Raw genomic sequence first — 230,686 nt, forward strand, 5'->3', positions numbered from 1 at the left:
ACTCCAAGACCACCGCACTCGTGGCGGTGACCATCGCGACCTGCGCGCAGTTCGTCATGGTGCCGGTGTGGTCGGTGCTGTCGGACCGGATCGGACGGCGGCCGGTGTACGCGGGGGCGGCGGCCTTCTGTGTGCTGTTCGCGTTCCCGTACTTCCTGCTGCTCAACACCAAGAGCACACCACTGGTGATCTTCGCGATGGCCGCCGCGGTCGGGATCGGGGTCGCCGGGATGTTCGGTCCGCAGGCGGCGTACTTCACCGAGCTGTTCGCGCCTCGGGTCCGCTACAGCGGCTTCGCGTTCGCGCGCGAGCTCGGCTCCATCCTCGCCGGTGGCCCGGCGCCCTTCCTGGCCAGCCTGCTGCTGGTGTGGGCGGGCGGTGCGCCGTGGGCGGTCGCCGGCTACATGGTGGTGCTGGCGGCGATCTCCTTGGCCGCGGTCCTGTGGGGTCCGGAGACCTACAAGACCGACATCCTCGCCGAACCGGACCGCGGTCCGGCCGGGATGCAAGCCGAGGTTGCGCAGAGGACGCGCGCATGACCTCGCGTGAACTGGACGCCCGCGACCGCGAGCCCTTCCGGCTGTTGCCCATCAAGCAGGTCCAGGTCTACCGCGAGGTGTTCGCGCAACTCGACCGACTGGTCAGCGGATCGAAACCCGGAACCCGTCTCCTGCCCGAACGCGAGCTGGCCGAGCAGCTCCAGGTCAGCCGGGTCTCGATCCGCGAAGCCCTTCGGGCGCTGGAGAGCATGGGAAAGGTCGAGATCAGGCGGAACTCGGGTACGTACGTCGTCGATCCCGAGGGCACGCTTCCAGTCGAGTACCTCCTCGCAGGCCTCGAGCCCGGAGTCGCGACCCTCCGCTCGCTGACGGAGGTTCGAGCGGCGATCGAGACCCGCGTCGTTCAGGCCGTCGGCCGCCAGGACGCTCCGGATCTCCGCCCGGCAAGGGAGTTCCTGGCCCGCGCCACGGAGGAACTGTCCGGCGAAGACACCGACCAGGGAAGTCTCGACCTGAGGTTCGAGGCGATCCTCGGGCGCGCCGCCGACAGCCCGATGCTCGTCCGCGTACAGAAGTGGATCCATCAGGCGTGGATCACCGCCTGGGGCGAGTACGGCGCCGCTCCTGGCGACCGTCGTTCGCTGCATGCGGAGCACGCCGCGATCCTGGACGCGCTCGAACGCGGCGACGTCGCCCAGGCGGTCAGCCAGATGGACGCACACGTCGACCGCCACATCAACGAACATCAGCACCCCGACGAGGGAGGGTAGTCAGATGACGACCCGACATGGGAACGGGACCACACCGGCGGCACGCCTCAGCGCCGAGGACGTCGCGCGTTACCACGAAGAGGGTTACATCGCCGTCGACGACGTACTCACCGACGAGGAGGTGGCGGAGCTCCAGCGCGTCACCGACAACTTCGTCGAACAGTCGCGCCAGGTGACCGAGCACACCGATGTCTTCGACCTGGAGCCCGGCCACACTCCTGAACAGCCCCGGCTTCGTCGACTGAAATCACCGGACAAGCAACACGTGGCCTACGACCGGGTACTCCGCAACGACCGGATCCTCGACCTCGTGAGCCAGCTGATCGGACCGGGAATCCGCTACAAGACGACGAAACTCAACCTCAAGTCGCCGGAGTACGGCAGCCCGGTGGAGTGGCACCAGGACTGGGCGTTCTACCCGCACACCAACGACGACCTGCTGGCCGTCGGCGTGGCGATCGACGACATGATGCTGGAGAACGGCTGCCTCATGGTCGTTCCGGGCTCGCACAAGGGACCGGTGCTCGATCACCATCGGGACGGGTACTTCGCCGGTGCGGTGGCGCCGGACGGCCTGTCCGGCAGGGCCGTACCCATCGAGCTCCGCGCCGGCGGCATCTCCCTCCACCACGCACGGCTCCTGCACGGCTCGGCGCCCAACACCTCCTCGCGTCCGCGTCGGCTCCTGCTGTTCGAATACGCGGCCGCGGACGCCTGGCCACTGACGGGTGGTCTCGACTGGGACGACTTCAACGCTCACCTTCTGCGCGGCGACGCCGTCCTGCAGCCCCGGCTGACGGAGGTTCCCGTCCGGATCCCGCTACCGACCCACGATCGTGAAGGATCGATCTACGAGGTACAGAGCATCGTCGCCGACCGCGGCTTCGGCTCCACCTGACGGTCCCTCACCGTGGGCGCAGGTCCATGGTGCTCAGGACCTTTCGGCGACGAGGATCGTCGTCAGGTTGGAGACCGACTGTCGACACCGAGCTGACGAGCACGGCCTCGCCGCGTTGGAAGCTGACGAGGACGTATCGTCGCGGCATTCGTCGAATGCTAATGGCTGCCCGACCGGCGGCGGCCCGTTACGGTGTCTGCCATGGCGCGCGTACTCGTCACGGGCATGTCCGGGGCCGGCAAGTCCACGGTTCTCGAGGAGCTGCGGCGCCGTGGCGTGCCGACCGTCGACACCGACTACGACGGGTGGGTACTCCCTGACGGCACCTGGGACGAGGGGCGGATGGCCGTCCTGCTCGCCGCGCACCACGACCTGGCCGTCTCCGGCACTGTCTCCAACCAGGGGCGCTTCTACGACCGCTTCGAGCAGGTCGTGTTGCTCACCGCTCCGCTCGACGTGCTGCTCGACAGGGTACGGCGACGCTCGAACAATCCGTACGGCAGAACTGTCCAGCAGCAAGAGGAGATTCGGAAGTATGTCGAGGAGGTCGAGCCACTCCTTCGCGACCGTGCGACCCTCGAGTTGGACGGCCGGCTCCCCATAGCTCACCTGGCAGACACGCTGGAGCCACTCGTCTCGACAGCTCCACCCTCGCCCGTTCCGTCAAGCGCCTCCTGACAGTTCTACGCGGGCAGGCCGGAGTCGATCAGAGGGTCCGGCGTGACATCGCCGGAATCGGGTTGTCCCACAAGGGCTTCCTGTGTCAGAGTCTCCAGGCAGTACCACTTCATTGCAGTACCTGGTCGCGTCGACTCGGCGTGACCGCCGCCCCTTTCTGCTTTGGCGGCCAACACCACGCGAAGGGTGTCGGCATGCCCAGTTCGGGGCCGTTCTCAGCAGTACGTCGTTCCGTCGATCACGCACATCGCGCGCGCCTGGCGGATCTCCACTCGGTACTCACCACGCACCAGGACCTCTGGCGACCGGCTCCCTTCCGGGTGCGACGCCCTGACTGGTGCGCGTACCGGCCGGACCTGGCCGAAGCCGTTCTGGGCCTCGACGAGCCGGCCCTCGACCGGCTGACCGGCGACCCGGCCCTCTGCCGCAGGTGGCTTGCCAGGTGGCTCCCGGACATCGACGCGCTCGCACGCCTGGTGACGCTCCCACCCCTGCCCAGGCGTGACCTGCCGCCGTTGGATCCACGTCTGAGCCGCGCCATCCCGGGGCGCAAGTGCGAACAGATCAAGGCGTTCGCTGCCCACGTCCCGCCATCCCGCACGCCGGTACTTGACTGGTGCGCCGGCAAGGGCCACCTCGGACGGTTGCTCGCGCACATCGACCGACGGCCGGTGCGCTCGTTGGAGATCGACGCCGCGCTGTCGGAGAGCGCCGCCCGGCTCGCCACTCGCGCGGGCGTGGACCAGACGGAGATCCGGGCCGATGCCCTGAGCGAGTTCGCCCATACCCAGGTCGCCGGATGCGCGGTCGTCGCTCTGCACGCCTGTGGTGACCTGCACCGTTCGCTCGTACGCCGGGCACGTCAGGCGGGGGCGCACAGCTATCACATCGCACCCTGCTGCTACCACGTCGGCACCGCCGGCAGCTACTGGCCGCTCGCCGTCCACGCTCCCCTCACTCTGGACACTGACGCCCTCCGGCTGGCGACTACCGAGACCGTCACCGCCCCGCCGCAGGATCGGAACCGTCTCGCCCGCGACCAGACCTGGAAGCTGGGGTTCGTCGCCCTGCGCGACGCCTTGGAAGGTGAGGCGGTGCGGCGCTTCCGGCCGGTGCCGGCGCGTTGGCTGTCAGGCGACTTCTCCTCCTTCTGCCGAGCGCTCGCCGGTCGTGAGGGTGTTCACCTGCCGACGTCGGTGGACTGGGCGTACTGGCTCACCGTGGGAGAACGCCGTCGTGACGAGGTACGGCGGCTGGAGCTCGTCCGCCATGCGTTCCGGCGCCCACTGGAACTCTGGCTCGTCATGGATCTGGCCGTCGCGCTGGAGGAAGCCGGCTTCGGCGTTCGGGTCGGCAGCTTCTGCGATCGTGCTCACACCCCGCGCAACCTCATGTTGCAGGCGCAGCGCTGACGGGAGGGCGCTGCAGGTCGCTACGCGTCAGAGCGGCTCGCTGAGATCGTCGGCCAGCCGTCGAAGGCGCTGCAACAGGGCCGGCACCTGCCGGGGGCCGTGCCGGACCTGGAAGCGCACGATGTCGAACGCCGTCGCCGCCACACAGTGCGCAAGAACCTCCGGCCCGGCAACAGCCTCACCGGCGCGCCGGACTCGTCGAACGGCCTCGGGCTCGGCATCCATCGCGTACGCCTCACGCAGCAGCCAGGCGTAGTCGATCGCCCTGGTGCCGCTACCGAACGCGTCGATGTCGATCACCCCACTGACCCTGCCATCGTTCAGCAGCACGTTGCAGGTGTTGAGATCGCCGTGCACCAGGTCGCCTGCCGGAAGACGCACCGGTCCGTACTCGGCGAGGACACGATCGAACGCGGCGAGGAGATCATCTCCCGGCGGCCTGAACCCACGCAGAAACGCTCTGCTCCCACCGCGAAGGTGGCCGCCGACAACGGAGTCGACATAGATGGACCAGTCGTTGGTCGGATCCGGATCCAGGCCGGTATGGCGTTCGATCACCTCGATCAGCAACTCCGCCGTGTCCGCTGTCAGCGGCGACGACGGCTCGCCCTCGACGAATTCCTGTACGTGGTAACGGATCCCGGCTTCGCTGACGCCGGCCACGATCCACCGCGGGGTGGGATAGCCCGCCGTCTTCATGCGGTTGACTGCCTTGAGTACCGTCCACGGCCTGCGCGAGCCCGGCTTGTCCACTTGCAGCTTCAGGATCGCCGGTCGCCCCTCGGAGTCCGCCAGCAGCCATGCTCCGCCTTGCATCCCGCCCACACACCGGCCGCGCAGCGCATATCGCAGGCCATGGACCCGGTTGATCTCGGGCAGTACGGACTCCGCGGCGACGGACACAGCACGCACCTTAGACCGCTGCGCCAGCCTTACCGGTCGTACCTCGGCAGCGTGCGCGTGTCGTCCGCTGAGACCCAGCCAGGCGAGGACGTGTTCGTTCCCGGGTACGGCTGCGTCGGCCGCATGTACAGCCACTCGCCGTCTCCGCGTCGCTCGCGTCGCTCCACCCGCCCCACGAGCCACACCTCCCGGCCGTCAGCGGCCGTTCCGGCGAAGTACTCCACGTCGTTTCTTGGCATCTCCGAGCGGTACGCCATCTCAGCACGGCGCGGCTGCTCCGGGCGGTACGGCTCGGGGGTGTAGTCGCGGCGTGGCGGAGCGCTGCGCGCGGCCGGGGAGTTCCTGACCCGGCGCGGCATCCAGATCGCCAGTGTCGCGAGGAGCCCCAGACAGCCCGCACCCATGAGGATCCACCCGATCAGGGCGATGTCAACTCCGGCAAGGCTGTAGTCGACCGCGAAGGCGAGGATCGCCCCCACGGCGAAGAGGAGGAGGCTGGCACCGATTCCCATGAAGACCCCTTGCGCGCATAGCTTGACCGAACTGTTCGGCCCCCCATCGCCGAACGCTCCGCGACATCAGGCACGCCGCAGCACGCTTCGACACCTGGACACAATAGGACAAAACACTCGACGATCGCGAGGGTTGTCCACAAGGAGGTGTCCGGCCACGGCGATCCGGAATCGTCACCCGCGGCCGAACCAACGGCTTGACCTCAACCGCGCTTGACGACTGACGATCGAGCCATGACGTTCACCCGGACCGAACTCCGCTACCTCCTCGACCAGCCGCTGGGACGACTGGCGACCCTCGGACCCGGCGGTCCGCAGGTGACGCCGGTTGCCTTCTGGGTCGACACCGCGACCCATCTCATCGAGGTCAGCGGCCCGAACTTCGGCACCAGTCAGAAGGTCCGCAACATCCGTACCGACGCCAGGGTTTCGTTCGTCGTGGACGACATGGCGAGCGAGCCTGTCGGCCCTGGTGGGCAGACCGGCCGTGGGCTGGAGATCCGAGCGCACGCGGAGGTCCTCGCGGCCGAAAGGCCCCTGCGCGAGGGGTTCGGCAACATTCTCGTCCGCCTCCACCCGCGCAGGATCCTGGCGTGGAACCTCGACGGTCCCGGCCGTAACTCCCGGGACGTCTGAGCGGCCGACTCACCAACCCGTCCGACGGTGCTCGTTCGCCTGCCGAGCGAACCACCTACCTGGCCGGGATGGCCAACTCCGCCTCGGCTCCCTTGACGGCTTCGGGTCAGGGATTACGGTCCTAACCGAAACCGTCCGCCTTGGAGGAGCCATGCCCGTCCGGCGCACCTGGACCCGCGTGTTCGTGATCGCCGCCGCGGTCTGCACCCTCGCCACACCGCTGGCCTCGGTCCCGGCAGCGGCCGACGACGATCCGCAGGACAGTCCTCTGCCGTCCACCTACGTCGCTCCTGCGGCGCCCGGCGGCGAGCTCGAGGACCTGGGATCGCCGATGAGTTCCCTCACCGTGGTCGAGGGCGCCTTCGGGCACCTTTCCGACGGCAGGTTGGTCGCGTACGCCGCACCGATGGGCGAGAACGCGCAACTGAACGTCTCCACCACCACCTACCCCGAGCCGACCACCCAACTCGGCCGGCACACGATGGCGGGGGCCTCCGGCGACGCGACGATCGCCGTCGCCCCCGACGGCAAGGTCTACGTCGGCACCTTCTACGAGGGGCACCTGTTCCAGTGGGATCCCGCCACCGAGCAGATGACGGACCTCGGCCAGGCGACCTCCGAGGCGACCTACCTGTACGGCCTGTCGGTCGCGGACGACGGGACCGTCTACGGCGGCTCCTACCCCGACGCACACGCGTGGTCCTTCAAGCCTGGCGAGGGTTTCGGCGACCTCGGCCGCATCAGCGACGATCCGGACATCAAGTACGCCCGGTCCACTGTGTACGACCCGGTCCACAACGCGCTCTACGTCGGCACCGCGCCGGTGGGCAGGGTCTTCCGGCTCGACCTCGCGACGAAGCAGAGCACAGAGATTCCCCTTGCCCCGAACGCGAAACCGGCATCGGCTGTCGCTGACCTGGACTACGCCGACGGCCAGGTCCTGGTGAACTTCGACGGAATGCTGCGTGCCATCGACACGAACACCAACACCGAGATTCCGGTCGTCGACGGCGACACCGGCCAGGTGACCACCTCGTACCCGCTGTCGGCCCGAGGGGTCTCACCCGCCATGCGCGGCGGCGTCTACACCAGTTCCGTCTACAACGGCGCGGTGCACGTCGTCCGCTACGACCTGACCACCCACACCGTCAAACGCACGGGGATCACGTCGCGGCGCGGAGCGCTCATCGGCTACAGCTGGAACACCGAGAACGGCCACGACGTGCTCTACGCGTTCGCGGGCAACTACTCCGGCGGTGGGTTCCGCTACGACATCGACTCCGGCGAGTCCGGCTCGCTGCAGTTCCAGATCACCGCGTCGCCGTCACCGCTGCAGCATGTCCTGCCGAACCACGACGGCTCGAAGGTGTTCGTGGACGCGTTCCTCAACGGCAACACCAGTGTGTACGACGTGGCCACCGGGGCCTCCACACCCGTCGCCCGCGTCGGCCAGGTCGAGGACTGGACGCTCCATGACGGAACGGTGTTCGCCGGGACCTATCCCAACGGATCGCTCGTCAGCCTCCCCGAGGAGACCGGCACGCCCCTGACGACGTACACCAGACTGCAAGACAGCGACAGCCAGATCAGGCCGATCGAGGCCAAGGAACACGACGGGAGGATCTGGTACGGGACCGAGCCGGACTACGGACTGCGTGGGGGTGCGATCGCCGTCCTCGACCCGAAGACGAAGGCGGTGGAAGTCACCCGCAACGTCGTACCCGACCACACGATCGCGTCACTGGCGTTCGTCGGTGACGCCGTCTACGCGGGGACGTCCACTCAGGGCGGCACCGGGACCGAACCGGCTCCCGGCGACGCGAAGCTCGTCCGGTGGAATCCGGACACCAAGACCGTCGTCCGTTCCGTCTCCCCCGTCCCCGGTGCCGGGTCGGTGAACGCGCTGACCGTCCACAACGGGCACCTGTACGGACTGGCGGACGGCACGCTCTTCGAGGCAAACGCCGGCAACCTCGCGGTGACCAGATCCCTGCGGTTGAACGTGAGTGGCGGCTTCGGCGCGAGTGGTGGGGAGTTGGTCTTCCACCGCAGCGGCTATCTGTACGTGAGCGCGGGCAGTTCGATGGTCGTCGTCGACCCGCTGGCCTTCACCCAGCAGGCAACCGTGACCGACGCCCAGCTCCGCCTCGAACCGTCCACGGACGGCACGATGTGGACGCTCCTGCGACCCGAAGGGTTCACGAACTTCCTCCACCTCGGCCGCTACACACCGGCGACGACGAGGTGCACCACACCCGACACCCGTGACCACGTGACGCTGCTCGGCGCGACCACGACGGTCCGGAACCGGTTCCTGGAGACCGGATGCACCCTGCAGGACCTCCTCCTGCGCAGAGCCGGCAGAAGCTCGAACGCACCGACCGTCAAGCCGTGGCTGGACCGTCTCGCGGCGACCGGACAGCTCAGCACGACCGAACGTGACCTGCTCTGGGCGGCCGCCAGGAACGGCCGTTGACCCTCGCGCAGCTGTCCGCCCTCACCGATCTCAGCCGGCCGAAGGACCGACTCCTTCGATGCGCCCGCCGCGGAAAGCATCCACGAAGAGGGCGTGGTCGGCGCGGGCACGGGCGCCGTACTCCAGGCCGAACTTCACGATGTCGTCGGTGAACTCCTCCGCCCGGTCACCGACGGCCGTCACGATCGCGTCCTCGGTCTGGCCCTCCACCAACGGGATGTCTCCCGCGTCGTCGTCCGCGACACAGTGCACCTTGGCGGTCGCCCGGCCAAGGTGCACGAGGACCTCCTTGACCTCGTGCGGCTCGATGAGGGTGTCCCAGTCCAGGTCGCGCTCGTACGGCGAGACCTCCTGTACGACGAAGCCCGTCCCGTCGATCGTGGTCCAGCCCAACCACGGATCCGACTGCGCCTGCAGAGCTCGCTGCGACACCGCCGTGCGGTGTCCGTGGTGCTGGAAGTACTCGCGTGCGCGGGCGTCGTCGACCACCCTGCTCGGGGCAGCGACGTTGCCCTGCTTCATCGACAGAACCACGTCGTTCTCCAGGGCCTGGGAGCTTCCTTCCACCAGAAGGTTGTACGCCGGAAGCCCGGCGCTGCCGATCCCGAATCCGGTCTTCCCGACGGCGTCCTTGAGTTCGTAGCTGATGCTCCCGAACCTCTTCGAACCCGGGATCGTCTCCCGATAGGCGGCGTAGGCGTCCTCGACCTTCGTGCGCTCCTCGGAGCCCAGAGTCCGCACGCCGGGGCCCTTCCGGAAGCGGCGGCCGTAGTCCTCGACCACCGTCGTTTCCTCGAGCAGGTCGATTCTGGTGGCGAGCTGCGCATCCAGAAGGGCAGCTCGGACGGCACCCTCGGCGGTGTCGAGCCGGATGGACCACTCGTGATCGCGGTCGGAGCGTACGAAGAACCGCACCTGGTCGAGGTAGGCCCGCACGTAGCCACGGACACCTTCCTCGATGTCCTCGTCGGACAGCGCCTTGGTCCAGCCGAGTACGGCGATGCTCGCGGCGAACCGCCGCAGATCCCAGGTGAAGGGGCCGATGTAGGCCTCGTCGAAGTCGTTGACGTCGAAGACGAGACTGCCGCGCCCGTCCATGTAGGTGCCGAAGTTCTCGGCGTGGAGGTCGCCCTGGATCCACACCCGCCCGGCCTCGCCGGTGGCCCACGGGTCGTCCTGTTCGGCGACGTCGGCGTAGAAGAGGCAGGCCGTCCCGCGATAGAAGGCGAACGGGTCGGAGGCCATCCGCCGGAACCGCCTGCGGAACGCCTCCGGATCGGCCGCCATGAGGTCTGCGAACGAGGCGTTCAGAACGTCGACGATGTGCGCCGTGCGACGGCCGTCGGTGACTGTGGACATGGCCGGTCAACATACCCGCAAAGTTCGTGCCCTGCAGAACACGTCATCGGTAGGCGCTGGCCTGGAGTTCGAAGAGTTCGGCGTACGTGCCGGCGGCGGACATGAGCGCGTCGTGGTCGCCGGACTCGACGAGCCGGCCGTCGTCGAAAACGAGGATGAGATCCGCCATCCGTACGGTCGACAGCCGGTGGGAGACCAGCAGAGTGATCCCGCCGGTGGCCCGGGTGGCTGCGGACGCGGCGTTGAAGCGGTCCAGCAACGCGTGTTCGGACTCGGGGTCGAGCGCGGCCGCGGGTTCGTCGAGCAGGACCAGCAGTGGCCGTTCGCGCAGGAACGCCCGCGCGAGCGCGAGCCGCTGCCACTGGCCACCGGACAGGTCGGCGCCACCGAACCTCGTGCCCAGCCGGGTGTCCAGACCGGCCGGCAACCGGTCGATCACCGCGCGTGCGTCGCCGGCGTCGATGGCCCCGTCGTACGCCGCATCGTCGTTGTGGCCGGCCGGCTCGTGTAAGCGGGCCGGGTCGCCGAGTCCGATCGCCTCCCGCGCGGTGTATTCGTACCGCACGAAGTCCTGGAAGCCGGCCGAGATCCTGCTCCGCCAGGCCTCGTGGTCGATCGTGCGCAGGTCGGCGCCGTCGACCAGGATGGCGCCCGCGCCGGGATCGTAGAGGCGGGTGAGCAGCTTCACCATGGTCGTCTTGCCCGCGCCGTTGTCCCCGACCAGGGCGACCGTGCTCCCGGCCGGCAGGTGGACGTTCAGGTCCCGGACCACCGGGCGCTGCGTGCCCGGATAGGCGAACGACACCTCGCGCAGCTCGATGCCGTTCCGCAACACCGGTGGGGGCTGCGCGGCGCCTTCCCACGCGGTCTGTTCGCCGACGTACCGGCGCAGCCAGCGCAGGTGACTCGCGACGTCCAGCAACGCGATCAGCACCCGCACCGTGTCGGACAGCCGTTGCGCGGCCTGGTCGGTCTGCGGCGCGAGCAGCATCACCATGGTCACATCGCCGGCGGTCGCGCGCCCTTCGCGCGCCAGCCAGACGACGAAGACGATCGCCGCGCCGTAGCCGAGCCCGAACAACACGCGCGCCGCGATCTCCAGCAGCTGACCCTTGCGCCGCGCCTGCCACCGCGGTTCGTTCTGTTGCTCGAACAGCTCGCCGATCCGGTCGGTCAGCAGCCCGCGCAACCCGAACGCGCGCACCTCCAGCCCGTGCCGGGGATGAGCGGCGATCTCGGCCAGCCTCGCGTGCCGCCGGTTGTGCTGCATCGTCGCGGTGATCGCGTGCCGGAACTCCCGCGCACCGAACGCCGACGCCCACAGCCGCAGCAGCCCGAGCAGGGGCAGCAGCAACAGCAACGGGTGGATGCCGGCGAGCAGAACGAGCACGGTGACGGTGCTGACCAGGACGGCCAGCCCGCTGCCGATCGTGCCGGCGGTGCCCTTCAGCCGGCGGAACTCCTCCTTCGCGGCACCGAGCCGGTCGGCGATCTCGGGTTGCTCGTGATGGGCGATCCCGGGCGGACTGGTGGCCAGATCCAGAAGCTCACGTTGCAGGCTGAGCTCGATGTCGTCCTCGAGCCGGTGTCGTACGGCGTCCGACAGCACCAGCCCGCCGAAGGCCACCGCCAGCGCACCGAAAAGGATCACGGCGGCGGTCACCGAACCCTGCCCGGTCACTGCGTTCACCATCCGCGCCACGCCGTACGCCTGCAACGGACCGGCGACGGCCATCACCACCACGAGCACCAGCTCGGTCGTGGCGAGCCACGGTGATGCCGCGAACGTCAGGCGGACCAGGGTCGCCAGGGATTCCCAGCGGTCACGCATTCGGAGTGCCTCCCACGTAGCGCGCGGCCTGCAGCTCGAACATCTGCGCGTACCGGCCGCCGGTCGCCAGCAGCTGGGAGTGCGTGCCCTGTTCGGTGATGACGCCCTTGTCCAGAACGCAGATCCGGTCGGCGTTGCGTACGACGGAGAACCGGTGCGAGATCAGCAGGGACGTCACACCGGTGGCCATCCGCAGGTAGCGGTCGACCAGCTCGGCCTCGGAGCGTACGTCCAGCGCCGCGGCGGGTTCGTCCAGCACCAGTAACCCCGCACCCGCGTCCACCGCGTACAGCGCACGGGCCAGGGCCAGCCGCTGCCACTGTCCACCGGACAGCTCTCCGCCGTCGGTGACCGAACGGTCAAGCACGGTGTCCCAACCCCGTGGCAGGCCGGCCACCGCCGTGTCGATCGCCGCGGTCGCGGCCACCGCGGCCAGCCGGTCGGGGTCCGCGTCCACCGGTTCGGCGAGGGTGACGTTCTCCTCGGCGGTCAGCGGCAGCCGCAGGAACTCCTGGGTGACCGGTGCCAGCCGGCGCTGCCACGTCGCCAGCTCGTGGTCGTCGAGTTCGGCGAGGTCCACGCCGTCCACGACGACGCGGCCGGCGGTCGGCCGGTAGGCGCCCGCCAGCAGGTGCACCAGCGTGGACTTGCCCGCGCCGTTCAGACCTACCAGTCCGATCGCCTCACCGGCACCCAGGTGGAGGCTGAGCCCACGCAGCACGTCGACCTTCGAACCCGGGTAGCGGAACCACACGTCCTCCAGGCGTACGTCCGGCGGGCCGGTTCGCGGCCTGGGCGGATCGAACGGGACGTCGGCAGGACCGATCTCGTCGGTGCCTCGAGCGGCGTCGCCCTCCCTCACCGACTGCGCCGTCCCCGGAAGCCGCTGCAGCGCACGCAACGCCGAGGTGGCGCGTTCCATCGAGGCCGCCGCGATGCCGTTCGCCGACATCGCCAACCGCAGCAGGGCAGCCAGCACGGTCGCGACCACGGTCAGTCCCAGCAAGCCACCGTTGACATCCCGCACCAGCACCCACACGGCGACAGCCAGTACGGCCAGGTGAGCGGCGTACACGGCTGACGTCCTCAGCGTCGCCACCCGACGGACCCGCCACAACGGCACCATGGCCGACCGCCAGTCGCGGACGTACCGGCCCTTCAGCCAGGGCGCGAACCCGAACACCCGCAGCTCTTTCGCCGCGGTCCCCATGCCCAGTTCGTACGCGTAGTCGGCTTCCCGGCCGGTCCGCGTCCCGGCGCGCCAGGTCACCTTCTCCGTCCCCGACATGCGGGCCGACCACCACTCGACCAGCCAGGTCGTCGCCAGCAGCCCCAGCGCGACCGGCCACGAGAACAACACGCCCACCGCCACCGCGGTGCCGACCGCCAGCAGCCGCGAGCGAACGAGCTCCGCCAGCGAAACCAGGCCCACCCAGATCGCGCGGTTGCCGATGCCTCGTGCGCGCCGGGACTCGTCCTCCACCGCCGACGACTCCAGATGGCCGATCCTCGCCGAAGCTGTCATGGTCGCCGTGATCGCGCGGTGGATCACCACGTCCGCGTCGTACGTCAGTCGCGTGGACACCATGCTCAGCACGACCGTCAGCACGCCGTCGAGGGTGAAGACCAGCACCAGACCGGCCACCAGCAAAGTGAACGCCGACATCGACAGGCTGTCCGGACCGCCGGCCACGAACGCCGGCGTCGCCCCGATCACCTGGCCGACCAGCAGGGTCACGGCGAGGCTCGTCACCGCGCTCAGGACCGCCAGCCCCACCAACCCGCCGCCGACCAGCGGAGCCACCGTGATCGAGAACCGCACCAGCGCGAACATCCGACAATTACTACCAGCCGATCAGCGCGGCCGCATCGTCGTTCTCCACCGAGCCGTCCAGCGAGCCAGGCCTTCAGGCACGAACGTCAGGTGCGGCCGGAAGCGAGCGTGAGCACCGTTTCCTCGTCGCTGTACGGGACCTTCGTACGGCCGACGGTCTGGTACGCCTCGCTGCCCTTGCCCGCCACGAGAACCAGGTCGTCCGCCCCGGCCTCGGCCAGCGCCGCCGCGATCGCTTCTGTGCGATCGGGGATGGTTCGGACGCGATCGGCGTGCGCTGTCACCCCCGCGAGAATGTCGGCGATGATCTTGTCCGGCTCCTCGGTGCGCGGGTTGTCGCTGGTGACGATGGCCAGGTCGGACAGCTCGGCCGCGATCCGGCCCATGACCGGTCGCTTGGCGCGGTCCCGGTCACCGCCGCAGCCGAAGACGGTCACGATCCGGCCGATGGCACCGGCGCGCAGGGTTCGTAGCACCTGGTCCAGTGCGTCCGGGCTGTGGGCGTAGTCCACCATCACGGTGTACGGCTGGTCCACGGGCACGATCTGCATCCGGCCCGGTGGACCGGGCTGCGCGGCCAGCGCCCGGATTGCGTCGTCGAGGGGTACGCCGAGTTGGAGAGTGGTCGCCAGCACGGCCAGCGCGTTCGACACGCTGATCTCGCCGAATCCGCGTACCGACGCCGGCACCGACCTGCCGTCCGCCCGCGCCTGGAACGCGGTCCCGTCGGTGACGCGCCGCAGGTCGGTGGCGGTCACGTCCGCGTCCGAGTGCAGTGCGAAGGTGCGCGTGTTCCAGCGTTGCCGGATGCGACGGCCAACCGGGTCGTCGGCGTTTGCCACCGCAGCCCTGGCCAGGTCGAACAGGTGCAGCTTCGCCGCCTCGTAGCCGGCCATCGAGCCGTGTACGTCGAGATGGTCGTGGGTCAGGTTGGTGAAACACCCGACCGCCACGTCGGTGCCGTCCAGCCGCCGCTCGCCAACGCGATCGAGGACGCTTCCATCACGACGTGCGTGGCGCCGCGATCGACGAACTGCCGAAGGAGGTACTGCAGGTCGGTCGCCTGCGGAGTGGTCGGCGTGCGCTGCTCGACGGCCAACGCTTCGCCGTCCAACGTGATCCCGATCGTGCCGATCGCCCCGACCCGCAGGCCGAGGGTGCGAAGGAGTCCGCTCATCGTGTGGGTGATCGAACTCTTGCCGTTGGTGCCTGTGACGGCGATCACCGTCAGGTCCGCGACGGTCCTTGCGGAACGCACAGGACACCGCGGCGGCCGCGGCAGCGGGGTCGGCCACCACGACGTCGGCATCGGAGTCGGGCGGCCCGATCACGGCGACCGCTCCGGCTGCACGTGCCTGGGCGATGTGCTCGGCCCGCTTCTCGGCACTCCGCCCGGTCGCGACGAAGACGGCTCCCGGTGTGAGACGCCTGGAGTCCTGCTGCACGTCGGCCACGACGCCGTCGAAGTCGACGGGTCGTACGACCGAGAACTCGCCGCCCAGCCCCGCCAGAACCTCTTCGAGAACTGCCACAGCCACCTCTTAGGCCGAGCCTTGACGGACAGGGCCATCCGCGACGGTTGAAGGCCTCGTGCGAGACACCGTCGCCGCTGCGGTCATGGTGTGGTCCATGGCGTAAGCAGCTGCTTGTCCAGGATGGTCATCGCTGCCGCGTGGGATTCACCGGCGACGGTCAGAGCGTCGTCGACATCATCGGCAGTGGGCCCTCCAGTGTCGGACTCGGGGTATTCGAAGCTGTTGCGAGCTCGGCGGATCCGACCGAAGGCGCGGAAAACCCTTACTGTGGTGGCGAACTGCGCGTTGACCGCTTGCTGCACGGCGACATGTCCACCTCGACTGGTAGCCCGCAGCCCCTGCACGGCGAGAAGGCTGGCCGCACTCTTGCGCAGCGCGTCGTAGGCGAGTTGGTAGGCGCCCGCCAAGTCATCGGACTTGCTTGCCGTCCTGCCTGTGTCCAGGTGACGGCCCGCATCTTCCAGCATCCGGCGTGCAAGGCGCTCGTCGGCCGCGACCTGCTCCAGATCCCCGCCGGCCAGTAGCTCGGCGATCGTGTCGCAGCCCGGTTGCCAGGTCATGCTGACTTCCTTTCAGCCATCACAGGCACCAACGGGCGCGCCAGGACCTGGCTGTGGAATCCGTCTTCGCCGGATCGCCACCAGTCCTCGGAACGGATGACAATGTTCACCTCCCGTGCGAGTCGGCTCTCGGCACGCTGGGCCGCCTCGTCCAGTGCGTCGCGGTCGGGTCGACCGATCACGAGCACATCAATGTCGTGTGGAGCCCGTCCGGATTCGCCGGAGTATCGAGCTGCCCAGGAACCATATAGATAGGCACCGACAACGCCCTCGACTCCGGCGATCTCCTCTTCGATCACCTGGCGGGGACCGAACGATCGCAACAGCAGTTCCGTCAATGGGCCTGTCAGCGGCGAAGCAGCGGCCTTCACCAACCGCGCGTTGCCCAGCCGGCGCGAGGTGACGACTCCGACCTGTTCCGCCCGGGTCACTTCCCGCTGTGCAGTGGCCACGGACGCGCCGACCCGCGCGGCGAGTTCGGTCAGGGTCCACTCACGCTCAGGGCCGAGCAGCACCACGGTCAACAGCTCAGCCTGAACCCGGGACCGCAGGAGGGGCAGGAGCGGAGGGCCTGGTCTTTGCATAACACGCAACATATCTCGCGCGATACGAAAAGACCATGCGAACAGCCATCGTCACCCTTGCCCGGGGAACACGACGGGGCAACTGCCCCAGGTCTGTCCGAAATGTCTGATCTATGAGGTGGAGGGTCAGCTGGTTGCGCTGGTGTAGCGGCGGAGGCCGGCGCGCCAGGCGAGCTGGGCGAGAAGGACGCTGCCGGCCCCCACCGCGAGCGCGGCCGCAGCAAGCGGGAGCGTCGGGTCGTGGAGCAGAGCCCGCGACGGGACGGTCGTCAGGAACGCGACCGGCAGCACGTACGTCAGCAGCAGCCGCAACGGGCGGCGGTAGATGTCGACCGGGTAGCGGGCGAACTGCCACACGGCGTCGTAGACGACATCGAGCGTCAGCCCCATCGCCCAGAAGACCACCGCGGCGGACAGCGCTCGGGTCGCCCACATCACCGCGGTAGCCGCGGCCACCATGAGGAGCCAGGCCGCGACACCCGCGACGGTCACGACGAGCCCGCTCAACTGCACGCCGTACGCCACCACCGCCACGCCGAGGCCGACCTGGGCAAGAGCAAGCGGCGCACACAGGCTCAGGCTGGCGAGGTAGATCGCCGGCGCCGGCTGCAGGAGTACGGCGTCGAGCTGCCCGTCCATGACCTGCTTGCCGAACCACGTGAGGTTGGGTTCGACGAACGCCTGCCGAAGTCCGGACACGATCTGGAACGTCCCCAGCAGAACGACCGCCTCCCCCGGCCCCCAGCCGCCGAGCGTGCTGGTGCGGGTGTAGAGCATGGCCAGCGCTGCCAGCGACGAGCCGAGTCCGACGACGGTGAGCACGACCTCGAAGAGCAGGTCGGCCCGGAACGCGAGCTGGCGGCGCAGCGACAGCGAGAACAGGATTCCGAACAGACGAATCAGCTTGAGCACCATGGAAAGACCCCTATCCCCCGACCGCCGTGAAGCGCCGCAACCCGAGCCGCCACACTGCCGTCACGACCGCGGTGACGAGCACCAGCCAACCGATCTGGACGCCGTACGCCTGGGCAAGCGCGGACCCGTGCAGGTTGCCCGCGGCGATCTCGGCCGGCATGCCGAGCATCGACCAGAACGGCAGAACACTCCCCAACGAGCGGTACGGATCGGGCAGCAGGCTCAGCGGTGCGGCGGTTCCGCCGAGCAGGAAGATCAACGTCTCGCCGAGGCCGACGACGCCGTGCGCACGTTGCGTCCACAGCGCCGACAGGGCGAGCGCGTAGGTGAACGCGAAGCGCAGCAGGGCGGCCAGCAGCAATGCGGGTATCGCCAGGGCAACCGCGGCCGGTTCCACCCGAACGCCGGTGAAGACCGCGGCGACCACGATCAGAGGCAGTCCGAAGATCAGGTGCCAGATCCGCAACCCGACGTTGGCGCCGAAGATGTCGACAACCAGCGGTTGCGGTTGCACCAGGGCGGCTGCCAGGTTTCCGTCGTAGATGCCGTTGGACAACGTGTGGTGCTCGTAGGAGACGGTCATCAGCTGGACCGCGAGCAGCACGACGTAGTACGTGGAAACCGTGGGGTCGCCGGGCAGCGCGGCCGACCACACGAACAGGCCGAGCAGCGGCGTGACGGCCTCGCCGACCACCAACGTGACCATGAACGACCGCCAGCTCCACTGGCTGAGCGAACTCCGCCAGACCGACAGCCACACAAGCCGCAGCAGTCGCGGCAGTCGCGGCAGTCGCGCCGACCGCGGCGGCCGGTTCGATCCGCTCACGCCACACCAGCCCGGTAGAACTGGTCCATCATCGCCTCCAGCGGCGGGTCGGCGACGGTGAGGTCGGCGACCGGAACCTCCGCGAGAAGCCGACCGGTCACCGCGGGCACGTCCCGCCTGGGCACGCGAAGAGTCACCTGCTGGGAGTCGGTGGCGTCGAGTTGTCCGTACGCATCCCAGTCCACCGCCCGCACGCTGTCGGCCGTGGTGACCCGAAGCAGCTTGTACGGCGAGAGGTTCGTCGCCAGGGCAGGCAGGCTGCCGTCGTAGCGGAGCCGGCCGTGGTCGATCAGGATCACCCGCGGGCACAACGCTTCCACCTCGGCCATGTAGTGACTCGTGAGCAGCACCGTGGCGCCGGTGTCGGCGGCGTAGCGGGCGATGTGCCGGCGGAACGCCGCCGATGCCGACGCGTCGAGCCCGATGGTCGGCTCGTCCAGGAACAACACCCTCGGCCGGTGCAGCAGGGCGATCGCCAACGCGGCGCGCATGCGTTCACCCAGACTCAGCGCGCGGACCTGCCGGCCCAGGATCGTCGCCAGGTCGAGCGTGTGGGTGAGCTCTTCGACGTTCGCGTGGAACCGCGACAACGGCACGTCGTACAGCACCCGCCGGTAGTGCAGATTGTCCAGCACCGTCAGTTCGGCCGGCCCGGCGGTCGGCTGGCTTCCTCGCACCAGGGCGATCTGGGTGAGGTACTCGTGCTGACGTCGCCGCGGTACGAAGCCCAGAACCCGCGCCTGCCCCGCGGTGGGGTGCAGGATGCCGGAAAGGATCTTCATCGTGGTCGTCTTGCCCGCACCGTTCGGGCCGATGAAACCGACGATCTCACCGGCGCCGACAGCGAACGACACGTCGGCGACCGCCTCGATGTCACGGTGCTCCTTGCGCAGCAACGAGCGGAACGCCGCACCGGGGCCGGAGTGGCGTACGGGTGCCCGATAGGTCATGCCCAGGCCGTCCGCGGTGACGACCGGATCCGAACTTCGACCTGTCTCCGAAAGCGTCATGGGCCCTAACGTAGGAGGGTGAAGCAAGCTGCAAGCTTTGACGAAGTGGCATCGGCCGACGTCGCGCAGAACGCCGGACAAACCTTGCTTCCGTACTTGAGCAACAAGCTGGAGGCGGGCAGACCGCTGCGTCCGGTCGACCTCGGCCGGACCGTCGGGCTGAGCCCGTCGCAGGTCCGCACCTACGAGAACGTCGGCTTCATCCCCGCCGCGCAGCGCAGCAGCACCGGCTATCGCCGCTACACGGGCGCGCATGTCGAGGCGCTGCGAGTGGCCCGGTGCCTGATCGGCGGCTACGGCTGGCTGCCCGCCCAGCGCGTCCTGAGCGCCGTCCACGCGGGCGACACCGCCACCGCGCTCGCCGCGGTCGACGCGTGTCACGCCGACCTCCACCGCCAGCGCGGCCAGATCGCCGACGCGATGCGGGCTCTCGAACAGATCGGGTACGCCGAGGACACCGGGCCGATGTCGACGGCCCGCCGGTTGGTCCGGATCGGCGCCGCCGCCCGACTTGCCGGCGTACGCCCGTCCGCGCTGCGGTTCTGGGAACAGCAGGGCCTTCTGCAGCCCACGCGTGAGCCACGCACCGAGGCCCGCTGCTACCCGCGTGAACAGCTGCAACGCGTCCAGATCATCACGTTGCTGCGTGCCGCCGGATACCGGTTCGTCGCCATCCGATCGGTGCTCGACGACCTCGCCGCGAGCCGGCCCGAGCAGGCCCGGGCGGCGCTCGAGCAGCGCCGGCGTTCGGTCGAACGCGCCAGCCGGAAGGCGATGCGGGCGACGAGCACGCTGTACGAGTACCTCGAGACGCTCGGCTCCGGCGAACAATCCGCTTGACGGGTCAGGACCGCCGTGGGCAGGCTGGCCGCAACCTCGACGTAGGCCGGAGCCCGGCGGGAACGACCGCGGGCGTCCACGGCCGGTCGCCAGTGACGAAGTGGCAGAGGAAGGGGGTGTTGGCGTTGAGCCTGCCGATCATGCCCGCGCCACCGCCCCGCCCGGCTCGCTGACCGCACGGACGAGACGGTGGCCCACGACTCCCGCGGAGCCCACCTTGTCCGACCAGTCGACCTCGACTCCCTCGCACCATCCCTCGCTCGCCGGCACCCCTCGCGTTCGCCGCGCGTTCCTCGATGATCTCGGCGTACGGCCCGACCCGTTCCAGCTCCAGGCCATGGACGGCCTCGACGCCGGCCGGTCCGTGCTCGTCATGGCACCGACCGGCGCGGGCAAGACGTTCGTCGCCGACTACGCGGTGGCCCGCAGCCTCGACGCCGGCACGACCGCCGTCTACACCACCCCGCTGAAGGCCCTCAGCAACCAGAAGTACCGCGACCTGTCCGCCCGCCTCGGACCCGGACGCGTCGGGCTGATCACCGGGGACCGGACGGTCAACGCCGGTGCGCCCGTGCTCGTGGTCACCACCGAGGTGCTGCGAGCGATGTTGTACGAGGTACGCGGCACCCGGCACGCACCCGGAGCGAACGGCGCTGCGAACGGGGCTGCGAACGGGTCCACCAACGGTCGGCCCGCGTCAGGGGCGGCGGCGCTGGACCGGCTCGGAGTCGTCGTACTCGACGAGTTCCACTATCTCCAGGACACCGACCGCGGCGCGGTCTGGGAGGAGGTGGTGATCAACACCCCGGCCGACGTGGCGCTGGTGTGCCTGTCCGCGACGATCCCGGACGTCGGTCTGGTGCACGACTGGCTCACCCGGGTCCACGGGCCCACCGAACTCGTCGTCGCGGACCAGCGGCCGGTGAAGCTCAACCACCTCTACGCCGTCGGCAACCTGCGCCGGACCGCGCCGATGTTGCTGCCGGTGTTCGTCGATGGACAGCTCAACACCACGGCCGAACTCCTCGACGGTGCGCGGCGCGACACCCGCGGTGAGGGGCTGCGGGCCCGCGACCGGGACCGGCCCGTACCGCCCACCCGGCACGACCTGATCGCCCACCTGCGGGCGAACAACCTTCTTCCGGCGATCTGGTTCGTGCTGTCAAGGGCCGGTTGCGACGAGGCGGTCGCCGACGGCCTTGCCGGTGACCTCCAGCTCACCACCGAAGCCGAACGAGTACGCATCCGATCGCTCGTCAGCCAGGCGCTGGCTCCCCTGTCGGGTGGGGAACTCCGTGCGATCGACGCCGCCGGCTGGCAGAACGCGCTGGAGGCCGGTATCGCAGCCCACCACGGCGGCCTGGCACCGGTGCAGCGCGACGTCGTGGAAGCGGCGTTCGGCGAGGGGCTTGTCAAGGTCGCCTTTGCGACGGAGACGCTCGCGCTGGGGGTGAACCTTCCCGCCCGCACCGTGGTGATCGACCGGGTCGTGCGCGCAGGCGGGGAGGTGCTCGACGCGGGCGAGTTCGCCCAGCTCGCGGGCCGGGCCGGCCGACGCGGCATCGACGAGGTGGGCCACGTGGTGGTGCCGTGGTCGCCGTACGTGCCCTTCCAGCGGGTGGGTGCGCTCGCCGGTGGTCACCTCGCGGCGATCCGGTCGGCGTTCCGGGTGACGCCGGCGATGGCGCTGAACCTCGTTCGTACGGGGACGTTGGACGAGGCGTACGCCACGGTGGAGTCGTCGCTGCGGCACCGCTGCGCGCTGGACCAGGCGGCGATCCTGCGCGGCGATCTCGCCGAACGTCAAGCCGAGCTTGCCGAGGTCGACGAGGACCTCGTCGACGTCGCGGAGTTCGCCGAGTCACCCGAGCCTGGTGGGCACAGCGAACCCGGCCAGGATGCCGATCCCCACGATCCGGCCGAACGCACGGATCCGGGCCAGGAGCTGGCCGGGCTCCGGCCCGGTGATGTCGTCGTCGACACCGGGCGTCCGGAGTACGGACCGGCGGTCGTCCTGGCCGTCGGCACCAAACGGGGAACCGTCTGCGTGGAAGCCATCCACAGCAGCGGCCGGCGCCTCCAGCTCACGCCGTCGACACTGCGCGGCGGCCCCGCGGTGCTCGACCACCTCGACCTGCCGGACTGGGAGCCGACGCGGCGCGGGCACGCGAAACGGGCGGTCGACGCACTGGCGCTGCTCGACCTGCCCCTCGAGGAACTCCGGCCCGCCACGTCCCACGGTCCGCGCCCCAAACCGAAGCAGGCGATGACCCGGCGGCGCCTGCTCGTACGACGTGACCAACTGACCGCCACCGTCGAGGACCTGCAGGCCTCGCTCGCGGAGGCGAGGACCGGTGTCCGCACCGAGTTCGACCGGGTGCTCGCCCTGCTCGTCCGTCGCCGGCACCTTGTCAATCGGACCTTGACACCGTCCGGCCAGGCGATCCGCCGGCTGTTCTACCCGTCCGGGCTGCTGCTCGGCGAGTGTCTGGTGGCGGGCCTCCTGGACGACCTGGACCCCGCCTCGCTCGCCTCCGCCGCGTCCTGGTTCACCACCCGCACCCGCCTCGGCGGGCCGGCCTCGACCGGCCTCGCCACGGCGGAGCTGACCCGGCGGTGGGAGACCGTCCGGGCCATCACCCGGGAGGTCCAGGCCGACGAGATCGCCGAGGGGCTGACCCCGACGCCGCATCCCGAACCCGCGCTCGGTGTGCCGCTGCATCGATGGGCGTCCGGCCTGCCGCTGGACGTCGCGGTCGGCGGCAGTGGCGTACTGGTCGGCGATGTCGTACGCGAGATCCGCCAGGTGGCCGAGCTTCTCGACCAGCTGGCCACCGTGCCAGGCGGCCACCAGCAGGCGGCGGCCGAGGCGGTCGTCGCGCTACGTCGCGGCGCCGTCGTCGCCGACGACACCCAAGCCGTGAAGGGGAGCTGAGTGCTCGCGCGGTTGTCCGTACTCCTCCGGCTGCGTCCCTTTCTCGCCGGACAGCGGTCCAGGCTCGCGTTCTACCTCACGTTGTTGCTGACGTCGGCGCTGCTGGCCGTGGTGGTCCCGTTGACCTTCCAGCGCGTCGTCGACGACGGGCTGTCCACCGGAGCCGTCGCGGTCGCGATGAAGTGGATCGGCGTCGCCCTCGCGCTCGGCCTGGTCGCCGCCGGGGCCGGTGCGGTCGCCAACGCGGCCGGCGCCGAACTCGGAGGCAGGATCGTCGAGGCGCTTAGGACGAAGCTGTTCGAGCGGATCATCACCCAGCCGTACGCGTTCCACACCCAGTCCAGGGCCGGTGCAGTGATCTCCCGGTTGACGCGCAGTCCCAGGGCGGCCCAGAACCTGATCCAGTCGATCTTCGGCACGCTCGTCGGCCAGGGAGTGCTGTTGGTCGTGGCCGTGGGCGCACTGGCCAGACTCAGTCTGCCCGCGACCGTGGTCGTGCTGGCGATCGTGCCGATGTTCCTGCTCCCGTTCCGGGTGTTCAACCGGCGCCTGTTCGCGGCAGGCAACGAAGGAACCGTGGCCGCCAGCGAGGCCGAACACTTCCTCACCGAACGCCTCAACGTGGAGGGCGCCGTGAGCCGGCACCTGCTCCACTCCCATCCCGCCGAGTCGGCGGCCTACGCCGCCCTGGCCGCCAGGATCCGAGCGGCCATGGTCGCTCGCAATGCCAGCTTCTACGGCGCGCAGTTCTTCACCTCCGCCCTGGCCGTGCTCGGAGTGGCCGGCGCCTACGCCGCCGGTGCGCTGCAGGGAGCGTCGGTCGGCGAAGTCGTCGCGATGGCCGCCCTGGTGAAGCTGGTCTACGACCCGCTCGTGCAGTTCGGCATCCAGGGGCTGAGCCTGAGCGACGGAATCATCGAACTGGAACGAATGTTCGCGGTGCTGGACCTGCGGCCCCAAGCCAGGCAGGAATCCGGACATTGGACGCACCGGCGACACGGATGACGTTCGAGCAGGTGTGGTTCGGTCATCCGGCGCCGGGGACGGCGACCCTGCCCGACCTCGCCGCGGAGTCGGCTGCCGCCCGTGAGCAGGACTGGGCGGTGGCCGACCTGGCGTTCTCCCTCGTGCCCGGAGGTACGACGGCACTGGTCGGAGCCAGCGGTGCGGGGAAGTCCACCACGGCGTTGCTCGCCGTCGGGGTGCACCAGCCGACCCGCGGCCGGATCATGGTCAACGGCGTCGACCTGGCCGAGCTCTCCCCCGCCGCGCGGCAGCGTGCTGTCGGCATGGTGACCCAGGACGTGTTCGTTCTGCATGCCAGTCTGCGCGCCAACCTCACGGTGGCCCGGCCGGAGGCGACCGACGAGCAGGTCACCGAGGCCCTTCGTCATGCCCAGCTCGCCGCCCTGATCGACACCCTGCCCCAGGGGCTGGACACCACGGTCGGCGACCGCGGCTTCCGGCTGTCCGGCGGGGAACGCCAACGCCTCAGCCTCGCCAGGCTCTTCCTGGCCGGCCCGGACATCGTCATCCTGGACGAGGCCACCGCCCACCTGGACACGTTGACCGAAGCCGCACTCCACGAGGCGATGACGCGTCACCTCGCCGGCCGCACCATGCTGATCATCGCCCACCGAAGGAGCACCGTCGAGAACGCCGACCAGACCGTTCGGCTCGACCGCGGCCGCGTCGTGGAGATCGACTACGCCGATGCCGCCCGGTAGTCGCGAGTCGTACGGTCGGCGACAGGGTCGCCGACCACTGGCGGGGCGTCCGCGGGCAGCGGTACGGTCTCGCCGTGCCTGAGTACGTGGACAAGGACCTGCGCGAGTCCCGGTTCGAGCGGGTCGACCTGCGCGGCGCGCAGTTCCGCGACAGCGATCTGACCGGTGCCGCCTTCCGCGGTGTCCGGCTGGGCGGCGTGGCGATGCGCGGGGTGGAGTTCGTCGACGTCGACATCCACGGCGAGGTCAGGAACGTCACGATCAACGGTGTCGACGTCGCTCCCCTGATCGATGCCGAGCTGAACCGGCGGCATCCCGACCGGGTCAAGATGCACCCGACCGACCCGGCTGGTTTCCGCGAGGCGTGGGATCTGCTGGAACGCCTGTGGGACGGGACCGTCGCCCGTGCCCGCCGGCTGGACCCCGCGCTGCTGCACGAGTCGGTGGACGGCGAGTGGTCGTTCGCCCAGACGCTGCGGCACCTGGTGTTCGCCACCGACGCCTGGATCAGGCGCGCCATCCTTGGTGACCCGTCGCCCTGGGACCCGCTGGACCTGCCCTGGGACGAGATGCCGGAGGCTCCGGGAGTGCCCTGGGACCGGGACGTGCAACCGCCGCTTGACACCGTGCTCGCGCTGCGCCGGGACCGGATGGCGACCGTACGCGAGGTCGTCGACGGCCTGACCGAGGAGTCGCTGGCCGGGGACACCACGCCGGTCGAGGGTCCCGGGTGGCCGCCGCCGATCAGTTTTCCCGTACGCGACGTCCTGTTGTGCGTCCTGAACGAGGAATGGCAGCACCGCCTCTACGCCGAACGCGACCTCGACGCCCTGGACCGGTAGTCAGCTCATTGGTCTGCTCTGGGCACGTGCGATTGGCCCGGGCCGAGGCTGGTTTCGTTTCCTACGCTGACCACGAAACGAAACCAGCGAGGTTCGAGGTGAAGGATGCACAACCTGGTACTCGGCGCGATGTACTTCGGTACGCGGACCGACGAAGCTACGTCGCGTCAGATCCTGGACCATTTCGTGGACGCCGGCGGGACCATGATCGACACGTCCAACAACTACTCGTTCTGGGAAGACCCGAGCGGCTTCGGCGGACAGAGCGAGGCGGTGCTGGGTCGCTGGCTGGCTGGACACCCCGGCCTGCGAGAGCAGCTGTACATCAGCACCAAGGTCGGAGCTCAGCCGCTGGCCCCTGGTGGGTTTCCGGACAACCTGGAGGGCCTTTCACCGCGTGCCATCAACGAGTCCGTACAAGCCAGCCTGCAGCGGTTGGGCACCGACCGCATCGACCTCTACTGGGCACATGTCGAGGACCGGTCAGTGCCCTTGAAGGACATGATGGCCGCATTCGGGTCGCTCGTCGAGAACGACACCGTCGGCCGGGTCGGCTGCTCGAACTGGCCGATCTGGCGTGTCGAGCAGGCCCGCCAGGCCGCCCGTGGCTGGCAGGGCTTCACCGCGCTCCAGCTCATGCACAGCTACCTACAACCTCGCCCCGGTGCTCAGGTGTCGTGGCAGCCTGCCCGCTTCGGGTGCGTCACCGACCAGACACTTGACTACGTTGACGCCCAACAGCTAGAAGTCTGGGCGTACAGCCCGTTGCTCAAGGGCGGCTACACACACCCGGACCGACTCGGCGATGCATACGACCACGAGGGCAACGACCGGCGGCTTGCCGGGCTGGACCGCGTTGCCGCCGAACTCGACGCCTCTCGCAACCAGGTCGTTCTGGCCTGGCTCTCAGGCGGCGAAGCACCGATCACGCCCATCGTCGGGGTCAGCACGGTCGCCCAGCTCGACGAGATCCTGGAGGCGACCAAACTGACCCTGAGTTCAGATCAACGGGCCGGCCTCGACGCTACCGCGTAACGGCTTGGTACACAGCCTGGTTCGGTTGACGCCTCGCAGGCAAGGAGTCAACCGAGGCCGGGGCAGACCCATCACTTACATGCTCACCGGTGGATTCGGGCTCAGACCCACTCGCGGCAGAGGCGGCTGACCGTACGCAGCCAGGCCCGGATGCCGTCCAGCCGGTCCGGATCGTCGGCCCAGCCGTACGACATCCCCAGCCCGTCCATGACGAGCATCAGCTTCCCGCGCTCGACGGCCTCCACCGCCTCGGCGTGCGACAGCCCGTATCCCCGCAGGAACGCCGCCACCCGAGGGCTCTCGACCGAGGTGGGCTCGGTCTCGAACAGCTTGATCAGCTCCTGCGCGATCCCGATCCCGGCCAGCGACAGGCCCCAGTCCAGGACCGTGATCCGGCCGCCGGCGTCGGGCCCGTCGCCCACGACGAGATTGTCCAGCCGGTTGTCGTAGTGAGTGAGGACCGACGCCACCGGCCACTCCTGCGCCTCCCGCACCTTGGCCGCCACCAGCGCAAGGTCCCCTTCGGTGACGATGCCCTGCGCGAGGAAGAGATCCAGCACCTTCTGGTCCTCCGGACGGGACCGGCCCACGCACAGATGCACGCCGAGCCAGTTGTCGAGGTATTCGGCCCAGGTCCCGAACCGGCCGCGATACCCGCCCGCCCCGTCCGGAACGAACATGCCGTACCCCGTCGTCCGCACGAGGTGCGTCCTCGCGAGCTCCTCACCGAGTTGACCGAACCAGGCGGTCGCGTGCTCCGCCACCCGCGGATGGTCGGCGGCCAGGATCCCGGTGGCGCGTTCGACCACCGCGTACGGACGAGGCTCCTCTCCGACGGCAAGGAACCGCGGCGTCCGCACCCCCGCGTCGGCGGCCCGGGTGGCCAGCCACCGAAGGACGGCGTAGTTGTTGCACGTCGTACTCGCATCGCTACCGGGAACGACATGGCCGGTCAGGTCGGCGACCCGGTCCGCGTCCGCGGATCGGCTGAGCAGCACCGCGACCTCGTCGGTGCCGTAGCAAGCGCTCTGCGCGCCGGCTCCCACGAACGCCAGACCCGACGTGCCGTAGCCATGGCGCCGAAGAACCTCCTCGGCCTGTGCGTACATGCTCTGCTCGCTCACCCGGCCGAACCTACCCTGACCGGACCGACCCGTGCTGGCCGATCTGGCCGATCTGGCCGTCGTACGCCTGCTCTCCTTCGGCCCACGACTCTTCGTCCGTAGGCTCGACACGGTGAGAATCCGCGAGCTGATCATCACCCCGATCGCATTCCCGGACCCGCCGCTGCTGAACTCCAGCGGCGTTCACGAGCCGCTGGCGCTGCGCACCGTCCTGCGTCTCGTCCTCGACGACGACGCCGTCGTCGGGCTCGGCGAGTCCTCCGGCGACGCCCGCCACCTGGAACTCCTCCGGCTGGTGGCCCCGCGGCTCGTTGGACACAACGTCTTCGCCACGACGGCACTCCAGGCGGTCATCGACGCCGCTGTCAACGACGCCTTGCCGCGACCAACTCGGCGGCAGCGCACGGCGGTCCACTCCGCCATCGAGGTCGCGTGCCTGGACGCCCAGGGCAAGCTCACCGGCCGCCCCGTCCACGACCTGCTCGGCGGGGCGGTGCGTACGACGGTTCCCTACTCCGCGTACCTGTTCTACAAGTGGGCCGACCATCTCGACGGCGCGTACGACGGCACACCCGACCCCTGGGGCGAGGCGCTCGACGCGGACGGCATGGTGGCACAGGCGCGGCGGATGATCGACGAGTACGGTTTCGGCTCGCTCAAGCTCAAGGGCGGGGTCCTCCCACCCGACGTCGAGATCGCCACCGCCAAGGCGTTGCGGTCGGCGTTCCCGGATCATCCGGTCCGGCTCGATCCCAACGGGGCCTGGACCGTGCCGACCGCGAAGCGCGTCGCCGCCGAACTCGAGGGCGTCCTGGAGTACCTGGAGGATCCGGTCCTCGGCGTCGACGACATGGCCGAGGTCGCCACCGGCACCGACCTGCCGCTGGCGACGAACATGTGCGTGGTCGCCTTCGAGCAGGTGCCGAGGGCCGTCCAGCTCGACGCTGTCCAGGTGATTCTCTCCGACCACCACTACTGGGGCGGGTTACGCCGGACGGTCGCGCTCGGCACGTTGTGCGACACCTTCGGCATCGGGTTGTCGATGCACTCCAACTCCCACCTCGGCATCAGCCTGGCCGCGATGACCCACGCCGCCGCGGCCACACCGGAACTCACCTACGCCTGCGACACGCACTACCCGTGGAACGGCGCGTACGACGTGGTCCGGCCGGGTGTGCTGAGGTTCGCCGACGGTGCGCTGGCGGTCCCCACCGGGCCGGGGCTGGGTGTCGAGCTCGACCTGGACGCCCTCGAACGCCGCCACGCCGACTACCTGCGCTCCGGACGCCAGGTGCGTGACGACACCGGCTACATGCGCCGCGTCCGGCCGGACTACGACCCGACCCTGCCGCGCTGGTAGCCGGTGCTGTCAGGCGTACGTTGACGTCGCTCAGTCGAAGAAGTCGCGGTCCTCGTCCGCGAGGTACTTCTTCGCCGCCTCCGGCACCAGCGTCACCCCGAGACCCGGCCGGTCCCACACCTCGATGTGACCGTCGCGCACGATCGGGTCGGGCAGTCCCTCCACGATGTCGTACCACCAGTCGTGCGAGGCGATCGGGTATTCGAACGCGACGTAGTTGTCCGGCAGCGTCGCCGACACCTGCACCAGGGCGGCCATGCCGAGTACGCCGTCACCGACACCGTGCGGTGCCATCAGTACGCCGTGCATGTCGGCGTACTCCGCGACCCACTTCAGCTCGGCCAGCCCGCCGACGTCGCACGGGTCCGGGCCGATCACCCGCACCGCGCGGTTGCCGACGAGTTCGAGGAACGACTGTCGCAGGTAGAGCTGCTCGCCGGTGTGGATCGGCGTCGACGTGGCCCGCGTCACCTCGCGGTAGGCGCCGGCATCCGCGTACGGCACGTAGTCACCGGCGAGCAGATCCTCCAGCCACAGCAGGTTCAGGGACTCCAGTCGCTGGGCGAACCTGATCGCGTCCGGTACCGTCCAGCCCGGCCCGCAGTCCAGGGCGAGCCCGATCTCGTCGCCCAGTACCTCCTTCATCGCGTGCACGCACTCGACCGCGTGGTTGAGGCCGCGCTCGGTCATCGGTCCGCGCGAGGGATGCGGCGGGCCCGTGCGCACCTCGCCGTAGAGGAAGCCCTCCACCTCCGCGGCCATCGGGTCGTGGAACCCGATCCCCTGCTTGATGATGGTGAAGCCCTGTGGCGCGTCCTTCATCTGCCGCATCACGTCGGCGAAGTCCTCGGGCTGGTGTCCCTTGCGCGGGAACCGCACGCCGCCGTTGTAGACGCGCACCCGATCGCGTACCCGGCCGCCGAGCAGCCGGTGCACGGGCAGGCCCGCGGCCTTGCCGGCGAGGTCCCACAGCGCGATCTCGATCGCGCTCACCGCGCTCCCCCACGGTTTGGTACCGCCCATGCGACGGATCCGCAGCATGACCCGCTCGACCTCGGTCGGGTCCTGGCCGAGGAGGTACTGCTCGTAGAAACCGACGACCGGCTTGAGGTAGTTCTTCCTGGACTCGACGACGCCGTACCCGTCGATCCCCTCGTCGGTCACGATGCGGACGACCGGATTGGTTCCGAGTACAGCGCACTTCACCGCGGTGATCTTCACCGGCGCGACACCACCTCTCGTCGACGCCTCCCATGCTCGCCGCCGGACCGCCGACCGCGAACTGCGTTGCCGGTAACGGCAACCGAGCCCGGTCCGTACGTCCGGTCCCGGCCGACGTCACCCGCGGCGTCCGCGGACATCGGCGGTGGCGCGGTCAGCCGAGCAGGTCCGCACCGCCGGTGAAGCGCGCCACCGCCTCGGGGTCGAGGGTGAGTCCGAGGCCCGGCACCGACGGGATGGCGAGCATGCCGTCGGCGTCCAGGCTCCATCCGCCGTCGACGAGCTCGTCGATGTAGGGCGATCCGGTCTTGTACTCCACCAGGTCGGTGTCGGGCAGCGCGGACACCAACTGCAGGTCGGCGGCCAGCCCGACCGCGGTGTTCCAGCCGTGTGGAACGAGCCGGGATCCGTGCTCCTGGGCGGACCAGCCGATCCGGCGGGACTCCGACAGGCCGCCCACCTTGGTGACGTCGGGCTGGACGATGTCGAAGGCACCGGCGCGCAGGAACGGCGTGAACGCCTGGCGACGGGTGAGCACCTCGCCACCGGAGATCGGCACCGGCGCGTTGCGGCGCAGCGCGACGAAGTCCTCCAGCGCGTCCGGTCGCAGCGCCTCCTCGAACCACGCCACGTCGTAGTTCGCGAGCATGTGCGAGGTGCGCAAGGCCCACTTGTAGTCGCCCTGCCAGTGGGCATCGCTGCCGCCCGCGTCGACCGCGAGCAGGGCGTCCGGGCCGATCGCTCCCCTGGCCGCGGCGACGATGCGTTCGTCCTGCGCGGTCGTCGCACCGCCCCGACCGAACGGCCCCCAGCCGATCTTGTACGCCCGGAAACCCTGTGCGGCAAGGCGTCCCAGCTCCTCGGCCAGCGGCGCCGGCTCGTCCATCAGCAGCGACGCGTACGGCAGAACACGGTCGCGGTAGCGGCCGCCGAGCAGCCTGCCCACCGGCTGCCCCGTCACCTGTCCCAGGATGTCCCACAACGCGATGTCGATGCCGCTGATCGCGTGCGTGAGCGAGCCGCCCCGCCCCAGCCAGAAGGTGTTCTGGTGGAGCCTCTCGGTGACGCGTTCGGGCTCCAGCGCGTTCTCGCCCAGCAGGAGTGGTTCGAGCACCTCCACCGCGCCCCTGACCAGTGCCTCGCTCGTGAACACGCTGCCCACACCGACCGGACCGTCGTCGGTGTGCACGGCCACGAGGGTGTGTACGACGTCGTCCGGTTGCAGTTCCGCGCTCCAGCCACCGGGTGGCGTCGCGCCACGCAGGCCGGCAACGCGGATCTCACGAATCCTCATCGGGTTCCTCCCAGTGCGCTGTCGCTGGTAGTTGTCGCGCGCGTATCCCTGTCGCGAACGAGGGTATGAGCATCCGCATGGCTACCCGACAGCAGATCGCTCAGGCCCTGATCGCCCGGCACGGCACGACGTACGCCGAGGAGGCCGGCATCAGGCTGCGGGACGCGCCCTCGCCGCTGTACCAACTGCTCGTCCTCTCGACGTTGCTGTCGGCACGCATCGGCGCGGACATCGCCGTCGCCGCGGCCCGGGAGCTGTTCGGGGCCGGCTACCGAACACCCGCGGCCATGCGGGACGCGAGCTGGCAGGACCGGGTTGACGCCCTCGGGCGCGGACACTACCGCCGTTACGACGAACGCACGTCGACGATGCTGGGTATGGGCGCCGACCTCGTTCTCGAACGCTGGAAGGGCGACCTGCGCCGGCTGCACGCCGAGGCCGGCGGCGCCGACGAGGTGGCCAGGCTGCTCCAGCTTGTTCCTGGTATCGGTCCCACAGGGGCGTCGATCTTCTGCCGCGAGGTCCAGGGCGTGTGGACCGACCTCGCGCCGTACGTCGACCAGCGCACCGCGAAGGGAGCGGAGGCGATCGGTCTGCCGTCCTCGCCGGGCGAGCTGAGCAAGCTCGCCGGCGACGGTGACCTGCCCAGGCTGGTCGCGGGCTGCGTGCGCGCCTCGCTGTCGAAGGGCGTCGCCGAGGACGTACGCGACTGATCCCATCCGTGGCAGGCGCCGCTCACCGGCCGCGGGGAAGGTGGCGGCCGGCCCGTGCGCCGGTGTGGTCGTGGTCGTCGACGACCACGGTGCCGTTGACGACGACATACGGAACGCCGTGGGCGTACGCGTGTGGGGCAGCGACCGTGGACCGCTCGCGCAGACCAGCCAGGTCGACCACGGCGACGTCGGCGAAGGCACCCCGGCGAAGCCGGCCGCGGTCGGCCAGCCCGAAATGGTCCGCCACCATGGCGGTCAGCTTGTGCACGGCAGTCTCCAGCGGCAACGTGCCGGTGTCGCGCACGTGGTGCGCCAAATAGTGCACGTGCCCCGCGAAGAACAACGGATGCCGCGACCGGGCCGCCAGCGGACCGTCCACCCGGCTGGTGAACGCGTCGACGCCCAGGCAGAACAGCGGATGCGCCACCGCCTCGGCGACGTGCTCCTCGGTGAAGAGCCGCCCGAGCAACTGCACGCTCGCCAGGTCGGGCCCGGCCGCCGCGAGGATGTCGAAGTAGGCGTCCCACTCGTCGCCGCCGAGCCGCTCGGCGATCTCCGGAAAGGCCAGCCCCTCCAGCTCCGGCGTCGCCGGACCGGCCTGCAACCTCACCCGGTCCCAGCCGCCCCGGTGCACGAACCTCCAGTAGCGGTCGCAGTCGCCGCGCAGCCGGTTCCGTACGCCGGGATCGGCCAGCCGCCGAGCCGCCTCGAGCGGACCGTCGGCCAGCAGCCACGGCGGCAGCAGCCCGGTCGCCATGCCGATCCCCTCGTCGTACGGCGTCATGTCGGCCAGCACGTCGCCACCGGCGGCGCGTTCGGCGGCGAGCCGTTCGACCGCACAGTGCCACGCGTCGGGCCGCGCTCCGGTGTCCTCGCGTACGTTGAGGTGCGACAGCTGGGCGCGCCCGCCGGCGGCGCGGGCGACCGTGAAGAACTCCTCGACGGCCTCGCCGAGCGCGGCGTCCCGGTTGCGGATGTGGCTGGCATACCTCGCGTCGTGCGCGCGGAGCACCCCGGCCAGGTCGGTCAGCTCGTCGGTGCCGGCCGAGCGCCCCGCGCCGTACTCCAGGCCGGTCGACATGCCGAGCGCACCGGCGTCCAGGGCCTCACGCAGCAGCCCCCGCATCGCGGTGAGCTGGTCGCCGGTGGGCGTCCCGGTACCCACTCCGGCAGCCTCGCGCAGCGCGCTGTGACCGACGAACCACGCGAGGTTCTGCGACGTTCCGATCGACGCGACGCGCTGCAGGAGTTCGCCGAACCCGCGCCAGTCGACCGGCCCGTCGTACCCGAACGCCGCCAGCGTCGCCGCGGCCTGGCGCGCCGAGGCCGGCCCGAGCGGCGCGTACGTCACTCCGCAGTTGCCGACGACCTCGGTGGTCACGCCCTGCCGGATCGTGCTCTGCGCCTCCGGGTTGCCGAGGAGCGACCAGTCGCTGTGACTGTGCGGGTCGATCAGCCCGGGAAGGACGAGGTGGCCGCGGGCGTCGATGCGCCGGTGGGCCACCGCGCCGGGAAGCGGCTCGACCGCGACGATCCGGTCGCCCTCGATCGCGACGTCCGCCGGACAGGGCGGGCCACCGTCGCCGTCGACCACCGTTCCGCCGGAGACGAGGAGATCGAGCATCCCCCTGACCGTAGTCCGGCCCCTCGCCTCGCGGCCGAGCGTCGCGAGGCCTATTCCGGCAGTTCCGCCGGCGCGTACGCCCCGGCGGCGATGTCCTCGAACAGCGTCGGTCCGGTCGGCTCCCAGCCGAGGAGTTCGCGGGTACGGGCGTTCGACGCGACAATGTCCAGGCCGAAGAAGCGGCCGATCCAGCCGAAGTGCGCGTCGGCGTCCTCCGGCGCGACCGACACCGTGGGCAGGCCGAGGTGGTCGCCGATCGCGGCGGCGATGTCGCGGGAACGAAGGCCCTCCTCCGCGACGGCGTGCACCCGCGAGCCCGCGGGCGCCTTCTCCAGCGCGAGCCTCACCAGCCGGGCGGCGTCGGTCCGGTGTACGGCGGGCCAGCGGGTCGAGCCGTCCCCGACGTATGCGGAGGCTCCGTGCTCCTTCGCGACCTCGGTGAGCCGTGCGACGAAACCGTGATCACCCATGCCGTGCACGCTCGCCGCGAACCGCAGTGCCACCGCCCGGACCCCGCGACCGGCGTGGTCCAGGGCGAGGTTCTCGCTGCCTCCCCGCATCGAGTCCGCACCCCGGAACGGCGACTCGTCGTCCTCGGTCACCGGTCGGCTGCTGACGCCCGACGCCAGTCCCGAGGCGAGCAGGAACGGCCGGTCGCCGCCCTCGATCGTGTCGAGCATCCGCCGGACCGCGGCGTGCTCGGTGCGGCCGGCGCCCGCGTAGTCGGAGAAGTCGTGGTTGAAGGCGAGGTGGATGACACCGTCGGCCCCGGCCACACCGGCGGCGAGGCTGTCGAGGTCGTGGAGGCTGCCCCGGTGGGCGGTGGCACCCCTCGCTTCGACGGCGGCAGCCGCCTCGTCGGAGCGAGCGAGGCCGACCACCTTGTGGCCGTGGGCGAGGAGTTCTTCGGTGACCGCCGAGCCGATCCAGCCGGAGGCGCCGGTGACGAAAACGCGCATTGCGGACTTCCCTTCGTAGCGGTCCACGGGGCATGTCAGTGACTGACGTCAGCGACTGTCCTGGACAGTAGCACCGCATGTCAGTCGCTGTCATCACTACACTCCTCGCCATGGGGCGCTGGGAGCCGGACGCGCAGGGCCGGATGATGCGGGCCGCGATCGAGCTCTTCGCCGAGCGCGGCTTCGACAAGACCACCGCCGGCGACATCGCCGAGCGCGCGGGGGTCACCGAGCGCACCTTCTTCCGGCACTTCGCCGACAAGCGCGAGGTGCTGTTCGCCGGCTCCGACGTCATGGAACGCACGGCGTACGACGCGATCACCGCCGCGCCGGCCGACCTCACCCCACTGGACGCGGCACTGACCGGGATGGTCGCGGCGGGCGGCCTGCTGGCGGACCGGCACGACCACGCGGTCCGCCGGGCCCGGATCGTCGCTGCCAACCCGAGCCTGCACGAGCGCGAACTCCTCAAGCTCGCGGCCCTGACCGAGGCGACGGTCAGTGCACTGCGCGGGCGCGGCGTGACCGAGCCGACCGCAGGCCTGGCCGCCCACAGCGCGGTGACCGTCTTCCACGTCGCGTTCGCCCGCTGGGTCTCCACGGACGAGCCGCCCGGCTTCGACGACTGCGTGGCGGACGCCGCGGCCGCGCTGCGCGAGCTGACGTGACGGACGCTCGGCTTCCGACGGCGCGGGAGCTGGCGGGCTACTTCCTGGCTGCCCAGCACCCGACGACCCGGCGCTGGGTCGACGACGCCGTACGCCTCGAACTGCTCACCGAGTCCTGCGCCCTCTCACCCCGGCGTCCACGCTGGAGCACTCCCAGGATGCCGAGCAGGCCTACGACGACGTGAATGTCAACCACCCCTTGCATCCGGGCCAGGCCGCGATCGCCGGCCACGAGGCGCTGGCGAGATCGCTGGCCGCGGGAACGCTGTTCGACGTCAGGTTCGGCGGGGACTGGGCAGGCTACGTGTCGGTGAGGACGACCGAGGACACCTCGGCATGCCGGCGTACGTCGTGCAGGAACTCGTCCTGGCCAAGGGATTCCGCGGACGAGGCCTCGGACTGCACCTCACCACCCTGCTGGCCCGGGCGCTCACCGACGACGGCCGCGTCCTGGTCGGCACGATCCACGCCGACAACCGAGGTGCCCGCGAGGCGGCCGAACGCGCCGGGCGGGTCGACGTCGGCGGCTGGATCCAGGTGCCGCTCGCGACGGACTGACGGCAGCCGGGGAACAATTCCGGAGTCGCCGATCGTCTGGTTCAGTACCCGCAGTCGAGTGAGAGAGCAATGGACCCGTACCCAAGTAGTACGCGCGGCGCCCCGCGGGGTGTCGCGCTGACCGAGCCCCGATGGTGACCGTCGCGCTGGGCATCCTTACCGGAGTCGTGGTGGTGCTGGTCGTCACCGCGGCGACTGGCTACTTCGTGGCCCAGGAGTTCGCCTACATGGCGGTCGACCGCAACCGCCTGAAGGCGCGGGCAGCCGATGGCGACGACGGCGCCCGCCGAGCGCTCGGCATCACCGGGCGCACCTCGTTCATGTTGTCCGGCGCCCAGTTGGGAATCACCGTCACCGGCCTACTGGCCGGCTATGTCGCCGAGCCGATGATCGGATCGGGGCTGTCGCAGGTGCTGGGCGGGCTCCGGGTTCCGGCCGGGGTCGGCGCGGCCGCCGGTGCCGTGGTCGCGCTGCTGTTCGTCACCGTCGTACAGATGGTGTTCGGCGAACTCCTGGCCAAGAACTGGGCGATCGCCCGGGCCGAGCAGCTGGCCCGTGCGCTGGCCCGGTCGACGGCCCTGTATCTCAGGGTGTTCGGCCCGGTGGTGCACGTCTTCGACCGCGCCGCCATCGTCCTGCTCAGGGCAGTACGCATCACCCCGGTGGACGACGTGGAGCACGCGGCGACAGCCCGCGACCTGCATCGGATCGTCGAGCGGTCCCGCGACACCGGGGAGCTGCCCGAGGACCTGTCCGTACTGCTGGACCGCAGTCTCGACTTCACCGACGCGACGGCCGGGCACGCGATGGTGCCGAGGCCCCGCGTCGTCAGCGTCGCCGCGGACGAGACCGTCGCCGGCGCACTGGCGGTGATGGCGACCGGGCACTCCAGACTGCCGGTGTACCACGCGGACGTCGACGACATCGTCGGCGTCGTCCATCTGCGCGATCTACTGGCCGTCGACGGCGACCGCCACGACAGCGAGGCCGGACGGCTTCCGGTGCGGGGCTTCGTGCGCTCCCCCGTCATGGTGCCGACCTTCCTGCGCCTGCCCCAGGTGCTCACCACGCTGCGCGCGGCTGATGAGGAGTTCGCCTGCGTGGTCGACGAGTACGGCGGGCTGGCGGGCGTACTCACGGTGGAGGACATCGCCGAGGAACTCGTCGGCGAGATCGCCGACGAGCACGACCCGGACGACACCGGCGAGCACCAGGTCATCGCCGACCGGACCTGGCTGGTTCCGGGCACCTACGGCGTGGACGAGGTGGAACGCCTGGTGGGTCACGACCTGCCTGACGGCCACTACGAGTCGATCGGCGGGTTGTTGATCCAGGCCCTCGGCCGCCTGCCCGAACCCGGCGACGAGTACTCCCTCGACCTGACCGGTGCGCCGGACCTGGACGGTGCCGGTCCCGGGACGCTCGTGCTCCAGGTGGTGGACGTCGACCGGCGGGTCCCCAGGAGCGTCAAGCTCACCTTGCGCCCGGACGACAGGCCCAAGACCGAGGCCAGAGAGGAGATCGTACGATGAGCGACCTGGATCCCCTTCTCGCATTGGTCTTGTCGGTCCTCATCATCGTCGCGAGCGCGTTCTTCGTGGCGATCGAGTTCGCGCTGATCGCCGCCCGGCGGCACCGGCTGGAAGAGGCGGCACACACGAGTGTGGCGGCCCGCGCCGCGTTGCGGAGCTCGCGCGACCTGTCGCTGCTGCTGGCCGGATCCCAACTGGGCATCACGTTGTGCCTGGTGGCGTTGGGGGCGGTCACCAAGCCCGCCGTTCACCACCTGCTGACTCCCGCGCTGGAGGCGGTCGGCGCGCCCGGGGTCGCCGCCGACGTCGCCGGGTTCGTGCTCGCGCTGGTCGTGGTCACCTTCCTCCACCTGGTGGTCGGGGAGATGGCGCCGAAGTCGTGGGCGATCTCCCATCCGGAGAAGTCGGCGATCATGCTGGCGCTGCCGATGCGGGCGTTCATGTGGCTGACCCGTCCGGCGCTGCTCACTCTGAACGGCCTCGCCAACTGGTGCCTGCGCCGGATCGGCGTCGAGCCGGTCGATGAGGTTCCCACCGGTCACGGCCCGGAGGAGTTGCGCCAGCTCGTCGACCACTCGGCCGCGGCCGGTGCCCTCGACGAGGAACGCCGGCACCAGCTGGCCGCGGCGCTGGCGGTCAACACCCGGCCGATCAGCGAGGTCGTCACCCCGGCCACCGATCTCGCCGGCGTCGGCCCGGACACCACCGGCACCGAGATCCGGGACGCCGCCCGCGCGACCGGTCACCTGCGGCTTCTCGTACGCCAGGCCGGCGAGGTCGTGGGAGTGGTCCACGTACGCGACGTGCTGTCCCGCCCGCACCACACGGCACGGGACCTGATGACGGCGCCGGTGACGCGCATGCCCGCGAGCACGCCCATCTACAAGGCCCTCACCACCATGCGGGTGACCCGCAGCCACCTGGCCGTCGTGGAGGGGCCGGACGCCGGCCTGCTCGGGCTGGTGACCCTGCAGGACCTGGTGGACGAACTCCTCACCACCCACCAGGACCTGACGGCACCGGAGCCGGCCACGACCAGCTGACGGGTGTCACGGCCGGCCGGCGACCGGTGTCTACCCGGCGAGAGGTAGCCGACCGGTCGAGGAGAAGACATGACCAGCACGACGAGGGTCCCGAAGGCGGAACTCACCGGCATCTACGGCGCGATCGTCGCGCGGATGTCCCGCAAGCTGCTCGGAGACGTGGCCGAGCCGGTGCAGGTGGCCTGGCACAACCGGAAGGTGCTGAACTTCAGCTTCACCGTCGGCCGTAAGACACAGAAGTGGGACCAGTGCGACCCGAACCTCAAGACGTTCGCCCACATGGCCGTGGCCAGCCTGGTCGGGTGCGGTTTCTGCCTGGACTTCGGCTACTTCCAGGCGCACAACGAGGGACTCGACGTGGCCAAGGCGCGCGAGGTGCCACGGTGGCGTGAGTCGGACGTGTTCACGCCGCTGGAGCGGGACGTGATGGAGTACGCCGAGGCGATGACGCAGACGCCGCCGACCGTCACCGACGAACTGTCGGCCGGGTTGCTGAAGGCACTCGGCCCGGCCGCACTGGTCGAACTCACCGCGTACATCGCGGTGGCGAACCTCATGACCCGTACCAACACCGCCTTCGGCATCGGGTCGCAGGAGTTCTCGGCCTCGTGCGACCTCCAGCCGCTCGCCGGCCGCTCGACTGCGTGACCGAGGGCCCTTCTAGAGCTCACGTTTGTGGAACTCACCGGCCTGCATGATCACCTGGATCCGGTCGAGATCTGCCAGAACGGCGATGTCGGCCAGCGGGTCGCCGTCGACGACGATGAGGTCGGCCCGCTTGTCCGGCTCGACGGTGCCGACCTCGTGGTCGATGCCGAGGAGTTCCGCGTTCGTACGGGTCGTCGCGACCAGCGTCTCGTGGGCACCCAGCACCTGCGCCTTGATCGCCAGCTCGCGGGTCCTGTGCACGGCCAGCGACCCGAGCAGGTCCGAGCCGGACGCGATCCGCACGCCGGCGTCGCGGGCGCGTTCGAGTCCTTCGAGGCCGACACCGAGCACCTCGTCCAGCTTGGCGAGCTTCTCGCGGGCGAAGCCGAGTTCGCGGCCGTGCTCGTGCAGTTTCTCATAGGCCACGAACGTCGGCACCAGGAATGTTCCCCGCTCGGCCATCAGCCGTGCTGTGTCCTCGTCGAGGAAGTTGCCGTGCTCGATCGACCGCACACCGGCCTCGACAGCGTTGCGGATCGCCGCCGCGCTGTACGCGTGGGCCAGGACGTAGGTGCCGGCCCGGCCCGCCTCGTCAACCACGGCTTGCAGTTCCTCCCGGGTGTACTGCAGGCTGTCCAGCCGGTCGGTCGGCGAGGCGACACCGCCGCTGGCCATCACCTTGATCGCGTCGGCGCCCCGGCGCAGTTGCTCGCGTACCGCCCGGCGTACGCCGTCGGGCCCGTCGGCGATGTTGTCGACCATGCCGATGTGACCGCCGCATCCGCAGCCCACGGTGTCCTCGGCCCGCGAGCGGCTGTCGCCGTGACCGCCGGTCTGGGACAGCGGCCGGCCGCTGACGAACATCCGCGGGCCGGGAATCAGCCCGCGCGCTACGGCCTCCTTCATTCCCCAGTCGGCGCCGCCGGCGTCACGGACCGTCGTGTAACCCTGGTCGAGGGTCCGCCCGATAACCGCGCCGATCTCGTACGCCAGGAGGCTGGTGGGGTAGTCGCGTTGTTCGCGTCCGACCTCGACATCGAGGGAGCACACGTGGACGTGCGCGTCGATCAGACCGGGCATCAGGGTGCGGCCCCGGCAGTCGATCACGTCGTCGGCGTGGACGAGCGAGTCGCCACGCGCGACGTCCCTGATCACACCATCCTCGACGACCACGGTGGCGTCGTCGAGCGGATCGTCGCCGTTACACGCCAGCAGGCGTGCGTGGCGGAAGACGCGCACACTGGATCCCATCCCCATCACCCTTCCTGGCCGGACACCCAGTTGGTGACGACCTCACCGAGCACTGTCAACGGGAGGTTGCCGTGCCCGACCACCGTGCTGTGGAAGTCGCGCAGGACGAACCGGTGGCCGAGCCGCGCGGCTGCCTCCGCGCGCAACCGGGCGATCTCCAGCCGGCCGACCATGTAGCCGAGGGCCTGCCCTGGCCAGCCGATGTAGCGGTCGATCTCGTTCTCGATGTTCTTCGGGGTGAGTGCGCTGTGCTCGACCATGAAGGACACCGCGCGGTCGCGAGTCCAGCCGCGGGCGTGCATGCCGGTGTCGACCACCAGCCGGCAGGCGCGCCAGAAGTCGAACGACACCATCCCGAGCCGGTACAGGTCGTCGGAGTACAGGCCCATCTCGTCGGCCAGCCGCTCGGTGTAGAGCGCCCAGCCCTCGGTGAACGCCGTGACCTGTGCGTGCCGGCGGAAGTCGCACAGTCCCGGGAGTTCCTGCGCAAGTGCCAGCTGGGTGTGGTGACCAGGAACGGACTCGTGGAACGCCAGGGTCTGCGCCTCGAACCGCGGCCGGGTGTGCGGGCGGTGGGTGTTCAGCCAGTACGTGCCCGGCCGCGACCCGTCGAGTGCGGGCCACTGGTATGGCCGAGGTCGCCGTTCTCCACCTCGTGCGCGGTCATCGGGATCACCTGGCATCCTGCCCGAGGCAGGACTCCGAGCCAGCGGGGCAACTCCTCCTGCGCCCGGGCCAACGCGTCGCGGGCCGCGTCCGTCACTTCTTCGGAGCTGGTGAAGTACAACTGCGGATCAGTGCGCAACCGGTCGGTGATCTCGGCGAAGTCCGCGCTGCCCAATGCCTTCTCACCCCGCTCGCGCATCTCCTCGGTGAGCGCGGCGACGAGGTCGAGGCCGAGCTCGTGGAGTTCGTCGACGCTCTGGTCGGTGGTGGTGTGCTCGGCGGCGAGTTCGCGGTAGACGTCCTCCTCACCGGGCAGGTGTGCGATGCCCGGCCGGTCGTCACCGCGCGCCGAAGGCAGGACCTCGGCCCGCAGCCGGTCGCGGTGCCGGGCGAGCGCCGGGCGCACCTCGTCGCGTACGACCGCCGCCAGCGCCTCCCGCCACCCCACCGGCGCGCCGTCGGCCGGATCTGGCACCGACAGCAGTGGATCCTGCTCCAGCGGAGAGGAGAGGTAGCCGTCGAGTTGGGCGACGGCGTTGGTGACCAGCCGCGCCACCGGGGTTCGGCCGGTCAGCCGCCCCTCTGCCAGCCGGTCGGTGGCGACGTCGAGCCAGGCGGGCACCTTCGCACATCGTTCGAGGTAGGCCTGGGCATCCGCCTTCGTGCGTACCGGCGTGTGCGGGAGGCTGATGAGGACCGTCGCCGCGTGGCCCGTCTGCGGGATCGGAGAGACGGTGTAGTCGTGGCGGCGAGCCCGGATCGCCAGCTGCGCGTCGGAGATCTTGCGGAGAAGTACACGACGGGTGATGCGGCGCTCGGCGTCCAGCGTCGCCGGGTCGACGCGTTCTGCCCGTGTCCGCAGCGAGTCGAGGGCCGCGCTGCGTGCCTCCTCACCTGCCGTGGTCAGGTCGGGCAACTCGCTGGTGTACTCGTGGTAGCCGATCTGACTGGCATAGAGCGGAGACCAGGCCAACTGCCGACGGAACATCTCCTCGGCCACCGCGTCGAACTCCGCCGCCGCGTCATCTGTCGCGTCCTCCATGCTCACCTCTCCCGGTCGCACAGCTCGACAGGTGTCGGCACGACACTACGTCGCTTGCTCACCGATCACTTCGGCTGCGACGCTGCCCTGGTGGCCGTTTCCGACGCAGACCCGCGCGATCCGGCAGTGCTCCACCGCATCTACGCACTCCGCGGTGAGGTTCGCCGTCGGGACGCGCGCCCGAACGACGGACGATGTGGGAACGTCACCTCCGCGCTGGCGGAGGAGTTCGGTTGGCAGGGCCAGTGGGGCTACCTCAGGTTGCTCGACGACACGGTGAGCTGGGTGCACTGCTGGAACCTCCTTCCCGACGGAACGATCGTCGACGCCACCGCAGACCAGTTCCAGAACCTGTGGCTGGGAGACGTGGTGACAGTGGCTCCGTCCAGCCCGATGGCGGCGAACTACCTGCACGCGCCGAAGGAGTGGGAGCTTCGATTCGAACGGCCGCCGAGGGCCGAGGACGCCTGCACGGTCAGGTGTGTATCCGGCGACGAGGTTCACCTACGCACACCTGACCTACCCGAACGTCCGTGGTGGTCCCTTGCCCGCGGCGTACTCGAAGTCATCACCGGTTGGGAGGTCGACGACACGCTGGTGGATCTCGCGGCACGCGTTCTGAGAGCGAAGTCCGCCACGGACGAGGGCATGCCTTCCGCCGAACTGACCCATCCGCTGCTGATCGCGAGCATCCAGCACCTCGGGGCGCAGGGAACCCGGCCGTGGATCGCCCCCGAGTTCCGCGAGCCCGTGTGAGCGAACCCGTGTGAGAGAAAACCTGTCCGGTCAGCGGCGGAGGCTCTGGCATGATCCTGGGTCGTGGCCGCCGCACCCCTGCCTTCGCCGCCGACCCGTACGCGGATCGAGGAGCTTCTCTCGGTGTCGTACCTGACACCCGTAAACGTACGCGCGGTCGATCGGGTGGAGCCGTGGTTCGTCCTGCGGTGCCACCTGGATGCGCGGTCGCCGGACGTCCCGCCCAGCGTCGTGGTGAAGTGGTTGCGCGACACCCCGGGAGACGTGCGGACGAACCCCGTTCAGCTACGTACCGAGCAGGCGGCGTTGGAATTTCTCGCCGCCCTGGATCCCACCCTGGTACCGGGCCTGCTGGCCGCCGACACCGCGTCGGCCGATCCCCGCGTCGGCTTCCTCGTGTGCGAGGACCTGGCCCCACGGGAGCCGCTGCGGGCGGTCCTGCTCCGTGACGGTCCGCGACGCTGCGCCGCGCTGCTGACGAGCTTCGCGCGGGCGCTGGCACGCCTGCACACCAGGACACTTGGTCGAGCCGACGCCTACTACGACCGCAGAAGCAGACTCGGACCGGTGGACCGCCAGGCTGACGTCGAGGCCTTCCTCGGCAGCTGGCACACCGGGGTTCGGCACATGGATGACGCCGGTGTCCCGATGTCGGGGGCGGCGACCGACGAGTTGGCCGGCATCGTTGCCGAGCTTGCCGACCCCGGCGCCTTCCTCGCCTTCTCCAACGGCGACCCGGGCGTGAACAACTATCTCGTCGACAGTGCAGGCGACGGCCGCCTCATCGACTTCGAGGCCGCGGGTTTCCGGCACGCCCTCACCGACCTGGTGAACGACCTCTACCTGCCCGGGTCGATGTGGCTCACGGTCGGCGACCCGATGGCCAACGGGGTCGAGGAGGCCTACCGGGACACGTTGGCGCCGGTCGTGCCCGAGGTCGTCGACGACCGAAGGTTCGGTCGCACGGTCACGGGTGCGGGATTCGTCTTCGCGGCCGGCCGCCTCGCAACCCTGCCGAAGATGGACACCCGCCCGTACGGGAACCACAGCCGTCTTCACCGTGTCGCCACGCTCGAAGCCGCGGCGGACACGGCTGGGCGCCACCGGTCTTTGCCTCACCTGGCCGGCTGGGCGCGCACGGCCGCCGCCGCGCTTCGCCGCCGGTGGCCCGACACCGATGTCGACCTGAGCGCGCTCGACCCATACACAACCCGCGAATGACCTCGAAGGCGAACAGACCCGATGTCGAACGAAGGAGGACCGATGATCTTCGTCGGTGGAACCGGCCGTTCCGGGACCACACAGCTCGCCCAGATCATCGGACAGCACCCGTCGGTGTGGCACATTCCAACGGAGACACGGTTTCTGGTCGATCCCGGTGGGGTTCAGGACCTCGTGCCGTCGCTGTCCACGGGCCACACGCCGTTCCACGCCTGCGACGCGCTCAACCGGTTCCGGACGATGCTCACTCGCGACGTCGCGGGCCGCGGGACGCCCGAGGCGTTCTCCCACGCCGACCTGCCCGCGATCTTCGGGGCCGACCGATACGCGGACTGGTGTGAGCGCTTCCTCGCGGAGTTGACCTGGTACGCGTACGACGAGCGTTCCACACCACGGGTCGTCGGCCGCTACTTCACCGAGCGAGCCGACCTGGTGGCCCTGTGCCGGTCCTACGTCGAGGAACTCTTCGCCGTCGGCGCCACGGACCACGGCAGGTCCATCTGGTGTGAGAAGACGCCGAACAACCTGCTCGCGACGGAGTTCCTGTGGGAGCTGTTCCCGGAGGCCAGGATCGTGCACATCCTCCGGCATCCGGTCCAGGTGGCCGCCTCCCATCTGTCGATGGAGTGGGCGCCCGACGACATCGAGCGCGTGTGCAACTGGCTGGAGCCGATGTACCGGTCGTGGCTTCGTACCGGCGCCGCGTCCGATCCGCGGTGCGTGCAGTTCCGGCTCGAGGACCTGGCCGTGGACTGGCCGGCCCGGCGTGCGGAGCTCTTCGGCCGGCTCGGCCTGCCCGACGCCGAGACCGAGCTGGAGGTGTCCGCCGACCGGCTCGCGCACTGGGCGCCGATCCCAGCCGCCGACGAGACGTACGCCAGGAAGCGGCTCGGCTTCGCGATCGACGCGTTCGGCTACGAGTGAGCCTGAACTATCAGGCGAGCAGCCAGGTGATCACGATGATCACCGGCAGCGACAGCACGGTGGAGAAGAAGATCGCGTCCCGGGTGAGAACGATCCCACGCCCGTAGCGCATCGCGAACGTGAAGACGTTCTGGGCGGTGGGCAGGGCGGCGATCACCGTCACGGCGAGGAGCGCGTGCCCACTCAGCCCGACGACGTACGCCCCGATCAGGTAGGCGACCAGCGGCTGGACGACGAGCTTCAGCGCCAGGATGGTGGCGACGTGCACCGGTGGTTCGCCGGCGCCGGGCCGGGGGCCCAGCCGCAGCGAGATGCCGTACGCCAGCAGCATCGACGGCACCGCCATCCCGCCCAGCAGGCCGAGCGGTGCGCTGATCGGCACCGGAAGCTTCACCCCGGAGATCGCCAGCGCCAGGCCTATGAGCGAACCGATCGCCAGCGGGTTGCGCAACGGCCTGGTGACACGCAGCAGCAGCCGGCGGCCTCGGGACATGCCGGGTTGGGGGACGTGGGTGACGGCGTCGAGCACCGTGAGTCCGCTCGGCTGGAGTACGAGCAACTGCGCGAGCAGCATCGGCGCGATCAGTGCCGCGTTCCCCAGGGCGTACGCGGCGATCGGCAGGCCCAGGTTGCCGGCGTTCACGTAGGCGGCGGAGAAGGTTCCGATCACGGTGTCCGCGGCGCTTCGCTTCCACACCAGCCGGGCCAGCAGGACGTAGGTGGTGGCCACCACGAACACGCTGGCCAGTGAGGCGATCAGGTTGGCCGACAGCAGCTGGTGCACGTCGCTGCGGCCTAGAACGGTCACCATCAGTGCCGGGCTGGCGACGAAGAACGCTGTCCGGGTCAGGACACGTTGCGCGGTCGCGTCCAGCACGTTCAGGTGGGCGAGGAGGAAGCCCACCCCGATGATCATGCCGATGGTGGCGAACCCGGCCAGCACGCCAGACACTTCGAAGCTCCCTCGGTTTCCGACCGTCGCACGGCATGGTGCCGTGCCGATGACACGGAGACCGAGCCAACCACGTCGGACCGCGCCCGGCGCTACCGGGCCGTGCCGGGCACCCCTCGCGACCGACGGTCGCCATCGTGGTGTTGGTGGAGGTACTACTCTCTGGGAGCGCTTGAGGACGGCGAGCCGCACCTCGACCCCGAGACGTCGATCGATGGGAGGGACGTTGACGCCTGACGTACTCGTGGTAGCCGCACAGCCGGAAGCCGCGTTCTCCCTCACCCAGGTGCGGGTCATGGCGGTTGGATCCGGCATCGCTCTCGCGGTGGCCTTCGGCACTCTGCCACTGGTCTCCCCTCGTTCCAGGAAACCGCTGGGAGTGGCTGCGAGGTTCACCGTCGGACTGATCACGTCAGTGGTTTGCGGCCTCTACGTCTACGGAAGGTCGAGGAGAAGTAGTGACGACGACGCCACAGGACTCCAGCTTTACATCATCGCAACAATGTCCGTGGTGATCATGCGCGTCATTTTCGCAAGGTGGTTCACGAGGGTGGCCCAGGCGCAGCGTTCCGGAAAACAGGTAAAGCCCTTGGGGGCGAAGTGGACCGTGGTCGTCCTGGTCATGTTCGTGACCGTTGTCGCATCCCTCGCCGCCACCCTGACCTGGCTGCCGAGGTTGTGGGCATGACGCACTCGAAAGTGATGGCCTTCAGTTCTTCGCCCTAAAGGGCGGGCTCGAGGACGATCCGCCCGACGGCACCGTCAACGAGAGCCTGACAGGCGTCGTTCACCCGGCTCAGCGGGTAGGTCGGGCCGAGCAACTCGTCCAGCGGGAGCCGGCCCGCGCGATATAGCTCCAGCAGCTTCGGCACGTCCGTGACCGTGTTGGCACTCCCGTACAGGCTGCCGATCAGCCGCTTCTCCTGCTGCACCAGCTGGTTGATCGGGACCTCGAACGTCGTGCCGACCGCGCCGAGCCCGATCGCGACCAGCGTGCCGCCCTTGCGCAGGCACGCCACCGCCTGTTCGAGCGTCGGTGCGCGGCCCACCGCCTCCAGCGCCCAGTCCACACCGTCGGGGCAGATCTCCCGTACGGCCTGCTCGAGGTCGGTCCGGAAGGAGTCGATGGTGTGGGTCGCGCCGAGCCTGGCCGCGAGCTCCAGCCGCCGCGGCACCACGTCGGCGACGATCAGCGGGTACGCACCGGCCAGCCGGCCGCCGAGCACGCAGGACAGTCCGACCCCGCCCGCCCCGATCACGAGGATGCCACTGCGGGCGGCGTCGGTGACGACGTTGAGCACCGACCCGACGCCGGTGATCACGGCACACCCGACGAGCGAGGCGATCCGCGGCGGGATGTCGTCCGGGATCGCGATCACCGACTGCTCGGCGACGACGCAGCGTTCGGCGAAGCACGAGACGCCGAGCAGGTGCCTGACCTCCTGGTCGCCGCGGCGAAGCCGGGTGGTGCCGTCCAGCAGACCGTTGGTGGTGATCTGCACACGTGCGTTGTCACACAGGGCCGGCCGCCCGGACGAGCAGTACGCACACCGCCCACAGCGCGGCCGCCACATGAGTACGACGGAGTCGCCGGGCCGCACCGAAGTGACGCCGGCGCCGACCTGCTCCACGACGCCGGCGCCCTCGTGCCCGGGCACGATCGGGGTCCTACAGGCGAGGTCCCCCGCCAGGTAGTGCAGGTCGGTGTGGCACAGGCCCGCGGCGGTGACCCGGACGAGCACCTCCCCCGCCCGGGGCGCCTGCAGCGACAGCTCCTCGACTCGCAGCGGCGCACCGGGCGCGTCCAGAACCGCAGCTCGTACGGACAGTTCCTCCATGCGGTCAGGCTAGAGCGTCTCAGGCGGGCGGGAGGAAGGCCGGCACCTGCGGGGTGATGCCGTCCGAACCCCAGGACAGGACCGCCGCGTAGACCACCCGCCGCCGGTTCGGGTCGGTCACGACCCCGGTGAACCGGCACGGCTCGTTGTCGGCCGAGCACACCCACGCGTGCAGGAAGATCCGGTCGGGACCGCCGCCACCGGTGACCACGTCGGCTCCGCCCGGCCCGCAGAGTCCGGTACTGGCCTGGTCCACGAGCACGTGCTCGTCCTTGTCGGCGAACGACCACAGGTCCGTCGAACGCCGCCACGCCGTGGAGTAGCGGCACTGGTCGTACCAGTTCGCGGCGGCGAACAGGAAGTAGTAGCCGTCGCGCCGCACCATCACGGGGTTCTCGATGCTGTCGGAGTGCCGGACGAGTTCGTGGCTGAGCTCGCCACGTCCGTGCAGCCCGTCCTGCGACAGCGGGAACATCCGGATGGTGCCCGGTGTCTTCTGCGTCTTGTACAGCAGGTAGCGAGCGCCGTCCTCGTCCTGGAACGGCGACGGGTCGATCACGCCGGCCGTCGGGTCGGGCCGGTCGGCGGCGGGGTCCTCACCACCCAGGATCGGGCAGATCAACGGGGTGGCCGCCGGCTCGTACGGCCCACTCGGCTGGTCGGCCACGGCGGTGCCGATGCAGCGCTGACCGGCGAACCCCTTCGCCTGCGCCGCGTAGTACAGCACCCAGCCGGCCGAGGTGTGCACGGCGTCGGGAGCCCAGACAGCGCCCTTCCCCGACGCCCACTCGCCCCACCGCGACAGAGCGTCCGGCATGGTCTGCCACGGGCCTCTCGGATTGTCGGCCTTGGCGACGCGGGCCAGGCCGCCGGTCATGAAGGCGTAGTAGTCCCGGCCGTCGCGCACGACGCCCGGGTCGGCCGCCTCACCGGTGGGTGCGGCGTAGACCGGCCGCGGCTCCGGTCCGGACGCCTGGGCGACCGACTGACCGGCCACGGCTGACGCCGCCAGCACGGCGAGCGCGCTCAGGTACGCCGCTACGCGCGAGGTTCGATGACTTCGCATGGCTCGACACCTTTCCCGAACTGTGGAGGTGCGGACATGGGGGGAGTTGCTCTTTGCGGTGGTGGTGTAGAACACTTCGTACAACGTAGTACTAAACCCATGGGAGTGTGCACGGTTGAGCGTCGCGACGTTGGAGAACGACGTCCACGAACGGACGTCGCGCCGGGCCGGCGGCAGGCCGCGCGACTCGGGCAGGTCACGGCTGTGGATCTGGTTGTTCCTCACACCGACCGTCGTGCTGTACGGCCTGTACACCGTCTACCCGATCGTCGCGAGCTACTGGTACTCCTTCGTCAGGTGGGACGGTTTCGGATCCGACAAGAGCTGGATCGGTCTGCAGAACTACCGTGACGTGCTCGCCGATCCGCTGTTCTGGAACTCGTTCAAGATCACCGTGCTGTTCATGCTGGTGACGGTCCCCCTGCAGGTCGTCGCGACGCTGCTGATCGCGATCGTGCTCAACTCGCCGAAGATGCCGTTCTCGACGTTGTTCCGGACCGCGTTGTTCCTTCCGGTGGTCACCACCACCGCGATCGTCGGCGTCGTGATGCAGTTCGTCTTCGATCCCGCCAGCGGACCGATCAACCTGCTGCTGACCAGGCTCGGCCTCCTCTCCGAGGGCATCAACTTCCTCGGCGACTCCTCCACCGCGTTGTGGACCGTGGCCGGCGTCTACGTCTGGAAGTGGTTCGGGATCACGCTCGTCTACTGGCTGGCCGCGCTGCAGACCATTCCGAACGAGGTGTACGAGGCGGCCCGGATCGACGGCGCGGGCCCGTGGAAGCTCATGCGGCACGTCACGATGCCGCTGCTGCGGCCCTTCCTTGTCATCATCACCCTGCTGTCGCTGGAGGCGACGCTGAAGGTGTTCGACCTGATGCTCACCATGACCGGCGGCGGGCCGTTCTACGCCACCGAGGTCGTGGAGATCTACATCTACCGCTGGGCGTTCGCCGCGACCGTCCCCCAACTCGGCTACGCCTCCGCGGCCGCCGTGATCTTCGGGCTGTTCGTGTGCCTGGTCGGGCTGTTCCAGTTGCTCGGGATCAGGGCCGTGCGCCGGTCGGGAGGTACGGCATGAGCGCGGCCCGGATCGCGCGCCGGCTGCCGTGGTGGATCGCTGCGGCCTTCCTGGCCGTCGGATGTGCGCTGTGGGTCTACCCGTTCGTGTGGATGGTCGCCGCGTCCCTGAAGGACCAGATGGAGGTCTTCGCCTCCGGGCTGTCGCTGGTCCCGAAGTCGCCGGTGTGGGCCAACTACGCACGGGCGTGGAACGACGCACACTTCGGCCGCTACCTGCTGAACACCGTGGTCGTCACCGTCGTGACCGTCGTCGTGGTCGTCGTCCGCTGCGCGATGGCCGGCTACGTACTCGCGCGTCACCAGTTCGCCGGCCGTAAGGTGATCATGGTCGTCCTGGTGGCGACGCTGTTCGTTCCGACCGGCTACACGGTCATCCCGGTGGTCGACCTCTCCCAGCGGCTGGGCCTGCTGAACTCCCTGGGCGGGATGGTCGTCGCGCTCAGCGGCGGCGCCCACGTCGCGGCGATCCTGCTCTATCTCGGCTACTTCCGCCAGATTCCGCGCGAGCTCGAGGAGGCCGCGATCGTCGACGGCGCGGGCTTCTGGTCGATCTTCTTCCGGGTCATGCTGCCGCTGGCTATGCCGGTGACGGCCACTGTCACGCTGTTGACGTTCCTCGCCACCTGGAACGCGTTCTTCCTGCCACTGGTGTTCACGTTCTCCCGGCCGGACCTGCGGACGCTGAGCGTCGGCATGCTGGCGTTCGTCGGCGAGAACTCCACCGACTGGTCGGGTATGGCGGCCGCGGCGACCATCTCGCTGCTGCCGGTCGTGGTGATCTTCGTGTTGTTGCAGCGCTACTTCGTCGAGGGAATCGCGGGAGCGGTCAAGTCATGACACCGAACATCCTGTTCATCTGCACCGACCAGCAGCGTTTCGACGCGCTCGGTGCGTCCGGCAACGAAGAGATCGAGACGCCGCACCTGGACCATCTGGCCGAGCAGGGCGTGCTGTTCGAGAACTGCTACGTGCAGAACCCGGTGTGCGGACCGTCGCGGGCCAGTCTGATGACCGGCCGCTACGTCGCCAACCACGGCCTGTGGGCCAACGGCGTGGGCCTGCCGGACCACGAACGCCTGTTCACCAGGGATCTGGCCGACGCGGGGTACGACTGCGGGCTGGTAGGCAAGCTGCACTTGTCAGCGTGCTTCGCCGGGCGCACCGAGCGGCGGCTCGACGACGGCTTCCGGGTGTTCCGGTGGGCGCACGACCCCTACCCCGGTTCGTCGGAGAACGCCTACCACCGGTGGCTGCGGGCCGCGCATCCCGACCTGCACGCCGACGCGCTCGACCCGGCGTCGCCGGTGACGTTCGACTCGATGCCGACGCAGGCGCACTACAGCCGGTGGATCGGCCTGGAGACGCAGGAGTTCCTGCGCACCGGACGCGAACCCGACAAGCCGTTCTGCTTCGTGGCGAACTTCTTCGACCCCCACCACGGCTTCGGCGCGCCGCCGGAGTACGTCGACCGCTACGACCCGCAGGCGCTGTCCAGGCCGGTGACCACTCCGGACGAGCTGGCGACCAAGCCGGCCATCTACACCGAGGCGTCGAAGGAGTCCTACGCCGGACACGCCAAGGGCTTCGTGGAGTACACCGAGGACGAACTCCAGCAGGTGAAGGCCGCCTACTACGCCATGGTCACCCTGGTCGACGACGAGGTGGGACGCATCCTCGCCACCCTGGACGAGGAGGGCCTGGCCGAGAACACCGTCGTGGTCTTCACCAGCGACCACGGCGAGATGCTCGGCGACCACCAGCTCATGCTCAAGGGCCCGATGATGTACGACTGCTCGGTCCGGGTTCCGCTGCTGATGCGCTGGCCAGGTGTGCTGCCGGCCGGTGAACGCCGGTCCGAACTCGTGCAGTGGATCGACCTCGCTCCCACGTTGCTGGAGGTGGCCGGCCTCCCGCCGCTGGCCCGCGGTCAGGGCACCAGCCTGCTCCCCCTGGCCCGCGGCGACTCCGCCGCGTGGACGCGGGACTGGGCGTTGTCGCAGTACCGCAACAGCGGTCACCCCTACGACCCGCCGGTGCACACCACGATGCTGCGGCACGACCGCTGGAAGCTCGTCGTCCACCACGATGACCCCGCCAGCACGAGGGCTCGGACCGGTGAGCTCTACGACCTCGTCGCCGATTCCCGTGAGGTCACCAATCTGTGGGACGACCCCGCACATGCGGGTGACCGGCTTGCCCTGCAGGAGAAGCTCCTCGACGTCCTGGTCGCCACCGAGGACCGCAGCCAACCCCGTGACGCCTTCTGGTAGGCCGAAGCGACAGCTGCCAGGCCAGGAACGAACGCGTGCCACCGAGAGGACATCCGTGACCAACCCGACGACCGAGCCGTCCGCCGACCCGACGGCCGATCCGTCCGCGCACCCCCGCCCGCAGTTCCGCCGCGAGACGTGGACCGACCTGTGCGGCGTCTGGCGCTTCGCCTACGACGACGGCGACCAGGGCCTGGTGCAGCGGTGGTTCGAGTCCGAGAGGGCGGACGCGTTCGACCGCACCATCAGGGTTCCGTACCCGCCGGAGTCGAAGCTGTCGGAGGTGCACGACCCGGGCTTCCACCCGGTGGTGTGGTACGAACGGACGTTTGCCGTCGCTCCTCCGGCGTCCGGCGAACGCGTCCTGCTGCACTTCGGTGCCGTCGACTACTCCGCCACGGTGTGGGTCAACGGCATCCAGGTCGGTGGCCACGAGGGCGGGCACACGCCGTTCACGTTCGACATCACCGGGGCACTGCGCGGCGGTGGTGAGCAGACTGTCGTCGTCCGCGCGGAGGACCTGCCCACCGACGCGAGCCAGCCACGAGGCAAGCAGTGCCGGTCCCTCGAGCCGGAGGGGATCTTCTACGACCGGACCACCGGGATCTGGCAGCCCGTCTGGCTGGAGACCGTCCCGGCCGTCCACGTCGCCGACCTCGCGTGGACCTCCGACCTGGAGGCCGGCACCGTCCAGCTGGAGTTGACACTCAGCCGGGCGCCGGCCTCGCCGGTCGAACTCGACGTCCGGCTGGACCTCGCCGGCGAACTCCTCGTCCGGCAGACGGTCCGGGTTGGCGAGCAGACGTCCCGTACCGTCCTCGCCGTTCCCGACCTGCTCGGTGGCCGGGCCGGCCGGCTCCTGTGGTCGCCCGAGTCACCGACCCTTGTCAACGCCACCTTGGCACTGCGCGGTGGCGACGAACCGGGTGACGAGGTGTCCAGCTACGTAGGGCTGCGCAGCGTCGGCTTCCGGGACGGGCTGTTCCTGCTCAACGGCCGGCCGTACTACCTGCGGATGGTGCTCGAACAGGGTTTCTGGCCGCAGTCGCACCTCGCCGCGCCCGACGCGGACGCGCTGCGCCGCGAGGTCGAGCTGGTCAAGGAGCTCGGCTTCACCGGCGTCCGTATCCACCAGAAGGTGGAGGATCCCCGCTTCCTCTACTGGTGCGACCGTCTCGGCCTCCTGGTGTGGGGAGAGATGGCCAACACCTTCGAGTTCTCCACCCGGGCGGTCGACCGGCTGACCCGGGAGTGGACCGAGGCCGTACGCCGGGACCGGAGCCACCCCTGCGTCGTGTGCTGGGTGCCGCTCAACGAGAGCTGGGGCGTACCCCACATCGCGACCTCCGAGCAGCAGCGCAGCTTCGCCACCGCGCTCTACCACCTGACCAGGGCGATCGACCCCACCCGTCCGGTGATCTCCAACGACGGCTGGGAACACACCGAGAGCGACGTCTGGGGCGTGCACGACTACACGCCTCGCGGCGCGAGCATCGAGGAGCGGTACGGCAGCCCCGAGGCGCTTCGCCGGACCCTCTACGGGCCGGGGCCGGGACGGCGCAAGGTGATGCTCACCGAGCCCGTACGCGAGGGCCAGCCGGTCGTGCTCACCGAGTTCGGCGGCCTGTCCTACCTGCCCGGAGCCGACGACAAGTGGTTCGGCTACAGCACGGTCGACTCTCCCGAAGCGCTGCGCGACCGGTTCGGCGAGCTCGTCGGCGCCATTCTCGACTCCGCCGAACTGGCGGGGTTCTGCTACACCCAGCTGACCGACACCCAGCAGGAGCGCAACGGCCTGCTCACCGAGGACCGGACGCCGAAGGTGCCGGTCGAGCAGGTCCACGAGATCGTGACCGGAGCAAGCCGCGCGATCCCGGCGGAGGAGGTCGACGCCTACCGCCGGGCGACGAGGCAGGCGCAACGACAGCAGCGGAACCGGCCCGAGAAGGAGACGCCCCGGTGAGCGCGCCACGACCGAACATCCTGCTGGTGATGACCGACCAGCACCGGGCCGGCTTCACCGCCGGCGAGGGGTTCGGGCTGGACACGATGCCGTTCCTGGACTCGGTCGCCGCGTCAGGGACCCGCTTCCGCAACGCCTACACGACGGCGCCGGCGTGCGTGCCGGCGCGGACCAGCCTGCTGACCGGGCGCTTCCCGTCGGCCCATCGCGTACGCCAGAACTCCGCGACCAGGGAGGTGCTCCGTGGGGAGGACCTGCTGGACGTGCTCGCCACCTCGGGCTACTCGCTGCACTTCGCCGGCAAGACCCACATGTATCGCCGCGAGGACGACTTCGACTCCTTCGCCGGTCCGTACTGGCACGAGCGCGGGCCGGACTCCACCGACGAACAGCGGGACTTCTCGGCCTGGCTGCGGTCGATCGACCACGGCCCGACCCTCGAACCGACGGTGTTTCCGCTCGAGTGCCAGTATCCGTACCGCATCGTCGACGACGCGATCGAGGCGCTGGACCGACGTGATCCGGACCGGCCCTTCTTCGGCTGGGTGTCCTTCCCGGAGCCGCACAACCCCTACCAGGCGCCCGAGCCCTACTTCTCGATGTTCCCCGAGGAGGACGTGCCCGACCGCGCGTGCGGGCCGGAGGCGGCCCGGGCCAAGGGTGGTGCGTGGAAGTGGCTCGCCGACCTGCTGGAGGAGAAGCGGCCGGGCTACGACCGGCTGTGGCGCCGCTACCGCGCCACCTACTGCGGCATGCTGCGGCTGATCGACGACCAGATCCGCCGGCTGCTCGGTCACCTCGAGGAGCAAGGCGTCCTTGACAACACCCTCGTAGTCTTCGTCGCCGACCACGGAGACTATGTCGGCGACTACGGCCTGCAGCGCAAGGGCGCCGGGATGCCGGAGGTGCTGATGCGGATCCCGTTCGTGCTGACCGGGCCCGGCGTGGTCGCCACGGACAACACCGCCGACCACGTGTCCCTGGCCGACCTGTTCCCCACCCTGTGCGAGGCGGTCGGTGCGGACATCCCGTACGGCGTGCAGGGCCGCAGCCTGTGGCCGGTGCTGACCGGCGGCGACTACCCGGCCGAGGAGTTCGCGAGCGTCTACGCCGAGCGCGGGTACGGCGGGATCCCGTACGACGAGGACCAACGGCCACCGCTGCACTTTCCCTACGAGGGAACGAAGTACGACGAACTCAACAGCGTCACCCAGAGCGGCACGTCACGCATGGTCCGGCAGGGCCGGTGGAAGCTCGTCTACGACGTGACCGGCCGCGGGGAGCTCTACGACCTGGCCGAGGACCCGATGGAGCTGTCCAACCGGTGGGGCGACCCGGAGGTGGCCGAGATCCGGGCCGCACTGACCGAGCAACTGCTGTGGTGGTCGACCCGCGTCGTGGACGACCTCCCCCGCGCGGCGTACGAGCCACGACGTGCACCGCACAACCATCTCGCACCGTTCACCGTCCGCCGCGAAGGACGCTGACACACGAAGGGTGGTCCCATGCCCGGCGAGGACCGGCAGCGGCCACGGCACACCCCGCGCGACGTCGTGGTGGTGATGACCGACCAGCATCGCGCGGACCTGTGCGCACGCGAGGGCTTCGGCGTCGACACGACCCCGACGCTCGACCGGCTGGCTCGTGCCGGCCGTTGGTTCGATCGCGCCTACACCTCGTCGCCGTTGTGCGTTCCCGCGCGGATCAGCATGCTGACCGGCCGGTTCCCCAGCGCCCACGGGGTGCGTACGAACAGGGCCTACGGCAACCCCAGCTACGGCAGGGACCTCGTCGACGTCGTGGCCGGCGCGGGCTTCCGGACCGCCCTCGTCGGAAAGAACCACTCGCACCTGGTTCCGAACCGGCTCGACCACTGGGTGGAATACGGACACCTCGGCCGCCTGCCCCGGTCCGCGGCCACGGGGCCGGACCAGGAGTTCGACGACTGGCTGCACGACCATCCGGGTACGACACCAACGGCGACGCCGTTTCCGCCGGAGGTTCAGATCCCGGCGCGCCTGGTCGACGAGGCCATCCGGTGGCTCGACACCGCCGCACCCACCGAGCGTTCGTTCCTGTGGCTGTCGATCCCGGAGCCGCACGTCCCCTACCAGGCCCCCGAGCCGTACTTCTCCGCGTACGCGCCCACCACCGTGCCTCCGGCCGCCACGACCCTCGAGGCGCTCGACAACCGCGACCTGGCCTGGCGTTACGCCGGCAGGCTCGCCGAACTGTCCGGCGAGGCCAAACCGGACGTGCTCGCGCGTGCCCGAGCCAACTACGTCGGGATGCTGCGCCTCGTGGACGACCAGATCGCCAGACTGGTCCGCCACCTCGAGAACACGGGTCGGCTCGACGACACCCTCCTCGTCTTCGTCTCCGACCACGGCGACTTCGCCGGCGAGTACGGCCTGATGCGCAAGGGACCCGGCCTACCGGAGGTGCTGGCACGGGTCCCGATGTTCTTCCACGGCCCCGGTGTGGTGGGAGAGCCCGGACCGAGCCCGGCCCACGTCTCGATCGTCGACATCCTCCCGACCATCTGTGAGGTCCTCGGCCAGCCGGTGCCCGAGGGGGTGCAGGGCCGCAGCCTTGTCCCCATGTTGAGCGGCGACGTCGCCGGCGACCACGACTTCCTGAGTGCCTACGCGGAGCAGGGATTCGGGGGCATGCCGTACGAGGAAGCGGATCTGGGTGATGCGGAGCCCGGTGTCCGCCGGCTCGACGACGGGCGCGTCGTGGTCGACGCCGTGAACGTGGTGACACACAGCGGAGCACGCCGGATGGTTCGCCGCGGGAGATGGAAGCTCGTGGCCGACGTCACCGGCGCGGTTCAGCTCTTCGATCTCGCCGAGGACCCGTTCGAAACCCGGGACCTTTCGGCGGTACCGGCACTGGCGGCGACCAAGGCGGACCTGCTGGCGGACCTCACCGCATGGATGCTGCGCGCCACCGACGCACAACTCGACCGGTCCGGCGGCTCCGCCTGATCACACTCACGGGGGCTCGCACGAAGAAGAGCGCTTCTGTCACCCGCCGACGGCGACGGCGACGGTGCGGCGCATCGAACAGAAAGAAGGCAGCATGATCAACAGGCGAAAGTTCCTGGCCTCGGGTGGTGCTCTCCTCGGTGCCGTCGGGCTCGGCGCGTGCAACACGGCCCCGAGTACGTCCGAAGGGTCGGGCGGATCACACGCCGGTGGTGGTGGCGGCGGCGGCAAGGGCGGGGTCCTGCGCTGGTGGGACCAGTTCGAGCCGCGCGCGGACCTGCACAAGGAGATCTTCGCGGAGTTCGAGAAGTCCTCCGGCGTTCACGTCGACTACACCGTCTACAACCCGAACAAGCAGGGGCAGGCCCTGCAACTCGCGTTCAGCAGCAAGCAGATGCCGGACGTGTTCACGACCGCCGGACTTGGTGTTCCTGCCGCGCGGCTGCGCAAGCAGGGCTGGTTCGCGCCGATCGACCTTGACGAGCAGGCGCTGGCGGCGATACCGAAAGCCGCGTTCCTGGAGGGATTCACCCACTGGAACGGCAAGCTGTACTCGCTACCGCTGGCCTCCTTCCGCCAGTACACGACCCTGACGTGGTACAACACCGACCTGGTGAAGAAGGCCGGCGGTGATCCCACGCATGACCTCGCCACCTGGGACGGCGTGCGAGCGACCGCCCGCAAGATCAAGCAGAGTGGCGGCGGGGCGTACGGCTGGATCGCACCACTGCAGTTCGCCGCCAGGATGGGTGAGCACGTCGAGGACCTCGCCCAGGCAGGCGGCGGCGTGGGCGGAGTCGACCCGCGCACCGGTGAGTACACCTACGGAAGCGATCCGTACGTCCACGCGGTGGAGTTTCTCCAGTCGATGAAGAGCGACGGAGTCCTCTTCCCCGCCTCCTCCTCTCTCGACGCCCGCACGGCGCGGGCGCGCTGGACCACCGGGATCGCCGGCGTGTTCTTCGACGGCCCCTGGAACGTCGGCGTGATCAAGGACGGATTCAAGCAGTTCCTCGGCAAACTCGGCGTCGCTCCCGTCCCGGTCGCCGAGGCAGGGCGTACGCCCGTGCTCTACAGCGCACCGAAGCCGGGAGACTTCTGGCTCTCTGCGAGTTCGAAGCTGCCCGACAAGGCCTCCGAACTGCTCGGGCGGTTCGCCACCAAGGACGTCATGCTTCGCGAGGCCGAGCAGATGGACGGCATGCCGGTCGATCTCTCCCTGGTGGACAAGGCCGACGTCCATCCGACCTTCAAGCAGGCTGCCGCCTTCTACAAGGAACAGGTCAAGCTCGCGCCAAGCCCCATCGCCCGGAACGCCGCCGTGTCCGACGTCATCGCCGAGATGAAGCCCATCGCCCCCGACCTCGGCACCCTCGTCCAGGGCGCGCTCAGCGGCCAGGTGAAGGATGTCAGGAAGGCGTTGACAGACTACGCCGGGAAGCTGACCGCCGAGCGGGCGCGGGCGATCAAGGTGGTCGCGGGCAAGGGCGCCAAGGTCAGCGAGGACGACTGGAAGTTCGACGACTGGAAGCCCGGAGAGGACTACGGCACCGACAAGTACGGCTCCTCCTAGGTCGGGAACCCCGCGGGCCACGGCTCGGGTTGTACTCTCAGGCGGGCCCCCTGGGCAGCTGAGGAGAGTGGGTCGAATGCGCGCGACGATCAGGGACGTTGCCAAGCTGGCGGGAGTGTCGATCAAGACGGTCTCCAACGTCCTGAACGACTATCCCTACCTGACGCCCGCGACGAAGGAGAAGGTCGAGCGTGCGCTGGCCGAACTCGACTACCGGCCCAACATCTCGGCCCGAAACCTTCGTCGCGGGCGCACCGGCCTGATCGCGCTCGCGCTCCCGTCGATGCGCAGCCCGTACTTCGCCGAGATCGCCCACCTCATCGTCAAGGAGGCCGAGACCCGCGACCTCACCGTCCTCATCGACTGCACCGAAGGTGCGCGCGAACGCGAGCAGCTGGTGGCCGAGGGGTTCCGGAGTCACCTCATCGACGGGATGATCCTGCAGCCGTGGTCGCTGACGGCTGCCTACCTGCGCAACCGGCCCGACCGGACACCGCTGGTCCTGCTCGGCGAGCGGCTGCAGCGGTCCGCCGACAGCGTGGCCATCGACAGCCGGGCGGCGGCAGCGGCGGCCACCGAGCACCTGATCGGACTCGGCCGCCGCCGGATCGCCGTCATCGGGGCGCCGCCGCAGTCTCAGGGCGCCAAGCGCCCGCAGGAGTCCGGCCGGCGGCAGCAGGGCTACACCGACGCACTCGCGCGGGCGGACCTGCCGTTCGACCCCGCGCTCGTCGTCCACCAACTCGAGCACTCCCCCGAAGGCGTCGCCGCCGCCGTCGACGAACTGCTCGCCTCGGCCGGTGACTTCGACGCGCTCTTCTGCTTCAACGACCGCGTCGCTCTCGGGGCGATCCGGACCCTGCACTCGCGTGGCTGGCGCGTTCCCGAGGACGTCGCGGTGGTGGGGATCGACGACATCGAGGCCGCCCGGCTGAGCACTCCGTCGCTGTCGACGATCTCCCCGGACAAGCAGATGATCGCGCGGACGGCACTGGACATGCTGGTCGAGCGCATCGACGGCCTCGACCGCCCGGCGCGGCGGGTGGTCGCGGAGTTCGAGCTGGTTCCGCGGGAAAGCACCCTCGGCGCCGACGGGGCGGGTCAGGAGTAGGCGACGCCGGCCTCAGGGCTCAGCGCGTTTCGGCCTCCAGGTCACCGAACAGCCACTCCATGCCCACGTACAGCGAATACCGGCATAACCCCCGAGCAGTCGCCAACTGGCTGAGTTGTATATTTATCGGTACGCCTGGATCGACGCCCGATTCCGGCCGACTAATGTGCGATAGGTCACATTGAAAGCGGCGAATTCGCGTCCGAAATGCGAATGACAAACCAGGTCGAATTGGTTGCTTGTCATCCATTCCGTCATTAGTTGATCATGGTGTCGCGAGAGCGTACCACTTGAGCCGGATCGTATTCCCCCGAACACAATGCGCCGTTACGTCCGTATGCGAACGTCTACCCCTTCTGCGGCAAGAGAAGGGGTAGTTCCTTGAATTTCTTTCAACGGCTTGGCGCCGTCCGATATCTTCTGGCAGGGCTGGCCGTCGCTCTGGTCGCGGTAGGCGGCACCGTCGCCGTCGGCGCGGTGAGGTCCGATGGCACGCCACCGAAGAACGCCTCGGCTGACCTGGCTGCGCCGACCCCCACCAAGAAGGCGACCGCCCGGCCGACGCCCACCCCGACGGCGACGAAGCGGGCCACCCCCAAGGCCACGCCGAAAGCGACGCCGAAGGTGACCAAGCACAAGAGCAAGCCCAAGGCCAAGGCCAAGGCCAAGGCCAAGCCGGCCAGGACGAAGAAGGCCGAGGCCAGGAAGGTCGCGAAGAACAAGCCGGCTCCGGCCGTGAAGAGCAGGACCGTCAAGCACAGGGCCAAGCCGGCACCGAAGTCGGTCACGGACGGCCGCATCAGCCGCACCGAGGTCCTGGCGCGGGCGCGCACCTGGCTCACCGACCCGTCGATCAGCTACGACATGAACGGAAGCGCCGCGGCACCGGACGGTGTGATGTACCGAAGCGACTGCTCCGGCTACGCCTCGATGGCCCTGCACCTCGACGCTCCGGGCCGGAGCACCGTCGACCTGCCCGACGTCACCCACGTCCTTGGCAGCAAGGACGACCTGAAGCCGGGTGACCTGCTCGGCATCATGGGTTCGGCCACCGGCGGCGCCGGCGGGCACGTGATGATCTTCGTGAAGTGGAACGACACGTCGCACTCGAGCTTCACCGTGTACGAGCACAGCGGCAACCCGGACCGCCCGCACAAGAGCGTCTACGACTGGCCGATCCAGGACTCGCGCGGCGCCTACCTCCCGTACCGCTACGACAAGATCGTGAACTGACCCCCGTCCGTACGCCGACGTGGTCGGCACGAGCCGTGGGATGTATGAAGACGTGGGTGGCGGCCCGGGCGTAAAGGCCGTCGCGACGCTAACGTGAGAGACGATGCGTCGCGACCACAGCCTGGGACCTTCGATGGGACGTCTCACCCGACCGTTGCCACTGCTCGACCAGCAGGGCGGCCGCCGATTGCCGGCCGCCCTGCTGGAACGCCTTGGACAGGGACTGCGAGCCGACCTGTCCGCGGTGCGGATCCACACCGACCCAGCAGCGGACCGCTGCACCAGGCTGCTGCGGGCGGACGCGTTCACCTGCGGCAGCCACGTCTTCTTCCGTGCGGGCGCCTACCGGCCCGACACCACCGCCGGCTTCCGGCTGCTGGCGCACGAGGCCGCTCATGTCGTTCAGCAGGCGCGTGCCGCGCAGTCCGGGGTGGCGCCGGCCGCGACGTCGGAGCAGGACGCCGACCGGTGCGCCGACCTGCTCGTGGCCGGGCGGCGAGCGGCCGGTCCGTCTGCCGATCCGACGGTCGTACGCCCGGGCCTGACCGGTGTCGTCCAGCGGCACGTCTCCTACGAGCACCGGGTCCTCGGCGACCTGGCCACCGACGACCTGGTGGCGATCTCGCCGCCCCGCGCCGGCGCCGCTGCCACCGGCGGACGCAGGCAGGAGATCCTCGACCGGCAGATCCGCCTGTGCGAACTGTGGCGGAACGACCCGACCGTGGTCACCGAGGAGCAGATCCGCCGCGTGTGCCCGTGGATCCGGACGCTGCGGCTCGGCCCTGACCAGGTGCTCGCGACGTACGGCGAGGTGAACGCACTCCCCGACTATCTGGCCAATGCCCCCGCCCTGGAGGCGCTGGACGAGGGCCACCTGCTGCCCATCCTCCAGACGATCCGACAGGAGGGCTACAACAACCTCACCCGGTTGCGGAGCGGCTCGGATCCGCAGGCGTTCTTCGCCCGGTCGGCTTCTCCGCCGTACGACTTCGAGATGGTCACCAGGCTGGTGAAGTGGGACGAGCTGGACGAGCTGACCCGCGACCTGGGCGTGCTCCGGGAGGACCACTTCCGTGGGCTGCTGGCCCGAAACGCCTGCCACTTCGCGCCGGCCTCGTGGTATCGCTGGGAGACCTCGCACCTCATCGCCCGCGACCTGGCCAGGCAGGCACACGCCACCGGTGACGCGGCGCTGGCGCGACGAGCCTGGACCTTCGCCGGCTACGCCGACCACTTCCTGCAGGACTCCTTCGCCGCGGGCCACCTTGTCAACAAGACGTTGATAATGCAGTGGTTCGTGGAGTGGGCCGCGGGCCAGGACCTCGTGCCGGTGGCGGACCTGGACGTCATCTCGACCATGACGGCGGACCGTCAACCCGGCCTTGCCGGCTTCCACCTGTACGACGACAGCTACACCGGGCCGTCCAACGACCCCCAGACCGCGCAGGAGCTGCCGACCCCCGAAGAACGGATGCGTGCCAGCGGTTTGGTCCTCGACCAGTCCGACAACAGGCATGCGGTGTACCAGAAGTACCTCCGGTTCCTGGCCAACGACGCGGCACAGCTGTCGTGTGCCATGGCGCACGACTACTACAACAGCCACTCCCTGTGGGTCGCCTCGTCGGCGCACCCGGAGCCGTACGAGGTGTGGGGCGACGCCACGTTGCTGACCGGCCCGGACGGAGCCGAAGGCATCCGTCAGACCAGCGGCGCCGCGCAGTTGGCGCAGGCGTCGGTGGAGGAGATCATCCGTACCGGCGAGATGTCGGTCGGCGCGAAGGACATCCGTCGCCACTTCCCCACGATGGTTCGCACCGAGGCGGGCGACCTGGAGCCGGTGGCCGCGTGGAACACGGGCCGGCGGGAGTTCTTCGAGGAGAACATCTTCTCGGCGTTCCTGCCGGCGCTGCAGAACATCCTGGTCCGGTTGTTCTCCCCTCGGCTGGGCGTGGTCTCCCAGGACCAGGACCTCGCGGAGGTGTGGGGTCAGGAACTCCACAGAGCCGACGACCGTCCGGTGGACGTCGTGGAGTCCGCAGGACGCCTCTTCGCGGGCGCGAACGGCCACGCGTACGAGATCGAACCCACCAAGGGAAGCGTCCAGGCCGGTCGCCGCGTCGCGGACCTGGGACTGTTCGGCAGTCACGCCACCCGGCTGGCCACCGACGGGAGCACGCTGTTCGTCGGCGTCCACGGGCGCCTGCACGGTCTGACGCTGTCCGACCTGACCCCGCGGTGGGAGTTGTCGCTGCACGGGCCGAACCCGGTCGACCGCGGGCCGGTCAACGTGCTGTGGGACGGACACCGGCTGCTCGCGGGATACTCCGGCCGGGTCTATGAAATCGATCCCACATCTCCGACCCTGCTGCACAGACATCGCCTCGAGCACACCCTTGGCTTCGGCGGCCACGAGACGACTCTGGCCGGCGACGGTGAGATGGTGTTCGCCGGGACGCCCGGCCACGTGTACGGCATGACCTCCGCGGACCGGAAGGCCCGATGGGGTGTCGACCTCACCAAGGTCGGCGGGCGACCGTCCCGGCCCGTCTCGGTGCTGTGGCACGACGGTCGGCTGCTCGCGGGCTCCGCCGGCCACCTCTATGACATCGATCCCACAACCGGTGCGGTGCTGCACCTGCTCGCCCTGACCGACAACGCCGGGGACCATCCGATGTCGCTGTCCTCCGGTGCCTCGACGGTGATCGCGGCGGTGGACGGACGGGTGTACGCGGTCGACCTGGACGACTGGTCCGGGGCCCGCTGGTGGGTCGACCTCGACCACGACGAGGACGAGGAGCCCGGTCCGGTCAGCGTGTCCCTGCGTGGGCAACGGCTGTTCGTGGGTTCGCACGGCCACCTGCACCACCTGGATCCGGCGACCGGCCGGGTCCGCAACAGCCTGCCCCTGCGGCATCCGGTCAGCTTCGGCGACTTCGCCACCACCATCACCGCGTCCGGCAGGTTCCTGTACGTCGGCATGCACGGCCACGCGTACCAGGTGCTGGTCAACAACTGACGGTGGCGCCCGGACGTCAAGTCACCCTTGACGTGGCCCGCGAACGGACACTCAGAGCTCGGCGAGCGACCCGTCGGGATGGCGCCAGGGAGTGATCCGGTAGCTGTGCCCGATCTGCGCGGCCCGGCGTACCGCCTGCTCGTCCACCTCGATGCCGAGCCCGGGACCACGCGGCCGGAGCAGATGGCCGTCCACCATCGTGAAGGGCTGCTCGTCGACCAGCCCGGCCAGCACCTCGCTGCCTCCGTCGGCCTCCAGACCGAGCGCCTGTTCCTGGACGAGGAAGTTGGGACTGGCGAGGTCGACCTGCAGCGACGAGGCCAACGCGAGCGGGCCGAGTGGGCAATGAGGTGCCAGCGACGCGCCGAACGTCTCGGCCACCACGGCGATCCGGCGTACCTCGGAGATCCCTCCGGCATGGGAAAGGTCCGGCTGGGCGACGGCGATGCCTGCCTGCAGAGCGGGGAGGAAGTCACCGCGGGAGAAGAGGCGCTCACCGGTCGCGATCGGGATACTGGTGCCGGCGACGATCTCCGGCAGCAGGTGGCCGAACTCCGGCAGCACCGGTTCCTCCACGAACAACGGCTCGAACGGCTCCAGCAGCGGGAGCACGCGGCGGGCCATCGCCGGTGAGAACCTGCCGTGGAAGTCGATCGCCACATCGCGTTCTGGTCCGAGGACCTCGCGGACCGCGGCGACCCGGCGCAGGAGCAGGTCGGTCTGGGCCGGCGTGTCGATCGGGCCGAGCGTCCCGGGGCAACCGAGCAGCTTCACGGCGGTGAGGCCGTGGGCGACGGCCCGGGCCGCGCTGTCGGCGATCGACGCCGCGTCGTCGCCGGCGACCCAGGCGTACATGCGAACCCGCTCCCGGACCGGCCCACCGAGCAGCTCGTGCACGGCGGCCCCGCGGACCTTGCCGGCGATGTCCCACAGGGCCTGGTCGATCCCCGCCACCGCGCTGGCCAGGATCGGACCACCACGGTAGAAGGCACCCTTGGTGAGCAACTGCCAGTTGTCCTCTATCCGCAGCGGATCGGCGCCGGCCAGCAGCTCGGCCAACTCGTGCACCGCCGTCCGCACGGTGCCCGCTCGTCCCTCCAGCACCGGTTCGCCCCAGCCGGCCACTCCCTCGTCGGTCTCGACGCGGACGAACAACCACCGCGGGGGTACGAGAAACGTCTCCACCCTGACGATCTTCATCGGCTCACCGGTCACTTCGTCGCCGCCGGCACCCCTGCCGGTTATCCCGGGTACCAGACGATCCGAGGGTCTTCGGGACTTCGCTGGTAGGCCCAGGCCTCGTCGATCAGGAGTTCGGTGTCGTACTTCGGTTTCCAGTCCAGCAGCAGCTTCGCCTTGGCGTTGTCCAGCCAGGTCGAGTGGTGCGGCGTCGGCACCTTCACAGCCGGCAGCCCACGCGTGCTCGCGAGATGGTCCACCACGTGCTGGTAGTCGACCGGCTCGTCCATGCAGATGTTGAAGGTCTGGCCGAGGGCGGCCGGGTGGTCCAGCGCGATCGCGATCGCCTCGACCAGGTCGCTGACGTGGACGAAGTTGCGCTTCAGCGGACGCCCGTCGGCGTCCAGCGCCAGTGGAACCGCACCGTCGGGAACGTCACCGTCCACGAGCTCGCGCCACGGCGGCCCGCCGAACTGGTCGGTGCCGAACGACAGGGAATACCTGAAGTCGTCCCGGTCCATGATCCAGGGCGCTCGCAGACAGGTGGAGTTCAGGCCGTACGCGATCTGGTACTGCTCGAGCATGACCTCCTCGAGCACCTTCGACAGCGCGTAGCACCCCTCGTACGCGGTGTGCCGCTGTGACTCGGTCACCGGCACCGGGTGCTTGTAGACGAAGTGGCCGACGGCCGCGTCACCGCCGATGAGGACGAACCGCTCGAACGTCGGACTCTCCCGCGCCTCCTCCAGCAGCCAGAACAGTCCCTTGACGGCCACGTCCATGATCTCGTCGGGCGTCTCCTTGCACGTCGCCAGATGGACGACGTGGGTCACGCCCGCCATGGCCCGGCGTACGGCATCCCGGTCGGCGATCGAGCCGAACACCGACTCGACACCGTCGACGTCGAGACTCCGGTTGTGGCAGAGCGCGCGGATCTCGCAGGTCCCCTGGAGGCGGTCGACGAGAGCCCGGCCGACCTTGCCGGTGGCACCGGTGACGAGCAGCCTCATGAGTTCTGCCACTGCGGAAGGTCGAGGATGACACTGCCCTGCAGGTCCTTGCTCTCCTTGCGGGCGCGGGGGCCGTCGAAGAACTGCTCCTCGTCGAAGAGCCAGGGCCGCGTGCCGCCGTCGGCCTCGTACCGTGCCCGCAGGTCGGCGAGCATGCCGTCCCCCCGGCCGTACGACGGCCACTTCACCCCGGACTGGCAGAACGACATGTCGATGAAGAAGCGCGGGCTGCCCTCGCCACCCGGCTTGGCCCGGCGTGCGTGCCACATCCCCGAGTGCACGATCAGCATCGAGCCGGGCGAGACGTCGTCGACCGTGATCGACCCCGGCAAATCGGAGTCACCGAGGAACGTCAGTGCGTTGCTCTCCACTGCGAACCGCTGCGAGCCCGGCACCAGGAGAAGGTCGCCGATCGTGCCGTTGAGCCCGTTGAGGTAGAAGAACACGTGCACCATCAGGTGCGCACGGTTGGTCTGCGGGTACTGCTCGTAGTCCTGGTGCCAGGCCACTCCGCGGGTGCCGGCGTCGTGCCGGGCGGCGTGGATGTGGTGGAAGACGTACCGCTCGCCGCCCATCACCTTGTCCACCTGCTCCAGGGCCCGCGAGTGCCAGGTGAGCTCCCCGATCTGCTCGTTCTCGTACGCGTTCCGCTGCGGCCTGGCAGACGCGTGTGCGTCGACGGCCGCCTTCAGCGTGTCGATCTCTTCCTTGCCGAGGAAGTCCGGGAAGACCGCGTACCCCTGCTCCTGGAATGAATCCAGCATCACTTTCCCCTTCGGCAGCCCGAACCGGCTGCGTCGACCAACAGGAGGGAGCTCTGCGCACATCGGCACGGCAGTGGGCGGACATCACGCAAGACCAACTCAGGACGCTAGCCGCGCCCCGATTTGGGTGTCAACGAGGCCCGCCGCCATGCCGGTACCGGCCTTCGCCGGAAAGTCGTTCGCGGTCACGGACGCGCTGTGGATCGCCGGCTAGGCGGATGCCAGGGCCCGATCGAGTGCGGCCCGGCCCGCGGCTCCCCACGTCGGCTGGCCGCCTGGTAGGCCGCGTTCCCATGCCTGGCCGATCCCGATCAGGGAGACGCCACGCAGGACGGCCCACGCACGTGCCCGCCGGATCGTCGCGTCGTCGGCGATCGCGTACGACTCGAAGAAGCGTGAGACGGCAGCTACCGGCAGCAGAAGCCACGCCGCGGCGAGGTCGGTCGCCGGGTCGCCGGCACAGAGTTCGCCGAAGTCGAGTACGCCGGACAGCGTGCCGTCGGAGGTGACGACGTTCGCCGGGTGGAGGTCACCGTGGACCCACGTCGGCGGGCCGTTCCAGCCAGGGGCTGCAAGGCCGTCGTTCCAGACGGTACGAACCGCGGCGCGCACGTCACTGGAGGCGACCGCCTCGAGCTTCTGGTCGAACTCCTGCGCGACGGCGCTGAGGGGTACGCCGCGCTTCGGGTTCGCCGGCGCCTCGGCCGGCGCGCCCACGTGGAGGGCCCGGAGGAAGGCCGCCAACATCTCCGCCGCGGGCATGCCGCGGCTGATCGGAGCGCGGTCCGCGGGCCGGCCCGGAACCCAGGCGGTGACGATCCACGGCTTCGGGAAACGCACGGACGGCTCGCCGTACCGAACCGGAACCGGCACGGGCAGCGGGAGTCGCGGCGCCAGGGTGGGCAACCACCGTTGTTCCTTCCGAAGAAGGGACGGCGCGCGTGGAGTGAGCGGCATGCGAACCGCCAGATCGTCCCCCAGACGCCACAGCTGGTTGTCCCACCCGCCGGCCACCTGACGGAGACCCAGCTCGGCAAGATCCGGATGCTGCTCACGCAACAACGAGCGCACCATGACCTCGTCGATCTCGGACATCTGCGTCAGCGGACGCCTGTGCTGCCACCGCGGGCGTACCGGAAGACGATCTCGGCCACCTCGGGCGGCGGGGAGCCCTGCGCCCACACCAACCGGACGGCGTCGGTCTCCTGCCCACCCGCGGAGAGCTCGGTGAAGTCGGGAGCCAGCGTGCCCAGCGTGCGCCAGCGACCTGAGCCGTCACGCACCTGAACCGTCGCCCGGACGTCGGACGCCGACAGGACGACGACGCTGGCCAGTGGCCGGCTCGTCGACGCCGTCACGACGAGCGCGTCACCAGCTGCCGGGCTCGACGCCGCGCGGTACCACGCGTGGACGTCGCCGTCGGCCGCGGCCCGAAGTGACGAGCCGTCGGCAGCGGCCGGCCCTCCTGACACCGAGTACGTGACGTCGTGGGAGTCGCGTACCTCGACCGAGAACTCCCGCACCACCAGCCAGTAGCCGTCGTTGCCGCCGGTGACCCGGTAGCGGACGTACCTCGCGCTCGTCCCCGCCGGAGCGCTTGCCCGGACCTCCGCCGTGGTGCCCGTGGTGAGAGTCGTCCACGACTGTCCGTCGGCGGAGTACTCGAGCGTGCCGGCGTGGATGTAGTCGTTCGGGCTGCCCGACTTCGACATCAGGACGGCGATGTCACCGATCTCGTGCACCGCACCCAGGTCGAGACCCACGACGTCGCCGGGCGAGGGCGCGCCGTCGGTCCAGTAGAACGTGCCGGGATCGCCGTCGACCATGCGTTCCGGCGCGTTGTCGGCGTACGTCCCGAGCGTCGTCACCGGCACGGGCCGGGTCTTCGTCAGCCCGAGCCAGTGGTCGTTGGCCTCCTCGGCGTCGGCGACGAACTTGTCCAGCACACCGTCGGCGATCCGCGGATACGTGCTGTTGTGCGGAGCCCTGGAGTCCCGGATCGCCTTCGCCCGCGCGATCAGGGGGGCGATCTGCTGCCGGTCCCGCCACGCCCGCGCTCCGTCGCCGGTCTCCTGGGCGTCGAGCATGTCCAGCGCCGTGAGTCCGGCCTTCGCCCACAGCTCGGTCGCGTCCAGCCAGGCGGCCGCCTCGGGCACGAACCGCGGGTCCGTCACTCCGGCGCGGATCACGCCCGGCGCCTTGCCGAGGGACTGGACGTACGTCCGCAGCGCCGCGATCGCCGCACCGCGGTCACCGGCCTCCCACGAAGACCAGAAGGTGTCGATCCGCTGGCGCAGTTCGGGAGCCTGCGTCTTGTGCAGCGTTCCGTCGTAGGTCGACACGTCGGCGAACACCCGCAGCGCGGCGGCCGTGGCGGCGTCCCCGCCGGCGAGTTCGTTCAGCCCCGCCTCCCACGCCGCCCGATCGTCGAACGTCGCGTCGTGCCAGGAGAAGTCGGCGAAGGAGAACAACGCCGGCTTGCTCGCCGCGGCCTGGTTCGACGGGTTGGAGATGACGCCGACCACGTGGTCGGACAACCCGCGCTCCCGCCCGGTGTAGGGGCCGAGCGGCAGCCGGCCGGCGATGTAGTCGTTGACCGGATAGTTGTCCCAGACCAGGACCTGGTGGCCGAACACCTTCTTCGCCGCGGCGGCCTGGGCGTTGGTGATCGTGGCCGGGACCACCCCCACACCGGTCCAGTGCACGACGACGTGTGGGTCGAGGTTCTCCCGAATGGCCTTCTTGTACGGCGACTCGGTGGTGTTGTAGTACTCCGTCGGCACCATCTGCAGCGGAGCCACGTCACCCTTGCTGTCAACCCACGCTTGCACGCGGTTGAGGAGGTACGCCTGTGCCTTGCCCGCACCAGCCGCACCGGTCCCGAACATCGCCGGATCCTGGTCGCAGTGCCAGGTGTTGTAGTCGATGTCGTCCAGCGGCACGTTGAACGACCGCCCGCCGAGAGCGTAGATCGCGTCGAACTTCGCCAGCAGCGCGTCGAGGTCGGCCTTGGAGGAGTAGCAGATCGACAGCCCCGGCGACAGTGCGAACGTGAAGTCGACGTGGTTCTGGCGCGCCCGGTCGACCAGCGTGCCGAGCTCGGCGAGCTTGTCCGCCGGATAGGGGTCGCGCCAGCGTTCACGGTGGTACGGGTCGTCCTTCGGGGCGTACTCGTAGGTGTTCATCTTGTGCGCGCCGAGGTAGTCCACGTGGTCGAGCCGGTCCGCCTGGGTGTAGGGCGTTCCGTAGAAGCCCTCGATCGAGCCGCGGTAACGCATGCTCGGCCAGTCCCGGATCGCGACCCCGGGCAGCTGGTCCCGGCCCGCGTGCGGCAGCACCAACTGCCGGAGCGTCTGGGCGGCGTAGTAGGTGCCGTCCGCGTCGACCCCGCCGAGCACGACGTGCTTGCGGTCGTCGGGAGTACGACCGGTGGCGAGCACGTAACCCTCTGCGGGCAGTCCCGACGGACCGTCGACCCCCAGCCTGGCAAGGACTTCCGCGCCGCCGCCGAGCCACACCGTCACCGGTGTGTGCGGATCCTGACCGTCGGTGGCACGGATGTCAGTGACACCCGCCCGGGTGAGCGTGTCCCTGACCACCTTCTCCGCCGCGGCATCCGTCGTAGGTCCTCGGACCAGACCCACGACCGGAGTGACCGGGAAGCCGTCGTCCCGGGACGTCTCCTGCTGAGGAGTCGGCCACACCTTCGGCACGTCGGCCATAGGGCCGGCCGGGGCAGGGCCGGCCGGGGCAGGGCCGGCCGGAGCGGCGACGGCTCCTGACGCCGAGGCGTCCTTCAGTGCGGCCGAGGCCGACAGGACCGCTCCGGACATGGGCACGAGCACCGCCGCCGCCAGAATGGTCAGGGCTGCTCTCAGTCGGGCGGCCACCGTGCCTCCTCACCTGTCACGTCGTCGCGTACGACGTGACTCCGGATTGCATGACTCTGCACTACCTGACTCGCACTACGTGACCCGGCATCACGTGACTCTGGATGACCGGGCGCGGACGCAAAGAGATCATCTCGGTCCCAGGCATCCTCCGGGCAGGGGTACCGCGTCGTCAAGGGCAGCCGGTGATCCACGGCCGACCGCGGCCGTGGCGGACGGGACCGCCCCGTTACCGTTCCCGTTACTGTCCCCTCCCCCACGGCGGTGTCATGAAGGCGATCATGCTCGGCGGCGCGCTCTCGCTCGTCCTGTCCCTGGCGTTGACTCCGGCGGTGGCCAGATTCTTCCTGCGAAAAGGCCTCGGCCAGCCGATCCACGACGACATGCCGATGCACCAGGTCAAGCAGGGCACCCCGACGATGGGCGGCTCCGCCGTCATCGCCGCCGCTGCCATCGGCTATCTGGTCGCGCACCTCCTCGCCGGCGCCGGGCCGTCGGCGTCCGGCGTACTCGTCCTGTTCCTGCTGGTCGGTCTCGGTGTGGTCGGCTTTCTCGACGACTTCCTCAAGATCACCAGGGAACGGAACCTCGGCCTGCGCGGGCGCACGAAGCTGATCGGCCAGACCCTCGTCGCCGTCGTGTTCGCCGTCCTCGCCGTCCGGCTGCCCGATGCCGACGGGCTCACCCCGGCGTCGACGTTCGTCTCGTTCATGCGCGACCTGCCCGGCCTGCAACTCGGAGCGGTGGTGTTCGTGGTCTGGGCGCTGTTCATGGTGTCGGCCACCTCGAACGGCGTGAACCTCATCGACGGGATGGACGGGCTCTCCGCGGGCACCTGCACGCTCGTCTTCGCCGGCTACACGATCATCTGCGTCTGGCAGTTCAAGCAGTCCTGCGCCACGGCCGTCCTGCCCGGCTGCTATCACGTACGCGACCCGTACGACCTCGCCATTCTCGCGGTCTCACTGGCCGCCGCCTGTGCCGGATTCCTGTGGTGGAACGCCAACCCGGCCCGGATCTTCATCGGCGACACGGGTGCCCTCGGGCTCGGCGGTGCCATCGCCGGGTTGGCCATCACGACCCGGACCGAACTGCTCCTCGTCGTCATCGGCGGGCTGTACGTCGCGGCGAACGCCTCGGTGATCCTGCAGCGCGGCTACTTCAAGCTGACCAGGCGACTCACCGGCACCCCGCGCCGGATCTTTCTGAACTCGCCCATCCAGCACCACTTCGCGCTCAAGGGCTGGCCCGAGATCACCATCGTGATCCGCTTCTGGATCATCGGCGGCATCCTCGTCGCAACCGGCGTCGGCATGTTCTACGCCGAATGGCTCACCCACTCATGAGCCGTCTCGGCGTAGGCGAGTTCCGGGGTGTGGACAAGGCCGGGTGGCTCAGGCGGCGAACCGGTAGTGGCCCCGATCCCAGGCGAGCAACGCGAACGTCTGGATCACCGCGGACTGTTCGAGCGTCTCCGGCCGGTACGACGGGTCGTAGGGGCCTCCTCCGGAGGGCGGGAAGCGGAACAGCCCGAGGGCGGGGTCGCGGTTGTGCTGCCAGGTGTGTTCGGCGTACGCCTCGACGACCGCCCGGTATCGCGGGTCGTGCCGGGCGGAGTCGAGCAGCATGAGGTTCTTGAAGAAGATCGCGTTGAACACCGCGGGCTGGTCGTAGTAGCGGTTGCCGTCGGTCCAGTAGTCCAGCGCGGCGGCCGCGTCGGCCCGTGCCTTCGCGAGATAGCCGGGGTCACCGGTGGCGCGGTGAAGCAGTACGCCGGCACCTATCATCGCCCCGGAGTTGTAGATCCACAGCGTCGGGTTCACCGTGCCGTCGAGGCTGATGTCGTTCTGGTACAGGCCTTCGGCGGACCGCAGGCAGGTGCGGTTCCAATCGTAGAGGCGTTTCGCCCAGTCCAGGTAGGACTTCTCGCCGGTCAACTCGTACAGATGGGCGGCCAGCTCGGCGGTGAGCCCGGTGACGTTCGCGGCCCGGATGGACGTCCAGGTCGCGTCCACCCAGAACATCCCGCCAGGACACGCGTGTGAGGTGTCGGTGTCCCAACCCCTGGTGAGGACGTCGAAGACCTGCTCGGCTCGGTGTCGATCCGCTACTCGGTGCTCGACCAGATACCGCCGTACGAACTCCAGGCCGACGATCGCGTTGTCGTCGTAGAAAAGGTCACCGCCACTGCCCAGCGGAGGCACCACGTAGGACGCGTACCCGGGCGGGTCGTGGGCGGGGTTCAGGTACGCGCTCAGGCCCGCGAAGCGGTCGCGGACGTCGGCCCGGAACCGCCTGCCCGCGCCGGGGACGAGCGACAGGTCGATGGTCGCCGCCGTCGCCTCGCGCATCGGCCACAGATAGGAGTACGCGTTGTCGGCCGGGTCGCGCGGATACTTCTCCAGGTACAGATGGTGCTGCTCCGCGCCGAGGTAGAGATGGCGCTGCAGAGCGGCGTATGAGGTGAACGCGCGCTCGGCCCAGGTCGCCCGGTCGGTGTTTTCCCGCGGCGAGGATGGCGCGGCCGGCTGAGCGGCCGAACCGGACGGGCACAACACACCGACCAGCAGCAGACCGGCGAGAACGACCACACCGACCCGGCGAATCCCTTTGCTGACGTGGCAGAGCATTCGACGCCGGCCCTTCGCTGAAGAGTGCGAGACATGTGACGGGACATGTGACGAGACGCGAGTGCTCGGCTCAGCCTGCAGCCTCCGGCGGCCCGCGTCGACACGATTGGCCGTACTCGGCCCACCGGACCAGGAATGCCGGAGCGTGACGATCGACAGACGGGCTGCGTTTGCCGAACGTTCCACTGCGCGCCCCGACGAGGCAATCCAAGATCATTACGTTCCCCTTGCTAACCAATGAGGGGACCGACATGAACAGCTCTTCCGCGGTCAGAGCTCGGGGGGTCACGAAGTCGTTCGGCGACGTGGTCGCGCTCGACGGTGTGGACCTGGACGTGCCGCTCGGTCAGGTGCACGGCCTGGTCGGGCCGAACGGTGCCGGAAAGACCACTCTGCTCGGCTTGTTGCTGGGGCTGGCGGCCGCTGATGCCGGCCGCCTGGAGATTCTGGGTACGCCGGTCGGGGACACGCTGGCCGTGCCGGACGGTGTCGCGGGCTTCGTCGACGGACCGGGGCTCTATCCCTCCCTCACCGCACGGCAGAACCTCTCCGCGCTGGCCTCACTTCGCGGGTACGACACCGGGCGCGGGGCCGGTGTCGGCGACGCGCTGGAACAGGTCGGGCTCACCGACGTGGCCGACGACCGGGTGGGCGGCTTCTCCCTGGGCATGCGGCAACGGCTCGGCCTCGCCGCCGCGCTACTCACCCACCCGCGGTTGCTGGTACTGGACGAGCCGGCGAACGGGCTCGACCCGGCCGGCAAGCACCAGGTGCACCGCGTCCTCGCCGACCTGGCCGCCGACGGCACCGCCGTCGTCGTCTCCAGCCACCGGATGGACGACCTCGCCGTGCTGTGTTCGGAGGTCACCCTTGTCAGCGCCGGCCGGGTCGTCTTCTCCGGACCGGTGGCCAAACTCGCCGCCGAAACCGGCGAGCTCGACTACCGCCTGGTCACCTCCGACCTCCGCGCCGCGCGCCGAGTCGCCCTGCACACACCGGGACTCAGCGTCCCGTCCGGTCACGGCGACGGCGAACGACCGAATGCCGCCGACGCGCTCGTCGTCCGCGGACCAGTAGCCGCCCTCGACGACCTCGTGGTCCGGCTAGTCCGCGCCGGCATCGCCGTACGGGAGCTCGGCCCTGTCCTGCCACCACTCGAAGCCGCCTTCCTGGCGCTGACCGGCACCGAGGAGGCGATCCGATGACCGCGACGATCGCGTCGCCCCGAACCACCGAGGCCCGGCCTGCTCGTTTGGTGCGCGGCTACCGGTTCGAGCTGACGAAGCTGCTGTCCCAGTGGAGAGTTCGCGTACTCCTGTTGGCCTGCTGGATCGCACCGGCGATCTTCGTCGCCGCCGTCAGCCGGCAGAGCGCACTCCCGGCCGACACCGTCTTCGGTCGCTGGATGCACACCACCGGCTGGGCCGGGTCACTCGTCCTCCTGGCATTCTCCTGCACCTGGGCGCTCCCGTTGCTCACCGCGCTGGTCGCCGGTGACGTGTTCGCCGCGGAGGACCGGCTGGGCACCTGGCGGCACCTACTGGTCGCCGTCCGCTCCCCCGCCCGGATCTTCGTCGCCAAAGCCCTTGCCAGCTTGACGGTTCTGCTGTTGCTGGCCGCCGGGCTCGCCGCGTCCGGCATCGCGGGCGGGCTGCTTGCCGTCGGCAACCATCCCTTGGTCGGCTTGGACGGCCACACCCTGAACCCAGGCGACGCGGCCGCGACCGTACTGCTGGCATGGGTGTGCGTACTCGTCCCGATGCTGGCGTTCGCGGCCGTCGGGCTGCTCGGCTCGGTCGCGCTGGGCCGCTCCCCCATGGGACTGCTGATGCCCGCCCTCCTGGCGTTCGGCCTGCAACTCGCCCAGCTGCTCCCACTGCCCGAAGCCGTCCGGCTGTCCCTGCCCAGCCAGGCGTTCCTGGCCTGGCGCGGACTGTTCACCAGCCCCGCACAGACCGGCCCACTCCTCATCGGCCTGGCCGTCAGCGTCGCCTGGGCAGCAGCCGCCACCGCTCTGGCGTACCGGCTGTTCCTGCGCCGCGACTTCACCGACCTTGCCTACGACGGGTCCGGACGGAGGGTCCTCGGTGGTGGCGTACTCCCGTTGGCAGGGCTGGTCGCACTCACCGTCGCGCTGATCGCCGCGACGACACCAGCCGGCGGAACGGGCATCGAACGCACCAAGCTGCAGGACTCCCTCGCCACCGCGTACGCCCACCTCTACCGGCTCCAGACCGCGCAGCTGCACCGGCCCGACGTCACCGAAGCGCAGCTGCGGGCAACCGCCGCCTGCGACAAGGGCGGCGACCGCGTGGCCGACGAGGGCCCGGGCAACGACTGGCGATGCGTCATCACCTGGCACCTGCCCGGCGCACAGGCCGCGGGCACCGCCATCTACCAGCTCGACGTCGCCGCCGACGGGCGGTACGTCGCGGACGGGGACGGACCGAAGGAAGTCAACGGCTTCTTCCAGGTACGCACCCCGACCGGGGATGCACCCAATCCCCTGTGGCAGTTCGACGGGAACGTCGACCTGCTGTCCACCACTTCGGAGGGATAAGTCAATGCACGTAAGGCGCCAACGCCGGCAGGGCAAGGGGATCCGCTCCGGATCCTCGGGCCGACGCGCCGGCAACCGGATCCGCGTCATCGCGGCCGGCGCCGCCACTCTCGCCGTCGCCGGCGGGGGCATGGCCTACGCCTCGACCGAGGCGTTCGGCACCCAGCAGGTGGGACAGAACACCGACAAGGGTCTGGTGGTCTCCGCCGACCAGTACATCAAGCCGATCGGCACCCGGCTTGTCATCAACAACGGCAAGATCATGTCGTCCTCGGTCAGCCCGGACCGTACGCACCTGGCGGCCTCGATCACCGACGGCGGGATGGCGCTGGCCATCGTGGACCTGAAGGATTACAAGGTCCAGCAGCTCGTCGGCAAGAACGCGGCGGCGAACCTTCAGATCAGTGGGAACGACATCGGCCAGGAAGGTCCGACGTACTCCCCGGACGGCAAGCAGCTGTGGCTGGGGCAGGCGAACGGCTACCGGAAATTCACCGTGAACGCCGACGGCACGCTGTCGGACCCGACGTTCGTCACGATCCCGGCGGACGGGCCCAAGCAGGCGCTGGTCGGCGAGGCGGCGTTCTCCGCCGATGGCAAGACCGTCTACTCCGCCGTCAACGGCCAGAACCGCGTGGTGGCCATCGACGCCGCGACCGGCGAGATCACCCACAGCTGGACAGTGGGTATCGCCCCGCGCGACCTCGCCATGGTCGGCGGCAAGCTCTATGTCAGCAACGAGGGCGGCCGGCACGCGAAGCCGGGCGAGACCACGATCAACTCCTACAACACCGACGTGCCGGCCGACCCGGAGACCGGGTCCAGCACCACGGGCACGGTCAGCGTCATCGACCTCGCGAACCCGAGCGCCGACGTGAAAAGCATCGACGTCGGTCTGCACCCGACGGCGTTGTACGCCAAGAAGGGCGCACTGTTCGTCACGAACACCGCGACCAACGACGTCTCGGTCATCGACACCGCCAAGGATCAGGTCGTCCAGACGATCGCCACGCAGCCCTGGCCGGAGGCCAAGGTGGGTTACGAGCCGGACGCCGTGACGCTCACCGACGACGGGCACCTGCTGGTGACGCTCGGCCGGGCGAACGCGGTCGCGGTCTACCGCTACACCAACCCGCTGGAGCCGGTCAGCTACGTCGGCCTGCTTCCGACGGACTACTTCCCCTCCGAGATCACCACCGTCGGCAACGACGTAGTGGTCTCCAACACCCGCGGCATCGACGCCAGGCGGCCGAACAACCCGGCCGGGCACGGCACCCACGACACGACGTCGAGCCTGCAGAAGTTCACGCTGCCGAGCGACAAGGTCATCAAGGCCCAGACGCAGAAGGTCTTCACGCAGAACGGCTGGACTCCGAACTCGGTGCTGACGGCCAAGAGCACCAACGTGCGCCCGGTGGCGGTGCCGCAGCGGCTCGGCGAACCCTCGACGATCAAGCACGTGTTCCTGATCGTCAAGGAGAATCGCACCTACGACCAGGTGTTCGGCGACGATCCGCGCGGCAACGGCGACGCAACACTTGCGCAGTACGGCCTCAACGTGACGCCGAACCAGCACGCGATGGCCAGGCAGTTCGGGCTGTACGACAACACCTACGACGTCGGCACGAACTCCGCCGAGGGCCACAACTGGCTGATGCAGGCCGACAACCCCGAGTACACCGAGTCCTCCGCCGGTGAGTACACCCGCAGCTACGACACCGAGAACGACGTGCTCGGCCACCAGCGGACCGGCTTCATCTGGTCCGGCGCGCAGGCGGTCGGCAGGTCGGTCAAGGACTACGGCGAGTTCCAGTCGTTCGAGCAGAAGCCGGCCGGGGCCACCTGGCAGGACTACTACTGCGACTACAAGAACATGGCCGCGACCGGGCAGGACACGAAGTACCCCATCAAGGTGGGTTCGGCGATCCCGTCGCTGAACAAGGTGTCGGTGCAGGGCTTCCCGATGTTCGACACCAGCGTCCCGGACATCTACAAGACCGAGATCTGGAAGCGGGACTTCGAGAAGAACGGCCCCGCCAACCTGAACATGTTCTGGCTGTCCAACGACCACACCGGCGGCCCGCCCAACGGCGCTGCCCAGGTCGCGGACAACGACCTCGCGACCGGCCGGATCGTCGACGAGATCTCCCACAGCAAGTACTGGAAGGACTCCGCGATCTTCGTGGTCGAGGACGACTCCCAGGCCGGCATCGACCACGTTGACGGCCACCGCGCCCCGATCCAGGTCATCAGCCCCTGGGCCAAGCACGGCACTGTCGACAGCCACTACTACACGCAGATCACGATGATCCGCACCATCGAGCAGATCCTCGGGATCCACCCGATGAACCAGAAGGACAGCGCGGCCACCCCGATGGCGGCGGCGTTCAACGACACACCCGACAACACGCCGTTCAACGCCGTGCCGAACCGCACCTCGCTGACCCTGGGCCTGAAGACCATGCCCGCGTGTGGCGCGGACACTCCCGCGGCGGCGAACCGGAGCTTCGCGGCCCCGCCGACGGCGAAGGTGCCGGCGGCCAGCAAGGACGTCGCGTCGAAGTGGGAGGCCTGGAAGGCCAAGCAGCGCTTCACCGGAAGCCAGGCCAGGGCCGACTCCGCTCCGCCGGAGCTGATGAACCGCTTCTCGTGGTACGAGGCGCACGACTGGGCCAAGCCCTACCCGGGTGACAAGAAGATCCTCACCCCGGACCAGGTGCCCGGAGGCGCCATCCCGTCGGCGGACAACGACTGAGTTTCCGTACGACACAACTTCACACCAGGACGGCCCGCCGGACTCTCCGGCGGGCCGTTCTGCCGTTCAGGACGTCCTGCTCAGCAACGCGGTGTGACCGGTCAGTCATCCGCTGTTTGGCCAAATTGGACTTATCGCTCCATTGCAGACGACCAAGATCGTTAACATCCTTCTCCTAGCTAACTGTTGAGGGGAGAAACCGACATGGACAGCACCCCCGCAGTCAGGGCTCGCGGGGTCGCGAAGTCCTTCGGGGAAGTAGTCGCCCTCGACGGCGTCGACCTCGACGTTCCGGTCGGTCAGGTGCACGGTCTGGTCGGGCCGAACGGCGCCGGAAAGACGACGCTGCTCGGTCTGCTGTTGGGCCTGGCGGTGGCCGACGCAGGACGGCTGGAGATCCTGGGCACGCCGGTCGGCCGAACCCTCGCCGTGCCGGAGGGCGTCGCGGGCTTCGTCGACGGACCGGGGCTCTATCCCTCCCTCACCGCGCGACAGAACCTCTCCGCGTTGGCCTCACTTCGCGGGTACGACACCAAGAACACCGCGGGCGTCGACGCCGCACTGGAACAGGTAGGACTCACCGACGTGGCCGACGACCGGGTCGGCGGCTTCTCGCTCGGCATGCGCCAGCGGCTCGGCCTGGCCGCGGCGCTGCTCACCACACCGCGGCTGCTGGTGCTCGACGAACCCGCCAACGGGCTGGATCCCGCGGGCAAACGCCAGGTGCACCGCGTCATCAGCGGTCTCGCCGCGAACGGCACCGCGGTCGTCGTCTCCAGCCACCGGATGGACGACCTCGCCGTGCTGTGTTCGGAGGTCACCATCCTCGCCACCGGCCGGGTGGTCTTCTCCGGTCCGGTGAACAAGCTGGCCGCCGAGAGCGGCGAACTCGACTACCGCCTGGTCACCTCGGATCCCCGTGCCGCAAGGCGGGTGGCCCTGCACACACCAGGGCTCGGCGTCCCACCCGCCAACGACGCCCCCGAACGACGGGACGCCGCCGACGCACTCGTGGTCCGCGGGCCGGTGCCCGCCCTCGACGACCTGGTGGTCCGGCTGGTGGGTGCCGGCATCGCGGTACGTGAGCTGGGACCGGTGGTGCCGCCGCTGGAGGCCGCCTTCCTCGCCCTGACCGGAGATGACGCGACATCGGAGCCGGTGCCGACCCAGGAGACCCTGCGATGAGCGCGACCACCACGACCGCCGCACCATCGCGGCCCGAGGCCCGACCGGCTCCGATGGTGCGCGGCTACCGCTTCGAGCTGGTCAAACTCCTGTCCCAGTGGCGAATCCGCGTACTGCTGCTCGCCTGCTGGATCGCCCCCGCCGTCTTCGTCGCCGTGGTGAGCCAGCAGAGCGCTCTGCCGGCCGACACGGTCTTCGGCCGCTGGATGCACGCGACCGGCTGGGCGGGTTCACTGGTGGTGCTCGCCTTCTCCTGTACGTGGGCGCTTCCGTTGCTGACCGCGCTGGTCGCCGGCGACGTCTTCGCCGCGGAGGACCGGCTGGGCACCTGGCGGCACCTCCTCGTCGCCGTCCGCTCCCCCGCCCGGATCTTCGCCACGAAAGCGCTTGCCAGCCTCACCGTCCTGCTGCTGTCAGCAGCCGGGCTGGCCGCATCGGGCATCGCGGGTGGACTGCTGGCGGTCGGCAACCATCCCCTCGTGGGCCTCGACGGTCACAGCCTGAACCCGGCGTCCGCGGCCGGCACCGTGCTCCTGGCGTGGGTCTGCGTACTGGCGCCGATGCTGGCGTTCGCGGCGGTCGGGTTGCTCGGCTCGGTCGCGCTGGGCCGGTCACCGATGGGCCTGCTGATGCCCGCGCTGCTCGCGTTCGTGCTCCAGCTCGCCCAGCTGCTGCCGCTGCCCGTGAGCGTTCGGCTGGCCCTTCCCAGCCAGGCGTTCCTCGCCTGGCGCGGACTGTTCACCAGCCCCGCACAGACCGGCCCACTGCTCATCGGGCTCGTGGTCAGCCTGGCGTGGGCGGTCGCCGCCACCGCTCTGGCGTACCGGCTGTTCCTGCGCCGCGACTTCACCGACCTTGCCTACGACGGATCGGGGCGAAGGGTCCTCATGGCCGGCGTAGTGCCGCTGGCCGGGCTGGTCGCACTGACCGTCGCCGTCCTCGCGGCCACGACACCCGCGGCCGGGACGGGCATCGTACGCACCAAGCTGCAGGACTCACTGGCCACGGCGTACGCCCATCTGTACCGACTGCAGACCGCGGAACTTCACCGGCCCGACGTCACCGAAGCGCAGCTGCGGGCCACCGCATCCTGCGACAAGGCCGGTGACCGCGTCGCCGACGAGGGACCCGGCAACGACTGGCGGTGCGTCGTCACCTGGCACCTGCCCGGCGCCACCGCGGTGGGCACCGCCATCTACCAGCTCGACGTCGCCGCCGACGGGCGGTACGTCGCGGACGGGGACGGACCGAAGGAAGTCAACGGCTTCTTCCAGGTTCGCACCCCGGCCGGGGATGCACCCAATCCCCTATGGCAGCTCGACGGGAACGTCGACCTGCTCGCCACCAATCCGGAGGGATGATTCAATGCACGTGAGGCGCCAACGCCGGCATGGCTTGGGGGTCCGTTCCGGACCTTCGGGCCGACGCGCCGGCAACCGGGTCCGCGTCATCGCGGCCGGCGCTGCCACCCTCGCGATCGCCAGCGGGGGTATGGCATACGCCTCGACCGAGGCGTTCGGCAACCTACAGGTCGGCCAGACCGCCGACAAGGGCATGGTGGTCTCCGCGGACCAGTTCATCAAACCGATCGGCACGCGTCTTGTCATCAACAATGGCAAGATCATGTCGTCCTCGGTCAGCCCTGACGGCACCCACCTCGCGGCGTCCCTCGCCGACGGCGGGATGGCGCTGGGCATCGTGGACCTGAAGACGTCCAAGATTCAGCAGCTCGTCGGCAAGAACGCGGCGGCGAACCTTCAGATCAGCGGCAACGACGTCGGCCAGGAAGGCCCGACGTACTCCCCCGACGGCAAGCAGCTGTGGCTGGGCCAAGCCGACGGCTACCGCAGGTTCACCGTGAACGCCGACGGCTCGCTCGCCGATCCGACGTTCGTCTCGATCCCGGCGGACGGGCCCAAGCGCGCGCTGGCGAGCGGGGCGGTGTTCTCAGCCGACGGAAAGACCGTCTACGCCGCCGTCAACGGCCAGAACCGCGTCGTGGCCATCGACGCGGCCTCCGGGGCCATCCAGCACAGCTGGGCGGTGGGCATCGCCCCGCGGGACCTGGCCATGGTCGGGAACAAGCTCTACGTGAGCAACGAGGGCGGCCGGACGGCCAAGCCGGGTGAGACCACGATCAACTCCTACAACACCGACGTGCCGGCCGACCCGGACACCGGTTCCTCCACCACCGGCACGGTCAGCGTCATCAACCTGGCCGACACGAGTGCCGACCCGACCAGCATCGACGTCGGCCTGCACCCGACCGCTCTGTACGCCAAGAACGGTGCGTTGTTCGTCACCAACACCGCGACCAACGACGTCTCGGTCATCAACACCGCCGTGGACAAGGTCGTCCAGACGATTGCCACCCAGCCCTGGCCGGAGGCCGAGGTGGGTTACGAGCCGGACGCGGTGACGCTCACCGACGACGGCCACCTGCTGGTGACGCTCGGCCGGGCGAACGCGGTCGCGGTCTACCGCTACACCAACCCGCTGGAGCCGGTCAGCTACGTCGGCCTGCTTCCGACGGACTACTTCCCCTCCGAGATCACCACCGTCGGCAACGACGTAGTGGTCTCCAACACCCGCGGTATAGACGCCCGCCGGCCGAACAACCCCGCCGGGTACGGCACCCACGACACCACGTCGAGCCTGACGCGGTTCACGCTGCCGAGCGACAAGGTCGTCAAGGCCCAGACGCAGAAGGTCTTCACGCAGAACGGCTGGACACCCAACTCGGTGGCGAAGAGCACCAACCCGAACGTGCGGCCGGTAGCGGTGCCGAACCGGCTCGGCGACCCCTCGACGATCAAGCACGTGTTCCTGATCGTGAAGGAGAACCGCACCTACGACCAGGTGTTCGGTGACGACGCGCGAGGCAACGGCGACGCGTCGCTGGCGCAGTACGGCCTGAACGTGACGCCGAACCTGCACGCGATGGCCAGGCAGTTCGGGCTGTACGACAACACCTACGACGTCGGCACGAACTCCGCCGAGGGTCACAACTGGCTGATGCAGGCCGACAACCCGGAGTACTCCGAGTCCATGGGCGGTGAGTACATCCGCACCTACGACACCGAGAACGACGTGCTCGGCCACCAGCGGACCGGCTTCATCTGGTCCGGTGCGCAGGCGGTCGGGAAGTCGGTCAAGGACTACGGCGAGTTCCAGTCGTTCGAGCAGAAGCCGGCAGGCGCCAACTGGCAGGCCTACTACTGCGACTACAAGAACATGGCCGCGACCGGGCAGGACACGAAGTACCCCATCCAGGTGGGCTCGGCGATCCCGTCGCTGAACAAGGTCTCGGTGCAGGGCTTCCCGATGTTCGATCTCAACGTACCCGACATCTACAAGACCGAGATCTGGAAGCGGGACTTCGAGAAGAACGGCCCGGCCAACCTGAACATGTTCTGGCTGTCCAACGACCACACCGGTGGCCCGGTGAACGCATCCGCCGGGGTCGCCGACAACGACCTCGCGACCGGCCGGATCGTCGACGAGATCTCCCACAGCAAGTACTGGAAGGAGTCCGCGATCTTCGTGCTCGAGGACGACTCCCAGAACGGCATCGACCACGTTGACGGGCACCGTGCCCCGATCCAGGTCATCAGCCCCTGGGCCAAGCACGGCACCGTGGACAGCCACTACTACACGCAGATCATGGCGATCCGCACCATCGAGCAGATCCTCGGGATCCACCCGATGAACCAGAAGGACAGCGCGGCCACGCCGATGGCGGCCGCGTTCAACGACACACCCGACAACACACCGTTCAACGCGGTGCCGAACCGCACCTCGCTGACTCTGGGCCTGAAGACCATGCCGGAGTGCGGCCCGGACGTTCCCGGGGCGGACAACGAGAACTACACGCCTCCGCCCTCGGGCAAGGTGCCGGCGGGCCAGAAGGACACCGCGTCGAAGTGGCAGGCGTGGAAGGCCAAGCAGCACTTCAACGGACCGCTTGCCAAGGCCGACTCCGCTCCGCCCGAGCAGATGAGCCGCTTCTCGTGGTACGAGGCGCACGATTGGGCCAAGGTCTACCCGGGTGACAAGAAGATCCTCACCCCGGACCAGGTGCCTGGCGGAGCCATCCCGTCGGCGGACAACGACTGATCCACTCGCGCACAGCACACCTCCCACAAAGGACGGCCCGCCGGGATCCCCGGCGGGCCGTCCGTCGTTTCGGAGGCTGTCCGCCGTCGGCCCGACTGCTGGTCGAGCATTGACGAGCAAGCACGGCGTACATAGCATGCGGCGAGTAATGGTCACGTCCGTAATTCCGACAATGGTGGGACAGGGACGATCATGCTTCGACGCTGGATGACCGGCCTGCTGGTCGCGGGATCGCTGACGCTGAGCGGCATCGCCCTTCCACAGAACGCGTCCGCGAGCACCACTGTCTTCCAGGACTTCGAGTCCGACGCGGACCTGAACGGCATCACGGTGTCGGTTCCCCAGGTCGACTCCGCCACCCGCGTGCCCTACGGCACGCACGGCGAGAGCGGGCTGCGGTTCACCGTCGGTCCGTCCGACACCCCCGGCGCTTCCGCCTCGGCAGGGGTCACGCTGCACGCGGGCACCGCGAGCCTTCCGGTCACCGACTGGTCCGGGCACAAGGCGATCGGCTTCGACTTCTTCACCGACCTGCCCTACGACACCATCGGCCGGGTCACCGTCCGCGACACCAAGGGCAAGGCGTGGGGCGCCGACTACACCATCCACGCCCGCGGCTGGACGCCGTTCAACGCGGTGTTGTCCAGCCTCACCGCCGCCGGGGTGGATGTTCGGACCATCTCCTACATCGGTATCTCCATTCCTCGCGCGGACGAGCCCCTGGTCGGGTACTACGACGCGTTCCGCCTGGCCGACGACTATCCGTACGACCAGACCGCGTACGGCGACCGCGCGGCGTCGGCGCTGCTGCAGCTGTGCGGCTTCGGCAGCATCCTCACCGATCTGTCGAACCAGCTGGACGGGATGCTCCGCCAGGTCGGCCAACGGACCGCCGTCGACCAGCGTCTTCGCGGCCTGGTGGGTGACGAGCAGGCCGAGGTCGCCCAACTGCGGCAGGCCCTGCACACAGGCGGGATGGACTACGACGCCTACACCGACTTCAACTCCGCGGTGACCGAGGCGCGGCGAGCCGTGTCTCGCCTCGCGAACACGATCGACGCACGGGCGGACGCTCCGCAGTCCGACTTCGGTTTGGCGTCAGCGGACTCGATGTCGCTGGTCTACCCGAAGGATCTGCCGTTCACCTCCACCGGTCCGGCCCCGACGGCCGGGCTGGCCAAGGGCGAGCACGAGAGCGTGCAGGCGGTGGTGCTGCCGTACGCCGAGGAGCTGAAGGGCGTGCAGGCACAGGTGGCGTCGGTGCGTGGCCCACACGGCCAGCCGGCAGCCGAGTCCGACCTGCAGGTCACCGTCGATCCGGTCGGCTCCCTCTACACCAAGCCGAGCAGCGCCTACCGCCGTCCGGTCTACCAGGGGTGGACACCGGACCCGATCCGCGACGACCTCACCAGCGTCGACGTGGCAACTGCCGACGTGCAGCCGTACTGGATCAGGATGCGGGCAGGTGGGAACGCTCCCACAGGGACGTATTCGATCGCGGTGCGGTTCTCCGCCGAGGGCAAGGCGACTCGCACGATGACCGTCACCGCGAAGGTGTGGCCGTTCGCCATCCCGGACCAGCCGAAGCTGCTCACGGCGTTCCAGTACACCCCGAGGATCACCAACCTGGCGTACGGCGTGACCGATCCCGCGCAGCAGGAGGCACTGAAGCACGAGTTCTGGTCGTTCCTGAACGAGTACAAGATCAAGCCGGACCAGATCTACACGGTGGACGGGAATCCCGCGATCCCGGGTGACTTCAGCATCCGGCCCACCCCGGTCGAGGACGTGGTGTACGTCAGGGACCACTACGGCCTGCAGCACTTCAACGCGCTCTACCTGTATTCCGGACTGCTCAACCCGAGCAAACCGGAGACCTGGCAGGCTCAGATCGACACCTGGCTCGACCAGCTCGACACGGCGATGGCGTCCTACCGGGCGGCCGGAGTCGCGCAGTACGCCTACGTGTACGGGTTCGACGAGGCGTCCGGGCCGATGCTCCAGGCCGCCAGGCAGACGTTCGCCGCGATCAAGGAGCGCTTCCCCGACCTGCCGATCATGACAACCCTGCGGGACAACTCGATGGGCGTGAACACCGGTCTCGCCGGGCTGGTAGACATCTGGGTGCCGCAACAGGATCTTTACGACCAGGCCGTGGCCGAACGCACCAGGGCTCGTGGGGACCAGGCGTGGTGGTATCCCGACATCGCCACCGGCCACCCGTTGCCGAACTGGTTCAACGGCTTCCCGCCGATCGACGCCCGGATGCTGATGGGGCCGATGTCGTACCAGGCAGGGGTCGAAGGCGTCCTCTACTACGCCACCAACCGCTGGCTGCTGGACCAGCACGCCGAGCAACCGCTGGTTGACGACGGCATCTTCTCCAGGTTCGATCCGGTCACCTTCGGCACCACAGCGGGAGACGGGTCGTTGTTCTACCCCGGTCCTGACGGTCCGATGGCCTCCATCCGGATCGAGAACTTCCGCGACGGCATGGAGGACTACAACCTGCTGTGGACCTTGCGGAACACGCTGTCGGAGCACCCGAACGCCCCGGTGGGCCTTCGCGAACAGGCACAGGAACTGCTGACCGCGCAGGACGTGGTGACCAGCGCTCGCAGGTTCACCGAGGACCCGACGACGTACCGGACCTGGCGCCACCGGGTCGCCGGCGTGATCGAACGGCTCCAAGCCTGACCGACGCGGCGATATTCGGTTTCGCTTCACCCGATCGTCGGAGCAGGATGGGTCGCTGCACGTCGACCGCGCACGCGTCGAAGGGTGACACGCATGGGGACCATCCACACCGGTGTCGTCACGATGCCGCTGACAGTGCGGGACATGACCGAGGCCGACCTTCCGGAGCTCGCCTGCTTCTACTCACGGTTCAGCCTGGCGAAGATGCCCGCGGAGCTCGAGCGGGCGCGCACCGGCATCGTCGACCACGTGGTCGTGTGTACGCCGGCGGGAGTGCCGGTCGCGAAGGGTGCGATCAACTGGGATGAGAAGCCCGAGGCCGGCGTTATCTGGACCCTGTCGGTGCGTGCCGAGCTGCGTTCGATCGGGATCGGGACAGTGCTGATCCAGGCGTCCGAGGACCGGATCCGGGCACGTGGCCTGTCCCGGGCCGAGATCGGGGTGGAGGAGAACAACCCGAGGGCCCGCGCGCTGTACGAACGGCTCGGCTATGTGGCGTACGGCAGCGAACTCGCGTCCTGGGACCAGGAGGAGCCGGACGGCACCGTCCGGAAGTACGAGACCACGTGCACCCTGCTGCGCAAGGAGCTTCGGGCCGGCGACGCCTGACCTACGCGAGGTCGGGCCAGTTCGTCGCGACCGGCAGGAAGTGACGGAGCGCGGCCAGATCGAACTCCACGTCCGCGTCGGCGGCATGCGGGCCGGACAGTGTGTCGAGGTCGCCGGAGATCTCGCCCAGGTGCCGCTCCGCGGGTGCCTACTCCTTTCGGGCGCGCCTCATCGACGCCACGGCATCGCCAGCACTCCGAGCCGGCGCAGGATGAAGTCGAGCGCCAACCCCGAGACGCCGACCGCGGTCATGCAGACCACGATCGGGTTGGGATCGACCTCGTACTGGTAGAAGATCAGCATCAGCTGACCCAGTCCGGCCCGTCGGAGTCTCAATCAGCCATGGAGAGGTGTCAAGGAAAAGTAGCGGAGCTGGCCACGGTCGTGGGATGACCTCGGGCCGGCCGGCGGTGGCATGCTTCGGTCATGAGTGACGACGAGCGGCTGACCGCCAGGCTGTTCCAGCGGGCGGACGGTGCTGAGGACTGGCGGGTACTCAGGTTCGGGGCGAGCACGTGGTTCGCCGCGCCGTCGCACGCCGAAGGCGCGGCGCTGGTCCGCCGGATCGCCGACCTGCCCGCCGACGGATTCAGCACACCCGACGTCGACCTGCGCGCGCGTGGGGTACACGTACGACTTGGACGACGCGGCTCCACAGGCTTCACCCGCACCGAGGTGGAGGCGGCGCGTGGGATCTCGATGGCCGCTCGGGATCTCGGCCTGTCTGCCGAGCCGTCCGTTCCGCAGGCAGTGCAACTTGCCGTTGACACCCTCGATCCGGCTTCGGTGACGGCGTTCTGGCGTCCCGTCATGAGGTACGAACCCAAGGGCGGCGACGTCCTCGCCGACCCGATGCGCCGGGACCCGCCGTTCTGGTTCCAGCAACAGGACGCACCACGTCCACTGCGCAACCGGATCCACGTCGACGTCGCTCACCCGCACCTGTTCGCGCTCGAGGCCGCTAAGGCGGCCAGGGCCGTTGGCGGCGCGCATGCACATGCCGGTGACTACTACGGCACGTTCGCCGACGCCGAGGGGAACGAGGTGGACATCATCCCGCTGGTGCCCGAGGACACCTTCGGCGACGACCCGGACCTCGCCGACTGGCGCGAGCTGTTCGGTGGGATGACGTTCTACCCGGTCGGCTCGCGGGCGCGGGCGGCCGAACTGGCCACCGTCGTGGCCAGGCTCGCCGACGACGCCGGCCTGCCACTCCTGGTGGACCTGCGTCCGGAAGGCGTCACCATCGACACCGGCAAGGACCAGTGCGAGGACGAGCGGTTCCCCGACCTTGCTCGCCGGGTCCAGGCGGCCGCTCGTGACCTGGGCCTGACCGCGGACCCCAGTCGCCTGCGCTTCGTCCAGGTCGGCGTCGACGCGGTCGACATTCCAGCCGTCCGTGCCTTCTGGAAGGCCGTCCTGGGGTACGAGTACGACCCGCGGCCCGGGGTCACCGACATCTACGATCCACACCGGCTCAACCCACCGGTGTTCTTCCAGCGGATGTCCGAGTCGGAGGAGGCTCGCCGTAGGCAGCGCAACCGCATCCACGTCGACGTGTACGTTCCCGACGACCAGGCACAGGCCCGCATCGACGCCGCCCTCGCCGCCGGAGGACGCGTCGTGTACGACGACGAGGCACCGGAGTGGTGGACGCTCGCGGACCCGGAGGGCAACGAGGTGGACATCGCCGTCATGGTGGGCAGGGAGGACGCGGGGCGTGGACGTCATCGATGAGTTCGTACGCGACGGTGCCGCGGCCCAGGTGCTGGCCGGACTCGTCAAGTCGCTGGGTGAACCGCCGTTCGAGGTCGCACTTCCCGCGGCCGACGACCTGCCGGCCCTGCTGCTCGAACTCGCGGTGCCGCACGAGGACATCGACGAGCTCACCGCTTCGCTGCCGAGTCGCGAGCGGGACCCACGGGTGTGGCGGTTCCTGGAGTACTGCACCCACCTGGTCGTCAGTCAGATGGGCGCCGCCGGGCCGGAAGTGCCGTTCCCCGAACTCTCGCCCGCCATGGGTGCCCTGCGGCGGTACTTCTACGTGTACGTCTACCTGGCCGCCCGGCCGCACGTCCGGGCCTTTCACCGGGAGCGCGGGATCCCCGACGACATCTCCCGCCTGACCCTCGCCGACCTCGGCCGGGTGCTGGCCGACCACCGGTTCTGGTACGGCACCGGTGGGATCGACACGGAGCTGGCGTCCTGGCTCACGGGACACTTCCGCGGGGCGCTCTACCAACTCGGCCGGCTGCAGTTCCAGCGGGTGACGCTCGGAAACCGGACCGGCAAGGCGATCACCGCAGCCGGCCTGCCGTACGGCCCGGGTGATCCCGCACTCGCGGTGCACGTGCCGGCTACCTACGGCCCGATGATTCCGGCCTCGTGCGAGAAGTCGTTCGCGATGGCGAGGGACTTCTTCGCCCGGCACTTCCCGGAGGAGGAGTACCACATCGCGGTGTGCTACTCCTGGCTGCTGGACGACCAGCTCGCGGACTACCTACCGGCGGAGAGCAACATCGTCCGGTTCCAGCGGCGCTTCCGCCCGGCGTACGAAGCCAATGAGGACGACGCGATCATTCTCCGGTTCGTCTTCGGCCGGGTCGGTGCCGACCTTGCCGACCTTCCTCGCCGATCGACTCTGCAACGTGCGATCGTCGACCATCTCCGGGCCGGCCGCCACTGGCACGGCGGCGCGGGCTGGTGCGTGCTCGGCTCCGGCCTGGCAACCTGAACAACGGCGGCGGTTCTCAGCCCGATGCGGGGTCGCCGACCTTGCGCAGCGCGTCGACCATCTCCTGGTCGGAGAAGACGATCTGCTTACAGCGTTCGGCCGCGAGCCGTTGCCGCTCGGAGTCGCCGGACGCAAGCTCGGTCAGCTGATACCGCCGGTACACCGTGAGGTAGTGGTTCTGGAAGTCCAGGGTGCGCCCGCACAGCGCGCGGAGCGTACGCCGGTCCGCCGGGTCCGACGGCAGTCCGTAGTGCCAGCGGTTGCGGCACAGGTCGTGCACCTGAACCACGAGTTCGGTCCACTCGTCGGCGACGTGCTTCTGGTAGAGCTCGACGCACGCCGCCTTGTCGCGTACGTACTGGCCGCCGGACAGGGCGATGATCGCGGTCGCGGTCCAGCCGACCGTCGCGATGAGCAGCTTCGTGCTGGGCTGGTCAACCCCGTCGGGTCCGGGCATCATCCACTGGTCGAAGCCGAAGAAGGGACCGTCCGGGTCGAGGTGCCGCAGCGGGTGGACCAGTGGCCCGGCGTCGTGGCGTTGTGCCGGGAACGAGTAGCTGTAGTAGGGCGTGTGGACGACCGAGCGCACGTAGGCGTCGGCGTCGAAGGCTGGCAGCTCTGCCCGGATGTCCTCGCCGTGCAGCAGTCGCGTGCCCAGCTTGAGGTCCAGCGCCGCGCTGAAGGCCTCCGGTCGGCGGAAGCCGCGTTCGCCGGAGACCACGATCTCCAGCAGGACCGGCGTGAGCTGTGCGCAGTGAACAGTCAGCGCCCGCGCCCGGTCGTACTCCGGCACGTCGGCGAAGTGGTCCTTGAAGACCACGTAGAGGTCGAGGTCGCTGCCGTCGGTGCTGGTCCCGCTGGCGTGACTGCCGCGTAGGTAGAAGCCCCGGATGCGTTCGGGAAAGGCGTTCTCGAAGATGCCGACGACGCCTCGGACGATGCGGTCGCACCGGCGATCCCCGGTCGACTCGACAAGCTCCGGCGCGGTCACATGCCAACCCTAGGCAGCACCACCCTTGCCGAACAACAAACCGGGCCAAGGCTGGACGCCGGAGGAGACCGAGGCCACGATGGGTGCCCCGACGTGCCCTGGAGCTCCTGTGGGCCCGGCGAACCGGCGACGAAGGCGGAGGCACGGCGATGGGGCATCTTCTTCGGGACAGCGACGCGATGACCATCACGATCGGTGCACCCGAGCTGATCGACGGCAGGGAAGGGCGCCGTGTGCTCGCCGAGTTCTACGGCGAACTGCTCGGCATGCGGGAGTTCGAGCCGTACGGCTGGCTGAAACTCGCCAGCAGACCACCTGGCGAAGATTACGCCGCGGGGCGCACGACCGACGGCGGCAGCCGGCTGCAGCTCGCGCTGGACGGCGACGGCTGGTCCGATCAGCGACCGCCCCGCTGGCCGGACCCGGAGTATCCGCAGCAGATGCACCTGGACATCGTGGTCCCCGACGCGGACGCAGCCGACAAGCTGGTTCTCGGGCTGGGTGCCACGCTACTGAAGGATCAGGACACTTTCCGTACGTATGCCGACCCCGCCGGGCACCCGTTCTGCCTCCACCCGGACCAGACCCGCACCGGCGAAGGAGCAAGGGTCGAGCGGCTGGTGTTCGACTGTCTAAGTCCTCGCGCGCTGGCGAGCTTCTACCAGGGCTTCCTCGGCGTGGAGAGCCGGCTCGAGGACTCACCCGAGTGGGTGGTGCTCGACCTCGACGACGACGATCTGCCCAACCTGGCCTTCCAGCACGCGCGGTTTAGAGCGGCCCGCTGGCCCGACCCCGCGTACCCCGCGCAACTGCACGTTGACTACCGCTTCCCCGACGGTGCGCCGGCCGCCATGGAACGAGCCGAACGACACGGTGCCATCCACTGTCCTGTCCCGGGCAACACCTACTCGGATCCCGCTGGTCACCCGTTCTGCCTCTGACCTGCCAAGGCGGGCTCTGTCACCCGCCGCCGGCGTGACTTCTCACTGCCACTTCGCAGGCCGTGGTCGCGAAGCGGGCCGACAAGCAAGCCTTGCGCGCGGCAGTGGCCGACGATGGTGTCCAGCGCGCCCAGCGCCGACCGCCACGAACCGGGAACGGCCGCGACGTCGGAGTCGTGCAGCAGGACGGTGCCCCCGCCGTCCAGACGGGCGAGGACGCGGCGGGCCACCGAGTCACCGTCCGCACCGGCCGCCCAGTCGCGCCCGTCGGCCGTCCACAGCACAGGCCGGAGCCCGAGCCGCCGGGCCGCGACGGCGCGGGAAGTGGTGAGGACGCCGTACGGCGGGCGGTACCAACCAGGCTTCGCGCCGGTGACGTCGGCGATGATCCGGTGCGCCTCCACCAGGTCGGTGCCCGCACGCCAGGGCCTCGTCGGCGGGTCGTGCCGCAGACCGTGCACGGCGATCTCGTGGCCACGCTCGCGGGTCTCGTACGCGACGCGTGGATACCTGCGGACCTGTTCGGCGAGGAGGAAGAACGTCGCCCGCACCGCGAGTTCGTCGAGGCGCTGGAGAAGGAGCGGTGTGGCGACCGGGTGCGGGCCGTCGTCTAAGGTGAGGGCGACGTGGCCCGGGTCACCACGCCCGGCAAGGCCCGGGCACAACCTGCGTACCGGGGAGACCGCGGTCACCGTCGGCAGCAAGTCGGCGACCGCCCCGGCGGCCACGAGGAGAGCGCCGGCCGTGGTCACCGACCTCACTGTCGACCTGCGCATGCGCGACCTCTCCCCCGCAACCGCCTACATCGCCGACGGCGGACCCGCCGGATCCTCGGGGTCTGCGGACTCCGCGGGCTGCTCGGCCGGACCCGGCGAACTCGACCGCCGGGCTTCGGCGCTGTCCGGCGGCGCGACGACACCGCTCACCAGCGGCGACCGGGAGAGCTCGACAGCCCCGAAGATGATCATCCCCAGGCCGAGGAGGGCGGCGACCAGCCACCACCCGTACAGCCGCAACTCCTCCTCGAAGAGCAGTACGCCGAGCAGGAGGCTGACCAGAGCATCGCCCACGGTGACCGCGGGCTGCGTCACGACCAGGGTCCCTGCCTGGTAGGCGTTCTGCAGCAGGAACAGGGCGAACAGCCCGGCCACACACGTGGCGTACAGCTGCCAACTGGTGAAGAACGCCGCGGCGCCGAAGGGGATCCGCCCGGTCGCGTCCTTCATGAACGCCGCCGTCAACGAGAACATGACAGCGGTGGCCATCCCCAGCGCGGCGGCTCTGGCCACTCCACGCACCGCACGGCCGAGACCGATCAGCGCGGCCATCACCAACGCGATCCCGGGCGCCGCGAGCAGCCATCGACCCACACCCACCTCGGTGTCCCCACCGGACGGGTCGACCGAGACCAGCAGCGCGACCACCCCGGCCGTGATGCCGACCACGGCGACCATCGAGCGCACGCCCAGGCTCTGGTGGAACACAACTGCTGCCAGCATGAGCGTGAACGGCAACTCGACCATCATGATCGGCTGGACGAGTGCGAGTGGGCCGGTGAGCAGCGCCGCACCCTGGAACACCGCGGCCGCGGCGACACCGGCGATTCCCAGCCACCACAGGGGTCTGCGGGCCAGATCACGAAGCAGGGCAAGGCGAAACGCCTCCGTGCTCGGCGCCGTACGCGCCTCGTACCGTTGCAGAACGGACGCGAAGGCGTTGCTCGCCGCCGCGAAGGCCGCGAGCACAGCACTGATCACCATGCGACCCGCCGGATCTGAGTTGGTCTCCGCCCACGCTCGTGGGCCGCGAACACCCCCGAACCCCTGTCCTCCTTGCCGAAACTGCTGCCCCGCATCGGATGCTGTGACAGCCTGGCACCGCGTCCCGTCCCACTGGGCCCCGTCGCCGCCCCGTCGGGCACCACCTGCGAGCTGCTTCGCGTCCGGCTCCTACCCGCATGCCCCGCCCGTGACACGGCGGCCGCCGGCGCGACCACCCGAGGACGGCAACGGCGATGTCTGACCCGAGTGTGCGGCCTGTCGTACCGAACGGCCGGCGCACCCTGATCGTGTCGGCGAGCATGGGTGGCGGACACGACCAGGTGGCGGCCGAGACGGCCCGGCGCCTGCGTGAACGCGGCCATCAGGTGCAACTGCTCGACCTGCTGCGGCTGCTGCCGGCGGGGATCGGCGGCGCCATCCGCTCCGGCTACGCGGCGACCCTGCGGTATGGGCCGGGCAGATACCAACGTGTGTACGACAGATTCGCCGATCCCGACGCCGCGCGACAGCTCGTGGAGCCCCTGGTCCGGCTGTTGGTACCTGCCGCGCGCGATGCTGTCCGCGCGGCCGACCCGGACACGGTCGTCACGACGTTCCATCTCGCCGCGGCGGTCGTCGGCCGGCTGCGGATGGACGGCGTCCTGAGGACGCCCGCGCTCGTGGTGCTCACCGAGTTCGCACCGCACGCGCTGTGGCTCTCGCCCGGAAACGACGCCTACCTGTGCCTGTCACCGGAGGGACGCGACCTCGCGGCAGGGCAGGTCGGTGCGCGGGCGTACTGGCTGGGCCCGCTGACACCACAGTCTCCCGGCAACTTCCCGAACAAGCCCGCGGACGGCGGGGACGAAACCTACAGCGCGGACGGGCGGCACCTCGTCGTCCTGTCCACCGGTGCGTGGGGAGTCGCCACCAACCTCGTCGCGACCGTCCGTGCCCTGGTCGAGTCCGGACGCTACTTCCCGTTGGTGCTGTGCGGCAGAAACGAACGGCTGCTTGCCCGCCTCGACCGGGTGGCCGGTCCTGGGCACGCCCTCGGGTGGCGGGACGACGTCGACGAGCTGCTGGCCGGCGCCTACGCGCTGGTGGAGAACTCCGGAGGGCAGACCTGCACGGAGGCGTTCGGCGCGGGAACGCCGGTCGTGATCCACCAGCCGCTGCCGGGGCACGGCCTCGCCGCCGCCGCCCATCTCACCCGGATCGGTGCGGTCACCCGGACGGACGACCCGCGCGACCTGCCGGCTGCCCTGGACTCACTGGGCCCAGGTACGCCGGCCAGGTCGCGTCAGGTCGAGTGCGCCCGTGCGCTGTTCCGTCCGGACAGCACCGACCTGCTGGAGTGCCTGACTCAGGTGACCACCTGACAGCGCCGGCTCGCTTATGCGCTTCGGTCATCCAGGTCGCGACAATCCCCTGGACAGCACGGTGATCGGTTGTGCCACAGTGTGGGCGTGACGACCAGACCGTGGCCGCTGCGAGTCGGCCCCCTTCTGCTACGCGACGCGACCGAACCAGACATCGAGGCGCTGCTGGCGTTCCGGAACGACCCGGCCGTCCAGCGCTTCCTGATCGCCACGACCGTGGACCCGGAGAAGTTCCGCGGCAACTGGCTGGCGAAGCCGTCCAGCACGACGGACTTCTCCTGCGTCGCCGAGGCCGACGGCCAGGTCGTGGCGATCGGCTTCCTCGAGATCGTCGACGGGATGGGGCAGCCGGGCGTGCCCACGGGGACCGACGGGATGGTCGGTTACATCGTCGACCCGCAGTACGCCGGCCGGGGCTACGCCACTCACCTCGCCAAGGGCCTGTTGACAGCGGCGTTCGACCACCTCGGGCTCCGCCGCGCCACCGCCGGCTGCTACGCCGACAACGCCGCCTCGGCCCGCGTTCTGGAGAAGGCCGGTATGCGCCGCGAACAACACGGTGTCGAGGACTCCTGGCACGCCGAGCTCGGGTGGGTCGACGGCTACACCTACGCCCTTCTCGATCGTGAGTGGCGCGCGACCCATGAGTGAGGACGACCCGCACATTCACCTTGATTCCAAGGGCATCCCGGTCGGAGCGAACGTCCGCAACATGCTGGCGGGGACGTTCGGGCTGGCCGCCGACGCGCCCCAGGTCGTGACCACCGGATGCGGACGACAGGTGCCGTACGCCATGACCTCCCCGCGACCGGAGAGCGTCACCTGTCTTCCCTGTCGCGAGTACGGCCGTCAACAGCACCTTGCGTTCGCGGAGATTCTCGAACACCGCGTACGGCTGGAGGACGGCAGCCTTCACACAGGGGGTGGGAGAGCACAGCAGCACCGCGATCTCGCCAGGAGATTCGGCAGTAAGCCATGAGCGACCACGACGCCGCGGACCTGGCCGTGCCCGCGAGGTTCCGCGACGCACTCGTCGCGGCCCAGGGTGATCGGGCGCGTCGGTGGTTCGACGGTCTGCCCGGCCTGGTCGGCGACCTGTTGGAGCGTTGGTCCTGTGCCGTTGCCGGGCCGGTCATGGCCGGGTGGGCGGGAATCGTGGTGCCCGTACGCCGGGCGGACGGCGGCCGTGCCGTACTGAAGGTCTCGTATCCGGGCGAGACAACCTACTTCGAGGCGATCACGCTCGCGGCCTGGGCCGGGCGTGGAGCTGTGCTGGTGCTGGAGCGCCACGACGCCGACCTCGCCATGCTGCTTGAGGAACTCGGCCCGGAATCGCTGGCCACCGTAGCCGACGCGGACGAGGCGATGACAGTCATCGGCCGGCTGGCCAGGCGGCTCGCCGTGCCGGCACCGCCGGAACTCCCACGTATGCAACCGTTTCTGCAACAACTGGTGGCCGACCTGCCCGTCATGTCGGCAGCAGCGGGTCATCCCCTTCCCGCCCGAGCCGTCGACGCCGCGGTGGCGACGTGCGCCGAACTCGGGCCGGACCAACCCGGGACCGTGCAACACGGCGACCTCAGCGAGTCCAACGTCCTTCGCGGAACCCGCGAGGACTGGCTGGCCATCGACCCGCAGGGCTATGCCGGCGAGATCGCGTTCGAATGCCTCACCCACCTGCGCGAACGCTGGACCGAACTGCGAGCCATGCCCCACCCCGACCGCGTGCTGCGCAGACGGATCGAGATCTTCGCCGACGCGGCCGAGATCGACGTCGAGCGGGCCCTGCGCTGGACGCAGGCCAGAGCGGTTCAGTCGATGCTTCGATCCCATGGCGGCGCCATGGACGACGACGGGGTTCACGAGTGGATGGCCACCACCCTTGCCGGCTGACTAGGGCGCAGGTCGCCAGCGGAGGCAGAACACCTCGTGGTGGATGCCGGCCGTGGCAGGCCCGACGGCCCGGCAGGCGCCGGACACGAGGGCGTGTGCCTCTCGCAGGCGTTCGCGACGTTCCGGCTCGGGCATGAGGACGAACGCCGACAGGGTTTCCAGGTACGAACACCAGGCGTCAGGGGTCCTGCGCCACGTCCACCGGAAGGTCGCGGTCTCGGTTTCGTCGGCCGGGAAGGGCGTTTCGCCGCCGGTCGCCTCCTCCGGCTGAGGTGCGTACGACGGATCCAGCGCGGCCAGCTCCTTCTCCCACGGCTCGATCGGCGACGCCATGCTCCACATCAGGCCCAGCCATCCGCCCGGCCGCAGAACCCGACGCGCCTGCGCGACCGCCGAATCGAACGGGAACCAGTGCCACGCGTCCGCCGCGAAGACCGCGTCGACACAGGCGTCCGCCAACGGAAGCTCCTCCGCCCCCGCGTTGTGAACTCGCGCGGATGGATGCACCCTCCGGAGGACATCGAGCATGCGTACGTCCGGCTCCACCGCCTCGACCCGAAGTCCTCGCGCCAGCAGCGCACCTGTCAACTTGCCGGTGCCCGCGCCCAGGTCGGCGACGACGCTCGCTCCCGCCGGCACCAGCCAGTCGACAGCCTCGTCGGGATAGGTGGGCCGCCAGCGTTCGTAGGTCTCGGCGTTCAGCCCGAAGATCGTGGCTCGGTCGGCTCGCGGTGCGCTCACTGCGTCTCCTCGGCCGGTCGGGAACGGTTCACACACAAGTGGCGTCTGCCGCTGACCGTAGCCGTTCCGCTCTCGTGACCGGATCAGGCCACCGAGCGTATCGAGACCGCGCGGTGTTCAGGGTGATCGGTTCGTCCTGTCAGGCGCGACTTCCACGTCAGCGCCGAGGACGTTCTCGGAGTGGAGGACGGGACCGTCCGGGTCTCCACCTCCACCGCCCTAGGACAGGCCCTGGGGCGCCATCCCCTGCGCGGGCTCGCACCAGGCGAGCCGGTACCCGCCGTCGCGCAGCGACCGGCGGAACCACAACAGCGACAGGACGAGCCCCGCGGCGAACAGCGGGACCGACGCCACGGTTGCCACCGGCACCGACCACGTGGTGCCCATGGTCAGCAGCAGGCTCAGCGTCAGGCTGGCGTTGACCAGCAGTACGGCGCCCCAGAGCAGGGACAGCCGCTGGAAGAGCCGGCGCAGCGGAGCCGAGCGCACCACCTCGAGGGGCAGCGGACAGAAGTCGTGGGCGAGCCGCTGGATGAGCGGACGGTCCAGCAGTGCCGTCAGCAGGAACGCCGCGGCGACGGCGTAGGTGGCCAGGGTTGGCTGGAGGAAGTAGACCATCGCCGACCCGGCGGCGTAGGAAACGCCCACCTGGACGACGGTCATCGCGGTCGTGCCGAGGAGTACCGCCGGCAGGCGCCCGCCTCTGACGACGCGGACGGCCATCGCGACCAACGCCCAGGCGACGGCGGCCAGCAGCGCGACGTGGAAACCCGCTGCGACGACGATGCCGTAGAAGAGTCCGAGCGGGATGAGCACCGACTCGGCCAGATGGCGGGCGATCTGCGCGGCCAGCCGCAGCCGGGGAGGCATGACGACGGTGCGCGTTCCGATGGCTGGGTGGTGCACAGGACCCATGGTCCGGAGAGACCGTGGGCGTCGTCAAGTCCGGCGCAAGCGGGCGATCGGGACTCAGGCGGCAACTCGTCCGCGCGCTGCTCGACGCCGGTGCGGACGATCTCCGGCGATCCGCCTGCCGGTTTCGTACCAGTCTGGGCGGCAGCCCCTCCCTCGTAACGGACATCTTCCGGTGGCACGTGCACGGCTCGTGGACGACCGCCCTGGAACCTGCACCCACCGATCCGTGGTTCCGGTCACACCCACCCGGGCTGGTCAGGAAGGCTTCTTCCCGGTGAGGTTCTTCAGGAACGCGGCCGCGACCGGCCCCGCGTCGGAGCCCCCGGACCCACCGTCCTCGAGGAGAACAGCCCACGCGATGTCGCTGTCCTCCTGATAGCCGATCATCCAGGCATGGGTCCGGCGCGGGGAGGCGTTGCCGTACTCCGCGGTGCCGGTCTTGGCGTGCGGCCCGCCGGGCAGACCGCGCAGCGCGTCACCCGCCCCGTCGGTGACCACCGAGCGCATCATCGACCGGAGGTCGGTGAGGACGTCCGGGCCGAGCGACTCCGGCGCCTGGTAGGCGTGGCGGACCGCCTCGGGGACCAGCCTCGGCTGGACGAACTTCCCGTTCTTCACGGTGCCCGCGACCGACGCCATCACCAGCGGCGACGCGAGGTCGCGGCCCTGGCCGATCATCGCCGCCGACCGGTCGAGGACGTCGGTGTTCACCGGCACCGAACCGTCGTAGGTGGACGCGCCGGTGTCCCAGACGCCGCCGATCCCGAACGCCGCGGCGGTCCTGGCGAGCGTACGGTCGTCGAGCCTGTCCCTGGCCCCGACGAACGCGGTGTTGCAGGAATGCGCGAACGCGTCCCGGAACGTCGAACCCGGAGGCAGCGTGAACTCGTTCTGGTTGGTGAAGCGCCACCCGTACACCCACTCGTATCTGGGGCATTCCAGGACATCGGAGGGGCTCAGCCCGGCCTTGAGCAGGGCGGCGGACGTGATCACCTTGAACGTGGAACCCGGGGGGTACTCCCCGATGAACGCACGGTTGTAGCCGGCCGGGGAGTTCGCGACGGCCAGGATGTCGCCGGTGGACGGCTTGAGCGCGACGATCGCCGACGGGGTGCTGACTCCGCCGAGCGCGTTGGCCGCCGCGCGCTGCACGTCCGGGTCGATCGTGGTGTGCACGTCCGCGCCCAGCTTCGCGCCGGGCGTACGCAGCGGCCTCAGCGCGCGTCCGGTCTCCCGGTCGGTGATCGCGATCAGGTACGCCGACCCGGACCCGGACCCGGTGAGCTGCTTGTTGTAGCGCTTCTCCAGGCCCGAGGTCCCCCTGCCCCTCGCGTCGACGTCGCCGACGATCGTGGTCGCAGCCAGCACGTCACCCTTGCTGTCCAGGATCGATCCGCGGGTGGACATCTTCGCCACGGCGAGCGTCTGCCCCGCCTTCAGCGCGGGGTGGACCATCGACGGCTCGAAGTGAACCACGTCCCTGTCCCGGGTCTGGACGATGCGCGCCTTCGACGCGTAGGTGTACGCGCCGACGCGCGGGACCTTCATCCGTACGGTGAACGGCACGACGTAGGCCTTGCTGCCCTTGGTGTCGCTCCTGATGCGGCTGGTCGCGCTCGGCCGGCCGACCTCGATCGAGAACGGCCTCGGCGCGAGGTTGCGGTGCACGGAGGCGAGGAGCGACGCCGCACTGCCTGGGCTGTCGGTGTACTGCCCCGCCTCGTCCCATTTCCCGCGTCTCCAGGCGCTGACGAAGGTGTTCATCCGCCGCTCGGCGCGCGCCACCGACTGCTTCGCCGCCTGCTGCTTCGCCTCCTCCGCCCTCTCCACCGTCCGGCCGGGGGTGCCGAGCAGCATCAGGGCACCGGCCACTCCTCCGAAGATCACCAGCGATACGGCGACGACCCCCACGATGACCCGGAACCGCCGTATGCGGTGTCGCTCCGAATCCCAATTCGTCACGTGTTCCACGCTGAAGATGAAAGCAAATTCATCGGCTCGTCGCCAATGTGGCCATCGGCGGCCGACTGCTCGGCTCCGGACGTCATCGCCGGTCCTGGCCCCGGTCGGTGGACGGGTGCGGCATTTGGACCACTTCGGGTGGATCCCCGCCGCCCCCGTCCTGACCGTACGACGGCGCCGTCCGGGTGCGGCGCTAGCTTCCCTTCTTCATCTGGAGATATCCGGCCTGCATCCACGTCACCGGTTGGGCCGCTCCGCCGAGCCCGGTCCACAGCCACTTCTCCGAGTCAGGCGGGAACTTCGTGTAACGGCTGGTGCTGTACGCCTCGTGGAACGCGTTGTTGTACAGCGGCAGGATCGGTAGGTCCCGGTTGATCCAGCGAGCCCAGTCGTAGGTGTACTCCGCCCACTTGCTCTTCGGCGCCTGGTTGACCTGACGGTTCAGCGTCGCGGCGATATGCACCTTGCCCAGACCGGGAACGTCCGCGTACGGTCCGACGCCGATCGCCACGTGCCCGTGGAACTCTCCCTTGCCGTCGTACCAGATCGGGTAGTTCCACGCCGGCAGGGCACCCGGGGCGAACGTCGAGGAGAAGTCCGCCAGCGGGTTCGGCGTGCCACCCCAGTCCATGAACCACTCGGTGACCGCGAACTGGCCGTCCAGCATCTGGTTGTAGTAGGTCCCCGAGTTCACGTTCACCTCCTCGGCCTTGATCCCGAAGTGCATCAGCATGTTCGCGATGGCCACACCGTCCTGGTCGAACTGCGAGTTCCCCGCCTCCTCGGTGATCGTCACCTTCCACTGGTCACCCTTGGGCGTGTACCACTTGCCGTTCTTCTTCGTGAACCCCACGCTCTCCAGCAGTTGCTTCGCCTTGGCCGGGTTGTAGTCGTAGGGGTTCATGGCCTTCAGCTGGGCCCTGGTGATGTACTTCGGCACCGCCATCGCGTCGTTGATGCCGTCGGGGGCGATCGCGGGCGGGTCCTGGATCAGCTTGCCGCCCATGTCCAGCTGGGTGAGCTGCTTGCGCTTGATGATGTACGCGAACGCCTGCCGGACCTCACGCAGGTTGTACGGATAGGTGCCCAGGTGGAACACCAGGCTCTCCTGCTGCACCGGCGACGGGATGAAGACGTAGTGTCCAGTGCCCGAGGCCTTCAGCTTGTCCACCTGCGGGTCGGTGAACTGCGAGAACTCCTCGAAATCCATGGTGCCGCCGGACAGTCCGCCGAAGGCCGCTGTGACGCTCGCGGGAACGATCTGGACCCACGGAACGCGGATGCTCTTCTGGTCCCACCAGCCCATCCACTTCTTGAACAGAATTCCGCTCACGCCGGAGTTCTGAAGCAGGTAGGGGCCGTTCCCGATGAGCTTGGCCGGCTTGAACTTCGCCAGGTTGGTGCCGGTCGTCAACACGGCCTTGCCCGCCGGTGAGTCCGAGGCCGCCTTGATGCTCTCCTGGGTGGGATTCAGGAAGTTGTACGTGTGCCAGTAGCTGAGCAGGCTCTTGTCGAACCCGGCCGGAAGGAGACTCCCGTACTGGCTGGAAGGCAACATCCAGATGCTCATGATGGACGACATGGCGTTGTCCACGACGACCCAGTCCTGGAGCTTCACCACGACCTGATGGTCGTTGGGAGCGGACAGGCCGGACATGTCCGCCCACACCGAGTTTCCGTTCGCACCGGCCAGCAGGAAGCTGTCCATCACGTCCTTGGCCGTGAAGGGCTTGCCGTCCTGCCACTTCGTTCCCTCACGCAGGTTGAACGTGATCTCGTGGCCACTGACCTTCCAGCTCGACGCCATCTCGGGCAAGTACGGGTTGGCACCAGGGCGGAGGGTGTTGAAGTAGGCGCCCAGGTTGAGCAGTGACAGGTTGAGGAACGGCTCCGGGTTCGGACTGTACGGATTGTAGGAAACGCCGCTGCTCCACTGCGGGTTGGCGATCCGGAGCGCGGTCGTCGTCGCCGAGAACTTCGCCGGATCGACCACTGCCTTGTCCGTGGCCTTGCCGATGTTCTCGCCGCCACCGCCGCCACCGCCGCTGTCGCCGCCACTGCACGCGGCGGCCACCAGGGAGAGCACGGCGGCCACGACGAGTACCGCCATCGCCCTTCGAGACCTCGCTGTTCTCATGGTTCCCTCCTACGTTGCGTGCCCTGTCTCTTCGGTGTGGCGAAGGCGGCCACCGGTTCCAGCCGCGTCAGTCGGTCCCCCCAGGCTCGTGAGTTCGGTGAGTGGGGGAACCCGATCGGGGAAGAAGCACGCAGCCCGGTGCCCCGGAGCCACCTCGGCCAGCGGGGGCGCCTCGCGGCAGCGGTCCTCCGCGAAGGGGCAGCGGTTGGCGAACACACAACCAGTGGGCGAGGGCTCTCCCTGGAGCCGGTGGGCGACGTCCTCGTCGCGGCGGATTTCGGCGACGTCGGGATCGGGCACCGGGATGGCTCGAAGAAGGTGGTACGTGTAGGGGTGCCGCGGCTGGGTGATGATCTGCTCCGTGGGCCCCTCCTCGACCACCACGCCGTAGAACATCACCAGAATGCGGCCACCCCTGGTGAAGTAGCGAACGACACCGAAGTCGTGGCTGATGAACACGAAACTGATCTGGCGTTCCTCGCGGAACTTCAGCAGGAGGTTCAGGATGGCCACCCGCATCGAGACGTCCAGCATGCTGGTCACCTCGTCCGCGACGACCAGGCGTGGCTCGAGGCTGATGGCACGGGCGATCGCGACACGTTGCCGCTGCCCACCCGACAGCTGGTGCGGATAGCGGTGCAGGAACGCCGGCGTGGCGTCAAGTCCTACTTGCTGCAGAGTCTCCAGCAACCGCTTCTCCACGGTCCGGTGCGTGGCGAGGCCGTGCCGCCGCAGGCCGTAGCCGAGCGTGGTGCCGATGGAAAGGCCCGGGTTGAGGGAGCTGTACGGATCCTGGTGGACCAGCTGGACGTCCCGACGCCACGCCGTTTTCGCCCTGCCCCGCAGCGACTGGATGTCCTTGTCCTCGTACCGGACCGTTCCGCCGCTCGGCTGGGTCAGGCCGGCGATGATCTTGCCGAGGGTCGTCTTGCCGCACCCGGACTCACCGACCAGGGCGACCACCTCGTCGGGTTCGACCGCGAGGTTCACGTCCTGCAGGACCGGACGTGCCTTCGTGGTGGCGTACCGGTGGGTCAGGTGGTCCACTTCGAGCAGGCTCATCGGGCCGTCACCTCCAGGTCCTCGTTCACCACGTGACACGCGACGAGATGCTGCTTGTCGGCGAGCAGCGGCGGCTCCGCCTGGGTGCAGACGTGCTGGGCCGATGGACAGCGTGGGGCGAACCGGCAGCCCGGCGGCAGGTCGGCGAGGTTGGGTACCTCCCCGGCGATGGGCCGGACCAGGAGGCCCTTCTCCAGAACGCTCGGGATGGCGTCGACCAGCGCCTGCACGTACGGATGACGTCGCGGGGACTTGAAGATCTCCCGGACCGTGCCCGCCTCGACCAGTCGTCCGGCGTACATCACGGCCACCCGGGTGGCCAGCTCTGCCACCACGGCGAGGTCGTGGGTGACGAAGATGATGGTGACGCCGAGCTCGCGGTGCAGGCGCCGGAGGATGTCGATGACCAGCCGCTGGTTGAGTACGTCCAGAGCAGTGGTCGGCTCGTCCAGCACCACCACCGACGGTTTGAGCAGCAACGCCAGGGCGATGGACACCCGTTGCTTCATGCCGCCCGACAGCTGGCTCTCGAACGCGTCCCAGACGACGGCCGGCGGCAGGCGTACGAGCTCCAGCAGGTGCTCGAAGTACGCTCGGCCGTCCCGAGGATCGGAGAACACCTCCGGATGTGCCTGAAGGACGTGCTCCACCTGGTCCCCGATGGTGATGACCGGGTTGAACGCGTTCATGGCCGCCTGGAAGACCATGGAGATCTCCAGGCCGAGCAGCTTGCGCAGGTCCTTGCGGCGCAGACCCCCCAACGCGACTCCCTTGAACCTCACCTCGCCCTCGGCCGTCCGTCCCGGTGGCGGAACGATGTCGAGCAACGCATAGGCGAGCGTGGACTTGCCGCACCCGGACTCTCCGACCAACGCGTAGATGTCTCCGGGCTGGACGGCCAGGCTCACGTTCTCCACGGCTCGGACCGATCCCGGCCCACTTCCGAAGCTGACGGTGAGGTTGTCGACCTCGACGATCGGCGCCCCGTCGCCGGAGCGCTTCACGGCGGTCTGGTCCGCGACCACGCCGGTCATGTCTCGCGCCTCCTCGGTCATTGGACCCGTAGCCGGGGGTTGAAGAGACTGTCCAGGACCCTGGTGAGGTACACGAACGCGACCTGCAGGATGACGATCGCGGCCATCGGCGAGAACAGATAGAGCATGCTCTTGCTGGTGTAGAGCGCGCCCTGGTTCATCGCGGTGTTGATCATGACGCCCCAGTTCGTCCCGCTCACCGGGGCGATGCCGAGCAGGAAGAGACCCACCTCGGCGTACATCGCGCCCGTGATGGCCAGCAGGAAGTGGATCGCGACGTACGGGCCGACGTTGGGCAGCAACTGCCGGCCGACGACGTTGGTGAGGGACGCGCCCTGCAGCCGGGCGGCCTCGATGAAGTCGCTGGTCCGCAGGCTGAGCGCCTGCGATCGCACAGCGCGAGCAAGGCCCGCCCAGGCGGTGACCGAGAGGATCAGCGCCAGTACGACCGGACTGGACGTACGGACGACACTGGAGATGATCAGGATGAGGGGGAGGCCGGGGAGGGTCAGGACGACGTCGGTGACTCGCATGATGGCGGTGTCGGCCGCCCCGCCGAGATAACCGCTCACCAGTCCCACCACGACGCCCACGAACACCGTGATGGTCGCGGCGAGGACGCCGACCTCCATGATCGGCCGGGTTCCCACGATCACCTCGGACAGAACGTCCTGACCGAAGGAGTCGGTGCCGAGCAGGTGATGCCACGACGGGGAGAGGTACGCCTTCATCGGATCCTGCTCGGTGGACACGTGCGCGACGTATGGCCCGATGATGGCGACCACCACATAGATCGCCACCACGACGGCGCCGGCCAGGCCGGTTCGGTCCGCGCGGGCGATGCGCCAGAAGTCGGCGAGAAAGCTCATACGCCCGCCTTCGCGACGACTGCGGTCTCCTCGGCCGATTCCTTCTGCTCCTCCGCGCGACGGGCCAGTCCGGGTCTGGCGATGCGCGGGTCGATCGCCGGATACACGAGGTCGACCACGAAGTTCGCCAGCACCACCGAGGACGTGATCAGCAGGAAGCAGCCCATCATCACCGAGTAGTCACGGGAGTTGATGGAGTTGATGAGGTAGTAGCCGAGGCCGGGGTAGCTGAAGTAGAACTCGATGAACACCGAGCCGCCGAAGAGGAACCCGACCGACAGCGCCAGGCCGGTGACCTGCGGCAGCAGCGAGTTGCGGCCAACATAGGACTGCGCGACCCGCCGGGGACTGAGACCGCGCGACTCCGCCGCCCGCACGTATTCCGAACCCAGCACCGAAACAGCCGTGCCCTTCATCGAAAGCGACCACGCACCGAAGGAGGTGATGACGAACGCGGCTATGGGCAGGATCGCGTGATAGAGCGCGCTGCCGACGAAGCCGAGACTGAACCCGGGGGTGATGTTGACCGAATACGCCCCGGAGATGGGGAAATAATGATGGACGTCGGTCAGCAGATAGAGCAGCACGATGGCAACCAGGTAGTTGGGGACGGCGCTGAGGAACGACACCACGAACGTCATGACCTTGGCGAAGGCGCTGTTCTGGAAGGCCGCCATCAGGGCCCCGATCGCGATACCGGCGACGAAACTGATGACCAGCGACGAACCCACGATGAAGATCGTCCACGGAGCGGCATTGGCGATGACGTGCACGACACTCTCGCCCGGGTCGCTGATCGAGTTTCCGAGATCCCCGTGGAGCGCGTTCCAGATGTAGTCGACATACTGACGCCCCAGTGGCTCATTCGGCGTCAGACCGTAGATCGCCTGCACCCGTTGCTGAATCTCCTCCGGAGACATGCCGCCCTGCTTCTGCAGTTGCGCCTCGAGTGCGGACATCGGATTACCCGGCATCAGCCGGATCATGAAGAACGACAGCGACACCACGAAGTAGACGATGGCGAAAGCCATCACCAACCGTTTGACGACGTACTGGCGCATGGCACGGATTCCAGTCCGCTCGAGGGGTGAAACGATTCAGCAACATCGTTCCCACCTACCTTTTGGTACAGGTATGGACCGCGTCAAGATCCGCGGTTGACCAGCGACGGCCAGGCCGGTCCGATTCCGGCATCGCCGACGATTTCCGAACACCCCTCCACGCAATTGTTGTGCGTACAAGAAATAGCGGCACGGATTAATGTCGGACTTCATATAAACCAACGCGAGCTCCAAGTCCATAAAGTACGGCCAAAATCGCGGCAAAGGCATAGTGGAACAGCGCTCACGAAAGGCCTCGGGGCACGGATGGGTGCCGACGCACTCCCGGGGGGCGAGTGGAGTCGCCGGTCCAGTTGGCCTGCCGTGACCGCACAGAGCCATTCCCTTGGCCAGAGGCTCCGGTTCCAGCAGAATCGCGTCAGCATCACCACACCGGCGGCACCGAGGGCGCCACCGGTGCCGGCCCTGTTCGGGAGCCGCCCAGAACAGTCGACGGAGGGAACGCCGCCGGTGCATTCAACGGATGACGGCAGGGCCTCGTGGCACTGGCAGGCGCCGGGAGTGGTCCTCAGCGTCGATCCGGGCACTCTCGCGGGAAGCATCCAGAACCCGGCGGGCACGAACCGCTGGACGTTCGGCGGGATCGACATGCCGGGTGGTGCGCACCACGAGACGGTACGGCTGGAGTCGTGCGAAGCCCTCGACCGCGGCTGCCGCGCCGTGCTGCGCCTCGGCGGTCTTGTCGTCACCGTCGAGATAGCGCTCGCCGACGGCCCCTCGGGCGTGACGTTCTCACTCACTCCGACGGCCGACGCCGAGCTGACCTCGCCGCTGCGCTATCCGCCCGCGTTGCGAGCGGACGGTACGCCCGTGGTGGAGCTGGCACTGCCGCTCAAGACCACGAACGGCATCGTGTACCAGCCCTCCCCCGGGGATGGTCTCGACTTCACCTTCGACGTGGCGGGCGGCAACACCGTCGGGCTGTCGATGCCGTTCTGGTCCGCCAGTACGCCGAACGGTGGGTTGCTCGCGACCTTCGCCGACCAGGACGACGTCGAGCTCACCGTCACCAGCGCCGCAGACTCCGGAGCGGAGGTCGCCGTCGGCTGGACGGCGTCTCTCGGCTCACTCCGCTACCCCCGTCGCGTCACCTACACGCTGCTGGACGAGCCCGGCTACGTCGCGGCGGCGTCGGCGTACCGGCAGTCGGTCGTCGCGGCCGGGCGGTTCCGGTCGCTGGCCGACAAGATCGCCGAGCGGCCCGCGGTCGGCGGGATCGTCGGTGCGCCGTACTTCAGCACCGGCTATCTGCCGTTCTCGCGCCGCAAGCTCGACCAGGTTCTCGCCGGGCTTCGCGACATCGGCTACCGGAGCGGGCTGCTCGGGCCGATCGACTTCCTGCAGTGGGACGCCGGGCCGTGGCTGAACGACTACCAGCCCTTCATCAGCGCTCCGGACTTCGCGGCGCCGATCGCCGAGGCGGGCTTCACGCCGTTCGCGTGGCTCTACCTGGAGGACATTCTCGACTTCGACCCGAGCTTCGACCCGGGCATGCTCGCCGTCGACCGGGACGGGCGGGTGCCGCAGGGCTGGGTGAACCGCGACTACCGCTACGCCCGGCTCTGCGACACGGTGATCGCACAACACGGCCGTCGGCTGCGGAAGCGGGCCGGAACGTTCGCCGGGCTGCACTTCGACACCACCACGAGCAAGGCGCTGATGGAGTGCTGGTCATCGGAGCATCCGATGAGCCGGTCCACCGACCGGGAAGCGCGCCGGGACTGGCTGGCCGAGGTCGCCGGGTGGGGACACCTGATCGGTTCGGAGGGCGGGTGCGACTGGGCGTTCGACGTGATGGACTTCTGCTCCAACAACCCCCGCCGCGACCTGGAGACCTGCTTTCCCGCGCCCGCGCGGCACGTCCCGCTGCAGGGACTCGTCTACCACGACTCGGTGGTGTCCTACTGCTGGGAGTACGACCCGTACAACAGGAGCTACTGGGGCGGCGACTGGTCGCGGGCGAAGATCCTCTACGACGTGATGTGCGGCAACCCGCCCACGGTGTCGCCGGTGCTCGGGTACTTCCCGGTGATCGGTGCGGCCGAGGTAGCCGTCTCCTCGTCGTGGGTGACCTGGGAGGACCCCGAGACGCAACGCCTGCTCCGGGAGGCCCTCCCGGTAGCACACCTGCACGAACGCACGGCGCTGCAACCGATGCTGTCGCACGCCTTCCTCGACGACGCCGGCACGGTCAGCCGCACCACCTATGCGGACGGAACCGAGGTCGTGGTCAACACCGGGCAGAAGCCGTACGACGACGGCGAGGTCGAGCTGACCGGCTCGGCCTACCGGATCGACGGCCGGCTCACCCACGTCGGAGGTCACCATGGCTCTGCCTGACTTCGCCCTGCTCGACCGGGAGACCGTGCGCGTCGACGTCGCCGATCAGCGCGGCCCGGCCGAGCTCTGGCGGCACACCGTCGGGCTGGGCGGCATCAACAGCTCACCGCTTCCGCTCCGCGTGGTCGAGGGCGCGGCGGCGCTGCGCCCGCGGCTGGTGCGGATCTTCGTCCAGCAGTTCTTCGACATCTATCCCGAGCACGGGCGGTTCGACTGGAGCCGGCTGGACCCGTACATGGACTCCCTCGCCGCCACCGGCGCGAAGGTCGTCGCCGCGATCTGCCTCAAGCCCGGCCCGTTGTTCGACCACGAAGACCGGATCGACCACGCGGCGTGGATGCCGAACGACGTCGCCGAGTGGCAGCGGGTCGTCGCCGCGCTGGTACGCCGCTACTCCGTCGAACGAGACCTCGTCACCCGCTGGGAGATCGGCAACGAGACCGACATCGGCGAGGACGGCGGGTCGCCGTATCTGATCCCCGACCCGAACGACTACGCGAGGTTCTACGACCTGACCGCACCCGCCATCCGTGCGGCCGCACCACACGTCAAGGTGGGCGGAACGGCGGCGTGCTGGGTGACCAACGAACCGCTGCCGGGCTTCGTCAAGCACTGCCGTGAGAACGACGTCCCGCTCGACTTCATCTCCTGGCACATCTACGACGACGACTGGACGCGACACGCGGCGGGAGTGACCGAGGGAATGCGGCTGGTGGCGGGGTTCCCCGAACCGGCGCCGGAGCTGATGGTCACCGAGTGGAGTACGTCGTTCGAGGCTGTGTCCGTGGCCGACCAGGCCGACGACCCACGCCGGGCGGCACTCGTGGCGGCGTCGATCCTCGCGATGGACGAGGCCGGGCCGGCCTGGTCGTTCTACTACCACCTGTGGGACCAGGTGTGTGATCCGGGCGAGTTCGCGCCGTTCTTCTCCCCCGAGGGTGTCGCGCACATGATGCGGCACTGGAACGAGGTGCCGCACCGGTTCGGCCTGTTCGGTGAACGTGGGGAGGTGCGACCGCAGTACTTCGTCCACCAACTGCTGGGCAGGCTCGGCGACACCAAGGTGACCTGCGAGACGTCGCACGAGGAGCTGCACGCCTACGCGGCCAGCGGTCCCGGAACAGTGTCGGTGCTGGTGGCGAACACCAACCTTTCCCGGCCGGACTGCCGGGACCGAATTCTCACGCTGCGGTACGCCGGGCTGACGCCGGGCCCCAAGCTGCTGACCGTTCACCGGATCGACGAGCAGCGGCGCTGGTGCGCCGACACGCTCGCCCTGCACCCGTTGGAGGAACGGGTCGTCGTCACCGCCGACGCGTTCGAACACCAGATTCTCCTGCCGGCGCACACCGTGGCGTTCGCCACGCTGTCCGAACGAGACGGGATCCGATAGATGACACAGGCGCAAGTCGCCGTCGACGTCCACACGCATCTGGGCCAACACGGCACACACGTGTGCGATCCGCTGGCACATGATGAGATCCGGGCCTGGGGCGAGGTCAGCTGGAACGTCACCCCGGAGGAGCACCGGCACGCCGCGGAGGCGGCCGGGACGTCGATCGTGCTGGCGTTCGACGCCGAGCCGGTGGGTGTCGTCGTCCCCAACGACTACGTTGCGGACACGGTCGCCGGGCACGACAACCTGATCGGGTTCGCCAGCGTCAATCCGAACCGGCCCGGAGCACCCGCCCTGCTCGACGACGCCATCACGACGCTGGGGCTGCGGGGACTCAAGCTCGGCCCGTGTTACCAGCACTTCCACCCGCACGACCCGGCCTGCTTCGACCTGCTGGAGGTCGCCGCGCACCACCAGATCCCGGTGATCTGGCACCAGGGAACGACGTTCACCCCGGCGGCGATCGTCGACTACGCCCGGCCGTTGCAGCTGGACCAGGTGGCGCGCCGCTTCCCGGACCTGCGGATGTGGATCGCGCACTTCGGGCATCCGTGGGCGGAGGAGGCGCTGAGTGTGATCCGCCGGCACGAGCACTTCTACGTCGACGTGTCCGCGCTCGACACCCGGCCGTGGCAGCTGGCACAGGCGCTGACGGCGGCGAAGGAGTACCGCGTGTTCGACCGGATCCTGTTCGGCACCGACTACCCGTTCTCGACCGTCGAGCGCACCGTGGCCGGACTTCGCAAGGCAGCTGGGCTGTGCCGCACGCTCGGGATGGCCGACGTCACCGACGACGACGTGGACCGGATCTGCCAACAGAACTCCCTTGCCCTGCTCGGGTTGGGCGTTCCCAACGACGGCGCGGATGCGCCGGAGAGGACGGTCGCGCCATGACCGGTGCCGAGGTGAGCGGGGTCGTGTGCGTGGTACAGACGCCGTTCGACGAGCAAGGCGACATTGACGCCGGAACGTTCGTACGCCAGGTGGAGTGGCTGTTCGACAACGGTGCGGACGGTGCGGCGATCGGGATGGTGTCGGAGGTGCTGCGGCTGTCGACGGCAGAGCGGGACGAACTCGCGACGCTGCTGTGCGGTGCGGCCACCGGGCGGGGTGCGTCGGTGGTCAGCGTGGGCGCGGAGTCCACCCATACCGCCGTACGCCACGCGCGGCACGCGGCCGCGGTCGGCGCGGACGCGGTGATGGCCACGCCGCCCGCGCTCAGCCGGGCCGGTGATGCGGAACTGTTCGACTACTTCCTCGCCATCGGAGACGCCGCACAGGTGCCGGTGATCGTCCAGGACGCCAGCGGCTACGTCGGTTCGGCGCTGTCGATCGACCTGCAGGCCAGACTGCAGGCCGAGCTACCCGACCGGGTGCTGTTCAAGCCGGAGGCCCATCCGATCGGGCCCAAGCTGACCCAACTGCTGGACGCGACCGGCGGGAAGGCACGCGTTCTCGAGGGAAACGGCGGCATGTATCTCGTCGACAGTTTCCGGCGCGGAGCGATCGGCACCATGCCGGCCGGTGACCTGGTGTGGGCACTGGTCCCGCTGTGGCGGGCGCTCAACGCCGGCGACTACGACCGGGCCTACCGGATCGCCGGGCCGCTGACGCAGATGGTCTCGCTGCAGACCAGCCTGGACAGCTTCGTCGCGATCGAGAAGTACCTCCTGGTGCGACAGGGAGTCTTCCGCAGCGCGGCGGTACGGGGCCCGGTCGCCGGTGGGGTCGACGAACGGATGTACGCCGAGATCGACCGGCTGGTCGAGCTGCTGCGCCGGGCGGTCGACCATGGCTGAGCCGGCGTCGGCAGGCGGTGGCGGCCCGACCGTCGCGATCGTCACCGGCGCGGGCGGCGGCATCGGTGGTGCTTGTGCCCTGGCCCTCGCCGACTCCCACGACACGGTGGTCTGCGTGGACCGGGATCTGGACCGGGCGAAGGAGACCGTCGCCGCGATCGAGCAGGCCGGCGGCTCCGGGGTGCCCGTCGCGGCCGACGCCGCGGACCCGGCGTTCGGGGAGCACGTCGCGGCGGCCGCCGCAGCAGTGGGGCAGGTCCGCTCCGCCGTGCACGCCCTCGCCCACGAGGAACACGTACCCGCCTTGGAACTCAGCCTGGACTCGGTGCGGCTCAGCTTCACCATCGGTCCGCTCGCGGCGTTCGCGTTGTTCCGCGCCCTCGCGGTCGCGCCCACCCCGCCGTCACCGGGTGCGGCGTTCACCGTGATCGGCTCGCTGCACGAGACGCACGCGTTCGCGCGCTGCCTCGGCTACAACGCCGCGCACGGCGCGCTCGGCCAGGTGGTGCGGACGCTCGCGCACGAATGGGCCGACCGGCGGATCCGGGTCAACGCCGTCGTCCCCGGCTGGATCGCCACCCCCGGCGAGGTGGCCTTCTACGGCGAGGAGCATCTGGCCCGGGCGGGCAAGGCGCTGCCGTTCGGCGCGATGGGTGAGGTCGGCCAGGTCGCCGCGGCCGTGGCTTTCCTGTCCTCCCCCGGCGCCGGCTACATCTCCGGTTCGTTCCTGACCGTGGACGGCGCGCTGTCCGTGTCACTCGCCCGGCTGCCGGAGGGAGACCAGTCAACGGAGGGAGAGCAGTCATGAGGTATGCATGCGTGTTCGCCCACCCTGACGACGAGATGCGCTGTCTGGGAACGCTGCTGCGGCTGCACGAGCAGGGCCACGAGATCGCGTTCGTCACCCTCACCGGCGGCGACAAGGGTCTCCCGTTCTCCGGGCCGGACTCCCACGAGCGGGCCGTCGCGGTGAGGGAGGCGGAGATCCGTACCGTCGCGAAGGCGTTCGACGCGAGCTACCTGTGCCTGGGTCGCGAGGACGGGTTCCTGTACGACGACGAGCCGCTGCGGCACGACCTGATCGCGGCGCTGCGTACCGTCGATCCCGAGGTGATCTTCACCCACTGGACGAACGACTACAACGCCGACCACGTGGTGACCGCGAAAGCCGTGGTCGACACCGCGTTGTGGACCAACCTCGGCTCGTTCGAGCCACACGTTCCGGCCAACGACCACGTGCCGCGGATCTTCCACGTCGACACCGGCGCGGGCTACGGGTTCGAGGCCACCCACTTCGTCGAGCTCACCGCCGGCCACGTGGCACGCAAGGCCGAACTGATCCGGGCGCACGCGAGCCAGATGGACGTGATGCGTCACCTGCGCGGCCACGACTACGCCGACGAGATGGCCGACTCCGACCGGGTCACCGGTGCCCGGCTGATGGTCGCCCACGCCGAGGGGTTCCGGCCGTGCCTGGCCGAACGCCGGATTCCGTGGCCGTCCGACCTGCCGGGCCGTCCGGCGCACGCGAGCCCCGCAGGCCGGAAGGGCACCGCATGAGGATCACCGACGTCACTCCTTTCCTGTTGCGGGGCAACCAGACCTATGGCGCCCACGCGGGCGCGGCGGAGGCGACCGACCAGGGCGACTGGCTGCTGCTGGTACGGGTCCGCACCGACGAGGGCCTGGAGGGCTGGTCCGACGTGGAGACCATGGGTCCGGTCGCCGCTCGTGTCCTGCAGGGCAGCGGGATGAGTGCGCTCGGCTTCCGTACCATCCACGAGCAGCTTCTCGGCCGGGACGCCACCGACGTGGAGGCGATCTGGGACGAGTTGTACGTCGCCACCGCCTACTACGGGCGGCGCGGCGTCGCCATGCACTGCATGTCGGCGGTCGACAACTGCCTCTGGTCCATCCGGGCACAGGCCGCCGGGGTGTCGCTCGCGCAGGCGCTCGGAGGTCGCCGGCGTGACCGGTTGCCGGCGTACGCGTCCACCCTGTTCCGGCCTACGCCGGAGGAGAACGCCGCCGCCGCGCAGCGCTACGTCGACCTCGGCTTCACCGGGATGAAGTTCGGCTGGGGCGGGTTCGGGACCGACCCGGGCGCGGACCGGGACAACCTCGCGGCGCTGCGGGAGACGCTCGGTCCGGACCGGGCGTTGATGATCGACCCCGGCTGGTACGTCGAAGACGCGGGCCGGCCGCGGGTACGGACGATGACCGAGACGACGACAATGCTGGAGACGTTGGGCGACGGCGCGCCGTACTGGGTGGAGGACATCGTTCATCCGGAGCGCACCGAGCAGTACGCCGTGCTGGCAGCGGAGTTCCCGCACCTTCGCTTCGCGGCCGGTGAGCAGCAGGCGACGATCTGGGAGCTACGGCGACTGGTCCGCGACCACGGGATCGCGGTGGTGCAGCCGGACCTGTCCCGGTGCGGTGGGCTCACTGTGGCGAGTGCTCTCGCGCCCGACGCCGCGAGAGCTGGGGTGGAGATCGTCACCCACTCCTGGCTGACCGACCTGCTGCACGCCTACAGCCTGCACTTCCTGTCCACCCTGCCCGAAGCCCGCTGGGTGGAGTTCAACGTCGCGCAGAGCGAGCTCAGCGCGGGCGTCGTCAACAAGTCGTTGACACTGGCCGCCGACGGCACGGTCACGGTGCCGGACGGGGCCGGCCTTGGCGTGGAGGTGGACCTGGCATTCGTCGAGGCGAATGCCGTCACACCGTAGGACCGCGCGCCGCGGACGTGGGCATCCCGGTCAGCCGGTCTGGAAGTACTGCTCGGGGTTCGTCGGCGCGGGGGTGTTGTAGATGTGGGACTCCGGCATCGACCTCACGACGTTGTGCATCCGGTCGCTGACTATCCCGTAGCCCTGCTCCTCCAGGACGGTGCCGATGACGTAGAACTCCTCCCGGGCGATGCCGAGGATCTCCCTCATCAGCCGATACCGAGCCTCCTTGTCAGGCGTTCGCTGCAGTTGCTGATAGAGCTCCATCTGCCGCCGGGTGGCCTCCGGTGGGCGCTCGCCGTCCTTGCCGCGGCTGCTGAACCAGGTGGCCCACGGGATCGCGAAGTTCGACTCGCTGTTGAACGGGAAGTACCACCGCGGATCGAGGAGTACGTCGAACTCCCGTCCGGCCGACCCCGTCCACACGGTGGCGTCCGGCTTGTTCGCGGCCTTGCGTTCGTAGAAGAGCGACCGGTCCTCCGGCTTGACCGACATCTTGATGCCGACCTTCTGCCAGTACAACCGGACCATCTCCATCGCTTCCGGCCAGTACGGAATGACGGCCGGCGACGCCACCTCCACGGCAAACGCGATGCGCTGCCCGTCCGGTCGCAGCCGGAACCCCTCGGTGTCCCGCCTGGCGTACCCGGCCTGGTCCAGGATCTCGTTGGCCTTCGTCTCGTCGTACTGGGTGTACTGGGTGGCGAACCCCTCGTCGTAGAAGGGCGACTCCCCGCGGGGCCGCCTGCCACGCCCTGCCCTGACGCTGGAAGACCGCGTTGACGAGCTCCGGCCGGTTGATCGCGTAGGACAGCCCGATCCGGAAGTCCCTGTTCTGGAAGACCTTCCGGAGCTCGGGGTCCTCGTGGGTGAGGTTCAGCGCGATGACCATCTGGTTCTCGAAGCAGGGTTCGACGTCGACGAAGTGGAAGTGACCCTTGCCACGACCACGCGCCAGCACCGGCTTGTTGGGTGAGGTGTTGACGTGCCTGGTGTGCATGTCGAACTCGCCGTTGGTCGCCTTCAGCAGGATCACCGAGGCGTCGGCGATGACGTCGAAGACCACCCTGTCGAGGTACGGCAGCTGGCGGCCCTCGGGGTCGGTCTTCCAGTAGTAGGGGTTGCGTTCGACGATCACCCGGCCGCCCTCGCCCACGGGGTTCACCACCTTCCAGGCACACAGGGTCGGCAGGTCGGAGTTGGCCCAGTGGTCGGCCCGGGAGAGGAACATCGCCACCCAGTCCTGGAACTTCTCCTTCTTGGCCAGCGCGGCGACCTCCGGGTTGGACTTCCGGTGGAACCGCTGGAGATAGTGGCGCGGCATCGCGGTGAGCGCGCCCTGGAACGCCAGGTTGTCGATCAGCAACCCGGACGGCTCCGGAAAGCTGAGGCGTACGGTCTGGTCGTCGACCCGACTGGCCTTCGCCGGGCCCTTGCCGGTAGTCAGGTACAGCGGAAGCCCGGCCGGATAGAGGACGGGATCGGACAGCACGTCGACGGCGAACACGACGTCGGCGGCGGTGAACGGCTTGCCGTCCGACCACCGCATCCCCGCGCGCAACCTGAAGGTGAACTCCCGGGCGTCCGGCGACACCTGGAACGACTCGGCGATGTCGGGGACCGCCTTCGTCCAGCCGGAATCCCAGCGCAGCAAGGCTTCGTAGCCCACAGTACGACCGAGCCAGGCGGTGTCGGACGGGCCGAGCAGCGCGGACCGCCACGTACCTCCGTAGCTTCCGGTGCGCTCGACAGGCCGGACGACGAGCGGGATCTTCGGAATGCGGTCCGCGAGCGGCGGCAGCTTTCCCTCCATGACCTGCTGGGCCAGGCCAGGCGCCTCCTTCGCGGACGTACCCGACGAGTCCTGTCCTTCCTTACCGCCGCCCTTCCTGGCGGTGGGGTCGGTGGACAGCAGGTCGCAAGCGCTGGTTGACGTCACCAGCAGCGCCGTACCCGTCGAGAGGAGAAGGTTCCTCCGGCTCACCACAGACTCTGATGCGCGGCGTTCCATGCCGTCCTCCCCTGGGTCAGCACTCGTCGCCGTCGGCCATCCCGAACACCGCGGCGTGCTCCTCGGCGGACGTCGAGGCGACCTCGTCCACCGTGTAGTGAAACTGCAGCGCTCGCCGCCGCGTCGTCGTCTCGTTGCTCGGCGTCCCGTGCTGCAGCAGCCCGTCGAAGAACATCAGCCCACCTGGCGGGAGTGGCACGGCCACACCACGGTCGACCGGCACGTTCCCGTCGCAGATCTGCAGGTCGCGCAGGTGGACGTGGCGTACGGGTCCGTCACGGTGCGAGCCGCGGATGACGCGCATGCAGCCGTTGTCCTCGGTGGCCGCGTCCAGGGCGATCCACACGCCGACGATCGGGGTGCCGGGCACCACGTGAAAGAAGGCGTTGTCCTGGTGCCACGGCTTCTCCCGCCCACCGCCGGGTGGCTTGAGCAGCGCCATGTCCTGGAACATCCGCGGGGCGCCGCCGAGCAGGCGAGCCACCACGTCCAGGATGCTCGGGTCGTTCGCGATCGCGGCGAGCCGGGACTCGTGCGCCGCGAATGACATGAACTTCCGCGTCACGTCGAGCCGCTGGGCCGGGGTCAAGGTGTCCAGAACCTTCTCCGCCCAGGCCTCGTACTGCACGTCCGCCGGCGAGTCGGGGCGGGCGAGATCCTCCAGGCCGGCGACGGCATCGCGCACCGTCTCCGATGACAGCGCGCGGCTCACCGGAAGGAAGCCGTCCCGCCGGTAGCGTTCGACCTCGGCCTCGCCCACGTCGTCCAGCCCCTCGACCGGCTCGGCCACCTGCGCGGTGTCGTACAGCCCGCTCGGGTACGCCGTACCGTCCCGGTCGAATGTCGCCCTTCCCCCGCTCATCCCACCCACCTGTCCTCTGTGTCGTTCCGGGAGCGGCCCTCAGCCGGACCGCAGGCCGTCGTAGAGCACCGGGTTGCGCGCCGTGTCGGGAACCTGACCGATCTCGGTGCCGGGCATCCAGCCGAGGTCGGCCACCTGGTTGTCGTTGACCGGCTCGGTGACCCTGATGTCGGCGTCCATGTAGATCACGGTCATCACCCGGCGCGGAATGCCGCTGTGGTTCGGTCCGGCGTGGTGGAACGTCCAGCCGCGGTGGAAGCTGGCGTCGCCGAGTGAGAACGGTTCCACCACGTTCTCGAAGTTCTGTTCGGCGACCAGCTGGTTGATCTTCGCCTCCGACTCGTCGCTGATCGCCAGATCGCGGCCGGTCGAGAAGTTGTGGCTGCCGCGGGCGAACGCCAGCGGGCCCATCTCGTCCGGCGTCTCCTGCAGCGGGAGCCAGATCGTGCACACCCGGTCACTCGACAGCGGCCAGTAGTACTGGTCGGCGTGCCACGGGGTGATGCCGCCGCCGGCTTCCTTGTAGAGCGCCTGGTCGTGGTAGAGCCGCACCGCGTGCACGCCGAGGAGTTTCGCGGCGATTCCGGCCAGGCGGCCGGAGTGGACCAGCTCCTTGACCTTCGCGTTGTGCTCCCAGAGGTTGGTCACCTGGAGGAACGCCTTGCCGTAGGTGTCGCGCTCCGCCAGCGGCAGGTGCTGGGTGTTGAGCCGGATCACCTCGCCGGTGACCACGGGCTCGTACTCCGCGATGGTCTGCGGCGACAGCACCCCCGACAGGTGGATGAAGCCGTCGCGCGCGAAGTCGGCGGTGGCCGTAGGCGGCAGCCCCTCGTAGGGAACGCCAAGCTCGGATCCCAGTGCCGCCGTCGTAGCAGTCATGCCGCCCTACTCTCGTCTCGTTCGATGCGCGCTGCGCTCACTGCACCTCAAGCGTCGCAGGGCGCGGGAGCGGGCACCACACCTACGCTGTCCAGCTCCGGCACCGGCCGGGGTCCGCCGCTGCCGCGGCCGGCCATGATCCGCAGGACAGACCCTAGAGTGTGCCGATGACTTCCCGGGCGTGGGACGAGGTACGGGCGTTCGCTCTCGCCATGCCGCGTGCGATCGAGGACCTGCCCTGGGGCGAACGGGTGATCAAGATCGATCATCCACCCCGCCGGAGGGGCAACGGCCTCGCGTACGGGCCGATGTTCTTGTGGCTCGGCCGGCCGGACGTCCCGACGCCGGCGGTTTCGGTGAAGCTCCGAGCCTCCTACGACCAGGCAGTCACCGTGGGCGGAGCGACCTTGACCACGATGAGCGGCCTCGGGCAGTGGGGCTGGTTGACGGTCCCTCTCCCCCACGCGGACCTCGACCTCGTGCGCGACTGGATCGACGAGAGCTACCGCACCGTGGCGCCGAAGAAGCTTCTCGCCGAACTCGACCAGGCAACCAGGACCACAACGACCGAGGGACTTCGTCATGGCCATTGAGGAGCACGCGCCGTCGACCGGTACCAGCGCTACGGCGGACTCCCGACAGGCCGTTGAGGTGCTCTACTCGACGGTCGACCCGAAGTGGGTGGCACGGCTGGTCGCAGACGAGTACGACCTGGGCGTCCCGGACGACTGCCGCCTGCTCTTCGCCGGCCACAACGACACCTACGAGGTTTCCGTCGGCGGCGGGAGTTACGCGTTCCGCCTGCACACCCGGGGCAAGTGGTGGCTCCGCGGCGAGGGCGACGTCAGGTTCGAACTCGATCTGCTGACCCACCTGCACCGGCACGAGGTTCCGGTGTCATATCCGCTGCCCCGACGCAACGGCGATCTTCTGGGAACGATCCCAGCACCCGAGGGCGAACGGTTCTACTCGCTGTTCTCCTGGGCACCCGGCGCCCCACCTTCCGGGGAGCTGACCGTCGACCAGGCGTACCTCGTCGGGCAAACGCTCGCCACCATCCACGTCACCGCCGACCTGCACACGCCGGAGCATCCTCGCTACCACCTCGACGTGGCCACCAAGCTCGACCGGCCGCTTGCCGAACTGGACGAGGCGATCCGCGCCGCCGGCGCGGAGGACGAGCAGACCATCCGCCACCACGCCGGCGAGATCCGCGCGCAGCTCGCCGCGTTCGATCCTGGGCCGACCGGCTGGGGCATCATCCACGCCGACATCCAGCCGCTCAACTACCACTTCGACGCCGACGACAACATCACGATCTTCGACCTCGACATGTGCGGATACGGCTGGCGGGCGTACGACCTCGCCTACTGCTACACGCGTACGGGCGACCCGCAGCGCTCGGCCATGCTCGACGGCTACCAGAGCGTCCGGCCGCTCAGCGACGCCGAACACTCCATGCTCACGACGTTCGGTCGGCTCGCCTGGATCGCACACGACGGACGACCGGTTGCCCGGCTGGCGCAGCTGATGCGTGATCCGTACTACTCGGGCTCGCTGTGAGGTCTGCGACGTGAGCCGCGAAGTGCCGTTCACCGGCGGCGAGAAGGAGAGCCTGCACGCAAGCCTGGACCGGCATCGCGACGCGGTGCTGTGGAAGCTGGACGGACTCACCGACGATCAGCTGCGCACGCCGATGGTTCCCTCCGGAACCACCATGCTCGGTCTGGTCAAACACCTGGCGTCGATCGAGTTCGGGTGGTTCTGCGAAACCTTCGGACGCCGGTCGGAGTGGATTCCGTGGGATCCCGAGGACTGCGACGCCGATGCGCGAGTCGAGCCGTACGAAACGACAGCCGGCATCCTCGCCTACTACGCCCGCGCTCGCGCCGCGGCCGACGCCGTGATCCGGGACGTGGGCATTGATGATGCGCGCCCGACGCCGCAGGGGCTCGGCTCCGGCCAGACGGTGACGCTGCGCTGGCTGCTCATCCACGTACTGGAAGACACCGCGCGGCACGCCGGACACCTGGACATCCTGCGCGAACTCATCGACGGCCGCACGGGTATCCACCGGCCCGACTGACTCAGAACGGCGGTAGGTCGTCGTCGGCCGCCCTCGTGCCGGCGGTGGCGCTGGCTGTTGCCGGCTCGTCTTCGGCTGGGTCAGTGAGGGATGGTGCTCGACATTGGTACTGCCGGCCGTAGGGGTCGGTGAGGGTGTGTTCGCCGGGGCCGGTCTGCTGGAGTTTCCAGTCCCTCTCGGTTTTGGCTTTGTGGTGGCGCGAGCACAACGGCGCGATGTTGTCCACCGAGGTTTCTCCGCCGTCGGCATACTCGGTGTTGTGGTCCAGGTGACACGTCGCTGCCGGTCTGCGGCAGGTGGTCCACACACACCGCTGGTCCCGGGCATGCACGAGCTCTGCCTGCAGTCCACGCAGGAACCGGGCCGGTATCGGATGCAGACTGAGTAGGCGTCCGGTGACCGGGTGGGTGACCCCGACACTGAAGCGGGCTTCGGGGTTGGTGAGGTTGTTCGCGACCAGGCGTTCGGCTACCTCCGTGATGACGGGTCCGAACCCGCCGAGTTCACCGGGCTGGGTGGACAGTCCCATCAGGGTGGTCAGCGGAACGTTCAGCTGGATCTTCGAGCGTGTTCGTACCGCACCCCAGCTCGGCTGCGTGGAGGACCAGGGTGGCGATGTCGGTGGTGGTGTCGAGTTGTCCGGTGGCGGGTTGGGTGGACCCGGCGGATCAGGTGGGTCGGCCGTTTCGCCGGGTCGACGGTTCTGCTGCGGGAGCTGCCCCGCCGCGGAATGTGCGGTGGTAGGAGCGTCGCTGTTGGCAGCGGCCGCATTCTCCGCGGCTGCGGCCGCATTCTCCGCGGCTGCGGCCGGGTTGCTGTCCGCCGCGTTCCCGCCTACCTCGTTAGCGCCGGCTGCACCTCGTGCTGCTGCATTCTGGGCGGCTGCGTGGTAGTCGGCGGCCTCGTGCGCAGCGGTGTCGTGGACCGGGACGCCGTTCTTCGCGGCCGCCCCGCACACACTGCAGCAGGGGACCGGCGCCGGTGAACAGTCGCCACACTCACACCAGCTGTCGTGCAGGTCGTGGTCGGGGTACCTGTGAACGGCACAGTGCCCCTCCCCGCCCTGCTCGGTCTCGCTCTCAGGCTGCTCGTCGTCTTGAGCTCGCGCCTCGTCTTCGACCTGCCCGGCGTCGGACTGCCCCTGCGGAGCGTCGCCTTCCGCGGGACGCTGCCAAGACTCGTGCTGCGCCGCCTGGTCCTGCGCGGCCTGGTCCTGGGGGTCGCCCTGGTCAGCGGTGACTGCCGGAGCCGAGCAGTCGGTGATGTCGGCGGTGCCGGTGAGCAGGGCGGCGGCCACGTCCGCACGCAACTGGCCCAGGTTGCGCGGGTCACCGGTGGACTTCACCGCACGGGCGATGGCGTCGATGTTGCCGTACGCCTCAGCTGCCTGGTCAGCTGATAGGCCCCGAATGGCGAGGTCGGCGACTCCGTCGACGGCGGGCCAGATCGCGACGTTCCGCCCGCTCCGCGCGGCCCGGTGACGCTTCGCCGCCGCTTCTGGATCTGCCTTGACGACCTCCGCCTCCACCTTCGCCCGCAACAAACCGCCGCGCAGCTCCAGGACATTGGGGAAGATCGCGTCCTCGATCGCACCCCACAGGTCGGGGTGGGCGTCGGTGATCCGGTCCACGATCGTGCGGACGTCGTTGAGCTCCAGCCCGCCGGACGCCAGCGCCTCCCGCACCCGTGGCAGCCGGGGAAGGGTGAGCGCCAGCGCGAGGTACCAGCCGGCGTGATAACCGGTCCATCCCAGCAGCGGTTCGAGGACGGCCTGGGTCATCGAGTCCAGCTCGGCACTGCGCTCAGCCGGCTCATCCGGCATGCCCGGGCTGGTGTAGGCAAGCTCGTTCACATCGGCCAGACACTCGGCCTCCAGCTGGCTGATGAGCTTCCGACGAGCCCTGATCGACTCCCCCAGCTCGAACCCGTTACACACCCTCCGATCCACCAAGGCGACCAGCACAGCAAGCCGCGGACCGGCAGGCATCTCCGCGAACCCATCCGGCAGCACCCGACGACGACCCGGGCCATCACCCAGGTCGTCGCCGAAGCACTCACCGTCATCGCTCATGCGTTCGATTCTACCGAACACGATCACCTCACGCTCGCGGGAAACCCCTTACCCACAAGAAGAATCGACGTCGATATCGACCTGCGCACACGACGTCGGGCCAGGCGAACACGCGTACACCCGCCTCACTCGGCACAGGCGAGGGTCCTGCACCACGGTCAGTCCACGGTCTCGGCTCCGACCTTGCGGCCCACGAGATGGAAGACACGACTGAGTTGGCGGTACGGGTCTCGGCGGCTGGCCTCGAGTTCGACCGCCGCCGTCGCCGCCACCTCCTTGGAGTCGCTCACGTCCAGTTCCGTTCCACCGAACTCGAGCCAGTCGACGAACAGCCACACGCCGTACCACCGCACCGGCTCAATTCCGCGGCGCCGAATGAGTTCACTGAGCTCATCCACCGTGTCGGCCCGTCCCGGCACTCCCAGCACCCCGATCTCACGCCTGGAGTCGAACGCCGCCAGCGCGTCGTCCCACCGCCGTTCCAGAGCGGGTCGTACTGCCATCGCGTTGGCGTTGGCGGTCATGATCGACACGATGCCGTCGTCGGCAACACACCGGCACAACTGATCGACCATCGGCTCGGGCTGCTCGAGATACCCCAGTACGCCATGGCACAACACCGCGGCGAAACAGCGGCCGTTCACCGCCTCGTCGGCGTCCTCGCCGGAAGCCTCCACGAGCGTCACCCGTCGCCGGACCTCCTCGGGCAAACGCCCGAGCCGCTGACGCGCCTTGTCCAGCATCGCCGGCGACGGGTCCAGCAACGTCACGTCGTAACCGGCCTGGGCAAGCGGGAACGACTGATGGCCCGCACCGCCGCCCACGTCGAGAACGGTCGCCGGAGGGACCGGCAGGTGCTCCAGCAGCTGTTGGTGCATCACGTAGGTGCGTACGTACCCCTTCACCGAGGCGTAGGCTTCGTCGGCGAAGAGATCGGCCAGTCCTGCCCAGGCATCGTCACCCATCACCTCAACCTACCTTCCGCGGTTGACGAAGCGCGATACCTGGACGGCTGTCAGGGACAGGTTGACAGCCGATCACGACGGACGCGGAAGCCTGCGGTGGAGAAGACTGAGCGCGTCCGCCACCGCGGTCGCCCCTTCGGCCGGGGTGTGGGTGAGCAGTCGTTGCCCGTTGCTGTCGGGCAGATGCAGGACCTCGTAGTGGAGGTCGAGGTCACCGACCTCGGGATGGTGGAGACGCTTCGTGCCGCTGGAGCACAGGCGTACGTCATGCTTGGCCCACAGGCGCGCGAACTCCGGGCTGTTGATGGACAGGTCACCGATGAGCTCGGCAAGCAACCGGTCGTCGGGATGCTGGGCCGCGGTATAACGCAGGGACGCAACGGCGAGGGCAGCCTCCTCGTCCCAGTTGCGGTACAGCTCGCGGATGTGCGGATCGAGAAACAGCAGGCGCATCTGGTTCGGACGCGTCTCGGGCCGCTCGGGCGCAGACGGGTCGAGATGACCGGCGAGCAGCGTGTGGCCGAGGGGGTTCCAGGCGAGGACGTCGTTGCGCCGGCCGAGCAGGAGCACGGGGACACTCGACATGGACGCGACCAGGGCGAGCGCTCCGGCGGTCGGCGTCTCCGTCCGGGCTCCCCTAGGCCGCTTGGTCGCGACGGGACGGGCGAGCGTGTGGAGGTGGGCGCGCTCGGCGTCGTCGAGGTTCAGCGCCCGGGCGAGCGCCTCGATGATCGCGTCGCTGGCGTTGGTCGACTGCCCCTGCTCCAGCCGGGTGTAGTAGTTGACGGAGATGCCGGCGAGCTGGGCCAGCTCCTCCCGGCGCAGACCCGGGACGCGGCGCGTGCCCCACGTGGTGATCCCGGCGTCCTCGGGGCTCAGCGCGGCCCGACGGGTGCGCAGGAAGTCGCCGAGTTCGTTGGGCTTGCGCACGCGCTGCAGGTCTGCTGGCATGCCCTCCATTGTGCCCGGGCTCCCGGCGTCGTGGGTGCCCCTGTCAGTGGTACCAAGCGGCGGGTGCTGGCTGGCACGAGCCGTCGGCCCGAAGGTCACACCATGACCTTCGACTCCTCGACCGCCACCGTCCCCGTCGGCACCGGGCAGGGCGGTCCTCCCGTGGCCCGCCCGCGCGACCGGATCGCGTTGTTCGTACTCCTCACCGCGAGCTTCACCCTCGCCGTGGACTTCTCGATCCTGAACGTCGCCCTGCCGCGCATCGGCACCGACGTGGGCTTCCACCTGTCCGACCTGCAGTGGATCTCCACCGCCTTCGCCGTGTGCGCGGCCGGGTTCACGTTGTTCTTCGGCCGATGCGCCGACCTGTTCGGCCGCCGGCGCCAGTTCCTGGCAGGGATCGCCCTGCTGGGTGCGGCCTCGTTGGTGGGCGGTCTGGCCGACGAGCCGTGGCTACTCCTGCTCGCCCGCGTCGCACAGGGACTGGCCACCGCGGCGGTGACCCCGGCCGCCCTGTCGTTGCTGACCACGTCGTTCCCCGAGGGGCCGATGCGCGACCGGGCGCTCGGCCTCAACGGCGCGCTGATGGCGGCCGGCTTCACCACCGGCGCGATCCTCGGTGGCCTGCTGACCGACCTGATCAACTGGCGGTGGGCGTTCTTCGTCAACGTGATCGTCGCCGTCCTGGTGCTCGCCGTCGGGCCGACGGTGCTGCGGGAGAGCCGTGCCGTCGACCGTCCCCGTCTCGACGCCCCGGGAGCGGTGACGGTCACGCTCGCACTGGTCGCCGGCGTGTACGGACTGACCCAGGCCGGCGAGCGTTCCTGGGGCGACCCGCGGTGCTGGGCGTCCCTGGTGATGGCCGCGGCGCTGATCGTCGCGTTCGTGATCATCGAGCGCGTCGTCGCCCAGCCGCTGGTACCTCTCGGCGTTCTCGCCCGGCGCACGATCGGCTGGGGGAACCTGGCCGGCGTACTCGCGTTCGCGACCGAGACCTCGGTGGTGTTCCTGCTGACGTTGTACCTGCAGAAGGTACGCGGCTACACGCCCCTTCAGGCCGGCCTCGCGTTCGCCGTCCTGGGCGTCGGGACGATCGTCGGCGGCCTGGTCGCGCCGCGCGTCATCGGCCGGGTCGGCGGGAAACGGGCCATCGTCACCGCGTTCGCCGTCCAGGCCGCGGCCACCATTCCGCTGGTCTTCCTCGGTCAGTTCCCGGGCTGGCTGGCGGTACTGCTCGTCGCGACCTTTGCCGGTGGCGCGGCGAACCTGGTGGCGATCGTCGGGTTCATGGTGACCGCGACCGCCGGCCTTCCCGACGCCGAGCAGGGACTGGCCACCGGGCTCGCGACCATGAGCCAGCAGGTGGGAATCACCCTGGGTACGCCGGTGATGTCGGCCATCGCCACGGCTGCGGGAGCCGGCGTAGTCGGCCACGTGCAGCATGGCGTGGCCACCGCCCTCGCCGTCAACGCCGCCGCCTGCGTCGTGGGAGCCGGGCTGTTCGCTCTGGCCCTTCCGCGTACGCGAAAGGAGGCCCGCGCGTGAACGGCCGTCAGCGCGGCTCGGCCGGAGGGTCGTCGCCGGTGGCGATGGTGGTGAGGTCCTTCTGGACCCAGGCGACGTCGCGCCAGGCTCCGTGCTTCCAGCCGATCCTCCGATAGGTCCCGACGGGCTCGAAGCCCATGGCGCGATGGAAGCCGACGCTCGCGTCGTTCGGCAGTGTCATTCCGGCGGCAGCAGTACGGAAGCCGCGCTCGGCCAGACGGGTGAGCAGCGCCTCGTACAACGCGCGGCCGCCACCTGAGCGGCGACGGCCGAGCTCGAGGTAGACGCTGACCTCGCAGGACCAGCGGTAGGCAGCGCGAGCCTTGAAGGGCCCTCCGTAGGCATAGCCGACAACCCGGCCTTGCTCCTCGAGAACGAGCCACGCGTGGGTGCGCAACGCCGAGTCGATCCGCACCGCCATGGCTTCCGGCGTGGGCGGGTCGATCTCGAACGTGATCGTGGTCTTCTCGACGTACGGAGCGTAGATCGCCGCGCACGCCTCGGCGTCGTCCGTGGTGGCGTCCCGCACCTTGACGTCATCCGTCGTCAAGCCGTCCTTGCGCACTACTTGTCGTCCCTTCCGGATAGATAGCGTGGCTTCATCAGGGCCCTTCACTGCTGGACTATCACCACCATGTACCTGACCGGCTTCGTGCTCGGATTACGAAAGCGCGAGCGCCCCCAGAGCCGGAACCGTAGAACGTCCCCGGTCCGGAGTTGGTGCACGTCGCCGTCGAGGGTGAGCTCCAGGATGCCGTTGAGTACCCAGACGTGCTGCTCCTGGCCCGGGACGGGAGGCTGGTCGTAGGGGATGTCGGCACCAGGCTGCAGCAGACCCTCCATGACCTCGCCACGCAGCCCGTGCTGGGGTGGGGACACCGACCTTCGAGTGAAGCCGGACTCCTCGTCCCGCCACACCAACTGCTGGCCGGATCGCACCAGCTGCGGCGACTCCGACTCCACCTCGGCCAGTAGCTGCGACATGGTCTTTCCGTAGGCCGAGCACAGCTTTCCCAGCAGCGTGGCCGTCGGACTGATCTCCGCGCGCTCCAGCCGGGAGAGAGTCGAACGGCTGACGCCCGTCCGCCGCGCGAGCTCGTCCAGTGACCAGTCGCGTTCCACCCTCAGCTCGGCCAGCCGGCCCGGCAGGCGGGCTTCCCAACCGTCCGGACCGGAACTGTCGGCAGTCGCCATCTCGGCATCGTCCATATCTGAGACTCTATCCCTGATCTGGGACGTCTTGCTAGGCTGCCGCGCATGAGTAGCCGAGGAACGGTCCGCACTGCGCGACACGATCACCCTGTACGGCCTACCCACCTGATCGTCGACCTTGGCGGGGTCCTGTTCCAGTTCGACCACGCGACCCGCCTCCGACGCCTGAGTACGGTGCTCGCTCTATCCCCCGCGCGGGTGAACGACCTGCTGTGGACGTCCGGGTTCAGCGCTGACTGTGACGCCGGCGATTTCGCGAACGCGGTCGAGGTCCGCGAACACTTCCGGGCCATCACCGATTTCGCCGGCACCGACGACGAGCTCGACGCCGCCTGGTGCAGCGCGTTCCGTCCCGACCATCGCGTACGGCACGCCCTCGAACTCCACCGTGGATCACTGCGCCTCGCGTTGTTCACCAACAACGGTCCGCTGGAGGAAGAGGTACTGCGCCGCCAGCATCCGGAGATGTTCGACGGCTTCGAACACCTGCTGTTCAGTCACCACCTCGGGCATCGCAAACCCGACCCGGTGGCCTTCACCAGTGCCCTGAGCCGACTGTCCCTGAGCGTCGATGACGTCCTGTTCATCGACGACAACCCCGACAATGTCGACGCGGCGCGCTGCCAGGGGTGGGCCGCCTTTCAGTTCCTTGGTCCGGAATCCGTCGAGCAGGTCACCGGCATGGGAGGTCCCAGATGCCAGGTGTGATGGAAGGCAAGGTGGCGGTCGTGACCGGCGCCACGAACGGCATCGCGGTGAGGAGGTCGCCACCCGGTTGGGCCCGGAGGCAACCTTCGTGGCGAGGGACGTGACGTCCGAGGACGACATGAACGCCACCTCGCGTCGCTGGCGAACGCGAACCGCTCCGAGGCGTAGGAGCCTGGAGTACGCGCCTGACCCAGCAGACCGGAAGGAAACAGCAGTGAGACGGATCGCGGTGTTCACCGGTTCGACGAGTGGCAACTCCGCCACCTTCGCGGAGTTGGCCTACAGCGTTGGCGAAGAGCTGGCTCGAAGCGGGATCGGCCTCGTCTACGGCGGCGGCCACGCCGGACTGATGGGTGCTCTGTCCCAGGGCGCGCTGGACGGCGGCGGCGAGGTGATCGGCGTGATCCCGCAGGCGATGGTCGAGCGTGAGTGGGCCCGGACGGACGTCACGGATCTTCGTGTCTGCGCCACGATGCACGAGCGCAAGGCGATCATGGCCGACCATGCGGACGCCTTTCTCGCCCTGCCCGGCGGTCTCGGGACGTTGGAGGAGATCTTCGAGGTGTGGACGTGGCGACAACTCGGCTTCCACCGCAAGCCCGTCGGATTTCTGAACGCCGAGGACTTCTGGCAACCCCTCCTTGACACCCTGAACGGGATCGCGTCCGCCGGCTTCTTGTCCGCGGCCACCTTGGAGGACGTGGTGGTCGGCGACAACCTGTCCGACGTGCTCAAGGGGTTCTCGCAGAAGCTCGGTGCCTGACCACGTGCGACAAGCCGGTGGCTGTCGGCCGAGCAGTCCCTCCGGTCAGAGCTGTCCGAGCTCTGCTCGGTAGCACTCGGTGGTGTACGGCATGGTCGTCGGGCGTTCTGCGTCCAGCAGGTCCCGGACTCTCCCCATCAGTTCGTTCCGGCTGGCCGAGTCCAGGGTGATCACGTAGCTGCGGGAGGCCACCATGGCCATGACGCCCTCGGCAGTCATCGGATGGCACCAGTGGAAGTCCTGCCGTTCGACGAGACCGAAGAGTGTGCCCACCTGCTCGACTTGCCGATCCTCCGTCGGCGCTGCCGCGTAGTCGCGCAGGATCCGATCCAGCTCCGCGACCCATGGCACCGAGACGTCGCGGAGGTTCCACACCAGGCTCAGCCGCCCACCTCGGCGTAGCACCCGGGCAACCTCCGGGACCGCCCGCTCGGGATCGACCCAGTGCCAGGCCTGTGCACAGACGAGGGCGTCCACGCTCGAGTCCGGAAGAGGGATCGACTCCCCTGTCCCTTCCATGACCGGCACGTTGGGAAGCACCTGGGAGAACTGCTCGCGCATGCCGGCCGAGGGCTCCACCGCGACGACTGCGCGGCCCGGGGCACACAACGCGCGGGTCAGCTTGCCGGTGCCCGCGCCGAGATCGACCACGGTGGTCGCGTGCTCGGGGACCAGCCAGGCCACCGCCTCCGGCGGATAGGGCGGGCGGCCACGCTCGTATGCGTCCGCCGCGGCTCCGAAAGAGCCTGCCTGAGCGTGCTTACGCTGCTCCTCACCCGTTGTCATGGCAAGCATCCTGCCAGGTCGACCCCTGCGGCCCCGGCCTGCGGAGTGGGCCGCTTCCGTTGATTTTGGTCGCCGGGCGGGAACAAGCCCGTCGTGCTCCTGAGTATCGCCCTGGCCCTCCTCGTGGCGGTGACCAACGCGACGTCCAACGTGCTGATGCGCAAGGCCGCGCGAGTCGTGCCCACGGCCTCGCAGTTCCAGCTGAGCCTGGTGCTGCGGCTGGTGCGCAGCCCGGTCTGGCTGGTCGGCTTGACGCTGAGCCTGGCGACCTATCCTCTCGGGGCGGCGGCGCTGGGCTTCGGCAAGCTTTCTGTCGTACAGCCGATCCTGGTGCTGGAATTGCCACTGTCGTTGATCGGCGCGTCGTGGTTGTACGACTCGCGTCTTTCGCGCCGGGACTGGCTCGGCATCTCGATGATGACCGTGGGACTGATCGGACTGCTCGTCGTACTGGTGCCGGAGGGAGGGCAGGTCACCGGCATCCCTGCGTCGACCTGGCTTGTCGGCTCGGGCCTCAACATCGGGGTGGTCATCGTTCTGTACATGCTCGGCCGGCGCACCACGCAGCCATCCGGGCGTGCCGCCTATCTCGGGGCGGGGTGTGGGCTCGCGTTCGGCCTGTCGGCGGTCTACATGAAGAGCATGACCGAGGTGTACGACACCGAGGGGATCCCGGGAGTGCTCACCAGCTGGGAGTTCTACGGGTCGGTCGCTACGGCGACGCTGGCGTTCTGGCTGCTGCAGAACGCCTACGCCGCCGGACAACTCGCCGCCTCCCAGCCCGGAGTCACGCTGCTGGATCCGGCAGTCGCGATCCTGTGGGGACTGATCGTCTTCCAGGAGAAGACCGAGGGTGGCCTCTTCCTCCTACTGGCTGTCGCCGCGAGTGCGGGAATCGTGGCGGGTGCCCTGACGCTGGCGAAGTCTCCTCAGTTGCGGCGGATGCACGAGAACCCGGCCGAAGTGAGTCCCTGAGTTGCTGCGGCGCTGACCGGTCGGCACCCGTCTTGAATGGGCACTGGAATCGGCGGGCACTCCGCAGCATGATTCGATCATGAGGTACGCCCGGCCGGAAGGGCCCGCACTCGAGCTTGGGACTCAGCCGCGACTCGCGAGCTGGGACGCCGCGACCCATCCGAACCAGGTGAGGCTCCGGCACTACCACCGGCACGCCGCAGGTCTGGTGGCGCCGACCCTGGGTGCGATGACCGAGCCGTGGAGTCTACGGCTGGACGTCGGACTTCCGGACAGCGTGCCGTTGCTCGATCAGCACGACCTCGACAACTATGCCTATCCGCTCGCCCAGCACCTCGCGCGCCATGCAGAGGTGCCTCTGGTCTCGGTGTGGTGCACGAAGGGCCACCACAGCAACTCGTTCATCCGAGTCGAGCCTGCCGTCGCCCGAGCAGACCCCGACGGCGATTCGACGATCAGCGTCCACACCACCGCGTCGGCAAGCAACACCGCGTACAAGCAGCAGATCCACGACCAACTGGCTCGCCACGCCGCTGCCCTGCCGGGAGGACCGGTGGTCCTGGAGTTGGCTTTCACGGTCGGACGGCGGAACTGGCTCAACCTGTGGAAGCCGACGATCGACGCTCTGGAACCGCTGCTCGGCCGGACCACTCCGGGCAGGGACTGGCACCCACGCGACGGCAGGATCACCGAGCTCGGTCTCCACCTCATCGAGGACCTGTCGCTCGGTCACGCCGTACGGATCGACGTCCTGGCCTCGGCCGGCTGAGGAGGACGGGGTTCAGACGTAGACCGGGTTGGTGACGTCCTCGAGCCACGCCCAGGGCATGCGTCCGTAACGGTCGAGGTCCTCCGGGCCGGCGTCCTCGAGGTTGCGGATCCACGCAGCCGTACGGTTGAGCGGCGCGACCCGCAGCGCACAGCCGGCCAGCTCACGCAGGTCCTCGATCGGGGCGAAATCCGTCCACTGGCGAAGGTAGGTGTCGATCACCTCGCGGGTACGCTCCTCGCGCAGGTTGACGGCGTCGGCTGGTTGCGGAACCTCCCACCGATACACGCATTCGACGACCATCATCGCCAACGATCCGAACGGATGGCCCCACGTCGCATCGGCGAAGTCGAAGAACCGGAAGCCGCCGCCGTCGATCGGACAACAGATGTTCCCCGGCCACAGGTCACCCTGGTCCAACGCCATCGGGACCGGGCCCTCCGCCAGAACCCTGCCGGCTTCCCGCAACGCCGGCAGTGCGGACATTACGTTGTCGTACTGGCCCGCCGTGATTCGTCTGGGATCGTTTGCGGGAAGTCCCGCCAAGTAGGACGCCTGTGCCTTGGCCGCCAGGTCCGGGGCCACGGCGGGAGCTTCCAGGACTCCCGCCGACGCGAGCAGGTCTCGGCGCCCGAGCGTGCGGCGCTGCAGACGCGCGTAGTCGGCAACCACCGGCGCCAGCGCGGTGACCTCCACACTCGCCGCGTTCTCCAGCGCCGTCCGCAGAAGCGGCCCGCTGTCGCTGGTCAGGATCCAGCCACGCGATCGTTCCTCTGCCACCGGAGCATGCACGTACTCCGGCGCCAGCACGGCTACCGTGGTCTGGACCGCGCCCTCCCAATGGGCGCGGCCGTTCACCTCCTCGGCGTTGCATGACGACGAGGCTCGGCTCCGCGAGGCCGTCGAGGTCGCCCGCGCACGAGGACGCTCCTGGAACGAGATCGCGGTTGCCCTGCGCTCCTTACGGACCCGAGGTCATGAGCTGGTGAGAACGACGAGGCGCTGGGTCGCTCGGGTCATCGCGACATAGCGGTCCACCGCCCCTTCGATGCCCTCGCCGAAGGACTCCGGATCGACGAGTACGACCAGATCGAACTCCAGTCCCTTCGCCAGCTCCGGCGTCAGAGAGCGGACGCGGGCCGTCGCCCGGAACGCGGGATCACCAATGACGCATGCGGTCCCGTCGACATGTTCCGCCAGCCACGCGTCGAGGATCGCACCCAGATCCGAGGTGGAACCATGCAGGACGGGGACGTCGCTCCTGCGGATGGACGTCGGCACGTTGGCGTCCGGGAGTACGGCCCGGATGACCGGCTCGGCTTCGACCATGACCTCTTCCGGCGTCCGGTAGTTGATGCTCAGGGAGGCAAGGTTGATCCGGTCGAGTCCGATCCGCTCGAGTCGTTCCTGCCATGATTCCTTGAACCCGTGCCGGGCCTGAGCCCGGTCACCGACGATCGTGAAACTTCGAGAAGGGCAACGCAGCAGAAGCATCTGCCACTCCGCGTCCGTCAACTCCTGAGCTTCGTCCACGACGATGTGCGCGAACGGGCCGGCGAGCACATCCGGGTCCGCGGTCGGCAGGGCCGAGTCGTCGACCAGGGCGTCCTGCAGGTCCTGTCCACGCAGCATGGTCACCGCGCCCTCACCGTCAGGGTCCGCCTCGATCAGGTCTTCGACGACCCTGGCCATGCGCTCGCGTTCGGCCGCGACGGCGGCCTTCTGCTGACGCCTGCGTCGTGCGGCCTCCGGGTCACCGATCCGCTGCCTGGCCGCGTCCAGGAGCGGCAGGTCGGAGACCGTCCAGGCACGGGCGTCCTTGCGCTGCAGCAGTCGTACGTCGTCCTGCTTGAGCCAGGGCGCACACATGAGCAGGTAGGCGGGAACCTCCCAGAGATCACCGACGATGTCGGTCGGTTCGAGCAACGGCCACGATCTGTTGAACGTCGTGACCAGATCCCTGTTCCGCAGCAGCGATCTACGAAGCAGGTCGGGCGGAACCTCCTCGTCGCTGTCGTGCTTGTCGACCAGGATCGTGAGCAACTCCTCCCACACCTGGTCGCGTGCGTCGTTGTGCGATGTGCCGGGCTCGGCCGCCTCGAACGCCTCGGTCCAGTCCGCGGGGCTCAGCCAGATGTCGGACCAGTGAGTTTCGACCATCATCCCCTTGGTGGGCGGCTGTTCGTACAGCCTGACCGCCGGTTCGATCGCCTTCACCATGTCCGCGGACGCCTTCAGCCGGGCCACGTTCGGGTCGGCCTCGGGCGCCACCGACGCGCCCCCGGGAACGAGGTCCCGCAGAGTGCAGGTCTGCACGCCGTCCTCCCCGAGACTGGGGAGTACGTCGGCGACGTAGGCGAGGTAGGGCTGGTGCGGCCCGACGAACAGAACGCCGCCCCGGCGCTCACCCAGGCGCGGGTCGGAGTAGAGCAGGTAGGCCGAACGGTGAAGGGCTACGACGGTCTTCCCCGTACCCGGCCCGCCGTCGACGACGAGAGCACCGCGGGACCCAGCGCGGATGATCGCGTCCTGGTCGGCCTGGATGGTGCCGAGCACGTCTCGCATCCGCGGCGACCGGCTGGTGCCCAGACTGGCGATGAACGCGGACTGGTCGTCGAGCGCGGCGTGTCCCTCGAGCCCGTCCGGGGTGAACACCTCGTCCCAGTAGTCACTGATCCGGCCTCGCGTCCAGCGGTACCGGCGGCGGCTCGTCAGCCCCATCGGATTGGCGTGAGTCGCCCCGAAGAACGGCTCGGCCGCCGGAGAGCGCCAGTCGATCAGGAGCCGGCGACCCGCGCTGTCGGTGAGGCCGAGCCGGCCGACGTAGATCGGATCGGGGTGGTCCGCACCGACGATGTGCCCGAGGCACAGATCCAGGCCGAAGCGACGGAGCGTCCGCAGGCGAGCGGTCAGGCGGTGGATCTCCAGATCCCGATCGAGCGCCTGCTGGCCCTGGCCGCCGGGCGCCTTGCGGGCGATGGCGAGACGGTCGGACAGCTCCGCGATCGACTGCCGGAGGCACTCCTCGATGGCAGCGAAATGCTGCTCGTCGCCGATGATCAGCTTCGGGTCGGCCTTGTGGACCAGGTGGCCAGGCAGGTCGAACACGCCGGTGGTCAGTGGGTTCATTGCGCCCCGTTTCGGTACGTCCCATGGTTCGGCCTGTGATTCTGCGCCACGACCGGGGGCTTGCCGCAAGCCCCCGGGTGCGCTATACGTTTAGAAGGGCAAGGAGTTGGTTCTCCTTGCCCTTCGTCGTGCCTGGCAGGTCCGCGCCGGCCCGGGTGTCTCAGCGGTAGGACTCGGCCTGGAGGTTGTAGAGGTCCGCATAGAGCCCGCCGCGGGCGAGCAGTTCGGAATGCGTACCACACTCGGTGATCCGGCCGCCGGACAGTACGACGATCAGGTCGGCCATCCGCACGGTGGAGAACCGGTGTGAGACGAGCAGGGTGATCCTCCCGTCAACCCGCCCTTGCCTGGCGTCGGCGGTGACGCGCTGGAACAACGCGTGTTCGGCGTGTGGGTCGAGCGCGGCGGTCGGTTCGTCCAGCACCACCAGCAGCGGCCGCGGGCGCATCGCGGCCCGGGCCAGGGCGAGCCGTTGCCACTGCCCGCCGGAGAGTTCGGCACCACCGTCCCAGCCGGCTCCCAGCGTTGTGTCCAGACCGGAGGGCAGGCGTTCGGCGAAGTCCGCGCCGGCCGCTTCCAGCGCCGCGCGAACTGCTCGGTCGTCGGTCATCCGGGTCAGGTCGCCGACGCCGACGCTTTCCCGTACGGCGAGTTCGAAGCGGGCGTAGTCCTGGAAACCGGCAGTGATGCGCTCGCGGTACGCGTCCGGATCGAGGCTGGTCAGGTCCATACCGTCGACGGCGATCCGCCCCGCCGTGGGCTCGTACATCCCGGTGAGGAGCTTCACCAGGCTTGTCTTGCCGGCGCCGTTCTCACCGACCAGGGCGACCACCGCGCCGGCGGGCAGGCGCAGCGAAACGTCGGTCAGGACCGGCCGATCGGTGCCCTGGTAGGCGAAGTGCACACCCTCCAACGCGATGCCGTCAGCCAGGCGTTCTCGTGGCGGAGCTGTGCGCCCGGCGTCCTTACCCGCTTCACCTTCCAGCCAGCGATAGTGATCGGCGACCGTACGTACCCGCATCGCCGAACCTGCCTGGCTGGACAGCTGACCGGCGGCGCCGACCACGGCGGCTGCCAGCCCGAGCACCATGGCCACGTCACCGGCGCCGGCCTCTCCCGCCGCGACCTGGCGCAGGACCACCACCACCGCGCCGAAGAACCCCGCCGCGTAGCACAGCCACACCCCTACCGTGGCGCCGACCGAGCGGAGGAGCGCCGCTTCGACGGCACCGTGCCGGGTCCGAGACGCGACCGCGTGCCGGGCCACCAGCTCCGCACCCACGCCGTGGATGCGCACCTCAGCGCCCGACGCCGGCGTCGTCGCCAGGGCGAACAGGTCCTGGGCTGCCCTGCGGTCCGCCGCCGTCCGCAGTTCTGCGGAACTCCGCAGCCGTTCCGCCCTCCTGGCCAGTCGTACGGCCGGAATCGCGAGCAGCGGAATCACCAGCAGGAGCGGCTGAATCCGGCCCAGCAGCAGCGCGGTGACCACCAGTTGGACGACGGTGATCGGGCCGATCGCGAACAGGGTCAGGCCGTCGGCGAGGTCGTCGGACCGCTGCTTCAGCAGCTCCAGCTGGTCGCGGTACGCCGGGAGCTCGATGTGGCCGAGGCCCGACGCGGACGCGGACAGCGTGAGCAGGCGCCGCTGGACGACCATCTGGGAACGTTCCCGCATCCGGATCACCGCCCACCGGTAGCCGACGGGCGCCATCGCGGTCAGCACCAGGGCGACGCCGGAGAGCACGCCGCCGGTCGCGAGCCGGCGTGTGTCACCAGAAGCCGCGCCGTCCACGAGTGGGCGCAGGCCGAGGGCGAGCAGCAGCGGGCCGAGGAACGACGTGGCGACGACCAGGATGTGGAGTACGCACACCACGACGCCGATCTCCCGCCCGATGCCGAGCAGCAGCCGCCAGGTGTGACGCCAGGACCTCATGCGGTGACCTCGGCAGTTCCTTCGGAGTCGTTCGTACGGTCCGAAAAGCGCTCGGCCTGGAGCCGGAACATCTCCGCGTACCTCCCGCCGAGCGCCACCAGCTCGTCGTGACTCCCGCGTTCGACGACCCGGCCACCATCCAGGACGACGATGACGTCGGCGCGGCGAACGGTGGAGAACCGGTGCGAGATGACGATCGTGGAGAGTCCCGCGGTGAGCTCCAGGAACCGTGTGTAGAGGCGGGCTTCCGCGCGCGCGTCGAGGTGTGCGGCCGGCTCGTCCAGGATCAGCACGTCGGCACCGTGGTCGACCGCATACAGCGCCCGCGCCAGGGACAGCTTCTGCCACTGACCGCCGGACAGGTCGGCGCCACCCGGATAGTGGGACGACAACGGGGTGTCCCAGGAAGAGGGCAACCCTTCGAGCTCGTCGGCGACACCCGCGCGTTCGGCGGCGGACTCGATGCCGGCTTGGTCGACGGGGACGTCCGGCCGTCCCATGGCGATGCTCTCGCGGGCGGTCAGCGGAAACCGCGTGGCGTCCTGGAACACCGCCGCCACCTGACGACGCCATTCGGGCGCGTCGACCGAGGCCAGGTCGGTTCCCTCGACGGTGATGCGTCCGGACATGGGTTCGTACATCCGGCACAGCAGTTTGATGATCGTGGTCTTGCCCGCGCCGTTCATCCCTACGATCGCGAGGGAACGGCCGGCGGGCACCGTCAGGTCGAGGTCGACGAGCACGGGAGCGGTCGCGCCGGGATAGGAGAAGGACACGCGTTCGAAGCGGATCTCGCCGCGAGGCCGGTCCCCACCAGCGGGCTCAGCGGCGACCGGCTCGTCGGCGGTCGGAGCGTCGTTCGCGAACGCCGCGACCGCAGCGATCGCCTCGTCGAAGCGGCGGAGCGTGGCCAGCGCCAGCTCGGTCTGCAGGCCGGTCCACGCGGACTGGTGAACCCCGAGGAGCCCGGTCATCAGCGCCTGCGCGCACACCGCCGCCTGGCCCGCGCTGACCTCGCCCTTCGCCGCGCGTACGGCGATCCAGGCCAGGCCACACACGACCACGGCGGCGGTGACGACGTTGGCGGCGACCGCGCGTCGCGGCAGCGGGGTGATCACGTCGGCCATCGACCGCTGCCACAGCGTTGAGTACCGGTCGCGCAGGAACCCCGCGAGCCCGAAGATGCGTACTTCCTTCGCGGCCTCGGGACTCGACCCCAGCCCGTAGAGGTACTCCAACCGCCGGGCCACCTCGCTGGCGCCGTAGTGATGGGCGGCCTCGGCGCGCGACGCCACCTTCTCCTCGTACGCAGTCCACGATCCAGCCGCCAGCAACGCGATCCCGAGCAGTGGGTGGAAGTCCGCGACCAGCACGCAGGCGCCCAGGAGCACGACCCGGCCGGTCACCAGGCCGGCGACGGTGGATGCCAGCCGGCCGGGGCGGCCCCAGGAACCCCGGAAGGTCTCCCGGCCGACGGCGATCAGTTCCGACGTACGGGGATCCTCCAGGTGGCCGACGCCGACGGGTTCTTCGACCGCTCGCATCAGCTCCCGCTGGAGGGAGGCGTCGATCCGTTCGCCCAGGGCGGTCGCCGCGGCAGAGCGCACCGATCCCGCCACCCACACCACCATCAGCAACCCTGCCGCGACAGCGGCCCACCACAGCGCCGACCGACCGGCCGACGAGGTCAGTCCCTCGGCGGCGACGTCCCCTGCCAGACCCACCACAGCACCGACCACGCCGGCGAGTCCCAGCGGTGCCGAGGCACTCAACAGCACCGTGAAGGCGGTGACGGCGGTCAGCCCCGGACCTGCCTGCCACGCCAGCCGAGCGAATCTTCCGTAGCCACTGCGAGAACGACGGAGAACGGACACGGGCGAAGACACTTCCCTTCACTCGGAACCGCTCATCATGGCGATCGAGGTCGGGGCTCGGCAAGGGAATGCCGCTTCGGGACGATGGCCGGCCCCCGGTCGGTCCGTCGGGCCGCCGTCGGGCCGTGTCAGCCGGCGCCGGCGACGGCGAACAGACCGGCCACCGCGACGACGTAGAGGATCAGTACCGTCAGCGAGTCCAGCCCCATCCGCGCGATGCGTCGTTGCGGACGGAACAGCAGACCCACCGCGTACACGACGGTGAGCAGGATCGCGACGGCGGTCAGGTAGATGTCCGTGCTCTGCGCCTGCGGCAACACCGACTTGCCGGACAGGACGGTCGCGACGACGAACAGCACCGGCAGGAACGCGTTTCCGCCGAAGATGTCGCTCATCGCCAGTTGGTAGTCGCCGTTGCGCACCGAGGTCAGGCCGGTCGACACCTCCGGCAGTGAGGTGGCTGCCGCCAGGACGGTCGCGCCGAAGAGTACGCCGGACAAGCCGATGTGGCCGGCGATCTCGTCCCCGCTGCGTTCGAGGAAGACGCCGGCCACGAGGGTGACGAGCGCGGCGGCTCCGAAGATGACGGCCGACTTGCCCGTGCTGATGCCGCGTTTCGTGGCCTGCTGCTCCCGCTTGTGCCGGCTGTGCCCGCGGGCCGGCTCCTGGTTGTCGGGCGCTTCACCTGACTCGTGCCAGGGCAGGGACCGGCCGGCACGCTGCAGCAGAGACAGCCCGGCGACCCAGAGGATCGCGATCAGCACCGGGCCGGGCGAGAGGCGTAACGCGATCAGGTTGTCGGGCAACTGGGAGCCGGCGACGACCACGCTCAGCACCGCGACGACCAAGCCCGCCTCGAGGACCAGCACCAGCGAGGCCGCCCGGTAGGTCAACGGCCTGCCACCGCGTACTCCGAACACGTCCAGCACGACCAGCACGACGGTCTGGATGGCGATGCCACCAAGGACGTTGCCCACGGCGACGCCGATGTTGTCGGCCAGGGCAGCGCTGGCCACGATGGCGATCTCGGGCAGGTTGGTTGCCACAGCGAGCAGGATCAGGCCGCCGAGCGCCGAGCCGAGATGCAGCCGAGTGGAGAGTACGTCGGTCTGGTTGGACAGCTGGATGCCCGACAGCCAGATCGCGGCCGCGGCCCCGGCGAAGATCAACACCAGCAACGGCAGGGAAAGTCCTGACACACCAGCTCCTCAGGTCGGTCGTTCTTCGGGCGGGGCACTCTGCTGCCACACCGGCGGCTGTCGTACCCCTTATGTAGCGCGGGATCCTGGGCATGGCCGGATCGGGACGCCGGCGTCACCGCTGCGCGACCGTCGACGCACGCTCCGGAGTGTTCGGCAGGTATCGGGACGGTTGACGGGTGGCGGATAACAGGTTGACCGTCGTCCTACCGTGATCGCGTGGAGATGTCGCCGGAGCATCACCGTGCCGCCGAGGTCGTCGCCGAGTTCCTCGGGACGAAGCCCTCTTCCACCCGGGCGCTGCTCACCTGGGGACCGACCGTCGTCGTCGAGGCCAACGTGGACGACAACCTGACGGTGTTCGTCAAAGCGGGCGCCAACCAGAACGTCCACACCGAAGCCGCCGTGATGGAGCGCGTACGCGCCGCGGGTGTCCCAACGGTCGACATCCTGGGCGTCGGGAACGACGAACGGATTCCGGGCGGACGCTGGATGATCACGCGCGCCGCGGCCGGCAAAACGCTACAGGAGGTCGGGCGTACGGCGCCGACGGTCACCCGGACGCTCGACGAATTGGCGGAGTACTACACGCTCCTCCACCAGATCGCGCTGCCAGGTTCCGGACCCGTCGCGGACGATGCTCGCCGTGGCACTCTCGTGTCGTGGTCGCAGTGGCAGCAAGGCACGGTTGACGAGGCATTGGACTCGCTGACGCGAACGGACGAGGTTCCGGCCGAGTTCGTCTCCCGTGCCCGGCAGTTGTGCCGTGCCTTCGCCGCCGACCTCGACCGCGCGCCCGGCGTCGTCCTGCACGCCGACCTCGGCGACGGAGAGGTCCACGTCGATCCGGCGACCGGCGCGGTCACCGCGATCGTCGACTGGGGCGCAGCACTGGTCGGCGACCCGCTGTATGACCTCGTACGGTTCGTCGGTGGAGGCCACGCCGGCGATGAGCGTCCGGCAGAGTTGCATCCGACGTTGCATGCGCGCTACTTCGCGCGGAATCCACACGGTGCCGAGCACGCCCGGCGGATGTTGAAGTTCTACCGCTTCCACATCTGTGTCGTCGAGGCAGCGTGGGGCGCGGACCTCGGCTGGACGGCGGGCCACGTCGCATGGGCCCAGCAGCTGCTTCGATGAGCTCGGCTGACAAGGAGGTCCTGAACATGACGTCGCGCAACAGCCTTCGCTGTGAGGAGTGCTCGGTCCTCGTGGAGGGCCCGAACCTCGAAGATTTCAGCGATGCGTACCTCGCGCACGCTCGATCCCAGCATCCGGAGTGGCCGTTCCCTGACCTGGCTGTCCGCAACTTCGCAGAGGCGACGCAACGTCTCACCGGGGCGACGGAGCGCCTCGAAACCATCGGCACGGTGACCATTCACCCGGTTGGTTCCTCGCGGATCCCTGATTGGCTTACGTTCTTCGATCACGACGCGTTCGCCGGCAATCCTGTCGACGCGGTCTGCTACTGCTCTGGGCCACACCTGTTGGGGCGCGGCCAGACCGGCGGCGAACTCCGCCCCTGGAGGCAGAACCGGCAACTCATGGTGGACCTGCTCAGCAGTGGCCGAGCGTTCGGTTATCTCGCCTACGTCGACGGCACGCCTGCCGGCTGGGTCAACGCCTCGAAGCGAGCCGAGTGCTCGATGTACCGGACAGGTGACGCCGCCGATCCACCTGACAGTGACGTGATTTCCCTTTCCTGCTTCGGGATCGCCCCGCCCTATCGCGGCCACGGGCTCGTGAGCTCTCTGCTCCGACGGGTGCTCGCCGACGCCGCGGGCAGAGGAACGGCCTGGGTGGAGTCCTATCCGTTCAACGACCAGACGAACGTCGACGAGGACAACTGGCGTGGACCGAGGTCCCTGTATGACGCGTTCGGGTTCGAACAGGTGGAGAAGCGAGAGAGCTACAGCGTGCTGCGCCGCCGCGTCGACGACCAGTAGGAACGGTGTCCTCTCCCCGTTGAGGAACGCCGGTCTTCTTGTCCAACCGGTGCCGGTCAGCTCGCCCAGGGCGGCGACTGCTGGTTCTGCTCCTGCTCCTGTTGGTCCTGACCAGAGGAGTCCCCGGCCCGCTGCACGTTGCCGCCGTCCGTCCCCAGGGTCACGCTCGCGGTGTGCGTCTTGCCCTCTCGGACGTACGTCAATGTCACCTTGTCACCAGGGCGATACGACCGGACCGCGGCGACCAGCGCATCCGAGTCGGCGATCTGCCGGTCGTCCACCTTGGTGATCACGTCGCCCTGCTGCAAGCCGGCCTTGGCGGCGGCACCACCGGCGGTGACGGTCCCAAGTGTCGCACCGTTGGACACCCCGTCGCTGCCGGTGGACGTACCCGCCGCCACACCGAGTTGGGCGTGCTCCGCCCGTCCCTCGGCGATCAACTGCTGGGCGATCGGCCGGGCCTCGTCGATCGGGATCGCGAAGCCGAGGCCGATGGAACCGCCCTCCTGCTGGCCCGACCCGCCCGACCCGCCCGACCCGCCCGACCCGCCCGACCCGCTCAGGATCGCCGAGCTGTTGATCCCGACCACCTGACCGGCCATGTTGACGAGCGCACCACCGGAGTTGCCGGGGTTGATGGCGGCGTCGGTCTGGATCGCGTCGGTGACGGTGGTCTGACTCTCGCCTTCGCCGCTGGACGGGACCGGCCGGTCGAGCGCGCTGACGATGCCCGAGGTCACGGTGCCGGACAGACCGAGCGGCGAACCGATGGCCACGACGTCCTGCCCCACATTCAGGTCGGCGGAGCTACCCAGCGTCGCGGGGGTCAGCCCGGAAACTCCACTGGCCTTGATCACCGCGAGGTCGGTGACCGGGTCCGCGCCGACAACAGTCGCCTTGACGGTCTTCCCGTTGTTGAAGGTCACGCTCAGGCCCTCACCACCGCCGGCCTCGGCGACGTGGTTGTTGGTGAGGATCAACCCGTCCTTGCTGAGGACGATGCCGCTGCCGTTGCCCGAACCCTGTGACGTCGAGATCGTGATCAGTACGACGCTCGGCAGAACCTTGTTCGCCACCTGCGAGACGCTGCCCGCCGGCGTGTTGGACGCGGCCTTGATGGTCGCGGTCGACTGGTCGAGCGCGGTGGCGCTGGCGCCGGAGGCGCCCTGGTCCTTGGTAGCCAAGTAGGTGGCCGCGCTCCCGGCCCCGCCGACCAGGCCGGCGGTGAGCGCCAAGGCGGCGACGGCCGTCACGCCGCGACGACGGGGACGCGGCCTGGGCGACTGGTCTGCGTACGGCTGGTCTGCGTACGGCGACGAAGGTCGAGCGGGCGGCGGCTGGCCGAAAGCGTAGCTCGACGGCGGTGGGAAGTACTGGTCGCCGGAACGGTTTGGCTGGCCTGGTGGAGGTGTCGTCTCAGTCATGCCTGAAGGTTCTTCCCGGCAGCTGAAACCACTCTGAGAGCAGCCGCAAAGATCCCGGAGAATCAAACTTCCGGCAGTTGGGTCACTACCTCACGCCGTGACGACGGGGTGCACGCATCGATCGCAACGAGCCGCCGTGCAGCGGGACGGTCCGCCACCGCGCGGTGAACGTCCGATCCGCGAGCGAGCACGTCACCGCCAGCCGGTGCGGCGTCTCCAGGAACACCACGTCGAACGCCAACGTGTCCTGGTCCGCCCACCCACCACTGAAGGCCGTGGGTACGGCCGAAGCCGCAGCCGCGTCCCCACCCGAATCGACCGACCAGCCCGAGGAACCCTGCCCGTCCAGTCGGAGTTCGAGCCGCTCGCCATCGTCGGTCAGGGAAATGGCCCAGCCGCCGTCCTCGGCCGCCGTGACCGCCACGCCGGTCAGAGTCGACTGATCGGCGCACATACCACCGGCCGGAGTGAACTCCGCGCCGGACCAGGCCGCGGAGTCAGCGAGCGGAGCCGCTTCACCAGGAGCCGTCGGGAGCGCCAGGCGGGACAGTCGTTCCGCCAGCGCCGCGTCGTCGTCCTCTCGACCGTCGATCGGCGCCGACCCGAACGCCGGCAGAAGGTTGTTCCACATCGCGTCCAGAAGCGCCTGCATCTCCACGGTCGCGGCCGTCATCGCGATCACCGCGTCGTGACCGGGCAGCACCACGCAGAACTGGCCGTACGCCCCGTCACCGCGATAGCCGTGCCGGGACATCCAGAACTGGAACCCGTACCCCTGTTGCCAGTCGGAGCTCGCCCCTTCCGGGGTGCCGTCCGCGTTCGAAACGTGCGAACGCGTCGCCTCCGCGACCCATGCGGCGGGCAGCAACTGCTTGCCCTCCCAGCTCCCCTCCTGCAGGTAGAGCAGGCCCAGCCGCGCGATCGCGTCGGTGGTCACGTGCAGCCCAGAGAAGCCGAGGTCACGACCAGCCGGTCGCTGGTGCCACGCGACCTCGCCGATACCCAGCGGCTCGAACAGCCGTGGCCGCAGGTAGTCGGTCAGCGACTGTCCGGTCACCTTCTGGACGATGCTGCCGAGCGTGTACGTCGCGGGCTGGTTGTAGGCGAAGACCGTGCCGGGGTCGCGATCCGGCGGGAGCAGGAGGAATCCGCGGACGATCTCGTCCGGGTCCAGTTCGATGGCCCGCTGGAACGTCTCCTCGTCATGGCCGGAAGCCATGGCCGCGACGTGGCGTACGAGCATCGAACGGCTTCGAGGTGAGGTGATGTCGGCCTCGAACTCCGGGAAGTAGGAGATCACCGGATCGTCGAGGCGTACGAGCCCCTCGGCAACCGCGAAGCCGGCCGCCGTGGACGTGAAGCTCTTGCTCAACGAATACAGCAGATGAAGCCGGTCGGGTGCGTACGGAGCCCACCAGCCCGAAGCGACGAGCTGGCCGTGCCGAATGATCATCAGGCTGTGCGGCTCGATCTCCGGCGCCTGCTCCAGCGCGTCCAGGAACGCGTGCACACCACGCGCGTCGACACCTTGCGAAGCGGGAGGCCCTTCGGGCAAGTGAGTGCTCAGCGGAACATCCTCGTCGTCTCGGCGAGCTGCGCTCGGGTTCAGGTGCACGGTGAAAGCCTTGTCATCCTTCCCGACCCCCAGCCGACTGTCCAGAAGAGCGGCCCGTCGCTACCAATCCCGGCCATCGAAAATTCGTTCGACGCAGATTGTTGATCAGGGCCGTTCGCACGCTCATCGTGTGAGGAGATGCCGGCGTGCACTCGCGCGGGTCAGGGTCCGGGGGGTGCCATGGGACAGGTTCGGTTCCGACAGTTCGACGTCGTACCGCGGCCCAAGGCGCGTTCGATCCGTGCGGACGACATCATCCTCCGGGCCGAAGAGCTCCTGGAGGTGTCGCTGGCGGCGACCATCCGGAGCAACGCCCTTGCCGTTCCCTACGGCGGGCACAAGCTGATGCGTCTGGTGACCCGCGAGCTGGCGCTCGTGCTGACGCTCTTCAGCCGCGACCACGTGGGCGAACCTCTCACCAGACACGCGGCCTTCGCCGACAGCTCGTCCCACATCCGCCGGTTCACGACGGAGGTCGTCGCGCTGGGTGCCCTGGCCGCGGCCGTCGAGAAGGTCCACGGACCGGCGCGAGGCATCGCCCATCTCGACGCGCTCCCCGCAGACCTGCAGCACATCTACGCCGGCGGCGGGAGGCGTGTCCGGCCGGAGTTCCGGTTCGCTCTTCCCGCGCAGGTGGTGGCGGGTGAGTGTCACGGACGGGACGCCCGCGAACCGCAGAAGGCCCTCACCGCAGCACTTCAGCGCAGGCGTCTGGGCGAACTCCTCGCCTGGTCTCGTTCGCAGCGAACCGACCAGCTCTGCATGGCATGGACGTGGGTCCAGCCCGCGTCCACGACGGTCGACCTCTTCAGCTTCCCGTCACCTGCTTCGGCGCCGTCATCGTCACGTCGGATGGCCGAACTGCGACGGGCGCTGTCCGCCCATCCTGCCGAGCTCTTCGAAGGGTCGCCGAGCCTGTCGAAGGAGGTCGCCGTACGCGCGGGCGAGGCAGGCCTTCGAGGGATCCTGCTGGAACGCTTCACCACCGAGGTCGAACGGCAGTACCTCGAAACCGCTCCCGGCCTGGTGCCGGGGCTCGGCGAACCCTGGCGCGGAGAGTGGGTCGACGTACCGTCTCCGTACGGCGACGCGTTGGCGGCACGCATGCTGTTCGCCGTCAGCAGTGCCGGAAGCCGCAACTGGCGTACGGACGAAACACGGCCGAGGATGGCACGCGCCGCCGCGGTGGATGCCCTCGACATCGACGCCGGCGGACGGACGCTGGTCGCCATCGACTGGCAGCCGAGGAACCCGCAGGACGCCGGCGAACGAATCCGGGAGGTCCTGGGCTAGATCGAGTCCCTCAAGCCGCCATCGACTGCCACGACGCCGGGTCCGAGCCGTACGGCACGAGCCGGTCGGTGGTCGGCAGGGTCAGGTTGGTGAACGTGAGCGGCGGAGCCAGCAAGGTCACCGCGCCGTACGCGGTGTCGATGTCCACCGTCTCCGCCGGGTAGGAGTCGCTTTCGGGGATGTCACCCTGGGCGGCGACGTCGAGCAGGCCGAGGTCCTGGACCCACATGACGCTGCGGGTCAGGGAAAGCTTCACCTGGTACGAGCCACCTTCGACGGCACGCCGCAGCAGCGCCGCCATCATCCCGGCGGCCGCGAGGTATCCGGTGATCAGATCGGCCACGTAGAAGACCGGGGAGAACTTCGGGGGACCACCTCGGCCTTCCTCCAAGGCGAACCCGGACGCCACCTGCCCGTTCTGGTCGAACCCGGGCCGGTCCTTCCACGGACCGGAGTGTCCGTACGCGTCGGCTGACATGTAGACAATGCCGCGTTCGCTGGTCTCCGCGAGCGCTTCGGGCAGCAGTCCGAACCGCTCGTTCACCGCGGGGCGGTACGTGGATGCGAAGACGTCGGCGGTGGCCGCTAGTCGCCGCATGGTCCCCATGTCCTTTTCGTACCGCAGGTCGAGGAAGGCGTCGTACTTCCCCGCGTCCACACCGAGGTGCTGGGCGAGGTTGTCGGCAAACCACGGCGAGCTGATGTGCAGCACCTCGGCTCCGTACTCGGCGAGCGTACGGGCGCTGCGTGGGCCGGCGAGCACGTGCGTGAAGTCGAGCACCCGAACGCCGTCCAGCGGCGAGCGACCCTGGCCCCGGAACGGAACCGGGTCGCCGTCAGCGATCTTGACGATCTCAATCGGCGGCACCGCGGCGAGTGCCCTGCCCTGGGGATGGGCGCGCCATTCCTCACGGGTGAACGCACGGGCGGCCGGCAGTCCGGCGTACGTCAACGCCTCCTCGAGATCCTCGGCGTTCCACTTCGCAACCTCGCGGGCGAAGGAGTCCTTGTTGTTGCCGCAGTCGAAGAAGTTGAGGTATCCGTTGAGCAGTTTCTGGTACGGCGGGCCGGCCTCGAGCATCACGTAGCCGCCGTCGTTGGTCGCGAAGACACCGTTGACCTGAACGAACTCGGCCCCGACGTTGCTGGAGTAGCCGGACTGCTCCACGAAGTGGGTCGGATGCAGGTGGTGCAAGCCGTGCAGGACGTCCATGGAGATGTCGGTGGGCGATCCGCCGCGGGCCTCCCAGATCGCGACGCCCGCGGCACCGATGAGCAGGTGCGCGGTGCAGGACGCCTCAGCGAGGCGGTGCGGTGAGCGGATGACCGGATCGGACCCGAAGATGGTCGCGTCTCCGGTGAACCGCGCGGCCAGCCCCAGCTGGTCGATGAGGTTCTCCAGAGGCCCCAGCTCGCCGCGTCCCAGACTGCTCGCGTCCATTCCCGTCATGACCGACGCTCCTTGCTCGTACGCCAGGAAGGGTTGCCTCCCACAGCCGGCTGCCTCCTTCGAGCCTTACTCTCGAAGTCGCCGGGAGCGAACGGGCACAAGGCAGGACCTGCTCGTGATGAGTCCCCGCAATCGTCTCGGTCGCCGCGCTCATACCGTCATGCGCCGATTTGTCCGGCGGGAAAGGACCTGTCGCCGAAGAGGATCCGCCGCGCCGCCGCCTGCCCAGGAGGCGTACGCAGCAACCCGAACGCCGTCGCTGCGAGGGCAGGCGTACGAACCTTGTCCAGTCCCCACCGCATCGCCAGCCTCCCGCGAAACCGGGCACGCAGCGCGGCTCCGTCGAAGTGCGCCAGCGTGTCCGGCCGCCCGGTTCGCAGGGACTCGTCGAGGACCGCGGCCGCGAGCTCCGACAGTCGCAGGCACGGGTCGAGACCGCCGGCGGTGAGCGGGGAGACCGCGCCGGCGGCGTCCCCCACGAGCAGCCCGTTCGCGCAGCTGATCCGGCGTAGCAGACCACCGACCGGGATGGGCCCTCCCCGCCGTTCGATCGCGTCAGGACCGTCGGGACGCTCGACGCCATCCAGTCCGGGTGCCGAGGAGGCGAACCGCTCGAGCGCCCGGCGAAGCCCTTCGGGGAAGCGGTTGGCGTACCCAGCCGTACCGACGTGGGCATGCCGGCCGTCGTTCACGACCCATGCCAGGTAGCCGGGAGCGAGCGAAGGATCGAGCACGCAGTGGAAGGTCGGTGGCTCCTCCCCGCGCGGAATCTCGTACACCTCCTCGGCCCCGATCAGCAGGTGACGGTTGCGGTCCAGGCCGAGGTCGCGGGCAACGCTCGACCTCGCACCGTCGGCCCCCACGACGAACCGCGTCCGCACTTCCGCCGGGCCTTCCTTTCCAACCAGGGTGTAGGTCTGCCCTTGCCGACCTGCATAGCGCGTGCCCAGCAGGATGCGTACGCCCGCACCGGATGCCGCATCGGCCGCCTTCACGTAGATGGGGGCCATGTCGCCGACCCGGTACTCGTCCCGCTCGCTTGTCAACGCCACCGGCCCGCGAAGCCCAGGTGGGTAGAGCACCACCCGCCGGATAGGCGGCCCCAGACACTCCGCGGGCAAGGGGAAATCGTCGAGAGTTCTGCGTACGAAGATTCCGGTCGTACGAATCGCACCCGCGAGGCTTGGCCGCCTGTCCGCGAGCAGCACCTCATGTCCCTGCTGGGCGAGCAAAGTGGCGGTCCGAAGTCCTGCCAGCCCCGCTCCCACAACCAGCACGTCAACGGAGTCCATATCAGTCCACTTCGCCGTTGTTCTCCCACCGCAGCAGGTCTCCCGGCTGGCACTCGAGCACCTCGCAGAGGGCTTCGAGGGTGGTGAAACGCACCGCTTTGGCCCGGCCGTTCTTGAGCACCGCCAGGTTGGCAGGAGTGATACCGACCCGATCCGCGAGTTCGCCCACTGACATCTTCCGCCTGGCCAGCATCACGTCGATGTCGACGACGATCGGCATCAGATCACCTCGTCCAACTCCGACCGCAGCTGCGTCGCCTCGACGTCGCGGGCAACGGCCTGGGCGAGCAGCATCCGGAGTACGACCACGACGAGCGCGACCCCCAGGGCCGCCACCGCGGCCCCGCAGATCAGCAGGACCATGCCCGGCGGAACGGCCTCCCCCGGTGCCAGAACGGCCGCGAGTGCGAACAGCAGAACGGCCGCCGCCACGACCGCGCCGGTCACGACATGGACGTACCGCGAGGCGCCGTGCGAGAACACCGTCCCTCGTCCCACCATCCTCACCAGCTGCCACACGCAGGCCAGGACCACCTCGACCGCCAGGAATCCCAGGACGAGGATCACCACCACGGAGGTGCGCTGGTACGCGGCGAGCTCGGCGTCCGGCTCCCCCAGATCACCCGCCAGCAGCGGCACCATCACCGTCTGCACGAACACCGAGCCGGCGAACAGCGCCACGAGCACAGCCCGCAACGCAAGCACCGTCAGCTTTCCCATCGAGCCCTCCCCATCGAACGTCGATGAGAATCTATCGTTTTTCGATAGGTGCGGCAACTGGTTCGGGTTGTACTCCTAAGCTGTCGTGATCTTCGGTCCCGACAGAGGGGAGCTGGTACCGGTGAACGACGACGCTTCCATCAGCCGGCGCATGGCCGAGGTCGCCCGCAACCTGGTGGCAAAGCTTCCCGACGACGACGTGCGAGCCGCGGTCGTGTTCGGCTCGGTAGCGTGGGGCGACGCCAACGAGGCCAGTGACATCGACCTCATGCTGTGCCTGGACAGGCCGGTGGACTACCGCGTGGTGACCCGGGTTCGGGTGGCCGATCTCCTGGGCCGCACCTTCCCGGAACTGCCGACGTCGCCGGTGTTCGCCGACGTCGACCGGATCTCTGCCGAGTACTTCGAGAACGCCGTCAACGACGGCAACTGGCACGGCCGGGTCGCCCACTCGCTGGTCCTCACCGACACCGACGGCTGGTTCGCCGATCTGCGCGCCCGAGTCACCGCCACCTTCCACGACCCGGACGTGTGCGCGCGGCGAGCCGGACCCTGGTACGACGCGAGCCTCGCCCACTCCGACGGTGCACACCACGCGCGCGCCGACGACGACCTCACCCTGGCGACGTTGCATGCACGCCTGGCACTGGAGAACGTCGCAGTGGCCCTCATCGAAACCTGCGCGCTGCGTACCTCCCCCACTCACTTCCTGGCCAGTGCCCGGCACGCGTTGGAGACGACAGGACTCGGACACCTCTACGAATCACTGCGACGAGGACTCGGCCTCGACGTCGACCTCGAGTCCGCGGCGTACGGAGCGGAGGCTTTCGGCATGCTGGCCGAAGCGTTGCGGGGATGGATGGCCGACCCGGAACTCGTACGTCAACTGGGTCCGGAGGACGTGGCTTGGGCGGTGTTCACTTACGCCGACGAGACGTACGAGGAGATCGCCCACAAGGTGGCGGCCCTGCGCGGCACCGGTCGTGCCGCCGACCTGGCGTCCTACCTCGACGGGCTGTTGAAGGTGTCCATTCGGCTGAACGTGGGCAAGGCCCTGAATCTCCGGCTGAACGACTCGTCCGAGACGCCGAAGGTCGCGGAGTTCCATCAGACCCTTCGCGCCGAGCACGCGTTGTTCGATTACTGGTGCCGCGGACTGCGGCTGCCCGCGAACCGGGCAGAGATCACTGACGCATTGGAAACGGCCGCCCAACTCCGCGACAGCATCGCTTCGCGGCTGGTGACGTGAGCCGTCAACGGCAGCCCCTCCCCCCGGACAGCCATCCACGACGTCTCTCCACCGGCGGTCATCGGACCCCGACATGGGCAGAAGCCCTTACCCACAACGACTTTGCCCCCACAACATGCTGTTCGTCGGCAACCGGCTCAGGGGGTCGTGGACTGGACGCTGGCGGGCTGCGGCCGCCGGTTGCCGATCAGGTCGAACGCGGGTGTGCCGCGAAGACGTGTGCGACGGCTCCGCCGCTGAAGACGGTGGTGCTGTCCGGCTCGATGGTGAGCGGTGCGCGGAAGATCCGCTCGCCCGCCCCGAGGACCACCGGGTGGACGAGAAGGCGGTATTCGTCGATCAATCCCGTCGCAACCAGCGACCGCGCGAACCGTGCCCCACCGTGCGCGAGCAGATATCCCCCGGGGCGCTCCAGCTTGAGCCGCGTGATGGCTTCGCCCAGATCTCCAGCGGAGATCGTCGTCTCGCCCCAGTCGGCGGACGTGAGCGACTCGGAGAGCACGACCTTCGGGATCTCGTTCATCGGCTTGGAGAAGGGACCGGAGTCACTGGGCCAGTGGGCGGCCATCACCGCGTACGTGGTGGCACCCATGAGGTGCGCGCCGGCGTTGCTCACGGTCTCGACAGTCCACTCGAGGGCGTCATCGGAGCCTCCCGCAGCGAGCCAGTCGGAGCTCCCGTCATCGGGTGCCACGTAGCCGTCGAGTGAGACAGACATCTTCAGGACCAGTGCGGCCATGCGCTGCTTCCTTCCCGGGATGGGTGACACGAGGTGCTCGTGTCGATGACGTAGACCCGGACGCGGCCAGGAAGTCATCGCGGTGCGGGTACCGGGTTCGATCGCTACCGTATCGCCGTAGAGTCCGGCCATGGCCGATGACCAACTGGAGAAGGTGTTCGTCCGGAAGTGCAAGCGGCCGGTAGGTAGCGGCGTATCCGGTGCCTACGTGCTCGGCCGAGATGCCGATGGTCTCTGGCTGCACACCCCGGCCGGCTCGGTCTTTCGCGGCGAGGACGGCCACAATGTCGACTTCTGTGAAGCGGGCATGGGTTCTGATGGCTTGGGCAGGGCCTCGGTTTCACTCATCCCCGAAGCCGGGTGGTGGATCGCCACCTGGTACGGCCCGCACGCGACCTTTCCGATCGCAGTCGACATCTGCTCTCCCCCGACATTCCACGGGTCGGAGTGGACCTACGTCGATCTCGAGCTGGATCCCTACGTGACCAGGGACGGCGATGTCGGCACCGAGGACTGGGACGAGTTCCTGGATGCGTGCAAGTCCGGCCTGATCCCTCCCGACGAGGAGGCGATGGCAAGGTCCGCGACGACCCAGCTCGATGTTTGGCTGAAAGCACGAACCGAGCCGTTCGGCGTGAAGGGGTTCAGAATGCTGGAGACGGCGCAGGCCATGGCGCTACCGCCGCTGGTCGACCTCGACGACGTACTGATCTTCCCCGACAGGTCACCGATGAGTTCGACCGGCACGCCGAGTCGTAGCCAGCACAACGAACCCACGGAGAGGGCAACCCAATGACCGAGCTGAACGCGGAACACGCCCGGCGAGCGATCGTCGAACACACCCGACGGCTCGCGGAATCAGCCGCCGCGGCCGGACCTGACGCAGCCGTGCCGACAACCCCGAAGTGGATTATCACAGACCTGGTGGAGCACGTGGGCCAGACCCAGAACTGGGTCGCGGAGATCATCGAGCGGCGCATCACCGACCCCACCCAGCTGCCCACGGAGATGGCCGTACTCCCCACCGACCACCGCGAGTGGCAGGCGTGGCTGTCGGAGTCGGCGCGGCGGGTCGCGAGCGCGTGCTCCGACGACGCGCTGGACGCGCCGGTGTTCAACGCCGCGGGGGACGAACGGACCGGGACACGGTTCTGGATGTCCAGCGTCCTCAACGAGACGGTCGTCCACGGCTTCGACGCGGCCAACGCGGCGGGCCGACCGGCCGACGTCGACGACGCCATTGACGCCGACATCTTCGCCGCGCTCATCAGCAACCACCTCGCGATGCTCACCTCCCCCACGTGGGAGATGCTGCGGTCGGAGTCCGCCCACGCCATCAGGGGCACCGGGCAGACTCTGCAGTGGCTGGCCACCGACGTCGCGGACGACGCGGGCGCTTGGTTCGTCGAACGGCGGCCTGACGGGGCGACGTGGCAGCCCGGAACCCAGCAGGCCGATGTGACGGTGACCGGCCCGGCGCGATCGCTGCTGCTGACCTTGACCCGACGAGTCCCTCTCACCGGCCGCGAAGCCACCAACATCAGCGTCGACGGCGACACCGACCTCGCCCGGCACTGGCTCGACAACACCGCCCACGTCAGCGGCTGACTGGCTTTGACCAGCGCCAGTCATCGGGCACCGGGTGGCCGAGGAGACGTTCAAAGAGCTGCAGGTCGTCGGCAAGGCGTTCGGTGAGTCTGTCGTGGAGTTCGCGTGGAATCGCGGAGTCGTCGGGACGCGCCCGCCTGGTCGTCAGAAGACGAGCCATCCCGCTGCGCCGATCCGGCCGCCATCGCGGACGGAGCTTGACCTGCTGTCGAGGGAGCCAGCCCAGGCCGTGCAGTCGCGGGACGGGCTTGTCGATCGAACGATGGTCTCGGCGTTGCTTGTCCAGGTCGACTGCGGCCGGGTCGACGCCCAGGTGGTCGAACACCGCACACAGCGCCTCACGTGGCCGATCGCGGAGCACCTCGCTCGCGACCACGAGAATCTGACCGCGGTCGAAGTGGTCGAGGAACGCCGCGAGCTGGAACCCGTACATGCTCGGTTTGAGGTACCGGTCGTCGAGCAGAGCCACGTCCGCGCGGCGTCGCTCCCGGCCGGCCGACACCTGGTGCATGTACATCGACCGCATACGAGCGATGGGATCGCGTACGACATACACCAGACGTGCATCGGGAACGAGCTTCGCCATTCGCTCGGCTACGCCGTGGTAGACGTGGGCCCAGGTGTAGGAAGGTGAACACTCACCGACGGCTGCGGCCGTACCGGCGCCCTCGAAGAGGGATTCGTACCAGCCAACGCCCCGGTGCCAGTTCTCCTCGGTAACGAAGAAGTGCGGCTCGTCGAACGCACCGCCGCGCACGACGAAGACGTCCGGGTGCTCGTCGAGGTAGTTGCGCAGACTCGACGTCCCCGCCTTCATCGCCCCGATAACCACGAAGTTCGGCAGGGTCATCGCGTCGCCACCCACAATCGATGTCTGCTGGGTCACCGAACGAGAAGTCTGGCAAGTCGGGTCGGAGACCACCAGTCGATTTCAGGCCCGCCGGCTTGGCGGCAATCGCCGCCGCCGATGATGGCAGCCGCGGGTTCGGCATGTGTGCGAGGTCGTCGTCGCTGAGGCCTTTGGTTGTTTACGCCCGGGACAGCGCATCCGGCTTGTGGACCGCCTTACCGCCTTGTCGCTGGCAGCGCTCCCGCCGCAAGCTCAGGTTGCGCGCGGCCTACGCGTCGGCGAGCAACGCGACCGCGAGGTCCGCATCGCAGACCAGGGTGTGCACCAGCCCTGCGCGTACGGCGGCTCGGGTTGCGTCAGCCCGATGCGCGCCGTGGCTGGACACCAACAGCCGGGGTACGCCGGCGAGGGTGCGGGCATCGATCCCCACCACCCGCTCGTCGAGCGGCGTGTGGAGGAAGCGCCCGTCGGCGTCGAACAACCGGCCGGAGACCTCGCCGCAAACCCCTGCCTCGGCGAGCGCCTCCGCCTCCGCCGGTGAGAGCAGGTCGTAGACAGCGGAGCGGGATGGTTGCCAGGAGCCGACGGACAGCACCGCCACATCCAGGCCGCGGGCAGCGTCGAGGACAGCCGCAATCTCGGGTTGACGGCGCAGTCCATCGGCGGTCTGGCTGTCCGGAACCACGAGTGGGGAGTAGATCGCCTCGGCGGTGACTCCGGCAGCGGCCGCCACCTGCCTGGCAACCTCGACCGAGCCCGGCATACCCGCCGGTGGGTACACGGCACCACCGAGCTGGAGCACCTGGCAACGCGGCAACGGAGAGAGCCGGTGCAGCCGCTCGGCCATCACCGTGATGGCGGCGCTCCACGTGATCCCCAGTACGTCGTTCTCGGCCACCTCGGCCACCAGTTGGTCGGCCATTGCGGCCCCGACGTGTTCGAGGGCCGAGTGCGGGTCGGCTCCAGCTGTCCCCACGACAACTGCCCGCCGTACGCCGAGCAGCTCCTGGAGCGCGGCCGAGATCTCCCGGTCGACCCGCCCGGCGGCGCCGACCTCGATGCGCACCAGTCCCTGACGGCGGGCTTCCTGCAGCAATCGAGCGACCCGGAAGCGACTGAGCCCGAAGGCGTCGGCGAGGGCCACCTTCGACAGGTCTTCCAGGTAGTAGCCGCGAGCCAGCGCCAGCCGGAGGCCCTCCCCGTCCTCGCGCACCAGCGCCGCGCGGTCTTCCGAAGGCGAACCGGCTTCGGGGGCTTGACCCGAGGGGCCGTCTGTCATAGGCATGACCCTAACAGATGAGCGATCCACGCGCTCATATGAGCGGAGGCGTATGACCGACCGAAACCCCGCACCCGTGGACAGCCGCAGCACCGGATCCGAACACGTGGATCGCGGCCTGCCGGTCCGACGGGCGATGATCGCAGCGGCGTCCGGGTCGTTCCTGGAGTGGTACGACTTCTATCTCTTCGGCATCGCCGCGGGGCTCGTCTTTCCCCAGCTGTTCTTTCCGGGACAGTCGGAGACGGCCGGCCTGCTTAACTCCTTCGGCACGTTCGCCGCGGGGTTCGTGATGCGCCCGGTCGGCGCGGTGGTGTTCGGACACTGGGGCGATCGCATCGGCCGGCGGCGGATGCTGCTGTTCACCGTGCTGCTGATGGGCCTCGGCACGTTCGTGATCGGACTGCTGCCCACGTACGACACTCTGGGTGCGGTCGCGCCGCTGCTGTTGGTGCTGGTGCGGTTGGTCCAGGGCATCGGTATCGGCGGCGAGTTCGGCGGTGGAGCTCTGGTCGCGCTGGAGAACGCGCCCCGCGGCCGGCGCGGTGCGATGGGCAGCGTCCACCAGATGGGCACACCGCTCGGGCTGCTGGTCGCCACCGGGGTCTTCGCGCTGATCCAACTGCTGTCGGAGTCGCAGGTCGAAGGCTGGGCCTGGCGAGTGCCGTTCCTGCTCAGCGGACTGTTCGTGCTGATCGCTGCCTACATTCGGCGTTCACTGCCGGAGACGCGTGCCTTCCAGGCCGACCGCGAGCCAGTACGCCGGCTGCCGATCGCCGGCCTGCTCCGCGACCACCCGCGCAACGTCCTGCTGGCAACAGGCGCCCGCCTCGCCGACGCGGTCACCTTCAACGTCATCAACGTCTTCGGAATCGCCTTCGCCAGCACGCAACTCGGCGTCGGCAAGGGCATCATGCTCACCGGGTTCGTGATCGCCGCCGCGGTGGAGATCGTGGTCATCCCTGTGGTGGGCATCATCTCCGACCGGGTGGGCAGGCGGCCGGTGTATCTGTTCGGGACGCTGATGTGCGTCGTGGTGGCGTTCGCCTACTTCCCGCTGCTGGCCACCGGCAACACGTTGGTGGTCTGGCTGACGATCGTGGTGGCACTCGCGATCGGCACCGGAAGCATGTTCGCCATCCAGGGCACGTACTTCGCCGAGATGTTCAGCACGTCGACCCGATACACCGGGCTCGGTGTCGCGTACCAGGTGTCGGCGCTCGTAGCGGGTGCTCCGACCCCGGCGATCGCCACCGCGCTGGCGAGTGCCTGGTCTCAGTCGTGGTGGCCGGTCGCGATCTACATGGCCGTCGTGTGCGTGGTCAGCGCGGTCTGCGTTCTGTTGTCGGCCGAGGCCCGCGACGTCGATCTGACACGTGAAGAAACGACAGTGGGGAGTGCGTGATGGCGGACGAGGCGACGGGTCGGCGACCCAACGTGGTGATGATCGTCACCGACCAACAACGACACGACACGATCGGAGCTCTGGGACACTCTCACGTCGACACTCCCGTACTCGACCGGTTGGTGCGAGAGGGAGTCGCCTTCACCCGCACCTACGTCAGCGCACCCTCGTGCTCACCGTCGCGTGCCAGCCTCTTCACCGGGGTCTACCCGCACTCCCTCGGCGTGCTGCGCAACGAGGAGGTGTGGAGGCACTCGTGGGTCGAGACGCTCGCCGGTGCCGGCTACCACTGCGTCAACGTGGGCAAGATGCACACCAACCCGTGGGAAACCCCGCTCGGCTTCCACGAGCGCACGGTCGTCGAGAACAAGGACCGCGACCACCCGAACGTGCCGTTCTTCCATGACCAGTGGGACAAGGCGTTGTGGTCGCACGGCGTGGAGAAGCCGACCCGGACGGTACGACGGCGCGACGCCGGCTATCGCGAGGCCCTCGGCGCCTTCGAGTGGGCCGAGGACGAGGCGCTGCACTCCGACGTGTTCGTGGGCGCTCACGCACGCTGGTGGCTCGACACCTACCCGGGCGACGAACCCTTCTTCCTGCAGGTGGGTTTCCCCGGCCCGCACCCTCCCTACGATCCGGTGCCGCGCCACCTCGACGCCTACCGCGACCGCGACGTGCCGAAGCCGGTGCGTACGGACGCAGACCTGGCCAACCAGCCCGACGCCCTGAAGCAACTGCGTTCGGAACACATGGCAACCGACCACGACTCCGTGGTGCACCTGGCGGAGCCGACCGACGAGCAGTCACGGCGGCAGCGGCGGCACTACTACGCCAACGTGACGATGATCGACGAGCAGATCGGGTTGATCCTGGAGGCGCTGGAGCGACGCGGCGTACTGCAGAACACCGTGGTGATGGTGACCTCCGACCACGGTGACTGCCTGGGCGATCACGGCCACAGCCAGAAGTGGACCATGTACGAGCCCAGCGTCCACGTGCCTGCCGTCGTGTGGGGGCCCGGCTGCGGGATCTCCGGCGGACGCCGTCTCGACGGGCTGACGGCGATGATGGACCTCGGCCCGACCGTGCTCGAACTGGCCGACATCACCCCGCCGCCGTGGATGGAGGCGGTGTCGCTGCTGCCGGCCCTGCGCGGCGAGGCCTACGACGGTCGGGAGTACGTGTTCTCCGAGCACGCCCGCGACATGATCCTGCAGGGCACCGAGCTGATGACGATGGTCTTCGACGGCCGGTGGAAACTCGTCGAGTTCCTCGACTCCGAGCAGGGGCAACTCTTCGACCTGGCCGAGGACCCGAACGAACTCGTCGACCTGTGGGCATCGGCCGACCACGCCGACATCCGCCGAAGGCTCCTGACCGTCGTCGCACGATGGCGCGCCCGAAGCGCTCTCGCCACCGCCGACCTGAACCGCGAGCACCGCTGAACCTGGGGTTTCAGCTCGCCGGCCCGCACCACCTGGCAGGTCGCCACCTCGGCACGACCGCCGCTCGGCATCCGGTCCTTAGAACACGCTCACGGGATCCCTCTCGATGACGGCGAACTCGAATCACCAATGTGACGTGCATCACAAAAGTCGGGCGCAGCATTCCGCAGGCGTGCTGCAATCGGAGGCCGTTGCGCGCGCACGGGTTTCGCTGTTCGTTCCCGGCTTTCCCGAAGGCTTCGTGAGGAGTGTTCCGCGGTATGCCTGTGCCCTTTTCTGCCTGGCGTTCTGTTCGGTGTGCGGCACGGAATCGGTACGTGCTGCACGTGCGGCTGTGGTGGCACGCGGCTCCCGGCCTGGCCGTCGCGTGCGTCGTGCTCGCGGTGGTGCAGGCGGGTGCGATCACCGTGGCGATGGTCGCGTCCGGCCACCTGATCGCGTCGACCGGCGCGGCGATGCGAGCCGGGGTGGACTCGGCCGCGGCGCTGCAGTCGTGGCGGTGGCTGGCGGTCACCGTCGCCGCGTTCGTGACGGCCCCGGTCGCGGCGGCGGTTTCGCGCGGGGTGGAGGAGGTGGCCTCGGCGCGGTATCTGGCCGCGTACTACGACCTCGTCGTCGACACCGGAGTACATCCGCACGCGGTGACCCACCTGGAGGATCCTGCGAACGCGCAGCAGCTCGTGTCGGCGGTGGAGGCCTCGCGCGACTGGCTGTTCCTGCGTGGGATCGGCGGCACGTGGGTTGCGTTGTCGAACAAGCTGAACGGCGTCGGCGCGCTGGTCGTCGTCTCGACGTGGCGGTGGTGGGTCGGGCCGTTCCTGGTGGTCGGCTGGCTGCTGTTGTCGCGTGCGGTGGCGCACTGGCGGAGCGTGGTCTTCGACGACATGATCGGCGAGACCGGCCTGGGACGCCGGCGCGCGTCCTATCTGCAAGGGCTCCTGGTCGAACGCGCCGCGGCGAAGGAGGTCCGGCTGTACGGCCTCGGCGGATGGCTGGTGGGCGGGTTCGTGAACGCCTGGCAGGAGACCATGGCGATCGTCTCCCGGCGACGGCTTCGTGGAGTGAGCGGCACGCTGCCGGCGTTGGCCGTGCTGCTGGTCCTGAACGCGGCGGCGTTCGCGGTCCTGGCGGCCGACGCCGCGGCCGATCGAGTGTCCACGGGTGTGCTGGTCACGGTGGTACAGGGAATCCTCGGCCTGGCAGCGTTCGGGCGGCAGGACGACGGCGAGACCTCGCTCGGGCGAACCGCCTCGTGTGTGGCCGCGCTCGCGGCTTTCCGTACGGCACTGGGGTTGTCGTTCCTGCCCACGCCCGCGCAAGCAACGCTTGACACGGCGCCGATCAGCGCCGCGGCAGGCAAGGTGGAGTTGCGCGAGGTCACGTTCGGCTATCCCGGTGGGGATCGGCCCGTCGTCGAGCACCTGAACCTGACGATTCCGGCCGGGCAGGCGGTGGCCCTGGTGGGTGTCAACGGTGTCGGGAAGTCCACGATCGTCAAACTGCTGTGCGGGCTGTGGCCTCCACAGGCCGGTGAGGTACGCATCGACGGGCTGGACCCGGCCGTCGACGTCGCGGCGCGTCGTCGGGTGTCGGTCATCTTCCAGGAGTTCGTACGTTTCGGGCTGACGGCGCGGGCGAACGTCGAGGCCGGCGCGGGCTGGCAACCAGTCGAGGAGCTGGACCGGATCGCCGTCGATGCGGGAGCGGACCACATCGTCGCCGGCCTCGAGTCCGGATGGGAGACCGTCCTGTCGGCGGAGTTCACCGGTGGTACGGACCTGTCCGGTGGGCAGTGGCAGCGGATCGCGTTGGCCAGGGCGCTGGCCGCGGTGCGCGCCGGCGCGGGCGTACTCGTCCTGGACGAGCCGACCGCCGCGCTGGACGTGCGGGCAGAGGTGGCGCTGTTCGAATCCCTGCTGCGGTTGCGGGAGGGCCTGACGACGATCCTGATCAGCCACCGGCTGTCCAGCGTCCGGCACGCCGACCGGATCGTGGTGCTCGGACCCACCGGCGGCGGTGGCGCGCGGGTGATCGAGGACGGCACTCACGAGGAGCTTGTCGCTGCCGGGGGCGAGTACGCCCGGCTGTTCACGCTGCAGGCATCCCGGTTCGCGGCCGCGGGGGGTGCCGCCTGATGGGCGTTCTCACTGGTGTCCGGAATCTCTCGCGTGCGTTGCGGTTGCTGGTCAGCACCTCGGTTCGGGTGGCACCGTGGCAGGCGCTACTGTGCCTGGGCGAGACCGGCGGGGTGATCCTCGGGCTGCTGCAGCCGCTGTACCTGGCGTGGTTCGTCGCCGGCGCGGCCGGCCACGACACACAGCAGATGGCCCTGGCCGCCGGCGCCTTCGTGGCACAGATCGGCCTCGGCCGGGCGCTGGTCTGGCTGGGGATGAACGCCCGGTTCGGTCAACTGGAGCGGGTGGGGTACGAGTTCGACGCACGGATCGCCGAGCTCACCTCCTCCGTTCCCACGATCGATCATCTCCACGACCCGCACTACCTCGACCAGCTGCAGATCATGCGGGAGGAGCGTGGATCGCTCGGCCTGGCTCTCAACACCCTGCTCAACAACCTCAACGGGTTGGCAGGCGTGGTCGGCGTCGTCGCGCTGGCCGCCACGGCCGATCCCCGGATGCTGCTGGTCGCGGTCGCCGGGGTGCCGGGCGTCCTGGCCGGGCCACTCCTCGCCCGCTGGCAGGGTCGGGCCGAAGCCGCCGGCGCGGAACCCGGTCGGCTCGCGGCACACCTGTTGCAGGTCGGGACCTCGCCGGCCGGTGGCGGTGAGGTCCGCGTCTTCGGGCTGGCCGACCCGCTCCGCGGTCGGCTCGCCGCCGCCGCGCACGCCTGGTGGAAACCGAAGGTGGGTCTGGCGGTCCGCGAGTCCGTGGTGAACGTGGCGGTGCAGGTGATCTTCTTCGGCGTAGCCGGCGCGGTCCTCGCCTGGCTGGTCCGCGACGCCGTCGCCGGAGCGGTCACCGTCGCAGCGCTCACCCTTGCCCTGCTGCTGATCGGCCGGCTGCAGGGCGTCAGCGGCACCCTGCGCGACATCATCCACAACGTCGCCGCGATGAGCCGTACCGCCGGGCGATTCCTCTGGCTCGTCGACGAGACCGCACGCATCCGGGCCGCCCAGCACGGCACCGGCACACCGCCGGACGTGCCTGCACACGGGCTCGTCCTGGACCGGGTCGGCTACCGCTATCCGGGGCACGACACGCCTGCGCTCGAAGAGGTGTCGCTCGTTCTCCCGGCAGGTGGCGTCGTCGCACTCGTGGGCGAGAACGGCGCCGGGAAGTCCACCTTGGTCAACCTGATCTCCGGCATGCTCCGGCCGACCACCGGCACCATCGGAATCGACGGCCACGACCTGGCCGGCATCGACCCCGTTGCCTGGCGGTCACGGCTGGCCGGCGCGTTCCAGGACCATGCACGGTTGGAGTTCACGCTGGGCCGTAGCGTCGGGATCGGGGACCTGGCGAAGCGCGACGACGAGGCCGCGATCCGGCGGGCGCTCCACGAAGGTGCGGCGGAGGCCGTGCTCACGTCCGTACCGCACGGTCTGCAGACCCAGCTCGGCGTCACCTGGCCGGACGGAGTCGACCTCTCCGGCGGCCAGTGGCAGCGCCTGGCCATCGCCCGCGGCATGATGCGCCTCATGCCGTTGGTGCGCGTACTCGACGAGCCCACCGCGGCTCTGGACGCCGCCACCGAACACGAACTGTTCGACCAGTACACCCGGGCCGCCAGGTCCGGACGAGACACCGGGACGATCACCATCCTGGTGACGCACCGCTTCTCCACGGTCGCCGCGGCCGACCAGGTCGTCGTACTCGACCACGGACGTGTCGTCGAACAGGGAACGCACGCCGAACTGATCAACCGCGGTGGCCACTACAGCGACCTCTACGAACTGCAGGCCCGCGGTTACCGGTGAGGCTCGGTCACGCGATGGAAAATCGAAGCACGTGTCCGGGTCGGGTCTTCCCGCAGCGTGTAGTGCCCTTTGTGGCGGGCGAGGTAGAGCCTGATCCGATCAGGGTCCTCGGCCTCCCTGGTCGGCTTCTTGATGTTGCGGCGCCATAGCTGGTTCATGCCCTGGAGTACGTCGTCCTCGGTCCGGCCGGCCAGTGGCAACTCGCAGGTGAAGTGCGGCTGCCCAGCGCCGAAGCCATCCTGGCGGGCTCTGCGGAAGCCCGCCGGCGTCCTGGATCACCCTCACGGTCAGACTCAGCCCGGCCTCCACTCCTCCGTGATGCCCTCATTGCTCTGCGTTCGGCTGTTCGGCATCCCTTCAGTCAACGGAGCGAGGTGTTGCCGGTACGTATCCCGTTTTCGACACGCCGCGACATGCGGCCGAGGTCGGCGAGGACCCGGAGCGTGTTGGCCACGTCCGGCCAACGGCCGGAGTTGACAATCCGTCGGGCATAAAGGGAACGTAGGAAGAGTTCGATCTAATTCGTATTAGACAACAAGGATAGTGATCGTTGTGACGAGCGGGACGACGTCGACTCCAGCGGGCGACCGGGACCAGAACGCGCCGTGGCGAGCGTTTCGGACCGAGGAGTTCGCCGGTCGGGTGGTCCTGGTCACCGGGGCCGCCAGCGGGATGGGACGAGAAACGGCACGAGCTTTTGCCGCCGCTCGGGCGACCCTTGTACTGGCCGACATCGACCATGCTGCGGTTCAGGAACTAGCTGAGGAGATTCCCGGTTCGCTCGCCGTCCCGGTCGACATCGGCGACCCCGCCTCGGTGGAGTCGCTGTTCGCGAAGATCGACAGCTCACTCGGGCGCATCGACCACGTTGCGCACTGTGCCGCGGTGATCGCGGCCACCCGCTTCCTGGACGCCGATCCCGCGCACTGGCGGCGACTGCTCGACATCAACCTCGTCGGCTCGTTCGTCGTCGTGCAGCAAGCCCTCCGGCGCATGCTTCCCGCGGGCGGTGGCACTCTCGTAGTCGTCGCCTCCGACGCCGGCTTCCGTGGTGGCGGCGGGCTGATCGCCGATGCGCCGTACGCGGCGAGCAAGGCAGGCGTGCTCTCCCTGGTCAAGTCGGTGGCCCGCGAGTTCGGCGGCCGTGGCGTACGGATCAACGCACTGGCTCCCGGGCCGTCGGACACGCCCCTGCACAGCGGCATCTCCGACGAGCTCAAGGAGCGGATCGCCTCCGGGCTTCCGATAGGACGGATGGGCCGACCCGCCGACATGGCGGCGGCGATCCTGTTCCTTAGTTCAAGTGCCGCGAGCTTCGTCTACGGCGCGACGCTGGACGTCGACGGTGGGGCGATGCTGCGATGACGAGCCGCCAGCCGCGGCCCCGGCAACGCGACATCGCCAAGATGGCCGGGGTGTCCCAGGCTACGGTTTCCCTTGTACTCAACGGGAAACCCGGCGCGGTCGGCCTCGCGGCCGAGACCGTCAGCCGGGTCCATGAGGCTGCGCGGGAGCTCGGTTACGTCGCCGACCCGATCGCCATGCGGCTGGCAGGCAGGCAGAACTTCCTGCTAGGCGTGCACACCTTCAGCGCGGCCTTCCCCGTCGACATCGAGAACTCCTACTATCCCTTCCTCGCGGGAGTGGAACAACAGGCCGCCACACGGGGATACGACCTCGTCCTGTTCACCGGCGCAGCGCCCAGCGGCGACCATCCGGCGCGCGCCGACGCGGTCCACCGGCTTCGCCTCGCCGACGGCTGCATCCTCTTCGGGCGGACGGTCCCGGTCGCCGAGATCGCCAGACTGCTCGACGACGACTATCCACTGGTCTACATCGGACGCCGCGACGAGCTCGGCGCCCGGCTGCCTTTCGTCGGTGCGGACTACACCGACGCGTCCAGGCAGGTCGTCGAGCACCTCGCCGGTCTCGGGCACGAGCGGATTCTCTACGTCCGCGAGCCGGATGACGCGCTCGCGTCCGACGACCGCGAGAAGGGTGTCAAGCTCGGGTTGGCGAACGCCGGCCTGACCGAGCGTGCGCCAACAGTCGTGCGTAGCGAAGGAAGCGACCTCACCCCGGCGTGGGTTCGGCGGCAGGTCGAGACAGGTGTCACCGCGTTCGTCGCCGAGACTACGGACGTGAGCGCCGCGGCGCGGGCACTCACCCGCGCCATCGCCGGCGCGGGACTGCGCTACCCCTCGGACGTCTCACTTGCCCTGCTCGGCGAGTACGTCGTACCGCCCGTGGACGAACCGGTCTTCACAGGGTTCGCCGTACCCCGTCGTGAGATGGGACGGGCCGCGGCCGACCTGCTCATCGACCTGCTCATCGGAGCGAGCGTCCCGCCGGTGCGCAGGCAGGCCCTGATGGACTGCGAGTTCGTCCCCGGCGAGACCGCCGGCCCTCCACCTGCCACCCACGCCGGAATCCAGACCAGAACCAAAACCAAAGCCAGAAGAGGACAGGATGCCTGAACTGAGCTCGGACGTGCTCGTCGTCGGCGGCGGCCTGGGCGGTGTGGCTGCCGCGCTCGCGGCCTGCCGCGCCGGACGACGGGTCGTCATCACCGAGGAGACCGACTGGATCGGCGGGCAACTGACCAGCCAGGCCGTTCCACCGGACGAGAATCCCTGGATCGAGCAGTTCGGGACGACCGCGATGTACCGCGAGCTACGTGAGGGCATCCGGGCCTACTACCGCCGGCACTACCCGCTCCGCGCCCGCGCTGCCGCGGATCCCCGGCTGAATCCCGGCGCCGGGCGGGTCAGCAAACTGTGCCACGAACCCCGGGTCGCGCTCGCGGTCCTGGAGGCGATGCTCGCGCCGCACCGCGCCGCCGGTCGCCTCACGGTGTTGCTGGAGACCGTGCCGGTGGCTGCCGAAACCGACGGCGATCACGTACGCGCGGTCGAACTACTGGACCGGCGTACGGGCCGGCACATCACCGCGTCCGCGCCGTACGTCATCGATGCCACCGAGTGCGGCGACCTGCTGACGCTGACGAAGACGGAGTACGTCACCGGCGCAGAGTCACGAGACGAGTACGACGAACCGCACGCACCGGCCGTAGCCGCGCCGGGAAACCAGCAGGGCTTCACGTTCTGCTTCGCGGTCGATCACCGTGCCGGTGAGGACCACACCATCGATCGGCCGGAGACGTACTCCTTCTGGCGCGAGTATCGGCCCGATTTCTGGCCCGGCCCACTGCTCGGACTGCTGGCACCGCACCCGCGGACGCTCGAGCCGGTCCCCCGCACCTTCGTGCCCAACCCGGACGAGGATCCGCTGGACGTCACCGCCGACCAGAGCAAGGACGGCGGCGACCTGGACCTGTGGCTGTTCCGGCGCATCCTCGCCCGCGGACTGCACGAGCCGGGCAGCTTCGACTCCGACATCACCCTGGTCAACTGGCCCATGAACGACTACTGGCTGGGCAACGTGGTGGACGTCGACGAGGAGACCGTCAACGCCAGCCTGACAGCTGCTCGACAGCTCAGCTTCTCCTTGTTGTACTGGTTGCAGACCGAGGCGCCGCGGCCGGACGGCGGGAACGGCTGGCCGGGGCTGCGGCTGCGCGGTGACGTCACGGGATCAGCCGACGGGCTGGCGAAGGCGCCGTACATCCGGGAGTCCCGGCGCATCCGTGCTGTCACCACCGTCACCGAGAACGACGTGTCACTCGACGTGCTCGGCCCCTACGGCCGGGTCTCCCACGCGGACTCGGTCGGCATCGGCAGCTACCACCTCGACCTGCACCCGAGCACCGGCGGGGACACCTACATCGACCTGGAGAGCGTGCCGTTCGAGATTCCACTCGGAGCGATGATTCCGAGGAGAGTACGCAACCTGTTGCCGGCAGCGAAGAACCTCGGCACCACCCACATCAGCAACGGCTCGTTCCGGCTGCACCCGGTGGAGTGGAACATCGGCGAGGTCGCCGGCCGGTTGGCGGCGCACTGCCTCGACACCGGAACCGAACCCCAGCAGGTGCAAGGCGAGGAGTCCCGCTTCGCGGAGTTCGCCCGGGTCCTGGACCGAGCCGGAGTCGAGCGCCGCTGGCCTGACGTGAGGGGGTACTGACATGACCTACCACACGCTCACCTACACGCGCGAGATCCCGCTGTCGGAGCAGGAGGACGTCCTGGTCGCAGGCGGCGGCCCGGCGGGGATCGCGGCGGCCGTCGCCGCCGCCAGGCTGGGGGCCCGCACCCGCCTGGTCGACCAGCACGGCTTCCTCGGCGGCAACCTCACCGCCGGCCTGGTCGGCCCCTGCATGACCTCGTTCTCCCTGGACGGCAAGGAGCAGCTCATCCGAGGCGTGTTCGACGAGTTCGTACGCCGGATGGCCGAAACTGGTGAGGCGCTGCACCCGTCGCAGACGCACGCCGGAGACGAGTACGCCGGTTTCATCGAGTACGGCCACGACAAGGTGACGCCGTTCGAGCCGGAGGCCGCGAAGACGGTCGCCCTGGCGATGTGCGCCGAGGCCGGTGTCGAACTCTCACTCCACTCCTTCGTCACCGACACTCTGGTCGAGAACGGACAGGTGTCGGGGATCGTCGTGGCCACCAAGAGCGGCCTGCGAGGTCTGCGGGCCAAGGTCACCGTGGACTGCACCGGCGACGGCGACGTGGCAGCGCGCGCCGGCGCGGAAGTGGAGTTCGGCCGAGCGTCTGACGGGCTCGTGCAACCGATGACGTTGTTCTTCCGGGTGCAGGGCATCGACGACGAGACCGTGCATGCTTATGTGCGGGATCACCCTGAGGACGTTCGTCCGTTCGCCGGCATCGTCGCCTGTGCTCGAGAAGCCGGCCGCTTCCCGTCGCCACGCCGCGGTGTCGGCCTTTACAAGACCCTTCGCCCGGGCGTGTGGAGGATCAACACCACGCGGATCCTCGGCCGGGACGGGACCGACGTCGACGACCTCACCTCGGCCGAGGTGGAGGGCCGCGCACAGGTCACCGCGCTGATGGAGTTCTTCCGTACGGAACTCCCCGGCTTCGCCGACGCGAGCCTGCTCGACACCGCCACCACCATCGGCGTACGGGAGACCAGACGCGTCGTGGGCGACTACGTGCTCACGATCGACGACCTGCGCACCGGCCGTCACTTCGACGACGTGATCGCACTGTGCGCCTACCCGGTGGACATCCACGACCCGACCGGATCCGGTGGCGGGGTGGCACCGGAGTACGGCACTGCCAACGCGTACGAGATTCCCTACCGTTCACTACTCCCCCGTGGCTTGGACGGCGTGATGGTGGCGGGCCGCTGCGTCTCGGCAAGTCACGAGGCACTCGGCGCGATCCGGGTGATGCCGCCGGCCTTCGCGATGGGCGAGGCGGCGGGCACCGCCGCTGCCCTCGCGGCGAGGTCCGGCAGGTCAGCCCGCGACCTACCCACACCCGAACTCCAGCACCAACTGCTCGCCCAGGGCGCCTACCTCGGTGAGCCGGCACCGGGCAGTCCGGTGTCCTGACAACCACCTCCGGAGAGCTTCATGGCGAACACACAGCCACAAGCCATCAGGGTCGGTATCGATGTCGGGGGGACGTTCACCGACGCCGTGGCGATCGACGCCGCCACGCTCGAACTCGTCGGCCAGGCCAAGGTCCTCACGACACACACCCACGAGGAGGGAGTGGCCCGCGGCATCATCGATGCCCTGCACCAGCTCCTTCGCCGCACCGGCCGGGACGCCGGTGATGTCGTCTTCCTCGCCCACGGCACGACCCAGGCGACCAACGCCCTGCTGGAGGGGGACGTCGCGAAGGTCGGGCTGGTCGGTCTCGGACGCGGGCTGGACGGCTGGCGAACGCGTTCTCTCGCCCGACTGGGACGTCTCCAGCTGGCACCGGAAAAGCATCTGCCCGTCGTCTACGAGCACGCCCGAAACCGTGGGGCGGTAGATGCCGCGGTCAAGCAAGTACTCAGTGCCGGCGCGCAGGTCATCGTCGGCGTCGAGGCCTTCAGCGTCGACGACCCGACCGGTGAGCAAGCAGTGGTTGACGCGGCCACCCGCGACGGCATTCCGGCCACCGCCACGCATGTCATCAGCAAGCTGTACGGCCTGTCCAAGCGGGCCCGCACGGCTGCGGTGAACGCGAGCATCCTGCCCCGCATGCTTGCCACCGCCGAACTCGTCCAGTCAAGTATCGAGAAGGCAGGCATCACCGCTCCGTTGATGGTGATGCGCTGCGACGGCGGAGTGATGTCGCTCGCGGAGATGCGCGAGCGTCCGCTGCTCACGATCCTCAGCGGTCCGGCGGCCGGCGCCGCCGGTGCCCTGCTCGGAGAACGAGTCGGTGAGGGCGTCTTCCTGGAGACCGGTGGCACCTCCACCGACATCAGCGTCATCCGGGAGGGCCGGGTCGCCGTCGCATATGCGAAAGTGGGCGGCTACGACACCTACCTGAAGGCCCTGGACGTTCGTACCGTGGGCATCGGTGGTGGATCGCTCGCCCGCCTGGACGGACGACGCGTTACCGACGTCGGTCCCCGCAGCGCCCACATCGCCGGCCTCGGCTACGCCTGCTATGCCGAGCAGTCGCAGCTGTCCGGCGCCCGGCTCACGCTCGTCGCTCCGATGCCCGGCGACCCGGCCGACTACGTGGTCGTGGAGAGCACACACGGGCGTTACGCCATCACCGTGACCTGTGCCGCGAACGCACTGGGCCTGATACCTGCCGGCGACCACGCCTATGCCGATCCTAAACCGGCGAGGGCCGCGTTCGAGCCGTTGGCGCGGGCGATGGGTACCGACGTCGACGGGGCTGCACGCGCCGTACTCGACCGAGCCGGCCGGCCCGTCCAGAAGGTGGTCGAGGAACTCGCCAAGGACTACCAACTCGACCGTGACGACCTGCTTCTCGTCGGCGGTGGCGGCGGCGCCGCGGCGGTGACGCCGCATGTCGCGCGCACGCTGAGGGCGCAGGCGCGTCTCGCGGAGAACGCCGCCGTCATCAGTCCGATCGGTGTGGCCCTGGCCCTGGTCCGCGACACCATTGAGCGCGTGGTCCCCGAACCCAACCAGGCCGACCTGCTGTCCGTACGGGCCGAGGCCGAGCGGGCGATCCTGCGCCAGGGTGCGTCCCCGGACAGCATCGAGGTGGACGTGACCGTCGACCCGCAGCGCAACATCGTCTCCGCTGTCGCCACAGGCGCCACGGAGTTTCGTACCCGCCAGCACATGCCCGGGTCGACCGATGGTGAGGCAGCTTTGAAGGCAGTGGCCCGGCACCTGCGGGTAGCGCCTGGTGCTCTGACCGAAGCAGGGAGCACCGACAACCTTCGGGTACTGACAGCGGTTCGACGACGCACCGGGCCGCTGCGCTTCGTGACCTCACCCAGACACCCGGCGGCGGTGGTCGACGGGGACGGCATCGTGCGGTTCCACGCTCCGGACGCCCGCGTCCGGCAGACGACCGTGGAGCAGGCCCGGGGCGCCCTCGGCCGAATGCTGGACGAACTCACGTCCTACGGCGACGGAGGTGCACGCATTCCGGCCGTGCAACTCCTGCTCGGTGGCCGGCTGGTCAACCTCGCCGGTGTCACCCAGGCGGCTCAGGCGCTGGCACTCGCCGACAGCGAGCTCTCGGGTCGGCCGGACCAGGAGAAGGCTGTCCTGGTGGCAGAGGAGCGCGCATGAGCGTGGCGTCCTTCTCCGATGACGTACTCGGTCGTTGTGCGGCCCTCGGTGAGCGTTCGGACGAGGAACTCGGGGCGGACCAGCTGGGCATGCTGGATGTGCACGCGACCCGGGACCGAGCGACGCTGCGCACCTGGGCGAAGCGAGCACACTCCTACGGTGAGGAGCTCGGAGCATCGGCTGCCGCCGAACCAGGTTTCCCGGGTGCCGGCGAACGGCTTCAGGTACGCGAGGCTGACGGAGGAATCGAGGTCGGCCGGATCCTGCTGGCGGAGTACCTCAGCCGGCCCGCATCGGTGGTTCTTCACCGTGATGCCCTTACGCTCGCCGAGGAGCTGATCGACGTACTCGGCTGGCAGGGCTGGTACCCCCCAGGATCCGTGCGGAAGGCCGCCCTCGCGCACGAGTACGCGCACGAACAGTTGCAGCGGCCGAACAGACGCGAGCTGAAGAACCGGATCGGGTACGTGGCGGTGCGCCTCGGACATTGGCAGCTGCACGGCCATGTGGTCGGTGCGGACGAGATCGCCGCGCACGGGTACGCCAAAGAACGGGTCGGGCTGGGACGGTCGCCACTGGCGCTCACAGCCGCCCTCGGTGAGATCGCGGCCACCGGCCGCGGGTGAAAGGAGGCGCGGAGATGGGCATCGCGATCTTGTTGATGATGGCGGTCGGTGTCGGACTGATGCTGACCCGGAAGGTCCCAACGGCGTTCGTGCTGGTACTGCTCAGCGTGGTGATCGCCTTCATGGCGGGTGCGCCGCTGATGGGTGAGAAGAACAGCGTCACCACCACGGTCCTGCAGGAAGGTGCGGTGGCCCTGGCCGCGACGATGGCCGCCATCATCATCGGTTCCTGGCTGGGATCGATCATGGGCGAGTCCGGCATCGCGTCCACGCTGATCCGCAAGACAGTCGAGCTCGGGGGCGACCGCCCGTACGTCGTTGCGCTGGGCGTCTTCGTGGTAGGCATCCTGGTCGGAACCGTCACCGGCTCGGCACCGGCGGCGATGCTCATCGGGATCATCGGAATCCCGACGATGATCGCCATGGGAGTGCCGCCCACCACGGCCGCGGGCACGGTGCTGTTCGGCATGTGCGCGGGAATCCCGTTCGAACTCATCTCCTGGCAGTACCTCTCCCAGACGCTCGGAGTCTCCATCGCCGTCGTCCGCGACTTCCAGCTCCGGCTGTTCCCGATCGCGGTGGCGTTCGGAGTGGCGTACGTGCTGATCGAGTCCCGTCGGCGCGGTGTACGCCACAACTGGGCGGCAATCGCACCCACGCGAGCCAGGGAGGGCCGAGCGGAGAGAGGTCCACGACGGGACGCACCGTGGTACGCGCTGCTCACACCGCTGGTGCCTATCGTGCTTGCGCTCGTTCTCGAGGTGCCGATCATTCCGGCCTTGCTGGTCGGTGTGTGCTATGCCCTGGTGACGACCGTCCCACTTCGCCAGGTGCCGACGGTGGGGCTGCGCACCCTCCACCGCAGCTTCGAAACGGCGGTACCCCCTCTGCTGCTGTTCGCCGCCATCGGCATTCTGCTCGCGGCAGTGAAGCTTCCGGGCGCGGTCACCGCCTTACGTCCCATCGTGTCCGCGGTCATCCCGACCAACCCGATCCTGTTCGTCGTGGTCCTAGGGCTCCTCACGCCGCTGTGTTTGTACCGCGGGCCGTTCAACATCTACGGCATGGGCGCAGGGCTGGCCGGCGTGCTGACCGCGAGCGGCGTGTATGCCCCACAGGTCGTGCTCGGCATCATGGCGTCCTACAACCAGACGCTCGGTGTCTCGGATCCGACCAGCACGCAGACGGTGTGGAGCGCGGGTTTCGCCGGCGTCCGGGTCGAGAGAGTGATGCTGCGGACCCTCCCCTACACCTGGCTGCTGGCCGTCTGCGGGCTGGTGCTCACAGCCTGGCGATTCATGTAGAAGGTGCGGCGTAGTCAGTCGGTGGGCTCAAGGAAGAGAAGGGACGCTGCCGGAACAGCAGAACGTTCTGGTCACCGGCCCGCGCAGCCGTGCCAGCGCAGGCCGCCGTGGGTAGGGTGAGGTGCCATGCCCCTCGACCTGACGCCGATCGACGCCCGCGGACTCACCTTCGACGTGGCGGCCGGCGGACCGGAGGACGGTCCGGCGGTCCTGCTGCTGCACGGCTTCCCTCAGCACGCCGGCGAGTGGGATCAGGTGGTCCCGTCGCTGCACGCCGCCGGTCTGCGCAGCTACGCGCTCAACCAGCGGGGCTACTCGCCCGGAGCCCGGCCGGCCGCGGTCGAGGACTACCGGCTGGCCGAGTGCGTCGCCGACGCGTTGGCGGTACTGGACGCGCTGGACGTCGACGTCGCGCACGTCGTCGGCCACGACTGGGGTGCGATGGTCGCCTGGCACCTCGCCGCCGGGCACCCTGACCGGGTACGCACCCTGACCGCGGTGTCGGTGCCGCACCCGGCGGCGTTCGCGCAAGCTCTCGCGACCGACGCGGACCAGCGTGAGCGCTCGTCGTACATCCAGCTGTTCCGGCAGCCCGGCAAGGCCGAGCAGATGTTGCTCGCCGACGACGCGGCAGCGCTGCGCGGGGTGCTCGCCGACGTCGGCGCGGACCGGATCGACTCCTATGTCGAGCCAATGCGCGATCCGGCCGCGCTGACCGCGGCACTGAACTGGTACCGGGCGATGTCCCTCGACGATGTGGCCGGCCCGGTCACCGTGCCGACCACGTACGTCTGGAGCGACGGCGACGTCGCGGTCGGCCGCACCGCCGCCGAGTTGTGCGCCGCCCACGTCACCGGCGACTACCGGTTCGTGGCCCTGAACGGGGTGACGCACTGGATCCCGGACGAAGGGCCGACCGCGGTCGCCGAGGCGGTACTGGCCCGGATCGCCGATTGATCAGCCGGTCAGGAAGTCCCGCCACCGGTGAGGTTCGCGAGGAACGCCCGCGCGACCGGCCCGGCGTCGGAGCCTCCGGAACCACCGCCCTCGAGGAGGACCGCCCACGCGATGTCGCTGTCCCCCTGGTAGCCGATCATCCAGGCATGGGTGCGCGGCGGAGTCTCGTCGCCGTACTCCGCGGTGCCGGTCTTGGCGTGCGGCCGGCCGGGTAGGCCCCGCAGCGCCTTGCCCGCGCCCTCGGTGACGACCGAGCGCATCATCGACCGGAGGTCGGCGACGACGTTCGGGTCGAGCGACTCCGTTGCCTGGTAGGGATGACGGACCGCCGCGGGCACCAGCCTGGGCTGGACGAACTTCCCGTTCTTCACCGTGGCGGCGACCGACGCCATCACCAGCGGCGAGGCGAGGACGCGACCCTGACCGATCATCGAGGCGGCCTTGTCGTTGACGTCGCTGTTCACCGGTACGGATCCGTCGTACGTGCTCACGCCGGTGTCCCAGGTGCCGCCGATGCCGAACGCTGCCGCGGCCCTCGCGAGGGCGTCGTCGTCGATTCGGACGCGGGCCCGCACGAACGCGGTGTTGCAGGAGTGGGCGAACGCGTCCCGGAACGTCGACCCCGGAGGCAGCGTGAACTCGTCCTGGTTGGTGAAGCGGTAGCCGTTCACCCATTCGAACCTGGGACAGTCGAGGTGCTCCGAGGGGCGCAGGCCGGTCCGGAGCAGGGCGGCGGAGGTGATCACCTTGAACGTGGATCCCGGCGGATACTCCCCGACCAGAGCACGGTTGTACCCGCCGGGCCGGTTCGCGACGGCCAGGATGTCGCCGGTGGACGGCTTGAGCGCGACGATCGATGCCGGGACGGCGACTCCTTCGAGCGCGCCGGCCGCCGCGCGCTGCACGTCCGGGTCGATCGTGGTGCGCACGTCCTCGCCGTGCCGGGTGGCAGCGGGCCTTTGGAGCGGCTTCACCGCATGGCCGGTCTGCCGGTCGGTGATCGCGATCGCGTACGCCTGTCCGGACCCGCCGAGCCGTTCGTCGTAGCGCTTCTGCAGGCCGGACACCCCCACGCCGTTCTCGTCCACCCGCCCGACCAGTGAGGCCGCGCTGAGAACGTCACCGTCGCGGTCGAGCACCGATCCGCGCGTCGACATCTTCGCGACGGCAAGGGTCTGACCCGCTTCGAGCTTCGGGTGAACCGTGGACGGCTCGAAGTGGACGACCTCCCGGCCACCGGAGGTCTCCACGATCCGCGCCTTCGAGCCGTACGTGAACCCACCGACCCGCGGCACCTTCAGCCGTACGGTGAAAGGAACGGTCACGGACCTGCTGTCGCCACGGTCACTCTCGCTCGCGCTCGGCCGGCCGACGTCGATCGTGAATGCCGTCGGTGCCAGGTTTCGGTGAACGGACGCAAGCAGCGACGCCGCAGCCGTTGGGCTGTCGGTGAGCTTTCCCGCCGCGGCCCACCGGCCTTTCTCCCAGTCCGTCGCGAACGCGTTCATCCGGTGTTCGGCGCGCGCGGTCGATTCCCGCTCCGCGGCCCGCCCGGGGGCGCCGAAGAGCATCAGGGCGCCGCCCGCTCCCCCGACGACCAGCAGTGTCACGGCGACGCCCCCCACGATGGCCCGGAACCGTCGCCGCCGGCGGCGCTGCTCCCGTTCCCACTCCGTCACAAGTTCCACTCGGTGATCAAACAGGATCGACCGGGGCTCGCGCCAATATGGATATCGTCCGTCAGACCTAACCTTGTTGGATATCATCCCTGCTCATGGACATGGTGCGGCATCTGGAGTACTTCACGGCGATCGCTGCAGAAGGACACTTCGGGCGGGCCGCCCAGCGGCTTCGGATGCGGCAGCCTCCGCTGTCGCAGGGGTTGCGGCGACTCGAGGACGAGCTCGGCACCCGGCTCTTCGACCGGGACAGTCAGGGCGTACGCCTCACCGAGGCGGGCCGCGCGCTGCTGCCCACAGCCCAGCGAGTACTCGACGAGGTGCAGCAGCTGCACCTCCTGGCGAGGCGGCAGCGCAACCCGGAGCGGGAACTCCTCCGGATCCGCGTCGCTTCGGGCCTGGGTCGCGGCCACTACGCGCAGGTGGTCGCCGCGTGCCGGCGGGCCGCCCCGGAGGCGGACATCGAGGTGAGCGAGCAGACCACCCGGGACCTGATCCGGGACCTGCTCGGTACGCGCGCCGACCTCGGCGTCCTCCGCGAGCCCGTCGTCTCGCGCGGACTCACCCTCGGCCCGACGCTGGAGGTGCCGCTGCGCTGTCTCGTACCCGACGACGGATCCGTCCGCGAAGCCCTCCGGCTCCGCGACCTGGCCGGGTACGAACTGCTGCTCCCGGCCCGCGACCAGGCGCCCGCCGCGCACGACGACCTCCTGGCGATGTGCGAGCGGCACGGGTTCCTGCCACGCGCCGTCCGGGAGATGTCGGACGAGCGGGTCGCACGCGGGCTCATCGCGGCGGGCGGGGTGGTCGCGTTCACGACCGATCCACCCGGCTCGGGCGAAGGGGTCCGGATCGTACGCCTGGACGGCGATCCGCTCGCACTTTCCCTCCGGGTGGCGTGGGCCGGAAACCTGACCGGCCCAGCCCGGCGGCTGCCCGACGTACTCCAGGAGGTGCTCGGCGCGCCCCGTCGGTCGGGCGGCCTCGGCCCGGCACCCCGACCGGTCTCGGAGGTGCCCGCGCCATGACCCCCACGACCAGCGCGGAGAGCCTGGCTGTCCGGCAGTGTTTCGAGGACGCGGGCGTCTGGGGCTGGCTGCACGCCGTCGACCTGCACGACGAGGACCGCCAGATCGGCCTCCATGCGGACGAGCAGGTCGCGTTGGCCTCGGTGTTCAAGCTGCCCCTGCTTGCCGCGTACGCGCGAATGGTCGACGCCGGCGAGCTCGATCCGGCGTCGACCGTCACGCTCGAACCCTCGCGGCGCACGCCCGGAAGCACTGGCTTCGCCGCGATGGCCGATCCCGTCACCGTCTCCTGGCGTGACCTCGCCCGGTCGATGATCGCGGTCAGCGACAACGCCGCCGCGGACGAACTCCTCGACGCCGTGGGACTCCACCGGGTCAGTGCGCTGCTCGACGACCTCGGCCTGCACCAGACCAGGATCACCGGAGGTTCCCGGGACCTGTTCGACGCGGTGCTCCGGGAGAGTGGCCGCCCCACCCTGGCCGAGGCGATCGCGTGGCTGCGGGACACGGGCACCATGGACCAGATACCCGTCCTCGATCCGGCGGATCCCGTCAGCAGTGTCGGCACCTGCCAGGACCTGACCCGCCTGCTCGCGGCGATCTGGGCCGACCGCGCGGCGTCACCGGGTCAGTGTGCGTACATGCGGACGGTGCTCGCCCAGCAGATCTGGACCCAGCGGCTCGCGGCGGCCTTCCCCTTCGACGACGTGGTGGTGGCCGGCAAGACCGGGACCTTCGTCGCCCTTCGGCACGAGGTCGGCGTGGTGGAGTACCCGAACGGCGAGGCGTACGCCGTGGCGGTGTTCACCCGGTCCCCGCGAAACAGGCTGATCCTCCCCGCCGCCGACGCCGCCATCGCGCGCGCCGCCAAGATCGCGGTCGCCGGCCTGCGCTGACCACCTGCGCGCCGACGCAGGCACCACAGCACATGGTCAGGCTTCGGCCGTGGCGGAACCTTGACGTCGTGGGAGAGCGTGGTGAGGCTGTCACAAGGTGGAACTCGCGTTCCACGACCAGGACCTACGACAACGAACGACAACCGCACAGGTGCTTCCACGAGGACGACGAAGATGACGACTCCGTCCGACACCGTGACTCCGGGCCGCCTCCCGCGATGGGAGGACGCCGAGGTGGTGGACTGCGATGTGCGCGTCACCGTCTCCTCCGTCGAGGTCCTCACGCCCTTCCTCGAACCGCGGTGGCAGGACTACATGGCGGAAAGTGGTGTGCGGACGATCGGCTCGGGAAGGTACCCGACACTCCCCGGCGCGTCGACTGACCTCCATCTGCTCCGCGACCGCCTTCTCGATCCCTGGCAGACCAGCCATGCCGTACTGAACTGTGGGTCGGAGATCTCGTCGATCCACAACGAGGACTGGGCGCTGGCCATGGCCAGAGCTGTCAACGACTGGTTGGCGACCGAGTGGCTCGCCCACGACCCACGGCTGCGCGGCTCGATCGTCGTACCACTGCAGAATCCCGGCTCGGCTGCCGAGGAGATCGAACGGCTCGCCCAGCATCGGGGCTTCGTCCAGGTCCTGCTACCGGTCCGTGCCGAGGCGCCGCTCGGGAAACGGCGGTACTGGCCGATCTACGAGGCCGCCGAGCGGCACAGCCTGGCGGTCGGCATCTTCGCCGGCGGCACCAGCGGCAACCCCTCGACTCCGGTGGGTTGGCCGTCGTACTACCTCGAGGACTACGTGTCCTACGCACAGGCGTTCCAGGCCCAGGTGGTCAGCCTGGTGAGCGAGGGCGTCTTCACTAAGTATCCCAACCTCAGGGTGGTGCTCACCGAGGCCGGCTTCACCTGGCTGCCCGGCCTGATGTGGCGGTTCGACAAGAACTGGAAGGGGTTACGCCGCGAGGTCCCGTGGGTGGATCGGCCACCCTCGCAGATCATTCGCGACCACGTACGGCTCACGACCCAGCCGCTCGACGAGCCGGACAACTCCAGGCACCTGGTCGAGACGATCGAGCAACTCGGCTCGGACGAGCTGCTGATGTTCGCCACCAACTATCCGCACTGGCAGTTCGACTCCGACGAGGGCGTGCTCCCGTCCGGTCTGCGGCCCGAGGTCGAGCGCAGAATCCTTGCGGGCAACGCTCACGACACCTACCGGCTCTGAACAACCACGGCGACGACGAGAGGACACGTCATGGTCGCGACCGCCACAAGGAACCGCGGCATGGTGGTCGACTGCGACATCCACAACTCGACCTGGCCGGGTGCGCTCGACCCCTACCTGTCCGCACGCTGGCGCAGGCACGGCGAGCTCTTCGGATCACGGACTCATCCCGGATCGCTGTACCCCAAGGGAAGTCCGGCCGCTGCCCGCCACGACGCCTGGCCGCCGTCGGGCAGACCACCGGGCGGCGACCTGGAGTTCATGCGCACGCAGCACCTTGATCCGGAGGGTATCGAGTACGGCATCCTGAACTGCCTCGGGGCCGCGGGCACCCAGCTCAACGCGGAGTACGCCTCGGCGCTGTGCCGGGCCACCAACGAGTGGCAGATCGCCGAGTGGCTGGAGAAGGAGCCGCGGCTGCGGGCGGGCATCGCTGTGCCGTACGAGGACGCCGAACTCGCGGTCGAGCAGATCGACCGGTTCGCCGACCAACCCGGCTTCGTCCAGGTGCTGCTGATCGCCCGTACGGCTGAACCACTCGGCCGGCGCAAGTACTGGAAGATCTACGAGGCCGCCGAACGCCACGGCCTTCCGGTGGGCATCCACTTCGGCGGTGGCGCCCGCGGTGTACCGGTCACCGCCTCGGGCTGGCCGTCGTACTACATCGAGGACCACACCGACATGGCTCAGGCGTTCCAGGCGCACGTGGTGAGCCTCGTCTGCGAAGGGGTGTTCGAGCGCTTCCCCGGCCTGCGGGTCGTCCTCATCGAGGGCGGCTTCGCCTGGCTTCCGCCGCTGATGTGGCGGCTCGACAAGCACTGGCGCCGGCTCAGGGACGAGGTCCCGCAACTGACGCGGCGGCCGTCGGAGTACATCCGCGAGCACGTCTGGGTCACCACCCAGCCGATCGAGGAGCCGCACGATCCGCGCGACATCCGTACGGTCCTGGAACACCTCGGCGGCCCGGACCGGGTGATGTTCTCCACCGACTATCCGCACTGGGACTACGACGATCCCGACCGGGCGTTCCGGGTTCGGCTGCCGGAGGAGGACCGGCAACGGATCTTCTTCCGCAACGCCAAGGAACTGTACGGGCTCCGGTGACTTCGAAGGACGTGGACGATGCCGATGTACGTGGTCGCGAAGGTGGACGACATACCGCCCGGACAGCGGAGGATCGTCACGGTCGAGGGCCGGTCGATCGGCGTCTTCAACGTCGGCGGAGACTTCTACGCGATCCGCAACCAGTGCCCCCACGAGGGCGGTCCGCTGTGCGAGGGCGTCGTCTCCGGGCTGGTGAGCTCGAAGGTCCCAGGAGAGTACGACTACGTACGGCGTGGTGAGATCGTGCGATGTCCGTGGCATCAGTGGGAGTTCGACATCAGGTCCGGGCAGTCGTGGTTCGACCCCGCGAAGACCAGGGTCGCGACGTACGAGACCACGATCGAGACCACGATCGAGACCACGATCGAGACCCCCGCCGTGACGAACCGGAGCGCCACGACAGCCGAGGATGACCTGGACGCTGCCGGATACCAGAGGGGACCGTACGCTGCCGAGACGTACCGCGTCGAGGTCGACCAGCGGCTGGTGGTCCTCCACCTGTGACGCAGGCGCCTGACAGCCCGCATACCGGCGTGGGCAAGGCGCTGTTGGCACTGAAGTCCGACGAGGAGGTCCGGGCCATTCTGGACCGCACCGGCATGCCGGCCCGCACCCCCCGCACCCCCCGCACCATCACCCGTCGACGGAGGTTCTTCGAGGAGCTCGCCACCATCAGGAAGCGCGTGTACGCCGTCGACGACGGGGAACAGGAGGTCGGGGTGCGCTGCGTCGCCCTCGCGGGACTTCTGCTCGTTCGTTGGGCACCGGGATCACTCCTGTCGCTGCCGGATCACGTGGTACGGCTGGTTGGCCAGCGTCCGGTCCAGGCCGGGAAGGAGCCACGCGTCGCCGCAGGAGTGGTGCACGGTGAAGTAGTAGACGAGGGCATGGTCGGAGTCGGTGTAGTCGCCGCCGACGCTCGCGCGGTAGGCGCCGGCACCTTCCCTGCCCATCTCGACGGTCCGGAAGTCCTCGCCCTGGTTGAGATGCCGGTAGTGGCAGACCACCGTTCCGTCGAACGACTCGCTCGGCGTGAGCTCGATCCGTACGTCCTCGGCCCGGACGAACGGCGATGGCGGAGTGTGCTCGAACCGGACCCGATCGGCCTCAGGCACCTGCGGAAGCTCCCGCCCCGCGGCAGCTCCAGCTGTCCTCGCCTGCCCGAACCGGCGTTCGAGGTCGGCGAGGTCCTCCTCGATCGCCGGTAGCCGGTCGGCCCAGTGACCGTGCTCGGAGCGCAGGTCGCCGAAGGTGAGGTCGGTCCGGTAGGCGCCGGTGGTCACCTCCACCACTCCGGCCCAGGCGTCTCGCGCCCGGCGATACGCGGCCACTGCCTCGCCCAGGTGGCCGGCGTCACCGGTCCGCTCGTACAGCGCGTACGCCACACCCGCCCGGAACCTGCCCGCGAAGAACCGGCCCAGCCCGGCCTGCGCCGCGACGTCGATCGCCACCCGCCGGAACTCCGGGTCGTCAGCCCGGGCGGACTTGTCCCGCGCCACCGCGAGGTTCTGCTCGGCCTCCTCCGCGAGCCGGTCCAGCCAGTCGGCCACCTCCACCGGCGAGTACCGCCCGTCGCGGCGCCCTGCCACGACGTCGTCGGCGAACTCGTCGGCCCGGTAGAACAGGCTGGGATCGAAAGAACTCACCCCACCGAACGTCGGCGGGGTCGCCGTATCGCCGCGATAGTGGTCGGCGTTCGGACCACCGGCGATCGGCATGTTGAGGTACATCTCCGGCCAGTAGCCGTTGTTCGACGCGCCGATGCCGTGCACGACGGTCACCAACGGCAGCACCCGGCTCGCCGGCGCCAGCGCGTTCTCGACGGCCTCGGCCGCGTCGCCGAACTCCGCCCGCAGGAACCGTCGCCACTGCTCCGGATCGGCTTCGGGGTCGTAGAGCAGGCGTCCCCACAGCCGATAGGAGTAGCGATACTTCCGCCAGTCCCGGCCGTCCAACCGCAAGGCCGGATCGGCGTAGGGATCTCTGCCGTTCGGTTCCCCGGTGTTCTTGCGTCCCTTGAAACTGAGGGGCTCGCACCACTCGATGCCCAGCGCGCCGCCGATCGTGCCCAGCCGGCCGTACCCGGCGGCGAGCACCGGATCTCCCCACAGCAACACTTTCTGGGTGCCCGGCCAGATTCGGAACACCAGCCCGACGTCGCTCCCTTCGCGCAAGAAGTCGCCGTAGCCGTACCGGGTGAACCGGCGCTGGTGCGCCGTGATCGCCATCAGTCCGGTACCGGGTTCCTTCGTGGCACGTTCGCGTTCGCGGATCGTCGTCTGGTGGTACGGCAGGCCCTGGTGCTCCGCCCAGTACTTCGCGGAGACGACCACCCGGCATCCGGTGCCGCGGGCGATGTCGAGCAGCGCCTCGTCCACACCCTTGGCGTGCATGTCGATCTCGATCGGGCGGCCCACGGTGGCGACCGCGCCCATCACCGTCTGCCAGAACGCCTCGTGGTCAGGCTCCGGGATGCCGCCCTCGTAGTGGACGCGCATCGTCAGGCCGTCGATCGACGGGCACTCCCGCAGCAGGAGGTTGAGCGCCGCCGCGCAGTACGCCGCGTGGTTGTCCGGGGTGATGCCGCTGACCGGATAGCGCGGCGCCGAGCCCTCACCCTGGTCGTCGGCGTGGTTCCACAGCCCGAGTTGGAAGTGGATGCCCCGCCGCTTCGCCTCGTCGCTGATGAACCGCAGCGTCGCGAGGTTGGCGTCGCGTTCCTCGGCCGGCACGTTGCCCACGCTGACGTCGAAGCCAGGAACGGCGAGCAGGAAGGGGTACGGGAAGCAGAAGTAGTTCTCCGTGGCCGGGTGATGCCCGTAGTTGTACTGCATGCCGAACGCGAGCTGGAAACGGTTGACCCGGTTGACGGCGAGCTCGGTGAGGTACTCCGACCAGAAGTCCCGGTCGTCGAACCACGGCTTGTCCTCGACATCGCTGGTGAACGTCCGCAGGATGCTGCGTACGGGCGTCACCGGCTGCCCGCTCTCCGGCTTGGTGCCGCGGAGCTCGGCCACGGGGTCGTCGGCATAGCGCACCCGGTCGGCCAGCTCGAGCACCCCGTACGCCACACCGCGTGCGTCGGCCCCGCTCACGCTCACCTGGCCATCGGCCCCGTCCGGGCGGCTGAGCTCGAAGGACTCCGCGGGGCCGCCGGCGTTCCCGCCGGCCACCCTGACCACCACGTCGGCCGAGTCCGGCGCCGGGCCGGCGTCGGCGCCCGACACCCGTCGCACGCCGACGCCGGCTGCTTCCAGGGCGTCGGTCAGCTGGTCGACCGACCACCGCACCGGAGACTCGTTCACCACCGGACTCGTGGGGTCCACGACGACAAGGACCGTCGCGGCGTGGTCATGACCGGCCGAAGCACTCATCGGTCGTCCCTCATTCCTGGGTCGTCAGCGTGCACGTCTGTCCGCGTGTGGAGGCCGACGGGTGCTCCGCGGTACTCGGCGGAGGCGCCGGACCTTGGTGACTCAAGATGCCGTTGAGGCGGTGGGCTCCAGAACCAGCAGCGACACGGCCGGCAGTGGAAGGGAGATGTCGAACGAGACACCGCCGGAGTCGGCCTCAACCGTTCGGGCGGGCTCGAACTCCTCCAGCCCCTGCCTCGCGGAGATCTCGGCGAGTTCCTTGTCGGACGGATCCTGCGGCGATCCCAGTGCCTTCCACACGGTGTGCGCGTTGCTGTGCTCGGCGTCGACCCGGTAGTGGCTTACCCGGAAAGTCCGTCCCGCCAGGTTACGCAAGGTCAGGTTGACGGTCGTCTCCTGCTCACTGGTGTGGTACTGGTCGTCGATGTGCCGCCACACCAGCGCCGCCACCGTTCCGTCCTCGGCGCGGGACGCCAGGACGTCGACCTCCTCGGGCATGCTGGACCCGTCGGTGTCGTCCAGCGCACGGACGTTCCAGGCCGCGTCGGAGGTCGCGTGGATCCGCTCCTCGCCGAGCAGCGACAGCATGCGGTACGCGTTCAGGAACGGCTTCTCGATCCCGCCCGCTGTGAGGAAGGATCGCGTCCCCTCGAAGAACCGCTCACCCTCGAAGTAGAAGCTCCACGAGGTCGCCCGCTGCACCTGCACGACCTCGTCGGCGTTGAGGTCGAGGATCTTCTTCATCAACTTGACCTGGAAGACGGGGTAGTACTCCGTGTTCTGGAACTCGTAGTTGCGGTTGTCGTAGCGGCCGAAGTGAGCCGGGACAGCGGCGTCACACTCGTCGACGATCGCCGGAAGGTCGCGGTAGGTCTCGTACGCAGCGATGGCGCGGTTGAACTCGCGCAGGTCGTACAGCATCTTCGTCGACGACGGGTTCAGCCGCTCGCTCGGCTGGCTGTCGACCGGGCGATACTCCCGGGTCGGGAAGCTGCATCCCTTTGTGTGGTAGGAGATGAAGTCCAGTGGCTCGTTCCGGCTCGAGGTGTAGTCCAGGAAATTCCGGAGAAACCCGAGGCCACCGCTGGTGACCGTCGGACCGCCGACCTTGGCGTTCGGGAGCACGTTGCGAACGGCTCGCGCGGTGACGGTGTAGAGCTCGTTGAACTGCTCCGGGGTGCCCCGCCAGTAGTTGATATCGGGTTCGTTCCACAGTTCCCACAACCAGGTGAGTACCTCGGCCTCGCCGTACCGCTCCAGGCAGTGGCGTACGAGCGCCTCGATCAGGCCGGCCCATCTGTCGTAGTCACGGGGCGGGTAGCCCCAGGTTCCGGCCTCGTAGGAGGTGTAGACGGTCGGGCTTGGCGTGACGGTGAGCTCGGCCGCCTCGGGCGGCACCAGGTCGCGTGGGGTGAAGCCGAGTTCGACGAGCAAGTGGTGGCCCGCGCCGACGATCGCGTCGTAGGCCTGGTCGACGATGGTGAAGTCGTAGTAGGGCTTACCGTCGTCGTCCTCGTGGTAGACGTTGCCCGAACCCCAGTGCGGAATGCCGAAACCGCTGCCTGAGCAGAAGACATAGTGCGGACGAACGTGGTAGCCACCACCGGAGAAGTCGGCGAACTTGCGGAGCAACCGTTTGCCGGTCGGCGTGTAGGTCCAGTTGATCTCGTCGTACCCGATGCTTTCCCAGACCCGGGTGAGAGGCCCCTCCACCGTGGAAGCGTCCACGTCGACACGCGCCCGCTGCACGTGCGGCGCATCGGGATCGCTGGGAGCCGCGGGCGGAAACGGCCCGAGCCGGACTCTGCTCACGTGCGCGGCGGACGTGGAGTTCATGACCCTGGATCACCCTCGCTTCTCAGACGTCGTGCTTGCCGGGGTCCTCCCAGTAGAAGCACTCGGGGTCGTACACGGCGGGGGTCGGGTGCCCCCACGGGCCGGTGAGGCCACCGAGCGCCAGGTTGTCGTGCGTCGGCACGTTGTGCAGGTCCTTCTTGTGGACCTCCAGCACCGGATAGTTGCCGACACTGCCCTGGAAGAAGGGACCTTCGTTGATGTGGATCTTGAGCAGCTGCCAGACCAGGCTGCTCCGCTTGACCGGGTCGGGTTCGACCCTCGCCTGGTCGTAGTACTTCCACATCCGCTCGATCGGCCCGCCCTTCTCCGGCTCCATCCGCGGAGGGTGGCGCTTGTAGGGGTCGACATCTCGTTCCTTGCGCTCCATGTCCGAACCCCGCACGGCGTAGTACTGGCCCTCCAGCGGCGCCCAGCGAGAGCTTTCGATCGGCACGATCCAGTACGGCTGGACGATGTTGCTGCCGACGTTGGACACTTCCCAGTTCGTGTGGCCCATCAGCTTTCCGGAGGTCCACTGGTCGTCGAAGGAGTTCGGCGGAATCGGGACCCGCTTGACGTTCAGGCCGATCGCCTTCCAGTCCTTCTCCATGTAGGCGTCGACCTTCTTCGCGTCCGGGCCCTCGTCAGCGGGGTAGTCGATCTCCAGCGCCAGCTTGGAGCCGTCGGGCAGTTCGCGCCACCCGTCCCCGTCGGTGTCCTTGACGTTCAGCTCGTCCAGCAACTGCTTGGCCTTGGCAGGGTCGTACTTCAGGTAGCTGTTGCGCCACCTCTCGTAGTCCTGCTTGCCCTGCTTGTCGGCGTTGAACTCCGTAGACGTCGGGCTCGCGGTCCCGGTGGTGGGCGTGCCCTGGTTGAAGTAGATGGCCTTCTGGATCTTCGACCGCTGCATGGCGTGGGAGAGCGCCTGCCGGAACTTCGGCTCACGGAACAGCTTGCGCAGCTTCGGGTCCTGGTAGTCGTAGTTGAGGAAGAACATCTGCCCGGTGCCCGACCCGCTGTTCCACAGCTGGATGGTCGTGTTGGCCGTGTCCGAGGAGCTCTTGATGCCGGCGTACTCACCGAGGCCGACGCCCAGGAACGAACAGTGGGCGAAGTCGATCTTGCCTGTCTGGATCTGGAGCAGGGCGACCTGCTGGTCGGAGGTGAGGGTGACGCGGAGCTCGTCGAGGTAGGGAAGCTGCTTTCCTTCCTTGTCGACCTCGTAGTAGTAGGGGTTGCGCTCCCACACCATGGAGCTGCCCTCTTTGAGGCTCTTCAGCTTCCAGCCGGTCATCGTCGGACAGTCGGGGTTCGTGGCGAACAGGTACTTCTTGACGAAATCACCGCTCGCGGAGGCCCAGTCCTCGCCGACGCTCGGGGTGTACTTCGGGTGGAACTGCTTGAGGTAGTGCTTCGGCATCGACCAGATCCGGCCACTGCCACCGTCGCCGCCGTTGGCGTACGCGGCCATCTGCTGGGCGAGCAGGGGGGCGGGCTTGTCGAAGGTGATGACCAGGGTCTGCGCGTCCGGCGCCTCGAGCTTCGCGACCTTCCCACTGCCCGACCGGAGTTCGTCCGGCGGCACCTGGCCGGTGCCCTGGTAGAGGGTCCAGTCCTCCCACCAGAACATCACGTCGGCGGTTGTCCACGGCTGGCCGTCGGACCACTTCAGCCCCTTGCGGAAGTGGAAGGTCCACTGGGTGGCGTCGGCGTTGGACTCGAAGCTCTCCGCCAGGCCGGGTCCGACGTCCTGGCCGTCGTTGAGCCAGCGCAGTGGCGAGAAGCCGTACATGTACTCCCGGACCGAGCCGTAGGTGCCACCCGCCGTGGTCATGTCGACGAGGTTGAGCCGGCCGCCGTACTTGCCGCTGCTCACCCAATGGTGCGGAAGGACGTACGGGTGGTCGGGTAGACGGTCCTTGAGCGCGGGAAGCTTGCCCGCCTTGACCTGTGCGGCAAGGCTCGGCGCCTCACTCAGCGTGCCGGGCGGCGTCAGTGGCTTGGTGGCCGAACCCTTCGCGTTCGCCGAACCGGCCTTCTTGCCCGGGCCCTCGCCGGACTGGCCGTTTCCGTTTCCGGACGACTTCGTTTCCCCGCTGCTGCAGCCCGCCAGGACCGCGGAGCCGGCCATGACGGCGGCTGCGTAGAGCATCGAGCGGCGGGACGGACCCTGGACCTCGTTCATCCCGTCTTTCCCTCTCCCCCATCGGCCGTGGATGGGCGGGCCGGTTGGCAGTGGCTCTCCCCGGCCCCGTCGAAGGGAAGCGCATTCCTCTCGACAGGAAACAGCCACACATCGTTCCATCGAGAAGCGTGACGACCAGTCGGTAAATTACGACTGTGTGATCGTCCGTGTCAATCGCCGTCTCATTCACTCAGGAGGTCGTACGACGTTGTTGTAGCGGCCGAGGTGAGCCGGACGCGGCATCGCTCGCCGACCGGTACATCGGAGCCGTCAGGCTGCTCGACGTCTGGCCGGATCGGTCCAGTACCACGACTCGGGGTCGTAGACGGCCGGCAGTGGATGGGCCCAGGTGAAGGGGCCGCCGCCCTGGGCCAACTCGGCTCGTACGGGCACGTTGGCCAGGTCGGCGTTCTGGTAGACGATGATCGGATAGTTGGCGACGGTGCCCTGGTAGAACGGCCCGTCGGACAGGTGAATCTTGATCATGTCCCAGACGGCCCGGTAACGCTTCATGGTGTCCGGCTCCGCCCTCGCCGTGGCGAACGCCTTCCACAACCGGTCGATCGGCCCACCGGGCTCGGGCTTCACCCGCGGCGGGGTGCGCTTCCACGGATCGATGCCGGCCTGAGCGTGTTCTTGCGGAGTACCCTGCACCTGCCACCACTGTCCGTGCAGCGGCGCCCAGCGAGTCGTCTCGATAGGCACGAACCACCACGGCCCGGTGAGGTGGTCCGGCCCGTCACCGACGTCCCACGCCGCCTGGCTCATCAGCTTCCCGGTGGCCCACCGGTCCTGGAAGCTCGTGGGCGGAACCGGGTTCAGCGCGACCTGGAGACCGACCTTCTCCCAGTCCCGCTTCAGCAGGTTGTTCTTGCGCTGGTGCTCCTCCGACGCGTCGGCGGGGAAGTCGATGCTGAGCTTCAGCGGCCGCCCGTCAGGTCGTTCCCGCCAGCCGTCCCCGTCGGCGTCCACGACCCGCAGCTCATCGAGGAGCTTCTTGGCCTTGCCGGGATCGTGGGAAACGTAACTGTCCCGCCAACGCCGGTAGAAGCCCTGACCCTCCTTGTTGACCTGGTACTCGATCGCCATCGGACTGTAGGTGCCGGTGGTCTTCTCACCGGTGTTGAAGTAGATCGACTTCTGCGCCTCCGCACGGTCGAACGCATGCGACAGCGCCTGCCGGAACCTCGGCTCGCGGATCAGCTTGCGGACCTGCGGTTCGATGTAGTCGTAGTTGAGGAAGAACACCGAACCCGACGCCGAACCGCTGTCCCAGAAGTGCAGCTTCGTCCCACTGCGCGACTGCGCCTGCTTCAGCCCCGCGGCGTCGGCCATCGTCAGGCCCAGGAAGTAGCCGTAGATGAAGTCGCACTCACCTTCCTGCAACTTCAGCTTGGCAACCTGTGGGTCCTGCACAGCGGTCATCGTCATGGTGTCGACGTACGGAAGCTGGTTTCCCGCTCGGTCCACGCACCAGTAGTAGGGATTGCGTTCCCAGCGCACGACCTGGCCCTCGTCATAGGTCCGCACCCGCCATCCGGTCAGCGTCGGGCAGTCCGGATTGGTCAGGAAGTTCGACTTCTGGTCGTGGGTGCTTGGCCAGGTCTGCCCCTTGATGCTCTTGTCGTACGTCGGGTGCCAGCGCCTGAGGTAGTGCTTGGGCAGGAACCAGTCCACGCCCTGCTCGGGCGCGTTGACCAGGTTCGCGAGATAGAGCGGCAGCAACGGAGTCGGCGCGTCGAACCGCAGAACGAGTGTCAGCTCATCCGGCGCGGACATGCTCATCGGCGTGCCGTTCCCCGACCGTGCGGAGTCCGGAACCGTGGCCGGATGGTCCTTGTTCAGCACGAGGTCCTGCCACCAGTACAACGCGTCCGCGCTGGTGACCGGCTGACCGTCGGACCATCGCAGGCCCTCGCGTACGTGCAGCGTCCACTCCGACGCATCGTCGTTGGACGACCAGCTCTCCACCAGGCCCGGCGCGATGTCGAGCCCGTCGTTCAGCCACCGCAGCGGCGAACGTCCATACATGTACTCGAAGCTCGACGCGTCCGTCGTGGCCCGGGTGATCAGCCGCAGGTTCCCGCCATAGGAACCCGTGTGCACCCACCTGTGCGGAACGACGTACGGGCGCTTCGGCAGCCGCTCCTCAACCGCCGGCAGCCGCCCGGCACGAACCTTCTCCCGGAGTGACGGCGCCTCGTGCAGCTGCTTCGGCGCACTCAGCGGCTTACGCGCCGAGCCCTTGGCCACCCTCGTCGACGTCGGCGACGGCACGCCGGCCTCGCGGCGGTCGGTGTCGGAGCAGGCCCCAAGACTCACGCTGCCGGCCAGCACCGCACAGCCGTAGAGGAAGCGGCGCCGAGCTACGTCGGTGCTCCTGGCAGGCATGTGACGGCCTCCTCGCGTCCGACCGCAGCGCCGACCATCCGCTCGGCGCGGCGACGACCTGCGATCCGTCCTGACGTCGTCACGACACAAGCACACCGACCGCGGCAGCCGCCACCACACGTCGGGCACTGGCCGCGGCCACAGTCGGCCGTGACACCTCGTCACCTCTCAAGGCTCAGGATCGCCGTCGCAAGGAGTTTTCCCTGGCCCCAGGGGCGGGCTCCCGGGGGTGACACCAGGGAGTTGCCCGATACAGACCCAGAAGGCATCGGGTCGAAGATGAAACGTTGGAAAACTCGATCCGGAACGGAGTGAGCAGGGGTGCGTCGATCATTGGTCACCGCGAGAACGATCCTGGTGGGCACTGTCATGGTCGCGGCGACCGCAGCGCCCGTGGCAGCGACACCGGCGGCCGCAGCTACAACCGAACCGGCGCCGCGGGAACTCCAGAGCGCCCTGGACAGGATCGTGGACGCAGGCGCGATCGGTGCCGTTGCCGAGATTCGTGACAGGCACGGTGTGGTGCGGGGTCACAGCGGCGTCGCCGCGCTCGACACGCATCGGGCCGTGCCGGTTCAGTCGCGCTTCCGGATCGGTAGCATCACCAAGACGTTCGTCGCCACCGTCACACTTCAACTGGTCGACGAGGGCAGGCTGAACCTGAACGACACAGTGGAGAAGTGGCTGCCGGGGGTCGTTCCAGGGGGTGACAAGATCACCTTGCGCTACCTGCTCAACCACACCAGCGGGTTGTACGACTACCTCCACACGCTCACCTTCCCACCCGACCCGGCGTTTCTGGCGTACCGATCGCGCACCTGGACCGCCGAGGAACTGATCCACCGCGCGGTGTCCAATCCTCCTGTTGTGAAGGATCCGGGGAAGCAGTTCTCGTACTCGAACACCAACTACATCCTCCTCGGCGAGATCATCGAGAAGGCGACCGGCCGAACGTACGGAGAAGAGATCGAACGCCGCATCATCCGGCCGCTGCGACTTCGTGGAACGACCGTCCCCGGGACCTCCGAACAGATCCCTGGTCCTCATCCCCACGGCTACGTCCCTGTCCGGCAAGGTGAGGACACCCAACTCGTCGACTACACCGAAATGAACCCCTCGGTGATGGGCGCCGGCGGCGAGATCATCTCCACCACCTCGGACCTGAACCGCTTCTACGCGGCGCTGTTCGGCGGTCGGCTCGTCCCGTCGAGCCTGCTGGACGAGATGACCGAGGCTGGAACCGACGGCGGGCGTTACGGGCTCGGCCTGTTCATCGTCCGGACCACCTGCGGGATCACCGTGTACGGGCACGACAGAGACGCACTCGCCTACGATGCCTGGGCGTACTCCACGAAGGATGGTCGCCGTCAGGTCGCCATCGCTGTCACGCCCGACCACGCCGGCAACCCTGACGAGGCGGTCGACGCTCTCGTAGACGCCGCCTTCTGCGGTTGAACTCGGGCATCATGGGTTCGACTCCCCCATTCGACCGGAGGTCGTACAGCATGGAAACGTGGGATGCGATCCGAGCTCGCCGCAATGTCCGTTCGTACCGCCCTGACCCGATCAGTGACACCGACCTGGACCGGATCGTGGAGGCCGCCCGGCGGGCGCCGTCCGCTTCAAACCGTCAGCACTGGGACTTCGTGATCGTCACCGACCGCGACCAGCTCACCGAGCTCTCGAAGGTCTGGCAGGGCGCCCGTCACATCGCCGATGCTCCCGCCGCGATCGCCCTGGTCGTTCCCCAGCCGCCCGACGACCGGAACAGGGAAATAGACCAGTACGACCTGGGCCAGGCGACCTATGCCATCGCGCTCGCCGCCGCCGACCTGGGTATCGGCACCGGCCACTCCTCGGTCAGCGACCAGGACAAGGCACGCAGCATCCTCGGCGTGCCGGGCGACCACATCGTCGCCTACCTGCTCGGCGTCGGCTACCCGGACGACCGGCCGCTGCGCCCCATCGCCCGGCCGAACCGCCGCCCCTTCGACGAGGTCGTTCACCGCGGCACCTGGTAGTCCCCTCTCCCCGGGGCTCGCCGGACCGCCGAGCATGGCCTGGATCGTCGTACCACTCTCCTTGTAGCGTTGCCACCTCACGCAGCAGCGAAGCGACCTACGCGGAGGTGACGAGCGTGTCGGTGAGAGTGGGCATCCAGCTGTACTCCGTCAGGCAGCCCATGGCCCAGGATCCCTACCGAACCCTGGAGCGGCTGGCCGAGCTCGGCTACAGGAACTTCGTGGGAGCGAACCACAACGCCGGCACCGACGACGGGATCGGGTTCGGCGTCCCGGCCAAGGACCTTCGCGCCACCCTGGGCCGGCTCGGCATGCAGGTCGTCGGCTGCCACGTCAATCCCCTCGACCCGCAGCGCCTGCCGGCGATCCTCGACTACCACCGCGAGCTGGGCAACACGCGGATCGGCTGCGACATCGAGTTCTATCCGTACGAGGATCTGGAATATGTTCTGCGCCGCGCGGAGTTCTTCAACCAGGTCGGGGAGCTCTGCCGCGAACGAGAGATGCGGTTCTATTACCACAACCACTACCAGGAGTTTCAGCTCATCGGCGGTCGTACTGTCTACGACCTCATCATGCAGAACACCGATCCGGAACTCGTGTTCGTGGAGATGGACACGTACTGGATGATGCGCGGCGGACAGGACCCGGTCGCGATGATCGAGAAATACAGCGACCGGCTGGTTCTCCTGCACCAGAAGGACTTCCCCCGCGATGCACCCCAACCGGCCGTGATGTTCGACGGGACCGTCGACAGGAACGCCGAGATCACCCTCGATTCGTTCCTGGCAACGAAGGACCCGCTCTGCTTCACCGAGATCGGTACGGGCGTGATGCCCATCCAGGCCATCATCGACGCAGCCGGCAAGTGCCAGAACTTCGAGTACCTGCTGCTGGAACAGGACCACACCCAGCTGGACGAGCTCGACTCGGTGAAGCGAAGCCGCGACGAGTTCGACCGCTACGCAGGCATCTCCTGGGACTGAGCCGAGCGCACTCATGGCCGAGGAAGTCCTGTGGTCGAAGGGGTCGTCCCCTCGTAAGAGACCGGCCCTACGAGACGCTAGGCGACCTGGAACCGTCCGGTTCGGCAGTACGCCCGCCACAGCCTGAGCGTCTCTGCGACCTGCTCGTGGCACTGGTCGGGGACCTCCGCGAAGAAGCGCAGGTCGAGTGCCTCCCCGTCGAGCGGACGAAGGTCGCCGGTCCAGGTTCGGACCGCGAAGCACAGTGCGAACGCATGCACCTGGTCGCCGTTGGGGTAGGTGAACGGGCCGGCACTCGACTCGCAGGCGAAGGGTTCGAGGTCGCCCACCTCTGCGCGCAGTCCTGTCTCCTCCTCCAGCTCACGAACCGCTGTGAGTGCGAACGTCGAATGCGGTTCGGCGTTGCCGGCGGGCAATCCCCACCATCCGGTGTCGCTGCGCCGGATCAGGAGGAACCTGTCATCGGAGTCGATGACCAGGACCTGCGCGGCCGGAACGACGGCCAGCTCCGAGCCGATCTTCTGCCGCAACCGCCAGAGGTACGAACCTTCGAATCCCACGCCGCGACCCTACCTTCGACGGGTCGATAGGCATCTCACCCGCCGATGGTTTCGTCGCGCGGATCGACCCAGGCCCCTCCACCTGATACGTAAAACTACGTATCAGCCAGTGTCTCGCCCCACCAATACGCTCGGACTGTCGTGACCTGCACGGGCCGTACACGGAGGGACATCATGGAATCTCCCGGCAGCAGTCCGAAGCCACCTGCCTGACCGGGTCGGCTCAGTCGATCTGCCGTACGGGAATCTCGACGTGCACGCCGTTGCCGACCGAGTCGGCCGGCAGCGGCACCCGCACAGTGTTGATGAAGTCTCCGGGGGCGGTCGTCCCGTCACCAGAACGGTCCACGTGCGCGTAGACCGCGTACTGCCGCCCGGGTGTGAGGTCGGCCTCGAGCAGGTAGGGGCCTTCCACATCGGTCCGGTCGTGGGCCTCGACCACTGCCTTCGCCACCGTGGCGGACGACTCGTCGGCCATGGTCACATCCTGGATGGACACCCGGACCGTCATCGGCTCCTCGGACGGGGCGGCGAGCGCGTCAGGCGGCAGCACCACGAAGCACGCCACCTTCACGCCCGCCCCCGACTCGTCGATCCAAGGTCTGTCCCGCTCACTTCGTCAGTGTGTCACCAGGTCGCGGCCAGCGTCCACGCGAACTGTCCCGACCCGAGCGCACCACGCCACCAGTTCAGATCACCGCGGTAGTGGAAGAGCACGTCGGCTTTCCCGTCGCCGGTGAAGTCTCCGATCCAGTACGGCCGGCCGTCGTAGATGGCGTGCCCGAATCCGCGGGTGTTTCCCGCCAGGTTCCAGGTCAGGGAGCCGCTGTCCATCCGCCCGAGCCACCAGTTGTCGTCGCCTGGGTAGTAGAACATCACGTCGGTCGACCCGTTGCCGGTGAAGTCACCGACCCAGAACGGCCTGCCGTCGTTGATCGCGTGCCCGAACCCGCGGGTGTTTCCCACGAACCGCCAGCGAAGCTGGCCGCCCGACATCTCCCCCAGCCACCAGTTGTCGTCGCCCGGGTAGTAGAACATCACGTCCGTCGACCCGTTGCCGGTGAAGTCGCCGACCCAGAACGGCCTGCCGTCGTTGATGCGGTGACCGAAGCCCCTCGTGTTTCCGACCAGGGACCATCCCAGCCCGCCGGCGGACATGGTGCCGAGCCACCAGTTGTCGTCGCCGGGGTAGTAGAACATCACGTCGGTCGACCCGTTGCCGGTGAAGTCACCGACCCAGAACGGCCTGCCGTCGTTGATCGCGTGCCCGAACCCGCGGGTGTTTCCCACGAACCGCCAGCGAAGCTGGCCGCCCGACATCTCCCCCAGCCACCAGTTGTCGTCGCCCGGGTAGTAGAACATCACGTCCGTCGACCCGTTGCCGGTGAAGTCACCCACCCAGAACGGCCGACCGTCGTTGATCGCATGCCCGAACCCGGCGGTGTTCCCCACCAGCCGCCACTGAAGCCGGCCGCCCGACATCTCCCCCAGCCACCAGTTGTCGTCACCGGGGTAGTAGAACATCACGTCGGTCGACCCGTTGCCGGTGAAGTCACCGACCCAGATGGGCCGACCGTCGTCGAGGTTCCCGAAGCCCGAAGTGTCACCGACCTGGGTGAAGGTCAGTGCACCACCGGTCGTCGTGCCGAGGTACCAGACCTGCTGGGCGGGCGCGTAGTAGAGAAGGCTGTTCGCCACACCTGGAAGGAACCTTCCCACCCAGGCGTTGCGGGGGTCGGGGTACAGACTCGGATACATCACCGCGACCGCGGCCCTGTCCCCGACACTGAGCCCGGCCCGCTGGCCCATGATCACACCCGGCGGCAACGACCTCAGGGCTTCCAGGGTCACCCTCGTCCTGCCGTCGGGATCGACGATGCCGAACGCGGTGGCGCCGTAGTGCATGATCGAGCCGTAGTCGTATCCCCCGACGTCGTCGCCGTCGCTGATGTGCTGGTCGAAGTTGTGGGCCTTGCCGGCCTGGATGTTGGCCCAGTTGACCCGGACGAACTGGTCGCGGTCCTCGCGGGACTGCTCGTGCCACAGGCCGACCGCGTGCCCGAGCTCGTGCACGGTGGCACCGAACCCGCAGTTGGCGGACAGGTTGACCGTCTGCTGACCGCCCTGCCGGCCGACCGCGGAGCTGCATTCGGTGGAGTCCTGGCAGGTGAGCCACGCGGGGTCGCCCGCACGTCGTGCGCGGAAGGACAGCCGGGTGCGCTGATGCCAGTGGTCCACGGCGCGGTTCAGGGCGTCCCGAGCCGCCTGCGTCAGGTTGGCGTTGGTCTCGAACGGGATCCGCCCCAGCGGCCACCGGAAGTTCGCTCCCGGAACGACGACGGCCCCGGCGGGCAAGGCCGCACCGTCCTCCTGCGGAACAACGTCGACGACGGTTCCGGGCGTGACACCGGCGTGCAGCCCAACTGTGAAGTCGCGCGCCGACTCGGCCGCAGCGGTGACACCGTTCTCGAGTTCCTCGACCGTGCCGAGGATGATGTCACCCTCGAAGATCGCCAGGCCGTCGCGTGCCTCGAACTGGACAGGGACGTCGATCAGCCCCATTCGGGTGATCAGCCCGGTCCGGACGTCGCCCCGGCCCTCGGCGAGTTCGCCCGCGGGCTGGGTCTCGGCGGTCCTCTCGGCGGACGGGACATCGATCGCGTCGTCGGTTGCGTTCCTGTCTTCGGAAGGTGGGACCATGATCGGCTCCTGTGTTCGGGACTTTATCCAGGCTGTGTCCGGCCGTGGAAGAAGGCAGCGCGTTACGCTCACCCAGAGGGTGTGCAGGCCTGCTCGGGCGGCGACGAACCAACGAATGCGTGGTCGCAGACAATCGAGAGTGCGCCTATGAGAATCGCCACCCCACAACTCCCCCCAGCGAGCTGCGATGCACTGCGAACGTCGCCAGGAGCAGTGCCGGCAGCTCGATTGCACGCAAGCATCAACCCGTGATCCACTCCCCACAAGACTCCTGTTGATCACGAAGCGATCACAGTGCGACTGGAGAGGAGTCATGCCGTGGCCGGCAGCCCGAAGCTCGGGCCATGGACCGTCAAGGCGTGCTTGCGGGCCCTGTTGCCGTGACCTCGTCCCGTGACCCGGTGGGCGCGAACGGACGTCGGCCGGGGGTCGCGCGTCGACCACTTTGGCTCTTGACGCCCTCCGCCCGTCGCTCCATGCTCACGGCAAGACTTTGAACGCAAGCGACTCCCGGGCTCCTCTTGCCGCACAGATACAACCGGCGGTACACGGCCCGCGGAACGGGGTCCCCATGAGTTCTCTTCTGTACGGAGCCATCACCCGGCGCAGACTTGCTGCGCCCAGCACAGCCTCGCTTGCGTACACGAGCGAACCGGCCACGCAGGCTGCGAAGAGGGTGCGTCAGGCGGCACCTACGGCCGACCAGGTGCTGGACGAACCCGGCAAGGCGCAGGGCGGCCAGGAATCACTGCCCCTGGAACAGGTTGGCCGATGGCAGGACGCGGTGGCCGCACTGGTGCCTGCCGAGGTACTTGCTCTGCATGGCGTGGCGATGAGCTACGGATCAACGACCACCGGCAGTGGAGGTGACTCCGTTACCCGCATTACCTACCCGCACCAGATGATGGTTGTCTATCTGGTGCTCATGGTGCTCGCGGCTGGACTGTACCTGCTCTCGGTGAAAGAGGTTTCGGGCTGGCAGAACTGGGTGCGAGCGGCAATTCCTGTGGGCGCCTTCGTCGCCTGGACCATGATTCAGCCGAATACCGCCTTCGACGCCTTTCCATTCGGGTTCAGCTCGTTCGGCAGGGTCATGACAGGTCTGTTCCTTGCGGTCGGGCTCGGTATTCTGGCGAACGCGATGGCGAAGAAGGCGGACCAGACGTAGTCGCATCAGCAGGGCCGGAGCTCACAAGGTGCCGCGTGTGTCGCAGCCGTTCGGCGGCAAGGCACGCTCGCCCCAGGGCCGCCCGGACGTCGGCCGCGCTGTTGCCGCCACACTTGACGCCGTAGAAGAGCACCGCGTTGGTCAACGTAACCCCTGCCGCGTAGACGGGGAGGTCCGTCGCGACACCGAGGTGCATACACACCAGGATGTACTGATCTTCGTGGCACGCCTGCAAGCGCCCGACGACAGGCCGTGACCGCGCGAGCAGGTGTGTTACCTGGTGTGGCGCTCGGCCCACTCGCGCAGGTGTGAGGGCTCACCCGGACGCATCGCGCGGTCGATGTGCTCGATGACGTCGCCGAGTTGACCGCAGGCACGTTCGAGCTCGGCCTGCATCCTGATGCGTTCGGTGACGGCGACCGACAGCAGGAGGCCGGTCAGGGCGATCGACCCGTTGAACAACTGCAGGATCGTCATCGTGTCGGACTGGTTCTTGCCGGCGAAGACCCCGTATCCCACCACCGCGGCGTGGATGGCTAACGCCGACGCGATGAGCCCCACCGGTGCCGCACCGGGTAGCTGGAAACGCCACGCGGCCCACACGAGCAACGGGAAGGCCACGAACACGACGCCCAGCGACCTTTCGGTGAGCAGCATCAGCCCGAACGTAGCCACCAGCAGCATCACGAACTCCGCAAGGCGCGCAGGGTCCACGTAGCGGTACCGGCGCCACGGGAGCTTGACCATGGTCAGCAACAACGGCGCGACGACGAGCACACCCATCGCATCGCCGGTCCACCAGGTCAGCCAGGTGGGGAGGACACGGTCAAGTGACACCACGCCGGTGGGCACGAGAAGCGTCGTCCCGACCGTGGAACTGATCAGCATCGCGGCGAGCGCACCGAGGAACACCAGAGCCAGGGCGTCCTTCAACCGGTCCAGCTCGATCCGGAAACCAACCCTTCACAGCATCCAGAAGGCGCACAGACATGCCAGCGTCGTACCGAAAGCGGTGGGTATCGCCACGATCACCGGGCCGGTGAACACATTGACGATCGCGGAACCCAGCAGGATTCCTGGCCACACGTCGATCCCGAGGGTGAGCAGCGCTACCACCGCGACCCCGGTAGGTGGCCAGAAAGGGCTGGTTCCTCCCTGATCGAGCCCGATCACCAGCCCGAGCTGCGAGGTAAGGCAGATGGCTGCCGCCAGGGCGAGGTTCTGGAGGACGACGATCACGTCTCGTCGAGGCTTGCGGAACTTCATCGCCGTTTCACGCTACTCCCCGAAGGTGTGCCCTCCAGACGACGTTTCGGGCACTGGATGGGTAGGCCCCATGACAACACTGCCTTGACAGGAGGGCACTATGGCGGGCGCGTCGGCTGTGCGGTCCGTCCTGGCCGGGTTGAGTGACACCCGGGGCTGGCAGGAGGACTTCTACCGGGATCTTCATCAACACCCCGAGCTGTCCCACCAGGAGAGGCGGACCGCCGGGAAGGTCGGCGAGCGGCTCGGCAGGGCCGGTTTCGACGTGCACGAAGGCGTCGGGACGACCGGTGTGGTGGGGGTGCTGCGCAACGGGGACGGTCCGACGGTGCTGTTGCGCGCGGACATGGACGCCCTGCCGATGCGGGAGACCACCGGACTGTCGTACGCCAGCACCGCCACGGCCACGGACGACGACGGCGACGAAGTACCGGTCGCTCATTCCTGCGGGCACGACCTGCACGTGGCCTGCCTGCTCGGTGCCGCGACGCTGCTGGCAGACGGCGCCGCGCAGTGGAACGGGTCGCTGGTCGCGCTGTTCCAACCGGCCGAGGAGGCCGGAGACGGCGCCAAGGGCATGATCGACGCCGGTCTGGCGGAGCTGGTACCGACGCCGGACGTGGCGTTGGCCCAGCACGTGTTGCCGGCACCGGCCGGAGTCCTCGGCACCCGCTCCGGGCCCGTGCTGTCGGCCGCCGACAGCATCCGGATCACCCTGCACGGCCACGGCGGGCACGGGTCGATGCCGCAGGCGACGGTGGATCCGGTGGTGCTGGCCGCGATGATCGTGGTCCGGCTCCAGGCCGTCGTCTCCCGCGAGACGCCGCCGGAGGAGACAGCTGTCCTGACCGTCGGCAGCATCCAGGCAGGTACGAAGAGCAACATCATCCCCGACTCGGCCGAGCTGCAACTCAACGTGCGCACCTACAGCGAGCAGACCAGGCGCCAGGTCCTGGACGCCGTACGCCGCATCGTCATCGCCGAGTGCGATGCCTCCGGGTGTCCACAGGAGCCGGAGTTCGAACTGTTCGATCGCTTCCCGCTGACCAGCAACGACCCTGCCGCGACCGACAGGGTGATGCGGGCCTTCACCGAGGTCTTCGGCGAGAAGGTGCAGACGATGAAGCTGCAGACCGCGAGCGAGGACTTCAGCGACATCCCTTCGGCTCTGGGAGTGCCGTACACCTACTGGGGGCTCGGCGGGATCGAGGAGGACGCCTACCAGCGGGCGGCGGCCGCGGGTCGCATCAGTGAGGACGTCCCGGTGAACCACTCGCCGAAGTTCGCTCCCGTCATCCAGCCCACCCTCGATGTCGGGACCAAGGCGCTGGTCGTCGCCGCCATGGCCTGGCTGGCCGGCTGAAGCGACCGGCTCACACCACCAGCTGAAGGAGATCAGCGTGAGGACGTACAAGGTCGGGTATTTCGTCGGCAGCCTTTCGTCCGCCTCCATCAACCGGATCCTCAGCAAGGCGCTGATCCGGCTGGCCCCGCAGGACCTGGATTTCACCGAGATCCCGATCGGCAACCTGCCGCTCTACAGCCCCGACTTCGACAGCGACTACCCGCCCGAGCCGAAGGCCCTCAAGGACGCCATCGCCGCATCGGACGCCATCCTGTTCGTGACACCTGAGTACAACCGGTCCATCCCGGGGCCGCTGAAGAACGCGATCGACTGGGCCTCGCGGCCCTACGGAAACAACTCGTTCGACCACCTGCCCGCGGCCGTCATCGGTGCTTCGCCGGGCAAGATCGGAACCGCCCTGGCGCAACAGGGCCTGCGCGCGGTCCTGAGTTTCTGCAACGCCAGGCAGATGACCGCTCCGGAGGCCTACATCACCTTCCAACCCGACGTGTTCACCGCCGACGGTGACGTCTCCGACGAGTCCACGGCCACCTTCCTCACCGACTACATGCGTGAGTTCCGCGTCCACATCGAGCGCGTGCTGACCGTCATCCCCCGTGCCTGAAGGGGATCACGCGAGCGACGAACCAGCGACCCCGGCTCGTTCTGCCGCTCATCGTTCCGGTTCGTCCTTGGGTTGTCCTGGCGGCCGGGGCGCGTTCAGGCCGAACCGGACACCGACCATGCGGATGGCGAAGCAGGCGATCGCCGCGCACAACGCCGCGGGGACGCCGTAGACACCGAAGCGGATGGTGAGAACGGTGATCGTCGCGGCTACCAGGGCGGGGATGGCGTACAGCTCGCTGCGAAGAACGGTGGGGATCCGCTGGAGCAGGACGTCGCGCAGCGTTCCACCGCCGACTCCGGTGATCGCGCCCAGGATCACCGCCTGGGCAGGGCCCAACCCCATGTCGAGGGCCTTGCTGGCACCGGTGACCGCGAACAGGCTGAGCCCGGCGGCATCGAAGACCACGATCGGCCCGGACATCCGGTGCAGCCTGTGACCGAAGCCGAAGGCGATCAGGCTGCCCGCGGCGGCGACGGCCAGGTAACGCCAGTCGCTGAAGGTGGCCGGCGGCAGATAGTCGATCAGGATGTCGCGGAGGATGCCGCCGCCGAGCGCGGTGATCATGCCGAGAGTGACGACGCCGACGATGTCCAGCCGGGCAACGCGTACCGCGGTGAGGGCCCCGTTGAGCGCGAACGCGAAGGTTCCGGCCAGGTCCAGGGCGAGCAGTAGCGGATTCTCGGTGGTCACCGAAGAGTTCTACACCGGGCCCGGGCACCTCACGCGTGCCGTTGCCCGCGCGCCGGGCCTCGGCGCACCTCGGCACAGGGCAAGGGCAGATACGGGCACCCGGACCAGTCGGGAAATCGGCGAAGTTGCCAGCTCCATCTGTGAAGCGCTATCCGTGAAGCGCGTCGATCGAGGTCGCCGGGAGGGCGATCCAGCCCTCGCTCCTGGCGACGGACGCGTGTTCTTCAGGCAGCGGCTCGACCAGTCCCCGGCTGACCGCTCGCGCGGTCATGGCCGCGATCACCGCGTCGAACGCATCGTCGGAACGCCGGCACAGGTCGTCGTACTCACCGAGGCTCAGCCACGGCGCCGCGGTCAGGAGCACGTCCACGGATTCCCGCAGACTGTCGACGTTTCGGGCCCTCTTGTAACCACGCGATGGAAGGCCCCACCTCTTCAACGAAGCCGCGGGATACACCTCGGCCACGGCTCCCGCGCCGGAGCGGTCCACCGACTGCCCGTCCCGCGCCAGCTGTGCGAGCAGCCCCGCGCATCGCATGGCGGTGTGCCCGATGCGGTCCGCCGCGACGCTCAGCGGCATCAGGTCCGTCCTGTCGTGGGTGAAGATGTCGGTCGTACGGAGCGCCAGCCGGCGGCGCCCGTCCCGGCCGGCGAACTCGTGCGGATCGGCCACGTCACCGGCCTGATGCGCGGTGACGAACGCGACGAACGGTTCCGGCCAGCCGAAGGGGCAGTCGATGCCGGCCTTCTCCGCTTCTCGAAGTGCCTCGAGTATCAGAGTGTCGTCGGCGCCGAGCGCGAGCCGGCGGACGGAAGCTCCTTCGGGTGACCAGTCGATCCACGCCACAGCCGTCTTCGCCGGCTCGGCGGCCAGGTCGACCCCTACGGTGAGCACCCGCCAATGCTACGGGTGGTCAGTAGCGGAGGAAGACCGCGCGCTCGCCCAGGCCGTCCACGATCGGTGCCGGCAGGCTGGTGTAGGCGCCGAGTTCTGCTGCTCCGCTGAAGCCGCCTGCCTCCTCACGGGCACGGACGATCTCCTCGGCGTACGCCGGACGCAACTCCAGCATGTCAACCATCGCTTGCGCACTCGCGTGGTTGACGTCGACCAGGCCACCGTTGTCGTACGCACGGTTGGGCAGGTCGGGACGCCCGATCCGAAGCTCGCGCGCCATGCCCGGGTCCTTCTCCACCAGCGCACGGGCCTCCGCACGACGGGCGCGCGCGTGCTCCACCTGTGCGACGGCCGCCATGGAGTGCCAGTCGGACGCGCCGACCACCTGGGCACCGCGGCCGGTGTCGCCGAAGACCTCACGGCGCAGGCGGAACGACTGGATCGAACCCGCGATCATCGCCGCAACAAGGAGCGTGGTCGCCAGGCCGACCAGGGCCGAGTCGCTCGAGTCGGAGTCACTGCTTGACGGGTCGAGCATGAGGAGGACGAACGCCAGGGCCGTCGTGCCACCGATGGCGAGCGTCCAGTTGAGCAACGCTCGGCGCCGCAGTCTCGTCCAGGCATGCAGCACCGGCACCCAGCTGAGGAAGCCGACCAGGTAGATCGGGAGCAGTGCCCACAGCACGCTGCCCAGGATCACGTACCACGGCGGCCTGCTCGGCGTCGTCGGTACCTGAACAGGGGCGGGGTGAGTCAGTCGAGTACACCGAACTTCCTATCGTGTTGACCAGTTCAGAGTGGGGTGCGGCCGAGCAGGCTTATCGGCGTCGGAACAGCAGGTCGCCGGAAGCTACTTCACCGCACCGGCATCAACCTGCCGTGAAACCGCGGCCGGCTGAGTCAGGTCGCCGCGCCTGGCCCGGGAAGCAGGTCGATGTCGCCGGCGTGCATCGGCTCGCCGCAGTGTGCGCAGCGCAGGTCGACGTGGCTGATCTCGCCGCACGCGTGGTGGCGGTAGAGCACCGGTGGCCCGGCCTTTCCGGCGAGCCACTTGTCGCCCCAGCCGACCATGACCATCAGCAGGTCGAAGAGCTCGGCGCCCTTCTCGGTCAGGACGTACTCGAACCGCGGTCGCGCGTCGTATGGCCGGCGCTCGAGAATCCCGTTGTCCACAAGGTGGTTCAGCCGTTCGGTCAGAACCTTGCGCGAGATCCCGAGGTCGGCCTGGATCTGCTCGAACCTGGTGAACCCGACGTACACGTCCCGCAGCACCAGCGGTGACCAGGGCTCCCCGATGACGTCGAGGGTGCGCGCGATCGAGCACGCCATCTCACCGAAGTTCGTCCGTTGCATGACGACAATCTAGCACCGTGGGGTTCCCTCAAGGAACTTCGACTGATATGGTCCTCTAAGTCTCCTCAAGGAACCCAGGAAGGAAGTACGACATGAGCAAGGTCTTCGTCGCACTGGCGGTCTCGGTCGACGGTTACATCACCGGACGCGATCCCGGAGCCGGACGCGGGCTCGGCGACGCGACGATGCTGTTCGACTGGTACTTCGACGGTGACACGCCGAGTCGGGTCTTCGACGGGTTCAAGCTGAGCGAGCCCAGCGCGCGCGTCTTCGATGCCGTCGCCGGACGCGTCGGTGCCACCCTCGCCGGCCGCAACACCTACGACGACTCCGGGTGGATCAACGGTGGTACGCCACACCCGGCCGCGCCACTGGTCGTTCTGACTCATCGGCCGATCACGGAGCTGCCCGAGCGTCAGACGCTGGTCACGACCGGAATCGAGGACGCGGTGGCGGCCGCGAAGGACGTTGCCGGCGGCAAGGACGTCGGCCTGATGGGCGGCGGCGTCACGACCGCGGCGCTGGCGGCCGGCCTCGTCGACGAGGTGATCCTGCACCAGATCCCGATCCTGCTCGGCGGCGGCCGGCCCTTCTTCCAGTCGCTCCCGGAGCACGTGCGGCTCGAACTCGTCGAGGCCGTTCCGGCGCCGGGCGTCACCCACCTGCACTACAAGGTGGTCCGATGATCTTCGTCACACACACCCCTACGCCGCTGAAGGAGCACTCTCATGCTTGATCCCGACGTCCGCCGCGTACTCGACGGCGCCTCGTTCGCTCACCTCGCCACCGTTCTCCCCGACGGCTCGCCGCACAGCACGCCGGTCTACGTCGGCGCGCACGGCGACCGGATCGTCTTCTTCACCGGCCCCGGCGTACGCAAGGAACGCAACCTGCGGCGCGACCCTCGGGTGGCGCTGTCGATCGCGCCCGTCGACAACCCGTACCAGCCCGTCGCCATCCGTGGCCGGGTCGTCGAGTGGATCGAGGGCGACGCAGCGTGGGAGATCGTCGACCGGCTGGCGATGAAGTACACCGGTACGACATATCCCCGCGAGCAGGAACGCATCGTCGCCGTGATCGAGCCCGTACGACAGACGGTCGGCATCGGCTGAGAACGCCATGACCCGCCCGCGGGGGCCGGCCCGGTCGCTACCCGGGACCGGCCCGAGCGGTCAGCGGCGGCTGGCCTTCTGGAACTGGCGTACCGACAGCGGCACGAACACGACCAGGATCAGCACGACCCACCCCAGCGTGTAGATGACGGGATGCTGCAGGGCCCACGAGTCCGGGACCGGTCCACGCGGGTCGACGTTGCCGAACAGCTCGCGCGATGCCTGCGTGACCGTGGAGACGGGGTTCCACTCCACGAAGACCCGAAGACCGCTGGCGAAGGACTCGGTGGGTACGAACGCGTTGGACACGAACGTCAACGGGAAGATGACGATGAACGACGCGTTGTTGATCACTTCCGGGCTCGGGACCAGCAGTCCGACGTAGGCCATCACCCAGCTGATCGCGTAGGCGAACAACAGCAGGAGGGCGAACGCGAACAGCGCCTTCAGGATCCCCTCACGGATCCGCCAGCCGATCAACAGGCCGGTGGACGCCATGATGATCAGGGACAGCACGTTGTACGCGACGTCGGAGGTCGTACGCCCGGTGAGCACCGCCGAGCGGGACATCGGCAGCGACCGGAACCGATCGATGATGCCCTTCTGCATGTCCTCCGCGAGCCCCGCACCGGTGAAGGTGGCGCCGAACACGACGGTCTGGGCGAAGATGCCGCCGATCAGGAACTCGCGGTAGGGCACCGCGCCACCGGGATCGATGGCGCCGCCGAACACGAACGCGAACAACAGCACGAACATGATCGGTGAGATCAGCACGAACACCAGGATGTCGGGGACGCGCTTGATCTTGATCAGGTTGCGGCGGGCGACGATCCACCCGTCGACGACCGCTCCGACAGGGCCGGTGCTCATCGTGCCACCTCTCGTTGTTCCTGACGTTCGCCGGAGCCGGAGGAGGTCGCGGACTCCTCTGTCTCCTCCTCGGCGGCGTGTCCGGTGAGGCTCAGGAACACGTCGTCGAGGGTGGGCCGGCGCAGGCCGACGTCGAGGATCCGTACGTCGGCGGACTCCAGGTCGCCGAGCACCCGCCGCAACGCCGGCGCGCCACCAGCCACCGCAACGGTGAGGGCCCGGCCGTTGTCGTCGACCTGCACTTCCCCGACCGCGACCGCGGCAAGCGCCTCGCAGGCTCGCGACCGGTCGGCGGCGTCGGCCAGCAGGAGTTCGATTCGCTCACCACCGACCTGTGCCTTCAGCTCGTCGGCGGTGCCGTGCGCGATGGCCCGGCCGTGGTCGATGACGACGATGTCGTGGGCGAGGCGGTCGGCCTCCTCGAGGTACTGGGTGGTGAGGAGCAGCGTCGCGCCGGAGTCGACCAGGCTGCGGATGACGTCCCACATCTGCTGCCGGGCACGGACGTCGAGCCCGGTCGTGGGTTCGTCGAGGATCAGTACGGGCGGCTCCGCGACCAGCGCACCGGCCAGGTCGAGACGCCGCCGCATCCCGCCGGAGTAGGTCTTCGACGGCCGGTCGCCGGCGTCGGCCAGGTCGAACTGCTCCAGCAGCTCCCTGGCCCGGCGGCCGGACCTCGCCTTACCGAGTCCGTAGAGCCGGCCGACCATCTCGAGGTTCTCGTAGCCGGTGAGGTACTCGTCCACCGCGGCGTACTGCCCGGACAGCCCGATCCGCGAGCGAACGCCGTCGGGGTTCTTGCGTACGTCGACTCCGGCGACCTCGGCGGTCCCCTCGTCGGCATCCAGCAGGGTGGCGAGGATGCGGACGGCGGTCGTCTTGCCGGCGCCGTTCGGCCCCAGCAGCGCCAGCACTCGTCCTTCGGGGACGGTCAGGTCGAGGCCGGCAAGCGCCTCCACGGTTTTGTACCGCTTCACCAAGCCGGCGGCACGAATCATCTCTCTCACTGTCCGGACCTTCCCGCGAGTTCCGTTGTTCAGTAGGCGTCGGCGTCCCCCACGCATGCCGGTGCACACCCGGATCTCGGCGAGAGGTCTGGAGAATCGACTCGCGTCGAAGGATTGTACAAGTCTTTACCGGCCGGGCATCGACAACACGCGCCGGAAGTTTCCCCCGCCAGGACCCACTCCGGCAGTAATCACTGCCTGGACCAGGTCGCCAACCACTCCCGAACGGGCGCCAGGAGTCGCGCTTGATCCTCTGCGCCACCGAGATCACCATGTGCCATGAGGATGGGGAGCCGCGCATGGCAGCGCAACGGGTGCTTGCCGAGGTGATTCCGTGTGATCTGGTGTGGCACAACGAACTTTTCCGTCCTCGGGGTTCGAGAACTCAGTTGGGCATCGTTACGCGATACCAGAAATCCAGGTATGCGACCGGATGGGCTTTGGTTCGAGCGCGCCGAGACTTCACCGACGCGGAGGTGAAACTGGCCGCAACACTCGCCAAAGCCGGAACTCGACGAACTCAGGCTGCGGGGCCGACGTGACAGATCTTCAGAAGCAGGCGAATCCTGAATCCACCGGGAGCAGCACTCTCGTCGGCTGGCGGGAGGTTCCCGAGCGCGGAATCCGAGGGTACTTCGGAAACTACGCCATCGAGCCCGTGATGCGGCGCCAGACCGCGGCCGAGCAGGCGATCGGGCGCTTGCTCATGGATGCGGCAGACGCCGAGGAGACAGCCCGGGTTCTCGCGATCGCGGGAGAGCACGACATCCACGTGTCACCGCCGCCCCCGCCAGCCAGAGGAGGCGGCCCGGGCAGCCACTACGCACGCATGGATGCCGCCCGCATCGCCATCACCGGACTGCTGGTCCTGGGGGTCCTGGTGATGGTGATCTGGGCTCTGGTCGAGCACGACCCTGCCGTCGCCGCGCAGTACGTCGCCCCTGTCAGCGGTCTCGCCGGCATCGGCCTCGGATGGCTGTTCACGAACGGCCGATCACCCACCGTGCTCGAGGCGGAACTCGCTCAGCGGACTGCCCGGCCGAATGAGGCCGACGGCAGGCCGAGGAGCAGGCAGGCGCCTGCCGCGGACGAGCGGTGACGGCAGGGAAGTCCATCACCAACCTCCACGGCGCGCGCGGGACAAACCTCGGGAAAGACGCTTGACCTTCCTGGGCTGATCGCCCAGAATCGGCCAGTGAATTGGTAGGTACCAAGTTCTGCCGAAGAGGTCCAATGGTCGAGCCCAGACTGTACGCGTCGCTAGGATCCTGCGATGTGCGGACCGCGGCTGCCTGGGCGTCGCACGGCTCGCGCGTTCGGACTGCTCCCCTATTGGTACTGACCACCCTTGGATCCTCAACGCGACCGTCAGCACGCTGACGTCTCTCCCCCGTCGAACTCCCGGAAGGTTCCCATGTCTGGACCAAATCAGCTCTCCCGTCGGCGCTTCGTCGGAATGGGTATCGCCGCGGCAGGTCTCAGCGGTCTGGCTGCGTGTTCCAAGGACTCGTCCTCCTCCTCGTCCGGCGGGAAGGTCACGCTCCGGTTCTCCTACCTGTGGACCGGACAGGAGGCGAAGGCGCTGGAGAGCGTGATCAAGAAGTTCAACCAGAGCCAGTCCAAGATCGTCGTCAAGGGCGTGTCGAACCCTGACGCGCAGGCTCAGCTGGCCGCGATGACCGGGAGCAAGGGCGCGTTCGACATCTCCGACAACTTCGGGAGCTCCACCGGCGCCTGGGCGGCGAAGGGAGTCATCAAGTCGCTCGACGACTACATCAAGAAGGACTCCTTCGACCTCGGCGACTTCGCCGACTCCACCATGCAGCAGTGCCGGTACGACGGTCACGTCTACCAGCTGCCGATTGCGGTCAACAACTCCGCGCTGTTCTACAACAAGAAGCTGTTCGCCGAGGCAGGCGTGCAGAAGCCGCCGACCACGACCAGCGAGTGGGCCAAGGCCATCGCCAAGCTGACCAAGACCGACTCGAAGGGGCGGCTGACCCAGCTGGGCCTGGCCGGGGCCAGCGGTGCCGGAGCCGACTACCGGCTGCTGGGCGTCACCCATGGCGGCAAGTGGTACGACAACGGGAAGCCGACACCTGAGGACCCGGGCAACATCGCCGGTGCGAACTTCTATGTCGACAGCGTCATCAAGAAGTACGGCATCAAGGAGATCGAGCGGTTCGTGTCCGGCTTCGGTGACTACCAGTCGCCGCAGAACCCCTTCTACCAGGGCAAGTTGGCGATGGTGGTAGACGGCGAATGGCAGCCGTCGTTCATCAAGGACTTCGCTCCCGACCTGGACTGGGGAGTGGTTCCGGTCCCGTATCCCGACGGCAAGCCGGAGTTGGCGAAGACCAACCTGGTCGCACCGGGGACGTTCTTCATCCCGAGCAACAGCCAGCACCCGGACGAGGCCTGGGAGTTCATGAAGTACCTCGTGTCGAAGGAAGCGATGCTGTCCTTCACCCAGGCGCTGTCCAACCTGCCGGCGCGCAAGTCGCTCCTGAAGGACCCGGCGTACCACTCGATCAAGAACTTCGACCTCTTCCTCGACCTGCTGGCCAGCAAGAACGCGACTTCGATCCCCAGCGAACCGAGCCTGGCCCAGTACACCTCCGACCTGGCCACCGCCGACGACAAGATCACCCGGTTGGCCAAGTCGCCGGCCGAGGCCTACGCGCAGGTGGCCAAGGCGGCCAAGAGCTATGGCTGAGGCAACTCTCGCCAGGCACAAGCCGCGCCGCCGGCCGGCGCTGGCCGGGTTCGCCTTCTCCTCGCCGTGGATCATCGGGCTGGTCGTGTTCATGGCCGGTCCGATCCTGGTGTCGCTCTACTACAGCTTCACCGAGTTCAACCTCTTCCAGTCGCCGCGCTGGGTCGGGTTGAAGAACTACGCGACCCTGCTGGAGGACCCGAAGTTCCTGGGGTCGGTGTTCAACACCGCCTACCTCGCCATCATCGGCGTTCCCCTCGGCCTGGCATTCGCGCTGCTGGTCGCGCTGGCGCTGAACTTCCCGGTCAAGGGGCAGCCGCTGTACCGCGCGATCGTCTACCTACCGGCGATCGTGCCGGTCGTGACGGCCAGCTATCTGTGGCGCTGGGTCTTCAACGCGCAGTACGGATACCTCAACCAGGTCCTCGGCAGCGTCGGCCTGCCGCAGCCCAACTGGCTGGCCGATCCGCTCTGGACGAAGCCCGCGGTGCTCATCATCACGTGGTGGGGCATCGGCGCCACCGCCGTGATCTACCTGGCGGCCCTCAAGCAGGTGCCGCAACAGTTGTACGAGGCCGCCGCCGTCGACGGTGCGAACGGCTGGCAGCGGTTCTGGTACGTCACCTGGCCGGCGCTCACCCCGGTCACGCTGTTCCAGTTGATCATGGGCGTGATCGCGGCGCTCCAGATCTTCGCCCCGACCTACCTCCTGACGCAGAGCAGAGGCAACGGGGCCAACGGTGGCCCGGGAGACTCCTTGCTGACCTACACGATGCACCTGTTCCACAACGCGTTCGTCTTCCTCAAGATGGGTCAGGCGGCCGCCATGGCGTGGATCCTCTTCCTGGTGATCGGGTTGCTGACGTCGTTGATCCTGCTGACCTCGAGGCGGTGGGTGCACTATGGCAGCGAGTGACGTGGTGCGGACCGGCCGACCGGCGACAGCGGGCGGCACCGGCCCGGTTCCCCGGCCACGTCGGCAGTATCTGGGCCGGCGCCTGAGCCATCACCTGATCCTGATCCTCATCAGCCTCGCGTTCCTGGCGCCGTTCCTGGTGATGATCACGACCGCGTTCAAGACCAGCGGCGACATCTTCCGGGTGCCGCCAAGGTTGCTGCCGGACCGGTGGGTGCTGGGCAACTTCGCCGAAGCCGTCCAAGCGATGCCGTTCCTGCGTTACCTGGCCAACACCGTGCTGCTGGTCGTCCTCAACGTCGCGGGCACCCTCATCTCCTGCCCGCTGGTGGCGTACGGGCTGGCGAAACTGCACTGGCGGGGCCGCAGCCCGGTCTTCGGCACGGTGCTCGCCACGATGATGCTGCCCGCCCAGGTGACGTTCATCCCGCTCTACCTGCTGTGGGATCGCCTCGGCGCGGTCGGGACGCTGTGGCCGCTGATCATTCCGGCGTTCTTCGGCTCGCCGTTCTACATCTTCCTGCTGCGGCAGTTCTTCACCGGTGTCCCCGACTCACTCCGGGAGGCCGGTCTCATCGACGGCGCCTCGGAACTGCGGGTGTACCTGCAGCTGATCCTGCCGCAGGCGAAGGCCGCGATCGCGACAGTGGCCGTCTTCCAGTTCGTCGCGACCTGGACCGACTTCCTGCTGCCGTTGATCTATCTCAACAGCCAGGAGAACTACACCCTGTCCATCGGCCTCTACAACTTCTTCGGTGAGCACGGTGTCGCCTGGGGTCCGCTGATGGCGGCCTGCCTGATCTTCACCGTCCCCGCGTTGGCGATCTTCATGGTGGCGCAGCGCTACTTCATCCAGGGGATCAGCGTCACCGGCATGAAATGACCGTTCCTCCCCACGCCCCGCTGCTCGTGAGCTGACGGTGGAGGGCCTGCGGGGAAGGCCACAGGAAGGACACCTTTTCGATGATTCGAGTCGGCATCGTCGGCACCAACACCTCCCACGCCGGCGTCTTCGCCGGACTCCTGAACGGGGTGGGCGGCGGCCCGCCGCGGGTCGAGGACGCTCGCGTCGTCGGCGTGTGGAGCAGCGGCAAGGAGGGGTTGTCGGGGATGCACTCCAGCGCCCCCGAACTCGCCGCGACGTACCGGATCGACCGGGCGGTGACCGAGCCCGGCGAACTGATCGGTGCCGTCGACCTGGTGCTGATCCTGGACGACCTGGACGGCGGGGCGCTGCACCCGGAGCTGGCCCGACCCTTCCTCGAGGCAGGTGTGCCGACCTACGTCGACAAGCCGATGGCCCTCAAAGTGGAGGATGCCGTCGAGCTGTTCGAGCTGGCCGAGCAGCAGCGCACCCCGCTGATGAGCTGTTCGGCACTGCGCTTCGCACCCGAACTCGACGTACTCCGCCGGGACAGCGGCGGCGAGGTCAGCACCCTGATCAGCGTCGGACCCGGCGACTGGTTCAACTACGGCGTCCACGCGGTCGAGGCCGCGCTGGCCGTCCGCGGCCCCGGGGCCAAGCAGGTTCAGCAGTTCAGCTGCGGCGATCGGGACATCACCGTGATCGAGGACGAGACCGGGCCGCGGATCGTGATCGGCACCCTGCGCGATGCGAAGACCGGGTTCCACCTCACCGCGTACGGATCTCAGGGAGTCGCCCAGACCGAGGTGGCCGACTACGAGTCGTTCTACGCCAACACCATGTCGGCGGCCGTGGGAATGGCGCGGACCGGAACGGCTCCGATCGACCGGGAGGCGACCCTGGAGGTGCTCGCGATCCTGGCGGCCGGGCAACGCTCGGCCACCACCGGTGAGCCGGTCCGGCTGGCCGACGTGATGCCCGACGCGAAGCCTGACGCAGTGCCCGACGCGATGCCCGGAGGGAACGAATGAGCGGCGCCCAGAAACCACGGATCGGGGTGGTCGGAACCGGCAGTATCGGCCGTGCCCACCTGAACGCCTACCGCCGGGCCGGTGTGGACCCGGTCGCGGTCGCCGACGTCGATCCAGCCACGGTCGAGGCGGTTGCCGCCGAGTTCGGCGCGACCGCGTACACCGACATCGCCGCGATGCTCGCCGGTGCCGATCTCGACGCGATCAGCGTCTGCACGCCACCGTCCACCCACCAGGCCCTCACGGTGCGGGCGCTGGAAGCGAAGGTCGCGGTCCTGTGCGAGAAGCCGATGGCACGTACGGTCGACGAGTGCGCGCTGATGGTCAAGGCCGCGCATGTCAACCGGACCTTGCTCACCGTCGGGTTCTGTCACCGGTTCCAGCCCGAGATCGAGGCGATCAGGGCCGCCATCACCGACGGGCGGATCGGCACCGTACTGACCTTCCGGAACCGGTTCTCCGGGCCACTCGACGGGGTCGAGTCGTCGTGGTTCTCCCAGCCGGCGGTCTCCGGTGGCGGCGTACTGATGGACACCTGCGTGCACTCGGTCGACCTGTTCCGGTTCCTGTTCGGAGAGGTCGACCAGATACGCGCGCTGACGGCGACCACGGCCACCGCTCGCGGTCCGGCGCTGGAGGTCGAGGACAGTGCGGTGCTGTCGCTGCAGTCGACGGCCGGAGTGCTCGGCGTGATCGAGGCCAGTTGGCGGACCGCGCCCGGGGAGGCAGTGGTCACGGTGTCCGGCACTCACGGGCGCCTGCAGTTGGACTACGCCACGATGAAGCTGACCGAGGTCGGCGTCGACGGGACCGAGTCGATCATCGAGGTCACCGGAGAGGATCGGTTCACCCGCCAGGCCAGGCACTTCCTGAGCTGTGTCGCCGGCACAGCGGAACCACGGGTCACCCCGGCCGACGGAGCCCGCGCGATCGCACTGCTGGCGGAGGCGAGCGCCGACGCCGGAACGCGTGGATGACGACCTCCGCGGTGATGGCTGCACCAAAGCACGCCGTAGTCCGCGCGCATCTGCTCGACCTGATTCGGGACAGCCTGGAACCCCACCAGAAGTTGCCGACGGAACGGAAGCTGTGCGACGAGTTCGGAGTGAGCCGGCTGACCGTCCGCAGGGCCGTCGAGCAGATGGTGAACGAGGGTGAGGTCTACCGGATTCAGGGGTCCGGCACCTACGTCGCCGAGCCGGCGATCCGCAAGCGCGAACTGCTGACGTCGTTCAGCGACGACATGCGTTCGCGCGGCCTCGTACCCGGCGCGAAGTTGATGAAGGCCGAGCAGACGGTGGCCGGTGCCCGGGAGAGCTGGCTTCTCGGGGTGAGTCCGGGCGAGCCGCTGCTGCATCTCGTCCGGCTCCGGTCGGCCAGCTCGGTGCCGATGTGCCTCGAAGAGGTGTGGTTGCTGGCACGGCTGGCACCCGGCCTGCTGGAAACCCCGCTGGAGGATTCGCTCTACGAGGCACTGCTCGCGCGGTACTCCATCACGCTAGACCGCACCCAGCAGCAGGTGCGCGCGACGGTGGTCGATTCCGCGCAGGCCAAGCTGCTCGAGGTACCCCCGCTGTCACCGGCTCTCCTGGTGGAGAGGGTGACCTGTGACGTACGGGGGCGGGCGGTCGAGCTCGCCTGCTCGCTGTATCGCGGCGACCGGTACAGCCTGGAGCAGACGCTGCGCCGCAGTCAGTGAGTACGCCGCTCTCCGTCAGCGACCGGCAGGCGGGACGTCGACCACCAGGTCGTCGGGGACGGCGTTCGCGGGACCGTCCTTGTGGTAGAGCCACGTCGACGGCTGGTCGGTGAGGTTGGCGACCCGAAGGCGTACCGGTGCCCGACGTGGGAGCGTTCCCACAGTGACGCGGTTTCCGTCGACGCTCACCGCGCTCGGGTCGACGAACCGGCGCCGGCCGCCCAGGATCTCGAAGCTCTGTGGCAGCTTCGCCGACGCGGGATCGATCCGCTTCTGGAACGAGATGACGGCGCTGTCGTCGGTGACCCGCTCGACGTGCCGTGGAACAGGGCGGTCGTGGTAGATGTAACCACCGAGGTGGTACTCGTACCCGGTCCACGTCGCGAGGCCGAGTTGGTCCGCGGTGTCGGCGAAGGTTCGCAGCCAGCCGTCGTCGCGGGTCATGGCGGGAGTCGAACCGATGTCGGTCTGCGCGCCGAGCGGGATCCGCGGATGTGTGGCACGGATCTGGTCGATGAACGGCCGGTACGTCCGCAGGTACGTCGCGGGGAGATCGGGCCGGGTCCAGTCCGGCCAGTTGGTCTGCAGGATGTGGATGTCGGGCCGCACCGCGGAGATCATGGCGGCCGCGTCGAGCCCCTGATACTCGCGTTCGAGTGCCACGGACTCAGGACCCGCGTCCACGCCGAGAGACCAGGTGCCGACGAGGATGTCGGGCCGGGCCTCGCGTACGCCTCCGCTTCCGTTGACCAGCTCGGCGAGAAACCCGTTCACCGCGTCGACCCTCAGTTGCATCCACTTCGCGTACCGCTCGGTGTCGGTCTTGTAGTAACGCGGGGAGGAGGGATCTGTGAAGTCGGGGAGCTCCATGCCGTACCTGCGCATGAACGCGTCCTGCGCCAACGGGCCCACGTCGCCGTAGACGCCCGACGCGAGGCCGTTCCATTCCGGGAAGTAGGGCTCGGCGACCTCGAAACCGTCGAACGGATACTCCGAGACGAGCTTCGCCACGACCTGCTTCTTCCAGCCCAGGTAGTCGGTGCTGAACGGGGAGAAGCGGTAGAAGCCGTCGTCGACCGGCTTCAGCAACCGCATCTGCCAGGTGGGCCAGTCGTCGGGGAACCCGGACACGGAGTACGAACCGTTGCCGATGACCATGGCCCACACGGTGATCCCACGCCGGCGCAACGCCTCCACGACGGGCCCGTTCACGTCCTGCTCGTTCACCACGAAGTAGTGGACGATCCGGTAGCCGTTGACCGCGAGCTCGTCGGCGATGCTGTCCGGCGAACGCCCCTGGTAGTACGGGAACGTCGGGTCGAGCTGGATGCTCGGACCCGACAGGCCCCGGTGACCGCCCCGCGCCGACGAGGGCTCGGCGGCCCACGCGGTCTCCCCGGTGAGGAGACCGGACCCGACGGCGAGGGTGGCCGACGCGACGGCGCCGCCGAGGACGGCGCGGCGGGAGAACGGACGACCCGTCATGGATGAGCTCCTCTGTTGGGACGACTTGCCTCGGTCAGGTTCGGGGTTCAGCTGCCGGAGGCGGAGGTGTAGTTGGGTGCGAACAGCAGCACCTGAGGTCCGGCCGATCCCCCGGTCAGGCTGGTGGTGAGTCGCAGGTGCACGTCGCGTGCACCGAACGCGGCCTGGTCGTAGTGCCACGCCCGGGGCCAGTCGACGTACGGTGACTGGTGCAAGCTGTCGTTGACAGCGACCACGAAGTGGCCTCCGCCGCCTGCCGGGTTGAGGAACAGGCCGACCGGCGTACCGGCCGAACGGCGATCTCCCTTCAGGACCGTGTCGAGGTGGTAGAGCACGCCGTAGTTGCCGTCGTTGTACACCGCGCGATCACCGTCGACGGCGCTGCGGCCCAGGCGGTACTCCCCCGGCATCGAGTCGTTCCACGGCTTGCCCGGAGGTGCGGAGTCGACGGACAGCCGCTGCACCCCGCCGTCGGGCTCGACCGGAACAGTGCCGTAAAGGTCCGAGTAGTCGAAGGTGCCACGTACATGGTCGGTGTCGCCGGGCAGCACGGGCAGCGTGAGCGGGTCGGCGGTGCGCGGCTCGGTGTACCAGTAGCCGACGGTGGTCACGGTGACCCGGGCCGGCGCGGCACCGCGCGGAAGGCGCAACTGGTCGGTGGGGATGTCCGGGTCCAGGGCGCGCTGGAGTTGGCCGACGTTCTCCGCGGTACCGGACGTGACCGCGGCAAACTCCTGGATGGACGCCTCGGTGTAGGTCGGTGCGACGGTACGAGTCGACCAGTACGTCTCGCCGGCCTTCAGGGTGGTGAGGTACCTCGCGCTGTGATGGTCGTTCATGAACGCCGTCAGCGAGTTCTGGCCCGCGACGTCCGGCCAGTAGTCCGCGCTCCGGCCGACGCCACGGTCGAACAACAGCACGGGCCCATCCGAGGTGTTCGTCACCGCGACCCCGAGCACCATCGGCACCTGGGCGTTGTTCTGTTGGTGGCCGAGAACCCGGACGAGACCGTCCACGCTGTCCCGGTAGAACGCGCCGGGGAGCGCGGTGTCGGCGTCGGGTAGCTCGGGCGAGTCCGAGAGGATCAGGTGAGGGCCGCTCGCGGTCAGTGTCGGCTTCGGAATCTGGTGCTGGGTCCCCAGTGACTCGACCGGAACCAGCTCGTCCTCCGCTGCCGCCGGTTGAGCATTGGTAAGTACCAAGCTGGTGGCGGCGAGAAGTCCTGCGGCCAGCAATCCGCGTGCCTTCATTCGTCCCTCCGGGGAGCCTCAGCGGCACATTGACCAACGCGGTCGATGCAAGATCATCAGGAACGTAATGTCCAGGCTTAAAGGTTGTCAATACCAATCCGTCAGCACCGGTCAAGGCCGATACAGGTCATCGGCCGTGTGCGAAGCCTGATCCGGGGTGTCGTCGCCGGATGCTGGCGGGAAACGCTGCCATGGGAGCCGCCGTGGCCGGTCTGGGCGGCGGAAGGGCTGCCGCCGCCACACCCGTCGAAGGAGCCGACATCAACTCGACCGTGAGCAGTCCCTGGGACAACGGCGCACTGACGGTGTCGAAGAACGGGCGGTTCTTCCAGCACGAGAACGGCCGGCCCTTCTTCTGGCTGGCCGACACCGCCTGGTTGCTGCACAAGCTCTCACCGGGAGAGCTTCGGCAGTACTTCGCAGACCGGCGTGAGAAGGGCTTCAACGTGGTCCAGCTTCAGGTCGTTCCGGGGAGCAAACTCGGTCGTGTCGAGCGGAGCTCTCACCGAGGACAGCGCAACGTGGTACGGCACGTGGCTCGCCAATCGCTACAAGGACAAGCCGAACATCGTCTGGCTGAACGGCGGGGACTCGAAGGCCCATCAGAGGCTGTCGATCTGGACAGCTCTGGGCGAGTCCCTCAGGCAGTCGGATCCGGATCACCTGATGACCTACCACCCGTTCGGCCGATACTCCTCGTCCACGTGGTTCCACGATGCGTCCTGGCTGGACTTCAACATGTTCCAGTCCGGACACCACACCTACGCACAGTCGTTCGCGGCGGTGGCCACGAACGTGGACAGCATTGACCTGCCCACCCTGTGGAAGGGCGAGGACAACTGGAAGCACGTGATCGAGGACCACAAGCTCCACCCGCCGAAGCCCACTCTGGACGGCGAACCCAGCTACGAGGGGATCCCGCAGGGACTCCACGACCCGAGTGAGCCGTTCTGGAACGACAACGACGTCAGGCGATACGCGTACTGGGCGGTCTTCGCCGGCGCCTGCGGCCACACGTACGGCAACGGAAGCGTGATGCAGATGCACAGGCCCTCGGACGGCCCGGTCGGCGGCTACGGCGTCACGAAGTACTGGACCGAAGCGATCGACGACCCCGGTGCGGGGCAGCTGCAGAATCTGAAGCGCCTGATGTTGTCGCGACCGTACTTCGACCGGATCTACGACCCGACGGTCGTTCACGGCGATCCTGGTCACCGTTACGACCGCGTGCTCGCGACCCGAGGGAAGGACTACCTGTTCGCGTACGTCTACACCGGGCGAACGTTCTCCCTGGAGCTGGGGCACATCTCCGGGAGCCAGGTGGACGCCTGGTGGTACCACCCGAAGGACGGGCGTAGCGAGCAGGTCGGCCGCCTTCCGAACGAGGGCGTACAGGCCTTTGATCCGCCGGGGACACCCGAAGAGGGGAACGACTGGGTGCTGGTCCTGGACGACGTCTCGAAGCAGTTCCCGAAGCCGGGCGACGTCACGTGGACAGCTTGACGGTGCTCTCGGCCCGTACGGCCGGCCGCATAGGCTGATCTTGATCGCCAAGAGGGGACGACTCATGGCCACCAAGCAGGAGCGCGCCGCCAAGAAGCGAGAGGATGGGCGCAGGGCACTCCACGAGCTTCAGCAGTTGCCCTTTGGCGCCGCAACCCGATCCGTCCTACGGCTGTACATCACCGCGACGTTGGCCGGGCGGCGTCAGGACGCCGGCACAGCCTGGATCGTCCGTCCGCTGCCGTCCACCAACAGGCTCAAGGACCAACGCCGGATCTTCACGTTCACTGTGTCGAACATGGAGACGCTGTTCGCCTACTACGATCCGCGGGACAACGCCGTGCTGGGCGGGCATCTGGTCGTCCAACAGCCAATGGTCGGAGGGCGGCCCGTCCGCGAGCTGGCCGGTCAGTATCTCGACAACATCGGGCACTACGACACCGCCAAGGGACGCGACGCGGCGTGAGTCAGAGGCTGAGCCCGTGGCCGAACCGGAAGAGCGGCTCGGCGGTGTCGAAAGCCACGTCACTGCGGCTGTCCTCCACTGCCCGCATCGACGAGGGCAGGTCGAAGGGCAGCCGGCCCTCGGGCTTGACGTCGCCGAAGAGCACGTCGAGCAGGGCCCGCGCGTTCGTGCCGTACGTGGCGACGACAGCCGCCGCCTGGTCGGCGACCTCCGGGATCACCGCCGCACGCTCGAGGTGGATGTCCACAACGGTCGGCACCGCGGCGAACACAGCAGCCTGCCGCGCCTTCTCGGCCTCGCCGAACTCCAGCGACCCGGCATGGAACATCGCCTCGAAGCCACCGGGACGCGGCTCGAACGGCGTACCCAACCGAAGCAGCGCCACGTCCGCGTCCGCCGGGGTGTCGACAACGGTCGCGAACGGCGTGACGACCTCGGCGTCCATCCCCTCGACGTACAGCCTGATTCCCTTACGCAGCGGAAGGATGTACTCCCTGTTGGTCAGCACGGTGACCGAACGCCGCTGCACGTCCTCGCCTCTCGCGACGAAGTCCGGCCTGCCGACGACACCCGCCACCGCGTCGACGTCCACCAACGGGTCGTCGAACAGTCCGAGCAGGAACTTCTCCCGCAGCAGCCGACGTACGGACACGTCGATCCGGTCGACGCTCACCAGCCCCTTCTCGACGGCCTCGACCACGAGCTCCGGGCGGCTCTCGCCACCGAACTGGTCGCACCCCGCCTCGACGATCTTCACCACCCGTTCGAGCTCGCTCAGGTGCTCACATCCCCAGGCGCGGGCGGGCATCGGCTGGCCCATGATCTCGGCGTCGGTGACCAGTCCCCAGTCGGTGCACACGATGCCGTCGAAGCCGAGCCGTTCGCGCAGGATGCCGGTGATGACGCCCTGGTTGAACGCGAACCCGACCTCCTCGTACTCCGTGCCGACCGGCATGCCGTAGTACGGCATGACCTGTGAGGTGCCGGCTGCCAGCGCCGCCAGGAACGGCTCGAGGTGGTAGTCGAAGTTGCCGCCCGGATAGACCTGCTCGCGCCCGTAGGCGAAGTGCGGATCCTCCCCGTCCAACTGCGGCCCGCCGCCGGGGAAGTGCTTGGTCATCGTGGAGACGCTGCCGGGGCCGAGCTCCGCGCCCTGGAAGCCTCTGACGTACGCGGCGACGAGTTCGCCGGACAGGTCGGCGTCCTCTCCGAAGGTGCCGGACGCGCGTACCCAGCGGGGTTCGGTGGCCAGGTCGACCTGCGGGTGGAGGGCGACGCGGAAGCCGACCGCGGTGTACTCCCGGCGAGCGACGTCGGCGAACTCCTCCACCAGTTCGGGCGAACGCAGCGCGGCGAGGCCGAGCGTCTCGGGCCACTGGCTGAACGCCGTTGCCCTGAAGGCCGTACCGACGTTCTCGGTGAAGTGGTGGCGCGGATCCGTCGACAGCGAGACCGGAATGCCGAGCCGCGTCCGGCGGGCGGCCTCCTGCAGCCGGTTGTGCCACTCCGCCACCTGCCGCGGGTCGGTCACCGAGCCCAGCAGGTTGAAGTGGTTGAGGAACTGGTCGGCGACCAGGTGCAGCGTGCTCGGCAAGCCGAACGCCTCGTTGGCCTCCGCCAGCCGGCCGCCGGGACCCATCGCCACCATGGGCTGGAACATCAGCCCGGCCTTCTCCGGCAACGTCATCCGCACCAGGAGGTCCGCCACCCGTTCGTCGACGGAACGGTCGGGGTCACGGTAGGTCTCGGTCACCGGGCTCTCCTCTCGACGGGGAGTACGCAAGGCAGTGTTCCGTACCTCGGCCCTTCTGGCGCGATCTCGGGGACACGCGCAGCGCGGCAGTTTGCGTGGCCGTGCGCGATGGAGTATCCAATACCGGACATAACGCCCTTCCACCCAGGGTCGGCGAGGTTCGAGCGGGGGACGTCCCTGCCCTGGGCGACCAAGGAGATCATCATCTCTACGCACCAGTCGTACACGGCAGGCCACATGGCGACCCGCGAGGACCTGGCGGCCCGGCAGATACCAGAGCCCGAATCGGCGATGCCGGTGGTCCAGCACCGGACGGCCGGACTGCACTGGCCGCAGTACGTCAACAACCACCGGCTCGTCGGCGGACTCGTGGCGGGCTTCGCGGCCCTCCACATCGCCGACATGATCGGCTACTGGCTGCCCGGCATCGGCCTGCCGAAGCTGGACTTCGCCTACTTCAACGGCTCCATCCTCATGCCCAAGATGGCCGCTGCGCCGCAGTGGTTCGAGGGGCACATCTTCCACACTTTCAACGGCATGGTGTTCGCACTCGGCTACGCCCTGCTGATCTTCCCGCTGATGGGCAAGACCCTGACGACCGCACGCAACGTCGCCCGCGGAGTCGCCATGGGTATGTTCCTGGCGACGTTGAGTTGCCTGTGGTGGATCCCTTCGCAGTTCCCGGCTCTGCACGCGGGCTTCATGTCGCTCAACCTCGGCTGGAAGCTCGTCCTCGGCGTCTACGTGTGGCACCTCGCCTGGTCGTTCGCCCTCGGCTTCTTCTTCAACCCGCAGGACTGAACGCCGCACCCACGTCGGTCACTCGGCTGCCGGCCAGGCCTCGACCTGGCCGGCACCACCAGCACGCAGGTGTGCGTGCAGGTCTTCGCAGGCGGCCGGGTCGGCTTCCGACCGCAGCGTCAACCACCGCTTGCCGGGATCGATGGACGCGAGACCACCACCGAGCACCAGAGAGTCGGTGACGGTCTCGGCCAGCAGGCACACCTCGGGGTCGCTCCCGCCGGTCTCGGCCACCTTCGTGCGCTCGAGCGGCGTCGCCCAGATCAGTCGGCTCTCGACGACCACGAGCCGGCGCTGGGTGACCAGCACCGTGACCTCGCCACCGGCACTGCACACCAGTTCGGCGGCGAACCCGATCCGCTCGTCGTCCTCCATGAACGTCGCGAGCGCACGGTCGACCACCTCGGTCGGCAGCGGATCGGCGGTCTCGGCCCTGCGTGGCGCGGCTTCGCGTGACGCGGCCCTGCGTGGCTCGACTCCGCGTGGCTCGACTCCGCGTGGCTCGGCTCCGCGTGGCTCGACTCCGCGTGGCTCGGTTCCGCCTGGCGCGACTGGTCGCTGCACCTCGTCTCCCCAGCTTGTGTCGACCTCGGGCAGGGCACCCATGGCCCGGGCCGCGTCCAGCAGCGTGGGGAAGAAGTCGTGGAACGCCTCCGCGTCACGGATCCGCATCGTCGTGGTGAGCTCACCGCCCGAGGGCCCGCCGGGCGTCCTCGCGGTGACGGCGAAGTCACCGAGGCTGGGCTCGGTCGGCCGGCCGGCGAAGACGACGTACGGGAGCGCCACCGCGGTCACGCGCTCACGGGACTCGAAGATGACGCGTTGGTCGGTGACGAAGGCGAAGCCCGCGGCGTTCCCCTCGTGCGGGAAGCGCACCGCGACTCGCGCACGCGGCCGCTCCCCGGGCCGCATCACCGACTTCACCAGCAGCCAGTCGCGCGACTCCGCGGCGACCGCGCGACCACGCTGGGTCGCCGCCCGGACGTGGAGATCTTCCAGGGCGCGGTCGCCGACCGTGATGCTGACTGACTTCCTTCGGAGACGCACGAGGCCGCAGATTAGCCGTCCGCGCACGACCTCTCAAACCGGGCAAAGGGGGCGGGCCTGTTCAGCGGTCCCATGGCCAGCTGTCGCCCCCGCCCAGCAAGGGGCGCAGGTGGTCCGGGAGCGATGCGACGAACTCGGGGCTGGGCTCGTTGCCGGGCCACTCGCGCATCATCGGGGGTGTGTACCCACAGATCATCACCGCTCGCTCCCGGTCGCTGCGAACGGCGGTGCTGCTGTGGACGAGAGACTCGGCGAAGAGCAGCACCGACCCCGCGGTCGCCTCGACCTGGTGGACGAGCCGTTCGTCCTCGCGAGCCGCGTCGATGATGTCCTGCTGTGGCCAGCCGAGTCGATGGCTGCCCGGAATCACCGCCGTACCCCCGTCGTCGGGACCGACATCGGTGAGGTACGCCAGCGTCTTCGCGAACAGGCAGTGGAAGTGATGGTCGGCGTGGTAGGTCCCCCAACCGTGACGGACGCCGGTGTGGAATCCGAGCGGCTCCACCCGTTTCTTCGAGCCCGGGACCGGCCCGGACTCGGCCGGCGCGTCGGGGTCACGGCGGTTGATGATCGCTTCGGACTCCTCCAGGCGTACCCGCCCGCCGACGAGCTCCTCGACGAGCGGAACCAGCGCCGGGTGCGCCGCGTAGTCCAGCAGTGCCTGGTCGTACTCCACCAGGTGACCGATGCTGAGGAAGTGCGCACTGCGACTGTTCACATACACACCGCGGGCCGACAGATCCGGCTCCGCCTTCAGTCGGTAGAGGGCGTCCTTCATGCGTGCGACCTCGTGCTGGGTAAGGACGTTCTCCAGGAGCACGAAGCCGTACACGTCGAGGTGGAGCCGCTGCGCGGGAGTGAGCCGAGGCCGCTCGGTCCCGTCGCCGCCTGAGACCTGCTCGTCGGTTGCCTTCCGCGGCCCTGTCGTCATCGGCTGCACCTCCAGTACGCAGGTTTCGAGACAGCGGGCTCATTCTTGCCCACACTCCCCGCGCACTCGAACCGGTAGACCGTCAGTGGGACAGCCGTGCCGGCGTGGTACCAGGCCTGGTACCGACTCCGGATCCGTAGGCGCTCAGGAACCTGTTGCGGAAGGTGTCCATCCGCCAGACCGGAGCCGTCGGGCTCGGGTCGAGCCCGGCTTGCCAACCCCAGCGGGAGATCCGCTTCAGCACGGCCGGGTCGCGGGCGACGATCGCGATCGGTACGTCTCGGTTGGACGCGTGCCGGGTGACCGTGGGGTTGGGCTGGTGGTCACCGAGGAACACGAGCACGGTGTTGTCGTCGCCGTAATTCTCCACGTAGGTGACGAGGCTGTTCAGCGAGTAGTCGATCGAGCGCGCGTACTCGGTGCGTACCTGGTCCGGGTTCTTCCACACCTGCTCGGGATCCTTGCCGGCCTTGTGGATGGCGTCGTAGATCGAGCCGTCTCCCACCTCGTCCCAGCCGACCATCCTGGGCAGCGGAGACCACGGATTGTGGCTGGACGTCAGGACGACCTCGGCCATCAACGGCTTGCGGTGCTTCTTGCCGTGCTCGAGACGTTCGAAGGCGGACAGGGTGTACTGGTCGGGCATCGTCGACCAACTGAACGCCGGACCCTTGTATCCCAGCGACTTCGCGTCGTAGATCTTGTCGAGGTGGTAGAACTTCCCCTCCGGCCAGGCGCGGGTCGTTCCCGGCAGGACGCCGACATCACGCCAGGCCCCGGTGCGCTGGAAGGCGCCGGTGAGGGTGAGTCGGTCGCTGGAGGCGGTGACCGTACGGAAGCGCTGCTGGTTGTTGATCCACAGTCCGGACATGAAGGTGGAGTGGGCCAGCCAGCTGTCGGCTCCGGTCGTCGGCGAGGTGAGGAAGGCGCTCCGGGAGGAGAACCCGGCGGCCCGCAACCGCCTGGTGCCCTCCGCGAGCGTGGCGTCGACCCGCGGTGACATCTGCGGGTCCTCGACCGCGACCCGGCCGTAGCTCTCGACGAACGCGAAGATGACGTCCTTGCCCCGCAACGCGGTGAGCATCCGGTCCGGCGGGGTGTGGGCGGCGTAGGAGTCGACGCTCGCCTCCCTGGCGAACGCCTGCTCGTCCCGCATCGTCGCCACGACCAGGTGGGCGCGGCTGTGGACGAGCGCGGCGGCACTGTCGGACGCGACCGGCGCGCCCATGACCTGAATCCCCGCCGTCAGGCAGACCATCCAGGCGGTGCCGGCGACCAGCGTCGTACGGGTCGCGGCCGTCCGGTGACGGGCCATGAGCTCGCCGAGCCGCACCATCGCCAGCGCCAGGACGGCGGGGATGACGAGGGCGACGAGCACCGCCGCGACCACGGCGCCGACCGCACCGGCCCGGCCTACCGAGTCCCTCAGGAAGTCGTCCGCGTCGGCGAACAGGCTCCAGTCGAGTACCGGGTTGAAGGACCGCTGCAGAACGGCGTCGAAGCCCATGTCCAGGAGCTTCACCAGCGTCAGCAGACCAAGGCCCACGCCCGCCAGCACCGCGGTGACCCGCCGTGCCCTCCTCGGCAGCGCGAGCAGGACGGCGGCAACGAAGATTCCCTCCAACGGGATGCGTACGAACGTAATCGGCCGCAGCTCCGTGAGGTGTCTCGGCAGCAGCAGACAGCCGAGCACCAGCAGGGCGGCGAGCGCGCTGGTAGTCCAGCCGAGGGCCCGCCGAGCGCGCGCGAAGATCGACATTCCGAGGTCCTCCCTCACGACCTTCCGTGCTGCCACTGCCACCAGACGCAGTCGCCGAACGACCAACCGAGCAGGATCAGCGACCCGGCCACGACCCCCACCTCGACCGGCTCGGGAAGGAGGTGGGCGCTCACCACGACGAGGGTGACGCCCTGGATGGCCGCCACGACCTTGCGGGCGTATTTCGGTGGTACGGACGAACGCAGCCAGGGCAGCACCCACCCTGCTGCCACGTAGGCGTACCGCATGGCCCCGATCGCCAGCACCCACGCACCGGCGGACCTGGCGACGAAGACGCTGAGAACCATGATGAGGAAGGCGTCCGCCTCCATGTCGAAGCGCGCACCGAACTCCGTCACGGTTCCGGTCCGGCGGGCGACCTTGCCGTCGACGGAGTCGAGCACCAGGGCGACAGAGGCGATGCCGATCATCACGGCCGGCGCGGGTGCACCCAGCCGGTCGGCGACGAGCGCCGTCACCCCGCCGATGAGGACCAGACGGGTGAGGGTCACCCGGTCGGCGGGCGTCCACGTACGGCTGGGCGTTCGGCCGAACCCGGCGACCAGGAATCCCGCTGCGCCGAGGGTGAAGCCGAGCCCCGCGAGCCAGCCCACGAGACCGAGTCCGGGATAGAGCCACAGCAGGACGAGCCCCGCGATCTCGGCCATGCCCGCCACGGCGAGATCCCGGCGGAACGCCCGGGTCGGCGTGCCCGCATGGCTCGCCCGCGCGCCGGCGTACCGCCGCGTGACACCGACATCGTCCATCTCGATCTTCTACCGTCCTGGTCGATTCGCGGACCCGACGAACCCGTCGAGCTGCGGGAGATCGTGTCCGAGCCGGTCTCGCTTGGCCGTGAGGTAGCGCAGGTTGTCGTCGTCGGCTGGTACGAGCAGAGGAACCCGGGCGACGACGTCGATGCCGAGGCTCTCGATGGACCTGATCTTGTCGGGGTTGTTCGACAGGAGCCGGATCGACCGCACGCCGAGGTGGTTCAGCAGCCAGGCCGCCGCGCCGTAGTCACGGGTGTCCACGGGCAACCCCAGGGCGGTGGCCGAGTCGACGGTGTCCATCCCCTGTTCGTCCTGCAGGATGTGGGTACGCACCTTCGCGACGAGGCCGATCCCACGCCCCTCGTGTCCGCGAAGGTAGATCAGGATCCCGCTGCCCGCCGCCACGATCGCGTCGAGGGACGCCTCGAGTTGGCCGCCGCACTCGCAGCGCGTCGCACCGAACACGTCGCCGGTCAGGCACTCCGAGTGCACGCGGACGAGGACGTTCTCCCGCACGACCGGCGGGCCGAAGACGAGCGCCAGGTGCTCGTGTCCGCCGGGGCGGTCCCGGAACGCCACGGCACGGAACGTGCCGCGGCGGGTGACGAGAGTGGACTCCGCGACGTCGTCACGCCCGCTGGGTTGGTCATCCATCCCGGCCCCTGTCGCTCGCCTGATATGTCGTCGTACGGACCGATCAGGTGCCGATCCGCACCCCCTCTGACGAGGGACACGACGTAACCGGTGAGATGGTTCAAAGTCAAGGTCGAGTGTGTCGAGTGCCCGGAGGTCGACTGGTGTTCAGCATCACGGTCCGCGATCACCTGATGGTCGCGCACAGCTTCGCCGGGGAGGTCTTCGGACCGGCGCAACGGCTGCACGGCGCCACCTTTGTCGTGGACGCGACGTTTCGGCGTCCCACGCTGGACGAGGACAACATCGTCGTCGACATCGGCCTTGCCACCAAGGAACTCGGCGACGTCCTGAGCGCTCTCAACTACCGCAATCTCGACGACGTACCCGATTTCGCCGGGATCAACACGTCCACGGAGTTCCTGGCCAAGGTCATCGCCGACCGGCTCGCCGAGCGGGTCGGCGCCGGTGCGCTCGGCGCGAACGCCCGCGGTCTCGGCGGGATCGCGGTCACCCTGCGCGAGTCGCATGTGGCCTGGGCGAGCTACGAGCGCTCCCTGTGACCGCGCTGCCACGTCTGCCATGACCGCGGCGAGGCGCCATGCGTAGGACGGTCTTCGTCGTCCTGCCGGGCGACATCGACGACCCGACCTCGCCCAGCGGAGGCAACATCTACGACCGCCGGATCTGCCGGGGTCTGGAAGATCCGGCAACCGCCGGCTGGTCCGTCAAGGAGCTCGCCGCCCCTGGAGCATGGCCCGACCCGGACCAGGAAGCGCGCGACGGCCTGGCTCGACGGTTGGCCGCCTTGCCGGACGGGGTCGCCGTCCTCCTCGACGGACTTGTCGGCTGCGCGGTGCCCGACCTCCTTGCCATACAGGCGAACCGGCTCCGGCTCGCGATGCTCGTGCACCTTCCGCTCGGATCCGAGGCCGGCCTGCCTCCGCGGCGAGCGGCCGAGCTCGACGCCCTGGAACGACAGGCCCTGCACGCGACGCGGCTCGTCGTCGCGACAAGTCCGTGGACCGCGCGTCACCTGGCCGACCACCACGGGATCGCCACGAGCCGGATCCAGGTCGTCACTCCGGGAACCGATCCCGCGCCGCCGGCGCGTGGTACCGACGGGCGGTCGCGGTTGCTGTGCGTCGGCGCGATCACGCGGACCAAGGGCCAGGATCTCCTCGTCGAGGCGCTCGCGTCCCTCGGCTCGAGCGGCGACACCTCCTGGACGTGCGAGTGCGTGGGCCCGCTGCACCGCGATCCCACCCAGGTCGCGACGGTGCGCGGGTCGATCGCGAGCCACGACCTCCACCAGCAGGTACGCCTCGAAGGGCCGCGGACCGGCGATCGGCTCGCGGCCACCTACGCGGCGGCGGACCTGGTGATCGTCCCGTCCCGGATGGAGACGTACGGCATGGTGGTGACCGAGGCCCTGGCGCGCGGCATTCCCGTCGTCGCGGCCGACGTGGGTGGCGTCTCCTCGACGCTGGGGCAGGCACCCGATGGTGGGATCCCCGGGCTCCTCGTCCCGCCCGGCGACGTACCGGCACTCGCCTCCGCGCTCCACCGCTGGCTCGGTGATCCGGCCCTTCGGCAACGCCTTCGGTCCTCGGCCCGGCAGTCCCGTGGCATCCTGTCGACGTGGCAGGCGACCTCGCGGCGGATGGCCCACGTCCTGGAACTGCTCGCTGGGGAGCCCGGCTGAGCACGGCCGGGCAGTCGAAGGTCGCTCCGGAGTGGCTCGCCCTGCGGGAGTGCGCCGACGCCGCCGCCCGCGCCTCGGTCCTGGCCGATGCTTTGAGTGAGCGGCTGGCCGAGGTCGACCGGCTCGTGATCCGTGACCTCGGCTGCGGGACCGGAGCGCTGCCCCGGTGGCTGGCGAGCCGGCTGCCTGGTCCACAGCACTGGATCCTGCACGACTACGACGCCGACCTGCTCGCCCACGCGGCGGCGCGGGTCACCGGGACCGACGCCGACGGCGTTCCGCTGACCGTCGAGCCGTACGTCGGCGATCTCACCGCACTGGGGTCTGCCGAGCTCGCGGGTACGTCCCTGGTGACCGCGTCGGCGCTGCTCGACCTGCTCACGGCCGACGAGATCGACCGGCTCGCCGACGTCTGCGTGGGTGCCGGCTGCGCCGCCCTGTTCACGCTGTCCGTGACGGGCTCGGTCGAACTCGATCCTGCCGATCCGCTTGACGGCGAGCTCGCCGCCGCCTTCGACGACCACCAACGGCGCTCCGTCGGTGGCCGCCGGTTGCTGGGACCCGACGCCGTCGCCGCCACCGTCGAGGCGTTCGAGCGTCGCGGTGCCGTCGTACGCCGCGAGCCGAGCCCGTGGCGGCTCGGTCCGGACCAGGCACCGCTCGCCGAGGAATGGCTCCGCGGCTGGGTCGAGGCGGCCTGCGCGCAGCGGCCGGACCTGATCCCGAGTGCCGAGGCGTACGTCGCCGCGCGGCTCGCCTCCTGCGCCGCCGGCAACCTGCACGTCACGGTCCACCACGCCGACCTGCTCGCCGTGCCGTCACCATGACGCCCCAGCTCGCGCCGGTCCCGCCCGGGACGGAGGGATCGCCGCCGGGCACTCCGCCGCGGCGGTCTCCGTCACCCGGCTCCCCGCCGCGGCGGCCGATCGCGTCGGCCGGACGGCGGCTGTGGACCTGGCTCCGCCCGCTCGTGGGTGTCGGCATCCTGGCGGTCCTCGTCTGGCGACTCGGCACCGGACCGTTCGTCGCCGGCTTCCACGTGGTCGACGTCTGGTCGGTGTTCGCCGCCCTCGGGATCGGCATGTGCACAACGGTCTTCGGCGCCTGGCGATGGTGCGTCGTCGCGCGCAGTCTCGGACTGTCGCTGTCGTTGCGGCAGGCCGTCGCCGACTGCTATCGGGCCATCCTGCTCAACTCGGTGCTGCCCGCCGGTGTCCTCGGTGACGTCCACCGGGCGGTCAGCCATGGGCGGCAGTCCGGCGACCTGGGCCGGGGAGTGCGGGCGGTGATCCTCGAGCGCGCCGCCGGTCAGGTCGTGCTGGTGGCCTGCGGCATCAGCATCCTCCTCACCCAGCCGGGGATCCTGGCGGCCGCGACGGGTGCCTCTCCCCTGTCGGGTTGGTGGATCGCTCTCGTCCTCCTCGGTCTGCTCGGCCTGCTCGGCGTCCTGCTGGCGTTCGCCGCCTGGGCGCGGAGGGGATCGTCGACCTCGGCCTGGCGCCGGGCCCTACGAACCGCGGCGACCGACGCACGGGTCGGCCTGCTGTCGAAGCGCACCTGGCCGGCCGTCCTCGCACTGTCGGTCGCGACCCTCGTCGGGCACGTCTGCATGTTCGTGGTCGCCGCCCGGGTCTCGGAGTCGTCGGTGCCGCTCGCCCAGCTGCTCCCGATCTTCGTGCTGGCGTTGATGGTGATGGGCCTGCCCGTCAACGTCGGCGGCTGGGGACCTCGGGAAGCCTTCCTTGCATTGGCTTCCGGAGCCGTCGGCCTCGGTGCCGGCCAGGGCGTGGCCATCTCCGTCGCGTACGGCGTACTCACCCTCATCGCCTGTCTCCCCGGCGTCGTCGTGCTCTTCGTCCGCCGCCGGGCCTGACCGCTGACCTGGTGCCGAGGTGCCCACCTTCTTGGGTGAACTGTGGTCACCGACCGGCGAGGGCGTGATAGCGGAGGATCCAGTCGTGGTTGAGCTGGTCGGCCTGCCGGCGGTGACGGGGGACGAACGCGTGCCCTGCCGGGAGTTCCAGCCCGAGAAAGTCGAGGAGGCCGCTGGTGACACGGTCGATGTCGGTGGTGAGGTCTTCATAGCGCACGGTGTGCGGTTGGACGTCGAACCTCGTGAACCAGTTTCGCCAGGCGGCGTTGTGTTCTTCGATGGTCTGGACGAGGTTGTGGATCTGCTCGAAGTCGAAGCGGGGCTCGTGGTCGGGCAGGGCAGCGTCGCCGTGCTGCCAGTAGCGAGTCTGTTCGGCGCGCGCCCATGACACGGCCTGTGCCACCGTGTCCTCACGCCGGCAATGGACGAAGCGGACGCGGCCGAAGGCTCGGGTCAGAAGGTCGAGGTCGGCGCCTGTGGGCCGAAGATCAGAATGCGCGGCGCCGAGCTTGGCGACCATCTCCTCCAACGTTCCCCACATCACCCGGGCAGCGAAGATGCCGTTGGGGGTACTTCCATCCGCGATCGCCGCCCGTACAAAGTCGCGGTAGTCGAACGACCCGTGGTCGTCGCGGGGCAGGTGCCAGCGGTCCGCCCAGGACTGCTCGTCCGGCAGCCGGAAGTAGGACTCCGGCCGACCGGCGATCCCGGTGTCGCGCAGCAGGCTGCACAGCAGCGTGCTTCCGGTCCGCGGCGTACCGCAGATCAGGTACGCGTCGATGTTGTTGCCTGTCACCACGGCCCACAGTCAACCAGCCGTGCCGCCACCACCGCAGCAGGATTTTGCGGCGACGTGGTGACGTCGAGCACCAGGGCTCGGCGCTCAGGAGTCGAGCAGCGCCAGGTAGTCACCGAACGACGTGACGAGGCTGTCAAGCACGGCTTTCCCCTTACGCGCCGACGCCAACGACGGACGACCGACGACTCCCGACTCGGAGTAGCCGGCCACGCCCATGGTGAGCAGATGAGGTCGATCGTCGGCCACCAGGTCGGCTGATTCGTAACCAGGCCTGACGATTTCCGGATCCGTGTACAGCAGGATGGAGGTCTCCAGCTCCCCCGCGTGCATGTCGGAGTCGAGGGAGGTCTCGAGCCCGGCGGCGGCCCGGGCGGACTCCCAATCCTGGAGTCCTGGGAACAGCGCCATGGTGCCACCCGCCTCCTGGACCACGTTGGCGAGGACGTAGTTGCCGCCGTGGCCGTTGACCACCACGAGCTTGCTGATCCCCGACCGGCGGAGAGACTCGGCGATGTCGCGGACGACGGCATACAGCGTTGCCGCCGAGATGCTCACCGTGCCGGGCCAGGCGGCGTGCTCGTGCGAGCACGAGATCGTCAACGGGGGCAGGGGAAACACCGGATACGTACGCGCGACCTCATTGGTGATCGCGGCCGCGACGAGCGTGTCGGTGACCAGCGGCAGGAACGGCCCGTGCTGTTCGAAGCTGCCGATCGGAAGGACGGCCACGCGCGCACCCCGCTCGCGGGCGTCGACCGTCGTGTCCAGGGGCAGGACGGACGAGCTCGGGTCTGCGGCGTTCGGGTTCATGTGCGTCCGGATCCTTCTCGGTTCGACGGGCTCTCCATACGTGGCTCGGCGACCGGCTCGACTGGCGCGACTGGCTCGGTGGCACCGTAACTGATCCGGTGGCACAGGGCCGGGAGCGTTCCGTCGGCAAGCCGCGGCATCACGGTCGGCAGGTCCTCGAAGCTGCTCTGGCCGGTGATCAGCGCGTCGTACGCCGGGTCGGCAAGCAGGTCGAGCGCCAGCGCGAGCCGGTCGGCGAAGCTGCGCCGGCCGCGCCGGGCCGGCGACACCATGCCGACCTGGCTGCTGCGTACGGCGAGGCGGCGCGAGTGGAAGAACTCACCCAGCGGAAGGCTGACCCGCTGGTCGCCGTACCAGCTGAGGTCGACGACCTCACCCTCGGGCGCGAGGAGTTCCAGCGCCCGGACGAGTCCTGCCTCGGTCCCGCTGGCGTGGATCGCGAGATCGCAACCACCGCTTGCCCGGTCGGGCGGGACGAACTCCACGCCCAACCGGGCGGCGACCGATGCGCGGGCCGG

At 69.0% G+C, this 230,686-nt stretch carries 196 protein-coding genes and 7 pseudogenes (2 of these 203 only partly in view); 113 read left to right on the forward strand and 90 right to left on the reverse strand.

Translation table 11 applies throughout. From position 1 onward, the window contains the following. The 5 genes from F4554_RS24110 to F4554_RS24130 form a co-directional block, all read left to right on the forward strand. Positions 1–539, forward strand: the 3' portion of a protein-coding gene (locus F4554_RS24110) for an MFS transporter (protein ID WP_179789678.1). Its footprint begins 802 nt before the window's first position; 539 of the gene's 1,341 nt are visible here — the last part of the coding sequence; its start codon lies off the left edge, out of view; it ends in the stop codon at positions 537–539. Next, positions 536–1,270: a FadR/GntR family transcriptional regulator gene (locus F4554_RS24115; protein WP_179789679.1), complete on the forward strand. Its 735-nt coding sequence runs from the start codon at positions 536–538 to the stop codon at positions 1,268–1,270. The genes F4554_RS24110 and F4554_RS24115 overlap by 4 nt, the downstream gene beginning before the upstream one ends. A gap of 4 nt (positions 1,271–1,274) precedes the next feature. Continuing rightward, complete coding sequence (locus tag F4554_RS24120; RefSeq protein WP_179789680.1) at positions 1,275–2,168, forward strand: phytanoyl-CoA dioxygenase family protein; 894 nt, start codon at positions 1,275–1,277, stop codon at positions 2,166–2,168. Between the two features lie 201 nt (positions 2,169–2,369). Further along, a complete protein-coding gene (locus F4554_RS24125) occupies positions 2,370–2,846 on the forward strand; it encodes an AAA family ATPase (RefSeq protein ID WP_179789681.1) in 477 nt (158 codons plus the stop codon). 320 nt (positions 2,847–3,166) lie between these two features. After that, the gene (locus F4554_RS24130) at positions 3,167–4,258 is read left to right on the forward strand and encodes a methyltransferase (RefSeq protein ID WP_337796181.1); all 1,092 of its coding nucleotides are present in this window, start codon (positions 3,167–3,169) and stop codon (positions 4,256–4,258) included. Between the two features lie 27 nt (positions 4,259–4,285). On the opposite strand, the gene F4554_RS24135 is transcribed toward F4554_RS24130, so the two are convergent. After that, complete coding sequence (locus F4554_RS24135; RefSeq protein WP_179789683.1) at positions 4,286–5,161, reverse strand: phosphotransferase; 876 nt, start codon at positions 5,159–5,161, stop codon at positions 4,286–4,288. A gap of 29 nt (positions 5,162–5,190) precedes the next feature. Continuing rightward, on the reverse strand, positions 5,191–5,673 hold the full coding sequence (locus F4554_RS24140; protein WP_179789684.1) for a DUF6458 family protein: 483 nt from the start codon (positions 5,671–5,673) through the stop codon (positions 5,191–5,193). Between the two features lie 234 nt (positions 5,674–5,907). On the opposite strand from F4554_RS24140, the gene F4554_RS24145 reads away from it, so the two are divergent. Both F4554_RS24145 and F4554_RS24150 read left to right on the forward strand, forming a co-directional pair. After that, positions 5,908–6,309 (forward strand): PPOX class F420-dependent oxidoreductase, encoded by a 402-nt coding sequence (locus F4554_RS24145; protein WP_179789685.1) that lies wholly within the window; start codon positions 5,908–5,910, stop codon positions 6,307–6,309. Positions 6,310–6,460: 151 nt separating this feature from the next. Then, a complete protein-coding gene (locus tag F4554_RS24150; RefSeq protein ID WP_179789686.1) occupies positions 6,461–8,785 on the forward strand; it encodes a ligand-binding sensor domain-containing protein in 2,325 nt (774 codons plus the stop codon). A gap of 30 nt (positions 8,786–8,815) precedes the next feature. Here the strand turns inward: F4554_RS24150 and F4554_RS24155 are convergent, their stop codons facing one another. From F4554_RS24155 to F4554_RS24200, 9 genes and pseudogenes are all read right to left on the reverse strand, one after another. Next, positions 8,816–10,144, reverse strand: coding sequence for a DUF2252 domain-containing protein (locus F4554_RS24155; RefSeq protein WP_179789687.1), 1,329 nt, complete (start codon positions 10,142–10,144; stop codon positions 8,816–8,818). Positions 10,145–10,187: 43 nt separating this feature from the next. Then, positions 10,188–11,975: an ABC transporter ATP-binding protein gene (locus tag F4554_RS24160; RefSeq protein ID WP_179789688.1), complete on the reverse strand. Its 1,788-nt coding sequence runs from the start codon at positions 11,973–11,975 to the stop codon at positions 10,188–10,190. Further along, a complete protein-coding gene (locus F4554_RS24165) occupies positions 11,968–13,809 on the reverse strand; it encodes an ABC transporter ATP-binding protein (protein ID WP_179789689.1) in 1,842 nt (613 codons plus the stop codon). Before F4554_RS24165 ends, F4554_RS24160 begins: the two co-directional genes overlap by 8 nt. 86 nt (positions 13,810–13,895) lie before the next feature. Continuing rightward, positions 13,896–15,118, reverse strand: a pseudogene (locus F4554_RS24170) (UDP-N-acetylmuramoyl-L-alanyl-D-glutamate--2,6-diaminopimelate ligase). Positions 15,119–15,424: 306 nt separating this feature from the next. Further along, the gene (locus tag F4554_RS24180; protein ID WP_179789692.1) at positions 15,425–15,904 is read right to left on the reverse strand and encodes a hypothetical protein; all 480 of its coding nucleotides are present in this window, start codon (positions 15,902–15,904) and stop codon (positions 15,425–15,427) included. Continuing rightward, on the reverse strand, positions 15,901–16,422 hold the full coding sequence (locus tag F4554_RS24185) for a nucleotidyltransferase domain-containing protein (RefSeq protein WP_337796309.1): 522 nt from the start codon (positions 16,420–16,422) through the stop codon (positions 15,901–15,903). The genes F4554_RS24180 and F4554_RS24185 overlap by 4 nt, the downstream gene beginning before the upstream one ends. A gap of 192 nt (positions 16,423–16,614) precedes the next feature. Continuing rightward, a complete protein-coding gene (locus F4554_RS24190; protein ID WP_202889443.1) occupies positions 16,615–17,403 on the reverse strand; it encodes an ABC transporter permease in 789 nt (262 codons plus the stop codon). Positions 17,404–17,413: 10 nt separating this feature from the next. Then, on the reverse strand, positions 17,414–18,229 hold the full coding sequence (locus tag F4554_RS24195; RefSeq protein WP_337796182.1) for an ABC-2 family transporter protein: 816 nt from the start codon (positions 18,227–18,229) through the stop codon (positions 17,414–17,416). Beyond that, positions 18,226–19,239, reverse strand: a complete 1,014-nt coding sequence (locus F4554_RS24200) for an ABC transporter ATP-binding protein (protein ID WP_179789693.1) — start codon at positions 19,237–19,239, stop codon at positions 18,226–18,228. Before F4554_RS24200 ends, F4554_RS24195 begins: the two co-directional genes overlap by 4 nt. 96 nt (positions 19,240–19,335) lie before the next feature. Here F4554_RS24200 and F4554_RS24205 point away from each other — a divergent pair, with 96 nt between their 5' ends. The 6 genes from F4554_RS24205 (at position 19,336) to F4554_RS24230 (ending at position 26,618) form a co-directional block, all read left to right on the forward strand. Beyond that, complete coding sequence (locus tag F4554_RS24205; RefSeq protein ID WP_179789694.1) at positions 19,336–20,079, forward strand: MerR family transcriptional regulator; 744 nt, start codon at positions 19,336–19,338, stop codon at positions 20,077–20,079. 217 nt (positions 20,080–20,296) lie between these two features. Continuing rightward, the gene (locus F4554_RS24210; protein WP_179789695.1) at positions 20,297–23,014 is read left to right on the forward strand and encodes a DEAD/DEAH box helicase; all 2,718 of its coding nucleotides are present in this window, start codon (positions 20,297–20,299) and stop codon (positions 23,012–23,014) included. Further along, positions 23,015–24,019, forward strand: a complete 1,005-nt coding sequence (locus F4554_RS24215; RefSeq protein WP_179789696.1) for an ABC transporter ATP-binding protein — start codon at positions 23,015–23,017, stop codon at positions 24,017–24,019. It abuts the gene before it with no gap. Continuing rightward, complete coding sequence (locus F4554_RS24220; protein ID WP_179789697.1) at positions 24,016–24,741, forward strand: ATP-binding cassette domain-containing protein; 726 nt, start codon at positions 24,016–24,018, stop codon at positions 24,739–24,741. Before F4554_RS24215 ends, F4554_RS24220 begins: the two co-directional genes overlap by 4 nt. A gap of 74 nt (positions 24,742–24,815) precedes the next feature. Beyond that, positions 24,816–25,583, forward strand: coding sequence for a DinB family protein (locus tag F4554_RS24225; protein WP_179789698.1), 768 nt, complete (start codon positions 24,816–24,818; stop codon positions 25,581–25,583). Between the two features lie 105 nt (positions 25,584–25,688). Further along, a complete protein-coding gene (locus F4554_RS24230) occupies positions 25,689–26,618 on the forward strand; it encodes an aldo/keto reductase (RefSeq protein WP_179789699.1) in 930 nt (309 codons plus the stop codon). Between the two features lie 101 nt (positions 26,619–26,719). On the opposite strand, the gene F4554_RS24235 is transcribed toward F4554_RS24230, so the two are convergent. Beyond that, entirely contained in the window at positions 26,720–27,742 is a 1,023-nt protein-coding gene (locus F4554_RS24235) for a phosphotransferase (RefSeq protein WP_179789700.1), read from the reverse strand. A gap of 31 nt (positions 27,743–27,773) precedes the next feature. Between F4554_RS24235 and F4554_RS24240 the strand changes: the two genes are divergently transcribed. Then, the gene (locus F4554_RS24240; protein WP_337796183.1) at positions 27,774–29,102 is read left to right on the forward strand and encodes an enolase C-terminal domain-like protein; all 1,329 of its coding nucleotides are present in this window, start codon (positions 27,774–27,776) and stop codon (positions 29,100–29,102) included. Between the two features lie 30 nt (positions 29,103–29,132). Here the strand turns inward: F4554_RS24240 and F4554_RS32580 are convergent, their stop codons facing one another. Together F4554_RS32580 and F4554_RS24250 are read right to left on the reverse strand one after the other, a co-directional pair. After that, on the reverse strand, positions 29,133–30,323 hold the full coding sequence (locus tag F4554_RS32580) for an enolase C-terminal domain-like protein (RefSeq protein ID WP_179789701.1): 1,191 nt from the start codon (positions 30,321–30,323) through the stop codon (positions 29,133–29,135). A 154-nt stretch (positions 30,324–30,477) separates the two neighbouring features. Then, complete coding sequence (locus tag F4554_RS24250; protein WP_179789702.1) at positions 30,478–31,617, reverse strand: mandelate racemase/muconate lactonizing enzyme family protein; 1,140 nt, start codon at positions 31,615–31,617, stop codon at positions 30,478–30,480. Between the two features lie 77 nt (positions 31,618–31,694). Between F4554_RS24250 and F4554_RS24255 the strand changes: the two genes are divergently transcribed. Further along, positions 31,695–32,330 carry an HhH-GDP family DNA glycosylase gene (locus tag F4554_RS24255; RefSeq protein WP_179789703.1) on the forward strand — a complete coding sequence of 212 codons (636 nt, stop codon included), beginning with the start codon at positions 31,695–31,697 and terminating at the stop codon, positions 32,328–32,330. A 22-nt stretch (positions 32,331–32,352) separates the two neighbouring features. On the opposite strand, the gene F4554_RS24260 is transcribed toward F4554_RS24255, so the two are convergent. Continuing rightward, a complete protein-coding gene (locus tag F4554_RS24260) occupies positions 32,353–33,954 on the reverse strand; it encodes an N-acyl-D-amino-acid deacylase family protein (RefSeq protein WP_179789704.1) in 1,602 nt (533 codons plus the stop codon). A 50-nt stretch (positions 33,955–34,004) separates the two neighbouring features. Further along, positions 34,005–34,913 (reverse strand): SDR family oxidoreductase, encoded by a 909-nt coding sequence (locus tag F4554_RS24265; protein WP_179789705.1) that lies wholly within the window; start codon positions 34,911–34,913, stop codon positions 34,005–34,007. Between the two features lie 110 nt (positions 34,914–35,023). On the opposite strand from F4554_RS24265, the gene F4554_RS24270 reads away from it, so the two are divergent. The 6 genes from F4554_RS24270 to F4554_RS24295 all read left to right on the forward strand — a co-directional run bounded on the left by F4554_RS24270 (position 35,024) and on the right by F4554_RS24295 (position 39,362). Then, a complete protein-coding gene (locus tag F4554_RS24270) occupies positions 35,024–35,581 on the forward strand; it encodes a TetR/AcrR family transcriptional regulator (RefSeq protein ID WP_179789706.1) in 558 nt (185 codons plus the stop codon). Then, entirely contained in the window at positions 35,578–35,766 is a 189-nt protein-coding gene (locus F4554_RS24275; RefSeq protein WP_179789707.1) for a hypothetical protein, read from the forward strand. Before F4554_RS24270 ends, F4554_RS24275 begins: the two co-directional genes overlap by 4 nt. 151 nt (positions 35,767–35,917) lie before the next feature. Then, entirely contained in the window at positions 35,918–36,139 is a 222-nt protein-coding gene (locus F4554_RS24280; RefSeq protein WP_179789708.1) for a hypothetical protein, read from the forward strand. A 131-nt stretch (positions 36,140–36,270) separates the two neighbouring features. Then, positions 36,271–37,671: a hemolysin family protein gene (locus F4554_RS24285; protein ID WP_202889444.1), complete on the forward strand. Its 1,401-nt coding sequence runs from the start codon at positions 36,271–36,273 to the stop codon at positions 37,669–37,671. Further along, positions 37,668–38,714, forward strand: coding sequence for a hemolysin family protein (locus F4554_RS24290; protein ID WP_179789709.1), 1,047 nt, complete (start codon positions 37,668–37,670; stop codon positions 38,712–38,714). The genes F4554_RS24285 and F4554_RS24290 overlap by 4 nt, the downstream gene beginning before the upstream one ends. 69 nt (positions 38,715–38,783) lie before the next feature. Next, on the forward strand, positions 38,784–39,362 hold the full coding sequence (locus F4554_RS24295) for a carboxymuconolactone decarboxylase family protein (protein WP_179789710.1): 579 nt from the start codon (positions 38,784–38,786) through the stop codon (positions 39,360–39,362). A gap of 12 nt (positions 39,363–39,374) precedes the next feature. Here F4554_RS24295 and F4554_RS24300 read toward each other — a convergent pair whose 3' ends face one another. Next, positions 39,375–40,613, reverse strand: coding sequence for a metal-dependent hydrolase family protein (locus F4554_RS24300; protein ID WP_179789711.1), 1,239 nt, complete (start codon positions 40,611–40,613; stop codon positions 39,375–39,377). Between the two features lie 5 nt (positions 40,614–40,618). Continuing rightward, positions 40,619–42,321 (reverse strand): annotated as a pseudogene (locus F4554_RS24310) (DUF885 domain-containing protein). 54 nt (positions 42,322–42,375) lie between these two features. Here F4554_RS24310 and F4554_RS24315 point away from each other — a divergent pair. From F4554_RS24315 to F4554_RS24325, 3 genes are all read left to right on the forward strand, one after another. Then, complete coding sequence (locus F4554_RS24315; RefSeq protein ID WP_179789714.1) at positions 42,376–43,077, forward strand: hypothetical protein; 702 nt, start codon at positions 42,376–42,378, stop codon at positions 43,075–43,077. Between the two features lie 63 nt (positions 43,078–43,140). Continuing rightward, complete coding sequence (locus F4554_RS24320; protein ID WP_179789715.1) at positions 43,141–44,298, forward strand: phosphotransferase family protein; 1,158 nt, start codon at positions 43,141–43,143, stop codon at positions 44,296–44,298. Positions 44,299–44,340: 42 nt separating this feature from the next. Next, positions 44,341–45,222 (forward strand): sulfotransferase family protein, encoded by an 882-nt coding sequence (locus F4554_RS24325; RefSeq protein ID WP_179789716.1) that lies wholly within the window; start codon positions 44,341–44,343, stop codon positions 45,220–45,222. Positions 45,223–45,232: 10 nt separating this feature from the next. On the opposite strand, the gene F4554_RS24330 is transcribed toward F4554_RS24325, so the two are convergent. Further along, positions 45,233–46,174: an AEC family transporter gene (locus F4554_RS24330; protein ID WP_179789717.1), complete on the reverse strand. Its 942-nt coding sequence runs from the start codon at positions 46,172–46,174 to the stop codon at positions 45,233–45,235. 226 nt (positions 46,175–46,400) lie between these two features. On the opposite strand from F4554_RS24330, the gene F4554_RS24335 reads away from it, so the two are divergent. Then, positions 46,401–46,862: a hypothetical protein gene (locus F4554_RS24335; RefSeq protein ID WP_179789718.1), complete on the forward strand. Its 462-nt coding sequence runs from the start codon at positions 46,401–46,403 to the stop codon at positions 46,860–46,862. A gap of 34 nt (positions 46,863–46,896) precedes the next feature. Here the strand turns inward: F4554_RS24335 and F4554_RS24340 are convergent, their stop codons facing one another. Together F4554_RS24340 and F4554_RS24345 are read right to left on the reverse strand one after the other, a co-directional pair. Next, positions 46,897–48,012, reverse strand: coding sequence for a zinc-binding dehydrogenase (locus F4554_RS24340; RefSeq protein ID WP_179789719.1), 1,116 nt, complete (start codon positions 48,010–48,012; stop codon positions 46,897–46,899). 19 nt (positions 48,013–48,031) lie between these two features. Then, positions 48,032–49,078 carry a glycoside hydrolase family 43 protein gene (locus F4554_RS24345; protein ID WP_179789720.1) on the reverse strand — a complete coding sequence of 349 codons (1,047 nt, stop codon included), beginning with the start codon at positions 49,076–49,078 and terminating at the stop codon, positions 48,032–48,034. A gap of 115 nt (positions 49,079–49,193) precedes the next feature. On the opposite strand from F4554_RS24345, the gene F4554_RS24350 reads away from it, so the two are divergent. The 10 genes from F4554_RS24350 to F4554_RS24395 all read left to right on the forward strand — a co-directional run bounded on the left by F4554_RS24350 (position 49,194) and on the right by F4554_RS24395 (position 64,317). Continuing rightward, the gene (locus F4554_RS24350; RefSeq protein WP_238341393.1) at positions 49,194–50,159 is read left to right on the forward strand and encodes a carbohydrate ABC transporter permease; all 966 of its coding nucleotides are present in this window, start codon (positions 49,194–49,196) and stop codon (positions 50,157–50,159) included. Then, a complete protein-coding gene (locus F4554_RS24355; protein ID WP_179789721.1) occupies positions 50,156–50,998 on the forward strand; it encodes a carbohydrate ABC transporter permease in 843 nt (280 codons plus the stop codon). The genes F4554_RS24350 and F4554_RS24355 overlap by 4 nt, the downstream gene beginning before the upstream one ends. Next, a complete protein-coding gene (locus F4554_RS24360; protein WP_179789722.1) occupies positions 50,995–52,431 on the forward strand; it encodes a sulfatase family protein in 1,437 nt (478 codons plus the stop codon). Before F4554_RS24355 ends, F4554_RS24360 begins: the two co-directional genes overlap by 4 nt. 55 nt (positions 52,432–52,486) lie before the next feature. Then, positions 52,487–54,394: a glycoside hydrolase family 2 protein gene (locus tag F4554_RS24365; RefSeq protein ID WP_337796184.1), complete on the forward strand. Its 1,908-nt coding sequence runs from the start codon at positions 52,487–52,489 to the stop codon at positions 54,392–54,394. Continuing rightward, complete coding sequence (locus F4554_RS24370) at positions 54,391–55,881, forward strand: sulfatase-like hydrolase/transferase (protein WP_179789724.1); 1,491 nt, start codon at positions 54,391–54,393, stop codon at positions 55,879–55,881. Before F4554_RS24365 ends, F4554_RS24370 begins: the two co-directional genes overlap by 4 nt. 18 nt (positions 55,882–55,899) lie before the next feature. After that, positions 55,900–57,384, forward strand: coding sequence for a sulfatase family protein (locus tag F4554_RS24375; protein WP_179789725.1), 1,485 nt, complete (start codon positions 55,900–55,902; stop codon positions 57,382–57,384). Between the two features lie 94 nt (positions 57,385–57,478). Then, positions 57,479–58,957: an ABC transporter substrate-binding protein gene (locus F4554_RS24380; protein ID WP_179789726.1), complete on the forward strand. Its 1,479-nt coding sequence runs from the start codon at positions 57,479–57,481 to the stop codon at positions 58,955–58,957. Between the two features lie 76 nt (positions 58,958–59,033). Further along, complete coding sequence (locus F4554_RS24385; RefSeq protein WP_179789727.1) at positions 59,034–60,068, forward strand: LacI family DNA-binding transcriptional regulator; 1,035 nt, start codon at positions 59,034–59,036, stop codon at positions 60,066–60,068. 381 nt (positions 60,069–60,449) lie between these two features. Next, entirely contained in the window at positions 60,450–61,301 is an 852-nt protein-coding gene (locus tag F4554_RS24390; protein ID WP_179789728.1) for an NlpC/P60 family protein, read from the forward strand. 133 nt (positions 61,302–61,434) lie between these two features. Further along, on the forward strand, positions 61,435–64,317 hold the full coding sequence (locus tag F4554_RS24395; RefSeq protein WP_202889445.1) for an eCIS core domain-containing protein: 2,883 nt from the start codon (positions 61,435–61,437) through the stop codon (positions 64,315–64,317). A gap of 51 nt (positions 64,318–64,368) precedes the next feature. On the opposite strand, the gene dgoD is transcribed toward F4554_RS24395, so the two are convergent. The 5 genes from dgoD to F4554_RS24420 form a co-directional block, all read right to left on the reverse strand. Beyond that, positions 64,369–65,517 (reverse strand): galactonate dehydratase, encoded by a 1,149-nt coding sequence (dgoD, locus tag F4554_RS24400; RefSeq protein ID WP_179789730.1) that lies wholly within the window; start codon positions 65,515–65,517, stop codon positions 64,369–64,371. Between the two features lie 41 nt (positions 65,518–65,558). Continuing rightward, positions 65,559–66,506, reverse strand: a complete 948-nt coding sequence (locus F4554_RS24405; RefSeq protein WP_179789731.1) for an NAD-dependent epimerase/dehydratase family protein — start codon at positions 66,504–66,506, stop codon at positions 65,559–65,561. Continuing rightward, the gene (locus F4554_RS24410) at positions 66,503–67,270 is read right to left on the reverse strand and encodes a phytanoyl-CoA dioxygenase family protein (RefSeq protein WP_179789732.1); all 768 of its coding nucleotides are present in this window, start codon (positions 67,268–67,270) and stop codon (positions 66,503–66,505) included. The genes F4554_RS24405 and F4554_RS24410 overlap by 4 nt, the downstream gene beginning before the upstream one ends. Positions 67,271–67,480: 210 nt before the next feature. After that, positions 67,481–68,365, reverse strand: coding sequence for an aminoglycoside phosphotransferase family protein (locus F4554_RS24415; RefSeq protein WP_179789733.1), 885 nt, complete (start codon positions 68,363–68,365; stop codon positions 67,481–67,483). A gap of 5 nt (positions 68,366–68,370) precedes the next feature. After that, positions 68,371–71,160 (reverse strand): glycoside hydrolase family 84 protein, encoded by a 2,790-nt coding sequence (locus tag F4554_RS24420; protein ID WP_337796185.1) that lies wholly within the window; start codon positions 71,158–71,160, stop codon positions 68,371–68,373. Positions 71,161–71,429: 269 nt separating this feature from the next. On the opposite strand from F4554_RS24420, the gene mraY reads away from it, so the two are divergent. Then, entirely contained in the window at positions 71,430–72,506 is a 1,077-nt protein-coding gene (gene mraY / locus F4554_RS24425; protein WP_179789734.1) for a phospho-N-acetylmuramoyl-pentapeptide-transferase, read from the forward strand. A 48-nt stretch (positions 72,507–72,554) separates the two neighbouring features. Here the strand turns inward: mraY and F4554_RS24430 are convergent, their stop codons facing one another. Further along, positions 72,555–73,790 carry a glycoside hydrolase family 76 protein gene (locus tag F4554_RS24430; RefSeq protein ID WP_179789735.1) on the reverse strand — a complete coding sequence of 412 codons (1,236 nt, stop codon included), beginning with the start codon at positions 73,788–73,790 and terminating at the stop codon, positions 72,555–72,557. 251 nt (positions 73,791–74,041) lie between these two features. Between F4554_RS24430 and F4554_RS24435 the strand changes: the two genes are divergently transcribed. The 8 genes from F4554_RS24435 to F4554_RS24470 all read left to right on the forward strand — a co-directional run bounded on the left by F4554_RS24435 (position 74,042) and on the right by F4554_RS24470 (position 87,712). Next, positions 74,042–74,995 (forward strand): ABC transporter ATP-binding protein, encoded by a 954-nt coding sequence (locus F4554_RS24435; protein WP_179789736.1) that lies wholly within the window; start codon positions 74,042–74,044, stop codon positions 74,993–74,995. Continuing rightward, on the forward strand, positions 74,992–76,350 hold the full coding sequence (locus F4554_RS24440) for an ABC transporter permease (RefSeq protein ID WP_179789737.1): 1,359 nt from the start codon (positions 74,992–74,994) through the stop codon (positions 76,348–76,350). The genes F4554_RS24435 and F4554_RS24440 overlap by 4 nt, the downstream gene beginning before the upstream one ends. Before the next feature lie 4 nt (positions 76,351–76,354). Beyond that, positions 76,355–79,105, forward strand: coding sequence for an alkaline phosphatase family protein (locus tag F4554_RS24445; RefSeq protein ID WP_179789738.1), 2,751 nt, complete (start codon positions 76,355–76,357; stop codon positions 79,103–79,105). Between the two features lie 204 nt (positions 79,106–79,309). Continuing rightward, positions 79,310–80,290, forward strand: coding sequence for an ABC transporter ATP-binding protein (locus F4554_RS24450; RefSeq protein WP_179789739.1), 981 nt, complete (start codon positions 79,310–79,312; stop codon positions 80,288–80,290). Beyond that, on the forward strand, positions 80,287–81,651 hold the full coding sequence (locus tag F4554_RS24455; RefSeq protein WP_179789740.1) for an ABC transporter permease: 1,365 nt from the start codon (positions 80,287–80,289) through the stop codon (positions 81,649–81,651). The genes F4554_RS24450 and F4554_RS24455 overlap by 4 nt, the downstream gene beginning before the upstream one ends. Before the next feature lie 130 nt (positions 81,652–81,781). Further along, positions 81,782–84,406, forward strand: coding sequence for an alkaline phosphatase family protein (locus tag F4554_RS24460; RefSeq protein WP_238341394.1), 2,625 nt, complete (start codon positions 81,782–81,784; stop codon positions 84,404–84,406). Between the two features lie 192 nt (positions 84,407–84,598). Beyond that, positions 84,599–87,103 carry a DUF4091 domain-containing protein gene (locus F4554_RS24465; RefSeq protein ID WP_179789742.1) on the forward strand — a complete coding sequence of 835 codons (2,505 nt, stop codon included), beginning with the start codon at positions 84,599–84,601 and terminating at the stop codon, positions 87,101–87,103. Between the two features lie 93 nt (positions 87,104–87,196). Next, complete coding sequence (locus F4554_RS24470) at positions 87,197–87,712, forward strand: GNAT family N-acetyltransferase (RefSeq protein WP_179789743.1); 516 nt, start codon at positions 87,197–87,199, stop codon at positions 87,710–87,712. A 168-nt stretch (positions 87,713–87,880) separates the two neighbouring features. Here the strand turns inward: F4554_RS24470 and F4554_RS24475 are convergent, their stop codons facing one another. Further along, positions 87,881–88,048 (reverse strand): hypothetical protein, encoded by a 168-nt coding sequence (locus tag F4554_RS24475; RefSeq protein ID WP_179789744.1) that lies wholly within the window; start codon positions 88,046–88,048, stop codon positions 87,881–87,883. A gap of 90 nt (positions 88,049–88,138) precedes the next feature. Between F4554_RS24475 and F4554_RS24480 the strand changes: the two genes are divergently transcribed. Both F4554_RS24480 and F4554_RS24485 read left to right on the forward strand, forming a co-directional pair. Beyond that, positions 88,139–89,449 carry a VOC family protein gene (locus tag F4554_RS24480; protein WP_179789745.1) on the forward strand — a complete coding sequence of 437 codons (1,311 nt, stop codon included), beginning with the start codon at positions 88,139–88,141 and terminating at the stop codon, positions 89,447–89,449. Continuing rightward, positions 89,433–90,446, forward strand: a complete 1,014-nt coding sequence (locus tag F4554_RS24485) for an acyltransferase domain-containing protein (protein ID WP_202889446.1) — start codon at positions 89,433–89,435, stop codon at positions 90,444–90,446. The genes F4554_RS24480 and F4554_RS24485 overlap by 17 nt, the downstream gene beginning before the upstream one ends. A 16-nt stretch (positions 90,447–90,462) precedes the next feature. On the opposite strand, the gene F4554_RS24490 is transcribed toward F4554_RS24485, so the two are convergent. Beyond that, positions 90,463–91,437, reverse strand: coding sequence for a nucleotidyltransferase domain-containing protein (locus F4554_RS24490; protein ID WP_179789746.1), 975 nt, complete (start codon positions 91,435–91,437; stop codon positions 90,463–90,465). 149 nt (positions 91,438–91,586) lie between these two features. Between F4554_RS24490 and F4554_RS24495 the strand changes: the two genes are divergently transcribed. Further along, a complete protein-coding gene (locus F4554_RS24495; protein WP_179789747.1) occupies positions 91,587–92,378 on the forward strand; it encodes a VOC family protein in 792 nt (263 codons plus the stop codon). On the opposite strand, the gene F4554_RS24500 is transcribed toward F4554_RS24495, so the two are convergent. Continuing rightward, the gene (locus F4554_RS24500) at positions 92,360–93,130 is read right to left on the reverse strand and encodes a polysaccharide deacetylase family protein (protein WP_337796186.1); all 771 of its coding nucleotides are present in this window, start codon (positions 93,128–93,130) and stop codon (positions 92,360–92,362) included. The two genes, F4554_RS24495 and F4554_RS24500, sit on opposite strands and share 19 nt — an antisense overlap. Positions 93,131–93,178: 48 nt before the next feature. Continuing rightward, positions 93,179–94,138 carry a DMT family transporter gene (locus F4554_RS24505; RefSeq protein WP_179789749.1) on the reverse strand — a complete coding sequence of 320 codons (960 nt, stop codon included), beginning with the start codon at positions 94,136–94,138 and terminating at the stop codon, positions 93,179–93,181. Positions 94,139–94,392: 254 nt separating this feature from the next. Between F4554_RS24505 and F4554_RS24510 the strand changes: the two genes are divergently transcribed. The 4 genes from F4554_RS24510 (at position 94,393) to F4554_RS24525 (ending at position 97,413) form a co-directional block, all read left to right on the forward strand. Beyond that, positions 94,393–95,520 (forward strand): MGDG synthase family glycosyltransferase, encoded by a 1,128-nt coding sequence (locus F4554_RS24510; RefSeq protein ID WP_179789750.1) that lies wholly within the window; start codon positions 94,393–94,395, stop codon positions 95,518–95,520. An 87-nt stretch (positions 95,521–95,607) separates the two neighbouring features. Continuing rightward, positions 95,608–96,171, forward strand: a complete 564-nt coding sequence (locus tag F4554_RS24515) for a GNAT family N-acetyltransferase (protein WP_179789751.1) — start codon at positions 95,608–95,610, stop codon at positions 96,169–96,171. Then, positions 96,164–96,499 (forward strand): hypothetical protein, encoded by a 336-nt coding sequence (locus F4554_RS24520; RefSeq protein WP_179789752.1) that lies wholly within the window; start codon positions 96,164–96,166, stop codon positions 96,497–96,499. The genes F4554_RS24515 and F4554_RS24520 overlap by 8 nt, the downstream gene beginning before the upstream one ends. Beyond that, complete coding sequence (locus tag F4554_RS24525) at positions 96,496–97,413, forward strand: aminoglycoside phosphotransferase family protein (RefSeq protein ID WP_179789753.1); 918 nt, start codon at positions 96,496–96,498, stop codon at positions 97,411–97,413. Before F4554_RS24520 ends, F4554_RS24525 begins: the two co-directional genes overlap by 4 nt. Here F4554_RS24525 and F4554_RS24530 read toward each other — a convergent pair whose 3' ends face one another. From F4554_RS24530 to F4554_RS24565, 8 genes are all read right to left on the reverse strand, one after another. Continuing rightward, positions 97,414–98,154, reverse strand: coding sequence for a methyltransferase domain-containing protein (locus tag F4554_RS24530; RefSeq protein ID WP_202889447.1), 741 nt, complete (start codon positions 98,152–98,154; stop codon positions 97,414–97,416). A gap of 219 nt (positions 98,155–98,373) precedes the next feature. Next, on the reverse strand, positions 98,374–99,060 hold the full coding sequence (locus F4554_RS24535; protein WP_179789754.1) for a VC0807 family protein: 687 nt from the start codon (positions 99,058–99,060) through the stop codon (positions 98,374–98,376). A gap of 264 nt (positions 99,061–99,324) precedes the next feature. Beyond that, complete coding sequence (locus F4554_RS24540; RefSeq protein WP_179789755.1) at positions 99,325–101,031, reverse strand: penicillin-binding transpeptidase domain-containing protein; 1,707 nt, start codon at positions 101,029–101,031, stop codon at positions 99,325–99,327. Between the two features lie 193 nt (positions 101,032–101,224). Then, on the reverse strand, positions 101,225–103,168 hold the full coding sequence (locus F4554_RS24545; protein ID WP_179789756.1) for an ABC transporter substrate-binding protein: 1,944 nt from the start codon (positions 103,166–103,168) through the stop codon (positions 101,225–101,227). A 9-nt stretch (positions 103,169–103,177) separates the two neighbouring features. Further along, positions 103,178–104,230 carry an ABC transporter ATP-binding protein gene (locus F4554_RS24550; protein ID WP_179789757.1) on the reverse strand — a complete coding sequence of 351 codons (1,053 nt, stop codon included), beginning with the start codon at positions 104,228–104,230 and terminating at the stop codon, positions 103,178–103,180. Then, on the reverse strand, positions 104,227–105,264 hold the full coding sequence (locus F4554_RS24555; RefSeq protein WP_179789758.1) for an ABC transporter ATP-binding protein: 1,038 nt from the start codon (positions 105,262–105,264) through the stop codon (positions 104,227–104,229). Before F4554_RS24555 ends, F4554_RS24550 begins: the two co-directional genes overlap by 4 nt. Positions 105,265–105,281: 17 nt before the next feature. Beyond that, the gene (locus F4554_RS24560) at positions 105,282–106,133 is read right to left on the reverse strand and encodes an ABC transporter permease (RefSeq protein WP_179789759.1); all 852 of its coding nucleotides are present in this window, start codon (positions 106,131–106,133) and stop codon (positions 105,282–105,284) included. Beyond that, on the reverse strand, positions 106,130–107,194 hold the full coding sequence (locus F4554_RS24565) for an ABC transporter permease (RefSeq protein WP_179789760.1): 1,065 nt from the start codon (positions 107,192–107,194) through the stop codon (positions 106,130–106,132). Before F4554_RS24565 ends, F4554_RS24560 begins: the two co-directional genes overlap by 4 nt. 510 nt (positions 107,195–107,704) lie before the next feature. Here F4554_RS24565 and F4554_RS33805 point away from each other — a divergent pair. From F4554_RS33805 to F4554_RS24600, 7 genes are read left to right on the forward strand one after another with little or no spacing between them, the layout of a single operon-like run. Then, positions 107,705–109,594 (forward strand): glycoside hydrolase family protein, encoded by a 1,890-nt coding sequence (locus F4554_RS33805; RefSeq protein ID WP_179789761.1) that lies wholly within the window; start codon positions 107,705–107,707, stop codon positions 109,592–109,594. After that, complete coding sequence (locus F4554_RS24575) at positions 109,581–110,987, forward strand: GH39 family glycosyl hydrolase (protein ID WP_179789762.1); 1,407 nt, start codon at positions 109,581–109,583, stop codon at positions 110,985–110,987. Before F4554_RS33805 ends, F4554_RS24575 begins: the two co-directional genes overlap by 14 nt. Then, entirely contained in the window at positions 110,988–111,884 is an 897-nt protein-coding gene (locus tag F4554_RS24580; protein WP_179789763.1) for an amidohydrolase family protein, read from the forward strand. Further along, positions 111,881–112,789: a dihydrodipicolinate synthase family protein gene (locus F4554_RS24585; RefSeq protein ID WP_179789764.1), complete on the forward strand. Its 909-nt coding sequence runs from the start codon at positions 111,881–111,883 to the stop codon at positions 112,787–112,789. The genes F4554_RS24580 and F4554_RS24585 overlap by 4 nt, the downstream gene beginning before the upstream one ends. Further along, on the forward strand, positions 112,782–113,597 hold the full coding sequence (locus F4554_RS24590) for an SDR family NAD(P)-dependent oxidoreductase (RefSeq protein WP_179789765.1): 816 nt from the start codon (positions 112,782–112,784) through the stop codon (positions 113,595–113,597). The genes F4554_RS24585 and F4554_RS24590 overlap by 8 nt, the downstream gene beginning before the upstream one ends. Then, on the forward strand, positions 113,594–114,349 hold the full coding sequence (locus tag F4554_RS24595; RefSeq protein WP_179789766.1) for a PIG-L deacetylase family protein: 756 nt from the start codon (positions 113,594–113,596) through the stop codon (positions 114,347–114,349). Before F4554_RS24590 ends, F4554_RS24595 begins: the two co-directional genes overlap by 4 nt. Then, positions 114,346–115,521 (forward strand): mandelate racemase/muconate lactonizing enzyme family protein, encoded by a 1,176-nt coding sequence (locus F4554_RS24600; RefSeq protein WP_179789767.1) that lies wholly within the window; start codon positions 114,346–114,348, stop codon positions 115,519–115,521. The genes F4554_RS24595 and F4554_RS24600 overlap by 4 nt, the downstream gene beginning before the upstream one ends. Positions 115,522–115,551: 30 nt before the next feature. Here F4554_RS24600 and F4554_RS31625 read toward each other — a convergent pair whose 3' ends face one another. The 5 genes and pseudogenes from F4554_RS31625 to F4554_RS24615 all read right to left on the reverse strand — a co-directional run bounded on the left by F4554_RS31625 (position 115,552) and on the right by F4554_RS24615 (position 119,273). Next, positions 115,552–115,731 carry a hypothetical protein gene (locus F4554_RS31625; RefSeq protein ID WP_202889448.1) on the reverse strand — a complete coding sequence of 60 codons (180 nt, stop codon included), beginning with the start codon at positions 115,729–115,731 and terminating at the stop codon, positions 115,552–115,554. A 258-nt stretch (positions 115,732–115,989) separates the two neighbouring features. Next, positions 115,990–116,193, reverse strand: a pseudogene (locus F4554_RS34125) (hypothetical protein); the annotation flags it as partial. A 91-nt stretch (positions 116,194–116,284) separates the two neighbouring features. Further along, a pseudogene (locus F4554_RS24605) lies at positions 116,285–117,532 on the reverse strand (ABC transporter substrate-binding protein); the annotation flags it as partial. A gap of 16 nt (positions 117,533–117,548) precedes the next feature. Next, a complete protein-coding gene (locus F4554_RS24610) occupies positions 117,549–118,394 on the reverse strand; it encodes a phytanoyl-CoA dioxygenase family protein (protein ID WP_179789768.1) in 846 nt (281 codons plus the stop codon). A 39-nt stretch (positions 118,395–118,433) separates the two neighbouring features. After that, a complete protein-coding gene (locus tag F4554_RS24615) occupies positions 118,434–119,273 on the reverse strand; it encodes a phytanoyl-CoA dioxygenase family protein (RefSeq protein ID WP_179789769.1) in 840 nt (279 codons plus the stop codon). 167 nt (positions 119,274–119,440) lie between these two features. Between F4554_RS24615 and F4554_RS24620 the strand changes: the two genes are divergently transcribed. From F4554_RS24620 to F4554_RS24630, 3 genes are read left to right on the forward strand one after another with little or no spacing between them, the layout of a single operon-like run. Further along, a complete protein-coding gene (locus F4554_RS24620; RefSeq protein ID WP_179789770.1) occupies positions 119,441–119,866 on the forward strand; it encodes an MmcQ/YjbR family DNA-binding protein in 426 nt (141 codons plus the stop codon). Then, entirely contained in the window at positions 119,856–120,836 is a 981-nt protein-coding gene (locus F4554_RS24625) for a homoserine kinase (protein ID WP_179789771.1), read from the forward strand. The genes F4554_RS24620 and F4554_RS24625 overlap by 11 nt, the downstream gene beginning before the upstream one ends. A 10-nt stretch (positions 120,837–120,846) precedes the next feature. Continuing rightward, positions 120,847–121,359, forward strand: a complete 513-nt coding sequence (locus tag F4554_RS24630; protein WP_179789772.1) for a mycothiol transferase — start codon at positions 120,847–120,849, stop codon at positions 121,357–121,359. A 1-nt stretch (position 121,360) separates the two neighbouring features. Here F4554_RS24630 and F4554_RS24635 read toward each other — a convergent pair whose 3' ends face one another. From F4554_RS24635 to F4554_RS24645, 3 genes are all read right to left on the reverse strand, one after another. After that, a complete protein-coding gene (locus tag F4554_RS24635; RefSeq protein ID WP_179789773.1) occupies positions 121,361–123,430 on the reverse strand; it encodes an HNH endonuclease signature motif containing protein in 2,070 nt (689 codons plus the stop codon). 158 nt (positions 123,431–123,588) lie between these two features. Continuing rightward, a complete protein-coding gene (locus F4554_RS24640; RefSeq protein ID WP_179789774.1) occupies positions 123,589–124,395 on the reverse strand; it encodes a methyltransferase in 807 nt (268 codons plus the stop codon). A 72-nt stretch (positions 124,396–124,467) separates the two neighbouring features. Continuing rightward, the gene (locus tag F4554_RS24645) at positions 124,468–125,346 is read right to left on the reverse strand and encodes a helix-turn-helix transcriptional regulator (RefSeq protein ID WP_179789775.1); all 879 of its coding nucleotides are present in this window, start codon (positions 125,344–125,346) and stop codon (positions 124,468–124,470) included. A 102-nt stretch (positions 125,347–125,448) separates the two neighbouring features. Between F4554_RS24645 and F4554_RS24650 the strand changes: the two genes are divergently transcribed. Beyond that, positions 125,449–126,891 carry an MFS transporter gene (locus tag F4554_RS24650; protein WP_179789776.1) on the forward strand — a complete coding sequence of 481 codons (1,443 nt, stop codon included), beginning with the start codon at positions 125,449–125,451 and terminating at the stop codon, positions 126,889–126,891. Between the two features lie 7 nt (positions 126,892–126,898). On the opposite strand, the gene F4554_RS24655 is transcribed toward F4554_RS24650, so the two are convergent. Further along, the gene (locus F4554_RS24655) at positions 126,899–127,441 is read right to left on the reverse strand and encodes a GNAT family N-acetyltransferase (RefSeq protein ID WP_179789777.1); all 543 of its coding nucleotides are present in this window, start codon (positions 127,439–127,441) and stop codon (positions 126,899–126,901) included. Between the two features lie 62 nt (positions 127,442–127,503). Further along, positions 127,504–128,100, reverse strand: coding sequence for a helix-turn-helix domain-containing protein (locus F4554_RS24660; RefSeq protein WP_179789778.1), 597 nt, complete (start codon positions 128,098–128,100; stop codon positions 127,504–127,506). Between the two features lie 48 nt (positions 128,101–128,148). Between F4554_RS24660 and F4554_RS24665 the strand changes: the two genes are divergently transcribed. Both F4554_RS24665 and F4554_RS24670 read left to right on the forward strand, forming a co-directional pair. Next, entirely contained in the window at positions 128,149–128,811 is a 663-nt protein-coding gene (locus tag F4554_RS24665) for an HAD family hydrolase (RefSeq protein ID WP_179789779.1), read from the forward strand. 214 nt (positions 128,812–129,025) lie between these two features. Beyond that, on the forward strand, positions 129,026–129,574 hold the full coding sequence (locus F4554_RS24670; protein ID WP_337796187.1) for an LOG family protein: 549 nt from the start codon (positions 129,026–129,028) through the stop codon (positions 129,572–129,574). A gap of 45 nt (positions 129,575–129,619) precedes the next feature. On the opposite strand, the gene F4554_RS24675 is transcribed toward F4554_RS24670, so the two are convergent. Next, complete coding sequence (locus tag F4554_RS24675; protein WP_202889450.1) at positions 129,620–130,360, reverse strand: class I SAM-dependent methyltransferase; 741 nt, start codon at positions 130,358–130,360, stop codon at positions 129,620–129,622. Between the two features lie 93 nt (positions 130,361–130,453). Here F4554_RS24675 and F4554_RS24680 point away from each other — a divergent pair, with 93 nt between their 5' ends. Beyond that, positions 130,454–131,335, forward strand: coding sequence for a DMT family transporter (locus F4554_RS24680; RefSeq protein ID WP_179789781.1), 882 nt, complete (start codon positions 130,454–130,456; stop codon positions 131,333–131,335). A gap of 79 nt (positions 131,336–131,414) precedes the next feature. Further along, the gene (locus tag F4554_RS24685) at positions 131,415–132,104 is read left to right on the forward strand and encodes a hypothetical protein (protein WP_179789782.1); all 690 of its coding nucleotides are present in this window, start codon (positions 131,415–131,417) and stop codon (positions 132,102–132,104) included. A gap of 12 nt (positions 132,105–132,116) precedes the next feature. Here F4554_RS24685 and F4554_RS24690 read toward each other — a convergent pair whose 3' ends face one another. The 5 genes from F4554_RS24690 to F4554_RS24710 all read right to left on the reverse strand — a co-directional run bounded on the left by F4554_RS24690 (position 132,117) and on the right by F4554_RS24710 (position 140,239). After that, positions 132,117–132,884, reverse strand: a complete 768-nt coding sequence (locus F4554_RS24690) for a phosphotransferase (protein ID WP_179789783.1) — start codon at positions 132,882–132,884, stop codon at positions 132,117–132,119. 195 nt (positions 132,885–133,079) lie between these two features. Then, a complete protein-coding gene (gene helR / locus F4554_RS24695; RefSeq protein WP_179789784.1) occupies positions 133,080–135,233 on the reverse strand; it encodes an RNA polymerase recycling motor ATPase HelR in 2,154 nt (717 codons plus the stop codon). Positions 135,234–135,393: 160 nt separating this feature from the next. Next, positions 135,394–137,166 carry an ABC transporter ATP-binding protein gene (locus F4554_RS24700; RefSeq protein ID WP_179789785.1) on the reverse strand — a complete coding sequence of 591 codons (1,773 nt, stop codon included), beginning with the start codon at positions 137,164–137,166 and terminating at the stop codon, positions 135,394–135,396. Continuing rightward, positions 137,163–139,040, reverse strand: coding sequence for an ATP-binding cassette domain-containing protein (locus F4554_RS33810; RefSeq protein WP_179789786.1), 1,878 nt, complete (start codon positions 139,038–139,040; stop codon positions 137,163–137,165). Before F4554_RS33810 ends, F4554_RS24700 begins: the two co-directional genes overlap by 4 nt. Before the next feature lie 128 nt (positions 139,041–139,168). Then, complete coding sequence (locus tag F4554_RS24710; protein ID WP_179789787.1) at positions 139,169–140,239, reverse strand: sodium:calcium antiporter; 1,071 nt, start codon at positions 140,237–140,239, stop codon at positions 139,169–139,171. A gap of 225 nt (positions 140,240–140,464) precedes the next feature. On the opposite strand from F4554_RS24710, the gene F4554_RS24715 reads away from it, so the two are divergent. Then, positions 140,465–141,379 (forward strand): phosphotransferase family protein, encoded by a 915-nt coding sequence (locus F4554_RS24715; protein ID WP_238342356.1) that lies wholly within the window; start codon positions 140,465–140,467, stop codon positions 141,377–141,379. Between the two features lie 26 nt (positions 141,380–141,405). Further along, positions 141,406–142,185 carry a GNAT family N-acetyltransferase gene (locus tag F4554_RS24720; RefSeq protein ID WP_179789789.1) on the forward strand — a complete coding sequence of 260 codons (780 nt, stop codon included), beginning with the start codon at positions 141,406–141,408 and terminating at the stop codon, positions 142,183–142,185. Positions 142,186–142,241: 56 nt separating this feature from the next. On the opposite strand, the gene F4554_RS24725 is transcribed toward F4554_RS24720, so the two are convergent. After that, on the reverse strand, positions 142,242–143,438 hold the full coding sequence (locus F4554_RS24725) for a S1C family serine protease (protein ID WP_337796188.1): 1,197 nt from the start codon (positions 143,436–143,438) through the stop codon (positions 142,242–142,244). 256 nt (positions 143,439–143,694) lie between these two features. Next, positions 143,695–145,119 (reverse strand): serine hydrolase domain-containing protein, encoded by a 1,425-nt coding sequence (locus F4554_RS24730; RefSeq protein WP_337796189.1) that lies wholly within the window; start codon positions 145,117–145,119, stop codon positions 143,695–143,697. A gap of 285 nt (positions 145,120–145,404) precedes the next feature. Here F4554_RS24730 and F4554_RS24735 point away from each other — a divergent pair, with 285 nt between their 5' ends. After that, complete coding sequence (locus F4554_RS24735; protein WP_179789791.1) at positions 145,405–146,517, forward strand: hypothetical protein; 1,113 nt, start codon at positions 145,405–145,407, stop codon at positions 146,515–146,517. Between the two features lie 10 nt (positions 146,518–146,527). Here F4554_RS24735 and F4554_RS24740 read toward each other — a convergent pair whose 3' ends face one another. The 4 genes from F4554_RS24740 to F4554_RS24755 form a co-directional block, all read right to left on the reverse strand. After that, on the reverse strand, positions 146,528–147,967 hold the full coding sequence (locus tag F4554_RS24740; protein WP_179789792.1) for a CoA transferase: 1,440 nt from the start codon (positions 147,965–147,967) through the stop codon (positions 146,528–146,530). Positions 147,968–148,125: 158 nt separating this feature from the next. Further along, positions 148,126–149,259 (reverse strand): FAD-dependent oxidoreductase, encoded by a 1,134-nt coding sequence (locus F4554_RS24745; protein WP_179789793.1) that lies wholly within the window; start codon positions 149,257–149,259, stop codon positions 148,126–148,128. 1 nt (position 149,260) lies between these two features. Further along, positions 149,261–149,479: a helix-turn-helix domain-containing protein gene (locus tag F4554_RS24750; RefSeq protein WP_179789794.1), complete on the reverse strand. Its 219-nt coding sequence runs from the start codon at positions 149,477–149,479 to the stop codon at positions 149,261–149,263. After that, on the reverse strand, positions 149,479–149,979 hold the full coding sequence (locus F4554_RS24755) for a DUF2975 domain-containing protein (RefSeq protein ID WP_179789795.1): 501 nt from the start codon (positions 149,977–149,979) through the stop codon (positions 149,479–149,481). Before F4554_RS24755 ends, F4554_RS24750 begins: the two co-directional genes overlap by 1 nt. Before the next feature lie 121 nt (positions 149,980–150,100). On the opposite strand from F4554_RS24755, the gene F4554_RS24760 reads away from it, so the two are divergent. Continuing rightward, complete coding sequence (locus F4554_RS24760) at positions 150,101–151,228, forward strand: nucleotidyltransferase domain-containing protein (protein WP_179789796.1); 1,128 nt, start codon at positions 150,101–150,103, stop codon at positions 151,226–151,228. Between the two features lie 187 nt (positions 151,229–151,415). On the opposite strand, the gene F4554_RS24765 is transcribed toward F4554_RS24760, so the two are convergent. Next, positions 151,416–151,967, reverse strand: coding sequence for a dihydrofolate reductase family protein (locus F4554_RS24765; RefSeq protein ID WP_179789797.1), 552 nt, complete (start codon positions 151,965–151,967; stop codon positions 151,416–151,418). A gap of 130 nt (positions 151,968–152,097) precedes the next feature. On the opposite strand from F4554_RS24765, the gene F4554_RS24770 reads away from it, so the two are divergent. Together F4554_RS24770 and F4554_RS24775 are read left to right on the forward strand one after the other, a co-directional pair. Beyond that, positions 152,098–152,763 carry a ribonuclease FAU-1 family protein gene (locus tag F4554_RS24770; protein WP_179789798.1) on the forward strand — a complete coding sequence of 222 codons (666 nt, stop codon included), beginning with the start codon at positions 152,098–152,100 and terminating at the stop codon, positions 152,761–152,763. Beyond that, the gene (locus F4554_RS24775) at positions 152,760–153,575 is read left to right on the forward strand and encodes a maleylpyruvate isomerase family mycothiol-dependent enzyme (protein ID WP_179789799.1); all 816 of its coding nucleotides are present in this window, start codon (positions 152,760–152,762) and stop codon (positions 153,573–153,575) included. Before F4554_RS24770 ends, F4554_RS24775 begins: the two co-directional genes overlap by 4 nt. Here F4554_RS24775 and F4554_RS24780 read toward each other — a convergent pair. Together F4554_RS24780 and F4554_RS24785 are read right to left on the reverse strand one after the other, a co-directional pair. Then, positions 153,565–154,461: a sulfotransferase gene (locus tag F4554_RS24780; protein WP_179789800.1), complete on the reverse strand. Its 897-nt coding sequence runs from the start codon at positions 154,459–154,461 to the stop codon at positions 153,565–153,567. The two genes, F4554_RS24775 and F4554_RS24780, sit on opposite strands and share 11 nt — an antisense overlap. Positions 154,462–154,693: 232 nt before the next feature. Then, the gene (locus tag F4554_RS24785; RefSeq protein ID WP_179789801.1) at positions 154,694–155,704 is read right to left on the reverse strand and encodes a sugar-binding transcriptional regulator; all 1,011 of its coding nucleotides are present in this window, start codon (positions 155,702–155,704) and stop codon (positions 154,694–154,696) included. Positions 155,705–155,756: 52 nt separating this feature from the next. Between F4554_RS24785 and F4554_RS24790 the strand changes: the two genes are divergently transcribed. The 12 genes from F4554_RS24790 to F4554_RS24845 all read left to right on the forward strand — a co-directional run bounded on the left by F4554_RS24790 (position 155,757) and on the right by F4554_RS24845 (position 173,029). Then, entirely contained in the window at positions 155,757–157,109 is a 1,353-nt protein-coding gene (locus tag F4554_RS24790) for an MFS transporter (RefSeq protein WP_179789802.1), read from the forward strand. Then, positions 157,109–158,557 carry a sulfatase family protein gene (locus F4554_RS24795; protein WP_179789803.1) on the forward strand — a complete coding sequence of 483 codons (1,449 nt, stop codon included), beginning with the start codon at positions 157,109–157,111 and terminating at the stop codon, positions 158,555–158,557. The genes F4554_RS24790 and F4554_RS24795 overlap by 1 nt, the downstream gene beginning before the upstream one ends. A gap of 317 nt (positions 158,558–158,874) precedes the next feature. Further along, entirely contained in the window at positions 158,875–160,692 is a 1,818-nt protein-coding gene (locus F4554_RS24800; protein ID WP_337796190.1) for an ATP-binding cassette domain-containing protein, read from the forward strand. After that, positions 160,692–162,491, forward strand: a complete 1,800-nt coding sequence (locus tag F4554_RS24805; protein WP_179789805.1) for an ABC transporter ATP-binding protein — start codon at positions 160,692–160,694, stop codon at positions 162,489–162,491. Before F4554_RS24800 ends, F4554_RS24805 begins: the two co-directional genes overlap by 1 nt. A gap of 552 nt (positions 162,492–163,043) precedes the next feature. Beyond that, positions 163,044–163,856: an SDR family oxidoreductase gene (locus tag F4554_RS24810; RefSeq protein WP_202889451.1), complete on the forward strand. Its 813-nt coding sequence runs from the start codon at positions 163,044–163,046 to the stop codon at positions 163,854–163,856. Then, positions 163,853–164,968 carry a LacI family DNA-binding transcriptional regulator gene (locus F4554_RS24815; RefSeq protein ID WP_179789806.1) on the forward strand — a complete coding sequence of 372 codons (1,116 nt, stop codon included), beginning with the start codon at positions 163,853–163,855 and terminating at the stop codon, positions 164,966–164,968. The genes F4554_RS24810 and F4554_RS24815 overlap by 4 nt, the downstream gene beginning before the upstream one ends. Continuing rightward, complete coding sequence (locus F4554_RS24820; RefSeq protein WP_179789807.1) at positions 164,961–166,574, forward strand: FAD-dependent oxidoreductase; 1,614 nt, start codon at positions 164,961–164,963, stop codon at positions 166,572–166,574. Before F4554_RS24815 ends, F4554_RS24820 begins: the two co-directional genes overlap by 8 nt. A gap of 1 nt (position 166,575) precedes the next feature. After that, positions 166,576–167,973 carry an FAD-dependent oxidoreductase gene (locus tag F4554_RS24825; RefSeq protein WP_179789808.1) on the forward strand — a complete coding sequence of 466 codons (1,398 nt, stop codon included), beginning with the start codon at positions 166,576–166,578 and terminating at the stop codon, positions 167,971–167,973. Positions 167,974–167,994: 21 nt separating this feature from the next. Beyond that, positions 167,995–170,142, forward strand: coding sequence for a hydantoinase/oxoprolinase family protein (locus tag F4554_RS24830; protein ID WP_179789809.1), 2,148 nt, complete (start codon positions 167,995–167,997; stop codon positions 170,140–170,142). After that, positions 170,139–170,768, forward strand: coding sequence for a hypothetical protein (locus F4554_RS24835; protein WP_202889452.1), 630 nt, complete (start codon positions 170,139–170,141; stop codon positions 170,766–170,768). Before F4554_RS24830 ends, F4554_RS24835 begins: the two co-directional genes overlap by 4 nt. 14 nt (positions 170,769–170,782) lie before the next feature. Next, entirely contained in the window at positions 170,783–172,072 is a 1,290-nt protein-coding gene (locus F4554_RS24840) for a transporter (protein WP_179789810.1), read from the forward strand. Between the two features lie 126 nt (positions 172,073–172,198). Continuing rightward, positions 172,199–173,029 (forward strand): alpha/beta fold hydrolase, encoded by an 831-nt coding sequence (locus F4554_RS24845; protein WP_179789811.1) that lies wholly within the window; start codon positions 172,199–172,201, stop codon positions 173,027–173,029. Positions 173,030–173,037: 8 nt separating this feature from the next. Here F4554_RS24845 and F4554_RS24850 read toward each other — a convergent pair whose 3' ends face one another. After that, positions 173,038–174,717 (reverse strand): penicillin-binding transpeptidase domain-containing protein, encoded by a 1,680-nt coding sequence (locus F4554_RS24850; RefSeq protein WP_337796191.1) that lies wholly within the window; start codon positions 174,715–174,717, stop codon positions 173,038–173,040. An 86-nt stretch (positions 174,718–174,803) separates the two neighbouring features. Here F4554_RS24850 and F4554_RS24855 point away from each other — a divergent pair, with 86 nt between their 5' ends. From F4554_RS24855 to F4554_RS32605, 6 genes and pseudogenes are all read left to right on the forward strand, one after another. After that, the gene (locus F4554_RS24855) at positions 174,804–175,736 is read left to right on the forward strand and encodes a LysR family transcriptional regulator (protein WP_179789813.1); all 933 of its coding nucleotides are present in this window, start codon (positions 174,804–174,806) and stop codon (positions 175,734–175,736) included. Next, a complete protein-coding gene (locus F4554_RS24860) occupies positions 175,733–176,632 on the forward strand; it encodes a serine hydrolase (RefSeq protein WP_179789814.1) in 900 nt (299 codons plus the stop codon). The genes F4554_RS24855 and F4554_RS24860 overlap by 4 nt, the downstream gene beginning before the upstream one ends. A 174-nt stretch (positions 176,633–176,806) precedes the next feature. After that, positions 176,807–177,862, forward strand: coding sequence for an amidohydrolase family protein (locus F4554_RS24865; protein ID WP_179789815.1), 1,056 nt, complete (start codon positions 176,807–176,809; stop codon positions 177,860–177,862). A 30-nt stretch (positions 177,863–177,892) separates the two neighbouring features. Then, a complete protein-coding gene (locus F4554_RS24870) occupies positions 177,893–178,966 on the forward strand; it encodes an amidohydrolase family protein (RefSeq protein ID WP_179789816.1) in 1,074 nt (357 codons plus the stop codon). A gap of 18 nt (positions 178,967–178,984) precedes the next feature. After that, positions 178,985–179,470, forward strand: coding sequence for a Rieske (2Fe-2S) protein (locus F4554_RS24875; protein WP_179789817.1), 486 nt, complete (start codon positions 178,985–178,987; stop codon positions 179,468–179,470). Positions 179,471–179,499: 29 nt separating this feature from the next. Then, a pseudogene (locus F4554_RS32605) lies at positions 179,500–179,694 on the forward strand (IclR family transcriptional regulator domain-containing protein); the annotation flags it as partial. Between the two features lie 42 nt (positions 179,695–179,736). Here the strand turns inward: F4554_RS32605 and F4554_RS32610 are convergent. The 4 genes from F4554_RS32610 to F4554_RS24895 form a co-directional block, all read right to left on the reverse strand. Continuing rightward, positions 179,737–182,340, reverse strand: a complete 2,604-nt coding sequence (locus tag F4554_RS32610; RefSeq protein WP_238341396.1) for a hypothetical protein — start codon at positions 182,338–182,340, stop codon at positions 179,737–179,739. A gap of 102 nt (positions 182,341–182,442) precedes the next feature. After that, positions 182,443–184,176 (reverse strand): GH39 family glycosyl hydrolase, encoded by a 1,734-nt coding sequence (locus F4554_RS24885; RefSeq protein ID WP_179789818.1) that lies wholly within the window; start codon positions 184,174–184,176, stop codon positions 182,443–182,445. Positions 184,177–184,198: 22 nt separating this feature from the next. After that, a complete protein-coding gene (locus F4554_RS24890) occupies positions 184,199–186,361 on the reverse strand; it encodes an ABC transporter substrate-binding protein (RefSeq protein ID WP_179789819.1) in 2,163 nt (720 codons plus the stop codon). A 270-nt stretch (positions 186,362–186,631) separates the two neighbouring features. After that, positions 186,632–188,752 carry an ABC transporter substrate-binding protein gene (locus F4554_RS24895; protein WP_179789820.1) on the reverse strand — a complete coding sequence of 707 codons (2,121 nt, stop codon included), beginning with the start codon at positions 188,750–188,752 and terminating at the stop codon, positions 186,632–186,634. Positions 188,753–189,145: 393 nt separating this feature from the next. Between F4554_RS24895 and F4554_RS24900 the strand changes: the two genes are divergently transcribed. The 3 genes from F4554_RS24900 (at position 189,146) to F4554_RS24910 (ending at position 191,759) form a co-directional block, all read left to right on the forward strand. Next, positions 189,146–190,207, forward strand: a complete 1,062-nt coding sequence (locus F4554_RS24900; protein WP_337796192.1) for a serine hydrolase domain-containing protein — start codon at positions 189,146–189,148, stop codon at positions 190,205–190,207. A 50-nt stretch (positions 190,208–190,257) separates the two neighbouring features. Beyond that, complete coding sequence (locus F4554_RS24905; RefSeq protein WP_179789821.1) at positions 190,258–190,773, forward strand: nitroreductase family protein; 516 nt, start codon at positions 190,258–190,260, stop codon at positions 190,771–190,773. A 116-nt stretch (positions 190,774–190,889) separates the two neighbouring features. Beyond that, positions 190,890–191,759, forward strand: coding sequence for a sugar phosphate isomerase/epimerase family protein (locus tag F4554_RS24910; RefSeq protein WP_179789822.1), 870 nt, complete (start codon positions 190,890–190,892; stop codon positions 191,757–191,759). 77 nt (positions 191,760–191,836) lie between these two features. Here F4554_RS24910 and F4554_RS24915 read toward each other — a convergent pair whose 3' ends face one another. The 3 genes from F4554_RS24915 to F4554_RS24925 form a co-directional block, all read right to left on the reverse strand. Next, the gene (locus tag F4554_RS24915) at positions 191,837–192,319 is read right to left on the reverse strand and encodes an NUDIX domain-containing protein (protein WP_179789823.1); all 483 of its coding nucleotides are present in this window, start codon (positions 192,317–192,319) and stop codon (positions 191,837–191,839) included. 223 nt (positions 192,320–192,542) lie between these two features. Further along, positions 192,543–192,875 carry a hypothetical protein gene (locus tag F4554_RS24920; protein ID WP_179789824.1) on the reverse strand — a complete coding sequence of 111 codons (333 nt, stop codon included), beginning with the start codon at positions 192,873–192,875 and terminating at the stop codon, positions 192,543–192,545. A gap of 71 nt (positions 192,876–192,946) precedes the next feature. Then, on the reverse strand, positions 192,947–195,019 hold the full coding sequence (locus F4554_RS24925) for a M12 family metallopeptidase (protein ID WP_179789825.1): 2,073 nt from the start codon (positions 195,017–195,019) through the stop codon (positions 192,947–192,949). 571 nt (positions 195,020–195,590) lie between these two features. On the opposite strand from F4554_RS24925, the gene F4554_RS24930 reads away from it, so the two are divergent. Further along, positions 195,591–196,187, forward strand: a complete 597-nt coding sequence (locus F4554_RS24930) for a hypothetical protein (protein ID WP_179789826.1) — start codon at positions 195,591–195,593, stop codon at positions 196,185–196,187. A gap of 273 nt (positions 196,188–196,460) precedes the next feature. Here F4554_RS24930 and F4554_RS24935 read toward each other — a convergent pair. After that, positions 196,461–197,453: pseudogene (locus F4554_RS24935) on the reverse strand (MASE1 domain-containing protein). Positions 197,454–197,553: 100 nt separating this feature from the next. Between F4554_RS24935 and F4554_RS24945 the strand changes: the two are divergent. Both F4554_RS24945 and F4554_RS24950 read left to right on the forward strand, forming a co-directional pair. Further along, complete coding sequence (locus F4554_RS24945; protein WP_179789829.1) at positions 197,554–198,816, forward strand: amidohydrolase; 1,263 nt, start codon at positions 197,554–197,556, stop codon at positions 198,814–198,816. 37 nt (positions 198,817–198,853) lie between these two features. Then, on the forward strand, positions 198,854–199,423 hold the full coding sequence (locus F4554_RS24950) for an NADPH-dependent FMN reductase (protein WP_337796193.1): 570 nt from the start codon (positions 198,854–198,856) through the stop codon (positions 199,421–199,423). A gap of 48 nt (positions 199,424–199,471) precedes the next feature. On the opposite strand, the gene F4554_RS24955 is transcribed toward F4554_RS24950, so the two are convergent. From F4554_RS24955 to F4554_RS24970, 4 genes are all read right to left on the reverse strand, one after another. Then, positions 199,472–200,116, reverse strand: coding sequence for a TRIC cation channel family protein (locus F4554_RS24955; protein WP_179789831.1), 645 nt, complete (start codon positions 200,114–200,116; stop codon positions 199,472–199,474). A gap of 148 nt (positions 200,117–200,264) precedes the next feature. Further along, on the reverse strand, positions 200,265–201,011 hold the full coding sequence (locus F4554_RS24960) for a DUF429 domain-containing protein (protein ID WP_179789832.1): 747 nt from the start codon (positions 201,009–201,011) through the stop codon (positions 200,265–200,267). A 19-nt stretch (positions 201,012–201,030) separates the two neighbouring features. Then, positions 201,031–201,711: a helix-hairpin-helix domain-containing protein gene (locus F4554_RS24965; protein ID WP_179789833.1), complete on the reverse strand. Its 681-nt coding sequence runs from the start codon at positions 201,709–201,711 to the stop codon at positions 201,031–201,033. A 200-nt stretch (positions 201,712–201,911) separates the two neighbouring features. Next, positions 201,912–202,364: a winged helix-turn-helix transcriptional regulator gene (locus F4554_RS24970; RefSeq protein ID WP_179789834.1), complete on the reverse strand. Its 453-nt coding sequence runs from the start codon at positions 202,362–202,364 to the stop codon at positions 201,912–201,914. A gap of 92 nt (positions 202,365–202,456) precedes the next feature. Here F4554_RS24970 and F4554_RS24975 point away from each other — a divergent pair, with 92 nt between their 5' ends. Together F4554_RS24975 and F4554_RS24980 are read left to right on the forward strand one after the other, a co-directional pair. Next, on the forward strand, positions 202,457–203,050 hold the full coding sequence (locus F4554_RS24975; protein ID WP_179789835.1) for a dihydrofolate reductase family protein: 594 nt from the start codon (positions 202,457–202,459) through the stop codon (positions 203,048–203,050). Between the two features lie 42 nt (positions 203,051–203,092). Then, entirely contained in the window at positions 203,093–203,476 is a 384-nt protein-coding gene (locus tag F4554_RS24980; RefSeq protein ID WP_179789836.1) for a PPOX class F420-dependent oxidoreductase, read from the forward strand. A gap of 60 nt (positions 203,477–203,536) precedes the next feature. On the opposite strand, the gene F4554_RS24985 is transcribed toward F4554_RS24980, so the two are convergent. Together F4554_RS24985 and F4554_RS24990 are read right to left on the reverse strand one after the other, a co-directional pair. Further along, entirely contained in the window at positions 203,537–204,346 is an 810-nt protein-coding gene (locus tag F4554_RS24985; protein WP_179789837.1) for an ABC transporter permease, read from the reverse strand. Further along, a complete protein-coding gene (locus F4554_RS24990; RefSeq protein WP_238341397.1) occupies positions 204,343–205,344 on the reverse strand; it encodes an ATP-binding cassette domain-containing protein in 1,002 nt (333 codons plus the stop codon). Before F4554_RS24990 ends, F4554_RS24985 begins: the two co-directional genes overlap by 4 nt. Positions 205,345–205,891: 547 nt before the next feature. Here F4554_RS24990 and F4554_RS24995 point away from each other — a divergent pair. From F4554_RS24995 to F4554_RS25025, 7 genes are all read left to right on the forward strand, one after another. Then, complete coding sequence (locus F4554_RS24995; RefSeq protein ID WP_179789839.1) at positions 205,892–206,452, forward strand: hypothetical protein; 561 nt, start codon at positions 205,892–205,894, stop codon at positions 206,450–206,452. Positions 206,453–206,767: 315 nt separating this feature from the next. Then, positions 206,768–208,069 carry an ABC transporter substrate-binding protein gene (locus F4554_RS25000; RefSeq protein WP_179789840.1) on the forward strand — a complete coding sequence of 434 codons (1,302 nt, stop codon included), beginning with the start codon at positions 206,768–206,770 and terminating at the stop codon, positions 208,067–208,069. Continuing rightward, the gene (locus F4554_RS25005) at positions 208,062–208,985 is read left to right on the forward strand and encodes a carbohydrate ABC transporter permease (RefSeq protein WP_179789841.1); all 924 of its coding nucleotides are present in this window, start codon (positions 208,062–208,064) and stop codon (positions 208,983–208,985) included. The genes F4554_RS25000 and F4554_RS25005 overlap by 8 nt, the downstream gene beginning before the upstream one ends. Continuing rightward, on the forward strand, positions 208,972–209,868 hold the full coding sequence (locus F4554_RS25010; RefSeq protein WP_179789842.1) for a carbohydrate ABC transporter permease: 897 nt from the start codon (positions 208,972–208,974) through the stop codon (positions 209,866–209,868). Before F4554_RS25005 ends, F4554_RS25010 begins: the two co-directional genes overlap by 14 nt. An 80-nt stretch (positions 209,869–209,948) precedes the next feature. Next, positions 209,949–210,881, forward strand: coding sequence for a Gfo/Idh/MocA family protein (locus F4554_RS25015; RefSeq protein ID WP_179789843.1), 933 nt, complete (start codon positions 209,949–209,951; stop codon positions 210,879–210,881). Next, positions 210,878–211,858 (forward strand): Gfo/Idh/MocA family protein, encoded by a 981-nt coding sequence (locus F4554_RS25020; RefSeq protein WP_179789844.1) that lies wholly within the window; start codon positions 210,878–210,880, stop codon positions 211,856–211,858. Before F4554_RS25015 ends, F4554_RS25020 begins: the two co-directional genes overlap by 4 nt. Before the next feature lie 14 nt (positions 211,859–211,872). Next, positions 211,873–212,580 (forward strand): GntR family transcriptional regulator, encoded by a 708-nt coding sequence (locus F4554_RS25025; protein WP_179789845.1) that lies wholly within the window; start codon positions 211,873–211,875, stop codon positions 212,578–212,580. A 15-nt stretch (positions 212,581–212,595) separates the two neighbouring features. Here the strand turns inward: F4554_RS25025 and F4554_RS25030 are convergent, their stop codons facing one another. Both F4554_RS25030 and F4554_RS25035 read right to left on the reverse strand, forming a co-directional pair. Beyond that, a complete protein-coding gene (locus F4554_RS25030) occupies positions 212,596–214,065 on the reverse strand; it encodes a hypothetical protein (protein ID WP_202889454.1) in 1,470 nt (489 codons plus the stop codon). Between the two features lie 47 nt (positions 214,066–214,112). Further along, positions 214,113–215,315: a hypothetical protein gene (locus F4554_RS25035; RefSeq protein WP_179789846.1), complete on the reverse strand. Its 1,203-nt coding sequence runs from the start codon at positions 215,313–215,315 to the stop codon at positions 214,113–214,115. Between the two features lie 191 nt (positions 215,316–215,506). Here F4554_RS25035 and F4554_RS34130 point away from each other — a divergent pair. From F4554_RS34130 to F4554_RS25045, 3 genes and pseudogenes are all read left to right on the forward strand, one after another. Next, positions 215,507–215,782: pseudogene (locus F4554_RS34130) on the forward strand (apiosidase-like domain-containing protein); the annotation flags it as partial. A gap of 19 nt (positions 215,783–215,801) precedes the next feature. Further along, complete coding sequence (locus F4554_RS33820; RefSeq protein ID WP_202889455.1) at positions 215,802–216,818, forward strand: apiosidase-like domain-containing protein; 1,017 nt, start codon at positions 215,802–215,804, stop codon at positions 216,816–216,818. 64 nt (positions 216,819–216,882) lie between these two features. After that, positions 216,883–217,284, forward strand: a complete 402-nt coding sequence (locus tag F4554_RS25045; RefSeq protein WP_179789847.1) for a hypothetical protein — start codon at positions 216,883–216,885, stop codon at positions 217,282–217,284. Position 217,285: 1 nt separating this feature from the next. Here the strand turns inward: F4554_RS25045 and F4554_RS25050 are convergent, their stop codons facing one another. Next, entirely contained in the window at positions 217,286–219,037 is a 1,752-nt protein-coding gene (locus F4554_RS25050) for a glycoside hydrolase family 3 N-terminal domain-containing protein (protein ID WP_202889456.1), read from the reverse strand. Positions 219,038–219,145: 108 nt separating this feature from the next. Between F4554_RS25050 and F4554_RS25055 the strand changes: the two genes are divergently transcribed. Beyond that, complete coding sequence (locus F4554_RS25055; RefSeq protein ID WP_179789848.1) at positions 219,146–219,838, forward strand: hypothetical protein; 693 nt, start codon at positions 219,146–219,148, stop codon at positions 219,836–219,838. An 18-nt stretch (positions 219,839–219,856) separates the two neighbouring features. Here F4554_RS25055 and F4554_RS25060 read toward each other — a convergent pair whose 3' ends face one another. The 5 genes from F4554_RS25060 to F4554_RS25080 all read right to left on the reverse strand — a co-directional run bounded on the left by F4554_RS25060 (position 219,857) and on the right by F4554_RS25080 (position 225,002). Then, positions 219,857–220,885, reverse strand: a complete 1,029-nt coding sequence (locus F4554_RS25060) for a hypothetical protein (protein WP_179789849.1) — start codon at positions 220,883–220,885, stop codon at positions 219,857–219,859. Between the two features lie 61 nt (positions 220,886–220,946). Then, positions 220,947–221,816 (reverse strand): phytanoyl-CoA dioxygenase family protein, encoded by an 870-nt coding sequence (locus tag F4554_RS25065; protein ID WP_179789850.1) that lies wholly within the window; start codon positions 221,814–221,816, stop codon positions 220,947–220,949. A gap of 82 nt (positions 221,817–221,898) precedes the next feature. Continuing rightward, complete coding sequence (locus F4554_RS25070) at positions 221,899–223,575, reverse strand: alkaline phosphatase family protein (RefSeq protein WP_179789851.1); 1,677 nt, start codon at positions 223,573–223,575, stop codon at positions 221,899–221,901. A 14-nt stretch (positions 223,576–223,589) separates the two neighbouring features. Then, positions 223,590–224,342 (reverse strand): CDP-alcohol phosphatidyltransferase family protein, encoded by a 753-nt coding sequence (locus F4554_RS25075; protein WP_179789852.1) that lies wholly within the window; start codon positions 224,340–224,342, stop codon positions 223,590–223,592. A gap of 9 nt (positions 224,343–224,351) precedes the next feature. Then, positions 224,352–225,002 carry a GTP cyclohydrolase II gene (locus F4554_RS25080; protein ID WP_179789853.1) on the reverse strand — a complete coding sequence of 217 codons (651 nt, stop codon included), beginning with the start codon at positions 225,000–225,002 and terminating at the stop codon, positions 224,352–224,354. 143 nt (positions 225,003–225,145) lie between these two features. Between F4554_RS25080 and F4554_RS25085 the strand changes: the two genes are divergently transcribed. Genes F4554_RS25085 through F4554_RS25100 form a run of 4 tightly spaced genes read left to right on the forward strand, consistent with a single transcriptional unit; the run spans position 225,146 to position 228,559 of the window. Further along, positions 225,146–225,544, forward strand: a complete 399-nt coding sequence (locus F4554_RS25085; protein ID WP_179789854.1) for a 6-carboxytetrahydropterin synthase — start codon at positions 225,146–225,148, stop codon at positions 225,542–225,544. Positions 225,545–225,582: 38 nt separating this feature from the next. Further along, positions 225,583–226,686 (forward strand): glycosyltransferase family 4 protein, encoded by a 1,104-nt coding sequence (locus F4554_RS25090; protein WP_179789855.1) that lies wholly within the window; start codon positions 225,583–225,585, stop codon positions 226,684–226,686. Then, complete coding sequence (locus F4554_RS25095; protein ID WP_202889457.1) at positions 226,623–227,513, forward strand: methyltransferase domain-containing protein; 891 nt, start codon at positions 226,623–226,625, stop codon at positions 227,511–227,513. Before F4554_RS25090 ends, F4554_RS25095 begins: the two co-directional genes overlap by 64 nt. Continuing rightward, positions 227,510–228,559: a lysylphosphatidylglycerol synthase transmembrane domain-containing protein gene (locus F4554_RS25100; protein ID WP_179789856.1), complete on the forward strand. Its 1,050-nt coding sequence runs from the start codon at positions 227,510–227,512 to the stop codon at positions 228,557–228,559. Before F4554_RS25095 ends, F4554_RS25100 begins: the two co-directional genes overlap by 4 nt. Positions 228,560–228,605: 46 nt before the next feature. On the opposite strand, the gene F4554_RS25105 is transcribed toward F4554_RS25100, so the two are convergent. From F4554_RS25105 to F4554_RS25115, 3 genes are all read right to left on the reverse strand, one after another. Further along, positions 228,606–229,358: a Stf0 family sulfotransferase gene (locus F4554_RS25105; protein ID WP_179789857.1), complete on the reverse strand. Its 753-nt coding sequence runs from the start codon at positions 229,356–229,358 to the stop codon at positions 228,606–228,608. An 84-nt stretch (positions 229,359–229,442) separates the two neighbouring features. Further along, complete coding sequence (locus F4554_RS25110; protein WP_179789858.1) at positions 229,443–230,168, reverse strand: creatininase family protein; 726 nt, start codon at positions 230,166–230,168, stop codon at positions 229,443–229,445. Further along, positions 230,165–230,686: the 3' portion of a zinc-dependent alcohol dehydrogenase gene (locus F4554_RS25115; protein ID WP_202889458.1), read on the reverse strand. It continues 537 nt past the right edge of the window; only the last 522 of its 1,059 coding nucleotides appear in the window; its start codon lies off the right edge, out of view — the gene reads right to left on this strand; the stop codon is at positions 230,165–230,167. Before F4554_RS25115 ends, F4554_RS25110 begins: the two co-directional genes overlap by 4 nt.

The sequence above is a fragment of the Actinopolymorpha rutila genome (assembly GCF_013407855.1).
Lineage (GTDB): Bacteria > Actinomycetota > Actinomycetes > Propionibacteriales > Actinopolymorphaceae > Actinopolymorpha > Actinopolymorpha rutila.

Bases quoted from the DNA above. Each gene is read 5' to 3' on its own strand.
- F4554_RS24115 (WP_179789679.1), top strand. From the start codon at position 536: ATGACCTCGCGTGAACTGGACGCCCGCGACCGCGAGCCCTTCCGGCTG.
- F4554_RS24120 (WP_179789680.1), top strand. From the start codon at position 1,275: ATGACGACCCGACATGGGAACGGGACCACACCGGCGGCACGCCTCAGC.
- F4554_RS24125 (WP_179789681.1), top strand. From the start codon at position 2,370: ATGGCGCGCGTACTCGTCACGGGCATGTCCGGGGCCGGCAAGTCCACG.
- F4554_RS24140 (WP_179789684.1), bottom strand. From the start codon at position 5,673: ATGGGAATCGGTGCCAGCCTCCTCCTCTTCGCCGTGGGGGCGATCCTC.
- F4554_RS24145 (WP_179789685.1), top strand. From the start codon at position 5,908: ATGACGTTCACCCGGACCGAACTCCGCTACCTCCTCGACCAGCCGCTG.
- F4554_RS24150 (WP_179789686.1), top strand. From the start codon at position 6,461: ATGCCCGTCCGGCGCACCTGGACCCGCGTGTTCGTGATCGCCGCCGCG.
- F4554_RS24155 (WP_179789687.1), bottom strand. From the start codon at position 10,144: ATGTCCACAGTCACCGACGGCCGTCGCACGGCGCACATCGTCGACGTT.
- F4554_RS24160 (WP_179789688.1), bottom strand. From the start codon at position 11,975: ATGCGTGACCGCTGGGAATCCCTGGCGACCCTGGTCCGCCTGACGTTC.
- F4554_RS24165 (WP_179789689.1), bottom strand. From the start codon at position 13,809: ATGTTCGCGCTGGTGCGGTTCTCGATCACGGTGGCTCCGCTGGTCGGC.
- F4554_RS24180 (WP_179789692.1), bottom strand. From the start codon at position 15,904: ATGACCTGGCAACCGGGCTGCGACACGATCGCCGAGCTACTGGCCGGC.
- F4554_RS24190 (WP_202889443.1), bottom strand. From the start codon at position 17,403: ATGGTGCTCAAGCTGATTCGTCTGTTCGGAATCCTGTTCTCGCTGTCG.
- F4554_RS24200 (WP_179789693.1), bottom strand. From the start codon at position 19,239: ATGACGCTTTCGGAGACAGGTCGAAGTTCGGATCCGGTCGTCACCGCG.
- F4554_RS24220 (WP_179789697.1), top strand. From the start codon at position 24,016: ATGACGTTCGAGCAGGTGTGGTTCGGTCATCCGGCGCCGGGGACGGCG.
- F4554_RS24230 (WP_179789699.1), top strand. From the start codon at position 25,689: ATGCACAACCTGGTACTCGGCGCGATGTACTTCGGTACGCGGACCGAC.
- F4554_RS24250 (WP_179789702.1), bottom strand. From the start codon at position 31,617: ATGAGGATTCGTGAGATCCGCGTTGCCGGCCTGCGTGGCGCGACGCCA.
- F4554_RS24255 (WP_179789703.1), top strand. From the start codon at position 31,695: ATGGCTACCCGACAGCAGATCGCTCAGGCCCTGATCGCCCGGCACGGC.
- F4554_RS24260 (WP_179789704.1), bottom strand. From the start codon at position 33,954: ATGCTCGATCTCCTCGTCTCCGGCGGAACGGTGGTCGACGGCGACGGT.
- F4554_RS24265 (WP_179789705.1), bottom strand. From the start codon at position 34,913: ATGCGCGTTTTCGTCACCGGCGCCTCCGGCTGGATCGGCTCGGCGGTC.
- F4554_RS24270 (WP_179789706.1), top strand. From the start codon at position 35,024: ATGGGGCGCTGGGAGCCGGACGCGCAGGGCCGGATGATGCGGGCCGCG.
- F4554_RS24280 (WP_179789708.1), top strand. From the start codon at position 35,918: ATGCCGGCGTACGTCGTGCAGGAACTCGTCCTGGCCAAGGGATTCCGC.
- F4554_RS24285 (WP_202889444.1), top strand. From the start codon at position 36,271: ATGGTGACCGTCGCGCTGGGCATCCTTACCGGAGTCGTGGTGGTGCTG.
- F4554_RS24290 (WP_179789709.1), top strand. From the start codon at position 37,668: ATGAGCGACCTGGATCCCCTTCTCGCATTGGTCTTGTCGGTCCTCATC.
- F4554_RS24295 (WP_179789710.1), top strand. From the start codon at position 38,784: ATGACCAGCACGACGAGGGTCCCGAAGGCGGAACTCACCGGCATCTAC.
- F4554_RS24300 (WP_179789711.1), bottom strand. From the start codon at position 40,613: ATGGGATCCAGTGTGCGCGTCTTCCGCCACGCACGCCTGCTGGCGTGT.
- F4554_RS24325 (WP_179789716.1), top strand. From the start codon at position 44,341: ATGATCTTCGTCGGTGGAACCGGCCGTTCCGGGACCACACAGCTCGCC.
- F4554_RS24340 (WP_179789719.1), bottom strand. From the start codon at position 48,012: ATGGAGGAACTGTCCGTACGAGCTGCGGTTCTGGACGCGCCCGGTGCG.
- F4554_RS24345 (WP_179789720.1), bottom strand. From the start codon at position 49,078: ATGCGAAGTCATCGAACCTCGCGCGTAGCGGCGTACCTGAGCGCGCTC.
- F4554_RS24355 (WP_179789721.1), top strand. From the start codon at position 50,156: ATGAGCGCGGCCCGGATCGCGCGCCGGCTGCCGTGGTGGATCGCTGCG.
- F4554_RS24360 (WP_179789722.1), top strand. From the start codon at position 50,995: ATGACACCGAACATCCTGTTCATCTGCACCGACCAGCAGCGTTTCGAC.
- F4554_RS24375 (WP_179789725.1), top strand. From the start codon at position 55,900: ATGCCCGGCGAGGACCGGCAGCGGCCACGGCACACCCCGCGCGACGTC.
- F4554_RS24380 (WP_179789726.1), top strand. From the start codon at position 57,479: ATGATCAACAGGCGAAAGTTCCTGGCCTCGGGTGGTGCTCTCCTCGGT.
- F4554_RS24385 (WP_179789727.1), top strand. From the start codon at position 59,034: ATGCGCGCGACGATCAGGGACGTTGCCAAGCTGGCGGGAGTGTCGATC.
- F4554_RS24395 (WP_202889445.1), top strand. From the start codon at position 61,435: ATGGGACGTCTCACCCGACCGTTGCCACTGCTCGACCAGCAGGGCGGC.
- dgoD (WP_179789730.1), bottom strand. From the start codon at position 65,517: ATGAAGATCGTCAGGGTGGAGACGTTTCTCGTACCCCCGCGGTGGTTG.
- F4554_RS24405 (WP_179789731.1), bottom strand. From the start codon at position 66,506: ATGAGGCTGCTCGTCACCGGTGCCACCGGCAAGGTCGGCCGGGCTCTC.
- F4554_RS24410 (WP_179789732.1), bottom strand. From the start codon at position 67,270: ATGCTGGATTCATTCCAGGAGCAGGGGTACGCGGTCTTCCCGGACTTC.
- F4554_RS24415 (WP_179789733.1), bottom strand. From the start codon at position 68,365: ATGTCCGAGATCGACGAGGTCATGGTGCGCTCGTTGTTGCGTGAGCAG.
- mraY (WP_179789734.1), top strand. From the start codon at position 71,430: ATGAAGGCGATCATGCTCGGCGGCGCGCTCTCGCTCGTCCTGTCCCTG.
- F4554_RS24430 (WP_179789735.1), bottom strand. From the start codon at position 73,790: ATGCTCTGCCACGTCAGCAAAGGGATTCGCCGGGTCGGTGTGGTCGTT.
- F4554_RS24435 (WP_179789736.1), top strand. From the start codon at position 74,042: ATGAACAGCTCTTCCGCGGTCAGAGCTCGGGGGGTCACGAAGTCGTTC.
- F4554_RS24440 (WP_179789737.1), top strand. From the start codon at position 74,992: ATGACCGCGACGATCGCGTCGCCCCGAACCACCGAGGCCCGGCCTGCT.
- F4554_RS24445 (WP_179789738.1), top strand. From the start codon at position 76,355: ATGCACGTAAGGCGCCAACGCCGGCAGGGCAAGGGGATCCGCTCCGGA.
- F4554_RS24450 (WP_179789739.1), top strand. From the start codon at position 79,310: ATGGACAGCACCCCCGCAGTCAGGGCTCGCGGGGTCGCGAAGTCCTTC.
- F4554_RS24455 (WP_179789740.1), top strand. From the start codon at position 80,287: ATGAGCGCGACCACCACGACCGCCGCACCATCGCGGCCCGAGGCCCGA.
- F4554_RS24460 (WP_238341394.1), top strand. From the start codon at position 81,782: ATGGCATACGCCTCGACCGAGGCGTTCGGCAACCTACAGGTCGGCCAG.
- F4554_RS24465 (WP_179789742.1), top strand. From the start codon at position 84,599: ATGCTTCGACGCTGGATGACCGGCCTGCTGGTCGCGGGATCGCTGACG.
- F4554_RS24470 (WP_179789743.1), top strand. From the start codon at position 87,197: ATGGGGACCATCCACACCGGTGTCGTCACGATGCCGCTGACAGTGCGG.
- F4554_RS24480 (WP_179789745.1), top strand. From the start codon at position 88,139: ATGAGTGACGACGAGCGGCTGACCGCCAGGCTGTTCCAGCGGGCGGAC.
- F4554_RS24495 (WP_179789747.1), top strand. From the start codon at position 91,587: ATGGGGCATCTTCTTCGGGACAGCGACGCGATGACCATCACGATCGGT.
- F4554_RS24505 (WP_179789749.1), bottom strand. From the start codon at position 94,138: ATGGTGATCAGTGCTGTGCTCGCGGCCTTCGCGGCGGCGAGCAACGCC.
- F4554_RS24510 (WP_179789750.1), top strand. From the start codon at position 94,393: ATGTCTGACCCGAGTGTGCGGCCTGTCGTACCGAACGGCCGGCGCACC.
- F4554_RS24520 (WP_179789752.1), top strand. From the start codon at position 96,164: ATGAGTGAGGACGACCCGCACATTCACCTTGATTCCAAGGGCATCCCG.
- F4554_RS24525 (WP_179789753.1), top strand. From the start codon at position 96,496: ATGAGCGACCACGACGCCGCGGACCTGGCCGTGCCCGCGAGGTTCCGC.
- F4554_RS24545 (WP_179789756.1), bottom strand. From the start codon at position 103,168: ATGAGAACAGCGAGGTCTCGAAGGGCGATGGCGGTACTCGTCGTGGCC.
- F4554_RS24550 (WP_179789757.1), bottom strand. From the start codon at position 104,230: ATGAGCCTGCTCGAAGTGGACCACCTGACCCACCGGTACGCCACCACG.
- F4554_RS24555 (WP_179789758.1), bottom strand. From the start codon at position 105,264: ATGACCGGCGTGGTCGCGGACCAGACCGCCGTGAAGCGCTCCGGCGAC.
- F4554_RS24560 (WP_179789759.1), bottom strand. From the start codon at position 106,133: ATGAGCTTTCTCGCCGACTTCTGGCGCATCGCCCGCGCGGACCGAACC.
- F4554_RS24565 (WP_179789760.1), bottom strand. From the start codon at position 107,194: ATGCGCCAGTACGTCGTCAAACGGTTGGTGATGGCTTTCGCCATCGTC.
- F4554_RS24575 (WP_179789762.1), top strand. From the start codon at position 109,581: ATGGCTCTGCCTGACTTCGCCCTGCTCGACCGGGAGACCGTGCGCGTC.
- F4554_RS24580 (WP_179789763.1), top strand. From the start codon at position 110,988: ATGACACAGGCGCAAGTCGCCGTCGACGTCCACACGCATCTGGGCCAA.
- F4554_RS24585 (WP_179789764.1), top strand. From the start codon at position 111,881: ATGACCGGTGCCGAGGTGAGCGGGGTCGTGTGCGTGGTACAGACGCCG.
- F4554_RS24590 (WP_179789765.1), top strand. From the start codon at position 112,782: ATGGCTGAGCCGGCGTCGGCAGGCGGTGGCGGCCCGACCGTCGCGATC.
- F4554_RS24595 (WP_179789766.1), top strand. From the start codon at position 113,594: ATGAGGTATGCATGCGTGTTCGCCCACCCTGACGACGAGATGCGCTGT.
- F4554_RS24600 (WP_179789767.1), top strand. From the start codon at position 114,346: ATGAGGATCACCGACGTCACTCCTTTCCTGTTGCGGGGCAACCAGACC.
- F4554_RS31625 (WP_202889448.1), bottom strand. From the start codon at position 115,731: ATGAGGGAGATCCTCGGCATCGCCCGGGAGGAGTTCTACGTCATCGGC.
- F4554_RS24610 (WP_179789768.1), bottom strand. From the start codon at position 118,394: ATGAGCGGGGGAAGGGCGACATTCGACCGGGACGGTACGGCGTACCCG.
- F4554_RS24615 (WP_179789769.1), bottom strand. From the start codon at position 119,273: ATGACTGCTACGACGGCGGCACTGGGATCCGAGCTTGGCGTTCCCTAC.
- F4554_RS24620 (WP_179789770.1), top strand. From the start codon at position 119,441: ATGACTTCCCGGGCGTGGGACGAGGTACGGGCGTTCGCTCTCGCCATG.
- F4554_RS24625 (WP_179789771.1), top strand. From the start codon at position 119,856: ATGGCCATTGAGGAGCACGCGCCGTCGACCGGTACCAGCGCTACGGCG.
- F4554_RS24635 (WP_179789773.1), bottom strand. From the start codon at position 123,430: ATGAGCGATGACGGTGAGTGCTTCGGCGACGACCTGGGTGATGGCCCG.
- F4554_RS24640 (WP_179789774.1), bottom strand. From the start codon at position 124,395: ATGGGTGACGATGCCTGGGCAGGACTGGCCGATCTCTTCGCCGACGAA.
- F4554_RS24645 (WP_179789775.1), bottom strand. From the start codon at position 125,346: ATGCCAGCAGACCTGCAGCGCGTGCGCAAGCCCAACGAACTCGGCGAC.
- F4554_RS24650 (WP_179789776.1), top strand. From the start codon at position 125,449: ATGACCTTCGACTCCTCGACCGCCACCGTCCCCGTCGGCACCGGGCAG.
- F4554_RS24660 (WP_179789778.1), bottom strand. From the start codon at position 128,100: ATGGACGATGCCGAGATGGCGACTGCCGACAGTTCCGGTCCGGACGGT.
- F4554_RS24665 (WP_179789779.1), top strand. From the start codon at position 128,149: ATGAGTAGCCGAGGAACGGTCCGCACTGCGCGACACGATCACCCTGTA.
- F4554_RS24675 (WP_202889450.1), bottom strand. From the start codon at position 130,360: ATGACAACGGGTGAGGAGCAGCGTAAGCACGCTCAGGCAGGCTCTTTC.
- F4554_RS24685 (WP_179789782.1), top strand. From the start codon at position 131,415: ATGAGGTACGCCCGGCCGGAAGGGCCCGCACTCGAGCTTGGGACTCAG.
- helR (WP_179789784.1), bottom strand. From the start codon at position 135,233: ATGAACCCACTGACCACCGGCGTGTTCGACCTGCCTGGCCACCTGGTC.
- F4554_RS24700 (WP_179789785.1), bottom strand. From the start codon at position 137,166: ATGAGGTCCTGGCGTCACACCTGGCGGCTGCTGCTCGGCATCGGGCGG.
- F4554_RS24715 (WP_238342356.1), top strand. From the start codon at position 140,465: ATGTCGCCGGAGCATCACCGTGCCGCCGAGGTCGTCGCCGAGTTCCTC.
- F4554_RS24720 (WP_179789789.1), top strand. From the start codon at position 141,406: ATGACGTCGCGCAACAGCCTTCGCTGTGAGGAGTGCTCGGTCCTCGTG.
- F4554_RS24735 (WP_179789791.1), top strand. From the start codon at position 145,405: ATGGGACAGGTTCGGTTCCGACAGTTCGACGTCGTACCGCGGCCCAAG.
- F4554_RS24740 (WP_179789792.1), bottom strand. From the start codon at position 147,967: ATGACGGGAATGGACGCGAGCAGTCTGGGACGCGGCGAGCTGGGGCCT.
- F4554_RS24745 (WP_179789793.1), bottom strand. From the start codon at position 149,259: ATGGACTCCGTTGACGTGCTGGTTGTGGGAGCGGGGCTGGCAGGACTT.
- F4554_RS24750 (WP_179789794.1), bottom strand. From the start codon at position 149,479: ATGCCGATCGTCGTCGACATCGACGTGATGCTGGCCAGGCGGAAGATG.
- F4554_RS24755 (WP_179789795.1), bottom strand. From the start codon at position 149,979: ATGGGAAAGCTGACGGTGCTTGCGTTGCGGGCTGTGCTCGTGGCGCTG.
- F4554_RS24765 (WP_179789797.1), bottom strand. From the start codon at position 151,967: ATGGCCGCACTGGTCCTGAAGATGTCTGTCTCACTCGACGGCTACGTG.
- F4554_RS24770 (WP_179789798.1), top strand. From the start codon at position 152,098: ATGGCCGATGACCAACTGGAGAAGGTGTTCGTCCGGAAGTGCAAGCGG.
- F4554_RS24775 (WP_179789799.1), top strand. From the start codon at position 152,760: ATGACCGAGCTGAACGCGGAACACGCCCGGCGAGCGATCGTCGAACAC.
- F4554_RS24785 (WP_179789801.1), bottom strand. From the start codon at position 155,704: ATGACAGACGGCCCCTCGGGTCAAGCCCCCGAAGCCGGTTCGCCTTCG.
- F4554_RS24790 (WP_179789802.1), top strand. From the start codon at position 155,757: ATGACCGACCGAAACCCCGCACCCGTGGACAGCCGCAGCACCGGATCC.
- F4554_RS24795 (WP_179789803.1), top strand. From the start codon at position 157,109: ATGGCGGACGAGGCGACGGGTCGGCGACCCAACGTGGTGATGATCGTC.
- F4554_RS24805 (WP_179789805.1), top strand. From the start codon at position 160,692: ATGGGCGTTCTCACTGGTGTCCGGAATCTCTCGCGTGCGTTGCGGTTG.
- F4554_RS24815 (WP_179789806.1), top strand. From the start codon at position 163,853: ATGACGAGCCGCCAGCCGCGGCCCCGGCAACGCGACATCGCCAAGATG.
- F4554_RS24820 (WP_179789807.1), top strand. From the start codon at position 164,961: ATGCCTGAACTGAGCTCGGACGTGCTCGTCGTCGGCGGCGGCCTGGGC.
- F4554_RS24825 (WP_179789808.1), top strand. From the start codon at position 166,576: ATGACCTACCACACGCTCACCTACACGCGCGAGATCCCGCTGTCGGAG.
- F4554_RS24830 (WP_179789809.1), top strand. From the start codon at position 167,995: ATGGCGAACACACAGCCACAAGCCATCAGGGTCGGTATCGATGTCGGG.
- F4554_RS24835 (WP_202889452.1), top strand. From the start codon at position 170,139: ATGAGCGTGGCGTCCTTCTCCGATGACGTACTCGGTCGTTGTGCGGCC.
- F4554_RS24840 (WP_179789810.1), top strand. From the start codon at position 170,783: ATGGGCATCGCGATCTTGTTGATGATGGCGGTCGGTGTCGGACTGATG.
- F4554_RS24845 (WP_179789811.1), top strand. From the start codon at position 172,199: ATGCCCCTCGACCTGACGCCGATCGACGCCCGCGGACTCACCTTCGAC.
- F4554_RS24855 (WP_179789813.1), top strand. From the start codon at position 174,804: ATGGACATGGTGCGGCATCTGGAGTACTTCACGGCGATCGCTGCAGAA.
- F4554_RS24860 (WP_179789814.1), top strand. From the start codon at position 175,733: ATGACCCCCACGACCAGCGCGGAGAGCCTGGCTGTCCGGCAGTGTTTC.
- F4554_RS24865 (WP_179789815.1), top strand. From the start codon at position 176,807: ATGACGACTCCGTCCGACACCGTGACTCCGGGCCGCCTCCCGCGATGG.
- F4554_RS24870 (WP_179789816.1), top strand. From the start codon at position 177,893: ATGGTCGCGACCGCCACAAGGAACCGCGGCATGGTGGTCGACTGCGAC.
- F4554_RS24875 (WP_179789817.1), top strand. From the start codon at position 178,985: ATGCCGATGTACGTGGTCGCGAAGGTGGACGACATACCGCCCGGACAG.
- F4554_RS32610 (WP_238341396.1), bottom strand. From the start codon at position 182,340: ATGAGTGCTTCGGCCGGTCATGACCACGCCGCGACGGTCCTTGTCGTC.
- F4554_RS24885 (WP_179789818.1), bottom strand. From the start codon at position 184,176: ATGAACTCCACGTCCGCCGCGCACGTGAGCAGAGTCCGGCTCGGGCCG.
- F4554_RS24890 (WP_179789819.1), bottom strand. From the start codon at position 186,361: ATGAACGAGGTCCAGGGTCCGTCCCGCCGCTCGATGCTCTACGCAGCC.
- F4554_RS24895 (WP_179789820.1), bottom strand. From the start codon at position 188,752: ATGCCTGCCAGGAGCACCGACGTAGCTCGGCGCCGCTTCCTCTACGGC.
- F4554_RS24905 (WP_179789821.1), top strand. From the start codon at position 190,258: ATGGAAACGTGGGATGCGATCCGAGCTCGCCGCAATGTCCGTTCGTAC.
- F4554_RS24925 (WP_179789825.1), bottom strand. From the start codon at position 195,019: ATGGTCCCACCTTCCGAAGACAGGAACGCAACCGACGACGCGATCGAT.
- F4554_RS24930 (WP_179789826.1), top strand. From the start codon at position 195,591: ATGAGTTCTCTTCTGTACGGAGCCATCACCCGGCGCAGACTTGCTGCG.
- F4554_RS24945 (WP_179789829.1), top strand. From the start codon at position 197,554: ATGGCGGGCGCGTCGGCTGTGCGGTCCGTCCTGGCCGGGTTGAGTGAC.
- F4554_RS24970 (WP_179789834.1), bottom strand. From the start codon at position 202,364: ATGCAACGGACGAACTTCGGTGAGATGGCGTGCTCGATCGCGCGCACC.
- F4554_RS24975 (WP_179789835.1), top strand. From the start codon at position 202,457: ATGAGCAAGGTCTTCGTCGCACTGGCGGTCTCGGTCGACGGTTACATC.
- F4554_RS24980 (WP_179789836.1), top strand. From the start codon at position 203,093: ATGCTTGATCCCGACGTCCGCCGCGTACTCGACGGCGCCTCGTTCGCT.
- F4554_RS24985 (WP_179789837.1), bottom strand. From the start codon at position 204,346: ATGAGCACCGGCCCTGTCGGAGCGGTCGTCGACGGGTGGATCGTCGCC.
- F4554_RS24990 (WP_238341397.1), bottom strand. From the start codon at position 205,344: ATGATTCGTGCCGCCGGCTTGGTGAAGCGGTACAAAACCGTGGAGGCG.
- F4554_RS25000 (WP_179789840.1), top strand. From the start codon at position 206,768: ATGTCTGGACCAAATCAGCTCTCCCGTCGGCGCTTCGTCGGAATGGGT.
- F4554_RS25005 (WP_179789841.1), top strand. From the start codon at position 208,062: ATGGCTGAGGCAACTCTCGCCAGGCACAAGCCGCGCCGCCGGCCGGCG.
- F4554_RS25010 (WP_179789842.1), top strand. From the start codon at position 208,972: ATGGCAGCGAGTGACGTGGTGCGGACCGGCCGACCGGCGACAGCGGGC.
- F4554_RS25015 (WP_179789843.1), top strand. From the start codon at position 209,949: ATGATTCGAGTCGGCATCGTCGGCACCAACACCTCCCACGCCGGCGTC.
- F4554_RS25020 (WP_179789844.1), top strand. From the start codon at position 210,878: ATGAGCGGCGCCCAGAAACCACGGATCGGGGTGGTCGGAACCGGCAGT.
- F4554_RS25025 (WP_179789845.1), top strand. From the start codon at position 211,873: ATGGCTGCACCAAAGCACGCCGTAGTCCGCGCGCATCTGCTCGACCTG.
- F4554_RS25030 (WP_202889454.1), bottom strand. From the start codon at position 214,065: ATGACGGGTCGTCCGTTCTCCCGCCGCGCCGTCCTCGGCGGCGCCGTC.
- F4554_RS25035 (WP_179789846.1), bottom strand. From the start codon at position 215,315: ATGAAGGCACGCGGATTGCTGGCCGCAGGACTTCTCGCCGCCACCAGC.
- F4554_RS25045 (WP_179789847.1), top strand. From the start codon at position 216,883: ATGGCCACCAAGCAGGAGCGCGCCGCCAAGAAGCGAGAGGATGGGCGC.
- F4554_RS25055 (WP_179789848.1), top strand. From the start codon at position 219,146: ATGGAGTATCCAATACCGGACATAACGCCCTTCCACCCAGGGTCGGCG.
- F4554_RS25065 (WP_179789850.1), bottom strand. From the start codon at position 221,816: ATGACGACAGGGCCGCGGAAGGCAACCGACGAGCAGGTCTCAGGCGGC.
- F4554_RS25070 (WP_179789851.1), bottom strand. From the start codon at position 223,575: ATGTCGATCTTCGCGCGCGCTCGGCGGGCCCTCGGCTGGACTACCAGC.
- F4554_RS25075 (WP_179789852.1), bottom strand. From the start codon at position 224,342: ATGGACGATGTCGGTGTCACGCGGCGGTACGCCGGCGCGCGGGCGAGC.
- F4554_RS25080 (WP_179789853.1), bottom strand. From the start codon at position 225,002: ATGGATGACCAACCCAGCGGGCGTGACGACGTCGCGGAGTCCACTCTC.
- F4554_RS25090 (WP_179789855.1), top strand. From the start codon at position 225,583: ATGCGTAGGACGGTCTTCGTCGTCCTGCCGGGCGACATCGACGACCCG.
- F4554_RS25100 (WP_179789856.1), top strand. From the start codon at position 227,510: ATGACGCCCCAGCTCGCGCCGGTCCCGCCCGGGACGGAGGGATCGCCG.
- F4554_RS25110 (WP_179789858.1), bottom strand. From the start codon at position 230,168: ATGAACCCGAACGCCGCAGACCCGAGCTCGTCCGTCCTGCCCCTGGAC.